Source organism: Desulfitobacterium sp. PCE1 (genome assembly GCF_000384015.1).
GTDB classification, from domain to species: domain Bacteria; phylum Bacillota; class Desulfitobacteriia; order Desulfitobacteriales; family Desulfitobacteriaceae; genus Desulfitobacterium; species Desulfitobacterium dehalogenans.
Genome location: NZ_KB913023.1, coordinates 369,475 through 600,160, shown reverse-complemented (window position 1 = coordinate 600,160; position 230,686 = coordinate 369,475). Strand labels below are relative to the sequence as shown.

Sequence of the window (230,686 nt, the reverse complement as noted above, 5' to 3'; positions counted from 1 at the left end):
GCTTGTTTTCCATTTTCTTCAGCTATTCAGCCATCTCTTCAAAGCGAATTTATTGACCTCTCTATTTATATCGGCAAGACTGGTGGTCAAGGGAATCTCCTTGGGACAGGCCCGTACACAGTTTTGGGCGTTGCCGCAGTCGGTGATCCCTCCATCACCCATGAGAGCGGATAGACGAATATGCTTATGCATAGCTCCTGAGGGATGAGTATTGAAAAGGCGAGCCTGGGAAACGGCGGCCGGACCAATAAATCGGGAACGGGAATTAACCTGAGGGCAGGATTCCATGCAGCATCCACAGGTCATGCATTTGGAAAGCTCGTACGCCCATAGTCTATCTACTTCAGCCATACGGGGTCCGGGACCCAGATCATAGGTCCCGTCGATATCAATCCAGGCATGGACCCTCTTTAAATTCACAAACATCATGGTTCTATCCACCATAAGATCCCGGAGGATGGGGAATTTCCGGAGTGGCTCCAGGACAATGGGCTGCTCCAAATGATCCACCAAGGCTGAGCAGGCCTGCCTGGCTTGGCCGTTAATATTCATGGTACAGGCACCGCAGACTTCTTCAAGACAGTTGCATTCCCAAACCACGGGATTGGTCGCTTTTCCCTGGGCATTGACGGGGTTCTTTTGAATTTCCATCAAGCAGGAAATGATATTCATTTTGGGACTATAAACTACTGCAAACTCTTCCCAGAAGGCAGGTTGATCCGGAGCATTTTGGCGACGGACTTTTAAACGAACAATCTTTTGCCCTGACATGAATATCCCTCCTATTTCTCTACATCATAACGCCGCTGTCTCGGCGTGATGAGTGATACATCCACAGGTTCATAACTGAACCGCGGACCCTCAGGTGTGTAGGTGGCAATGGTGGTCTTCAGCCAATTCGCATCATCCCGCTCCGGATAGTCGGGCTTATAATGGGCTCCTCGGCTTTCATTGCGATTAAGGGCCCCCAGGGTAATGACACGGGCCAGCTCCAGCATATTCCAAAGCTGCCGGATAAAGAGGGCTGTCTGATTGCTCCAATGGACATCATCAATGAGTTTGATCCTCTGCCAACGCTCTATAAGCTCCTGGATCTTTTGATCCGTCTCAGTCAGTTTGTTATTATAGCGGATAACGGTGACATTTTGAGTCATAATATCACCCAGTTCTTTATAAATGTGGTAGGGATTTTCCTCACCCTTCATATTGAGAATCCTGCTCCAGAGCTCCTCCTGGACTTTTCGTTCACGGGCAAAGGCTTCCTCTTCCCCACTGGGGGTCTTCAAGTTGTTTTTCTTAATGTACTCCAGGGACCTGGGACCGGCGATCATCCCGCCATAAATGGCCGAGAGCAGGGAATTGGCCCCTAAGCGGTTGGCCCCATGGTATTGATATTCACACTCCCCGGCGGCAAACAATCCTGGGATATTGGTCATTTGCTCATAATCCACCCACATTCCGCCCATGGAATAGTGAACCGCCGGGAAAATCCGCATGGGAACCTTTTTGGGGTCATCCCCGACAAATTTCTCATAGATCTCAAGAATTCCCCCCAGCTTGACCTGGAGTTCATGGGGATCCTTATGGGAGAGATCCAAATAGACCATGTTTTCACCGTTAACCCCCAGCCCCAAATCAAAGACCACATGATAGATGGCCCGGGTGGCAATATCCCGAGGGACCAGGTTTCCATAGGCCGGGTACATCTCTTCTAAGAAATACCAAGGCTTGCCCTCCTTATAGGTCCAGACCCGCCCACCCTCACCACGGGCCGACTCGGACATGAGCCGCAGCTTATCTTCTCCCGGGATAGCCGTAGGGTGAATCTGGATAAACTCACCGTTGGCATATTTGACCCCTTGCTGGTAGAGGGCTGAGGCCACCGAGCCTGTATTAATGGTGGAGTTGGTGCTCTTGCCGAAGATCATGCCGCACCCTCCGGCAGCCACGATGACGGCATCGGCGGGAAAGCTGTTAATGCCCATATCGTAAAGGTTCTGGGCGACTATTCCCTTGCAAACGCCCTCATCAATAACAGCAGAGAGCATCTCCCAACCTTCATATTTTGTTACTAATCCGGCCACTTCAAAACGACGGACTTGCTCATCCAGGGCATAGAGAAGCTGCTGCCCTGTGGTGGCTCCGGCAAAGGCGGTACGGTGGTGCTTGGTCCCGCCGAAACGCCGGAAATCCAAAAGCCCTTCCGGTGTCCGGTTAAACATAACCCCCATGCGGTCCATGAGATGAATAATGCCCGGTGCCGCATCACACATAGCTTTGACTGGGGGCTGATTGGCCAGAAAATCCCCTCCATAGACCGAATCATCGAAATGCTCCCAAGGTGAGTCTCCCTCACCTTTTGTGTTGACCGCTCCGTTGATTCCTCCTTGAGCGCATACGGAATGGGAGCGCTTCACCGGTACCAAAGAGAATAAATCCACCGGTGTTCCTTCTTCAGCTATCTTAATGGCAGCCATCAGACCCGCCAGTCCTCCGCCTACCACGATGACTCTGCTCATCTTCTTCACCTCTCACTTTTGTTCCACTATGAAAATCTATCGAGGAAACTTTCTTTTTACATAAAGGAGGTCAGATCAAGAAGCCCAATAACAGTCATGAGAACAAAGACAGCAAAACATGCATAGGTCCAGATCTGCTGTGCCCTGGGACCCACAGTAATACCCCAGGTGATGGCGAAAGCCCATAGGCCGTTGGTAAAGTGGAAGATGGCCAGGACAATTCCAAGCACATAAAAAATAAGCCCCCAGGGATTGGCGATGGCATTTTGCATTCCTGCAAAGTTGGCTTCCCCAAAGCGAAGAGCCAAAACATGAATGATCACGAAAATCAAGGTATAAATACCGGAAATCCGCTGGATAATATAGAACCAGTTCCGTGCGTATTGATAGCGCAGGACATTGCTTTGACCGGTGTAAACCACCCAGCTGCCATAAACAGCATGAAAAATAATCGGAACAAAGATCACGATTATCTCAATCAGGAAAATTCCTGGAACACTCTGCATGGTCTGGATCACCTTATCGTATTGCTCCGGACCGAAACGTGCAGAAAGGTTTAAAAACATATGGAATATTAGAAAGATACCGATGGGCAACAGCCCCAAAAGAGAATGGACACGACGAATCAGAAAATGGTAAGAACCCGATTCTGTTCTTCTTAAACTTACCTCATTGCTCATGCTCTAACCTCTTTTCTCCTCAATATTTCCCTCCGCAATTCTGTCTAATAACTCTTCCCAAGAGGACAAGACTATCTGTAAATTAGCCCGATAGTTCTTCACCTCCTCCAAAGTTTTATGATCAAAACTAATATCTGGTCACAATTTCGAGGCGTACTTCACCTTGAAATTTTGGACTCCGGACTCCTCATCTCAAGTGCTTTGAATGCTAGGGCATTTTGACTATTGAGTCAATTCGTGCACTTTATAGCCAGCAGACTTAAATAATGAAACTCTTATGGACAATTTATTTAAATATCTGGTAATAGTTTTAATATGTTAAATTTATCTTAATACGGGAAAAGGGGTACGTCAACCTAATTATTATAATATTCCAAATTTTCGAACTAGTTGGCATGCAATCATAACCTCCTTCCCTGCACTCCTTTAGTTCAGAGTGCTTATTTCAAGAATTGAAGGAATATATAGACGAATTAGTCATTTGGGATTATACTGAATTTAGAAAAAGGTTTTAGTAGTAGGGAGGGAATTTTTATGAGTATACCGGAGTTTCGTGCCTACGACAAAAGAGAGAAGAACCTGATCTATAATCAGGATTTATGGCTGCCCAGATCTTTGCTGAACATAGGACATACTGTTTATCCCGTTCATATTACAGAAGACGGCATACACTATCGGCTGAATTGTCTGTCCAACCATTATGAACATGATTGGGAAGAAGATGTGGTGACTTGTTATGGCATAGAGATTATGGCGTTTACAGGGTTTTGGGACCATGAGGAACCTCGTAAAAAGATCTACTGCAACGACATCATCTCTTTTATCTCCAAAGAAAATTCGGACCTCCCCTCCAGTTCACAAACCGGACGGATTATATTTTGCCAGGGATCCAAGGAATGGATTGTGGTCGATAAGAAAGAACACTATCTTGAGAAATTATGCCAAGTTGTAAGCCCCCGGGTCATAGGAAATTGGTTTGATCACGCAGAGCTGCTGGAATAAAAAAAGGTACTCCGACTATCTTACATCGATAGTGCGGAGTATCTTTTTATATCGACTTCCTACCTACTTCTTACCTTATTGAACTAACTCCGTGCAACATAATGAGTATGCAGCAGCTCATGGGATCTATGACTTCCTGGTTTTTCCAGATACTCTTCGTAGATCTTTTTTATCTCAGGGTTTTCATGGGATTTCCGTTTGACAGCCTGGCGGTCCAGGGCATAAATGCCGGCTGCTCTTAACCGGTTGACTTCCTGGGTCCTGGACTTATCCATAAGAATCGGTTGGCCGCCGCCATTGATGCATCCTCCCGGGCACCCCATCACTTCAATAAAATGATAGTTCGCAGTACCCTCGCGAATCCGATCCAAAAGCTGGGCAGCGTTGCCGGTACCATGGACAACAGCGGCTTTAATCTCCAAGCCATCGATATGCACTGTTGCCTCTTTAATGCCTTCAAATCCTCGGACCGCACTATATTCAATGGCTTCTAAATCTTGTCCTGTCAGAATATCCGCCACCGTCCGCAGGGCAGCCTCCATGACTCCTCCCGTATTGGCAAAGATGACCCCAGCGCCGGTGGATGTACCTAAAAGCTCATCATATCCGCTATCTTCTAAGTCATTAAAATTGATTCCCGCTTGTTTAATCATTTTGGCCAGTTCCCGTGTAGTGATCACCGCATCCACATCTTTGCGGCCCTGAACCATCATCTCTTCCCGATCTGCTTCGTACTTCTTGGCAGTACAAGGCATGACAGAGACTACAAAGATTTTCTTGGGATCAAGACCAGCTTTTTGCGGATAGTATGACTTAGCCACAGCCCCGAACATCTGCTGAGGAGATTTGCAGCTGGATAGATTATCGAGAAAATCTGTAAAGTTATGCTCGCAGAATTTCACCCAGCCTGGAGAGCAGGATGTAATCAGTGGGAGTTTGCCTCCTTGCTGAATCCGCTGAAGAAGTTCTGTCCCTTCCTCCATAATGGTCAGGTCGGCACTAAAGGTGGTATCAAAAACTTTGTCAAAACCCAAACGTCTCAGGGCGGTCACCATTTTTCCCCGGACATTGATTCCCACCGGCAGGCCGAACTCTTCGCCCAAGGCTACCCGCACGGCTGGAGCTGTCTGCACCACCACATGGAGTTCAGGATCTTCCAAGGCGCTCCACACTTTATCCGAATCGTCCCTCTCCTGGAGAGCTCCTACCGGGCAAATCTTAATACATTGTCCACAGTTAATGCAGCTGCGGCCGGAAAGGGCTTCCTCGTAGGGAGTGGTCACTGTAGTATGGGCGCCCCTCTGGGCTATTTCTATGGCATTGACCTTTTGGGTATTGGAACATATACTGACGCAGCGACCGCACAGTATGCATTTGCTGGAGTCTCTGACGATCGGTCCCCACTCATCCATCTCCGCACGGGCAGCTTTTTTCTCATAAGAAACAGAGCTTACGCCGAAGTCCTCGGCAAGCTTCTGGAGTTCACACTTCTGATTTCTCGCACAGGATAAGCATTCCCGGTTGTGGTTAGCTAAAATAAGCTCCAGAAGCTCTTTGCGGGTTTCCCTGACGAGCTTGCCGGCGGTCTTCACCACGATTCCTTCCTCGACCTTCGTGACACAGGCAGGCTGAAGGCCTCTCCATCCTTCAACTTCTACTACACAGATGCGGCAAGAGCCTGGTTCATGGACTCCTTGCATAAAGCAAAGGGTCGGGATATTGACTTTATATTCCTTGGCAGCTTGTAAGATGGTCGTTCCTTTAGGAACGGATACCTGAATTCCGTCAATCTTTAAGTTAATCTTATCCACCCTATTTACCCCCTTGCTCCATGCATGCTGCATTTTCCGCTTGGACATTGACCTTGAACATGAGCTTCGAATTCATCGGTAAAATGTTTGAGTAATGTGGTAACAGGGACTGGAGCACTCTGCCCTAAACCGCAAAAGCTGGTGTTTTTCATGGTTTGGGCTAAGCTCTTAAGACGCTGGAGATCTTCCATCGTTGCCCGGCCTTCCCCCAGCTTTTCCAGGATCTCCACCATTCTTTGGTTTCCTTCCCGGCAAGGAGTGCATTTTCCGCAGGATTCCTCTTCAAAAAACTCCATGACGGCCTTGAGGTAATCCACCACACAATGAGTATCGTCAACAACCAGTACTGCTCCTGAACCAAGAGATAAGCCATGATCCCTTAAGTCCTTATAGCAAATCTTCGTATCCAGCAAACTCCCGGGAAAGCAAGAACCGCTGGAGCCGCCTAAATGGACAAATTTCAGTTTACGGCCCTGGGCGATACCGCCGCCCAGATCCTCAATCAGTTCCCGGAGGGTGGTTCCAAAGGGAACTTCATAAACTCCCCGGTGAACCACATTGCCGGAGAGACACATGAGTTTGGTCCCGCCGCTGAATTCTGTGCCCATAGACAAAAACTTTTCCCCACCCTCTTTAACAATCCAGGGTATGCAAGCGAAGGTTTCCACATTATTCAGCACCGTGGGCTTCATATTTAAGCCGGCATTTTTTATATAGGGTGGTTTGCGCCGCGGGCGCCCGGTTTTTCCTTCAATGGACTCCACCAAGGAGGTATTTTCCCCACAAACATAAGCCCCTGCTCCCGAGATCACTTGAATATCAAAATTCAATCCGGTACCTAAGATGTTTTCCCCAAGGAAACCGGCTTCTTTAGCATTCTCAATGGCCTTTCTCAAGATTTTCTGAATCGCGGAATATTCTCCCCGGCAGTAAATAAACCCTTCCTGAGCACCAAAAATATAGGCACCGATGGTCATGCCTTCGATCAGCATCAGTGGATCTTTGTCCATAATGTACCGATCCTTAAAGGTACCGGGTTCACCTTCGTCGGCATTACAGACCATGTATTTCAGGCCTTTTTCCAGTGGAATGGCATAAGCCTGCTCCCATTTAATTCCCGTCGGATAGGCAGCACCCCCCCGTCCAAACAGTTGAGCTGTCTTAATTTCTTCAATGATATCTTCCGGCTTCATGGTGATGGCTTTTTTCAGTCCTTCATAACCGCCTGCAGCCCTATATTCCTCCACCGAATCCGCTTGTATTCTATCAAAGCGCGAGCTGAGAATTTGCATAGTTTTCATAGCTTAAGCCTCCTCCCTGTAAGAACGAATGATCTCTTTGAGGGAATTCCGGGTTAAGTTGCCATAAGTTTTTGCGCCGATTTTTATGGCAGGGGAGATATCGCAGGCCCCAAAGCAACTGGCTCGTTCTATGGTAAATAAACCGTCCTGAGTGGTTTCACTACACTTAATTCCAAGCTCCTCTTCCAGCAGCTGCTCAATAGTTTCTGAGCCGGTAACATGACAGGGGCCGCTTTTACAAACTTCTATGAGATACTTTCCACGAGGTTCCGTGCTAAACATGGCATAGAAGGTAATCACTCCGAAGACTTTATTCAGGGGTAATTCAAGGGCATCGGCCACATACTCCACCCATTCTTTAGGCAGGTAGTTTTTCCCCGAAAGGGCTTGAAGCTCAAGCATGATTTGAATTAGATTTTCTTGTGAGCAGCGATACTTTTCCAGAATACCGTCGATTCTTTCCATGTTCTAATTCTCCTCCAGTACGGTTTTTTTTACAGCAATTTGCATCAGCTGTTGTTTCACATTCTAAAACCACTTTCCATCATATAAAACAAAATATTTATGCCTTTATTGTAATGCATTAGTGATAAAAATAACATACTTAATGTAAAAGTTCTAATTTTGGATTTAGTTCAAAATTTCTCATTATTCCCTCCAAATAAAGAAGAGAAAAACGTGCCCTTATCGGGCACGTCCTTTTCTCTTGCTGGAGACTTAATGATCGGCTGTAAGGAAAAGATTTAGAGCGTAAAATTAGCATTGACTGTCTTGGTTAAATCCTCGGAATGATGATTGAGGGCATCCATGGTATTGCTAAGCCGTATTAGCTCAGAGGAAATTCCAGTAGCCGCACTTGCTACTTGAGTAGCTCCTGCCGCACCTTGGGTAATGGTCACGGTGACATTATCCATGGCTGCGGTCACGGAGCTGACCATTTCGGATAAACTTGCCAAGGTTGTGGCAAAATCACTGGTTAGATTATACACTGTTTCGGCATCATGCAAATACTGATTCCCTGTCTCTACCAATCGGTTGTAATCGGGTACGACCACCTCATTAATAAACTGCAGATTACCCAGCGCTCCCTGGGATAAGTCCTCATGGGCTCCAATCACTTTACCCACAAGGTCTTCAATCTCCTTGACGGTTTGGGAGGATTGCTCCGCCAGTTTGCGTACCTCTTCAGCTACGACGGCGAAGCCCCGGCCATTTTCCCCGGCGCGGGCTGCTTCAATGGCTGCATTCAGCGCCAACAGATTGGTCTGATCGGCAATGGCCGAGATACCTTGAGTAAGCTCAGCAATCTTCAGAACGACCTTTGAGTCCTCAATGGATTGCTCCAGACTGATTCTTTCTTTTTCATAAATGTCTGCTGAACGGGTTTGGGCTTGGATCGCTTGTTCCTTAAGCTCGTTGGCCCGTTTTCTAATCTCCATGGATTGATGGTTTCCTTCAGCGGCTCTTTGACCTAAGTCCTTTATAGTGCGATTGAGCTCTTCATTGGAAGCGGAGATTTCTTCAGCTGTCGCTGCGATTTCTTCAAAACCGGCTGATACTTCTTCAGTGGAAGCAGCCATCTCTTCGGAACTGGCTGAAATACCTGATATGGCATTCACACACTCACTGGTAGCCAGATTGACCTGCTGGGTCACATTCACCGTTTTACCGATGAGATTCTTTAGATTCTTCATGGCCCCATCAAGGTGACCGACGAGCTGCCCGATCTCATCCCGCCCTCCTTGAGCTTCGATGGTGAAATCCCCCGCGGAAAGTGCCTCAGCTACAACCTGACCTTTATGGATGGATTTTTTGACCGAGCGAATGATCAGGATGGTGACGGTTATGGAAATCAGAATCGCGGCAATGAGAATCATCAGGATGGTGCGGAGAAGTTGATTTATCAATGTATTGATTTTTAATTCTTCCAGCACCAATTGATCGGTCTGATAAGCAATGAAGGTCTCGAGAGCCTTTGTGGTGGCAGCATTGACTGGGGCTGCCGTATTCACGCCATATTGGTTCGCGGCCTCTGAACCTTGGGTCTCGAAGAGCTGGATCATTTTAGCTTGGTGAGGAGCGAATTCAGACATGGCCTGAACGACAGCATCAAGCTTATCCCGATCCTCTTCCGTGATCATACCTTGGAGAATCTCCAAATCATGGTTGGCTTTATCGATGGCCTCATTGAGATCGTTACGAAATTTCTCACTGCCCGAGGTGAAATAACCTCGCTGAGCCGCTGTTTGCTTTACAAACTGCAACGAAATATCCTGAGCAGTATTTTGAACCTTTACCCGGTACTCCGCTACACTCTGGGAAACGGTGCTCACATTAACCATCTGATAATAAACCGCCCCGACAATAATGGACATAAGGAAAATAAGACCGGTATAGCTCAAGATTAATTTTGTGGATAGTTTCACTACCTTTTCCCTCCCAAATCCATATTTATTCTTTTTTTACACTATTCAACTATACTACACCCACTAAGACCCTTCAATTTACGCTAAGTTATATCATGTATAAACCCTGATCCATTGGTCCCGGCGGTATGTGAAAAAGGTCCTGGTTTGTCTCGAAGAAAGTGATCAGGGGCGGGATTGAACACTCGCAAAAGAAAAAAACCAAGGCTGCGCCTCGGTTTCTTATTGATCATGATCATCTAACTTATAAATTCGTGGCCCTGAGTCCTGCTCGACGATTAATCCTCCTGTACCGATAACCAATGTGGCAATCGAGACGGCATTTCTTAAGGCGGTACAGGTCACCTGCACCGGATCAATAATCCCGGCCTCCAGCATATCCACACATTGGTCTTCTGCCGCATTATAGCCCCAATTCTCGGGCAATTCTCTGACCTCATCCAGAATAACATCCCCGTCATGCCCGGCATTGTAGGCAATTTGCCGCAAGGGCTCTTCCAGGGCCCTTTGAATAATCCGCAGACCGACGTCTTCGTCCGGCTCTTCCGACTTGACTTGAGCTAAGGACTCACTAGCCCTTAGCAGGGCCATTCCCCCGCCCAGGACAAAACCTTCTTTAATAGCCGCTTGAACTGCGTTGACGGCATCATCAATCCTGTCTTTTTTCTCCTTTAATTCCAGCATGGTCGGAGCCCCGACTTTGATCAGCGCTATGCCGCCCTGCAGCCAGCCCAATCTTTCCTGAAGCTTTTCCTTGCGCCAGCCCGGTAAACGGGATTCGAATTCTTTACCCACCTCGGCGGCCCGGGCGGCGATTTTTTCCTTGTCCCCTAAACCGCCCATAATCGTGGTCCTATTATTATCCACGATAATCCGCCTGGCCCGCCCCAAGTGCTCTTCCTGGACGTCTTCCAGTTGCAGTATGCTCTCTTCGGAGACTGCTACCGCCCCGGTGATCGCTGCAATATCCCGTAAATACTCCTGGCGTCTTTCTCCGTAACCCGGAGTTTGAATCGCCACAACATTCATGGTTCTCTTTTTTTTGTTCGTCAGCAGGAGAGCAAGTACATCGATCGAAATGTCCTCAGCTAGGATCACCAAAGGCTTTTGCGTCTTAACAGCTACTTCCAGCACGTCAAAGATTTCATAGATATAGCTTATTTTACGGTCCGTAACCATGATATAAGGGTCTTCCAGCACTTCAGTTTTATTATCCCAGGAGCTGACAACTTTCGGAGTAAAACAACCTTTATCGAAACGGATTCCTTCCAGCACTTCAAAGAATGTGTTCTGAGTCTTTCCTTCTTCTACTTTGATGATCCCGTTCAACCCGACTCTTTGCACAGCATCGGCTATCAGGTTTCCGATATCCTTATCTCCAGCCGCGATCGTTGCCACCCGGGCTACTTCGGTCGGATCGGAAACTCTGATGGCCCTTGCTTTAAGGGCGTCGGCAACGATCTCCGCCCCTTTTTCCATCCCTTGAATTAATGAAGCCTGGTCAGCGCCTGCTGCAATATTTTTCATCCCTTCCAGGACCATGGCCTGAGCAAGTACAACCGCAGTGGTGGTTCCGTCTCCAACTCTGTCATTGGTTTTTTCCGACGCCTCTTTTATAATGCCACACCCCAGGTTTTGAAAAGGGTTGGCCAGAGAGATATGTTTGGCGATACTCACTCCGTCATTGGTTATTTTGGGCATGCCGATATAAGGACCCAAAACCACATTTCTCCCCTTTGGCCCTAAGGTTACTTTGACACAGGAGGCCAGCTGCTCGATTCCTTCGGTTAATGCTCTTCGCGCTTTCTCGCCGGAAAGCATGGTTGTGCTCATATTCATTCTCCCTTAACTCAGCATTAGGAATTCCATGCCTCTAGTATCACCAGAAAAACAAAGATCGCGATTAAACCATAGGAAGCCAGAATCGACAGAGCCGTTTTGTCTAATTTTGTTGCTTTATTTTCCATGCTTAACACCCACCGTTTTTTTCGTAGTGATGATACCCGTTACACTGTTTTTAACTTTACGGGAAAGTCCTGCCGCTTTGTCAAGAATGGTGCCGACCGGGCAAAAGGCATGGCACCAAAACCGGCGAATGAAGAAACTGGAGAGCAAGATGACAAAAAGCAGATACCACTGATAGCTTGAACCATTTAACCCGAAAATCGTTCCAAAGGGTTCAAAACTGGATACAGAAGGGTTAAGGGCCAGGAAAGCCAGGAAAAGAACCAGGAATAAGATGACTTCTTTACCTAAACGAATCCACTTCATATATTTTCCCATCGAAAGATTGATTCGGCTTATTTTATGAGTGGTTTCCTGTAACCCGCAGAAAGGACATACATAAGTGCAGTATAGATTTTTGCCGGTAACTAAAGCCGGCGCGAAAGCACCGATCAAAATGATATACCACAAAAGGTTTTCGCCGGGTACCGGAAAGTACCCCAGAAACAGAGCACTGATCTGTCCCATGGACAATGATCTGTTAAGCCAGAACCCTAAAATGACAACACTAAGCAGCAAAAACGGAAATCTAAATCTTGCTAACTGTTTAAATTTAGGCATAAAATAGGATAAGACAAAGAGTAAAGCGATTACAATTTCATGTAGGCCGATGTTCCACTTTACCTCAGCTTTCTTGGGCGTAATCTTTAACTCTTCCAAGGCAATGGTATGAGCCACACTTTGGACACTTGAGGCTATGGCACGGGTGGAAAGGGTTGCCCCGGACACTCCGTCGACATCATAATTGAAAGCCAATGAATCTCCGACTTGCTTTTTTTCGAACTGACGGAAAAATCCGGCCTTGGTAATTTTATTAATATAGGAAGGGGTTTCCTTATGTTCTAAAATTACGATATCCTTAAACTTTCCATCTGGTGAAAGGACTGTACCCACGAGAAGAGGGCCGCCATAACCAATATTGCTATCTATTCCCAGATATGCGCTAACAGAGCCATCTTGCCCGATTGCTTTTGCCGTCCGGTCATTGATGGATTCAAAGCCGGCAGCATCTGAAACCAGTTCCCGGTAGTATCCCTCGACCAGATTGGCATCCATTTTATCGGCATGTTTCGCAAATACCGCTGTCACAACAAGGATGACCACTGCAATGAGTGTTATATATTTTCTCATGTTTCTCATGTCTCATCTAACCTTTCCGGAAAACGATTATCTGCCTTAGGTAATAAAGGGGCTAAGCGGTAAGTATAAAACTCACCGCTTAAACCTTTATTTTTATTACATGGGTTTCAATGGATACTTTTCAGGCCACTCCAGCCACCATTTGTATTTTTCAATGGTCTCTGTACCATAGCCAAAGATATCATCAATGGATTTAAGGAAGGTGGAAGCAGCTTCACCCTTGCTGCCAACCCAAACCCCTGCTTTATGGAACCAGGAATCTTCCTTGGAGTTCCAGGGGCAGACTTTCAGGCAGGTACCGCAAGAGGACCCTTCTTCATTGGTGGTACGGAACTCTGTGCATTTCTTAAAGTCACTGTTCCAACGCAGGTATCCGTTATATTCAACGGGATCTTCATCAAAGGTAATCGCGTCGTTTGGACAATTGTCGGCGCATTTTTTGCATACCCGGCAGAAGTCCAGAAGACCGAAATCAATGGGTTTATCAGGAGCAAGGGGCAAATCGGTCGTTACTGCGGCTACTTTATGGCGGTATCCCAAACGGGGATGGATCGCGCAGTCTCCCGTACGTGACAATTCTCCCAGACCTGCCGCCATGATGCAGACAGGCATGATGGCCTCGTAGTTTTTAGCGTGATGAGCTCGCGCATTATAACCAAGGGTTCTGATATATTTGGCCATAATGACGGCAATGCAGCCACTGGTAAAGTAACTTTGCATAGACATCGCTCCACTGATACCGTCGTATCCTGTGGATGCCCACATGGTCTCAATACCCTGATCGATCATAACCACGATAACGTTAGGATAAATTTTGGTAACCGGTGTCACACATTCTTCAACAGGTTTGCTCATGAGTCCGACTGTATCGGAAACATGATGAGTATAATAGCCATACTCCGGCATCTTGCCGATCCCTACTTCGTCCGCCCGTAAGAAATAGCAGCAGTCTCTGATATGCTGAGACATTTGCTCCGGGTCCGGGATGGGAGTCTTCGTCGGTTCGGCATCACCATCTACCACATCCTCCGCAGCTATGAGGTTACGCGCCCAGCTGATAGTTCCTCCAAAAGGATGCTTAGCGATAAATTGGAAGAAACCTCTTTGGGGATCGGGACCGTATAAACCTCTGACCGCTTGCATAAAGCCGGCATCGGCTTCGGAAGTCTTTTTTACCTTGGAAATGATTTTGGTAGTGCCCAGCCACTCGTCGTTGTTCTCAACAAAGCGAACTTTTGCTCCTGCAAAATCATGTACCGGGCGAAGTTTAGAGCGTGCATTGGTGGGTCCCGGGACATAGTTCATTGTTTCAGCGGCATTGGCGACCTTGGCCGGAGCCTTGATCGCTCCGATGACTCCCATGGTAGTTGCTGCAGCCCCAACTTTCAGAAAGCTTCTGCGGTTCATGCCTGTTTGCTGCCTTTGTTCATTGTTTTCCATTCTTTTCTCCCCTTAAGCTTCCACTGCATTTCTACTATTTGTTTTCTTCATGTTAATAAATCCTAATAAACGGGCTAAGATAAAACCTAGTACTACTGATATCCCTAAGAATACAAACACTGCGGTACTTGTGGCCTTAACATGACCAGCCTTAGCATTAAGGTAGATATAGGAAACCCCCATCCAGGTCACACCGTACCAAAGGACAAATAAAACCCAATTAAGCACGGTTTTCCACATTTCGGCCTTTTTTGCCCTTGGTTTAATAAAGAGAATAGCAGCTAAGAATAATACACCCGCGATAAAAATTAAAAATGTACCCATAACTTTTCCACCTCCCTTTGTAAGGCAATTAAAAAGTAGTTACGGGTACATTGTAATAAGGAATACATACACAAGTATTAGTGCGTATTAACTTTTATCTGAATTTCTCAATCTTCCCTTCCGTAGTCAAAAGGATGGAAGCAATGCCCATAGCATTGCGAAGGGCCGTAACGGAGACCTTGGCCGGGTCGACTATTCCCGCCGCTGCCCAGTCCACGAATTTTCCGGACAGAGCGTCATAACCCATGTCATAGCCCAGGGTTTTCGTCATGGCCACAATCTTTTTGCCATTGCCCCCTGAATTGCTCACTATTTGCTGCAAAGGAGCTTCCAAGGCCCTTTGGACCAGCTTGATCCCCGCTTTTTCATAGTCTGTGGACACCGGAACCTTATCCAGAGCCTGGGCCGCCCTGATAAAGACCGTGCCTCCCCCGGGCACAACGCCGCTTTCAACCGCTGCCTTTGCCGCATGCACAGCATCGATAACCCGGTCTTTGAGTTCCTTCAGAGCGATGTGTGTATCGGCGCCGACGCGGATCACCGCAATTCCCCCGGCAAGAGCGGAGATACGTTGTTTTAATTGAGCCCCTTCCTCAGAATCGGAGGTTTGCCTGAGGATGACTTTCAATTTTCTTACTTGTTCCTGAATGCCTTCAGCCGTTCCTGCCCCGCCTAAAATAGTCGTCTTATAGCGTGTAACGACAACTTTCTGGGACTTACCCAGCATTGGTTTTTTAATATTTTTAAGGACCATGCCGAGTTTTTTGGTGATTGCCGAGCCTCCGGTGACTATGGCCAGATCGTCCATAATACCCTGGCGATCATCGCCATGACTTGGAGTCTTAACGACGACCACCTTTTCCTGGTTGGCTTTATTATGAGCAATCAACATTCCCAGGACATCTTTCGTCATGTTCCCTGCGACGATTAAAAGGGGTCGTTTCTCCCAGGCGCACCAATTTAGAATCCGTTTCACCTCGGAGATCTCCTTCAGAGTATAATCCGTGATTAAAATATAGGGGTTTTCCAGACTGACCATCAGTTCCTCCCCCTCGTTCAGGAAATAGGAGGACATATACCCGCTGTTCAGTTCCAAGCCCTCGGTCACTTCGACATAAGTATGGCGCTCTATGGATTCTTCCACGGAAATAGTGCCATCCGGCCCCACTTTGGCCATAGCCTGAGCGATCAGCCCCCCAATAGGGGTGCTTTTCGAAGAAACGGAAGCCACTTGACAGACCCCGTCGGGGACCGTCACGGGAACACTCAGCCTCTGGATTTCTGCTACAGCATAGTCGACAGCTCTTTCAATCCCCTTTTTAAACTGCATCGGGTCCAAACCAGCTTCCACGAGGGAAAGTCCCCCCTTGGCCATGGCTTGAGCCAGGACAATAGAGGTCGTAGTCCCATCCCCTACCAAATCGTTGGTCTGGGCGGCGGCTTCCTTGCAGAGCTTCGCTCCCAGATTCTCCTGAGCGTCGGATAAGCTTATATATTTAGCGACGGTTACCCCATCCCTGGTAATCAGAGGATACGCCCCTCTTCGCTCAATGACAATGTTCTTGCCCCGAGGTCCAAGGGTCAATTTGACCATATCCGCGACCTGATCCACGCCGGATACTAATGCTTTACGTACACTCATTGTCTTATCTCCACTACCACGCCGTCTTTTAAAATGATTTCTGCATTAACTGCCCCATCCAGAGTGTCTCCAACCTTTAAGTCATAGGGCCCTTCAACCGAACCAATGACTACTTCCTCCCCGACGACCAGTTCCTCCAGGGCATCCATATTCATTCTGAGCTCATCCCGTCGGACATGAAAATCAGAAGCCTCAGCATCAAATTTTTGGCGGATTCTGTCCAATTGAGCCCCATCCGCTCCCTTCAGGGAAAACTCAGTCAGTGTTTTTTTCTTTTTATCTTCAAACTCCAGCTGTTGATTATTCAAAGCCACCAATTGCTCTCTTAATTCTTTCCGACTGGTTTCTTTGCCCTCTTCAGTAATAATCTGTTTTAAAATGATTTCTCGGAAAATGGTAATGTTCGACACTTTAAATTCCTCCTGTATCTTTGCATTGTATTATCCCTTAAATTCTAATACATAAAAAGAAGATGATTTTTAGAGTGCACTAACTTAAAGGAGATATTTTTTACTTAAGGCATGATCCTAATAGTAGGACGTTTGTTCGGAGAGATGCTTAAGCTCCTCAAGATTATAAACAACGAATTTATTCTTTTTCTTGTCTAAAATATTTTCCTTTTTAAGACAAGCCAGGACTTTGGATACGGTCACATGATGGGCTCCGGTAATTTCCGCAATACTCTTCTGGGATAAGGGCATCGTAATTTCATAGGTATCCCCCACCCGTTTTCCCTGGGAAGAGCAAAGCTCATAAAACAATCTTAAAATTCTGATCGTTGGGTTATAAGTATTGATCTCGGCTACCTGTCTCGCATAGTAAGCCACTTTGGTAAGGTAGTTTTTAAATATTTCAAATATCATATCTTCATCGGTACGAAAAATAACTCTCAAACATTCTTCGGAAAACCAGCATGTCCTTGTCTGTTCCATAGCTGTGGCATAAATATTATTTCCCGTGGGGTATAATCTCCCGATAAGAGAATTGCTGCCGGCATAATAAAGAAGTTTTTCACTTCCATCTTCAAAAATTATATCTAATTTTATTTTTCCATCCATTAAAAAAATCATACTGGTGGTATCTTCCCCAGGCATTATTATGGCACTACCTTTTGCAAACTCCCTGATAATCCCCATATCTGTATAATTGCGTAGTTTTTCGATTGGGAAAAAACTATCCGGAATAATTGCTCCACAGAAATCCTTGTCCAAACCTTCAGCAGACATTTTAGCCATCCCCTTTTTTATCTCTATAGTTGAATATTGACTATACAGTTAAACTTATTGCACATTAACATTTCGGATCATAAAGAATGCTATAATCTCATTTGGAACGCTTGACAAACAGTTATTTTGTGAAAGGATGAACTTTACCATGCACAAATTTCTCATTGGTCCATATAAGGAACTAAAATTAAAGCCACTCCCTGAATTTACTGAGGATGATTTGAATCGGGCTGTTATTGAGTCCACCTTAAAACTACTGAATGAATGGTCTAAAAAAAATAAGCTCGCCGAGATCGGGGATGAAGTCATCATAAACCTTAATCCCGTTTGTGACGGCATATTTGTACCCGAACTGGCCAAATCAAACTTTAAATATACAGTAGGAGATCCCTCTATGCTGGAACAATTTAAAAATGTCATCCACTGCAAAGCTGGAGATAGTTTTAAGATGGACATCCTCTTTCCTGAAAGCGCCCCTTTGGAGCGGATAAGCGGTAAAACTGTGACCTTCGACGCCGATGTTTTGGAGGTAATCAACCATAGCCAACAACTGGAATCTTCTGACGAAATTGCCAGACTGATTGATCCTGCGGTCTCCAGTATGGAAGAGCTTAAGAACAATCTGCGCGGCATCATCGCCGATAACTGGAGCCAGGTCATTGCCGAAAGTAAGCTCGAGATGATTTTCGAAGAAATCCTAGCCTACTCCGAATACGAATTTGATGAAGAAGAATTTAAAAAAGTGTATGAAGATATCTTGGTTAAAACCCGCCAAAGTATAATATCCTCAGAAAACCTATCCATGATGCCCTCCCTTCTGTCTGAAGATGATGAGTATTTTTATGAAGATTGTAAGATTCTTACCGAAAAAACCATTTTACGCAAATTGATTTTAGATGAAATAGCATACTTGGAAACTATCGGCGTCACTGATGATGAGATTCAGGAAGAGAAAAAACGTTTATTAAATTTAGCGGCGGATCAAACTGCTTTTTATAAACAATTCCCTGACGAAGAATCCATTGGCAATAATCTCGTCGAGGAAAAAGTTGCAAAACTGCTTTTGGAATGGAATAATAAGTGAATTCCGCAACAAATAGAGCGATAGTTTAACTTCAGTATCCGGCTCCGGAAGCTACTTATCTTATATCATGGATAAAGCAGTTTGTCTCTGGTATACCCCTTATTAAAAAATGGAAATACCCCCGGCTCATTTAGTATACACTAAACAAGTTCCCTAATTCTTAATCCGTACTAACAAATGCATTTTTTGCTTTGGAGCTAATGATTAGCTCCAAAGCTTTTTTGATCTCAGCGCAGCATGGCACTATGGTTAAAGACCAATGTACTGTATAAAAACAGAACATCCTGATCGGTAAAGGTGATGAACTGGGGCAAAAGCTTGCTGTCCATATATCGCAAATCAATCAAGGTAATCTTCGAGTACCCTTCCAATAAAAGAGGAGCAAGACTGCTGGCAAAGGAATCCCGAAAAATAATCAGCTCCCGGCCACTGGGTTCCTTCTTGTTTTCCAGCACTAAAAATGCCGATGCTCCCGACAGGAACAGATCATAGGCATCCATCCCGCCGGCTGCCTCTAAAGTGTAAAGGGGAGTCACTCTATTCTTTTCCAGGTTATATAGAGTGGAGTTGGCGATGGTCTCACTCTGAAGATAGATGATCTCATCGGGCTTTGGGCTAAGGGCCGACTGCCCGTAATAAGCTCCATAGAAAGGAGCAAAAGATGAACGGTCATAGCCGGCCAAGGGAGGGAGATCCACCCCCATAGTTCCGGCAAGTCGGGCCACTACCTGGCCAAGGTTCTCCTGACGCCAATGGGGGTCTGTCCGGTAATAATCCTCCGCCTTCAAGCAGTCAAAAAGCTCGATCTCTTTGATAGTGTGATCAATCTCAAGGCTTAGTTTTTCCCGCATTTTGGCATAGTCCATGGCCAGGATTTTGTTCTCTTCAGCCACGTAATAGTTCTTGTCCGGAATAACCCCATAATAAACCTTCATCCCGGTAAGATACTTGTCGTACAGATCATTGATTTTCTGAGCCCCAAGGGATACTTGTCCTTCATTGAGGGGATATTCCAGTTTGTACACCCCATCCCCGACAAGATAAATACCGTTGTTCTCTTTTTTCCTTAGAATATCCAAAGAAAAATGGGCCTTAAGCCTGCGAAAATCATCCCGGGCCGGGAACTGATCCAGCAGGTACTCCTCCAGTTCCTTCGCTAACTCACCTGAGAATACACTTTGGACGCTAAGCTCGGGAAAGCCGGCCAGCTTCCGGCGTTCGCTTACCGAAAGGGCTTCATCCTTGAGTATTACGGAGGCCGCAAAAAATCCCCAGAGCACCAGAAAAAAACTCAGAACCACAACCCTGTTTTTTCCTCGTTCAGTCATGGCTCTCCTCCTTAAAAACGAAAATATAAAAATGGGTTAAAGGACCCGTCCACCAAATAAGCGCTGACAAGCAAAAGAAGGCCGGTCAAGACGATGGGCTCCGCCCATAAAAGAGCAGCAGCCGCACCCTTGAAGCGGGACTGTGCTTTGACCAACAGATTTTTCAGCCACGGTGTGGCGCCAACGAGAGAAATCCCCAGCAAAAAGGCATAATCCTTTAAATAATACAGGGTGACCTCATTCCAAAGGGGTAAGGGAAGTACGCCGAACATCCCTTGAAAATCCTGCAAAGCCCCTGATAGTCCCGTAGCATTGAAAAGGACGAAGCTGCAGACGATGAAAAACATCGTATATACTCTGCGGAAACCGTCAGGGAGCTTCTCCAGGAATCGGTTCAGGAAGAGCTTTTCCATGAGCAGCAACAGCCCAAACAGCAGTCCCCAGAGGATAAAGTTCCATTCCGCTCCATGCCAAAACCCTGTCAAGAACCAGACGATCAGGATGTTGCGGACCCCTTTCCCCAAGGAAACCCGATTCCCCCCCAGGGGGATATAGACATAATCCCGAAACCAGGAGCTGAGACTGATATGCCAGCGCCGCCAAAACTCGGTGATGGAACGGGAAATATAAGGATAATTGAAGTTTTCAGGAAACCGAAAGCCGAAGATGCGGCCCAGGCCGATAGCCATATCACTATAGCCGGAAAAATCGAAGTAGATCTGCAGAGTAAAGGCAAGGGCATAGATCCAGTAAAAAAGCACACTTTTCTCATCGGAGAGCTGAAAGACAGCGCAGAGCTCCCCCATGCTGTTGGCAATGATCACTTTCTTGGCCAGCCCAATCACAAAGCGGCGGATACCCAAGGCTATGTCCGTCATGCCGTGAGTTCGGCGGCGGAGATCCTCTGCTACGGTGCTGTACCTTACGATGGGCCCCGCCACCAACTGGGGAAAAAGGGAGACATAAGTCGCGAGATTCACCAGACTCCGTTCTGCTTTGACTTCCCCCCTATAAACGTCGATGGCATAACTCATGGTCTGGAAGGTATAGAAACTGATGCCCAAGGGGAGAGCTATCTGCAGCAGGGAGATCTCCCCTCCGGTCAGTCCATTCCAATTGGCAATAAAGAAATCGGCATACTTGAAAAAACCCAGTATGCCGAGATTGATTAGTATCGAGGAGGCCAGGGCGGCTTTTGCTCTCCTTAACCCCCGATGAGCTTCGATATACAGGCCGTGAAGATAAGCGGAGAGAGTGGAAATGATGAGCAGTACCGTATAGATGGGCTCTCCCGCAAAATAGAAGATTAAGCTGGCCCCTAATAAGACGACATTTTTCACTCCATAAGGCACAAGGAAGTAACTGAGGAGTACTATGGGCAGAAAGACATACAAAAAGCTGATGCTGGAAAAAAGCATAAAGAGGTCTCCTTAAAGGGCATCAAAATTGGCGGCAACTCCGTCGGCAATATCCTTATGGGACATAATCACCAGGATCAGATTCCCCTTATGCTTGACAACGGTCTTTTCAGCCTGTACGCAAATCCATTTGCGGGGATCGATCTTTTGTTCTATGGCCGCCGCAGTTTTGGCCGGGTCCACACCCTCGGGCAGCTGCAACAAAGCGATGGAATGGGCGACGGAGCTAATCATAGCTTCAGATGCCAATCCTTCCGCTCCCTCGATGGGGTCGATGCCGAAATACCAGGCAAACCGATCCGCCGTAACTTCCGTGTCACCGGTTAGTACATCTATCTTGACCCCTGTGAGCAGCTTGGTCATCTTATCCTCAAGAGTTGCCGCTGTATTCCCCTCGGAAGGCTTGCTTGACTCCGGGGGTGAAGTCGGCGCAGGAGGGGTTTTCGGAGGTGTCACTGTCTCTTGTGGTTTGCTGGGAGCCGTATTCTTGGGGGGAGGGGTGTTCGTAGACGGCTTGCTTTCCTGAGGGGCGGTATTGTCACCGGAAGTGTTATTATCATTGGTTACGGGGGTATTCGGGTCTGTCACCGGATCCGTTTCAGGATCCTGGGGATCTTCCGTTTCCTTCGCAGGGTCGGTGTTTTCCTGAGATATGTTGGTTTCCGGGGAATCTGTGTTTTGAGTACACCCCACTATGCCCGTAAGCATAAGGGTAGTCAGAGCTATTGCTAGAATCTTTTTCATGAATGGTCCTCCTACTATTTCGATAATCAAAGCTATAGACGCCTATAGGGACAGGAATCTAACGCTGGTGGTTTCTGACATAGGGAACAAGCATAGGATGAAAAAGATTCCTAGGGTCGTGTAGCTTTACGCACACCGCTCACTTATTAGCTCCAGGGCTGGTCAACTCGCTTTCTTAGCAGCTCCGCCAAACCTCCAGGTAATACCTGATGTGAACCAGTGGCTCCGCTGTGTTAAGAAAGCCTCGTTAACCCAGACGCCCCTCCGCTAAAATCCTTCGCTCTTGTGCGTAAAGCTACGCTTTCAGGTCTTTTTCAGGGTACTGTGGCCCTGAACCTTCTCCACAGGCTCCGCGTTTGTGGTACCGAAAGCAGTATCACCCTGGGGCTTTGGTTGGTTAGCCTGCTCATTTGCCTCAGGCTCGGCAGCCTTATTCAAGCGAAACAGCCAGCGGACGTGAGGACTTCCAGAATGATCATAGCCATGGGCCAAGAGTACATCGCCGTTTTTTTGTTCCATGACAAGAATAAAGGTCTGGTTTTTATCCTTAAGATCCGCCCGGTAAATGGTTTTCACCTTATCCAGATTTTCATGAGCTTTGTTGTTCAGAGGATTAAAGAGCCTATACTGCTCCTGACGGGTAAGGGGATATTTATAAAGACTGCCGAGCATGACCCAGTCCTGATCGGAAATCTCCTTGCGAAACAGCACATAGTCGGCAGAAATGTTGTACTGAGGGGCGCTGTCCGTGGTGTAAGTAAAGGAATACTGGGGTGCATCGTAGAGAATCTCATCTACACTATAGACGGCACCGGTGAAGTTCTCCCCTACCTTGGGATTAGCCATCAGCCCCAGGCCCAGGATGATCACGGCCATAAAAGCAACCAACAAGACCCTGAAGGCGGGCTTTTTATAGTTGAGCACATTCATAATCCGCCCCTTGGTATCACCCTCTCCAAAGGCCAGGGGAGTGCCGCCCACGATACGCCTGCCCGTGGCAAGAGCAAGCAGGGAGGAAGAATACTCTTTTTTCACCTCATTGCCCAGCTTCTTAATGACTGCCTCGTCGCAGGACATCTCCATGTCCCTGCCGGAAAGGAAAAAAGCCGCCCACACCAGGGGATTAAACCAATGGATGCAGAGCACAAAAAAGCTCAGGATCTTGACCACATGATCAATCCGCCGGATATGGGTCTGCTCATGGAGCAGAATATACTCCTTCTCCGTGCCGGAAAGTGAATCCGGCAAATAAATCTTGGGACGGATCACCCCCATCACAAAGGGGGTATCGATGTCTGCACAGAGGTATATGTTCTCCTTATCATGGACCGCGGTTCCCAGCCGCCTTTTTAAACCTATAAGGGAGAAAATGCTGTACAGAAGAAGAGCAGCAATGCCCCAAAGCCACAGTAGGGACCCCAAAAAGACCCAGATCTGCAGAGGATTAATGCTTGCATAGGGAACCGCCCCGGGCAGGGACGAGCTGATAACCCGGTCCGCCGCCCCAATCCCGGTATGGACCTGGGGCATGGCCGCATAAACAATATCGGATGGAATGGGTTCGGGATTCACCGGCAATAAACTTAAGGCACTCTCAAAGGAAAAGGGGCAAACCAAACGAAAAAGCACAACACTCCAAAGGGCGTAGGAAAAAACCTTCGGCGCCTTTCTGAGCAAAAGCCGCATGAGCACTACACACAGGATGACCACACTCCCGGTAAAACTCATGTTGAGTACCTGTAAGAATAGTTCCTCCTGCATAATTACCCCTCCTTATGCTCGTCAATGAGCCGCTGCAGCTCACGGATTTCTTTCGCACTTAATTTGTTTCTGCGGGTGAACGCCGCAAAAAACCGGGGCAGAGAACCTCCAAAGGTTTCGCTCAAAAACTGCTCCCCCTGTGCCGCTGTGAAATCTTCCCTGCTCATCAGGGCTGTAACCCTGCCTTTTTGATTTTCAAATATCCCCCGGTCGCAAAGCCGCTTGAGCATGGTATAAGTGGTGGACTTCTTCCAGCTCAGTTCCCTCTCGCACAGCTTGACAAGCTCCCCGGAAGGAATAGGGGCATGGAGCCAAATCAAATCAGCAAATTTTTGCTCCATTTCCCCAAGCTTATACTGTTCCATAAGATAAGTCCTCCCTTGAATTTTGGTCGAATGCCATTAGACTAAGTGAAGTCTAACACGATTAGACCTTCAGGTCAATGCTTTTTCCCTATCAAAAAGGCAAATGCCCAGGGTTTTGTATTCCCTGGGCATCAAGTTCTAGACACTATTGTTAAAAATCTACTATTCTAATTGCAAGCACTCATTATTTAGCTTGTTCCAATGCCTTATTGACAGCTTCCTTGATCGCACCTGAGCTCAGGCTGGCTCCGGTGACCGAATCCACTTCCGTGGACTGGGCCTCTACAATCAGTGAAGGAAGCTTTTCGATGGCAATGCTACCGATTCCATCAGTCTCCTGGTGTTCAACCACATTAACCTCTGCAATCTTCCCATCTTTCACCACCACAGAGACCTTTAAACCCGGATGTATTCCTGCGTCACTGGTTCCTTCATAGGTGCCGTCTTTATAACTGACGGCTGCCGGGCCTTCGTTGGCAGCGGGCGGTTCCTTCGATACGGCGGCTGAACCATTCTCAGCCGGTTTGTCTGCAGCCGCGGGGCTTGAACTGCATCCTGCAGCAATAACCAGAACAAGGAACAGGGATAATATCAAGACATATTTGTTCTTTCTCATTTCTAAACTCCTTACATGATGATTACATTATGGTCTAAATAGAAGTTAATTTCGCAGCATGACCGCCCGCTTTGCGTCCCCAGTGAACGGTACCCATAATTGCCGTCCCGGAGCCCGGATAGTAGGGTCCTATCCATCCTCCCGCATTCAGTCCGCCTGCATACAGGCGGGGAATGACTTCACCGTTGGGCCGGAGTACCTGACCATCCACATTAATCTTTACACCGCCCAGCGAACCCAGGTTGGCGGCAACATTTTTATAGGCATAGAAGGGCCCTGTGATGGGCTTCAGTCCTGTCTTTCTGTCAAACTGGTTATCCTTGTTTTTTTGCATATCGGAATTCCAGGTTGCCAATGCGGAAGCGAGATTTGCCGGGTCCACGGCAATCAATCCAGCCAGTTCTTCTATGCTATCTGCTTTAAACACCACACCGTCGGTCACATCTTTAGCAACACTTTCTTTGGTCCAGGGCGCCATCTCTGCCGAGAGGCTGCTCTCTCCAAAGATCATGAAGGTTGGGCCGTCCAATTGCTTCTCTTGCTGGAAAATGGCCCGATAATGGTAGGCATAGGTTGCGTCTTCGCAAACGAACCGCCTTCCTTTTTGGTTGACGATAAAGGATGGAAATAAGGGTACCCGGTTATCTGTAGCAGCCCCCGTTTTGGCACAAAAATCGATGGTTCCGCCAAACCCGCTTACTGCTGCGCCGATTTCCATAGCCATACGGATTCCATCACCTGTATTGGTAGGAGTGCACAGGCATTGTTGAGTTGTCAGATCCCAATACTGCTGGGGGCTTAATGCTTTCGCCATTTCTTTATTCTGATCGATACTTGCCGCCGCTAAGATGACTCCTTTGTTCGCTTTTACTTTTATTTCAGCATCCTTCTGTCTGGCAGTAACACCAATCACTTCGCCCTTTTCATTGGTCAGAAGTCCGGTTACTTCAGTTTCATATTCGATCAGTGCGCCTTTTTCCTCGGCTGCCTTTAAAAGAGCCTTGGTAAGGATGGTACCGCTGCCGATTCCGCCCCCGTTCTCATAGACATGAATGCGGTCAGCAAAGAAAGAGTCCTCTACATAGGGAATATGAGAATGCCCGTAGACACTTGTCCATTTAAGGCCTACCGTATCTGTCAGCCATTGAATATGCTCCGGCGCTTGATAAGCCAGATCCTTCACAAGTTCTTCGTCAACCGCCCCTTCGCCGGCTTTAAGCCACAGCTTATAGTGCTTCTCCGGAGTGTCATCCTGATAGGAAGTATATTGCTTTTGGGCATCCGTACCCGCTGCCTGCATAACTCCACCGGAAAAGTTGGTGGTCCCCCCCGCTACTCCTCCTTTTTCCAGCGTTAAGACCTTGGCACCATCCAGGGCAGCCTGGAGAGCCGCCGCCAGTCCGGTACCTCCTCCGCCGACGATCACTACATCTGCCTCTTTATCCCATTTTACTTCATTGGAGGTCGATGCTGCCCCCTGAGTACAGCCGCCGAGAATACCTACCGTTGCTACGCCTACGGCACCGGCTGCGGCACGCTTAACAAAATCTCTTCTTGAAATCATAACTTTGGTCTCCTTGTACTTTATTTCCCTTTTCCCTTCTATTCTAATCCACCTTTCCTTGTGCGCATAGAAACAAGCCGGGCAGTTTGTCTCATATGAGACAAATTGCCGAGTATGTCTCACCTTTATCAGCGTCCTTGGGGACTACTTGCCTGGGAATAGCTTGATTATCGGTCTCAATCTTCCTATAATTGAATTAGCCAAGTTGGATTGAGCTGTCATAAGAGGATCAGGTCGCTCTGAGGAGGAATGATGATGGAACAAAATATATCGGAGGCGCTGCTCTTTAAGGGATTAAGCGAATTGCTTCACAAGAAAACCATTGATAAGCTTTCGGTTACCGACATCATTAAGGCATCGGGCGTAAGCCGGGCTACTTTTTACCGATACTATACCGATAAGTATGATTTGCTGAATTCAAACTATAAAAAGATTCTGGAGAATACCTTGTTTCGCTTTGATGAGGGCATTCCTTGGCGGGATACTCAGTATCAGCTGTATCAAGAGTTGAAAGACAACCTAAAGTTATTCCAAAATGCCATCCGGTCATCGGATGTGAACTCCCTGAAGAATTATATCTTTACTATAAGTATGGATTTTTTTCTTGGTGTTTTGAAGAAAAATAAGGTAGATATTCACGACTGGAAGGTCAGGAAAAAGATAGAGGCCTGTGTTTATGGAAACTTGGAGATTACGGTTATCTGGATTTTAGAAGGGGCTGAGGAGCCTATCAAGGATCTTATGGAAGTCATGAATGCTGTATTGCCCTCGGAATTCAGGAGATATTTTATACCGGATGAGCAGGAAAATGGGGATCGGTATTCGCTATGCTCTGACGATTGCTGCTTTGTATAACTTAAACCACATTCTTTTTCATAAGAATGTGGTTTTTTTATGACTGGCTGCCCCATGTTATTAAGGATATGGTTCAGAGGGGTTGAAATTACTGTTGGACTACGTTTTTTTCGAAATGAATCTTCATCGAGTTTGCCTTAAAGTATTTTCACTTAATAATAGAGCTATTCGTTTGTACACCAAGATTGGTTTTCAACAGGAAGGAAGCAGTAGACAAAGTCTATTTAGAGATGGTGAATGGCATGACATCATTCATATGGGTCTTCTGCAAAATGAATACTTCGAGAAACAAGCAAAGAATGAATAATTAGGACTTTAAAAATAAAAATCCCCCAACCATGCATGGTTGAGGGATTTGCTATTTCTTTGTGATTAACGCCAACGAATCCATAGAGAGACGCTTGGAAGGCATCACTTTATTGCTGCAGGCGATTACATCTTATCTGACCCTAATTTTCTCGCCAGGATAAATAGTAGCTGGTCTACTGCGAACATGAGGGTTTAATTTAAGCAAATGATGAACAGAAGTCCCATGACGTTTAGCTATTTTATAAAGTGATTCCCCTTTTCTCACTGAATGGCCCATATTGTTTTATCCTCCCTTATCACCAAGATACTCCACTATATGGCCGGACAATATTTCTTTGTGCAAGTACTATCTTAAATTAATAATCCGAAGCGCTAGGGTAACAAAAACCCCCAAACCACGCGGGTTTGAGGGTTCCAAGATTTTCGAGATATTAACGTTTGGAGAATTGTGGAGCTTTACGGGCTTTCTTCAAGCCGTATTTACGACGCTCTTTCATACGTGGGTCACGGGTGAGGAACCCTGCACGCTTGAGAGCTGGACGCAAGCTGGGATCTGCTTTCAGAAGAGCGCGGGCAATTCCGAGACGGAGAGCTCCGGCTTGTCCTGTAGTACCGCCGCCATGGGCGAGAGCAACTACATCATATTTGCCAACTGTGTCGGTTACCCCGAACGGTTGTTGAACGATCATTTCCAGAGTTTTCTTGCCGAAGTACTCAGCAAGCTCTCTTTTATTCACTGTAACTTTTCCTTCTCCAGGAATTAAACGTACACGAGCTACCGCGTTTTTGCGGCGTCCGGTACCTTGATATTGTAATTGTGCAGCCATGTTTTACTTCCTCCTTCCCGTTTATTGAATGGTCCAAATTTCGGGTTGTTGCGCTTGATGCGGATGATTTTCGTCACGATATACTTTCAGCTTCGTATACATCTGAGCACCCAGCTTGTTATGAGGAAGCATTCCTTTGACGGCATGCTCAACAGCTCTTTCAGGCATGTTTTGCATCAGCTTTCTGTAAGGGGTTTCTTTCAAACCACCAGGATAGCCGGAGTGACGGCGATACATTTTTTGATCTAATTTATTACCGGTTAAAACAACTTTTTCTGCATTAATGATGATCACATGATCTCCTGTGTCAACATTAGGAGTAAAAGTTGGTTTATGTTTACCTCTAAGGATACGAGCAGCTTCAGTAGCTAAACGACCCAAAGGAAGGCCTGCAGCGTCAATGACATACCATTTACGCTCCACCGCATTCGCTTTCGCAAAGAACGTGGACATAAGTTTCCCTCCATCAATTATCCGTATTTCAGTCCGATCTGCTTCGTGGGGCTCAGGCACTCGGCAGTTATGCAGCATTATGGGGCTCAGGCATAAACAACAGCATAAAGACTCATAATGGTATTTTATAAAACGTGTAAGTAAATGTCAAGAAGATCAAATGAAATAATGTAAGTCATTCGAAAAGCGAGACTGAAAACATGATGGATATCATTCTATATCGCCCAATCCGATACACAATGATATCCATCATAAAAGTTCTCCTGCTTCGCTTTTTTCCTATTATACTTGGTTTTGTCCCGATGAACCCCTACACCCTGTCTTACGATCTCCATTGAAGAATTCATTTTGTCGGGAGATCGTTTGATCAGGTCTAACGGATCAATAACGCCGATGGTTTGCTTTTTCTTTTTGGCTCCCATAGTGCACTCTCCTTAAATGATTATAGTACTTATATAGTTATAGTATAGCATTTCCTGAGAATTTTTCATATATTAACAGGATAAATCTGTAAACGGTCAAGAATCGATTCATATTGCTCTTTCCAAAAGTACTGGGATTAGGACTGCTTTTTGCTTTAACAAAAAAAATATGGAAATCCCCCCACAAAATACCGCCGCATTTCCGTATTAAATAGTAAATACGATTAAGGGAGGAATACCTAGTGAAACGAAAGTTTAAAGCTCTATTCTCAACGGTCTGTATAGTGAGTTTATTCCTATCTTCCTCATTGCCTGTGCTGGCAGCACCCCCATCCTGGGCTCAGTCCCATGTAAAATCTACCCAAAGCATTTCAAAGGATAGCAAAACACATAAAGTATCTGCAATAATTTTGAAAAAGAGAATGTTCCTTAATGTCGGAGATAGTGCTACCCTGGCCGTGAAAATCGCTCCTTATAAAGCGAACCAAAAAGTCACTTGGAAATCCAGCAACACAGCCGTCGCAACAGTTGACGCAAACGGAAAAGTCGTCGGTGTCAAGGCAGGAACAGCATATGTCACTGCAACAGCGGAGGATGGAAGCAAATCAGCAACTTGTAGGGTGACTGTAGCTAATTCCCAAGGAACCGAGAAGATTAGTGTAACGGGTGTCACCTTGAATCAATCCACAATGAATCTGTCCGCAGGAGGATCAACAGGGACTTTAACAGCCAATGTATCCCCTAGCGACGCGACGAACAAGAATGTAACCTGGACATCCAGCAACTTAAACGTGGCAACAGTTAATAGTCAGGGCGTGGTGACTCCCTTGACCCCAGGTGTGGCAACCATTACGGTCACAACAGTGGATGGCTTAAAGACAGCTCGCTGTACCGTAAATGTAGTAGCACAACCCATCATCAGTAATGTAAAGATTTCCTCAAATAACGCAGATACGACAAAAGCTATGAATGGCGATACCATTTCTCTAACCTTTACATCCAATGTGCCTGTGACCAAATTAAGTAATTTCAAGATTAATGGGAGTAATCCGGATCACTTCACACATGTTGGAAATGTCTATACCGCAACCCATTTAGTCGATTCTGGAGATCTGATTACAGGTGCCCCGGCAACCTTCCAAATCAATGTAAAGAACGCCGCAGGGATCTACTCTCAAACTATTGAAGCAACATCTGACAAAAGTACAGTCACGATCATTCCTAAATATGCCAGAATCTCTAAAGTAGCGATTTCTTCAGATAATGCGGATCCCACAAAAGCTACCATCGGCGATGTCATTACTCTGAAATTTACTACGGATGAAGCCGTGACCAAACTCAGTAACTTCAAGATTAACGGCAGCAATCCTGATAGTTTTGTGGAAGTCAATAATAACGACGGAACGTACACTTATATTGCCAAACATTTAGTTGATTCTGGAGATCAAATAACCGGAGACCCCGCAACCTTTCAAATCAATATCAAAAACGCTGCCGGGATTTACTCACCAACGATTGAAAAAACATCAGATCGCAGCAGTGTGACGATTCGGTAATTTCAGCAATGCTGGAAACAAGACCTCGGAGAGACCAAAAATCTCTTCGGGGTCTTATTTTCTTTTGCAAATTTAGTTTTCCCCTTGGTATAACTCATAGTCCTTTACTCTTAATGAACCATTGGGGTACCGGGAACGAAAGCCGGCACCTGATGCATCATATTATTGCCGTATCCTTTAACATTCCACGAAGAAACCCGCGGCTGCTGATTACCCAGGGAATCTTCTGCTTTGACCATAAGGGAATAGTGCCCCGGTGAGGAAATCGTCCAGGTATATTCCCAGAAGGTCCAGGTGAATTGCTGGTGCTCCGGACTTGCCAGGATAGCATCCGTCCAGTTCATTCCATCATCGGTACTCACGCTGACCTTGGTGATCATACCCTTACCCGTCCAGGCCAGGCCGCGCAGGACATAGGTGCCGGGCTTCAGCACTTCCCCTTTCGACGGCCAGGTTATAACCGAATTCACCTTCATCTCGGTAACCGGAACTGCCTGCTGATAGTCATCCTCCCGCTGCAGATACAGATAGTCCACCGCTTGAAAGGGTCCCTTAAAAGGGGTGACGGAAGCCGTAATCCCGGTCAGCCATTTTACATTTGCCATGCCATACCACCCGGGGACAATCAGCCGTACAGGGGCACCATGTTTAAAGGGCAGCGGTTCATCATTCATTTCATAGGCCAGCAGGCATTCAGCAAGTAGTTCCTTTTGAAAAGGCAGGCTCCGCTGATAGTTGAACTCCCCCGGCATGTCTGGACGCTGACCGGAATCACTGCCGGTAAAGATAATCTCCTGTACCCCGGCATCGATCTGAGTCAGATCCAAGAGATAGCTTAAGGGCACACCAGTCCATTTCGCATTACCGACCGCACCAATACCATATTGTTCACCGGCAGCAGGCGGTGTGAGGAAAAAACGCTTATTGCCTGCGCATTCAAAGGTCACATTCTTAGTGACCCGCGGCATCTTCAATAATTCATCATAATGAAAAGCAACCGGACGCTGGCATTGCCCGCCAATGCTCAGGGACCAGGTTGCCATGTCGATCTGCGGATAGGGAAAATGATTGCGGATATAAAAAAGCTCATTGGGAACCAGCCAGGTTGTCACCAGCCCCAAAGGACACTCCAGATTTTCCGGCTCCGTTTTGGCCGGGATTAAGCCCGCTTTGCCTTCATTAGGCGCAGTAACCGATAGGTTCGGCATGCAAAGTTCCTCCCCAGAATTTTCCCATAGTATTCCGGGTTTCCGCAAAGATTATGTAAAACCTGTACTTCAGAGCTACATTAGGACTTGATTCGCGGAAACATTCTGGGGGTTATAAGTGTGTTTAGTATTAATTGGGGGAAGCCTTTGTTGTTATATGCTTACCGCGCCGCCAGGGTTCTGGCCACATTATAGCCGAAGGTGACGCAGCGGCTGTGGCTCAGGCAATTCTGATTGTGGGGATAGGTCCCGGAAAACATACTGCCCGAAACATTGCCGATGGCATAGAGGCCGGGGATGGCTTTGCCGTCGGTAGCCATCACTTCGCTTTGGGGAGTGATCTGCAGGCCACCGGCAGTGCACAGGGCCTCCGCCATTTCTTTGGTTGCGTAGAAGGGGGCCGTATCAATTTTATGCATCATCTTGCCGGGAAAATGGAAGTCGGTGTCTTCGCCGGCGTCGCACATGGCGTTCCAACTCTTGATGGTGGTTACAAAGGTATCCGGGTCCACGCCCATTTTCCCGGCCAGCTCTTCCAGGGTATTGGCCACCAGGGCTTTGTCGCTGGTGGCAGCGGCGATCCAGACTTCTTTGGGGGCGTAGCAGCCGGAGGACGGGGTCCAGATCTTATCAACAATTGCCGGGCAATTGGCGTCCACAATATAGTAGTCGTAGGCCCCCGGCTGGGTTTGGATGGCATTGGACAGGTGGTTGTAGGCTTCATATTCGGCTGTAAAGCGTTTGCCTAACTTATTGACGCGCAGAAAGGGCATCAGCTGTTGAGGGTCCAGCATCAGGGGATGGGGGTATTCATCCTCCATGGCACCGACAGCTTTGGCCATTTCATGACCGTCACCGGTATTGGTCTTGGTGCCGTTCATCCAACCGCTGAGGGCAAGGTCACGGGGACGGCAGCAGGCATTTAGCTTCACCGGATTGAACTCGTAACCACCCGTGGCCAGGACGACTCCTTTGGCGGTCTGGTACTTGACATAGCCCTGCCCGGTCTTGACCACAGCGCCGGTGACTTCGCCTCCTTCCGTGACCAGCTGAACAACCGGGGTATTGAACAGAACCTCCACTCCTGCACCGGCAATACGCTGCTGCATGACGGCGATGATTTCAGGGGCGGGGATCGGGATGTTGATGGAGGTGTTCCAGCTGCGGCTAAGGCTCAGCTCATCATAAGCGGCATTGAAATCCCAGAAATCCCCTGCATTGAAGGTCAGGAAGTAATCTTCATCCTTAAGGGCCAGTTTGTCCAGGAACCAGTTCACAGCCTCGTCACAGGTATTAATATACTGCTGATAGATTTCCTGGCTGCCCCGGTAAGAACAATTGATCATGGCGTCATCCAGCCATTGCTTCATATCAAAAGTGACGCCAAACTTCTTATGGATGCGGTCGTTAAAGGCGCCCATGGTGGCGCTGCGCCAGGTGGGATTCTTGCCCTTCTCCACAGCGGCTACCTTCAGGCCTTTTTCGGCGCAGGCCAGAGCGGAGGCCATGCCTGCCGGACCTTGTCCGCATACCAACACGTCCACATCCACCGTCCTGACAAAGTCGGTAATGGGAGCGGAGACGAAAGCCACTTCCCCGCTGTTGGTGGCCGCGTTGACAGCACTGAGATCTTCGCAAGCAGGAAAAGGATTATCGATGTCGGCCGGTTGGGCTGTTTCCACGGCAATGCCAAGGGCCTGGTTGATGCAGCTGGCGGCAGCCTCCTTCACGGCATCGGAGGTCATCGTTGCACCGGAAACACCGTCGATTTCGGCGCTCTGGGCAGCCATCAAGGCTTCCTGCAACCCGTTTGCTGCCGTGCCGCCAATCTCGGCAGTCTCATTGGCACAATCCACCTTAACATCGGTGATGGCCGTTTCACTGAAGGTCATAGTAACCGTGACCTGACCCATCCCTTTAGCTGTGCCGGTATAGGTGCCGGGCTTATACACCGCTGCTCCGGGATTAGTGCTTCCCGCATCGCTGGAGCAGCCTCCCAAAAAGCCGGCAGCGGCAACTCCTACGGCGCCGATGGCCGTATTTCTCAGAAACTGACGGCGGGATACCTTTTCTTTTTCCACCATAGCTCTCCCTCTTTCTTTGATTGAACTTGGATTTTGCCCATAGTATACTAAACTAGTAAGTGAAATCACAAACAAAGCTTTTGCATAGGGGGACAACTCATTGTTGTGCCCTTAACGGAGGATAAGATGGAATACAAGCAGCTGCAGGTTTTCCTGAAAGTATGTGAGACGAAGAGCCTAACGAAAGCGGCGGAGCGGCTGTTTATCAGCCAGCAGGCGGTCAGCCGGATCATCGCCAATTTGGAAAATGAGCTGAATGTCCGGCTTTTTATACGTACTCCTCAGGGAGTTGAACTGACGGATTGCGGAGGGGAGCTGGAACAGCAGGCTTTTGAGTTTTTGCATCACCATGACTCGATTGTCACGCGGCTCGGCAACCTGAATCAGGGGGGAAGGAAAGAATATAAGATCGGCTTTTTTATGGGAATGCTGCAGATGTTGCCTGCCCATTTCCTCCCTGATTTAATGGATGCCCATCCCAAGCTGCAATTCCGTCTGCAAAGCTATCCGGATAATGAACGCAGCCGCTCCTTTCAGAATTATGGCTGCGATCTGGTCATGACCACATCCCCTCTGACTTCGGGAAATTTTGTGCAGATTTTTCACTACGAAAGCCCCATCGGGGTCATTCTGCAGCGCAGCCATCCCTTTGCCCAAAAGAGGGAACTGACCATGGCGGATTTAAAGGGGCAGCGGCTTATTACCCTAAACTCGGACAATCGGTCCCAGTCACGGTTGATGAACCGGCTGCGGGAATGGGATCTGGATGCTCATTCGGTTGTGGGGGATACCGAATGGGGCTTGACCTGGGATCTGCTGCGCCGGGGCTATATCTCCTTTTATGCCGGCAAGCTCAGTGTCCTTCCCGATGACATGCTGGGCCTGCCTCTTACGGACTTGAATTTGGATTGGGAGTTTTTCGTTTATAAGCGGCAGAGCAAAAAGCTGTCTGCTCTGGAAAAGGAGATCCTGGCCAAAATCCGTGAGAATATTTCGGATTGAGCTGCACAGGCGCAGTCGTCAGCCGTTAATCTGTAAGATTTTGTTTACACAGTTATTTTTTGCTTATATCATATAAGTAATTATGCAACACTCTTGCTATCGCCGGAAATATGGGCAGGCAGTGGGCTGGGAGCTTAAAAGAGGATTTGAGGTTGAGTAAAGGGAGGAAGAGCGATGTCTTTTTGGGGTTGGGAGGGAAAGGATAAGGAAAGGCCGGAATATCAAGGACAGGCCGGACAAGGCTCAGCTAGAGAACCAAAAGTAATTGAATGCTCCGGTTGCGGAGCTAAGAATTTAGTCGCCCATTCTGTCGGTAAATGTGAGTTTTGTGGATTGCTGCTGAATTATGAGGTAGAGGCTGAATCAGCATATGCGCATATATTACCCGCCGGCTTTTATACCGTAGGGATTGATATTCCTGCAGGTACGTGCAATGTTACGGCTGTTTCGGGAACCGGGTATGTGAGTAGTTCCGGAGCAATTAGTGAAGCGTTTGGTCTTGAAGATGGCGATGTATGCTCTTTTGACGGATTGAAACTCCGGAGAAATACTTGCCTGGAGGTATCGGGAGCGTTGACGATTGAACTTGTTTTTCTCTCCATTGATGAGGGTTTTTCGGGACGTACCTATGATATGTCTGGTGCAATAGATTTATCAACGGGGACTTATGACGCAGGTACAGATTTTGAAGCTGGTATTTACAATATTGCCGCAGTTTCAGGATCGGGCCATCTTTATTGCCGTGAAGCTGATGTGAGTGAGTTATTCGGTGTCCCAAATGATGAGGCCCATGAAATCAGGAATGTTAATTTTCCAAAGGGCGCTGAATTTTCTGTAGCGGGAAAGTTGACGATTAAACTGATACCTGAGGAATTTCAAGGACCTACCGGCTCAGACGCTAAAACAGCAGCTCCCCAAACTCAGAGCAGCGGGAGGGAAGAAGAGGATTTTTCCAATGCGACAGATGTGCACACTTTATCTACCGGCTTTTATACCGCAGGGATTGATATCCCTGTAGGCAAGTGCGATGTTACTGCTATTTCGGGAACCGGTTATGTCTGTTCCAGCGGAATCGGTGAATCATTCGGTATCGGAAATAGCGATGTATCCTCTTTTAAAGGACTTAAACTGTGGAAAAGTGCTTGTCTGGAGGTATCGGGAGCGTTGACGATCCAACTTTCTTACCGCTCCATTGATGAGGGTTTTTCGGGACGCACCTATGATATGTCTGGTGCAATAACTTTACCAGCAGGAAATTATAAGGCCGGCAGACTTTTCGGTAAACGTTTCAAGGTTGGCGTTTACACTATCGTCGCAGTTTCAGGATCAGGCTATCTTTCTTGCGACGACCCTGATCTGGGTGGATCATTTGGTTTTGATGATGGGGATGTCCGTGAAATCAAGAATGTTAATTTTCCCAAAGGCGCCAAGCTTTCTTTATCTGGAGATTTGACGATAAAAATGATACCTGAAGTTACAGGGTAAATATCAACCAAAAAACAAGGCTTCCCAAAGAGTGAATACTCCCGGGAAGCCTTTGCTTGTGGCAGGGAATTGGCGTGTGTTCAGATGCATTCTTTATTCAACTTAGCTTAGAGCCGCAATATTCACATTCTGCTACCGCTCCTTCTAGCACCGTGTTACTGGCACCGCAGCCTTTACATGTAACAACCTTTAGTTCTACTTTGATGGTCGGTTCGGGATATTCCTTCCAAGCATCCCTATAGGGGAAAGCCATACTGTCTGATGATATATCAAAATAGCCTGCAGGAAAGTAGTTTTTAGCGCTCATCTTGATCAAATCAGCTCTCACAATTTGTTTGCTAAGCCCCAGGCTATTGGCGATATCCTCAACTTTCAGCTTTCGTTCTATTAAAACCAATTTTATATATTTCTTATATCTGTTGGATCGGGCTTTCGAATTGCTTCCCCATATAAAAAATACGACCGTGAAAAGCAGGCAGGGCCATAGAGCTTCAATATACTCATCTCCCCCGACCTCTATATAGCCTTTTAGATTGATTGCAAAACCTGCCAGGAAAAACCATCCAAATAATTTAATAACCTTATATATTTTTAGAGCCGCTTCTTTATCCTCGTTCATTTTTCTATAAGTAAGATAAATACCTAAAGGAAAAAATATGATAAAAGCCAATATAATTACTGGCCATGTCAAGGAAAATTCTATTTTTTCTTGTCTTTTTATTTTATTATAAACTTCTGCATCATTGAATTGATATTTTCCATTCCGCAAACCCACGCTTCCACCTCATTATGTGCTAATTTTGATTTAGTTAATCTTTTGTACTTAATGACACTCTATAGATTAAGGCTGAAGTTATCGCTACCAATCCTATAACTGCACTGTTGATCATATAAAAAATATTTGTATAGTCTATAAAAACATTTCTAAAAAGGCCAATTACGAGGGTGAATAACCAATACATAAAGAGAACCGAGATTATTCCGGTCCGCATAATAGTCTGACCTGAACTCGAAGGCTGAAGCGTAAAGATGATAATCCCCAAAAATAAAGCTAATTCCGCAATTAATATAAACACTAAAGAAGCCCAGTCCAAGGTACTTTTATCACCATGCCCCAAGAAGAAGAGGATGAGGGTTACGGACACTGTAATCAACCCTATCAACAAGCTGAAAAGGAAATTGATGTTTTTACTCATAACTCACTTCTTCCTTTCTCACAATTTGTTTCCGCAATCAGGACAAAACTTGGCATTGTCCTGAATTACAGAATTACACTTAGAGCATTTTTTAACCAGCGATTCGCCGCACTCAGGGCAAAACTTTACATTCTTGGCTACAGAGTTTCCGCATTTGGGACATGGAGTGGGTGTTTCTCTACCACAGATATGGCATACGTCTGCTCCATCCTTTAAATCAGCCCCGCATTGTTGACATGGGGTATAGACATTACCGCATTCCGGGCAGAATTTAACGTTCTTGGAATACTCCGCACTGCAACTGCTGCAGGTCGTTTTATTGGATTCGGCGGAAGGTCCGGTTGGTTGTAGAGTATCCATCCCACAATGCCCACAAAATCTTTGCTCGCTTCCCATCTCGTTATGGCACTTGGGGCAGTTCTTCATGTTATGCATATTTAAAATATTACGTGACATGCCGCCTAATTGCTGACCGAAAGTACCCCCGACTCCGACTCCCATTCCCAGGCCAATTCCTGCCCCCATCAGTCCGGCCTGGGCTGAACCGGGATTGGTTGCCGCACCTTCCAAAGTATCAAATGAACGTTCCTGAACATAATTGTACCCGACAATATCCATTTCAGCTCTTTTGGCTAGTGCATCTTTTAATTTTGCAATGCCTGGATCGTCTTCAGGGACATTGATATCATTGACATAAAAATTGACCAGCTTGATGCCATATTCCTCTAAAACAGGGGCCATTCTTTCTTTTAAATAATCAGACAGTTCCTCCAGGTAGGCATTGATTTCCAAGACGCTGATTTGCTTCTTAACCAGATAACTGGAGATTGCGTCTTTGGCTTTGGTCAAATAAAGCCCTCTAAAAAACTTAACAATGCTTTGCTTATCCAGCTTAGGTAAGGTGCCAACCAGCTTGATCAAAAATTTCCGAGAATCTTCCACTTGAATGCCAAATTGTCCAAAAGATCTCAAGGGTGCAAAGATCTTATATTTGGGGTCCTGCAGTTGAATTGGCGTAGGGGTTCCCCATTTAATATCAAGCAAGTAGAGCTTGTTAATGTACCAAACTTCAGCAGTAAAGGGAGAGGTTCCACCAAAGGGTAAATTGATAATATTATTTAGAATAGGAATATTAGCCGTTTCCAGCGTATGTCTGCCGCCGGTAAACAAGTCTAAGGCTTTTCCCCCTTTGAACAAGAGTGCTTCCTGGGATTCATTGACGATTAACTGTGTCCATGTACCCAGCTCCTCGCTGGGAAATTTCCAGGCCAATACATCTGGCTCGCCATTATATTTTACAACCTCAACAATTGCCATAATAAGTCACTCTCCATTATTTTTATCTGCCCATTGAATGGTGATATAAAAAGAAATATCCTGTATATCTCTAAAACGTATGATACACAAATGCTTAAAAGAAGTATTGTCTTTCTTATATAAGCATTGCTCAATCTCCCTTCATGCTTCCGGGCTCAATCAAATAAGTCTCATGTTATATTTATTCATAGTAATCTTCTCATATCTTTCTTGAAAAATAAGGGGAAATTTGTCGTATATATAAACTTATAAACATATCAATGGTCGACGCAATTAGTGAAGCATTCGGTGTCAATGATAGCGATACCCATGAAATCAAGAATGTTAATTCTCCCAAAGGCGCCAAGCTTTCTTTACCGAGAGATTTAACGGTTAAAATGATACCTGAGGTTACAGGATAAATATCAACCAAAAAAACAGGGCTTCCCGAAGAGTGGATACTCCTGGGAAGCCTTTGCTTGCACTATCAGAAAGTATAAACTTGTGCACTATACTTTCTAAGCATAAGGGCAACCAACGACTTCACCTTTTGTGATGCGTAAAAATGTAAAGCTCGACGAAGCCGGGTTTTCTTTATAGGCAGGGAATTGTCGTGTGTTCAGGTGGAGTAAGTGCGGCGTTCTAGTTGCAGCCGCCAAAAGAGAACCCACTCACTTTTTTCTTGAATCCCGGGCCATCCTCCGGGAAAGAGATATAGAGATTCCTTACCTTGGCACTTTGGCAAGCGGGGCAAACAGCCTTTTCTATGTCCTCTTCCGAGGCTTCAAGCTTAAATTCATGGTGGCAGCTATCACAGAGCATGGTATATTCTGGGAAGCGATTGGAAGGCACTTCATCCGTCTCTGCCATTTCTCTCAGAACATTGACCTCGTTGCAGCCATTGCATCCATTACATTCTTTCATCTTCTTCCTCCCGTCATCCTTATTTTTTTGCATAAAACGGTCTCCACTCAGAGTTCAGTGGTTTCTGCAGCTATGCGAAGATAACGCGCAGACCTTTACCCTAATCCTATTTGCAAATAGCGTGCCAAAGCCTTAAGGAGAGCTCATTGCCCATAACTGCTGGCTTGAGCACTCAATGCGCCGACAATGTAACGGGTCAAATTGGGATTTCTGTCGCAAAATAATCTAAATACAAAAACACCGCCAGATTAACCCCATCCGGGGACATGGTGCTTATAAAGCATGTCCAAGAATACGACAACGTTGTCGCGTTACTGGACATGCCCGTTTTCTGTATCTTTTTGATTCAGGCTGTAACCACTGGACAAGTCAAGCCCTAGAGTATAGAAGCGAGGTCTCCCTCCCTCGGTTTATACTATCTGTACATTCTGGTCATACTGTGCATAAGGTACTGCATATGATAGTATTGGAGGTGAGGGAGGAATGACTATGTTAACTGAATTACAGTTTACTGAGGCTAGGAGTCAATTTTCAACTCTGTACGATTCTGTCTTCAACTCTTTTAACCCTGCAATTGTTAACAGAAAACAGACCGAACAAGTCGCAATGCTTCGGGTTGATTTACTCAAGATGATACTAGAAAACTACACATTGATTCCGGAAATTATTCAAGAAGAGGATGGATCAATAACACTTGCTCTTGATCTTCTTGAGATTTATGTTAATAACTCGACATTAGAGTCAGCCGCTAAGGACTTAGTCGAAGACATTAAATTCTATGCTCAAGATTATTCAAACCGTTCCCAACTATTTCTTCATGCCCCAAACCGAACACACCATTTCCCATATGTATTGAGAATTATGCTATGTAAAAACGACGAAGAAATCCGTACTTTGATAGGTCTGTAAGCTATGGCACCAAAGTTTGGAGATTTGAAACGTTATTGCGATAAGAACGGTTGGGTTTTGGCTCGAAACACGGATCATTGGTATTACGAAAAAGTCTTGAATGACGGAACCCTTCTTCGAACAAAAATAAGCCATGCCGTCAGTAAAGAGATTACCAAGAATCTATGGGATAGAATTCTGCGCAAACAACTTCATATAAGTGAGAAAGACTTTTGGAAAGGACTTTAATTGGTCTTGAAGAAAGTCTTTTTGCGCTTCAGTTGCCTTTCGGTAATCATTACTATCTTTAACCGTGTTCGCACTGCGCTTGATCTTGCGCTTTATTCTACCTCCCACTCGGGATATTGTTCCAAGAGTTCTCCCTTACCGGCAATCACTTTGGCCGCCGCCACTTCTTCTGCGCTCTTCTCAAAAGTGACGGTAAATCTCCACTCCTCTCCGAAATCAAACAGATAAGGTATTTTTGCTTCGGCATCAGGTTAAGCCCGAGTAATTTTACTTTATCGGTAAAGGGCCCCCGATCATTGCCGGGGGACCAATTTAATAAGCAACAGTGGCATCGAAATTGCCCACTAGATTAAAATGATTGAATGAAAAGCAACAGTCTGACACCCATAAACGGTATTTAAGGGACACCGCGGGATGTAAGAAGTGTGCGCAAATTGAGAACAAGATAACTCCCAAGCCGTATCATGCCTTGGGAGTTTCTTGTTTTTAAGGAGAGGCCTGCGGCATTTCATCCAAGGTTTCCCCTTAATAAAGATCGACCACTTTTCTCGCTTTATACCTTTGGCCTATACCCAGTTTGTCGGACACAGGTGAGTTTTTCACTCTTCAATTATCCCATTTTTTGTGACAAGAAAGCACGTTATTACTTGCAGCCAAGGGAGAAAAGTAATTGAAAGTTCGTAGATATCCCGTTAGAACCATTTTTACCAGGAATTAAAGATTTTAGAGTCGAGCTCCATAATGTTGACTCATCACAGTAGAAGAGTATTTTTTAATCTTCCATTCGGGTATCTTGCAAGCGGGACACAAAGAAAATAACCACTTATTTCTTATCCAACGAGCAGCTCGGCTATGCCGTGAATTAGAAATAACATAATGACAATTGCAATGGGTAATAATCTCGGCAAAATCTCCCCTTCGGGTTATGGATTTTATCCCATGCAAAGTCCCCTTTCGTGAAGGCCAAAGTTTAATTTTATCAAGCAAATTAAAGAAATCGTTGTTTTTTCGGTAATATCTTATCTTGTCATTGGATTTTGCTAAGAGATTCATTACGATATTCTCCTTTCTTGATCATTTAGTCTTAGGAGTAAATCCCACTCACTTTTATCATATCAAAAAGCATCGTCGCAACGCCTAATTGAAGGGGATCATGAATTAACCGCGGCTTAATCTCTGGAATAGCTTCCGGATGAATACCTAATGGCACTCCTGGTGCAGCAATATAACTTTCTGGTGTTATATGCTCCTTGTTTATGAATTCGCCTTCAGAACATGCATCAATAATAAACTGATGACCTCTTAAGGCTATTACTAGATTTTCTTCAATGCTGATTCGGCTTCCACTCTTTTTATAAATCTCTTGAGCCAAAGTTTCACTTGCTTTCCGCTCTAAGTCAAATACATGAACCTTACCCTTAAAATTGAGAACAGAAAAGGCTGCCGCACGTCCTACCCTCCCCGCACCCATGATTAAAACGCTGCGATTCTCAAGGCTATTGACCATATAATCTAATGCAGCGGCATACCCTTTTCCAGTTGCCTCACTATTTTCCGAGAAATATCCGCTTTTTAAATGCATAGCGATAAAGCGATCATCATCCGCCATAAAAATCATTTCAGATTTCCGCTCTAATGCTTCAGCGACGCCCTGAACATCTGAGTGATTCATAACTTGGGCCTTCGCTCCTAAAAAAGTTAAAATTCCTGAAACGGTTTCTGCAAATCCACGAATAACCCCTAATCCACTTGTTATTGGTACAACTGCAATATTGCCCAAATTATCAATTTGTCCTTCGTTCACCTGGGAAATGCCGACAGCATGGGCTGCTATTTCAGAAAGGGTATGTCCGGTCTTAATGACTAATTCTCGGTTGTAATTTTCCATCCTGTTGCCAATGCAACGTATATCGCTCTCGCTTAGACGGGTCATACCTTTCCATCTCCTTCTAATCCGCATAATAATAGAAAAGTTCAGGTAGAATTTAAAAGGCTTAAGAAGCTGAAGTTTTAGTGGTGGTTGGCATGGATAAACTAAAGGGATAAGGATCTAAGAAACGAGGAATATGGAGTTGCTCTTGAATTCTCCGGATAATTTCATACCGTTTGGCCCATACTTCGTACTGTGTGGGTCCCCGGGTAATTAAAGTAACGACCCACTCCTTCTTTTCCGGAGTATAATCCGTCAAGGCCTCATCCGCCCCGAAGAAATCAGTGAGCAGACGAAGAGGACCCGCTTCGGCGATAATATGCTCACCAGAAACTTCAATCCGATCCGCATTTACTTTCAGATGCTCATATATACAAAAGCTATCTTGGGGAGAGGGACGCTTCGGGATAGGAACGTAGAGGCTTTCCTGGGTAAAGGAATATCCTAAACATTCAACCATATTTATACCCGAGGAATGATAAATGGCCGTAGGAGTCTGACTTGGCAGCCGGGCATCAATTTCTAGAGCCTTTAACTTTCCTAAATGGAGAATAGTCTCCACATCCATAATACCATTTAAGCCTATTTGACTTGCTATTTTTAGGGCAAGTTCTTCAAATTCATCAATAAACTTGTATTTAAGCTCGGCAGGGGATAAAACGCGTTTACAATCATATTGGGCATCCATCTCTAATTCGGTGATGGGAAACACTCTATACTCGCCAGCAAATCCTATTACTTCAATGGAATAGGATGGCCCTTCAAGAAACTCTTCCACAATCCATTCCTTTTCAGGATCTTTAGCGAGAATACCCTCCATCTCTTCCCTATGGGTTACTGTTTGAACTTCCACGCTTCCGCTTGCTCCCGAAGGCTTGATCAGCAAAGGAAAAGAACACTGGGGCCAAGGCAGAGGCATGGGTATATGCAGTTCTTGAAATAGCTGATTGGATTTTAGCTTTGAAGAAGAAATCCTATAAGCATTCATATCAAAGGCCAATGGGATCTGGAGGTTTTCTGCAACCTTCGTGAGAAATATCAGTACATCCAGATCTTCAATGGCAGGAAGGATTAAATCAATGTCATTTTTTAGTAACGCTCTAAAATCCTCCTGAGAAGCTAAAATGTCCAAGCAATGAAAGCTGTCTGCCAAGGTGGAAGCTTGAGCATTCTCTCTTCGGTCAAACAACGTGACTCGCCATCCTGCCTTCTTTGCCAGATAAGTTGCCTCTACTCCTTGCAATTTCCCTCCAATAACTGCTACCTGCATTGAATCCCCTCTTTCTTAAAGCTACTCATCATTGCTTGACGTGATTGAACCCAAGCTTGATATTCACTGAGAGTTGCCGGTTCTAAATGATTGGCATCCAGAACGGGGATGATTTTTTCTAGCGAGCGATTTCCATCATCAATATCTAAAGTACTTTGAGACACCCCGGCCATGCCCACGGAAGGGGGAATGATTGATGTAATGACATTTGCCCCAGCATCGAGACGTTTTACCAATCCCTTTAAGCCATCCACATCGAGAGAAGCAGGAATTAAGCGATCGGGCATAACCAAGCGCATTATAGCTATGATTAACAGTTCCCGAAAATGCGAGGTTATTTTCCAATTTTCCAAAGGGGTGTTTTTCTGCGGAACAAAACTCATGACCCTAACTTGATCAACCCCCATTCTTCTCATAGTAAGGATGGACTCCGCAACATCTTCATTCGTATCACCGACACCAGTTAACATCCCTTCTTCAATCAGGTACCCCATTTTTTGGGCACTCATCTTCCGATTCATACGTTCTTCATAACTCTGTTTTATTCGCAATTGACTATAAAGGGCTTTATTATGCGTTTCTTGATAACAAGCGTACCAATCTGCACCCGCTTCTTTCAATTTCCACAAAATTTCCTCAGAAACCACCCCTGGTGAGATCATAACGGGAATCTCTATTTCGCGTTTGATATCTTTGACTATTTGAATGAGATCATTAAATCCCTGTCTGTCACAATAATAAAGGGGATCTTCACCCATTGTTAAATCCAATAAATTCACTCCTGATTGACCTAAGCAATGTGCTGTAGCCATAATCTCACCTTGACTTTTTCGGTAGCGAGGATAACCTGAGTTCGATTTCCGATAAAGGCAAAATGTACAATCGTTTCTGCAATAGGTTGAAAAATATATAAAACCATAGAGAAAGATTCTGTTGCGAAAATACTTCCCTCGAAGTTTCTGAGCGACCCCCATGACTTTATTGAATTCTTCTTCGCTCGCCAGATCCAATAAGGCGACAATCTCATGACGCTCAAGGGTTAATTCTTGGCTTGCTTTTTCAAGTATCTTGTCCAGTTGCGACTTTCCCATTGGGCCCCCTCCTTAAAAGCAATTCTATCAATGACTCATCAGGTTACTAGAATAAGGTGACCACCAAAAGGATAGTGGAAATCCTTTGGTGGTCGAGGAGGTTAAAAATCAAACATTCCAGAGCGGTGTGCCGTAAGATAGCGCATACAATAATCATCACGTCCGGTCAGCGTTTCTGCAACGACTAGGTTTGCCATCATTTGTTTATCTAAGGGATCGACGATTAGTCCATCAAGACCCTTAGCAACTGCCATGACGGCAAAGGCTCGATTAATAAATTTACGGTTCGGCAATCCGTAGGAAATGTTCGATAAACCGCACATAGTGTGGACCCCTTTGAACTCTTTGGAAATAGCCTCTACTGCATTGAGAAATTCGAACCCAAAGCTCTTGTTTGTTGCAACGGGTTGAACCAGGGGATCCACGTAGATATTTTCGATCGGAACATTGTGCTGCACTAAACCATTAATGAGTTGGTCTGCGATTCTGAGCCGTTGTTCGGTTGTCTCGGGCATCCCTTCATCGCTCATACATAAAGCGATGACTTTAAGATCGGTTCCAGCGACCACAGGTACTAGGGCATCGTAGCGACTCTTTTCCAAAGAAATGGAATTAATCATTGCAGTACCTTTATGTACCGATAATGCCGCTTGAATGGCCTGAGGATCCGGACTATCAAGACAACAGGGAGCATCTGTAGCCTCTTGAACAGTCTTCACAAGCCATTTTAGGTACTCTGCTTCTTTCCCCACGAAGATTCCCGCATTCACGTCGATGAAATCTGCTCCTGCATTGCGTTGAGCAATGGCAACTTTTTTTACAGCTTCCACGTCTTGTACACGGATGGCTTCTCCAATGGCCTTTCTACTAGCATTAATAAGTTCTCCGACAATTAACATCTTATCTCCTCCAAAATAAATCTCTACCCATTTTACCGGTCTTCTTTCATTTCCCTATTGATGTAAGAACTTTTTTATCGCCTCCTTCTGAACACTATTTCTATACGATTGGATAACGGTAGATAATTGAATATCCTTTTATGAAATTTATCTATATAAATAGGGGGAATTGAGTTTAAATAGGGAAAATTGAGTCTTTTTAATCTAATTTGATGGAATATTTCGTCTTGTAAATATAAAGACATTCGTACTATCATAGTTTTAAGGACTAGATCTTTTTATCTTTAACGTACATAAATAGCAAAATCTATGCCAACCAATTTTATTTTCACTAACTTTGCTATATCAAGGTTTTAAGGAGTTCATTGTCATTACGCCCGTCTTCTCCACTGTAATTTGTCCTTTACAGTCATAATAATCTGCTACTAAGGATAGATGTCACATAATTTTTCATGGAAATAAATATTTACAGTAATAGATAAAGTTTTTTTAATCATTTGAATTGCAAAAAACCCTAGTAATTAAAGGAAAAACACCTGGTTGTGAGGGGATTCATATGAAAAAAGAAACAATTCGCATTATTGATGAACTCAAACAAAAAAATGAAGAATTCCAAAAAGAAAACGAAATGCTAAAAGCAATCATTGACAGCATTCATGAATCTGTATATGCAGTCAATGAGAAAGATGAAGTTATTCTCTATAATAGCGAATCCGAAAAAATGGAAGGTCTAAACCGGCAAGACTTGTTAGGAAAAAAAGAAGATGAGGTATTTGCTCCTCCTTATTACTTTTCTGATGAAATCATAAAAAAAATCTTAAGGACAGGAAAACCGCTGATTGAACAACCCTATTGGTATTACTTAAACGACGGACGAAAAACCAATATGATATATAGTGCATTCCCTTTTTACTACAAAGGGCAAGTGGCTGCCGTTTACGTTATCTTTCGCAATATGAGTCAGATGAGTGATTTTATCGCTATTACATTGGAAATGCAGAAGAAATTTAGTCAGCAAGAAAACAGCCAACCTACGGGGGCAACTTTTCTTCTCGAAGATATTAAAGGAAATGACACAATAAAAAGAATAACGGGGGAAGCACGAAAAATTGCCCGCCGTAACTCTCCGGTCTTAATCGTGGGTGAAACAGGTACAGGTAAAGAACTTTTTGCACAAGGGATTCATAATGCAAGTTTGCACTCCAAAGGCCCCTTTATTCCTATCAATTGTGCGGCTATTCCAGAGACACTATTGGAAAGCTTACTTTTCGGGACGGTCAAAGGTGCCTTTACAGGTGCCACAGAATCACCGGGTCTATTCGAGCAAGCCGGAGACGGAACCATTTTTTTGGACGAAATAAATTCTATGTCCTTACCCCTACAGGCTAAACTGCTCAGAATACTACAGGGCAGAACCGTTAGAAGGCTGGGAAGCAACGTTGAAATTCCTTTAAATTGCAGAATTATCAGCGCTACCAACATGGATCCAATTGAAACCGTAGAAAAGAAGATTATACGGTCCGACTTATTTTTCCGTTTAGCAACCGTTACCCTGTATATTCCTCCCTTGCGAGAAAGAAAAGAGGATATCCGATTATTAGCGCTTCATTTCATAAAAAAATACAATAATGAATTTGGGTTATTCGTAAAAAATATTTCCGAAGAATTAATAGAACATTTTGAGCACTATCATTGGCCAGGAAATGCACGAGAGTTAGAAAATTTCATCGAAGGCGCCATGAATTTTGTCCATTCTGAAGATAGAATTTTAAAGTTGCACCATTTGCCAGAATATTTTCGAGAAAGAATTTTTCAGGTTAAAAACTTCCAAAAGTCATTGAATTTTAAAGGAACACTTCAAAGTGTTTTACAGGAAACCGAAAAGGCTTTCATAGAAAGTATCTTAACAAAAAATAATGGTAATATTACTAGAGCATCTTACGAACTTGGTATTTCTAGACAAAATCTCCATCATAAACTTAAATCTTTATCGATTGAAACAAATACCATTAAAAAAGATTACTAATAACAACACACGGAGGAAATGCACCTACATCTCCTCCGTGTGTTGTTTCTAACAGTGTCCTGGTTATGGATACTTGGCACCTACCACGAATCCGCTAACCCTAACACTGTAATACTTGTGTATTTTGATTGGGGTTTTAAAGGGATTACTTTTCTGCGTCTTCGACGATCTTTCTAAGTTTTTGTTGCACTTCCTTATCTAATGGCTCGGGTTTGTATTCGTTAAGGATCTCGCGTGCCTTCTCGGCAGCTCGTTCCGCAACGTCTTTTCCTCCGGTTTCAGCTTCCCAGATTTGGCGCATTCTACGATCAAAGAGAGTCGCTCTGGATTGTTCAGTTCTCACATGAGCCATGGTGTGCTTTTCCGTCAGATAGTGTTTACCACTACCGCCGCCAACCTTCCTAATGAGATCGACAGCCAGTGTCTCATCATTGATTTCTACGCCACGAACCACTCTTTTTACCATCTTAGCTATTTCAGCATCGATAAGTAATTGGGTATAGCTGAAGGTTACCCCTAACTCCAGCATTCCCATCCCATAAATCATATTTACTCCTGCTAAGGCCGGTAATAACGCTGTAATCGTTTTTTCATGTCCTGCCTGAGCGTCGGAGCATTTGCTATCTGCCTATGTTCCTGCGGTATAGCTAGGCAATAAGTAGAACTGTGCCAAAGCTGCCACACCCGCGCTGCACATGCCAAGCTCCGGCGAACCCACCGGGGCAGTAGCATATTGCAAGTCAAAGGTCGTGGTGGAGCTGCCGTACATCACAGGTGCCCCCCTGTCTGCGAGCTGTGCTAAAGTAATTCCTGCAAGAACCTCAGCATTGTGCACTACAAGAGTACCCGCAATGGTCACCGGCGTTGTCGCCCCGGACATAGCCATAGATAATATATTGACAGGAACACCTGCTCGGGCAAAGGTCATAATGATATCACAGCATTCTTTGTGCAGTTGAAGCGGGCTTTGCGGACAGGTCAGGGCAGAAAGAATCGGACACTTTCTTAAATTTTCCATGCCACCGACAATGGCAGCACCCATTTCCAGGTACTTTTGAGCATGATCCCCCGAGGTAAGGTCAATATGCATCACGTGTTTACTCGTATTATTTAGAAAAGCTTCTGCTTCATGTAAATCTACAGAGACTTTTGGACAATCTCTGGCTGAAACTGCGTGAGAATATACATCAACTTCATCCAAATAGTCTGCCACCAAAGCGGTTCCGGCAACATCTGCTTTAACCGTATTTCTTAAGTCCCCTGTATAAGGGTCAACAATTTTTACACCGGCACCAAAAGTAGTAAAATTTACCCGGCTGCCTTCCAAAACTGTATCGTTCTTTGGATTACGGCCGGCAAGTGTAATAGTGCTAGGTGCATAACGGATTGCATCCTCCACAAGGTGGGGAGGAATATATACTACGGATTGACTACGATCCACCACAGCCCCCGCATCTTGGAAAAGATCGAGTGCTTCCTTAGAAGTGATATGCACCCCTTCCTGCCAAAGGACCTCTAGAGTTGCATAATGGATTTGTCTTAATTCTTCCTCTGTATACATGTTCATACTGAACCCATGTTTTTGAGGATTATTTGACCGAGGATTTCGTATGGTCACTTTTCAGCCCACCCTCCTAATAATTTTGTTATTCTTCATGCATCCAATGGCAAAATACTTAAGCCAATAGTTTTTTACCAAGTTCACAAGCCGAAGCTGCATCCGGAGCAAAACCATCGGCGCCAATTTCATTAGCAAACTCCTCAGAAATCGGAGCTCCGCCAATTATAATGCGAACCTTCTCCCTTAGCCCTTCTTTTACAAACAGATCAATCGTATCTTTCATAGCTACCATGGTAGTAGTTAATAGTGCTGACATGGCTATAATATCGGCATTATGTTCCTTCGCAGCTGTGACAAACTGTTCCGGAGAAATATCAACGCCCAAATTGATGACCGTGAAACCCTCACTCTCCATCATCATTGCCACCAAATTCTTCCCAATATCATGAAGGTCACCTTTTACAGTACCAATCAAGACCTTACCCTCTGAGGGCATGTCGCCTTCAGAAATTAAGGGTTTGACCAAATAAATTCCTTCCGACATAGCCCTAGCAGCCATGAGCACTTCAGGTACAAACATATCACCTTTTTTAAAGCGCACTCCAACAATACTCATTCCTGCTATTAAACCTTGATTAATAATTTCTAAAGGATCTATCCCACTATCAATGAGGGATTTCGTTAATGTTTTTACCTGTTCGTCGTCTCCACTTAACACAGCTTTAGACAAATCATCAAAACTTGGCATTTCGCTACCTCCCTATCTTTATTGATTTTAAACAGTAAGATTATCCTCCTTTCAAATTTTGTACAATTTATAATAAGCAAATTTGATACCAATTCTAATAAAATGCAGAAAACCTAGATGGGGAAAGGGTTAGGGTATTTCTCTATACACAAAGCCATCATCAGAACTGTAATTATTGGTTTACAGTTCTAATGATGGCTTTGTTAAAATCAAGTGTAATTATTTTTTTCAATGAAAGAATGAATTACTTTATTTAAGATTGATTATTTTATATTTAACCGAACCCCGTCGAGATAAGTTAAGCTCCTGGCGATACTTTGGACATTCTGTGTTCCTTCTCTAATCATAAGAAGCCTTTCCAATCCGAAACCTATCCCAACCCATGAATCAAAGATGCCCCATTTTTCGTCCATAAAATGAGGTCCCATTGCGCCGGACCCAAGCTCCACCTCGCCTTTCATTACATCTATGGTATCTCCATAGACCACAGATGACTCGCTGAGAAGCCCATAGTCCTTAATTTCTGCCGCTTCCATAATCCATTGAGCCATTTCTTCAAGCCGTGAATGCCGTTCCTCAACGGGGGTACCCAGTTCTGTGACGTTGAGCATAGTAAATTCATTAAGATGTTGGGCACCTTGTGATTCTTTTCGATAACAGGTTCCAATTTCAAATATTCTGATGGGTTTTTCCCAAAGGCGGATTAGATCTTTCCAAAGAGTATATAGATTTGGGGCTAACATGGGGCGCAAACATCGCTTATTATCTAACCAAAAAACTTGAGAAAAGAGCGGATGCTCGTCTGATATGGTCATTTTTGCTAACGCGGATTTGGAAATAATCGCCGGTGTGACCACCTGAACAAATCCATGCTGACGTAATACTCTTGCCAACTGGTCCTCAAGATCAAGCAACCCTGGCCTATGCTTCACCTTACGAAGTTCTTCAAGCTTTTGTTTTCCCCTCTTTACCAATTCATATTCCGCATCTTGAAAGGCGCGATTACGGCTAGCAGTATCTGTAAAGCTCATATCAAGCTGTTCAGCTGTAGCGTTCAGTTCTATTAACCGTTGTAATTGAACCTTAGACCAAGAAATAGTCACCAAAGGCACCCTCCAGTCAAGAACACTTTGATAGAGTATTGGCGGGGAGTACGGGAGTTTCACCCGCCTGCACGAATTTAGAGTCCGTGTGATCCATACGATCCACCCCCCATATTAACTCCATTCTCACATTAATGTAAGATATATGCAATGCTTTTTGATTTTACTCCAAGTTAATTTCCGCATTTTTCGGAAGAGCTAACCCACAAGCTACTTCAATACCTTATTAGTGCAAATCTCATTCCTTATTGACCTAAGGATTGAGACTTTAACTGTCCTTCTTCCAGGACTTTTCCATTAAGTAATTGGTCCCGACCCGTTCTCTACACCTTTTCCAGAGCAGGCTAAATAGAGCATCTCATATATGCCGCTAAAACGTTGAACATATAGCATATATTCCTTCTTCGCCTGTTCGAAACTGTGGGGGTTCATCACCACAAGGCTAGCAGCAGAATTCGAGGAATGGGGAGGCCTTGTCCGGGTTGATTTATTCTCTTTTTTCGTGAGGATCATTTCCAAAGGCTTCGGTTCTTCTTTTGTTCTTTTGACCTTTTTCAAGTGTTGAGGCTCCTTAAGCTGAGGGACGAATCGTTTTCCAAAATAGAATAGAAGGATGATACCAATAGCAACGACGACACTTTCCAAACTGCTTCCCCTAGTCCCTCCCCCCAGTCCTTTAAATATATTTAGCAACCTGTTTCATTTATCAACTGAAGCAACAAGGCTTCCCGAAGAGTGGATACTCCCGGGAAACCTTTGCTTGTATGCAGGGATCTGCCGTGTGGTTCAGATGAAACAGGCCAAAAGAACAGCTTTAGGCTATTTTGTTTTCTTAATTGCCGGTATTTCTGCCTGTTGCTATTTGGCTTATCCGGCACAGTCATTTCGATCAACCCAAGTTCCAGGGCCGGACGCAAATAATTATTACTGAACGTAGGACGGTGTCTGATTCCTAGCCGTTCCAAAAGCTCTTTTGCCGAGAACGTTTCATTCTCCAAGACCATCATCAGGCGTTCGACTTGTTCGGTTACTTGTTCGCGAATCAGGGTTTCTACCGGAAGCCAATGAAACACCGGCTTCCAGCAGCTTAACAGCAAAGTTTGCCACATTCGACCCATACGCCCGTTACCATCGGCAAAGGGATGTATGAACTCAAATTCATAATGAAATAGACAACTTTTGATGAGGATGTGTATCGGCATTTTTTACCCAATGAAGTAAATCGCTGATCAGTTTTGGCACAAGTTCAGCCGGCGGAGCCATATGTACCAGTTCACTCCCGGCAAAAACACCAACCCCCCGGAACGGAATCGACCGGATTCATGGGTCAAGTCCAGCATTAGGATTTTATGTGCTTTTAAAAGATCGTCCATATTACACGGATCAAACGATAGCAGGAGATTATATGCCTCGTAAGCATTTTTTACTTCACGAATTTCCTTTGGTGCGCCAAGAACACGTTTGCCATTTATCACATCCGTCATTTGTTCCAGGGACAGAGAATTGTTTTCAATCGCCTTCACAGCTTCTCCCGCAAGGCATTGCAATGTCAGAAACACCCAGAACCGTTCTTGATCATCATGCCCGTTTATTATCCCCGTTTTCTTGCACGGAAGAAATTTTATTTCTTATAATCTGCATGCGCTCATCAAGCATGGCGCTGATTTCCGCACATTCTGCAAGCTCCCGTGCTAGTTCTTGGCTTTGGTTTTCCGGGATACTCTTTTTGTAGCGCAACTTGTGTTCAAGACTGGCCCAAAAATCCATAGCAATGGTCCTGAGCTGAACCTCCACTTTTACGTTACGCTTTTCTTTGTGAAGAAAAATAGGCACTTCCACAATTAAGTGAAGACTGCGATATCCACTCGGCTTTGGCTCTTTGATATAGTTCTTACGCTCAATCAGGGTGACATCGTCCTGTTCCAACAGGCATTCCTCCAACATGTAGATGTCTTCCGGGAAAGAGCAGATAATTCGTAACCCGGCAATATCAGTGATGTTTTCCTCTATTGCTTCCAAGGTAATGGGTATGCCCCGGTTACGAATCTTTTTTATCAGGCTCTTCCTGGATTTGATCCGCGACTTGATGCCTTCTATAGGATTCCTGTCATATTGAAGAGAGAACTGTTCATTTAACACTTTGAATTTCGTCTCAACTTCCATGATGGCACATCGATAATAAGACATCAGCATATCGTACGGTTCTTTGTTTTGACGAATGAATTCTAAAAATTCGTCTGACATCAAATTATCCCGTACGAACTTCTCTTTCCTGGTTTTGAGTATATTTTTTAAGTCCATATGAAACTCCTTTTGTATGCCCTGCGAAATGAAACCTTTTGGCTTGGGCTAGGTATTTAGTATTTATGCCGTTTCTCTTAAAACTCCGATTTACGGTTCAATTATACTTTCAATTTGTGAATAATTCTACCGCAGAAGTATTATCAATGTTGTTACGGCAAAAAACGGCATAACCGCAAATCAACGATATGCTCGGTAAGGTTGAAACACTGCTTGTGGCAGTGGTGCTGATTGCCTTGGGGGCGAAATCCTTCTTGTGGGAACAATCAGCCGGGGCGATACCATGGGTTACTTGATGAAACGGCTACCCCTTCACACTGATTATAAGACAAGTAATGGACAAAGGGTTGTGATAACGTGATTTTACACACATCTTCTCTTTCTGCATCATGTTAAAATGAACGAAGAATTTCGAAGGAGGGGTCAATAATGATCAGAAAGATGATCAAAATCGATGAACAGGCCTGCGACGGCTGCGGATTATGCATTACTGCCTGTCACGAAGGGGCGCTGGTGCTGGTAAATGGCAAAGCCAGCCTGCTCCGCGATGATTATTGCGACGGGCTTGGCAACTGTCTTCCTGCCTGCCCGAAGGATGCGATCTCTTTTGAAGAAAGAGAAGCGGTGGAATTTGATGAAGAAGCCGTCAAAAAACATCTGGAAGGCCACCATCACCATCATTACCACCATGAACACACCTTGGCTTGCGGCTGTCCAGGCAATCATGCCGAGCTGCTGAGCCGTCCCGAATCCACCTATAAACCCGAAACCCAGCCGGAGGCTAAATCCCAGTTGAAGCAATGGCCGGTGCAAATAAAACTGGCTCCCCCAAACGCCCCCTATTTCGATAATGCCCATCTCTTGATCGCTGCCGACTGTAGTGCCTACGCCTACGGGAATTTCCACAACGAGTTTATGCGTAATAAAATCACCCTGATCGGCTGTCCAAAACTTGATTCTGTGGACTACAGCGAAAAACTGACGGCCATTCTGCAGCAAAACTCGCTTAAATCCCTGACCCTTGTCCGGATGGAAGTTCCCTGCTGCGGTGGTTTGGAAAGTGCGGTGAAAACCGCTCTCAAAAACAGCGGCCAACTCATACCCTGGCAGGTCGTCACGATCACAACCAACGGCCGGATTCTGGAGGATTAGATTCATAACGGCAATGTCTGAGGCAAAACTTATAAGCACCCCTGCGCAGACAAATACAACTGAGCAAAGAAAGGCTTCCTGAAGAGTGCATACTCCCGGGAAGCCTGGTTTTCGTTATGGGCAGTACTTTTCATAGCTTCTCCCGCAAGGCATTGTGGAGGAAATCTTGGATCTTCTCCTTATATATAATGTGCAACTCCGGATTTTTCCCGGCAAACCGGGTCATTTCATAGGCCAGTTCCTTAAAGTTCTTGAAAAGGCTGTCATATAAAAAAGCGATTTTATTGGCCTCGGCCTTGCCATAGGCTTCATTCAAAGCCGCCTCCATTTGTTTGATGGCTTTATAACCTGTTCGCTCTTTCAATTTGTCATAGGAGGCCTTTTTATTTTCGATCTCCTGCTCCAGCTTTCCCTTTACCCTCTCCAAATCATGGATTTCGGCTTTCAGACTGTCCCGTTCTTCGGTCAACCGGGAATTCTTATCCTTTTCCTTGTCCAGATCATCACGAAGATCTACGCTCTCCTGCCTGGCCTGATCCCGCTCGGTCACGGCCTGCTCCGCTTCCTGCTGCGCCTCTTGCCGCTGCTCAACGGCCTGTTTCAGCTCCCGGGTGCTCATGCCTTCCACATCCATCTCCATCAGGAACTCAACCCGCTCTTCCTTGGGAAGCCCTAAAAGAATCAAGGCTTGAACAGAAGTCAGGTTCGGCAGAGTCCGGCCTTCCTCAGTCTGAATCCTCTCCCCGCCTTGGAGCATCGCCCGATTCTGAGAAGCTTCCCCGGCTGGGGACAAGGGAAAGTATTCTCCATAAGCGTCAAAAAGCATAATCAGACGCTGGGCGGTTCTTTGGGAGTAATTGACCGATACCTCCAGCCATTGCCCCCATTCCCCATTGGGAAGCATGGATCTGACCTCTTTGAGCCTGCGCCCGATCTCGATAGTATGGATAAGGAAAATTTTCTCCATCTGCCGCTTCATGGTATTGATCTCGGAGGCAATCACAACGGGGGTCCGGTTGGCCGCCAATTCATCCATCATGCAATCCATCCTCTCCTGCACCTGGCAAATCTTCTGTATGTTCTATCCATAGCATATGATCCGTCCGCTCAGAGTGACCGTCGCCCCAAAACAATGTCCAGGAACACGACAACGTTGTCGCGGCCCTGGACAAGCTCTGTTTCCATATCTTTTTAGCTCCGGCTGTAACCTCCGGATAAATCGAATCATAGGGTATAGAGACAGGCCAGGTATCCGGTCTGCAGATTAAACAGAGGAGTTGAATTGAATGGCCATTGTTTCTGAACCACTCAATTCTGCATTGGTGGTGGTCTATCAGGATGGCTCTACTCCTGCCGGAGCTCCGGTGAGCCGTCAGAAAAGCATAAGCTATGTGCGTCCCGATGCTTCAGAAGAAGCACTTTATGAAATCGCACAGGCGCTATTCGGTCTCTCCCTTCATCCGGTCCTGGATGTACTGCTGAAAAAGAATTTCCGACTGAAGGAAGAGTAAGGGGCTGGAAAATCAAAAAAGAAAGGATGGAGCTTCATGGCAATAGCCACTAATAAAATCCTCCGGCTCAGTTTCAGTACTGCCGGAGGAAAGACGTTCACTCTGACAATTCCCAATCCCCGGGAGGATCTGAGCCAGGCTGAAATTCTGGCCGTCATGGATAAAATGATATCGGAAGATATTTTAATGACGACCAGCGGCGCTATCACGGGAGTCAAGGACATTAGGGTCGTCAATACCGTCATCAATGATTTATTCGATCCTGTCCAGCCTTAAAGGCAGCAGCGTGCCATTTGTGCCGTAAAGAATACCTTGGGATTGCCGGCTAAGGTCACTTGGCCGGCGGTCCATCCTCTTTTCCTAGAGCAACGGCCTGCACAAAACCTGTCCAAGAACAAGACAACGTTGTCGCATTCCTGGATAAGCCTCTTGTTTCACTCTACAGCGAGTTGCCGCCTGACGATGACTTGATTTAAATGGTCACAGTAATTTCTTTAAGCAGAACCCTCTGAAATTCCGGCTCCGGCAAAGGTTTAACACTTAAATGAAATTCCACCTCACTGATATCGTCCGGCAAGGACGGTGTCACCACGAAGGAATGCTGAATTGTTTTATCTGAACCGCTTCCTCTGTTTAGGGTGCATAGATATTCCGGTGCAATAGACAGTTCAAACATCGCATGTCCCAGATGGACAAAAGGTTCAGAGGTGATCATTTCAGTTTCAATATGCACAATACTGGCATTGCTGTATTGCTTTATATAGGTTACAGTATGAGACAATTTATCAACGGTCACTGATCTTAAAACGGGAATAAATTTCAAAAACTCGATCGGCTCTACCGGTACATGGATATGCTTCTCACTGTGCAAATGAGCAAAAACTATGCGCAACCAATCTTCCTTAAGGACGAAGGCTTGGCTCCAGTGGGAAATCAGGTCCGGATCAGGAAAACCGGGATTTTGATTGGACAGCTCTTTGCGCTTGGCAAGGAGGGAACAGATCTCTTCGTCCAGAGGAGCCAACTCTTTGCAGTAATAATCCGTAGGCGGGTGAAAAGGCACAGCGTTCATGAACTCAACCTTCTTTCCAGTTATTTATGAATCCTTCTTCTGTTACTTCCACCATGATCTGCTTTTTCCTGCCTTGGCAAGGGGGGCTTACAGTGGGCATAGGATGTCCCCAAACACGACAACGTTGTCGCGTTTGGGGACAAAGCCGATTTTCGTTAGTTTTTCCAATCAGAGCCCAAACTTCCTTATTCACACTCACAGCCATCATCCTGAATGACCACGACTTTGCTCTCAGGAAACGGCGTTCTCGTATTTTTTGATTCTCAGCATAGGTAGAGTTGGCACTACAGAAAATGAATAAAGAGCATTAGATTATCACTGGACAGTGAAAAGTTTTCAGCCTTAAGAAGCCCATGAATCTGCGTCAGCAGAGGGCAAATCTTGCTTGGAACGAATAATTTGGGTTACCGAAAGGTGTCTGCTTTGGGCAAACCGTCGAAAAATCGACTGCCGCAAATGGGCCGCCACGGTTGCTTCTGAGACAATCGCTTGGGAAGGTGTCCGAAGATAGTGAAAGAACAGGGCGGGCGTCCCCGACCGGATTTACGAACCGGGCGTTCGTAAGCGACGGCATTCATTTTGGCCTTGGTTACGATGTGCATAGAGCTCCCGCCGGTACGATGGCCTTCATACAAACGCCGGACTGATTAGTTTTTAATGCAATGCTAATGATTGACCATATATAATATTGGCCAGCGAACAGTCTTTTATGAACTACTTTACAACTCAGAACTTTGAAATTGACCATAATGACAAACGAGTTTCGATAATCAAAACTCGTTTGTCGATTAAACTGTTCCTTCTGTGCTGAAACGGGATTAAGCTTGAACAGAATTCTTCGAAGCGGCTGGGGTTTCGTATTTACGATTCCATCCAGTAAATACTGAGAAAAACAGAACCGCTAATAAAGTCCAGTTATATGGATTCATTAAAGCCGTCCAAATCGATGGCAATGGAAGATTAAATGCCTGAGCAGCGGAAGACATAGCCCCATACCAAACAATAACACAAATATGCCAGGGCAAGGTAAAGAACATCGAACATACTGCACAGTCCATGAGATTAGCCCGCCTTGCAGGGGCTAGGTTAAATTTCTTACCAATTGGTTTTACGAAACTTGGACCAACGAGTAATTCTGCTGGTGCATTTGCTGCAATTGGAATCGATGCTATGATTGTTACAAAAATAATTGATAATTCCGCTTGCCTAACGGTTTTAGCGATTGTCTTTTCAGCCCATTTTAATATGCTATTCATAACTCCACTTTCTACTAATATCTGAGTTACGGCTAACACGAGAAGGGCAAATATTATCGCTCCGGTTACACCAGAAATCCCTTTTTCAATTAATCCTGTTGATTCCCCTCTTTGAGCGGGAATGTGAAATAATACTGAAGGTACCATTTTGCCCGTTAACATCGCTATAATTGCTGCGCAAATGTTTCCCCAAATCAAAGACTCTACAATATGCCTTCCTTTTAGAGCCAAGACGACAACGACTGCAAAGCTAGCCAACATAAGGAGTCCACGTGGGTCAACCGTTGCTGCTATTTCAGGTAAATTCGATACTGTGCCGCCACCGCCAAATATCATTATTGGTATTACGGCCAATGCGGCAGCTGTCAATGAGAGAGGGGCACGACTACGAACAACATCCTTCATTGTCGCTTCTTGGGTGAACGCCGATACAATCGTAGTATCAGATACTGGTGCTAAATTATCGCCAAAGGCGGCACCTGCTAAAATCGTGGCGCCTAACATAGCTGGATTAGCGCCAAGAAATATACCGGCTGGGTATAATACTGGCATAAGGGCAAGTACTGTTCCCGTGCTCGTACCCGTTCCCAGTGAAAACATCATTGCCGCTAAGAAGGAAACCAAGACAAAAATTGCACCTGTTGCTCCGGCTTCCATTCCAAACCATAGCAAACCTTCAACTAGACCTCCCGCAACCATTAACTGGCCAAAAACACCAGCAAACAACCAAGCCGTAACAATTACTATACCATTCTTATCACCTAGTCCTCGGAGAACCGCTTGACAATATTCAAATTTATTTTTAGCAAATAACAATCCTGCCACGATAGCAAGCCAACCGCCCGCCCAAAAAGCCTGTGTTCCTCCACGCTCAGCAACCGAAAGCCAGACTAATATCCCAATTAGTACAAACAGTGGAATTAGTCCACCTAGTATTCCGCCATACATATCAAGTTTTTTACTCGCATCGAATTCATAGCTGTTCTCTACTTCTTGATTAGCCATCTTGCTACCTCCTAATAAAAATTATTAAATTTTAAATTCATATTAAGCAACGATGCTTTGTTTCCACCTGACGTAAGTCCCAAAAGATCATCTCTTTTAATGTAAATATTGGGACCGCCCAGTGCTTTGCTGAAGTTGGGCAGGAATTCCAAGGGGGTTTTACCCTTCCGTGTAACGTCTGCGCTTAAATTGTGCTAGATTCATAATAATAGCCCCCACTTTGTAATAATTATTTCTTGCACAAACCTTACTAAGTCTTCGCCCTAATTGGCTGTGTTAAAATACTCAGACTGAAAAATTAGCAGAAGGCACAGGGTCATTTTCAGAATTGCCAACAATCATGGCAGCGGAAGCATCGCCGGCAACATTTAAAGTGGTACGCGCCATATCTAAAATACGGTCAACACCTGCTACCAGAGCTATACCTTCTAAAGGTAGACCAACTGAGGAGAGAACCATTGTCAGCATAATTAACGCTGCACCAGGAACGCCGGCAGCTCCAAGGGAGGCCAGTGTGCCTGTTAATACGATGGTGAATTGTTGGGCTATTGTCAAATCCAACCCATATACTTGTGCTACAAATAGGGCTGCCACACCTTGATAAATTGCTGCACCATCGCTGTTAATGGTTGATCCTAGGGAAAGCACGAAACTGGATACATCTTTAGAAACACCTAGGCCGTCTTCCACAGATCTAAAAGTAGAAGGTAAAGCGGCTGCACTTGAACAGGTAGAAAAGGCTACTAAGAGCGCTGGCAACATAGCTTTATAAAACTTGATAGGACTAGCTTTTCCTATAAATTTAATAGCTGCCGAATAAATAAATGCTGCGTGGATGAAGCAGGCCAAAAATACAACGAGGATGATCTTAGCCATGGGAGCCAAAACAGCAAGACCATGAACAGCAACAACTGGGACCATTAAACCAAAGACACCAATAGGAGCTAATGCCATGACAAAATTGGTAATTACAAACACTATTTCGGAGAATCCTTCAAAGAAATTGCGTACCGGTTCCGCCTTTTTGCCAACAAAGGTGATCGCGACACCTACAAAAAGAGCAAAGACAACGATCTGTAACATGTTTCCTTTTACTAAATCCTCTAAAGGATTAGCAGGAATAATTTGCAAAATCATAGCTATGATCCCTGGAGATTCAGTTGCTTGATAGTTTGCATCAACTGGTATTTGAATGCCAGCACCAGGCTGAATCATATTAGCTAGTGTCATACCGATAGCAATGGCGATAGCCGTCGTACTAATATAATAGGCTACAGTTTTTCCGCCCATTCGGCCAAGCTTTTTTACATCACCAACACTTGAAGCTCCTACAACAAGGGTAGAAAAGATCAAAGGAACAATAACCATTTTAATTAAGCGCATGAACAACTCACCAAGGGGCTGAATATAACTCTTCGCGAAGTCAGCAGGAACAACAAGACCGACGAGGACTCCTAGGATTAAACCGATGAAAATTTTTGTGGCCAAATTTATTCTTTTCATTAGTTTCCCTCCATCATCATTTTTAGTTGTCAATAAGAACAAACGCAAAACTAGTTTGAGGATTCGCGCACTTTTCTTTCGGCGTATCGAATCGCAGAACAAGCGAGTATCCTTGTCGGATCGATATACTTTTCATTGATATTAAACTTCTCAAAGGCAATAGGTAATTCGGTGCAGCCCAAAACCAGAATTTCGGCATTTTTCTTTTTTAATTGAGCTATTACGCGATAGATACTTGTCAAGTCAAAGGTGTCTTGGCCTACTTTGATGGCTAGAATCAAATCCGCTATAGCTTGCCGTCCCTCTTCATCGGGTTTAATAACCTCCATATCATAGGAAGCAAATGTCTTATCATAGACTCCCGTATTATAAGTCCCTCTTGTAGCAAGCAGTCCTATTTTCTTACAGCGAGTACTCTCTTTTTTAATCTCTTTCGCTGTTTCTTCAATCATATTAATAAAATCAATACGGAGATGCTTTTTTATAGCATCATAAAAGTAATGGGCAGTATTGCAGGGCATTATAATTGCATCAGCGCCCATGCTTTGAAGTTTAAGAGCTGATTCAACCATTGCTTTCTCCGGACTTTCCCCGTCACCTAAGAGGAAGTCAAGACGATTCGGAATTCCTGGATAATTATCAATAATAAGATGAATATGGTCTTGATCTCGAGTAGCCTCTGTTAACGTGACAATTTTATTAAACATGTCCACAGTAGCTAAAGGGCCCATTCCTCCTAAAATTCCAATAACCTTATTCATAAATTACACTGTTCACTCCTGTTAAGGAACTGTGCAAGATCCTTAATTTGATTTGAGTGAGATGACCATACCCTGATGGTCATCTCAATTAGTTGCTTATTCTTTTTCTTAAATTATTTATCCTTACCAAGAATTGTTGGCATATAGGCATACAATGCCGGAGATCCGCCGGTATGTACAAACACCACATTCTCACCTTTTTTCAATTGGCCTTGACGAATCAATCCGATAAGCCCTGCCATTGTCTTACCAGTATAAACTGGGTCAAGCAAGATTCCTTCAGTTCTTGCAAGTAGTTGTACTGCTTCTACCATCGTTTCGGTAGGAAGAGAATATCCCGGTCCGACATATTCATCAACAACTTTTACTGCTTCACGGGAAATTGCTATTTTAAGTCCTATTTTCTCTGCAGTTTTATTGGCAAGATCGAAAATTAGGTTTTCCTGAGCTTTAGTTGAACGGTTAACACTGATGCCTGTAACAGGAATATTCATGTTGTTGCCTTGGAATCCAACAAGTAATCCACTGTGTGTTCCGCCACTGCCGCTTGCACAGACAAGATGGTCAAAATTGATGCCTTTTTCAAACATTTGCTCAGAAATTTCTTGAGCACATGCGACATAGCCCAGGGTGCCAATAGGGTTGGAACCGCCGCCGGGAACTATATATCCTTTTCTGCCTTCAGCAGCAAGTTCATTAGCTACCTTTTGCATAGCTTCCAGCATATTGGAACCGCCTGCAACAACAGAAACCTTTTCTACACCCAGTACATGGAAGAGGAAGTTGTTACCGCTGGCCTCAAGGTTGTAGCTGTCTTTTACTCTTTCTTCAAGGACAAGTCTGCATTTTAACCCTTCTTTCACTGCAGCGGCTAACGTAAGACGGCAGTGGTTGGATTGGACTGCTCCACAAGTAATAATGGTATCGGCACCTTGATCCAGAGCATCCTGCATCAAAAATTCCAATTTTCTCGTTTTGTTGCCACCTGATGTAAGCCCCAAAAGATCATCTCTTTTAATGTAAATATTAGGGCCACCCAGTGCTTTGCTGAAGTTGGGCAGGAATTCTAAGGGAGTTTTACCTTCTGTGTAACGTCTGCGCTTAAATTGTGCTAGATTCATAATAATGTCCTCCATCTTGTTATAATTATTTTTTACACAAGCTTGCTGGAAGCTTTAGCCTTTACGATGTTCCCATGGGTACTGTTGAGACATTTAGATTTTATATCTCCGCAATGACTTCGATTTCGATATTCGCTCCTTTTGGCAAGGCAGCAACTTATACGGCAGAATGGCTCGGCGGATTCTTATCAAAGAATGTAGCATAAACCTCATTAACTGCTGCAAAATCATTGATGTCCGTTAAAAAAACCGTACCCTTTACCACCTTATTTAAATCTGCCCCCGCTGACCGAAGAACAGCTTGGACATTTTTAATGGATCGAGCAGTCTGAGCTTTGATGTCCTCAGGAAACAGCCCCGTGCTTGGATCCAGCGGTAATTGACTCGAAACAAACACATAATTCCCCGCCTTAATGCCTTGGACATAGGGTCCCATGACTGCCGGCGCAGCATCTGTTTGAATAATCTCCTTCAAAGTTATCACCTCCTCCGCTTGATCATCTTATTTCTTTCACAAGGTTAAGCAAAAAAATGATCCCTTAAGATGGCCTTTGTGTTGTTTTTAAGCTTATCTTACAATACTTTTTAATATTTTACAACAATTTTGGCATAATTATTAAAAAATTTTAGTAATTACAGAGGGGGGATGATTACTGGTCGAGTAGCAAGGGCGCCTCGCAACGCCCGAGCCCTTACAGATCCGTGCTTGCACGATAAACACACACGGCTCCTCATCTTAAGATTCGCGTCTTGCTAACCATAAATACTTACTCGAATTCTTGGTTGTATCAAAGGGAATACTTTGAGCAAGTTGTTGAACCCTTCCCATGTGTAGCTGCATTTCTGGCTTCTGCGATTGAGCCATTTGAAGAGCGCCTTGAGCGCCCGGTAATAGTAGGTTTTGATGCTCTTGCTGTTATCCGTAATACCATAGTATTGGTAGTGGCCACGCAGTTTTGCATTGGTTTCTGCGATCATCGTTCTGACTGGCAGATGCTCGATTGGTTCTTATCCAGTCGTTCATCTCTGCGTAAATTCCATCCTTTAATTTCTCCAAACTAAATTCTACTTTCCCAAGTGAATGGGTGGAATTTAGTTTGAAAATTAAGTGCATTGATCAAACTATAAATAGCGCTTGTTAAAATCATCAACTTATCTTAAACTATTTGAAGAACTAATTTTATTGAGGTGATCCAATGAGTCAAGCTCTTAACTCCATCCATCCCAAACTTGCACAATATGTTCCTTTTGCTGATGCTTTGGCGGAAACACTTGGTGCCAGTTGCGAAATAGCTATTCATGAATTCTCTCACCCTGAAAGTTCGGTCGTATATTTGGCGGGCAATGTGGTTGGCCGTCAGATTGGATCTCCCATTACTGAACCATTGCAATTGCAACTTCAGTTATATGGTGATAATGTTCCCAATATATGCAACTTTACGCGCAGGTTAAAAGATGGCCGAAACACGAAATGTTCCAACATATTTATTCGGGATGAACAAGGTAAAGTAATCGGCTGCTTTTGCATCAATTATGATCTATCATTAATAGAGGCAATGAAAAAGTTTACGGAGGAATGGATACCTCACGAGGATAAAACCGAAAATCTATCCGAAGAAAAGTATGGTGGTATTTCCCATATCTTGGAGCAAATCATCAGCGATACATTATCCAGGTATTCCAAACCTGTTTCATTAATGCAAAAAGAGCATAAACTAAAAATCGTTGAGGTTTTAGATGAAAAGGGTGTTTTCTTAATTAAAGGAGCTGTCGATGACGTGGCCAATGCGATTGGGGTGTCCCGTTATTCTGTCTATAACTATTTGGATGAAATTCGCGCCGCAAAAAAGTAGATTTTTGAAAGACCAAACCGCTTCCAAGTCTTATTTGAAAGTGGTTTGGTCTTTCTTTGGTTATTACTTTTAGTTCATGGCATTCTTAATGGCTGCGCAAGTGACGGCTGTACCTACCGACGCGCGGCGTTGCGGCCTGCCAGCAGATTCCACATAGCTGCCATGAAAATAACCGCCTGAGCAGTCGCCTGCGACGTACAGGCCTTCGATGGGGTTACCGTCTTTCAGTAATCACCTCAAAATACTCTTCTCTACATTTTATGCGTTTTTTTGCATAAAAAATTGCAATTATTGCATACTATAGAATGAGCTCGAGGTGATTCATAATGTATCAACGGTTGCGCGATTTACGGGAAGACCGATGGCCGCAGACTTAAACGGTTAAGCCTCAATACTATAAATAATACATTAGCGGCCAAAGGCACGGTTTAATAGGGAAACTTATTGAACTATACCCCAAACTGGTACGGAAATGCAAGAGATAGGCGTTGTCCCAAAAGGGATGACGCCTATCTCTTTTATGTTGATGACCGCTCGATCAATGCTGCATAGGTATTCCGGTGCAATAGACAGTTCAAACATGACATGTCCCCAAACACGACAACGTTGTCGCGTTTGGGGACAAATCCGATTTCCGCGGTTTTCTAATTAAGTCCAAAACTTTTTTAGTCATAATCACAGCCTTCATCTTGAATGACCACGGCTTTGCTCTCAGGAAACGGCTCTCCATCCATGTATTCTATTTCTCCCTCCTGCTGTGCCTTTAAAAGGATATCCATGGCATCAGCAACTTTAGCCGCCAGTTGAAAATACATTTTTTTATAGTCCGTCATTCCAGTCTCTACCCCCTATTTCAAGCAGCGGCAAGGCTCCGGGTCTTGACCCGGTCCTGCCGTCTGCTTTGATAGGGGAAATTAAAAAGCGCATGCGAGGTTTTTTTTACCCTACACATGCGCTATGCTTCGTTTATCTGCTGAAATCCTAACACCTAACCCCACTCAACCGGAAACAAACCGGCTGTGAACAGAAAAGCGGTCCGCATAACCGGTATGCGAACAATTCCTTTCCGCTGCCTGGGTCAGGAATAGGCTGAATCTCCTGCTGCGTGAAGCCGCACAGTCTGCTCCCTGCAGACATCTTATTACACTCACTTCACCCGCGGCACAGGCACCTTGCTTGTGCGGAAACGGGCGACATTGTATAATAAGGGTGTCGTCGTGGACAGCTGGACTGTTACGTGTAGGTGCCTATACACCTGCTCGTGCCTGAGGGTGCTGCAACACTTTCAGGTCACGGCGACTTTTTAATTTCCACCTAGTGTTAATTATAGCTTTTTTGAAGGGAAATGCAAGGTGTGGGGGAGGGGGAATTTTGCTGGGGCCTGGCTTTCCGCCTCTTTCTTTGAGAAGCTTTGTACAGTTTTCCACTACGAAAGCTCCTATTGGGGGCATTCTGCAGTGCAGCCATCCTTTTGCTCAAAGATTCCAACTATGAGGTTGGCAAACTTAAATATACCAGTACAGGTTCTGGGCAAAATCGCGGACCTGCTTGGAACCAGCATTGACTATCTAGTAAACCGCACGGATGTGAAGATCCTATCTCCGTAGGAAGTAGTTGTTACCAACAAACCTATAAATGTTAAATAAAAGTTCTGTAAGCTCTTAATATTAGAGTGGTACATGAAAAATTCCTGTTACAACTTAATAAGCGAGCAGAACATTACCTCATATTACAGGCGATAATATTCTGGAAATTTAAGAGATCAATGCATAACTATCAAGAAACACCGAACCATCCTTAACACTTACTTCCTTTTTCATACCCGATCAGTACATGGCTGATCAGATGCTGAGCGGCAGCTCGTTCACCGTCTTTTGTCTTTTCTTCTCTCAACAGCTCCATGACGACCTGGTTTTAAATTCTTCTTTTCAGACCCGTGTCTCCATTATACTTTAGAGTCATTATAAAGTTTACCTATTGAAAAAACCACGCTCATATGGAATTAGATCGCTCTTTTCATCTAAATGGTTTCTTATTATGTAGGGAAGGACGTGATCTTCATTAATATCAGGCGGTAAGAGCCTCATGATTTTTCTAATGGCGGAAATAGGTACATTGTATTCAAGCAACAAAGTAAGATTCGGGGGCAAAAAATCATTTTCAATCAAGTTAGCGTAAAACAAGTAATTTCCAGGGGCTATGTGCATCTTTTGGCAAACATATTCTTGCAGTGAATTTATGACGGTAAGCCACTTAGGAACTTTGTATTCAAACCAATGTCGAAGTGTTTGAAATGAGTCTTTTATGGCTTCATCTAATATATCCACATCGTTCCATTTAGAGTAGCGTGGCTGGGTTTTGTAGAAACTATAAGTGTTTTGTATTAGCTGTTGTAAGGACTTATGCAGGGTATAATCAAACGTTTGCTTGACTAATTTCGCTTTCGTCATAGGGTTAGTCGTTTCGCCGGGTTTGATTAAATTATCCCAAGCTAAACCAAGAGTATAAGCTAATTGGTTGTATGTAGGATACCCTGTCCAATTGACTAATGTAAAGTCTGAAAGATGCATAAGTGTATTTATAATATTTTCTTGCCCTCTGACAGTTACGCCATTTCGCTGTATTATAGCTTTCATATCTTTAGGTAAGCTTTGGATATATTGATTTTGTTCACTATTAGGCTGCCTAATTTCCTCAAGGTTTAGATTAATTAAAACTTCATCAGAAACCGGGTTCTGCTCAAAAAAGGGGATATCTACAATAATATCTTCTTTAGGGGGAGGTGGATTAAAATTATAAATCTTTCCTACAAAGTGGACCATCATCCGACCTGCGCGTCCTTTTATATTACTATAATCGAAGAAATCAATTGGCGTGTCCTTTCCCTTTGTTTTATCGTAATAAATAATATTTTTGGCACTTGTATTAACGCCTTCGATTATGGTAGTTGTACAGAACAAACAATTCAACGATTGGTTATTAAAATAATCTATGATGGAACTAGTTATATGACGAGGAAGGGCGCCATCATGAATACCAATTTTGTAGTTTAAACACTCCGTTAAACACCATTGCCTATGAATGCTTTTCTCAATCCATTCAACTAAAGGTAAGGGCGAAATCTTCTGAATGTTTTTCTCCTGAAGAAATACAGAATACTTCTTAGATAAATCTCTTACTTTAGCAGGTGAGGAACAAAACACTAAGGTTTGCTCTTCTCTTAGTAAATAAAGCAATTCAAATAAAGTTTTTTCTTTAAATATTTTTTTCTGCCCTGATCGGCCAAACTGACCTTGATATTTAGAATAATAATCAACTTCCTCATTAGCAACTAGGGAATACGTAGTCTTATAAAATTCAGCGTTATATTTTTCTGCAAAGCCATTAGATATGTCCTCTATATTGGGCCCTAAGAACATAAAAGAAGCCCTATGCTTGTTTAAAAGAAGATAAAGAGCATTGTTTAAAATATCTGAACGTTCATCATCACGTTTCGCGCTAAGTTTATAGAATTCATCTAAAACAAAAAATTCTATGTCTGGGAGATGCGGGTATTCCAAGACTCGCTCGGCTGTTAACAAAAATATATTACCCTTTTCATTTGATGTAGGTTGCGTAGTCTTGACTACTATTTTATAGTAAGAATCATATTTCATTAGTTTCTTTCTGGTTTCATCTAACAACGCTAACGTAGGTTGAATAATTACGATATTCTTATAACGACGGCTAGATACAATCTCTTCAATTAGAAGGCTTTTCCCGAAACTAGTCGGGGCACTAATAATCATATTTTTGCCTAAAGATATCCTTTGTAACAATTCTTTTTGTTCTTCATGTAAATACAGATTACTGAGGTACTGGGATTTATATAATCCTTTTCTAATCAATCCAGCAGTATTATCTACCTGAAGCCGATCTTTGTATTTTTCGAGATATGGATAAAAGCCCACTGACTCTATCATATCCACCCACATTTGTTGAGCTTGAACATCAATTTTATTCCAATTATCTAAGAGATAAATTAATATCAGCCTCACATCGTTTTTTCTTACATTATCCTTTAACATTTTGTTGCAATATTTAATTAGTTTGAAACTATCATCAAGAGTAATATAGTCCGCACTCTTGATGGAACGTATAAATTCTCTTGACATTATAATTCTCCCATGCTCTGAATATTGCTTAAGTTCCTATGTAATCTTGCAACTAATTCTTTTTTACACTGAACAGGAAATAGTAGCAAAATTATATTTAAGTTACTTTTAAGCGGATGATCATTATTGTCATCAAAATACTGCTTTAAGCTAAGCATTTCACTTTTATATTCACTTATAAATGTATATAGCCTATCATCTGAATGCTTGGTGAATAGAGGACTTTCATATGTACATAGTAAAGGAATATTTATATTCTCTAGTTGTTCACGCATAGTTGTTGATTCACGCAATAAGTCTATCCAATGGTCCTTTTCAGGTATATTATCTATGGTTTTTATTTTTCTCGAGACAATGGCGAATTCACTATTCAAATAGTCGCAAAGAAAATGTTCTTTTATGTCTTGAATAAGGGCTGAAATTCCTCGTTTGCCATCAGTATAAAGCTTTGACTCCCCAAGCCAGAGTGTTTTTGTGCTTTCTTGTATATGGACAGCATCAAAACCATGTACGGCTGTACCTAAAGAATCTCTAAAATAGATCTTGGAAATTAGAGGAATAGTGTCCTGATAATCCCGCAGAAGCAAGTGAAGTATTAATTCCCCAAACTCTCCACGTCTTAGGTATCTATCAGCGACGGCATCATTTATGGAATCTCCACTTAAGTATATATCTCTTACTTTTTGAAATTGATCTATGCTATATACCGCTTTAGCTGCGTCACAAAGTGTATTAACGATTTCGGTATTTGATGTTGTATGCCCTAAATGATGTCCAAAAGCAAATTCAGGGATAACTCTAATGAGCAATTTTACAAGATCATTAATACGATAGCAGCTTTTACCACTATCGTCTAAATCAAAGCCAACAAAATATGTACATAGATTTTCCTGGCAAATATGTTGTTTTATGATTTTGTTTGCTCCGAAGTATTCCATGTAACCACATCCTTTGCTTATGTTTAGCAAACATTTATTTAGTCTCTTATCAATTGGTTTGCTCGAAGTTTTGGGAATAGCCCACGCCTTTCTGAGTGGCTAACATCTTCAAAGCGTCCTTGTTCGCAAAACACTTGTACTCGGCGTTCAGATATACCATCCCAATAAAACCTCAAAATTGGATAATTTTTCATATAAATACAGTATATGCGTAATTCTGAACAAAATCAAGCGAGATCGCCTAAAATCGCCAAATTGCGCGCATCTAGCTGTTTTATAAAGCGGTGTATCCCCATGCAAACCACAATTCAAATGCAACTATATATGGGTATCCTACAAAACAAAAAACAACCTCATTAAAGGCCGTCCTCCCGTTCCTTGAAACCCCGTCTACCTTTTTACTTCCGCTAGATGTGGACAACTTAATACAGATCAACAGGGATGTCTTCCTACTATTCCGCCTTTTTTCGAAAGAAAGACATTCACGCTTTCACCTTACGTTTACTCACAAACGTTTTTGAGACAGGCCTTAGTAGATTGTGGAAATGAGATCTCGAGTAAGCAATTTCTGCTTTTCATCCTCCTTCCCTCCTGTCAAAAGAGGCTGTAGCAGTAAAACAGCCCGGAAAATAACAAAAGGCGGCGACTGGCAGATGCCAGAAGCCGTTTTTTGCCGTAAAATATAAGTTGATAGTAGTGCTAACATAAAAGTTGACCACCTCTAGAGCTTATTCCTTTATGATTGGAGTTGCTGAGACAACAATCATACAGAGGGAAAGGACACATACAGGATGTCTTCCATGCATGCCACAAACGAAGCATTATGCTGAGGCGGGATACACCAGCATTTATAGAGGTGGGTGATTCAATGTACCTTTAAAAATCTCCGAATTTGTCTTGAATGTTTTCAACACTTCGACATTCCGGTCAACCTACAAAAGCTCTATAATAATGTCTGTAGGAGATGTCCAAAGAACCTTTACACGATCACCAACTTTAGCACCGGATTTACTAAACCATCTCCCTAAAGCCTTTAAATCTCCGCTACCTTCGAACTGCTTTGCATAGATATCACCGGCTTTTCTGCTGCCTGCTGCTTTCAATACTCCTGTAAAATAACCATCCGCAGATGTGCAGTTAAATAAATTATATCCCAATCCTGTGTGTGCATAATTACTATTATAAATTCCGAAGCTGCGGGCTCGAGGCAGTGGAATAGGAATATACCCCTCTCCGTTAATTGGCTCTCGCGTATCTGTATATCTATAATTTCCCCAATCAACATGGGATGGTTTTAATTCTACAATAAAACAATCGTCTTTTTTAGGCATGATATTCCCGCCCTCCCCCGTATTTTCTAACATTATTTTTCAATTTGTCGGCAAAGTAAACTTAAGCGCTCATCTCGTACTGCTTTTTTAAGTTCACATTCCCAGACAATTATTACTTTCCATCCTAATTCTTCAAGACTTAATATATTTCCTTCATCTCGTTTTTTATTTCCCAGTAGTTTTTTAGTCCAGTATTCTACATTAGATTTCGGCCAAACAAATCTTGGACAGTTATCATGCATATGCCAAAAACAGCCGTTTATAAAAACGACTGTTTTATATTTCGGAAGTACTATATCCGGACATCCGGGCAATGTTTTTACATTTTTTCTATAACGAAACCCCTTGTTAAATAAGTATTTCCTTACTATTTCTTCTGGTTTATTGTCTTTGCTCCTGATTCGAGACATGTTGTAACTTCTTACTTCTTTTGTATGATTGTCCATATTTCCCACCCCTCTATAAATCAGAAACAAGATTTGACGTTAAACAGAGAATATATTTCTAGTTTTTTTACCCCTAATAGATTTATACCATTTTATCCTATTCGAAATACTCATTGCACTTCTATCAACCATGTTTCACTACTATATCCTTTACCTACGATGTTATGCTCTTTCCAAAACCTCCAGCGATATAAAAGAAATAGCTAACGGATAGAATTCTGAACTATAGGTTTTTATATAGTTGTGAACCATGCGATTACAGTAGTCATTGATTATAGAATATTTGCTATATGCTTTATTATCAATTATCCCCACATATATGCTTTCATGCGACAATATGCAAAAATCAGGAGTACGCCCAATAGGTCCAACTTTTAAAAAGTTCCGCTGTTGCTTCATCACGGCCTTTAGTGCCATTTCAAAATTCGGTCTAAATGACCTAAGTTTCATGAGAATAAAGCTTTACAGGGTTTCTTCAACTACAGAAATTTCTATTCCAGTCTGATCAGTTATTTATCAATCAACCCTGTAGAGATTTCACTGATAGAGGTTTCAAGGACTCTCCGATAAACGCTAGTTTAATTTTCTGCCCTGCAATCATCTTTGCAGTTATCGTCTTAGTCTTTCCTATGTTTTGGATCAAACCCCATATTTTCTATGGAAATATTCCTGTTCTTCCGGACGGTCTATAAAAAGCAGAGTAACAGATAAAACACTCTGAATTTCATCCATTTTCCTTCCTGAAATTGAATACAGTCGACGTTTGGGACGAGTTGCCCACCAATAATTTATCATCCTTTACATCGCTCTAAATTTTCTGTATTACTTATTCACTAAACAGAAAAATCCATATAATAGTGTTCATCATCTAATTTATAAAAATCGACATCTGTTCTTCCGTATCGTTCTAAATCAGCCCGCCATACATAGGCTCCGTTAGCAACCCCTATTCTGTTTCTGAAATATTCACCCAAAAGCGAGTTATTCATCGGAGTAGTAATTGCTTTGTCATTTTGCTGTTCAACACGGAGAATTAACTGTTTATTATCATCAGTGACCACAGAAAAATGCTGCTTTTCCACCGGAAAAAAACCAGAACGTGCTATTGATACCGGCAGTCCGATGTATGCTTGATTGGGTTCCCTGCCATCACGCTGCCCCCAATTAAGTCCTGATCTTGTTCCAGTTTCACCATTTCTTGCCAAAAGCGATAATTTTATTGGCACAATTCCTTCACCGCGCAACGCCTGCGTATGTTCACTCTCCGAATCCAACACTGGATGCATAGGCGTAAACACAATATTATCCTCGACTTCTGAATGGGTACAATATATCGAATCACATTCTATTTGATTATAGTAATTAAATGCTTCTTGAGGATTGCAGGGAACAATATACTCTCGCCTGCCTATACTAAAACCTGCCTGAGTATAATTTGCCGATCCCGTACATGCTTCTAATGGTTTTCCGTCCTTCAACCATATATAAAGTTTGCTATGCACAGGAGCACCCTGACATATGTACTGACATTGAAACTTTGAAAAATTTGAACCATTTCGCGCATTTACCAGTTGTTTAAATCCTTCATGCGCATCTATGGTTAGCCCATCATAATTAGTCATTCCAACTATTAGCTTAATATCGATAGGAGCCATCTCCAGTTCCTTTATTTTAATCATATGCCATGAAGCCATAGTTGGGGTGGCATAACCAGAAAGCATAAGAAGCTGCTGTGCTCCTCTTTTTATGGGTTCAATCAATATTCTGTCTACCATTGCAGAATTAAACATAGCAGTTCACCATCCTATTCGCTGATATTAGCAGGTATACTCTCATATTCAATACCAGCAAAGCTGTTTAAAATAGCTTCAAAAATGATTTTTGCTCCCTCACAGGGAACTGCCATCCCTATCTGTTTTCTCACACTCTCTTTTGAACCTAAGAATTCAAATGTGTCAGGGAAAGTTTGCAATCGTGCTCTTTCACGATTAGTCAATGCTCTGGGTTCAGCCCAATGATAAATATGCGTTCCCCCACCGCCGCTGCCTGTCACGGTATATGCCGGTTTATTCGGATCAAGGCGTTTATAAATTTGGCTCATTCTGGCCCCCCGAACATTAAGCTGCAGTTCTCGAGGTATATCAGCTGTAAAAGCATTTTGTCCAGGTAAAATATGCTGTAACCTTTGCACAACAATCTCAGATTGATTTGTCAGTTCATTATTCGTCGCTTTCATAGGAATGGGCGGCTCTTCAATAGCTTTTCGGCATGAATTGTCAATATCTTTGTACGGGGCCGGCGAGGGCACTTTAAAAACAATATTTTTGCTCAGATCTTTTCTGATGCCCACAATTATTAGACGATGCCGAGCCTGTGGTATTCCGTATTGTTCGAATTTGTACAGGTGAGGAACGACAACATAACTCGCTTTTCTAAGCTCGCTTAAGATTTTAGTAAAGGCCTTACCATCATTGGCATTTCGAAGCCCTCCTACATTCTCAGCAAGAAACCAGTCCGGGGTGAATAATTCCAGGGCTTTGACTCCATAAGAATATAGCGGCCCAAATACTCCGTCCATACCTTTCTGCTCTCCGACGACACTATAGTCATTGCACGGAAACCCAAAAGCCAGCGCATCAATAGGTGATAGTTTTTTCATATCAAATTTTCGAACATCTTCATGGTATACCGTTTCTGGCTTATCCGGACATATATTATGACAATATGTATCACATGTATCTTTATCATAATCATTTGCCCACTCGTGAATAATGGAGTATTTACCATCTGCACTTCTAGCTTTCAACGCGCCGTAAGCTATTCCTCCAGGTCCGCAGAATAACTCCCCTAATCTATATTTCATGGTATTCCTCCTTATTTTGTTTTAAAGTGCTTTTGAGCTAAAAAGTCAATTGAATTCTGAATGAATTCACGTTCTTCTTTATCTAATATTTCATAATTTATAAACGGCTGTATTTGCCCTGTAACATCTACATTTTCCATGTAACCTGCAAGTTTATATAAATAAATCAAATCAATTTGATATAATACAGCCAACTTTTTTAGTACTTCTGGAGAAGGCTCATTTACTTGGTTTCGTTCTATTCGATTTAAACGTGTAGTTGTTATCCCTGTTTGCTCACATACATCATTTAAGCTTAACGAGAGTTTAGCTCGCTGCTTTTTTAGATATGATCCAACAGAACTCATTGCCTCACCTCCATAGCCACAGTATAACATATTTGCAGCGAAATCGCAATATATTCCAAATTTGCTGCTTTATCGCTGCGAGGTTGACTCATATTAAATCAACGAAACTAGTTCTCAATAGTTATCTGGGAAATAAAAACCACGGTAGTCTATAACTACCGCAGTATATATTCAATCTTTAAGGTCAAGATTCACCTGGATGTAATCAATTTTAAATTGTACCCTTTGATTATTGTGAGGCCATTCTTACACTGCTTATGTAGCAGTCGATCCACTTCGTTATCCGGGCAAAGCGCCTGAAAAAACGCGCCCCCTAGGTCACGGTAGGTTTTAAAAGAACAGCCATATGGCACCCTTTACCGCCTGGTCTCGGAATAGGAACTCAAGGAATTCTTGCAAGAATATTTTTTATCCGGCCCCCCAGGAACCTTGCCTTTACACAAAGTCCAATTCATAAAATCAGTCCAAGTCCAAAACAGATACATCCATTATCTTACGAGCAAGGTAATATTCGTATATTATTTTAGCAGGTAATAAACGAATCTGAATGTTTTGCAACCCCAAGTTACTAAGCATATCGATCTTTACCATGCCTTTATTAACAATAACATCAGCTTGTGTCGGCATTATAAAACAGTTTTTAACTATCTCGATTTGATGGTCGGCTAAAAATTTCTTATATGCCATTTGATAAAGATACTGCTTTGTAACATCTCCGACACCTGGATTTCCACGAAGTTCCTTGCCACTTTCGAGCTGTATGTTGTAATACTTTGCATCAAAAATAATAAATTGTGCCTTGCCGTCTTGACAGCCTATTGTGATAAGGTCAGGGATCAATGTTTCCTTTGAAGTTTTAGAAAACATATATCCATCCGAGTCAATCCCTGACCATATTGGCTTTTCAATAATGTCAATCAGCTTATCGCCGGCCTTATAACCCTCACAAAGGGAAACTATTAACCCAAGCTGTCCAAGCGTCGAATTAAGCTTGTTATTAAATACTTCGCTGCAAACATCCTCCCATACAAGATTAAAGCTGTTTGTCCCGTACATACTAATTCCATAGCTATCTTCCTCCGTGCGTTTATGTGCCACATAAGTATAAAGCGTTTTAAGAAGTAGTTGCTTTCTTGTATTAAACTGTACGTTCAATTCATTCTGAAGCTTATACATAATATAATCCACATCACCTAAAGAATCCAACGTTACATCAGTAAAATCAATCTCTGTCATTTCAAATAGCTCCAACAATCCCGAATTCTTTAATTGATTGGAGCATTCCGTTAATATGCATTCATGCAGCTGCTTGAAAAAATCATACTCATCATCAACCGTTTTTTCGGTGTACAGTTCTATGTAGTATGGGCGGTTTGCACTGATAAGAGAAAAACCCTCATTGATCGTTTTATCCCACAGGATTTCTCCTTCGCCATTTAACTCTACAATATCCTCTGTATTATTATATACTCCATTCGCATGGTAGTCGTTGAGTAAAAAGAGGATCACCGCCAAAACATTAAAACTGCTCCTATCGCCGTCTCCATTATATAGATTTACAATCTGCTTTCTAGAACCATACCTCCCAAGAACCTTCAGAACCTTTTTCATTTCATTAATTGGCTTGTCCACAGATAGCAGATACTTTGGATAGCATTTAATTACCCGTGAGCCAATTGTAATAACGCCAACATATGTAAAAACGTAGAGATAATCATCGTTTGCAGATATAACATCAGCAATCTCAATATCCCCATCCACCAAGTCGGAAAGTTCTCTCTGTTCAATGCAATTCTTTACAGTTTTCAGTACACCAAATGCTTTAAGATTTTTAATAAACATATCGACATCTTCAGACGACAATCGAAAAATCCGCCTTAAGTCGCTTTTGGCATACCTTTTCTGCTCCCTAACAAACTCGGATATAATTCCCATGGTCTTTACACTCCTTGTTTGTTATAAATATCGCGAAAATCACTTCCAAATATATCAATACCCAACTTATCAAAATCGTTGCAAACGCAAGAGTACTTACTGCTGTCGCACCCTTCAAATAATTTGTATTTATACTGCTTAGCAGCATCCTCATAAAGGTACATGATAATCTTACTTTTAAATGCATTGATAAATTTTTCAGGGTTTACAATATTTCCATTTTCATCAGTGGCAATGAATTTTTTTGAAAGGAAGAACGGACCCATCAACTTATCTTCGTTGATCTTGTAATCCTGTGCCATTTTTTCATTAATAGCTTTTCGCAGCTGATTCCAGCTGATCTCTAGGGCATGCGTATCACTGCCAAGTATAATTTTACCATCAATATCCTTATCATTTTGATTGATGCCAAGATACTCAAAATTCCACCGTCTCTTGAAAGCAGTGTCCATAGGGAATACCCCTTGGTCTGCACTGTTCATTGTTGCCCATATAAACATATTGTCTGGTATTTTGATTCTTTCATAGTTTTGCGGAGTTCCTCCCAATTGTGAAGCAAGATAGAACTTGATGTCTTCACTGGCTTGAATGTCATATTCGCTCACACCGTCATCATCTCTATCCAACAACTGGAATACATCCCCGAATACAGCTGCGACTCTTGCACGATTTATTTCTTCGATTAATAATAAATGTGGTTTTGGATTTTCAGTTCGACCGCTTCTTAAAGCGTCGACATATACTCTCATAAACGGGCCCGGAACAAATTTATATAAAATCTCACCTTTCTTATCTGAGACAGGTTTATAAGTTCCAACGAAGTGCGCATGTGAATAATCCGGATGAAACGTAACTCTCTCATACGTCCCACCTAAATCTTTCATTAATTCAGCGCAATCATTCTTCAATATATAACTTTTTCCAGTTCCCGGTGCACCAAAAACAATACGATTACGTTCAAATTCTGGTGTAGATAAGTACCCGGTCTTGTGGATAATTTCCTGATATTCTTTTTGTTCTTCTGCATCACTTTTATTCTCTGAATTATTGTCATTTCCTATCATTTGAATGCTTCTATTAACTTCTTCATCATCTTCAAATACCGTATTTAACGCCGTTACCACAGAATCCTTGATATTATCCCCATATGCAACTTCAACTTCAACTAATTTTATAGTCGCACCTTTTACACGTATAATGGTGTCTCTATCAATTAAGTCATCTAAATCCGATTCAATACTCGGGCTTAATTCGAGCATTGCTCTCATTAGTGCAACGGCATTCTTTTCTTGTATCTGCGATAATGCTTGATTCGGTTCCCATTTTACAATAGGACCAATCCCAATAATCCCATAAGTATCTTTATACGGCAATAAATCCTCCCTTTTAATGGGCTTATCTAATAGTAATTTTATATCAACTTTTATTTTATAATTTTTACCGCTATATCCTATATCATATGGTTCCTGAGAAATCACACCCATACCAACGAGCCCTGTTTCCCACTCAGGTTTATCACCTCCTAATACGATAAAAACAGGCTGTCCAAGTTTTAGAGAATCCTGCAAAATATTGATACCATTAAATTCGATATTACTATTTCTTGCCAATATCTCATGAACAGTACCTGCATCTTTAGTTTTAATACTGAAATATGGTTTACCTCCATCTTCTGCTTCTTTAATAATTATTTTTGTAGCTTCTTCGATTTCATCCAAAGACAAATCTTTATACTTTTCATAAATATTATTAAGATATTTGCTCCTCTTTTCTAAAGGCCTATCTGTCCAACCCTTGCGACCATTATCATACATAGCATCAAAAGCATCTCTATCGTTCTTTGCTTTTGAATATGTAAATCCGTATTTATTAGCAACTACTCTAAGGGTATTTGCACATTTTTTATTTGCGTAACGCTCATCCGAGCTTCTTAACTGAGCAAAATACAAGCATACCAACGCTAGTTTTTCAGTCGAATTGATCGTAGATAAATCAATCATAGAATACCTCCATAGAACATCAATTAGCATTTTCCTTTTTACTTATCCTATATATTTCTTAAAGTAGTTTATCGGCCTAAATGCATATCCAAAAACAGCCGTTGACAAAACAACTGTCTTATATTCCGTAAGAATAATAACCGAACATAAATATTTATTTTTTCATGAGACCATAAGCAGTCCTTTGCCCCTCCCATCCCTGATCAAGATATATCATATGAAAGCCTATAGCCCTGGTGGATTTCATCAAGATTGGAGCAAAAGGCGAAAAATTTATGCTTTTCATAATTCAACCGCATTAACTCAATGAGAATTCACGCCGTAAGATATCTACAAGCTTCTCTGTCATTGATTTATCTATTTAAATTGATCAACTCACCTTTCTTGGCATTGCACGTTCTTCTGTGGTCGCATGTGTCAATTTGGAAATACTTTGTCCATCTTCTTTAACTAATGAAAATGCGAGTGATAGGGTAGCTTGTTAAACGCATAGTGTACTAAAATCAACTATACTCCTAATGAGTCCAGTCGATCACCTGGACTTCAGACCCAACTTTTTTGACCACTGCTTCATTAATCTGTGCAAAGTGGGGACAAGGGAAGCCAATGGGATTTCCTTTTTTCATACAGGAAGCAAAGGCAATAATCTCTGCTCCTCGTTCTACCATCATCTTAGCTCGGGATATTGCTTTTTTACCGGGACATCCTCCACAGGACATGAATCCAATGACTTCTACCGGACCAGTCTCGGCGAAAGCGAGTTTTCCTTCTTTAGCCACTTTGAAGTCTGTGCTTCCGGGACACATATCCTCTGTTTGCTGGCAGCGAATAATTCCGACTTTCATTATAGATTCCTCCATTCAACCTGAATTCAGAAGCTTCTTGATGCTATAGACCAATTTCGGCTTAAGTGCTTTCATCATTGGTAAGCTCTGTTCTATTTTTGATTTTAGTAATGACTCCTTATCCTTATAAATTCGCGATAATTCCAGCAGTTTCCTTCCTTATTTAATGCCATGGAAACCTTATCGTTAATGAACATCTTTTTAATCCACGATATTAAACTAAAAAAGCCCACCGATATCATGCGCCGATGATACCGGATGGGCTTCTTCTGATCATTATCCCGTCCTTTGAAAGCTCCTGAGCCTTCTCCCCTAAAGAACTTCACCACAGAGGCTTCTGCTATAAATCTGTACTATATCTTCAAGCTGTACTTCTTCAGGATGATTCTTCAGCTTATCCTTATTGGAAAGGAAGTTCTTTGCATACTCCATTATTTCTTCCTCTGTTATCTCGACCCTTACATCAATCAGCTTTTTAAAGATTCCTTCCAGGTCTGCCAAGTTATCCAGCTGCAAAAGGTCCAGCATTTTTTCAATCTTTGTTTTATCCTTGAAGGACTTCAAATACTCCATGGTTAAAACACTATTCGCCAGTCCATGAGGCAGTCCCTTATAATAAGTAAGGGGATAACCCATCCCATGAGGCAGAGATGTCCCACTTTGGGATATGAGCATACCGGCCAAGGCTGATGCCAGCATTATATTCGAGCGGAATTCCCGATCCAGTTCCTTGTCGAGTAATCTTTCAAAGCAGTCCTTAAATAACTCAAACCCTTTTTCAGCATAGAGTTCGGATATAGTCGTACTTTTGGAGCTTAAAAATCCCTCGACTAAATGGGTAAAAGCATCCAAGGCTGTGTTAACCGTTATATCATAGGGTAAATCATAAGTGTATTTATAGTCCAAAAAGGCGGCTTTAGGGAAGACAATCTGCCCTAAATTTTTCTTTGTCTTTTCTATGTTTGATGTGACTATACTGTATTGAGTCACTTCCGAGCCTGTCCCCGAAGTGGTTGCCACAGCGACTACGGGTATGCTTTCAAGTTCCTTGCCGCTAAAGATGTTATCCGTATTGATTTCAGGATTTTTTATAAATACTGCGATAGCTTTGGCAGCGTCCATAGGGGAGCCGCCGCCGACACCTATCACAAAATCCACCTGGTTTGCTTTGCCTATGTCGGCGGCTTTTTCAATAGTTTCTAAGGATGGATTCTCCTCTACTTCATCAAAGAGAAGGTATTCTACTCCTGTTTCTGAAAGGGCTTGCGTTACATCATCGTAAGAACCATTCTTTTTTGCCGAACTTCTCCCTGTGACAATTAAAGCCTTACTGCCTATTGCTTTAAATATATCCTTATTTTTCAATACTGCATCTTCACCAAAATATAGTTCAGCAGGCATAAAGTATCTGAATTCCATAACATATCTCCCCTCAATCTACCGGATGGCTCCAGGGCCACCCGTTTTAAAGCCGGCCACCCATGGATTCTCTGTTTTAGGCCGAACTTTACTATTATATCATTATCATCTGAGACAAAGCCAATCTTCTTTAATCCTGGCGGCCCTCTTAAGAGACCATTTCATCATCCTTTACAGCTGGCGGTTTATTCGGTTCATTGGTTCCCACTGCCCCTTTATCGCATTTGTTGCCCCAGGCATCGATCAACGCTTCATTCCTGTAGATACAAATGACCTCACAGTTATTGGGGCAGCCCTGGCATTCCACACCCCGGGTGTCAAAATGCATCTCCGTCATACTGAAGTCAAAGTCCTGCTCTTGGCCGGAGCTTTTGGCCAGCAGGGCCGCGCCTAAGGCTCCCATTAAGTGAGCGTGCCGGTCTACATGGATGGTTTCCCCGGTTGCTTCTTCAAAGGCTTTAATCACCCCGACATTTTTGCTCACTCCTCCCTGGAAAACGATGGGGGCTTTGGTGTGTTTGCCCTTGCCCACGTTATTCAGGTAATTGGCCACCACCGCTTTGCACAGTCCGGCCACAATATCCTCTTTTTTATGCCCGATCTGAGCCTTATGCACCATATCCGACTCAGCGAAAACCGTACAGCGGGCCGCTATTTTGGTGGGATTCTGGGAGCGCAAAGCCATTTCCCCAAACTCCTCAACCTCCAGCCCCAGCCGCTTGGCCTGGGAAGACAGGAAAGAACCTGTTCCGGCGGCACATAAGGTATTCATGGCATAATCGACCACAATACCGTCTTCCACCAGAATAATCTTGGAGTCCTGACCGCCTATTTCAAAAATGGTCCGGACATCGGGGTACACAGACAGGGTTCCCACGGCATGGGCCGTGATTTCATTTTTGACCACCTGGGCATTGAGGAGGGCCCCGATCAGACGCCTGGCCGAACCGGTGGTGCCCACGGCCTTAACCTGGATATCCTGACCTTCAATCTGAGCCTGGAGGTCCCCGATGACTTCTTTAACAGCGTCCACCGGGTTCCCTTCCGTCCATAAGTATTTCTCGGCCAATATCTTGTTGTTTTGATCAATGATGACACCTTTAGTGGAAATGGAGCCGCTGTCCACTCCTAAATAACATTTTGCCATGGTTCTTTTTCCCTTCTCATCATAAGCATGTCATGGAATGCTTCTAATCTTGTGAGCACACCGGTCTCCGAGGTCTGAGCATCGAAACTGAAATACAGGACCGGCATCTTATAATCACTGCTGATATTCTGGATCATTGGCATGGAATTGACTTCAGGGGTACAGCCAAAGGGCTTAATATGAATGACCCCGTCATATCCGGCTTCGGCCAGCATTCTCGCCCGGGCCACACTGTCTGTACCGTCGGCGCCGATTTCATACTTCAGATAGTTCCCAGCCCACTCCAGCAAGTCACTGGATTTGGGATGATGGCGCAGTAAATAGGATATGGTGATGAAGCGGGTGACCTGGATGCCTTTTTTCGCTAGTTCCTTTTCGATTAAACAACTGCTGAAAGGCTCCATGAGGGTGTAGAGCTCTCCCACGATCCCTACTCTGAGGGGCTTTTCGGGTTTACTGACCTCCAGCCGGCGGAACAGAGCATCGTATTTTCGATAGATCTTATCCAGACTCCGGAAGCCATCCACCGCTGGAAGCTCCTTGAGGAATTCCTCGTGCAGCAGCTCAAAGCTGCCCTCCTGGAGGGCAAAACCAATATGGTCCCGTATGTAGTGGTCGATGGAGTCCATGGCCTCGATCATTTTAAAGGTCAATTGAAAGTAGTAGGCGAAGCGGACAAAGGATAGTTGGGGATTCAGACGCTTAAAGCGGTTAAAAAAGGCCAAGGGATTGACATTTTGGTTGTCGATAATGCTGATAAACTCAAACTCATAACCCAGGTCTCTTAAGATCTGTTCCTGAATTTCACCATAATACCCGAACCGGCAGCCGCCCCCGGACTGGACCAGGATATTCGCTCCTTGTTCCAGGGCTTCAAGATAGTTGCCCAGGTTATATTTAAAGGGCACACACACAAAATCCGGGCTGTACTTTGCGCCCAGTTCCAAGGTCTTTTTGGTGATTTGGGGTGGGGTCAAAACCTGAATATTTTCTAAGACATGCCTGATCAGAAATTCGATGGGGATATGATAATTTCCCATATGGGGAAAACTCATGATCTTTTCCTGGCTAGCCAATTTGCGCTTTCCTCCCGGCTTTTTTTCTTTCCATAATGATATCGACAAAGCTTTCAATTCTGGTCTGCAAGCCCGCTTCACCCTGGAGTTCATCCACGATGAGATTGGCCATGGGAACACCTTTTATTTTCCTCAGGCATAATTCATTGACCAGGGAATCGGGACCGCAAGGGAAGGTGGAAATGAAAATAATCCCATCGATTTCCTTCTGATAATGATGGATCGCGCCAATGAGCTCTTTGTTGAAGGTCCAATACAGGGCCTCTGAGATGAGCCTTGATTTTTGGGAGGTTTTCTTCTTGTCGGCAACATCGGCATAAATCGGCACAATATCTAAGCTTTCCAGGTACTTGATGATGGGATACCCCACCGCCTTATCGTAGGTGTTATAATCATGGGAAATAATCAGGATCTTCAGCTTGTCTCCTGTCCGGATCAGACTCTCCTGCTCTGCAGCCAACTGGTGTTCCTTCTTCTTTTGGATTGCTTTCGCTTTAAGATAGGCCCTTAATACCTGGAGAGGATTCTTGCCCAGTTCCCTGCCCATCCTCATAAACCCTTTGAATTCACTTTCTTGATGTGCCATATCGATGTTGTAGCTGAGCAGTTTTACATCTTTAAAGGTATTTCTGACGATATCATAGAGGGCGTTGAACTTGGTGCATACTTCTTCATTTTTGCCAAAACCTACGATCCTGGGTACTAAGATGTAATCTGCTTTTCCTCTTAGGTAAGCAAGATGGCCCATGTAAATTTTGGCGGAAAGGCAGCTTTCGTCAATGGAGGAATCGATGCCGTCTTTCAGGATTTTCTTATTGGTTTCCGGGCTTAAAATGACCTGGCAGTTTAATTCCGCAAAGAAATTTTGCCATAGGTATTGATATTTAAAGTATAAAAAGGCCCTGGGTATTCCTATGGTGATTTTATCTTTCAATAGTAAGTCACTTCTTTCATGTCCGCTTTATTGATCAGGCTTCCTGCCAATACCGTGTTCATGATCAGGATCATTAGCACAGACGCGGTTCAATTACGGCATTAATCATTAACCTCTAGTAATTCTAACCATTTATGCGCAGCTTCATAAGTCGTAAATAAAGGGACAATCCTCCAGATACTCGATCATCTTTTCCCAAGTTGAATTATCATCCTCACGACCGGTAAGCACCAAGGCCTTGCCCGCAGGGCATTGTTCAGTTCAATCAGGTCAGCACACCACCTTTGGCAGAATTATAAAAATCAAACACAGAGCCCTGGACGATTTTTGTCCAAGGCTCTGTGTTGTTATGGATTTGAGTCATTAAATTATGCTATTCAGTAAATAAACAGTCAAATACAGCAGCTTCTCCTTATCCCTTTTCTAAATAGAGTTCTGGAGCTTTTCAATAACGACTAGACTAGTCGACGCGCGGCGTTGCGGCCTGCAAGTCGACCAAAGGTGGTACTGCGTCCGGCGGCGGCACCGGCCAGCAGGTTCACATAGCTGCCGTGAAAATAACCGCCTGAGCAGTCGCCCGCAACGTACAGGCCTTCTATGGCATTGCCGTCTTTATCGACGGCGTTCATATCGGTATTGATTTTGATGCCGTCCATGGTGGCGATGAAGTATCCGCCGCACTGGCGGGTGCCATAAAAGGGCGCGGTGCGCAGTTGGGAAAGGCGGAACGGCTCTTTGTCGAAGTCTTCGTCCTTCTGTTTATCGAAAAGCTCATTATAGCGGTCTACCGTAGCTTTGAGGTTGTCGGCGGGAATGTTCAGCTTCCCGGCCAGTTCTTCGATGGTGTCGGCCTGGACGATGTATCCCTGCTTCTGAAGATCGGGATTCATGACGTTCTGAATATACTCCATGGGGAAAACCGATTCCGTTCCGTTAGCATGGGGATAAAGGCGGGAGCAGCCGTGGCTCTCGAAACGTTTGATATCTTCAGGATAGCCGGCATCCCAGAGCATAGCGTAAGTATGCTCCGGCAACAGGTTGAAGGCGGTATGGAGAATATGGTCATAGCTGCCGGATTCATTGGTAAACCGGCGGTCCTTCAGGTCTACCTTCAGGAAGGGCTGGGAGCCCATCCAAAACCAGCCGGCGTCTTCCGGGCCGGTGGCATCAGGTTTCACGCAGGCGCGGTCAAAGATCATGCCCGCATGGGTCTCATCCATTACGCCGCCGGCCCACAGGCAGGCTTTGATCCCTTGACCGAAACTGCCCGGGAAAGAATAATTAACGCCGGTCATCTTCAGCGTCTCGGGCTGGAGAGCCTGGAGCATCCCGGTGTTGTTGGAGTAGCCGCCGGTGCACACGATCACACCCTTTGAAGAGTTGTAGCGCACATATTTATCGCCGGTTTTGGCAATGACGCCGGTGACCTTGCTTCCGTCTTTCAGGAGCTTGATCATTTCCGTGTCGTAGTGAACTTCAAGTCCTTTTGCCTTGTAATCGTCCAGTAGAAGGAACATCGAGAATTGGGACTGGTATTCCCTCCCTTCCCACTGGATGGAATGGCCCACATCATAAAATTCGTATTTCTCTCCGGTGGTGTGATTGTCCACCTCGTGCAGAATCTTCACATCATGCTTGGCCATGCGGTCGGTATACCAGTCTATCGCCTCGCCGGAGTGATCCGCCCAAACCTTGAAAAGCCTCTGGTCGCCATAACCTTGGGAGTGCTGATACATCAGGCGTATCACGTCAAATTTATCCGGATTATCCTTGTTCGCGATCTGCTGCTTTGATCCAATAGCCGCAAGTGTGTCGCGGATGCCGGAGCCGCCGAAGTCAGCGCCAAATTTTTCGAGAAGCACGGTTTTTGCTCCCTCTTCAACGGCTGAGCAGGCGGCAAAGGTGCCGGAGGTACCGGCACCAATGACGATCACCTCATAATCATAGGTCTTGATGATCTCGCTGTCGGCGATCTCCGGTGCTTCGCCAAGCCAGTCGGCACCTGCAGAATCGGAAGAACCCTGGGAGACTACAACGGCGTTGCCGCCGGCCTGAGTGATGCAGTCGGCCGCGGCCTTCATGACCGCCTTGCTGGTGACCGATGCACCGGATACCCCGTCGACCTGCACGCTCTGACCGTCAAGAATCTGCGCGATCAGTGTATCCTTGGCCGCCTGGCCGATTCCCGCAGTCTCGTTGGCTAAGTCAAGAGCAACATTGGTGATGCTGTTCTCGTCGAAGGTCATGGTAACAGTAACCTCGCCCATGCCCTGGGCGGTGGCAGTATACGTGCCGGGCGTATACGTCCCTTTGGGGGCGGTGGTATTCGAACTTGGCGAACAGCCACCAAGGATACCGAGGGTACCTGTGCTTACGACACCTGCTGCGGCGGCCTTTAAAAAGTCGCGGCGGGAAAAATTCCTTTTCATTTTAATCCCTCTCTTTTTCGTTGTTTGCACACATTGGCAGCTACATCCTATCAGCTTTACAAGCCCCGAAAAAGCAGCTATAATTTTCACAAGGTGCAAGCAATTGCTTGCGTTTGGAGGGCTGACATGGATATTTTAAAATTAAAGGCCTTTTTGGTTTGCTGCGAGGAAATGAATTATACCAAAGCCTCGGTTCGCCTCTTCATATCCCGTCAGGCACTGAGTCAGATGATCCGCTCCCTGGAGACCGAGCTTGGCACGACCCTTTTCAGCAACTTTCGCAACCGTCTTTCCTTGACCGCGTCGGGAGAAACAGTGCGAAACTATGCGGAAGAACTGACACACACCTATGAATCCATGCTCATGGAGATTGGCTCCGTTCAGGGAATGACCCTGCGACTCGGTATTTCCAGCTCCCTTCTGCCGTTCTTCACGCCGGAACTGCCCAGCTATCTGGAAGAGTTCGAAACCGCTCACCCGGAACTACCGCTGGAGCTGTTATCGCTGACGACAGATCAGACGATTGAAAAGGTACTGTCCGGAGAACTGAACGCCGCCATTCTGGTCATGATGGACTGTGACATTCCTGGAATCGCCGCTGATACCATCTTCAGATTCCCTCTTGGGGTGACCTTTGCTGGAACGCACCGTTTTTCCCAAAAAGAACAGATCAGCATTGAGGATTTATCTGGTGAAAAATGCATCGTCTGGGGTTCCCCAGAACTGATTATGAGGCCGCTGTATGACGCTCTGCAAAAAGCAGGCGTTCAGATCAGCATGGAAGTCATTCCCTCAGCCAAGACGGCGTTTTACCTTATGGAAAACGAGAACCGCGTGATGATTGAATACACCTATCCGAATACGAGGCAGCTTCAGGTCGAACAGAATTGCCCGCTTGCTGGTAACGCATTTTCATGGAACCTTGCATTGATCCGTAAAACACAAGAAAATGCCTTACCGCTCACCCTGCTGAAGAATTTTCTTGTTGCCAAATATGAATATAACACTATTTGTCGCAACTTTATTCCTGTTTCTTAAGCGCAACCGTATGGCATGGGAACTCCATGACTCCATGTCCCGGGAGATTAATTTATTTATAAAAGCAGAAGAACTAAGCTACGAGCTTTAGTCCTTCTGCTTTATTTTAGATAGAGGGTTTAACTTATTTTTTCTCCTTATGGGACAATTTATTGGAGCCGCTCCAGCCATCCTTTTTTACTTTTAAGAGATATGTACCCGAAAACTGAAAACGCAAGTGCTCCTATGCAGTCTACAATCAAGTCTTTCATTGTATCCGCAAGAGCGGCCTGTCCTATGAGCGGCGTTCCGTTTTCAAGTGCGTATTTTTGCATGTTGGTTAAAAATAAGCTATCTATTGTAAATTCGTATATTTCCCAAACAACACCTAATGCCACTGCAAAACAAAAAGTAAAAATAGCCACGAACAAAGGTGAAAGGTATACCGGGATTCTGTCAGTATTATTTAAGAAACTGATAAGCGTCAGACCCAAAGCACCAAGCATGGCTCCGCTGAATGTATGTAAAATCGTATCCCAATGCGGTACTTTATAGTAAAAGGAGCGCACCTCTCCCAAATAAATGGCACAATAAAGGAATACCGCATAAGCGACAATCATACCCGATGGTATGACAATTTTAAACCGTTTTGCTATAAAACTAGGCAGTAGCAATGCAAGCGTTCCAAAAATACATTGCAGCAACATTAGAGTATAATCGCCCTTAACTCTTGCGCTAAGTTCCCCCTGATCGGCAACGGTCGGCGCTTGAAAAATCTTTACTGTCACAAATATGGTGGAAAGCACCATAGTAAAAAAGATAAAACCGAACAAGGTTTTTTGATTAAATAGTTTCTTTAACATAAATTTGATTTTCACTCCAATTTAGAATTCAATCGAACATAAATGCTTTGCCAAACTTAAATTCATCAATATCGATTTTTACTTTTCTCTCTATAATCAAGTTGTTCTACCGCCTTTCTTCAATAATATGGTATATTTTTCACCAATATCATTTCGGCGCTCTTAATGTGTGTTTAATAATTATACATCCCTCCTCGTATAATACCAAACTGGCTCCTCGTCTCTAATTATTTGTAAAATTACATTCTCCGTCAAAATAGAACTGAAATTGCGTGTAAGATAAAAGCTCCATATAAAGAAATAGTGCAAGAGGATATTTCCTCTACACTAACTAGAGCAAAAAAATTCAAAACCACTATTTCTTTTTTCGTAGTAAATGCCGGTTCCTTAATGCACGATACTAGCCTATAAAAAACTGACTACATTCCCTCATTTAAGCCGCTGCTGATTCTGGAAAAAATCCTGCCAAGGGTCATTCCCCTCGATCCTCCGCAGGGCCTCCGCCATATCGACCCCATCTGGAGCCACCATATCCAGCTCCTCCCAGAGGATAGGCATGGACACCCCCGCTCCTTTTCTTGCTCTCAGGGAATAAGGGGCAATGCTGGTGGCCCCTCTGCCGTTGCGAATCCAGTCGATAAAGATCTTGTTGGTGCGCTTGGCCTTTCTCACGTTGCTTGTATAGCGGTCAGGCCACTTCTGCTCCATAACCTGGGCGACGCCCCTGGCAAAATCGTGAAAGACCTCCCAGGAAACTGCGGGTTTTAAAGGGACCACCACATGGTACCCTTTGCCCCCGCTGGTCTTGAGATAGGAGTTCAGGGAAAGTTCGGCAAGAATATCTTTTATATCCCGCACACCCTGGCGCACAGTATCCAGATCCATTCCCTCATCGGGATCCAGATCAAAGACCAGCAGATCGGGTTTTTCCAGCTCATCAACACGGCTCCCCCAGATGTGAAATTCCAGGGTACCCATCTGAGCTTCGGCGATCAGCCCGGAGATGTTCTCAATATAGAAGTAATCTTCTGTTCCCCCGTCACTGGTGAGAATGGGAATGGTCACGATTCCCTGGCTGCCGGGACCGGGATGCTTCTTATAGAAGCAGGTCTGGGCTACCCCTTTGGGACAGCGGACAATGCTGAGAACCCTGTGGCTTACATAGGGCAGCATCCGCTCCGCCACCTTTTCGTAATAGCGGATTACATCCACTTTGGTGATTTCGGGCTGGGCGAAGATCACCTTGTCCGGGCTGCTGATCTTGATTCCTTCGATGATAATGCTGTTGCTGTTGGTTTTCATGGGGCTTCTCCCTTTTTGAACAGGCTGAGGCTGTATTTCCTCATCTGCTTTTTCCCTTTGTATTTCCCGGGGATTCTTATCCCTCCGCAGGCCTTTGAAGCTTGCCTGCCTTAGCCGATCCTCTTTGGTCCATTCCGCAAATTGGATTTCCGCCACCAGCTCCGGCTCAAGCCAGGTGATCTTTTCATTGGACCTGGGCTTGGGCGCCGCCTTGAAGGGTGCCACCCTGCTCTTGATGCTCTTAAACTTTTCCTCAAGCTCTTTCATGTCGGCTTCGCTCAGGCCAGTACCGGCACGCCCGGCATAAACCAGTTCCTCCCCTTCATAGACCCCCAGGAGAAGGGAGCTTATCCCGCTGGTTTTTTTATGAGAAAGGGTATAGCCGCCGATGACAAATTCCTGCCTTTTAGCGCATTTAAGTTTGATCCAGTCCCCGTTTCTTGCTCCGCTGTAGAGGGAATCGGCTTTTTTTCCGATGATCCCTTCCATCCCGCCCTCACAGGCCGCCAGGTAACTTTCTTTTCCCTTTCCTCTTACATGCCTGCTGTAGTGAAGGTTTGGGGGAGCATCCTCCATCAACCCCTCCAGAGTTTCCTTCCTGTCGATCAGGCTATGTCCCCGGAGGTCCGCTCCATCCAAGGCCAGAAGATCAAAGAGGATATAGGTCAGATTTTTGGCCCGGGGGTTTTTCAGATAGTTTTGCAAGGCCTGAAAATCCGTTTTGCCCTCCGGATCTGTGACGACCATTTCCCCGTCCAGGATCATGGCCCTCCCCTCCGCCCAATCAAGGAGGGAAGAGGCTACATCCCGGAATCGTTCCGTATAATCATGGCCGTTCCTGGTTATCAGCCGGACGCTGTTTCCTTCAATATAGGCCACTATTCTGTAGCCGTCGTATTTCAACTCATAAAGCCAATCTTTTCCCTCAGGAATGGAATGGACTAATTTGGCCAGCTGCACCTCGATGCTGCTGAAGGGGTTCTGGGTGAACTTTTCGTCCTCCCCTTCTTCAATTTCCGCCATAGTGCGTCCGGTCCTGATGCTGGTGGTTAATTCGGCAATCCCGTCAGCAGTTTGGGCATATTCGTCTTTTTCTTTAAGTAAAAGCCAGTTGTCTTTTTTCTCTCCGGCCTTTTCTTTCATCCGCACCAGGGCCCATTTTCCTTTAAGCCGTCTTCCTTTCAGTACAAACTTCAGCACCCCTTCACGGAGTCCCTCATCCACATCTCCATAAGGTTCCCAGGAGCCTTCGTCCCAGAGCATGACCACACCGCCCCCATATTCCCCTTTGGGAATGGTCCCTTCAAAATTCCTGTATTCCAGAGGATGATCCTCCACCTGTACAGCCAGCCTTTTGTCCCGGGTATCGTAGGAAGGTCCCTTAGGCACCGCCCAGCTCAAAAGAGCTCCCTCCCATTCCAGACGGAGATCGTAGTGATCTCTGCGGGCCAGATGGTGCTGCACCACAAATTTCAGATCCTCCTGGGAGATTTCTCTTATCCCCTCCGGCTCCAAGGTTCTGGCAAAATTCCTTTTTTGATTGTACGGATTGAGTTCTGCAGTCATAGCATCACGCCGGTTCCTTCTCTTTTTTAGCTAGTGTTTCCCATTGAAGGATAAGTATCCGATGACTTATGCATTCCCATGGTGAAAGTTTAAAAAAAAATAATATACCCCTTGGGGGTATATTGAAATTGTTCAATCAACCCTTTATAATACTCTTATAAGGGTGGAAAACAAATCTAAGAGTAAAATACCGATCAGCTAAACAAAATACTGATAAGGAGGGTGATCACATGCATATTTCTGAAAAAGCAGCAGAAAAGTTAAAAGAAATTATTGCTGCCCAGGATAATCCCCAGGACACTCAGCTGAGAATTGCTTTCGGCGGCTTTGGCTGAGGGGGTCCGCAATTAAGTTTAACTCTGGATGAGTTAACTCACCAAGACGATATCTCCGTCGAATCCCAGGGAATTACCGTTGTCTTTAATTCCAGTTTAGAAGACTATATCTCAGATTCAGTAATCGACTATTCGGATAATTACTCTAACAGAGGCTTTTCGATTAGATCGGCAGGACTTTCTTCCTGTTAGCCAAAGTCCGCTAAAAGAACACGAAACAGGCGAGCTCAGGATCAGTACGCTGGAGGTTTAGGTATATTCAAATACTTAAACCTCTATTTTTTTATCCATTGCTAACCAGGATCAGGCAAATTTCTCAATGACGGCTACAGGCTCAAAATCAGTGAGCTTGCAGACCTCTTTGAAGTAGATCAACAGAACAAACATATCCCGCGGCTCTTCAAACTCATCCACATGCTCGATATTGATGTGTTTCCCGGCAAAGAACGTCTTAAGATCCAGGTCCTTGTTCTCTTCCTGCTCTATCAGGACCTTGTATTCATCGACCAGCTTCTGCAGTTTGACCTGGTTCTCATCATTGACCTCGATATCCGGAAAACGATAATTCTTAGAGTTCTCCCCGAAGCAAATCATCTCCTTGAGGGTTGATTCCCTTTCCGCTGCAGCCTCTTCTTCAGGTCTTAACATCATATATTTCTTCGGCATCCTTCTATCCTTTCTCTATTCAATAGTATTTCATGATACTATACATTCGAGACAGCCCAGCAGTTCCCTCTTTACGTTTATCGATTTTGGGAAAGGCCACATGCCTCCTTTGAATAAGGTTTTCCCATTTTTGAAGAATGATTTGCAGCCTTTTTCCCGTCTAAAGCGTATATAGGGTGAAGGAGGTGAAGGAAATGGCCTATAAGTCTGCCCGGCCGGAGGACTTTGAGGTGTTGGTAACCACCCATGAAAACAGACTTTACCGCACGGCACTGGCGATTACAGGAAACATCTCCGATGCCGAGGACATCGTGCAAGAGGTGTTCCTGCGCGCCTATGAGAAGGCTCCCCCATTTGAATCGGCGGAGCATGAAAAGGCGTGGCTTCTGCGGGTGACCGTAAACTTGTGCAAAAGCCGTCTGCGCTCACCTTGGCACAGGCGAAGGGAGCCTTTTCTCAACTCTTATCCTGCTTCAGAACCAAAGCAGCATGAATTGCTGGAGCAGATCATGGCCTTACCTTCCAAATACCGCACGGTCATCCATTTGTTCTACTATGAGGATTACTCCATTAAAGATATTTCTGATCTGACCGGACAAAAGGAAGCTACCGTAAGAAGCCACCTGACTCGTGCTCGTCAGAAGCTCAAGCTTTCTTTAAAGGAGGACGATTATGAAAGCTTATAAGGAATACATGAATAACATTGAAGTTTCTAAGACCTTACACCAAAGACTTATATCCTGTGCCGGCAAGGCCCAGCCCCAACACCGGCCTCCTCGGATCAGGCGCTATGCCACAGCTTTGGCTTGTCTTGCTCTGGTCCTGGTCAGTGTGTTTACCCTCCCCCGCTTAATGGAGCACCCTATAGCGCCGGGACCGAATGATCCAGGGGTTTCTCAGTCCGGGGATACCTTAAGCAAATACCCATTAATCTTTAATCAATCCCGCGCCCACCTTGCAGCATCCAATATCGCAATTCCCGGTCATTTTTGGCAGGAGCTGACTGCGGGCGAGCTTGATGCTGTTTTCCCTGGCCTTACAAACACCCGGACTATCTCGGCAACCGCAAATTTTTCAAGTGATGGACATGAGGCCACTTTATTCAATATCGACGCCCGTGTGACGTCCCCATCCGGTCTTGAGACCACTATCCAGCTTGCCCCCGGCAATGTGCAGCTTGACTATGTGTTTGATGTGGAAGCCAAAACCTCCGATATCCTCGGAACAGAGGTTACGGCGGGATATTTTGAGACCCGGCCCAACAGCCGGGGGCTGAGGAACATCATCTACTTTGCTTCCTTCAAGCTTTCCGACCTGGCTTACTATGTCGAGCTTGGCGGTCCGGAAACTGAAAAGGAGTATCTTAAGCAGGAAATCTCAGAGCAGATTGGGCTCCTGATCGAGGGAGGCAAGGCCGATCTTACGGTGCTGCATCCTGTCCTGCCCGAACTGCGGGAAGAGAGGCTCACACTGGAAGAAGCCCGGGCCGATGCAGATTTCGGTGTCTATCTGCCGGCGGCCCTGCCGGAAGGGTTTGCTTTTGAGGATGCTCTGCGCCATATCAATCAGATAGAGGATGCTCTGTTTGTCCATTGGACAAAAGGTATGGGCTATATCGATTGGCGGGTTTCCCTGCTGGAGGATAAGGATAAAGGGCGGATCACATCGGTTGCCCATAAACAGAATTATGACCTATCCCTCTATCCCATTCCCCGGGCTGATTCTATCCCTAAGGAGCTGAGAGAAATCGTGGATAGCCCTATCTTCCTTAGGGATGAAGTGACTCTGGATACAGTACGGGCAAGGGCCTATGAGGTTGCCGATGCCGGGGATGAGCCGGGTCAGCGGATGGGCTTCAGTGTGTTGTATGGGGATGTCCTGGTGGAGATCGGGGTTAAAGGCGCTTCGCCGGAGGCTGTATTTGAGATTCTGCAGGGGATTGGGAAGTAATATCCCTTGACAACACCTTGTACACTTTGTTACAATATCAAGGAGATACTTAGGAAAGCTTGTGCCCACAAACCAAGAAGAAAGACTTTTGTAATTTTATACAAAAATAGCCCAGTTCTTTGTAATTTTCTACAAAGACTGGGCTTTTGCTTTGACCATAATGGGATCTTAACTAGCCGATCATGCTAAAGTATTTTCGTCCCTCTTGGCGGGTAATAAAAAGTGGAGGGCTTGGTTAAGCGCAACGTCGGCAAAGGAGCTGTCAGGCGCAGAATCTTGTCCGTCGGATTCCCCTGGATTTCCCTTAGCTGCAAGGCTCCCGTGACGCAGGCCTGCACACAGTAAGGACTATTCCCTTTATCCAGCCGCTCATGACAAAGCTGGCACTTGCCGGCTTTACCGGTCTGAGGATTGAACTGAGGAGCGCCAAAGGGACAAGAGGCCACACAGGATCTGCAGGAACCGCATTTATCCGGAAAATGAAGGACGATGCCGTCCCGTCGCTTGGCATAAGCTCCGGAGGGGCAGACCCGCATGCATTCAGGATTAGCGCAGTGATTGCAGGCTGTGGAGAGGAAGAAACGGGAAACCTGACCCCGGTCATAATCCGCATTCTCCACCTGCCGCAATTTCCGCCAGGTCAGGGAAGGGGGTAAGCGGTTATGATTAGCGCAGGCTTTGATGCACGCCCCACACCCCAGACACCGGTTCACATCCAAAAAGAAACCCAATTGCTTAGCCATATCTTCCCTCCTCAAGAGGTGGTTTTCCTGATTCCCACAAAGGTCTCGTTCAAGGCCAATCCATAAGCCCCTGTGGCATATTTCCCCATATCGGTTAACTCGCCAAGGTTAAGCAGGTTCAGATGGGGGGACTTTAAATTGGCCCGGTTCTCCTGGTAGATCACGATCACTTCTGTTCCGATGCTTGGGTCCGGCTCTATAGTGACCGGGAGACTCCCTCCCCGATTCCATAGGATGGCTTTATCCCCTCTGTGCAGGCCATAGGTTTCAGCGGTTTTGGGGTTGAGACGGGCTTTCGGAAAGGTGTTGTTCTCACGAAGACTTTCAGCGCCGCCGCTGCTCTCTTCGGAATACAGATACACCTGGGAGTTCAGCCCGGATAAATGATGAGGTGTAAGCAGACGCAGAGGAGTCTCCGCAGGTGGTTTGCGTGAAGGGCGGTAAATGGGCAAAGGAGGAAGGCCCCATTCCTGAGCTTTTTTCGAGTAAAACTCGTATTTGCCCGAGGGAGTTTGAAATTTCCGCTCCTGCCAGGCGGTCCCGGAATAGTTTACTCGTCTGGGGCCCTTAAGAAGGTCCTCTGCCGAGTGGATTCCCAGTATCTCCAGCATCTCCGGCCCGATGGCACCAAGGACCCACTCCTTTTCCGATCCTTCCGTAGGAAAGGCCGAGCTTCCCGGCGAGCTCTGATTAAGGCGTTTGGACAGGTCCCAGGTAATCTGCAGATCGGAGCGGGCTTCTCCCACCGGTTCAATGGCCGGTTCATTGATCCCGATATAATAATGCCAATAGCTGGCATGGAGATCCCAATGCTCATAATGGGTGGTCACAGGGAGAAAGAGGTCTGCGGCAGCGGAGGACCGAGTGTGAAAGAGGTCACTAACCACGATGAGCTCCAGGGTCTCGCTGAGTCTTTGCCACTCGGCATGATTGGCATCCTGCTGAAAAGGGTTACGGCTGGCGATCCAGAGCATTTTCACAGGGGGATTGGCCTCTAAGGCCAGCTGAGGAAACTGATTAATATCCAGCTCCCGGTCCTGAGCATAGCCGCATTGGGAATGAGCTAAGGGCCCGGAAAAACGCCAGGTTTCAAAATGCCCATACTGAACTCCTCCGCCAGGCCGGCCGATATTCCCGGTCAGGGCACCTAAGGCATCGATGGCTCTCAGATTCTGCCCCCCGTTGGTATAACGCTGAAGGCCAAAGCCTGCCCAGATACAGGCCGGCTTCGTGGCCCCATACTCCAAGGCCAGTTCTTTCATAGTATCTATGGAAACCCCCGTCACTTCCGAGCATTCCTGGAGATCAACCTTCAGCTTCAGGTAATCCATGAATTCTTCATGCCCCAAAGAATAGTTCGGCAGCTCCGGGTCTGTGAGCTGATGGTCCACGATGATTTTTGCCAAGCCTAAGGCTAAGAGCCCATCCGTACCTGGATTCACCCGCACAAATTGATGAACCCGGGCAGCCGTAGCTGAAAAATGAGTATCCAGACAAATGACCTTGGCCCCGTGATCCATAGCCCGAAAAATGATCGGCATTTGATGAGCGGCATTCCAGGCGGGATTGGCTCCCCAGATCCAGATGAGTTTAGCCTTCTCCATATCCAGAGGGTCGGAGCAAAAAAAAGCCCCGAAATCGAAGACCTGAGCCTCTACCCCTGCCGACCAGCAAGGAGAGCCCACGGCTCGGGTCGTAGGCCCAAGACCTGTCATAAAGGCCTCTAAGGCATTGTGCATGATTCCGAAATTGCCGGAGTATTTGTTATGGGCTATGGGAAGAGTGGTCCTGTATTTTTCTTTGATGGAAACTATTTGCCGACTGATGATATCCAAGGCTTCATTCCAGCTGATCCGTTCCCATTGGCCCGAGAACCTTTTGCGCTGACGCATGGGATATTTGACCCGGTGAGGGCTGTAAACTTTATGGATCTCATCCATAACCTTTGGGCAGAGCTTGCCGCGGGTATAACCCTGGGAAGGATTACCCTCAATGGATACCAGTCTGCCATTGCGGGTCGTGCTGATGATACTGCAGGTATCGTAACAATTCCGGGGACAAATATGGTGATATAAGGTGTCCATGCTGATCCCCCCTTGCCAAGTATCTCGTCAACCATAATTTCGCTAAGGGTGAGGGATTTCCTGCTTATTATTTATGGGAAGTGTTAATCCTGTCACCATTAACTTAATACCAAATCTCTTATTTGCTCCTACTTATGATATACTATTTTATACGCTTTTATCACGGATAGGAGTGAAGATTGGTTAATACGTAGATAGAGGACGCTTAAGATGGACCATATTGATTTTGATCAAGGATCATTGACCGTAACTTGGGCCGGACGTTCAATTTCCTTACTACCCAAAGAATATGCTCTTTTGGAGTACCTGTACGAGCACTTGCAGCAGACATTTTCTCGAAATCAACTCTTAGATGCTGTATGGCCTTTAGAATCACCCATTGATCGAACTGTTGATGATCATATCTATCGTATTCGAAAAAAAATAACGCCTTGGCACCCCTTGGTTAGGATCGAAACGGTACGAGGGGTTGGTTATCGTTTAATCACGGAGCAGCCAAAGTCTGAGCATAATCTCTTACTTCATGCCCCTGCTTTTACGCAGGAGATGCAAAAAATCAGTAAGCTCTACTTAAAATTCGGCCGCGGCGATGCTCTTCTTGCGCTCCGCCGCCACAAGGAAACTCTCGGTGTAGCATGGGATACTTCCTTTGAGATATTAATTCGCATACTGGAGGGAGATGTTCGTTTCCTTGTGGAAGATGAACGCATCCCCTTTTCTGATCGAGCTTTTCACTTACTTTATTTGAATCAACTCCTCGATCCCCACGAGAATCGCCACTATGTGGAGGCTGTTTTGCAGAAAGAACTTCTTCCGAGCGTATGGCAGTACGAGCTGGAGAATATAATTATCATTTCGATGCTGATGGATTGGGGTGATTACGATAAGGCCAAAGCTAAATTAGACTTCTTATCGGCCGAAGTATCACGCCAAGGTTGGGATGGCCTGATACCCTACGTTGCCAACTTAAAAATTGAATATGATCTACATATTGGGGACTGGGAAAACCTCACGATTGATATAAAGGATGCGGAAAACCTGCTACACCAATATCCTTACCAGCGGGAGCAAGGTCAATTCAACATACTAAAAGGTATCGCCCTCAACAGGGTACTTCCCCATGATGCACTGTCCTTTATTGAACTGGGTCATTCACTTCTAACCGAATCGCACTTTTTGCCTCATTTGATCAGAGGCATAAGTACCGTGAGGTATTTTGCAAAAAAGTTCGAGTGGGAGACTCTATCGGGGCGTTATGACAACCAGTGGAACCAACTGTCTCGCCGCATTGGGCTTGCTCAAAGCAAAGAAAAAATAAATGAGCTGCTGCAAAAGCATTTAATACACCTCTGATATTCTTCTGACAAAGTTTTGTTACTTTGAAAGAAAGAACTATTGGAGGTTTTTTCGTGAGTATCATTGAACAGCCGTTTAGCAGTCCACTGTGCATTCGAGGTTTTCGCCGATTAATAGGCGGACAAGTACTCTCAGACCTTGCCAATTGGCTGGACTTTATTGCTTTGAGTACTCTTATTATTTACACCTGGGGTTATGGTTCCGCGGCTATTGCTGCCTTATCGATCTGTATGGGGCTGCCGTGGGTTATTATCGGTCCTCTGTCAAGTGTAAGGATAGCACGTTTACCCGGAAGGCATGTCTTAGTCGTATGCGACTTGCTGCGGGCTGGGATTGTCTTTGGAATGATATGGGCACCCTCTCTTAACGTTCTATTAACTCTTGTGTTCTTAAAAATGAGTATAAGCGCAGTCTTCGACCCCGTTCGTCAAGGTGCCATTAAAGGTTTAGTGGAGCCGGGACTACTTGCAAAGTCTATTTCCCTAAGTCAGCTTTCCGTAAACTCTTCGAAAGTTCTTGCTCCCATAGCGGGAGGAACACTGATTGGTTGGTTCGGGGCTGAGTCAGCTTTCATCGTTGGGGCAAGCTTCTATGCTTTTTCGGCCTTACTGTTGTGCGGATTGCCTCAATGGGGTGTGCCGGAGGAAACAAATCAAAGACAAAAGAAAGACCTGCGTGAAGCGTGGAACCATATCACTTGTCGGCCTTTGTTAAAGTCCGGAATCCTCTATACTGCTGCAAGTTTCTTCTTAATCTTTTTGTATGATGGATTATTCATCATTTTGACGAAAGCTGCCGGGCTAACAGAAGGTCAATTCGGATTACTCCTTGGTTCTGTCGGCATGGGCAGTGTGATCGGCGCACTATGTGCCGGACAGTGGAGAGGTTGGGAAAAAGATCCTTTATCTCGTATGACTTTGGCGGGAATGACATCAGGCCTGCTTCTTGCCTTTGTCGGTCTTAAAGCTTGGGGGACACTCCCTGGCACTCTGTGGTTTTGGGTTGTCTTATGTGTGTTGATAGGACTATGCAGCGCTCAGACTGCTGTGGCTTTTGGATATATTTTGCAAACCGAAACGACCGATGATACCGTAGGACCTGTGTCGGCTTTAGCTAACGCCCTGCAGACAGTCTCTATGTTGATTGCCCCGATATTAGGTGCTATGGCAGTTCCATTAATCACTCTTGGAGGGGTGTTTTTATCCGCGGGCACTCTTATGTGCGGGTTAGCTTTACTTTACCGGTTGATCTATATGGGTTGCAAATAGGATAGGGTCCATTTTTTCATCCTCGATAAATATTTTTCAATATAATTTTTCACTTTTTAGGTGTATAATTTCCATATATATACTTCTTTCTCAATTAAAATTAATAGATAAAAAGGGGGGAGCGCTATGAACCAACAATTAAGGGAATTGCAAGCAGAACTTCAGGAATTAAAAGACCGGGTTGCCTTTCTTGAGAAACAAGCAGGAGTATCTGGACCGTCCGCTTTAAAACAGCCCGTTTTACCACAAAGAGAGCTGCCCATAGAAGGTCAAAACGAACGACCGCCCATGAGACCCTCTCTCCCTCCCAAAAAAACGAGTCTAAAAGGTATGAGTGAGGAAAAACTTGCTGGCACCTGGTTTAACCGGTTAGGAATCCTGGCAATCATGTTGGCTGTTGCATTCTTTCTCAAATGGTCCTTTGATAACCACTTTATCGGCGAGTTGGGCCGCATCGTCATCGGTCTTGTTATTGGTTTAGGCTTCCTCGGAACCGGCGAATATTTTCAACGCAAAAAGTTCGTTATCTATGGTCAAGGGTTCACTGGCGGAGGCATCGCCATCCTCTACTTCTCTATCTTCTCAGCATTTGTTTTTTATCATTTAATTTCCCAACCTGTTGCTTTTGTCTTGATGATTTTAATCACGCTAACCGCTTCCTTGCTTTCTATCCGGTACGATTCCCCTGCCGTCGGCATCATCGGTATTGTCGGAGGCTTTGCCACACCGTTCTTATTAAGTACAGGTCAAATCAGTCAGGTTGTTCTTTTCACTTATGTTGCCATTCTTGATGCCGGGGTTCTATTGGTTGCCTATTTTAAAAAATGGCCAATTTTTAATTACCTTACCTTTCTATTCTCCTATATGTCCTTTATTGCCGGACACATCAGCAGTCCTGAAGCCTTTAATCCCCTGCGCTTCAATACGCTCTCTTTCAGCTATCTTACCTTGTTTTTCCTGATTTACTTAGCCATTAGCTTTACTCGAAATATCCGCTTAAAGGAATCCTTTCTCTGGGCGGACATCAGCCTAATTCTCCTTAATGCCATCGCCTATTTCTCATTATCATATCAACTGTTGGTAGACCATATTGAAGGCTGGATCGGATTCTGGGCAGTTTTCCTGGGGCTAATCTACCTAATCATGGGCGTACTCATTTACCGGCGGTATCCCGGAACCCGAAGCTTAAGCCTGACACTATTAGCACTTGCTGCCGGTTTCATTACCCTGGCAATCCCCTTGCAATTAGACGGCTATTGGGTCACTATATCGTGGGCACTGGAAGCCGTGATCATTTTCTATCTCAATCTTAAGATCAATCCTCAGAAGATCCCACTGGCCGGTTTTTTGATCCTGACATTCGCAATTATTTCTTTGTTCACATATCCCTTTACGATTACGGGTGAGGAGTTATGGGTCTTCTTAAATAAGGCTGCGGTTGCGTTTCTTTTTGTTATCATCGCTACGGCCTCCATTGTATGGCTTTTTTACCGACACACCCGTAAATTCGAGGCAAAGGTGAATTCTATTTTCCTCCTCAGTCTCCAAGTTGCGCTTAACCTGCTGATTATTATCTTCTTAACTCTGGAGATCAATGCCTATTATGATTATCTCTGGTCTTTGAATAGCGATGCGGATTACTCCCAATTGGACAGTTCTCAGAACTTGATCCTGTCGCTTGTTTGGGGCTTGCATGCTGCGATACTGATCGTTTTGGGATTCTGGCGCCGCCTAAAAGGGATTCGTTGGTTCGGGTTGGGCTTCTTGGGTATCGTAATTTTCAAGGTATTTCTTTACGATCTTTCTAACCTTTCCACGCCCTATCGGATCCTTTCGTTTATGGGATTGGGCATCATCTTGCTGGCTATATCCTGGATCTACCACCGTTATAAAAATCTGATCGTGGGAGATGATGATTTTGAGTAAATCCATCCCGCATATTCTGGCCAGCTTTTCGCTGTGTATGATGATCTTGTCCATAATCTTCCCCATTCCGGCATATGCTGCGATCAGTGACTTTCGCTATCGTGCTCCAGTCACTGTTAATTCGACTGCCGCTTCCTATAATCTTCTTGAACTGACCGACGAAGTTCTCGGACAAACTGAGATTGGATCTCTAGATTTACGCCTCTATAACGGCAATGAAGAGATTCCCTATGCACTCGTTACTGAACGAGATTTTGACATCGCTACCCAAGTTGAACGTGCAAAAATCCTCAATCAAGGAAAAGACGCCCAAGGAAATCTGCAACTTGAAGTGCTTGTTCCTTCAGGCCAATGGATCAAACAATTGGCAATCATCACCTCAGCTAAAAATTTTATCCGCAGCGTAAACGTTGAGGGTAGCCATAATCAGCAGGATTGGATCACGCTTACCGAAAATAGCACGATTTTTGACCTGACTGATGAACAGAAGTCCCGACACTTCGAAGTCAATCTCCCCCAAACGAATTTCCCCTATCTTCGACTAATCATTAATAATGATGGAAAAGGAGACTTCCATTGTGACGGTGTTAGTCTTTCTCTTCAAAACCAAGCTGTTGCACTGAACGCAACTGAACGATCCTTTTCCATGCTCGCTCAGAGCAATAATGATGGCGTTCAGGAATACACGTTTGATTTGCATCAAAGCCATCTTCCCGTGGAAGAATTAGAAATCATCACCGATGCCGTGAATTTTAATCGCAGAGCGGAGATCTATGCCAGTGACAACAATAAGGACTGGGATCAGCTTGCCCAGGGTGAACTCTTTTCCTATCAGCTGGATAAATTAACAGCTAAGCAAAGTATGCTCAAGCTCAACTCAAATGTCCGTTATCTTAAACTGAAAATTATCAATCAGGATAATGCCCCATTAGACATCCGGAGAATACGCATGAGTGGCACAAATCCGTTACTAGTTTTTCCAGTCAATCCAACAAAGGAAACCTCACTCTACTGGGGAAATCATCAGATTCAAGCCCCTATTTATGATATAGAAAAATTCAAGGGTAATATGGACTTTTCAAAAATTCCTCTAGCTTCCCTGGGAGCTGCAACAGAAAACGATGCTTACCAGTTTAAAGACATTCGCCCCTGGACGGAAAGAAATTCTTGGCTGCTGCAGGGGATTTTGGTCATCGTCGTAGTCTCTCTCCTAATCATCATCGTCCGCAGTATCCGTAAGATCTCTTCGGAATGATCCTATACCGCTAAAGCAAAAAACACCCCGGACCCTCCGTATCAACGGTATGGGTCCAGGGCTTTATAAGGGTTACATTAACGCTGTAATGTGTATTCCCACAGCACTGGCATAGAAGAGTCCTCTGCCTAGAAGTTCTCCTACTACACCGCAGGTGAGGGCGAGGAGGATGAGTTGGGATTGAGGATTTGCTTTTTTGCTTATAGCATTGAGGATGAGGAGGATGGGGAGAATCCAGCCGGCTACCGCTCTCAGCCAGAATACAGGGCTGGTGAGAAGAACTTGGGCTGTGGTCGCTCCCTCGGGAGTGGCCTCTAGGAGTGAGAAGTAGAGGAGATAGAGGATGGCGCTGACGATGACACTGCCCAAAGCGATGCTGAGAATCTGCTTCATCTCCCCTGCAGCCAATGCCTTGCGGCCTAAAACTGCAGTGACCAGGGTACCCAGGATAATGCCGGTCATCAGGAAGAAGATCGTCGGTCCCAAGTTATTCCAGGCAGGAACCCGGGGCAGGGTGTAAATCAAGGCACTGCTGATAATACCCAGAAAGCCCAGGACCGAAGTAAGGGCTAAAATTCCGGTGAGCTTGCTCCCCGGCTTTCTGGAGAGGAGGGCCAGATAAGCCCAGGCTCCAAAGGTAAAGACGAAGAGAAGGATTTCCCGGCTTAACCAGGAGGTGCCCAGATGGGTTAAAGCCCGATAAGCGGCCAAGGGATGTCCTAAGTGGAAGAGGGAGGCGATCATCGCTGCCGCCAGGAGCACCCCTGAGACCAGGACGGAGCTTTGGATAAAACTTTGATACTCAGGGCTGGCCGGGACAGCCTGTTTACCCCGTTTTCTTTCCAGCAGCCAGAGACAGAAGATGATTCCCACGGATGTTTGACCAAGAACGGTAAAGAGCACTAACGGCCATTCCCAATGTCCCATTATACATCCCTCCTTATTTGCTTCCCTTGTTTCGGGCCGATAAACCGTATGGACGGATGGGTGACTGCCGGATCAGGCATTCCCGGCAAGGTGGTCAGAACGCCGGTCTTTAAATCCAGTTCATCGGTAATCTCCACCATCTGTAAAGCCTCGGGGATACAGGCAGCCACACAGGCCGGCTGCTCCCCCTGATCCAGGCGCTGATAACAAAGATTGCATTTTTCTACTTTTTTCACTGTGGTGTTGAATTGGGGACGGTCATAGGGGCAAGCCATGGTACAGAGCTTGCAGCCGATGCAGCGCTCCTGATCATGGATGACAATGCCATCCTCCCGTTTGGTATAAGCCCTGACTGGGCAGACCCTCAAGCATTCCGGGCTTTCGCAATGGTTGCAGCCCACAGAGATAAACATCCGGGTGGGGAGGGAAAAATCCTTTTCCCGAAGCTGATAGACCTGACGCCAACGGACCGAGGCATCGCTTTGATATTCATTCTTGCAGGCCATTTCACAGCCCCTGCAGCCGACACATTTTTCCGAATTATGCAAGAAACCTAATTGCTTACTCATGCTTCATCCCCTCCTTACGCCTTTTCGATGGCTACAAAGTTATCGTGGAAGGCAATACCATCCATCCCTGTGGCTTGTTTACCCATATCAGCAGGAATAGCTTTCACGGTATAGTTCACATTGAACTTGGAATCTTTGTACCAAGCCTCATAGCTGACGATGACATCGGGAGAGGTGGTCCTGGTCAGGTGTGCTTTAATCGTCACTTCTCCTATGTCATTGTAAATCCTCACCTTATCTCCCTCGGCAATACCATGTTTAGCAGCAAGCTCAGGATGAATCTCGACAACGGGTTCAGGGTTGGCCGCCATCATCCAGTCAAGGTTTTGGAATTGTGAGTGGATTCCATGCTGAGGATGGGGTGTCATAAAGCGGATTGGGTATTGGACAGGGGCTTTCATTTCTTCCACCCAAATGGGGATAGCAGGGAGGCCGTTACCGGCTGCCAATTCGCTATGAATCTCGATTTTCTTCGAGGGTGTACGGAAGTTGCCATCAGCCCAAGCGACCGTGAGACTATTCGCTTTGCGTGGACCATCCAGCAATTCTTTATAACTGGAAATTCCTAAGAGGGCATGAATTCCGTCATTGAATTCTTTTGCTGTCCATTCTTCGGGATCACCCTCTGTGGGGTAGGTACAGGATCCAGGCTCTAAGGCATTCATGGCTTTGGACAAGGCCATGGCGATTTCCACATCGCTCTTGCTCTCATACATAGGTTCAATAGCCCGTTGATTGATGCCTACCCAGTGGTGCCAGTAACTGGCCATAACATCCCAGTCCTCAAAGTGAGTAGTGGCGGGCAGGACGATATCGGATAACTCCACATTCTGATTAAAGAAGGAATCTACAGTGACCACCAGTTCCATGGAGTTAAACATCTTAATAATGTCATTGGTATCCGGGTCTTGGGAAACGGAGTTCCGACAGGCGAACCAGAGCATTTTTACCGGGGGATCGGTTAAGGCTTGGACGTCGGCAGCAAAGTTATTCATGTTAACGGCGCGATCCGTATAGGTTCCGTCAGCCCCTGGCATCCCCACTGAACCTTCCGGCGCAGGCATGACCATGGCATGATAGTTGAAGCCCCAGGTCTCCAGATGTGCGTAGTTGACGCCGCCGCCGGACTTGCCCACATTACCGGTCATTACACCTAAAGCATCAATGATTCGAACATTTTGCCCACCATTGGTGTGCCGCTGCATACCATAGCCCACCCAGATGGAGGCCGGTTTGGCAGTAGCATACTCATGGGCCAGTTGAATGATCACATCCTTGGGGACACCGGTTTTTTCCGCAGCCCAGTCCAGGGTGATATTCTTCTTGACATAATCTGCCCACTCATCGAAACCAATGCTGTTCGCTTTGACATAATCCCAATCCACCAGGTTATTATCTAGGATGTAGCGGGCCATGCCCAGGGCAAGGGCACCATCGGTACTGTTTTTGATCTGAATATAGAGATCCCCTTTGGAGGCAGTTGAGGTCAGAATCGGGTCAATGACAACTAATTTAGCTCCCCGCTCCTTGGCTTTCATAATGAAGGGCAGGGTGTGAATACCAGTCCAAGCACAGTTTGATCCCCAAAGGACGATGTAATTAGCATTGGCCATATCTTCGGGGTCATTATTGACAATGGTACCGAAGTCGTAGGTTTGGGAATCGATACCTGCCGGCCAACAAGGAGTTCCCACTGCTCTTGTAGTGTAACCAATACTGGACATGGTTCCTTCAATGCCATAGTGGGTAATGCCAAAGTTTCCGGAGTATTTATCCATACAGATAGGGAGGGTTGAACCGTAACGCTTTTTCAAATCCAGGATCTTCCCGGCAATGGTATTCATAGCTTCATCCCAAGTGATCTTCTCCCAGTTCCCTGAGCCCCGGGGCACTTGCTTCATGGGATACTTGATCCGATCCGGACTATACACCCGGCGGGTATAGTTATACCCTTTAAGACAAAGCTTACCATTGGTATAGGTACTCTTGGGATCTCCCTCTACTTTTTTTAGAACCCCGTCTTCTACAAAGGAGATCTGGGCGCAGGTGTCATAACAGTTGCGGGGACAGACATTGCGGAAGGTCTTAACTCCTGCTTCAGCCCCGGCAGCATTCACGAAATCCGATTTAGCCAGCATGTTAAAACCGAACAACCCGGCCCCGGCGGTGACTGCTGCAGTACCCCCGATAAATTGACGTCGAGTGATCTTCATAATTTACCTCCTTTTTTGTGCAACTCCATGTGTAGGATTGGATATTGGAATAAATCTCACCGAACAGGTACCACAACCCGCTGCATGATCTCTCCCAAAGCAAGGTAGAAGGGCTCTCTGGCTGAGGCGGATAGGGCCTTGACAAAACCGGGAAGCCAAGCGGCAAGATGCTCCTGACAAAAAGCATTGTAATTCTCGATAAAGGCTTCGGCTTTTTTGGGTTGGTTTCTCTGTTCACGTTTTAAAGCCTGAGTCAGGAGATAAGCGGCAAATTCCAGTTCTGTGGCGATGAAATCATCCGGTTCGTTGCTTTGACCTGCCAAGGACAGGCCCTGGGAGCGGTACCAGCGGCGGACATCCAGGGTGGATTCCTGCATCACTTGCCTTTCTCCATGGCGGTACACCGACTCATAAGGGGGTGCCGGAGGGGACTGGGGCCCTATGAACAGCCGATTAAATTCGTAGACCCATCTCTTTTTATCATCTTCTGCGTGGACCTTGAGCAGCTGATCAAGCAGCTCCCGATCCTCCTTCTGATCCCCTGCCTTTTCCTTTAACCACTTCCTATAGGCTTCAATTAACCCTGCCAGGGTCTGCTCGAGCTTCTCTCCCCCTGCGGAGAAAACCCGGCTGAGAGCCATCAGTGTCTCGACTCGGATAGCAAGATTCCGGGTGCGTGCCGTTCCTGCAAGGGGACACATCAGCTCTGCCATTGAAATCCCTCCCTCATTCTTGGTTTAGTGAATTATTTCTTTTTCCTAACTCCACTTTACTTGTTTGCCTTTATAGAACTTCATGAAAATTTAACACTTCCTTCGTAACAAAAAACAAAACCCTTGCCTCCCATAAGGTGCAAGGGTAATACTTTGTCGAACTTTTTAGACTCTTTTGAAGGGAGAGATTTTAACAGAACGGTTTATTCCTGCCACAAGGACTTAAGCCGGCCTATTTTTAAGGCGATAAACAAATTCATCCGGGTTTCCAGGCTGCTCAGATCCCGATCCAGGACCTCGGCGGCCTTCTTCAAACGATAGCGCAGAGTATTGGGGTGGAGAAAGAGCCGGTCTCCCGCTTGATTCAAGTCGCCGTCCGAAGCCAGATAAGCCAGCAAGGTCTCCTCCAGGTGCAGATTATTCTCCTGGTCGAATTTAAGCAAAGGCCCTAAGACCTCATTGCGAAAATCCTCCAGCTCCTGCTGCTCAAGCTTGAGCAAAAGCCGCATGACCCCCAAATCCTGAAACAGAATCACCCGCTCCTGGAGATTAAACAATTGCCCCAGCTCCAATGCTGATTTAGCCTCCTGAAAACTACGGTGGATAAAGCGGGTGGAAGGATAAAGATTGCCCACCCCAAACATCATGGACCGCTCCTCATTCAGGCCTTCCAGTAAGATCAAGAGGGGGCTGAGAAGTTTTTTGGCTGTGGCCTCCCATTGACTGAGGGGAATCATCCCTTCCAAGGGATAAAGAAGGACGATCTGATCATTGCGTTCCAGGAAGATGGTCCGGGGCTGATTCCGCAGTACCATGGACACTGCATCCAAAAGTTCCTGAAAAGCCAGCTGGTCCGCCGAGTCCGGGTCGTAGCCGGGAATCTCCCCTACGATCACCAGATGAGGCTTGGTCAGATCCATGCCCCAAAGCTTGCCCCTTGATTGCACTACTTCCAGGGAATCGAAATTATTGTAGAGCAGGTCAAAGAGAAAATCCCGATAGTGCTGCCGCTCCGTATCCTCCACGGATTGGGCTTTAGCCAGCTCAAAGTAAAGGAGAACCGCTGTCTTATAGAGGAACAACCTCCCCACAGGGTCCAGTTCCCCATGCTCAATTCCCAAACCGATGTATCCCAACACCCCCTGATGGCCTGCCAGAGGATACCAGCTTAAAGGGATGTCCTTATACTGGGAGTCGTTCCATTTTCCTATGCCCAATGGGGTCTCCATCGTTAAATCCATGGATTTGAAATGGGACAGCTTCGGCGTCACAAAAGAAATGGGATGAACGGGAAGGCATTCCCCTCCTTCCCAGGACAATACCTTAAAGTGTTTATCCAAAAGAAAGAGGTCGATTCCCAGAGTTTTTCTGAGTTCTGCAAGAATACTCAGCCCGTATCCCTGGGTAATCTGCTCAGTTAAATCCCTTGTGAAGGCTTCACAGGTACCAAGAATTCTTCCTTTTTCCCGCCCCACCCAGTCCGTCGCCTGGGCGCAGAAGTCCTCCCAGGTGGCAGAGAGTGCGCAGATAAAGCTGCCCTGAGTACACTGTGTCTTTTCCTTACCTTCTGTTATACAAAGACGAAGGTATTTCCCCTGATACTCCAGGTTCACATGCATACCGACTAAGGGCAGGCTCAAAGACTTGCCTGAGGGCCGACCCTCTTGGTCCCCAAAGGACAACGTTTGGATCGCCTGGGTCAGCATCTCTTCCTGAAAAAGGGGATCTTCACGAAGAGGTTCCAGCTTCTGCTGTTCAAGAAAACGCCCCAGGGTCACTCCCTCAGGCAAACGATGATCCAAGCCCCTCACCTTCCTACGCAGCATTTTAATCGTATTCGCTTAAGCTTTCTCCTTTCGTTCCATAATTCCTGCTTCTTTCCTTTCACCGGTCCTGGGTAAGTATCCGTTTCGAGCTGAAGTAGGTAAGCAGGAAATACCCGCCGTAAAGCGCGATAATCAGAAGACCGGAGGCTAAGCAGGAGGCCAGAATATTAACCTCCCCCACCCGCAGAACGAGTTCGCTGGCTACGATAATCGCGACCACGGAGTGGATCACGGACAACACAAGGGGCAGCGCGAAATAGAGGGAAACCTGCTTGAATAAACTGCCCGCCAGCAGCTTTCCGCTCGCCCCGAGCTTGGACAGCAGCTCATACCGCGCACGGTTGTCGCTGGCTTCGGAAAGCTGGGCGATGGCGAGAACGCTGGCGCAGGCAAGTATGAACACGATTCCGATATAGAGGGAAATATAGGTTATCCCCGCCACGGTAGAGCTTTCCTGGGCGCCATAATTGCTGCGGATGCTTTCGGCCACCGCCGAGCCCACCGAAATGGCGGAGATGGCAATAAACAGCATAAGGCAGACAAAGGACATGGACACATGGGCTGTGTTCATTCTGCTGTTAAGCTGTCCGAGGGTGAACAGGTTCAGGCCTTGGAAATAGACCCCTTCCATTCTGCGGACCAGCTTCAGGAAGAAGCCGGAGAAAGAGTAGAAGAACAGAAAGGTTCCGGCAGTGCCGAGAAGAGCAGAAATCATCAGGGGCTTGCCTGAGTGGAGCATTCCGTTTTTGATGATGATGGAATAGGCGCTCCCAAGGATCGCCAGGCTGATGATAAACAGGGCGACGGATACGTTAAAGCGTGGAGCGCGGAACCCTGACATCTTTTTGTCGGCATAAATAAGGTCAATGAGCTTTTGTCTGCTGATGTTGGCCGTGTTGAAGACCATAACCAACAGAAAGGCGATGCCAAAGTATAAAGCGCTTTTCCACACTGCCGAAGGGGAAAAGGCCAAAGCAAACCCGGTTACGCTTACCCTGAACAGCTTGGCCGTGAGAAGGGCCAGCCCCTGGGAAAGCACGATGCCGAGAACAACTCCCACCACGAGGGACACCAGGCCGACCAGGGTGGTTTCCCAGATCAGGATGCGTGAAATCTTACCTTTCCCCATGCCCAGAATCAGATAGATCCCCAATTCCTTCTTGCGCCGCCGAATCAGAAAGGCATTGGCATAAAGGATCAAAAAACCCAAAATCGCGGAAATGAACAGGGACAGATAAGACATGATCTTGTTTACGCCGAGAAGGGCCATCGCCTGGTTCTCGTTCAAATCCATCATGACGCTCCCGCTGTCCAGGGAATTGAAGATATAGAACATAGCCACGCCGGCGATGATGGTAAGAAAATACACCCCGTAATCTTTATAGCTTTTGCGGACATTGCGCACCGCTAACTTAAGCCCGCTCATTCCGCTTCCCCTCCCAAAACGGCCATCACCTCAATGATTTTGTCAAAGAAGTCCTTCCGTGTATCCACCCCGCGCCGCAGCTCGGTGAACAGCCTGCCGTCCCGGATGAAGAGAATCCGGTCGCAGTAGCTTGCGGCGAAGGGGTCGTGGGTCACCATGAGAATCGTGCTCTGCAGTTCCTGCACCATGGCGCGGAAGCTTTCCAGCAAGGCTTTTGCGGATTTGCTGTCCAGAGCGCCGGTGGGTTCGTCGGCCAACACCAGAACGGGATGGGTTACAATCGCCCGGGCTGAAGAGACGCGCTGACGCTGTCCCCCCGACATCTGTACGGGATACTTGGCCAGCACATCCGTGATGCCGAGCTTTTCCGCGACGGCGCGAATTTTTCCATCCACCTGGCGGGGATTCGTTTTGGCGATGGTCAAGGCCAAAGCGATATTCTCATAAGCGGTGAGGGTATCAAGGAGGTTATAATCCTGAAAAATGAATCCCAGCTTGCGGCAGCGGAAATCAGCCACCTCCGAAGGCTTCAGCTTGGTAATGTCCTTTCCTTCAATCAATATCTGCCCCGCCGTCGCCCGGTCAATGGTGGAAATACAGTTGAGCAGGGTGGTTTTGCCGCTCCCCGATGAGCCCATCACTCCGATATATTCTCCCGGGAACACTTCAAAGCTCACACCGTTCAGGGCTTTCGTAATGTTGCTGCGGTTTCCGTATATTTTTTCTAAATGTTGAACTTGTACAATCGGTTGCATAAGAAGCTCCTTTCGGTTGATATGCTTACAGTATAAATCCCGCCCAACACATCTGCCATGGATGGACCTTACAGCAAACTTACACTAATGTCACATAAGAATTTCTTGGAAATGTAATGGCTATCTCGGTGCCCTCATCCGCTGCCGCCGAGAGAGTGAGTCCCAATTTGCCGCACAGTTCCTGGCAGAGATAGAGTCCCATCCCTGTGGATTTCCCGGTTATGCGTCCGTTTTCCCCTGTAAAGCCCCGCTCGAACACACGGGGCAAATCCTGAGGGGGAATCCCGATACCGTCATCCTTAAGGGTCAATACTCCGTCCCTGAAACTAAAGGTAATTGTTTGCGCGCCGTATTTCACCGCGTTATCCAGCAGCTGCTGCAAAATAAAGAGCAGCCATTTGGAATCGGTATAGACCATTCCTTCTGCTTGCAGATTTATTTTGACTTTATTGGCGATGAGGTATCCGGCGTTTTTCTTAAGCAGCTGGGCAATCAGGGTTTTCAATTCGGTTTTCCGAATGACATAATCCTTTTCCACGGAGCCGCTTCGGGCGTAAAACAGGGCTTGCTCCACATAGTTTTCGATCTTGTCCACTTCATCTGATACCTTAGCGTATCCATTGTTCTCACAGATCAGCTTTGCCGCGCTGATAGGGGTCTTGATTTCGTGGACCCACAGCTCTACATAGTCCCGATAGTCGCGGATTGCTCTCCCGTGTGCCCCAATCTCGTCGTTCATCGATTTACCGACAGCCTGCAGCACTTCCGCAAGGGCTGCTCCTTCATAAAATGTGGGAGCTTCCATAATTTCAGAGATATAGTGCTTTCTGTCCAAATCGTTAAGCTGGGAGAACAGCTCTTTATAGAATGCTCTTTTGGGGAGGTATTCCCCCAGCAAGGCGGCAAGGCTGCCGGAAAGATACACCACATTGACGACGATTATGGCGGCAGGGGGATCATTCAAGGCGTATAAAACAAAACCACCGATCCCGGCGGTTAACAAGACCATGATGATGAAGAGCAGCTTGTCTCTTAAAAAATCCCTTAATTGCATATCCTATACCCCTGTCCCCGTTTCGTTTGGATGACATCCACCGCCCCTATTTCCCCGAGAGTTTTTCTCAGGCGGTTGATGTTTACCGTCAGGGTGTTGTCATCGACAAATTCGTCCGTCTGCCACAGCTCCGTCATGATCTGTTCCCGCGGGAGGATTTTACCCTGACTTTTCATCAGCAAGGTCATAATCTTCAGCTCGTTCTTCGTGAGTTCCCTGGTCTGTCCATGGAAGCTGACTGTGCTCTCCCCAAGGTTGAGGGTCAGCCCTGCGGCCTGGAGAATGAGCTCGTTCTGATGGCCATATACGCGGCGCAGAACGTTCTCAATCCTCGCCAACAGGATCTGAACATTGTAAGGTTTGGTAATAAAGTCGTCCGCGCCGAGATGCATACTCAGCAATTCGTCCGTTTCCGTGCTCCGGCTGGTGACGACGATCAGCGGTACAGAGGATTGTTTGCGGATTTCCCGGCCGATATGATGCCCGTCATAGAAGGGCAGGTTCAAATCAAGGAGAATCAAATGAGGTGCGGCATTCAGCGCCGTGTTGACCATATCCTCAAAAGCATCCGGCGCGGCAACTTCATAGCCGTGCTTTTCCAGCAGGCTTTTAAGTTCAACCCGGATGATGGGGTCATCTTCAATAATCAGAATCTTGCTCATGGCAACTGCTCCATTCCCTATTCTCCATTCTCCAGCTCAATATCATCTGCCTAAGTCTATTTTTCTTGATATGTTATTTGATCGCAACGGCCTCAAAGGTTATCATCTGTTCCTCCTTCGCCGTAGTGTGCCCATTAATAATCTGAAGAAATCACAATATTTTTGAAGCCCACAGGTTTAAGAAGTAACCCTTCACGCCACTTTTCATATCGTCCATGGGAAATGGTGTATTGGTTTATATAGTCAACTTCCACAAGTTTGTTTTCTAAGGTGATGATATCTCCGTTGGCTCCTTCGGGAAAAATAAATAATCCGAACTGAGTATATCATAAAACCCTAAAAAATTTAAAAACTCCCACCTTCCAAGCACCGGAGGCCCCCCCGCTGTTTCATCGGCTGCAAAAACGGCCGAAACCGGCAGATATCCCACCGGTTTCGGCTTAATTTATTCTTATAGTATTAGGGATACTTTTATTGATCTACCGCTCCACCCCGCCGCTGACAATACTGTAATAAGCCCGGGAGGTAAAGAGATATACCATCACATAAAACAAGGTGAACACCAGATAGCAGCCTACCGTTACGGCAGCGAACAGACGCGTATTGGTCAGGCTGAACAGAGCCAGCAGCTTCGAAATCATCGGAAAGGCAAACGCTATATGAACGCCCGCAGCTGCAAGGGGAAGAAAGAAGATGGTCAGCACCTGGGAATTAATACTCTTCCTGATTTCTTTTTTTGTCATGCCTACTTTCTGCATGATGTCGAACCGGGCCTGATCCTCATATCCTTCACTGATCTGTTTATAGTACATAATGAGCACCGCTCCCAGTATAAAGACAATACCCAGCAAAACCCCGAGGAAAAGAAGTCCCCCGTACAGAGCATAGAAGTCGGCCCGGTCCCGGGCAGCGCACTGGGTGGATACCGCGGGAAACTCAGAGTCCTTCAGCTGCATCTCCCTGACCGACCCCGAAATATCTTCTCCCAGGGCAAACTGCTCTTCCTCAGAAAGGTTCAGATCAAACCCATAGTAATAGTGCAGACTGGAAGCATTATCCCCGTAGATCTCCTTTTGTTTCTCAAAAACAGCATCGATGGCGGCAAAATCCGGGACAACGATATAGAGGGAGGGAATAGTCTGCATAGCGTCCACACCGTTATCCACAAATTCCGGTACACTCTTTTTGATCTTCAGAGTACCGGCCCCTTCCAAGGTAAGCCTGTCATAGGGATAATCCGATTTAGTGCAGTACAGCAGAGCCTCGTTTTTGTCCAGAGTTTCCCTGGTCCCCGTCAGCCGGTTATAGTCCTCCAGGGGAATGATAAACAGCTGCCGGATGTCAGGCGGAAGAATCTGCCCCTTTTCACGATTGAAGCTCACCTGCTCCCCTTCCAGGTATCCGGCCACACCCAGATAGCGGTAATTGAGAATATTCTCCGGCTGGACGCCCTTCTTTTGCAGCGCCTCGCCTAGTGCATCAGTCACGGCAACCGTATAGGCCGGATCGACGGAATAAATATCAACCGCCACGTTCCGCGGATACCGGGAACGCAGGCTGTCTTCCGCCCCTATATACAGGCAGACTGTTGAAGACAGCATCACCAGAACCATGGTGGAGAGTATGCAGATGGAGGCCAGCCCGGCGCCGTTGCGTTTCATACGGTATACCATAGAAGAAACGGAAACAAAATGACTGGTCTTATAGTAATACCTCTTGTTTTTCTGCAAAAGTCTGCAAAAAACCACAGAGCCGGCGATAAACAGCAGATAGGTCGCTATGATCACCATCACCACCGCCACAAAAAACCAGAGCAGGGCTTCCAGGGGCTGCTGGATGGCGAGGGCCAGATAATAAGCGCCGGCCAGAATAATGACTCCCAACAAGGCCACCACCCAATTGGCTTTGGGGGGCTTCTCACCTACCGTGTCGCTGCGCAGCAATTCCACCGGTTTGGAGACATGAATCTGCCGCAGCCCATTGAACAAAATCAGTAGAAAAATAGCGGCGAACAGTGCCGCGGCCTCTAAAACAGAACCCCACTCCACCGAGAATCCGGATTGGATGGTGCTTTTGAGCACATGGGCCAGGGAAAGTTCGGCAACCTTGGCAAAAAGGATCCCGCAGAACAGGCCGCCGGCCACCGAAACAACCCCGATCAGGAGGCTCTCCCAGGTAAGAATCCGGGCCAGGTTCCATTTTCCCATGCCAAGAATATTATAAAGGCCAAATTCTTTTTTCCGTTTCCTGATCAAAAAAGAATTGGTATAGAACAGGAAAATCAGGGAAAATACCCCCACGACCCCACGGCCGAAGGACAGAATCATCTGCAGGGAGCCCCCGCCGGGCATGGCGCTGACGGAAGGATTTACGGTTAAAAAAGAGATAATGTAAAACATCATGACCATACCCATGCAGGTCAGGATATAGGGAAGGTAGATCTTGCGGTTTTTGGCAATGCCGGTCAGGGCCAGTCTGGGATAAAGTCCCTGTGTCATTGTCTGTCGCCCCCCGTCGCCAGCATGGTAAGGGTGTCGGATATCTTCTGATATAACTCCTCGTTGCTGCTGTTGCCCCGGTAAATCTGGTGAAATACCTCCCCATCCTTAATGAACAGCACCCGGCCGGCATGACTGGCCGCCTTGACCGAGTGAGTCACCATCAAAAGAGTCTGCCCCTCCCGGTTGATCTCCCCAAACAGGCGGAGAAGTTCATCGGTGGCCTTGGAATCCAGGGCTCCGGTGGGTTCGTCCGCCAGGATCAGCCGGGGATTGGTAATCAGGGCCCGGGCTACAGCCGCTCTCTGCTTCTGCCCCCCTGATACCTCATAGGGATACTTGGCAAGAAGATTCTTAATCCCCAGCTTCTCCGCAATCGGTGTGAGCCGTGCTTTCATCTCCGGGTAGGGCTTGCCGGCCAGCACCAGGGGCAGGAAAATATTATCCTGAAGGGAAAAGGTGTCCAGCAGATTAAAATCCTGAAACACAAAGCCCAAATTGTCCCGGCGGAAGGCGGCAATTTCAGACTCCCTGATCTTGCTCAGATTGTGCCCGTCAAGAACAACTGCACCGCCGGTAGGCTTGTCCAGGGCCGCCAGAATATTGAGCAGAGTTGTTTTGCCGGAACCGGACTCACCCATAATGGCCACATACTCTCCTTTTTCCACGCTGAAGGACACATTGGCCAGGGCCTGAATTTTCTGGCCCCCAAACCGGGTGGTATATACTTTTTCTAAATTATTGACTTCTAAAATAGTCATTAATTTTTCCTCCTCCGTTTTCTTCAACTATAGTGTAGCGACACGCCCACATTTCGCCCAATGACTTGTCTGAAAGTGAACGTGCCACTACACTAGTTTAAGAAAACGGGGAAATATCCGCCATCGCTTTGGCTTACATTTCCCCGTTTAACCTTACCATTTTGAAAGGTTGCCCCTGCGGTTGGCATGGTGATCCCCAGAGAAGCTGCAGCTGTACGCCTAAGCAAATCGATGCTTATCGTGGCAGGATCTCCGGGCCCCTACTGGACCGTTTTGATATGCATGTAGAAGTCCCGCGTCTGGACTATGACGAACTCCACCAGCTGCCCGCCGGAGAAGAGTCACAGGCTGTTCAAGACAGGGTGCATAAAGCCCGGGAACGTCAGTGGTCCCGTCTGGGTGACATTAAAACCAATGCTGAAATGAACGCTGCAGAGACCACAGAGTTCTGCAGCCTGGATAAAAGCAGTGAAGAGCTCTTAAAACGAGTGTTTAACCGCCAGCATTTAAGTACCCAGCCATGACCGGATTTTCAGGGTGGCTAGAACCATAGCCGATCTGGAGGGGGAAGCGAATATCCTGTCTCGTCACCTGGCAGAGGCATTTCAATTCCATGCTTTGGATCAGAGTCAGTTTATTATTAATTGATTTTTTATGCCAAATGTGCCTGCAATAATCCAGCGTTCGCTTGATTAACTTGGATCTACTTCATCATAGACCGCTTTCACAACCTTAGTGTAATTGCCTTTGTTAACATCCTGTATAGAGGCATCCTGGTCTAGATCGCTCCCAGGGGCAAAAGTTGGCTCCTTTAATTTGTTCTTTTGGGTCTGCTTTGGATTCTTTTTCACGGTACTCCTTCCTTTCCTTTAGGTTGACATTCGCACAATTTGCAAGATGATTTTCTGATTTATTGAGGTCTCCTAATCAGGATTTTAAATAAGCCTTAGAGTAATTGTTTCTTCTTTTCTTGCCACCCTTGTACGTCAACAAGAATAGACCTAAATCCTTTTTTGTCAATTCTTTTGGTTGCACCTGACCACCATTTCCAAAAACTTTCACTGTCTAAATTAACAAGAACAGATTCTTCCACTCATAGCACCTCTGGTAAAGTAATATTCCCCAAGATGGGTTTATCTTTACCATGATGGGTGCTGGAATGTTCTACCACGAGACTCGGTGGTACTCGGCTTTATATTTCCCACTAAGAAATACTTACAAGCTGGAAGTTGATCGAGTTCTCTATCTGGACCCTGATTTAGTGGTCATTAATTCTCTGGATAAACTATATAGCATTGATTTTCTAGGAATTCTGTTTGTATATAAAAAAACCCCCTGACCCATCGTTGATTTGTTCAAGAAGCTGCCGGGGCTCTTTATGGGCATGGAAACGAGAGACGAGGAGTACCTTAGGTCGTACTTTTCTTGTCTTCCAAAACATACCTATCCTATAATGTATGCCCTACTCTGGAAAAACCATACTATTAGCATGAAAACATTAAGACATCTTCTTATCTACGGAATTGCAGGCCTTGTTATCGAGGTCTTTTATACAGGGTTAGCCGCTTTACTGCAAGGGGATCTGAGTATGCACGGGTTTACTTTCCTTGTTATGCTGCCGATCTATGGGCTGGGGGTTTTTCTCGAACCGGTTCATGACCGGATCCGCGAGCAGCCATGGTGGCTGCGCGGGCTCGTTTATTTAACCCTGATCTGGAGCATTGAATATCTCAGCGGTTTAAGCTCTACGGTTCTGCTCGGCACTTGTCCCTGGCACTATAGGGATCCGTTGAATATTAACGGATTTATTACGCTGAGAATGGCTCCGGAATGGTTCCTGGCCGGGCTTGGTTTTGAAGTGCTCCATAATACTTTAGAGGAGGCAGCCATCTAACTCTTTCCCGGGGGTATCTTTAAACGTTCACCTTTCTTTCTAAGCAAGACAGAAATGAATTACACTAAAATTGTAGCGAACAGGCTGCCAAAGAACACTCAGCTACGGGCAGGTAGCTGAGTGTTCTTTTATTTTATCTTCTGCGATTAATAACAGAGAGAACTTAAATTCGTTTCTTCTGGTTTTTCGTTTCCCGCTTTCCCAATCTCCAATAGTTCTATGGTTAACTCCAATCGCTGCAGCAAACTCCTCCTTAGTCATGCAACTGATGAGCCTTGAATGGGGAAAGGCTGCTTTTGCAGGCGATTCGAGCGCTGGCCTTCACCGGCTGGGATATTTTAACCGATGCGAGGTTGCTGAGCAGGGCGAAGCGGGAGTTCCTGGCCAGAGGGTAAAGCCCTATTTGTGCCTTTCGTGTTATAACATATGAGATATGCACCTTTCTGTTTGGAATTATGGTGAGTTTGGTTACTCTTCCATTTTACCTATGTACGCACCTTTGCAAATAAATCATGGTACCTTCCTCCAATAGCACACATACATTATGGTTGAGAGAAAAAGGCCATTTTTTTTTTGCAAGGGTGTGATTTATTTTGATCATACATACGGTAAAACGGGGAGACAACATCTACTCCATCGCCAAACGTTATGGAGTATCCATGGAGCAGATCATCAGCGACAACAGATTGGATAATCCTGATCAGATCATGATCGGGCAGGCTATTGTTGTGTCGTCGAACACTACCCGGAAATCAGGAACCATCGACGTGAACGGCTTTGCATTTCCCAGCATCAGCAGCAACACTTTAAACAATACCTTGCCCCACCTCACCTACCTGAGCTTTTTCAGTCACCAGGTCAGTGCCGATGGCAGCCTAAGCACGTTAGCGGACGCTTCGGCCCGGCAGAGGGCACGGCAGCAACGCGTCGCCCCCTGGTTCGTGATTACCAATCTCAGGGAAGGCGGGGGTTTTGACAGCGACATCGCCCACGCTGTTTTAGCCAGCGAGCAGGTTCAGAACACCTTAATTGAAAATGTGGTGAACAACCTCGCCCAGGAGTATACCGGGCTGGTAATTGACTTTGAGTACATCCATCCCCAGGACAGGGAGAGCTTTAATAACTTCCTGCGCAGGATAACCGACCGCCTTCATTCCCTGGGCTACACCGTCGCCACCGCCCTGGCCCCCAAAACAAGCGGAAGCCAGCGAGGACTGCTGTATGAAGCACACGATTATCCTGTACACGGGTCGGTTGTCGATCATGTTATTCTGATGACCTATGAATGGGGATACACCTATGGCCCGCCCCAGGCCGTTGCTCCGCTCAATCTGGTGGAAGGCGTGGTCAGATACGCCACGTCCGTTATGCCCAGCCGTAAGATCATGATCGGGATACCGAATTACGGTTATGACTGGACCCTGCCCTTCGTCCAGGGTTCGGCTGCCCGCTCCCTCTCCAACACAGCCGCAATAAAACTGGGCGTTGAGCAAAAGGTAGAAATCCACTACAGCACTACGGCTCAGGCTCCTTTTTTCCACTACTATGACGGCAATGGCCGGCAGCATGAGGTATGGTTTGAAGATGCCCGCAGCATCCAGGCCAAATTGGCGCTGGTCAATAAATACAAGCTGGGCGGAGTCAGTTACTGGACGATCAACAGCTTCTTCCCGCAAAATTGGGTTGTGCTCGAAGGGATGTACACGGTGAGAAAGGTACTCTAAAACTTATGCACCCTTCAGCGCCTTAGCCGCATAATCCCCCATGACCTGATACCCTTTGGCATTGGGGTATTTTCCATCCTAAGGTTGCCTATTCTGTTTCCAATTCAGCGCTTTTCAGATCGATCCGGATCTCCGTACCCCCGCCTGGAACAGAGCTTGCGCTAATGTCATGACCCAGATTGCGGCAGATGCGGCGGCAGAGATAGAGCCCTATTCCGCTGGCTTTCTTGTCCCTGCGCCCGTTAAAGCCGGTGTAGCCCTTTTCAAAAATACGGGGCAGGTCTTCCGGCGCGATGCCAATGCCGGTATCCCGGATACACAGGGTTTTCGGCGCTTCCAAAGCAATGGAAATTGTCCCGGACCGGGTGTATTTAAGGGCGTTGGACAGAACCTGCTCGATGACGAACAGGAGCCATTTTTCATCCGTCAAAACCCGGCTGCCAAGGGGCTCATATTCCAGCCGGATCTTCCGGCGAATAAACTGAGAGGCATATTTGCGCACAGCCTGTTTGAGTATGCCGTCCAAATCATACTCCCGGATCACATAATCCGTTGCGGGGCCCTCCAGCCGCAGATAGCAGAGGACCATTTCCACATACTGCTCAATGCGCTGAAGCTCCTCCCTCAATTCCCGGCTTTGGGCGGTATCCCCGTCTTCCCCTTGCAGGAGAAGCCCCATGGCAGCGATGGGTGTCTTGACCTGATGGGCCCATACCGTATAGTATTCCACAAGATCCGTATACCGCTCCCGCATTTGGTCGGTCAGCTGCAGCTTATCTTCATAAAGAACCCGGATGACAGCCTGATAGTCTTCCTCCAGGGGCCCCCAGGGCACGGGAAGTCCGGCAGCGGTCACCGTGATTTCCCGGCTCAGAGCCTCCAGCCGTTTATGCTTCTCATAAAAAGCCCCATAATCCCAAACCACAAGGATCAAGCCGACGAAAGCGCAGATCACCGCCCCGTAACCCACTGCCCCCACCGGCAATTCATAAAGGGCAAACACCACGGCGAATATGACGCAGAAGCCCAGAAAAGCCCCTATTATTTTGCGATGTGATTTCAGGTAAGAAAAAAACAAGCCCATAGACCTGCTCCTATCCCCCTCACTCTACCAGGTATCCCCATCCTTTTTTCGTAAGGATAAAGTCCTTCAATCCTGCGGCGTCCAGCTTTTTGCGCAGGCGGGTCATGTTGACGGTCAGGGTATTTTCATCCACAAAGCTGTCCGTTTCCCACAGCCGCTGCATCAAAGTATCCCGGCTGACCACCCTGCCCTTGTTTTCCATCAGGGCCTGCAGAATACGGTAATCGTTTTTCGTCAGCTCAATATGCTGCCCTTGGTAGATCAGGCTGGCGTCCGAAGTATTCAGCAGGGCCCCGCGATGTTCCAGTACCTTGACCTGCCCGGCAAAATGATAGGTCCGGCGCAGAATGGCCTGAATCTTTGCAGTGAGCACATTCAGATCGAAGGGCTTGGCGATAAAATCGTCTCCCCCCATGTTCATGGCCATGACAATATTCATATTATCCCCTGCGGAGGAAATGAACATAATGGGAACCTGAGACACTTTGCGGATCTCCCCGCACCAGTGATAACCGTTATAAAAGGGCAGGGAAATATCCAGCAGCACCAGCTGAGGGTCCAGTTCGGCGAACTCGGCAAGAACATTCCGGAAATCCTCCACACAGCGGGCTTCCAGACCCCAGGATTGGATATGTTTCCGGATAGCCTCCGCAATGGTAGCATCGTCTTCGACAATCAGAATTTTATACAAGTTATCCCTTCTTACGCATGCAGGTGATTGGAATGAACGGTTTGAAATCTCACTATTTATCATAACTCTTCCGGGCGGGAAAGGCAAAAAAAGCAGCTGGTTGTGGAATCCAGGCCGCGCGGATGGAGGATCTTCCATAATACAGCCCGTCCCAAATACGAAGGCGCCTTCGTATTTGGGACGGGCCGGCAGTATATTTCATTCACCCACGGATTTCAACGGCATTCCGCTAATCTAACCTCAGCAATAAGGTTGCTTATTTTCTGTAAGCCCGACCAGGTAGTCGATACTAGTTTTATAAAACTCTGCGAGCTTAATCATGATATTCAGCGGAACATCACGCTCCCCTCGCTCATATTTGGAGTATAAAGATTGATCGCACCTTAGGTATTCCGCAATTTGTTTTTGTGTTAGGTCATGATCTTCACGAACATCACGTATTCTTAACCGCATCAGCATCACCAAAGCAAGTATATCTTAGGACTATAAGTCCTATTGACGTATTGGACTATTTGTCCTAAAATTATTCAACAAAAGTCCCCTATGTGATTGTAATTATTATCGGCATTTATGATGACATTTGCCCACTTCGCATACAAACAGGCTAAAGCTTAACAAATAAAAAAAGTGCGTCTGCACTTTTTCAAAACTATAGTTTTTCATCAACTACCCACGTTATAAAATGGTCAACCAGTTTCAGTTTTTTCTCATCGCAAAGCTTAATCTTTTGATTGATTTGAGCAAGCAGGCTGTCATTCTCGTGTCTGACGATACCTAGCAAAAAGTAATCCGGAGTGATATCCAGGGCCTGGCATATTTTCATCAATGTTTCGATGCTGGGAATAGAATGGTTGTTTTCTATATTGGAAATGTGGTTGTTACTAAGTCCCGTAGCTTCTGCAACATCATCCTGGGTTAGGTTCAACACCTTGCGCCTTTTCGCAATCCGTTTGCCTAATTCTTTATAATTAATCTCCAAATCTTATCACCCTGTTTAACCTTATCAATTATGGATAATATTCTTAACAAAATGTAGGGGTATTTATACACTTATACTTGTATCCTTATAGATATATAATGGTTTAAATACCTTTTTAGTTGTATCTAAAAGGCTTTGGAGGAGACGAGTATTGCTTACTATCGGTATTTGCGATGACAGGCCCTTGTGTCGCCAGCTATTGGAGGAATTCATCCATTTATATGAAGAAGAAAAGAGAGTTCTATTTGATATTTACCAATTTGGCAGCGGCGAAGAGCTTCTCGAAGAACTTCATAAGCCTGGTATGATTCTTGACCTTCTTTTTCTTGATAATAGCATGAAAAAGCTGACCGGCCTCGAAACCGCCCAACGAATACGGCAATCCGATTCCATGTCAGCATGTAGCATCGTATTTGTAACGGCTGATGTTCACGATCAATTCATGCAGGTCCGGCCTTTACAAGTAGTAGGTAAGCCTATTACCCGGGAGTGTATTGATACACTATTAGACAAGGTTCTGGCCAAAAAGACGTAATCGTAAGCTTTACTTTTTAAACCTCATCTTCCATTTTCGCAAAAAAACACCTCCCACAATTTCAGCTTGACATGGTTTAACTATCATTTATTATAGTTACTATGTAAATGATAGGTAGGAGGACAATTATGAAATACGAGCCTAAAATCGAAAAAGAAATCATGTGCCCTATCGAATATGGACTTGATGTTTTCGGAGGAAAATGGAAAGCGAGAATTTTATGTGTACTCTCTACAAACACAGTGATTCGCTATAATGCCATCAGAAAGGAGCTCGGCAATATTACTGATGCGGTCCTTGCCGCTATGCTTAAAGAGCTTATTGCCGATGAATTAATTGAACGAACACAATATAACGAAATTCCTCCCAAAGTAGAGTATGCACTGACAGACAAGGGGCACTCAGTGTTACCGATTCTTCAAAACATCTGCCAATGGTCACGACAGCAGACCAAAGATGAATTGGAGAAAAAACTTCCCCCCTGTAAAACTTGCGACCAACTTAAAAAATAGTTACTATTAAATTTATTAGTCACTCATAAAATTCCTAATATATTGAGCGTTCATAGTGGGTTTGTTATACTCCAGTCATGGTCAAACCCATAAAAATTAACGCCAATGGAGGAATGGAATATGAGTGTAAAAGCATATCTTGAAATCACTATGGTGATTAACGAAACCAATCGCCCTGCGGCTGGAAAAGTCTATGCTGACTACCGACAGCCTTTCTTGCGCCAAGTCAAAGGCGCACTTACCAAAGATTTGCTTATCCGTAAGGAAGATGTGCAGGTTTTGCACGGCTTTGACAGCGTAGAAAATGCCCAAGCATACTTGAGTAGTGATATGTTCAAAAATGATGTTTTCGTTGGTCTTAAACCCCTGTGGAGTACAGACCCTGATGTAAAAATTTATACTGTCGCTTAAATTAAGTGCAATCGCCACAACAAAAACCGTTATGGCAGCAAAATTATAATGCCTTTTTATAAGCAATAACGCCATGCGGCGGTTTTGAACTGTTCAAAACCGCCGTTTTTCTATTGAAAAATATCCTTGCCACACCATGGCTGACAGATCCCCGTTTATATTCTCTCCTTCACTCCCTTCGCTAAAAAATCCATGATCTTATTTCTATACACTTCATAGGTCTCCGGCTCCTTGGCTGCGAACTCTTTCATCTCATACAGCAGCTCCCGATAATTCCGTACCATGCTCTCATATAAAAAGGCGATTTGATTGGCTTTAGCCCTGTGATAGGCAGCGTTAAGATTGTTGCTCATTCTTGTGATGGCCTTGGCGGATGTACTCTCTTTTTGGGATTTCAACTCCACGCTCAGCCTCCCGACTTTAGCCGTGACCTCTGCCTGAGACTTGCTTAACTCCCCGTTCTTTATCTTCAGGCTATCCAGCTCCTTGGTCAGCCGATCGATTTGGTTTCCCTGATCCTCCACGGTTTCCTGAAGCTCCGTTTTTTCCTCCAAAGCCCGGTCCCGATCTTCGACAGCCTGACGCCGCTCCTGAACCGCCTTTTCCAGCTGGCGGGTGGACATACTCTCCAGATCCAACTCTGCTATAAATTGAGTCCGCTCCTCTTCCGGGACACCCAGAAGGATAAAAGCCTGGGTATAGCTCAGATTAGGCAATGCCTGGGCCTCGGGGCCGGGAGCATTCAGTGGGGCCGTGCCGGCAGAGACCGACGGCTGGCTCCCATAGGCATCAAAGACGCGCATCAATTTCTGGGCCGTTCTATCCGTGTAATTTACGGACTCCTCCAGCCACTTCAGCCACTCCCCATGGGGAAGCAGCTCCTTGGCCTCCCTCAGGCGGCGGCCGACCTCAATGGCACCGGCCAGAAGGATTTTCTCGGTCTGGTGCCTAATCGTGTTAATTTCAGCCGCGATTAAGTGCGGCGTCCGCCCTGTGGTCAAATCACCCATATGCTGCAAATCCTTTCCTTGGTTGTTTTTACACTCAGCATATGGAATCATGCCCCCGAAGGTGCAAACCTTTCTTAACACAGCAAGTCCCAAATACGAAGGCGCCTTCGTATTTGGGACTTGCCTAGTTGCCGCTTATATTATATTTCTTCATCTTCGACGATTAAATAGTTGGACAAGTCAGAAAACAGAGATGTATATTGCTAGGATAACATATCCAATTGACTCGAACAACACTTGCAGGTTAAATAGCCCTTGTGTGCCAACATAGAACACTGGTTGGTTTCCAATGTACAAAAATGGTGCAGGAGCTTTACCAATTCCAATAAAAAAATCATCGCATTCTGACGGAATAGACGGATATTTCTGAATATTCGGCCCATTGGATGAACTTTTCCTTCTCTAAACTTGAATGGCATGCGAATTGCATTGTAATAATAAAACAACATCCCGAAAGGGAAATAAAACTTACGAGGAGGATAAACAATGTCTGTAGTGCATCAAGTTTATGGCTACTACATGCCAACTGTCAACCTTATGGGAGCGGGTGCAGCCCAAGAGGCAGGGAAACAAGCAAAGATTTTGGGGGGCAAAGTTGCACTTCTGGTGACGGACGCTTTTCTTAATCAGAGCGGACTGGCCAAACAGATTGCGGAGATTATTGAAGCCGAGGGTGTTAAAGTTGTCATCTATCCTGGAGCAGAACCCAATCCTACCGACAAAAATGTTCATGATGGTGTCGCGGTGTTTGAAAATGAAGGCTGTAATATGATTGTTTCACTGGGAGGAGGATCTGCTCATGATTGTGCCAAAGGTGTAGGACTGGTTGCTGGAAACGGCGGCAATATCCGTGATTTTGAAGGAGTCGATAAATCCGAAAAACCAATGGTACCTATGATTGCTATCAACACTACGGCAGGAACAGCCAGCGAGATGACCCGGTTCTGCATTATTACCGATACGGATCGCCATATTAAGATGGCTATTGTGGACTGGCATGCTACCCCCAATGTGTCCATCAATGACCCATTGTTAATGATCGGAAAGCCTGCCCCTCTGACCGCCGCCACCGGTATGGACGCCTTAACCCACGCTGTTGAGGCGTACGTTTCCACTGCAGCTACGCCCATTACCGATTCAGCTGCTTTAATGGCGATTAAGCTCATCAGTAAGTACCTTCGTCGTGCTGTTGCCAATGGCAATGATTTTGAAGCCCGGGATAAAATGGCCTATGCTCAATTCCTGGCAGGTATGGCGTTTAACAATGCCAGTTTAGGTTATGTTCACGCCATGGCCCACCAGCTAGGCGGCTTTTATAATCTGCCTCATGGTGTTTGTAATGCCATACTTCTACCTCATGTATCCCGCTTCAATCTGATTGGAAACCTTGAGCGCTTCGTAGATATCGCAAAAGCTCTGGGCGAGAAAGTAGAAAAATTACCTGCCAGAGATGCAGCAGAAAAGGCTTTGTCCGCAATTACAACATTATCCCAAGACATCAGCATACCCAGCGGACTCTCTGAGCTTGGCGTAAAAGAAGAGGATCTCCAAACCATGGCAATCAATGCAATGAAAGATGCCTGCAGTCTAACCAATCCCCGGCTTGCTAAGCTCGATGATATTATTCAGATTTATAAAAATGCTTTATAAGTCTTAGCACTAAAAGGGGCGGCCCTGTGGCCGCCCCTTTGCCCTTTGATTAAGAAGACTCCCTTTAACCTACAAATAGTTTGCCGTAATGGACTCCTGACACTCCTTCAATTCACCGGGTGGTCCTTCAAACAGAATCTGTCCGCCTTTGCTGCCGCCTTCGACACCTACGTCAACAATCCAGTCGGCATTACGAATCACATCCAGATTATGTTCAATGACAATCACGGTGTTGCCCTTCTCCACCAGCCGGTCAATGATGGCCAAAATGCCCGTGATATCGGACATATGCAAGCCTGTAGTCGGCTCGTCCATGATATAGATATTGCCTTTTTTGCTTAATTCCTTAGCCAACTTTAAGCGCTGGCATTCTCCTCCGGACAGGGTGTCCAACGGCTGCCCCAGAGTCATATAATGAAGGCCCACATCCACAATGTGCTTCAGCTTGTTTTTGATTTCTTTCTGGCTGAAAAAATCAACCGCTTCAGCAATGGTCATAGCCAGTACGTCAACAATGGAGCGGCCATTATACCGATACACCAGAACCTCTTGCTTAAACCGTTTGCCGCCGCATTCCTCACAGATCGTTTCTACCGAATCCATAAAGGAAAGATCGGTTTCGATATAACCCCGCCCTTTGCATCCCTCACAGGCCCCCTCCGAATTATAACTGAACAGCCCGGCGCTGACCTTATTTTCTTCCGCAAACAATTTACGGATTTGATCCATAATGCCTGTATAGGTGGCCGGATTGGAGCGCAAATTGGCGCTGACGGCGGACTGGTCGATGATAATGGCCCCCGGATATTCCTTAGCAAAGACCCCATTGACAAGGGTCGACTTGCCGGAACCGGCCACCCCTGTCACCACCGTGAAAATCCCTTTTGGTACTCTTAAGCTAATGTTTTTCAAATTGTGTAAAGTACTCTTTTTCGTTTCATAAAAATCGCTGCTGGTCCTTGGCTTACTCTTAATCGGCAGACTCCTGCCCATATATTCCCCGGTCAGGGTCTTGGACTTCAGCAGGTCGCCGTAAACACCCTCGAACATGATCCGCCCGCCGCTTACGCCCGCATGGGGTCCTACATCAACAATATGATCGGCCACCCTGATCACGTCAGGGTCATGCTCAACCACGATGACCGTATTCCCCTTATCCCGCAATTTGATCAGCAGTTCATTAAGTCTGTGTACATCCCTGGGGTGTAAGCCAATGCTCGGCTCATCAAAAATATACATCACATCCGTCAAGCTGCTGGTCAGGTGCTTGACCATTTTAACCCTCTGGGATTCACCCCCGGACAAGGTGGAAGTTTCCCGGTCCAGGCTGACATAATCAAGCCCGATTTGGATTAAATCATGCAACCGCTCGGTCAGATTTTTGATGATGGGTTGGACGTTAGCATCTTCAATCTTTCGGATTAAACCAAGAAGCTCATCCACCTGCATAGCCGTCAGATCAGCAATGGAATAGCCCATGATTTTCGATGCCAAGGTATTTTCGTTATAGCGTTTACCCCCGCAGTCAGGACACTGCATTTCCGTCGTAAACGGCGCGATTTTCTTCTGGGATGCCTCAGATTTTTCGTACTCGGTTTTGATGTGCTGCCGAATAAACCGCTCCACCAGACCTGCATAAGTGGTGTTCATTCCGTCAACGATAGCCGATTTGATTTTCTCCGGCTGATGATAGACCAGCTTGTGGTACTCCTCCGGAGAGTAATCCTTAATTTTTTTATCACAGTCAAAAAAGCCTGTGGAAGCATATATTTTCCACTGCCATGTCCCAGGGGTAAAGCCCGGCAGCAAAATCGCCCCCTCGTTCAAGGACTTTTCCTTGTCCAAGGCTTTCTCCAGATCCAGAGTAACCGTCCTGCCGATTCCCTCACAGGTCTTGCACATGCCATTGGGGTCATTAAAGGAAAAATACTGGGAAGGCCCGATATGGGGCTGCCCGATCCGGGAAAACAACAGCCTGAGCAAGGGATTGATATCCGTGATTGTACCCAGGGTCGAGCGGGAGTTACCCCCGATCCGTTTTTGATCCACAATAATCGCTAATGAGAGGTTTTCAATAGCATCCACATCAGGATGACCATACTTCGGTAAAAAACCCTGAATAAATTTACTGAAGGTTTCATTCAGTTGCCGGCCCGCTTCCTGGGCGATCGTCTCAAAGACAATCGATGATTTACCTGACCCGGATACACCGGTAAAAATGGTGATCTTCTTTTTGGGGATGTTCAAGCTGATGTTCTTTAGGTTATTCGCTCGTGCGCCAACGATTTCAATAGAGTCATGTACCATATTGGGTCTCCTTATATAGAATATTTAAGCTGCCCTCTCACAACCAGAAAATGAGAATTTCCTAATATTATGCCATATCTTGGAGTAAAATAATAGAAGGTTCCCCAAAAGTCATAATGGCCACCCCAACTATATAAGTAGTTATGTGTTACTTATCTTTAAATTTGTGTGAAGCCGCTTCTTCTTGAAAATAATCTGCAAAAGCATAATTAACAGCACATTAGCCACAGCAAAAACACCATAAGCCGTAAGATAGGTTCCTGTGACATCAGCCATAAAACCCACTAATGAATTCCCTATGGCACCACCAAGGAATATCATCAGGGTTAAGATTGAGAATATTTTAACATAATCTCTCAAACCAAAAAGCTCCACCACCCATAGTGGAATGGGTATAGTAAGAATCGGGTTGCCCAAACCGATTAGGATCGTCAATAAATAGGCTTTGGCCTGACTTCCATCCACCAAAAAGGCGGAGGCTAAGGCCAACCCCCACATTATAAACAAATACCAATTGGTAGCGATGATCCCAAAGCGGTCGATGATCGCCCCCGCCAAAAGCTTGCCGACGATCAATCACCTCCGAAAAGTGAAAATACCACTGCAGTAAACATAGGATCATAACCGATAGAGATCAGAAAAGAGGGAAGATGATTATTGATAGGACCTATCATAATTCCTACAGAAAGTACCGTAATTATCAATCCCCAATACCGGAGCCCATAGCGCTGAGGCTTATGGCAATTCCTCTCTTGGTACTGAACCAGCGGGTAATTAAGAGTGATGCAGGAAACATTCCTCCGCCGCCGGAACCAATTCCCACCAACAAAGCAGCCGCATAACACTGAAGCAATGTTCTGCACCAGGCAAAAAGAAGAAAACCTCCAGCCACGCACAAGCCAAAAATAAACATAACTATCCTGACACTATAATTCTGATAGATTCTCCCACTGAACACTAAAATTAAAATACTGCCGACGCTGATCATGGACATAACCGTGGAAACCTGGATTTTCGTCAGGTCTAACTCCTCAGCCAAAGGTGTGACAAAGATCGAAAAGACGTTAATAGCCAAACCTACACAGCAAAACACCATAATCATACAACCGAAAACAATCAACCAGCCATAATGGAATTTCTTCTCAGGCTCATTCATACTGCACTTGTCAACATATATCCTAAAACCGCAAGGGCAAGATCTGCTAAAGTCATTTAAAACCCTCCATCATTTGAGTATACTCTGAAGTTCCGTAACTTCCGCCATCCTTCCAACCCGCCTTTAGTTATTTATTCAAAATCAGACTGCCAGCTAGCGAACAATCATCAACTATCTGTATCTTACCACAAATATACCGTTAATAAATGCAGGGATCTTTCATTCTCCAATATTTAAAAAGAACACGAGGCAAATGGTTTTTTTGCTAACCTCGTGTCCTGTTTTTTTAAACTCGGATAGTTTTTGGCGGGAACGTGTAGGAGTCGAACCTACCTCGGCCGGATCATCCACCCGATAACGGATTTGAAGTCCGCAGGATCCACCGGAATCCATTCGTCCCCTTAATTCCTTATATCATAGACTACTTTCTACTGACTTCATTTCAGCTTAAGTTTGTAACTGACAAAGTCTGAATTGCGACCTTACACTACATCACTTAATGTGGAGAGTCCCTCAACTACTAATACTTTTAGAAGACGTCGAGTGGAATACTCTTCTGCTCAGATAAGGCAGCACGAAGAGCAAGACTACTCCCAAGGCGAGAAGAACGATTACGGAAAGCCACTCCATCCCCCCGCCCTGATGATAGAGCTGTGTTCCCACCGTCGGCAATTCCTGTCCTCCGAACACAAAATTATAACGGAGAGCAAAAACCCCTGCCAGACTGAATACCCCCACCAGACCTAAAGTCGCGGAAGATTGTATTAGGGAAAGCAGGATCAGGGGCAACACGATACCCACCGCAATTTGAATTCCCCAGAAAGTAAAGGCCTTTTCCCCTGCCAGAAGATTCATGACCGTCAGCTCTCCTTGGGCTCCCAAGAAAAAAACGGTGAGCAGATGAAAGGAGACAAGGTAGACTTCCAGCACCACAAACCACACTTTTAAGGTGTGCAGGGCGCTTTCATAGTCGGCCCCGGGAACCATTTCCTGAGTAAACACTTTCTTCGTCAGGCTGATTAAGCTCAAAGCCGCAACACAGCCGGATACTAAAAACAGAACCGGCAGTAAAGCGGAATTCCAAAGGGGTTTGCCGGGAACGACTGCTAAGAGGAAGCCGGTGTATAGCCCTAGGCAGACTGCCAAAACGGCACCTATTTTACCGAAAAGCTTCACTCTTTTCACTTGGCCCTGCCACAAGAACCAAATATAGGGCACACAGACAATTCCATAGAACAACAGGATGAAAGACCCCCAAGACATGATGGAGGTGGGATTAACATTAAAGAATAAATAGAGGGCTCTGAAGGGCCGCCCCAGATCCGCAACCAAGGCGAGCAGCCCTGGAATCAAGGCTGCTAAGGCCATGAGCGCCGCAGGTTTGGCTAAAGGCTTGACAGGTTGCCAACCAAAAACCGTACTTAACGCTGAGATTAAAAACAAGCCTGCACTTAGCCCTGCCAGAAAGAAATAGAGCACGATGAGAGGACCGAAGGCAGCGTTATGCTGTATTTCATAGACAAAGGAAAAATCCATTCTACTTCCTCCCTTCCAAATCCTTTAGACTTATTCCGTCAAAGGCCTCGTCTAAGCCGATATAGAAAACACTGGGCTGAGTACCCAGCTCTGAGCGCAAAGCCTGAGTTGGGTGTTCAGAAAGCAGACGGGTGATTTCACTGTCTGGATCATTTAAATCTCCAAAAATACGGGCATGGGCGATGCAATTGGAGACACAGGCCGGCATAAGTCCTGCCTTAATCCGTCCTATGCACAAATCGCATTTTTCCGCCATTCCTGTTTCCGGATTCAGGAAACGGGCATCATAGGGGCATGCCGCAATACAGTAGCGGCAGCCGATACATTTGTCAGGATCAACGACAATGATCCCGCCCTCATCCTTATGGGTTGCTTTGACCGGGCATACGGTTTGACAAGGAGCATCCTGGCACTGATTACACAGGCGGGGAAGTTTCACTCTCGTCACATTAGGGTAGATCCCTTTATCTCCTTCAATAACCCAGGAACGATACACTCCTTCCGGCACATTATTCTCCATTTTGCAGCTGACAGTACAGGAATGACATCCGACACAGCGGCGCAAGTCAATGACCATACCATAGCGCGGTTCCGAATTAGCACTCAACGCAGATTCCTCCTCTGCTAAAATAATTTTTTACATCTTGATTATCTTCATGGAGCCAAATCTCCAGGATCTTGATTGCCTGAGCATAAAAACCGTTTTCCAGGGTCCTTAAAGCCTCGGCTAAACTAGGAATCCACATCGAGAGATGTTCAGCCATGAACTCCTTTTGAATCTCAAGCCATCTTTCGGCATTGCCCTCCCGAGCTTCTTTTCTGGCCTCATGTTCCTGTTGGCATAAATAAGCCATATACGCTAATTCGAACCCGACATGGTCTGCCAAGGAAATATTCCTAAGAGGGGAAAACAGCTCCAGGCGATAGGGATCAAACCCGGTTAACTCATATTGCTGCTTGATCTGAGCTGTCAGAGAGGTGTTGATTTTTCCGAAGGACGGTTTGGGCTTTTGCTTAAAAGATCGTAGGGCCGATTCATAAGGAGGAACATATTTCCCGGACATCGGAACAAAAAAGCAATCATAGTAATCCTGGCGAAGACTCTCCATTGTGGCCTGTGCCTCTTCAGGAATCTTTATGCCGTTCTTATCCTCTAAAAGCTCACCAGACAATGAGCTTGAGAGTCTTTGAATAGTGAGCCATTTTTCCAGTGTTGGTTCCTCCACGAGGAGACTGGCAAAAAAGGCATAGGAGTGAAAACGATCCCTTGTCCAGTCCATTACATCTTTCATTTTCGTCCCCCACTACACCTTGAGGATTTTAAAGGCCCCGCCATTACGGCTGGTCCCTCCGGTGGACATTTCACTGAATCCAAAGATTCCATTTTTAACCTTAGGATCGATTAAGCTGATTCCCGAAAGAGAGACTCCTTGCCCCGACCCGGGATTAGTTGAAACTTCTTTCTCCCCTAAAGTGTATTTTTTCGCACCATACTCCCAGTGACCATAGCCATAGGCTATACCCACTGAACCTCTGGCAATTCCTTGTCTTACCTGCAAGATTCCCTCAGCTTCCCCTCCGGTAGCGGAAACCAGTCTTACTTTGTCACCGGATACAAGGGCCAATTGCTCAGCATCTTCCGGATTAATCTCTACCTTATTGGCTTGATTCAATTCCCTTAAAATCGAGTTTTCCAGCATAGTCACACTTCTGAATTTTGCTTTATAGGAAACGGCTTTAAAGGGCCATTCTGATTCGGGGAAAACCTGATCAAGGGAGGTGCCATCCGATAATGTCTCCGGATTATAAACAAGAGTACCTGTCTGGAAGTGTTTGCCTGTGAACGAGTTTTTGGCTAAAGCCATCTGCTCTACATACAGATTAAAACACCCTTCATGGGGATATCTTGTGCGATCTCCCTCATAACCTTTGCCAAATTCTTCGAACCTTCCTCCACGGGAAAGGATAAAAGCGGCTTTGCGGTGTTCTTCTAGTTTTAAGCAGTCTTTCCAGTTCTGCATGTAACTTTCCAGATCCTGAATTTTCATTTCCTCATCGGTAATATCGGGAACCGGTTGACCATCAAAAGCCACATTGGCAACGCCCCGCAGGAAGTAATCCTCCGGTGTATTCAGAGCATACGTATTTCCATCCGCGTCCTTTAAGGCATTCTCACCGAAGCCCGGCAAACCTATTGCTTTTGCTACATCAATAATATAATTTTCGTAGCAGGCATAGCGGTTGTCACTGAGCTTGGCCGTTAACGGTGTTACAACAGGCCAACGAAGGGTGGTTACCTTTTCTGAAGTATTTCCCTCACTATTGGCAAGCCCCCAACTTTCATAAGGAGTGGTATCAGGTATGATATAATCTGCCAACGAAGTTGTTTCACCCATAAAAGCGTCAATGGCAATGAGCAGGGGTACTCTTTCTACTTTTTTCAGCTCATCAATAATATCTTGCCGACCTGCTGCAGGAGTGGTCATCAAAGGATTGGACATCCAGACCATCACCACTTTGGCTTGGTATGGATAACTGTTGACCACGGAGAAAAGGGCCTGATTGTCCGAAGCGCTACCAATCGGATGCCAGGGTAATTTTGACGGATAAGGATTCTCCCCTTTGGCAACCTTTTGCTTATATTCAGGCGTCTTCTCATAAGGAACTCCAGTCCGGCTTATAAGAACCCCTTTACCTTTAATATTAGGCGCGTTAGCAACCGTCCCTAAGTCATAACGGGGACCAGCTTCAAGAGACTTATAAGCGACACGGCGTTTAAGCATACCACCCTTTAAGTTATAGCAGCCCACCATTGTGGCCAGGGTGTGCATAGCATTGGCTATATCATACCCATTAGCAGAGGCCGTATTACCCGTTCCATCGACCGCAACTTTAGTTCCATGGGATGTAAACTCTCTGGCTATTTCAATGATTATCTCTTCAGGCACTTTACATATTTTGGAGTAATCAGCAATTCCTTGACTGAAGACACTTTCTTTTAAAAGTGCAAAAGCCGTTTTAACCCGTATAGACCCACCGGACTTATCCTGTACTTCCCCGTCAAAGACCAGATCAGCTCTGGACACTTGATTATAGAGGACAGGCTGGTTCGTCTCCGGGTCGATGACCATGAAATAATCCACTTTTTTCGCCGGATTGGCGTTGGGAGGCACTTCCAAACCCAAATCCTCTGCCCGCAAGAGCTTGCGGTTGTTGGGATGATTCTCATCCACGATCACAAGATGAGAGGCATTGCACCAGCTGGCAAATCCTTTGCTCTTGGCGGCATCCAGATGAGGAGAACTTAAATAATCTTCATTATAGCGCTGATTATCAATAATCCAGTGCAGCATTCCCATAATAAAGGCTGAATCCGTTGTCGGTTTGATGGGAATCCATTTCGTATTTTTACCAACAGGAGAAATGGCACCACCGCACAAAACCGGATCGACTACAACTACTTTGAGTTTCCCTTCACCTGTTTGCTTGGCGACCTGCCTTGCAATAGTAGACATGGGCTTTCCACTATGACCGGGAAAGGCCCCGATATATAGGATAAACTCCGCATGGTTTACATCCGGTCTCATATTTTGACCGCTTGCTAGTACCTGACCCGCAGGTATTTTCGAACCCCCTCAGGTGTAGCCGTGGCCAAAATTATTGGGGGTACCAAAAGCACCGGTAAAACGGCCGGCAAAGGCAGTCCGTCCATCTCCCCGTCCTCCGAAGTGAACCAGTTGAAATGATTTGGGTCCTAATTCAGGATTCGACGTATCCATTGGGGCATTAGGGTTATAAACATTCTTTATCCCCTCAATAGGAGCTGTTTCTCCCAGATGGGCAAATGGAGTGCCCCCCTCCACCGTTTCCTTGACCGCTTCTTCCCAAGTGATAGGCTGCCATTTGGCTTCTCCCCGCTTATCCGCGCGTTTGAGGGGAACTAAAATTCGGTTGGGATCATGATGCGCTGTCAAGGTTGCATTTCCTCTGGCGCATAAAGCCGCTCTACCCTCATTCCCCATGTCCCGATAGGTACTGAAAGACAGATAGGAATCCAGGAGAGAAGTCTTCATGGAGAGATGGGGCTGAGCACTGGAAGGATTATAAGGATTGCCCATAACCCGGGTTGCCAGCCCTGTCTCCTTATTTATTTTTACTCTGTTTCCACATGAACTGTAGCAACCCAGACAAGCACTATTTCTCATTAAAATATTGGGGTTAACCTCCACACTCCCCAACGTTAAATCGATTCTTGCCTCTACCTCCTGACTGCTGGTCTTTTTCGGTATAAACCCTGGAGGCTGTTCGGCTATAATCATTCTGTCATAACCGAGGCCGCTTGCTGTGACAATACCCGCAGCTGCTGTGAGCTTGATAAAATCACGACGCTTCATAGATAAATCATCCTTTCTGCATAATAATTAAGACAGCCTCTTATCATTAATGCAAAAAGCTTGCCAACTCGTATTAGAGGTAATAATCACAAGTGTAAGCCTCACCGCCCGGCAAAAAGCGCAAAATGACCCGGTCAAAATGACAAGCATGGGCATTTTGACCGGGTCGAGTAGCTTTACGCGCAACGCACCTTCGGGCGTGATCTCCTGAAACCTTCCACAGGAAGGTTTCTTGATCGGAGACTCACGTTCTCCATAGCTCCAGGGCTGGTTAACTCGCTTACTTAACAGCTTCGCCAAACCCCGCTACTTTCTGCATGTTAACCGATGGCTACACTACGTTAAGAAAGCGACCTTAACCTGACCGCCCCTCCGCTAAATCCGTTCGCTTTTGTGCGCAAAGCTACGCTTGCGGGTCTTTGGGGCTGTGTAGCTACACTGCTCAGGCCTGTAAGGCAACCCAAGGATTTTGCTTTAAGGCAGAGAACGAATTCTAAGCGAGCAGGTAAGCAATCTTCGCAAAAAGACAGCAGCGGAATCGGGTTGGAAACAGGACGTTTCCAACCGGCTATGAGGCAGGAGCCGCACCCGACGCAGCGGAGGTCTTGAGCGATTAGATTGCTCTGCGCGGCTTATGGAGTGAACGTCGAAAGCAAAATCCTGGAGAATTCTCCTTCAGGTTTTTTTATCCCAGGGATTCGATCCCATACTCTTTTACTTTGCGATACAAGGTTTTAAGACCGATTTTCAATTCCTGGGCTGCTTTTGTCTTATTCCCCCCTGTCATTTTCAGTACCTTTAGAATATGTTGACGTTCGCAGTTCGCCAGAGAAAGATCGACGTCTCCCAAGTCAGGAACCTCCCTCTCCATCCCCTCTTTAGGAATGGTTATCCTCTTTTTCATTTGAGGATGAAATAAATGCTCCGCTTCGATCGTTGAACCGTAGGAAAGTAACGAACCACGTTCAAGAATATTGGCCAGTTCTCTGACATTTCCCGGAAAATCATAGTCTAACAGCACTCCGAGAGCCTCCGGGCTCAGAGTTTTATTTTTCAGGCATTTCTTGGTTAGTAGATAGTCTGCCAGCAAAGGAATATCCTCTCTATGATTTCGTAAGGGAGGTACCTCTATTTGCACCACATTTAACCGATGATACAAATCCTCCCGAAACCGTCCAGCCGCAACTTCTTCTTCCAGTTTCTTATTGGTCGCGGCGACTACTCGCAACTTGACTTTACGGGATCGGGTAGCTCCCACACGAAAATATTCACCATATTCCAGCAATCTGAGCAATTTAGCCTGAGTACTCAATTCCATCTCGGCAATTTCGTCCAGAAAAAGAGTTCCCCCTTCAGCGATTTCAATTAAACCCATTTTGGCACCTGTCGCTCCCGTAAACGCTCCCTTTTCGTGACCAAACAACTCACTTTCGACAAGTTGATTCGGTAAGGCCGCACAATTTAACGCTTGAAAAGGCTTATCCTTTCTTGTACTCCAAAAATGCAGGGACCTGGCAATGAGCTCTTTGCCGCTGCCGCTTTCTCCCAGTACAAGAATGGTTGCTTCGCTGTCCTTCACCTTTTCCACCATATGAATAAGTCCTTTTATTTCCGGGCTTTGCCCGATAATCGGTTCGCTCCCGGTTTGACGTCTTAAAGCTTCGGAAAGCCCTGCCGCTTGCTCTGCCAAACGCTTTTTTTCATAAGCTTGGGTCAAGGTGAATTCCAGTTTGGTTGTATTGCAGGGCTTGGTAAGATAATCATAAGCACCTTGCTTGATGGATTGAATAGCCGTCTCCAGGCTGCCATGCCCTGTGAGCACCACAACTTCAACAAAGGGATCGGTCTCTTTGGCGTGTGTTAATAAGGACAGCCCTTCGCCGTCGGGAAGACGCTGATCCAGAAGAATCACATCATAACTGACCTTACCCAACCAATCCAATGCCTGTTCGATAGTATGAGCCAAATCAATATTGATTTTTTTCCTGGCCAGCCTTTGTTTCAGGAGTGTAGCATAATCCACTTCATCTTCAACGATCAGCAGTTTCATCTCATTGCACCTCTTTCGTATGCGGCAGCTTGACCGTTACTGTGGTTCCCTCCCCCAGCCTGCTTGCCATGGCAATCGTCCCTCCTGCCTGTTTGATTAAGCCATAGCTTACAGCGAGTCCTAACCCGGTTCCGAGTCCAGGCGGTTTGGTGGTAAAGAAGGGTTCAAAAACTCGTTTTAAATCCTCGCTGTTGATGCCTTCCCCATCATCTATCACTTTCAAGCAGACGCAGTCAGCCTCATTTTCCGTCACTAACTTCAAAACACCGCCCGGTTTCATAGCCTGAGCCGAATTGCAAAGAAAATTAAATATGACCTGTTGGATCCCCGGGCCATCTCCCCAAATTAAGGGAATAGTCCGATCTAAATCATACTGTACCTGCACTTGCTTTTTTTGCAGCATATAATGATTCAATTCCAGTGCTTTTTGGATGAGCTCATTTAAATTATAAAAGTCATAGGCATTATTCTGGTTACGCTCTTGACGAGAAAAATCCAATAGATTCTGGGTTATCTGAGAGCACCGGTCAGCCTGTCTGGCTATCAAATCCAGATAGCTGTCTATATCTTGTTCTTTCTCCGGTTGATCGGAGTTCGTTTTTTGGAGTTCATAACGCAATTCCTCGACGGAAAGACAGATGGTTGCCATAGGATTATTAATTTCGTGAGCTATGCCTGCAGCCAATAGCCCTACCGATGCCATTTTATCCGCCTGGCGTAAGGCACTTTCCAGTTCGCGCTTCTTCTTCAGTTCTTCACTCAGTTCATTAAAGGCTGTTAACACCTCGCCTATTTCATCCTGGCTTTGAATGGGCAGCACAAAACCTGCTTCTCCAGAGGTAATGCGCTTAACGCCTGTCTTTAAGATATCCAACTGCCGGAGGAAATAGATTACAAAAAACAAACTTATACCCAGAACAAGGAGCATCAAGATCAACGTGCTTAACCCAAAGGTATTTCTCAAATGGATATAGGATGAAAAGGCTTTTGTTTCCGGTTGTTCATAAACAACCGCCCAATCCGTTCCGCTCACTTTCGCATAAGCGCCAACTACCTTTTCACCGGTATAGGACACATATGTTCGAACCAAAGGATTTTCCTTAGTGAATTCTTCCTCTTCCTCCGTCAGAAAAGGAAGGCTTGCCTGTACATTTCCATTAGAGAGTACCTGGCTGAAATCCTCATGCCCAATTAAGTGTCCTTCTTGATCCACCAGGAAAAGGTATGCTCCGGAAGTCCCCGATACTTTAGATAAAAGATCCACGACACTACGCAGGCTGATATCTGCCACAATTGCACCCTTAACATCATTGCCCTGCAAAATAATCGGGATGGCCAATTGAAAATAAGGCTGGCCGTGACTATCTAACAACACTGGACCGATATAGGTTTGATAATCCTTGATGAATTTAAAGATGTTCTCAACATCTTTTTCCTGGATTGTCACACTTCCCCCAACATCGAATCGGGATACTCCAGTGATTTCATAACCTTTTGCATCAAGCAAACTCATTCTTTCCACATAGGGAAGATTGGTAAGACAGCTATAGAGCACACGCTCCTGTTCCTTGGTATCATGACCTATCAGAATATTGCCATTCGCTTCCGAGAGAACAGTTATAGCCCGCTCCGCTTCCTCCAGAAGGAAATTTATCTCTTTGACAACTCGGGAAGTCCCATAAGAATGCTGATATTTTACAGATTCCCAAAGATAATTTTTAGCTCGTGATAAGTTGTATCCTCCCAGAAAAAGCAAAGGAATAAGGGACATAATAATACTAAAAGCGAGGAGTTTAAAGGCAATGCTTTGGAAACGCTTTGCATATTTAGGAATATTCATCAATGGGAATCATCCTTCAACTTAAGCATTGTTTTCTATCGAATGAATTCTGACGCACAAGCAAAACCTGCCGGATCAATCTCAGCTTCAAAAGCCTCCGCCGCCTTGGTATTGATGATAAAATCAACACGAGCCGGCGCTTCCACAGGAATGGCCGCTGGATCCTGTCCTTGAAGTATCTTAGCGACTATTCTGGAAGCTTGAATTCCCTGTTCTCTATAATCCATCCCATAGGAGGCCAGAAATCCTTTTTTCGTCTGATTAGCACTCACCCCAAAGCTTGGGAGCATCTTTTCCTGAATAAGAGGGCTTATGGAATCCGTCACCGACTCCATCAAAAGGCTGCATAGCAGCATCACCCCATCCACTTCCCCAGGCTCGATCCCGCTGATGGCATTTAATGCCTCGACCTCATTCTCAACTCCCACCGGTATCACAGTCATGTCAAATTGAGATGCCACACGATTCAGAAAATCGATGGATGGATCCACTGGAGTGATAGTCTTATCATAGAGTACCATAACTTTTTGTACACCGGGCAGTAAACGTTTAAAATATTCCAAACGCTTACCCGATAATTGTAAATAGTAGTTATCCACTCCCGTTATCTTTCCCCCGGGTTGAGCGTAACTCTTCACAAGGCCAAGTTCTTCTGCGAAACCTACCCCAATGAAGACAATAGGGATTTGGCTGTCTGCCGCAGCCTGTTGGAGGGAAAGTGTCTCTCTTTCTCCCGTGCCAATTAATAGATCGGGACTTTGTCGAACCAATTCTTGGGCAAGCTTGGGAAGGTCTTCAATTCTATCTTTTGCACTGACTATTCTAAGCTGGATATTGACGTTTTCTTCATAGCCATATTTTTTTAATCCCTCGATCATGCCTTTAACTTTATCACTACGCAGATCAGAACCCATTAAGACGCCAACTGTTTTTAGAGGGGTTTCCTGAGGAAAAACATTCTGTTTGTTATAGCCGACCAGCGTAAAGCATAAAACAAAAAGCAAGACAAATAAGATTGCTTTATTTAAGCTAAATCTATAGTTACGGAATTCCATCTTGATGTTCCTCCCTTAAATTTCTTAATCTTTATCTATGTTGAGTTATGTGCAAACTTACGCAATTTGTCCAAATAATTTATGTCATATAGAGTTAAAATTTTAAAATGCTTATTATATCATAACGCGAAAAATTAGTTTATACCAGAGTCAGAGAACAATGCAGCTCACACCTAATTTGGGTAAGCATGAACTTGAACCATCTGAAGGCTTTTTATTTTTTCTCTACTCTGAGGGACAGGGTGTGCCCTACACCAAACTCGTTAAGCCAGCCTTTCAATAGTGATATGATCCTGAATATTCTCCACCAAATAAATCTGAGCACGCTTCACCGTTTCCACAAGTTTTCTCTCATAATATTTTTTAGGCTCCCCTGCTGGCCCGGTTTTTCATAAAAAACCTTTCTGATATGCCAATAACAATCCCCTTAGTTAACTTAGGCTAACTAAGGGGATTTAACAAATACCTAAGTAGTGCTTGCTAAAAAGCACAAAATTCCAATAAAAACCTGATATCGCAAGGGTTTTGGTACATAGCTGTCGAATCCTAAGTGCATGGAAATATGAAGTTTAATTAAAAAAACCGTGCACTTAAAGATAGAACGATATACCGTAAACGGAGCCCACAACTTACTGATTAGGACGATCCGGGAAGTCCGCAAGCCGATAGACCAAGCCTGAAGCTTACAGATAGTGGCTTGATTGCTTAAAGCCAAATAAAGAAAATCAGGTAAAGGAGACCTATTTGATTTGGAGAGACCATTAATTGAAATCCGTAACCTTCGCAAAGAATACATTATGGGGGAAGAAGTTGTTGTTGCTTTAAAACGAATAAACTTCTCCATAAATCGCGGGGAACTGTGCTGCATATTTGGTGCCTCAGGTTCTGGAAAAAGTACGCTTTTAAATCAATTGGCAGGGATGGAAAAACCCTCTAAGGGGGGCGTAAAAATAGGCGGCGTTCCCATTTCGCATTTGAATGAAGATCAGCTTGCCGAATTCAGGCAAAAATATATCGGTTTTGTCTTCCAGTCTTATAATTTGCTTCCTATGCTAACCGCCACAGAAAATGTGGCCCTGCCCCTGATGTTTCGGGGTGTTCCGGAAGAAAAACGCAACGCCATGGCACGGAGCATGCTTCAAAAGGTTGGACTTGGGCATCGATTGCATCACTATCCCGGACAGATGTCGGGCGGGCAGCAGCAGCGGGTGGGAATTGCCAGAGCCTTTGTCACAAAACCTGCGGTTGTTTTTGCGGATGAGCCTACCGGGAATCTGGATACCAAAACAACCAAAGAAGTTATGACTATGATCAAAAACTTTGCCGGGACGTTTAAGCAAACCATCATCCTGGTCACCCATGACCCGGAAATGACAGTTTATGCCGACCGCATTGTGACACTGGTGGATGGCGAGATTGTCAGCAATGAAATAAAAAAACAAGCCGATTTAACCGGAATTAAGGAGGAATTATGAAAAGCACTCTGCAAAAATTGCGTTACATAATGGCTATGCTTTTGGCTGTAATTTTGATCGTTTCCCCCTTGACGACTGCTGCAGCATTAGGGGCCGATGCAACCGGTATAAAAAGCAACCTGGTTATAACCGGATATAAGGTTACTGATACTTCTGGAAACATCCTATCATCAGTCCCCTCGGGTTATCCGGTAAACCTGGAAATCACGGTGAAAAATCCAGGCATTAAGAGTTCTGAAGTATCAGGTTCTGCGGATATTGACGTATCCAAATTAGTGGATAGCTTTTCAGGGGATGGTAGTCCTGCAGTTACCATAACCTCTCAAAGCGATGCGCCGCTTGCCATGACCATCAAATTCTCTAATGTTAAGTATACCGGGTCCGGTAAAACCTTTAAGTTCATGGTTGGCTACAAGACCTTATCTGTAGACTATGACATCGCCGACTTATCTATAACGGAATGCGTTGATCAGGAAAACAAACCTGCCGATAACAAAGTAAACCCCACCCCCACCCTGCTGATAACCGGCTCACTCAACCGGGACACCTTGAAACCCGATCAGCTCATGGATCTGACCATCAACATTGAAAACCTCAGCAACTCGAACCTTCAGGATGCAGTGGTGTCACTCAGCCCTTCAGAATCGATTTACCTTGTGGCCGGTAAAACCACTTTCTTTTTAGATACCATTGGCGGCAAACAAACCAGGTCTTTTACCGTGAAAATCCAAACGGGGAGTGAGCTACCCCCGGCATCCCAAAGCGTTGGCGTGGATCTCAAATATAATTATGACAACGGGAATGCCCTCGTCCAAGGTACCGCCAGTGAAAGAGTCAACCTCATCAGCGAAGCCGATGAATCTTCTGAGCCCATTCTCTTCATCAGCGGCGTTCAAACGGACGAAGTCCTGAAAAGCAACGGCGAGCGGGATGTGACGATTCAAATCGTCAATATGAGCGATAAAGCCGTTTCCAAGATCAATGTTGTGCTCACTCCGTCGGACTCCATTTATTTTCCGAACGGTAAAGACTCCTTTTTCTTACCCAACATGAAAGGCCACAGCGAAGAACGCCTCACCGTGAGAATAAAGGCGGCGGGTGCGCTGACCTCGACGCTGCAAAGTATCGGTGTCGAGGTAAAATACTCCTATACCAGCGGCAGCAGCATTATCCAGGACACGGCCACCGGCAAAGTTGCTATTGTAACCGCTGACAAATCCCCTGCGCCCATTCTTTTTATCAGCGGCATCCAAACCAAGGACATCCTGAAAGGCGGCGAAGAGAAGGAGGTCACTCTGCAAATAACCAATATGGGGGAGACCACCGCTTCCGATATTACAGTTTCCCTCAATCCCTCAGACTCCATTTATTTCCCGGAGGGTAAAAACTCCTTTTTCTTAAAAAGCATTAAGGGCTACACGGAAGAAAGCATCACCGTCAAAGTAAAGGCCGCCAGCGAGCCGTCCTCATCCCTGCAAACCCTCGGTGTCGATGCCAGCTATTCCTATGACAGCGGCGGCGGTATGGTACCGGGCACGGCCTCCGGCAAAGTGGCTGTAGTGACTGAAAGCCATAAGGAAGCCGACGCCTCGGTCCCCTATCTCATTGTCAGCAATTACTCTTATGGGGGAGCTCCGGTAGCAGCCAATACAGCCTTCAAGCTGTCCATGGATTTTTACAATACCAGCTCTAACTTGAACATTGAAAATATTGTGGTAACCCTGGAAACAGGTGAGAATTTTTCTGTAGCCAGCTCCTCCAACACCTTTTACTATGAATCTCTGGGGGCGGGACAAACCCTTACCCAAGCATTGGATCTGCAGGCCTTGCTTGTCGCCAATGCCGGTCAAACCAGTATATCGGGTGCCAAAACCGTAGAAGTCAGTTTTAAATATGAGTATAACGCCGGCAGTAAACGCGCCACCAACACAATGAGCGAAAAATTGTCCATCCCCATTTACCTGCCGGATCGTTTTGAACTGGCGCAGCCCCAATTACCTGATTTCGTCTCTGTCGGGCAGGAGTCGGTTATTACTTTAAGCTATGTGAATAAAGGGAAAAATCCTATATCGAATGTCGAGGCGGCGATTGAGGATATTGCAGGGGAAATGGAAACGCCTGCCAAGGTCCAGCAGCTTGGCAATATTGAAGCGGGAAAAAGCAGCACCATCGGCTTTGCTTTTATCCCGTTACAGCCAGGAGAGCTGTCCTTCACCATCAAAATTACGTATGAAGACGCTAATTTAGAACCTGTCATCAAGGAATTTCCGGTGCTGGTCTCAGTTTTTGATGCGCCTCCCCCCATGGATATCGGAATGCCTGAAATGTATCCTGAACAAGAAAGCAAAATCCCTCTCCCTTGGCTGATTGGCGCAGCCATTGTCTTGCTGGCGGGTACAGGAATTGCCGTAAGGCGCATTAAGAAAGCCCGGGCACAAAAGAAAATAAGCGCCATCGACTTTTCCTGGGAAGAAGACGCGCCCGCCCAAGACCTGCCGCTGACGGAGGATAAAACCGACGGCAGCCTACCAAGCACAGATGAGTCTTCCAAATCAGAGGTATAGAGCATGACTTGGAAAGATATTTTAAAAATGTGCCTGCGCAATTTGCGCCGCCGCAAATCCAGAACATTATTGACCGTGCTGGGGGTACTGATCGGGTGTTGCAGTATTGTCATTATGGTGTCCATCGGCATCGGCACGAAAGTCGCCCAGGAAGAAATGCTGGCTGAAATGGGAGATTTGACAATTATCACCGTTATGGTGCCCAATATGGGCAACGATCAAACTAAACTGGATGACGCCGGCATCAGAACGATTGCTCAGATACCCAATGTCATCGCGGTATCGCCTAAAATCTCTCCCGACGAACTGTTCAACGATATTTACTTTAAGATCTACGCCGGAATCGGTGACAGATATATCAACGATTGGCTCCCGGTGGCGGCCTATGATAGCTCCAGCCTGGAAAAGCTGGGATTCAAGCTTATGGATGGAGCATACCCCGCCAATACTAAGGGTGTGCTGGTCGGCGAAATGTTTGCTTACAATTTCCGAGATTCCTATCGGCCGGAAGGAAGCAATCGGGTTGACCGTTATGCCAATATCGATTTTGAGAATTTCGATATGGACCAACTCAAGAACAATATGCCGGACCCCTACTTCAACCCGCTCACAGCCCCCCTGACTCTGGTCCTGGAAAAGGAAGGCATCGCCAAGTACAGTATCCCCCTTGAAACAACCGGACGCATCAAAGAAGATTACAACAAAGGTTACGAAACCAGCGAAGGTATCTTGCTGGACCTGGCTTTTCTGGAACAGATATTAAAGGATTCCGGTGCAGCAAAAAACACCACCGAAAAGAAAAGCTATCAAAATGCTCTTGTTAAGGTAGACCATATTTCCAAAGTCGCCGAAGTAGAAAAGGAAATTAAGCGGCTTGGGTTTGATACGCGATCTATGGAAAGCATCCGTAAGCCCATGGAAAAAGAAGCGCGGCAAAAACAGCTGATGCTGGGGGGACTGGGGGCTATTTCATTGTTCGTGGCCGCTATTGGGATTACCAATACGATGATTATGTCAATCTCTGAGCGGACCAAGGAAATCGGTATTATGAAAGCGTTGGGCTGCTATGTAAAGGATATCCGACTCATTTTTCTTACGGAATCCGGCATTATTGGCTTCTTGGGAGGAGTTGTCGGCAATGTCGTCAGTCTGATCATTTCACTGGTCATGAATTTTGTCTCGGAAGGTGCCGGCGGCAGTAAAATATCTATTATACCCCTCTGGCTTATCGGCTTTGCCGTTGTCTTTTCAATTTTTATCGGGGTAGGCTCCGGGTACTATCCTGCAAACAAAGCAGTGAAAATATCTGCTCTGGAAGCGATTAAAAGCGATTGATTCCCCTCGTGATGGGCACCCCCGGTCTTGGCTATACACTCCCGCGATCAGAGTGCGTTAGGAACTTTCAACCCTTGGACTATATCCATGCAGGGCGAACAGCTCTTGGGGCCGTGCAAAAATTTAGTCTTATAATTCAAATGGGGACAGACAATAAGGAACGGCCTTATCCAGCTGCAAAAGTGGGATAAGGCCGCCTGTTTTTAATGATTGTACAGATGAAAGGGGGGCTGTGATAAAACCACCATCAAGTTTTAACACAGCCCTCTAGTGTCCCATCGCCTTACCGGTTCATCGTAAGGTACTTAGATCTTATCCATTGGCTAAAGCAGCAAATGCACCTGATTGCGCCCCTTTGACTTAGATAAATACAGAGCCTTATCGGCACGCTTCAGTACGTCGGTGAAATCCCCATCGTTCTCTTTAAAAAAGGAAAACCCAATGGACAGGCTGAGACTGATCTCCTCCCCTCCCTCCACAGGAATTTTCAGGGAGGACACCATGCCCAGGATTCTTTCCCCAAAGGCCAGGGCATTTTTTTCCTGGAGCCCGTAAAAAATCACCACGAACTCATCCCCGCCCCAGCGAATGATTTTATCGGAACTTCGGATCATCCCGCTGATGGCCTTGACAACTTCGATCAAAGCCAGATCCCCCACGGAATGACCATACTGATCATTGATGTTCTTAAAATAATCAAAATCAAAGATCATAATCCCGGGGCTGCGACCGCTGGCCTGATACTCCTTAAATGCCCTGCTTAAATCATGAGTCCCGCTCCTGCGGTTGCCGGCCTTGGTCAGGGAATCCTGGTTCATCTCCGATTCCAGCATTTTTCTTGATTTCCCATAACGTATTTTCTCAATCAGCACTACCAGGGAAAAGCTGACAAAAAGGATGACTACAAATAATAGCACCAAGAGCAGGGTAAGCCGGGAAGCGAGGATGTGGCTTTTTTCAGTAGTCTGATCGATATAGGCTTGAATGTCATTCTGATAAACACCCATGGCAATAACCCAGTTGTAATCCTTATACAGTTTGGCATAGGTCAGCTTCAGGGACACTTTTTCACTGTTCAGTTCCTTAAAATAGTACTCGAAATACAACTCGCCATCTTTTTTTACTCCCTCAAGTTCAGTCAAATAGGGCCGATTCCCTTGGATATCGGTCATGTCGGTGGAGAGATACGCACCCTCGGTTTCCGGCAGATTCGGGTGAACCCGCCGGATGGCATAATCAGGTCCGCCTTCATAGTTGAGTATTTCATTGACCCAGATGTAGGTATTGTCTTCAAATCTTGAGTTTCTGATGATATCCGCCATCTCCGCTTTAACAAGCTCTTCCACATAGGTTTTGCTAACACCTAAAAGGATGTTCCTCTCTCCATGAGTCAGAATCGTGTAAGCAGACAAACCGGGGACTACGGCATTAAGGGTGCCCTCCCAGGTAGAACCCGCCAGATTCTGAGAATCATAAATCGCCCCGTTTTCCCCCATGTCCCACAAAATCACGGACATAAAGCTATAGTCCGGATTATCCCTGAAAAAGGAGATCAGGAAATCATTGAATTCCGCATCGGCAAGGCCCATTTTGAGGTCGATGGCAACCGCCGTTCTGCCCACAAGCTTCTCCATGGATTTCGCTCTGGCTTCTCTCCTATGGTCAATTACCGAAATTAGATTATCAATGGTATTAGCCAAAAAATTCTTCTTTAAGCTGTATACTGTTTTTTGGGTCTCCCCAACGTAAATAAGGCCGATTTTATCCAGTGAAAACAAATAAAACAGGATCATTACAAAACAGAGAATACTGCTGATTAGGATTGAGGTTAACGTATATTTGCGATTAATAGCACAACTCTCCATTTCCCTGAGAAAAAAAGCTCAAGTTATTCAAGTTCATTGTAAACCAAGGAGTCCCTCCTGTCCAACAGCCTCCCACCAAACCATTTTAAAAGCTATAGGCGAATAGCCTTTTCACTGCTATCCGCCTACTGCCCTTTTCCGAGTAACCCCTCTGAAGAGTTACTGTCTTTTTTTATACCAATGTGCAGGCCTTCCCCATCCCTCGCCCTAAAATAACTCAGGGAAAATATCCTCAGGCAATTCCTCCCCATAATGAACATAGCTCAGTGTGAGCCCTTGGGGAGGTGCCGTGACTCCCCCCCGTGTCCGGTCAAGGGATGTCAGTATATCCGGAATCCCCTCCGGTTGAATGCGTTTTTTCCCCACATAAACCAGGGTTCCGGCAATAATACGAACCATGTTATAAAGGAATCCATCGCCGATGCAGGTGATCCGGATATCTCCCTGATTCTCCGCCACTTGGCACAGATAAAGGGTCCGTTCAAAGGTCTTGCTGGTTCCCCCTGCCGCTGAAAAAGCTTTAAAATTATGCCGTCCCACCAAATATTGAGCCCCTTGCCGCATCCTTTGCCAATCCAGCTTAACGGGCTCATGCAAAGAATACAGCCGAGTAAAGACATCCGCTACCGGACGGTTATCGATCTGATAGTCATAACGTTTCCACTTAGCAGAGAAACGGGCATGAAAATCCTCGGCCACTTCCTGAGCCGCCAGGATACGGATATCCCGGGGAAGCAGACTATTAAAGGCCTTGGGAATCTTATCCACAGGAATCCGGGCGCCTGTCCGAAAATTCACCACTTGACCGGCCGCGTGGACGCCGGTATCCGTCCGGCCCGCTGTATTGAGGGTTACTTCTTCCTCCACCAGCTTAGCCCACACCGTTTCCAAAGTACCCTGAATAGTGGGACCATGGAATTCCGGTTGGCGTTGAAACCCATGGTAATGAGTCCCGTCATAAGCAACCTTTAGACAAATATTCCTCTTGTCATCCATCTGAGAGCTATCCTTTCTATCTTTAATATAGCATAGCCTTTCCTATTCATATTAAAACTCCCGCTCACCACCGTCAAGGCACCGTTGACCCCCCAAGTTCCCCCGCCCCCCCATTGCCCTAGGAAAAACGACCATTCGCCCTCCGAAGGAATTCTTGTCTCAATCATTGTGCCCCGGATAACTTCCCGGAAAGCTCCTCTAATCCCGGCCAGCAGCCCTTTCATTCCCATTCCGTTTTCTTCCTCTTCCCTCTTTGATACAATGCAATAAACATTTTAACCTACGAACTATTGAGGATGGTATGAGAGAAGGAGGATCACTATGGAAGAAAAGAATCTTGAGGCTTTGTTGGAAGAAGATAGACAGTTCGCCCCCGGTGAGGAATTCCGCAAAAATGCGGTCATTCAAAGCGCGGAAATCTATGAGCAAGGGAAGAGCCTCAGCTTTTGGGAAGAACAGGCTAAACAGCTCTCCTGGCTGAACCCTTGGGAGAAAACCCTGGAGTGGAATCCACCCTTTGCCCAGTGGTTTGTCGGCGGGAAACTCAATGCCTCCGCCAACTGTCTGGATCGCCATCTCCATGATTGGCATCGCAACAAAGCCGCCATCATCTTTGAAGGAGAAAATGGGGATAGCCAAGTCCTTACCTATCAGGATCTCCATCGTGAAGTCTCTAAATTCGCCAATGTTCTCAAGGCCAATGGGGTGAAAAAAGGAGATCGGGTCACTATCTATCTCCCCATGATTCCGGAGGCCGTGATTTCCATGCTGGCTTGTGCCCGGATTGGGGCTCCTCACAGTGTGGTCTTCGGGGGCTTCAGCTCGGAGGCCCTGCGGGACCGGGTCATTGATGCTCAGGCTAAAGCCGTGATTACTTCCGATGGCAGCTTCAGACGGGGCAATACCATCCCCTTGAAAGATAACACCGATATAGCCTTGGACGGCGTGGACTGTGTAGAACATGTCTTCGTCATCCAGCGGACCAAGCAAGCCGTGCAAATGAAGGAAGGCCGGGACCTTTGGTATCATGAAGAAATGAAAGAAGCCTCGGCCGTGTGTCCGGCGGAGCCCATGGACGCAGAGGATATGCTCTTTATCCTCTACACCAGCGGCACCACAGGTAAGCCCAAAGGAGTAGTCCATACCACTGGGGGCTATATGGTGGGAGTATCCACTACCCATCGCTGGGTCTTTGATCTAAAGGAAGAGGATGTTTACTGGTGCACCGCCGATGTGGGGTGGATTACCGGTCATTCCTATATTGTCTACGGCCCTTTGGCTAATGGAGCCACCGTCCTTCTCTATGAGGGAAGCCCCGATTATCCCAAACGGGATCGGTTCTGGGAGATCGTCGAAAAATACAAAGTCACCATTCTCTATACAGCACCCACTGCCATCCGAACCTTTATGAAGTGGGGCCCTCAATATCCGCAAAGCCGGGATTTATCCAGCTTGCGCTTATTGGGTACCGTGGGCGAGCCCATCAATCCGGAGGCCTGGATGTGGTACTACAAATACATCGGCGGAGAACGGTGCCCCATCGTGGATACCTGGTGGCAGACTGAAACGGGCATGATTATGATGACCCCTCTGCCAGGCATTACCTCCCTAAAACCCGGTTCCTGCACTGTTCCTTTCCCAGGAGTCCGGATCGAAGTGGTGGATAACAGCGGCAATCCTGTTCCTAAGGGAAGCGGCGGCTACCTGGCCATTAGGGAGCCTTGGCCTTCTATGCTGCGCAATATCTACGGAGATCCGGAACGCTTCGAGCGGACGTACTTTGGCAACTGGCCGGGAGTTTACTTCCCCGGAGATGGAGCCAAGTGGGATAAGGACGGGTATTTCTGGATTCTCGGCCGGGTGGATGATGTCATCAACGTCTCCGGTCACCGGATCGGCACCATGGAAGTGGAAAGCGCTTTAGTGGATCACCCCTCTGTTGCCGAGGCCGCCGTCATCGGCAAGAACCATGAAGTTAAAGGGCAAGCTCTGGCCTGCTTCGTCACCTTGAAGGAAGGCATCGAAATCACCCCCGGTCTGGAGGACGAATTGAAGAAACATGTGGCCAAGAAGATCGGGGCATTGGCCCGGCCGGATGATATCTTCTTCACTGCCGAACTGCCCAAGACCCGCAGCGGAAAAATCATGCGCCGCCTCTTAAGAGATATTGCCGAAGGACGTGCTATCGGTGATACCACCACCTTAGCCGATGCCTCTGTAGTCAATACGCTTAAAGCCAATTACCAGGAGTAAGTCAACCCCATAGTGAGGAGTCCCTCACTACTATGAGGCCAGGGATTCCCCTGGCCTTTCTTTAACCACTGTGACCTTGAATTGCATGAGCCCTGACTCCTGAATCCTGTCAAAGATGGCCCCAGTCATAATTTTATAAAGTACTAATATCTTACTCAGATCTAGCTGCATAGTAGTCTGACAAATCCCAACGTTCCCCAAAGGAAAGGAGAGAGATTATGAATAAGAATGTACGCGGGTGGACTGTAACCTTTGCCGGCACAGGCATCAACCTTGCCCTGGGAGTTCTCTATACCTGGAGTGTTTTCGCCGCTGCCTTGACCGAGCAGTTAGCTTGGTCGAAAACTGCTGCCTCTCTTCCCTATACCGTGGCCTGTGCCGTATTTGCCCTGATGATGGTTCCCGGAGGCCGCCTCCAGGACCGCTTCGGTCCCCGCTGGGTGGCTACGGTAGGAGGGCTCTTTGCCGGGGGAGGACTGATCCTTAGTAGCTTGACGGATTCTCTCTTCATCCTTATCCTAACCTTTGGAATCATCGCCGGAATTGGGATCGGCCTTGGGTATTCGGCAGCAACCCCGGCAGCTGTAAAATGGTTTCCTCCTCAAAAGAAAGGCCTGATCTCAGGAATCGTCGTAGCCGGTTTCGGGCTGGCCTCCCTCTATATCGCTCCCCTGACCAATTTCCTCATCGGCAACTTTGGGGTCAAAAGTGCCTTCCGCATAGAGGGATTGATTTTCCTCTTTGCTATCGTTGCCCTCTCCCAAGTATTAGCGGTTCCCCTCGCTCCCACCCCCTCGGCTGCTCCTTCCTCCCGACAAACCGGCCCCGCTTCCTCAACCTCCGTACCTCCTCAAGCCGCCACCTCTCTCAATGTCTCTCCCTCATCTTCCGCCCCTGCAGCAAAAGCAGATTTTACCTGGCAGGAAATGCTTAAAGATTCCCGCTTCTATCTCCTTTGGGTTATGTTTGCTGCCGGTGCTACAGCAGGTCTCATGATCATCGGGCAGCTCTCCACCATCACCAAGCTCCAGACAGGGGTCTCCTGGGGTTTTGCCATGGTCGCTTTGCTGGCCATCTTCAATGCCGGGGGCCGTGTCTTGGCCGGTTGGCTCTCAGACCGAATCGGCAGAAGCTGGACCATGCGGATCTTTTTCAGCCTCCAGGGACTTAATATGCTGGCTTTCACCCTTTACAGCAGCCCCGCTCTCATAGCCCTGGGAGCCATTATGACCGGCTTAAGCTATGGTTCCCTCCTTTCCCTTTTTCCCTCAGCCACCTATGACTTCTTCGGCACCAAAAACGGTGGTGTCAATTACGGCCTGGTCTTTACTGCCTGGGGTGTCGGCGGAGTCTTCGGTCCCCTGATGGCAGGAGCGGTGGTGGATCTGACCAACAGTTATTTCTATGCTTACTTGATCTCTGCCTCCCTCTGTCTCGTCGCAGCTTTCCTGACCATCTTCTTAAAAAGCGGCCCCCTCGCACTGGAAAAAGCGTAGCTGTTCCATGCCAATACCCAATTTCGACCTATACAAAAGACCGTTGGTTCGCCAACGGTCTTACCTCTTTTATACTCTACTGCACACTTCCGACAAAACGGGGCAGGAAAATCCTTCTAAAAATAGAAGTAGTAATCAACTGAAAAGTAAATGAGGTTTTGAAGGGAGTTGGCAAGTTGTTTACGATACCAATTGTCTATGAAGATAATCATTTACTGGTCGCTGATAAGCCACCCAATATCCTGTCCCAAAAAGATAGTACCGGGGATATGGATATGCTCACCTTGCTCAAGCAGGATATTAAAATGCGTTATAATAAACCCGGCAATGTCTATTTAGGACTGGTTCATCGTTTAGATCGGCCGGTAGGAGGGGTTATGCTCTTTGCCAAGACCTCTAAATCTGCGGCAAGACTTTCCGAACAAATCAAAAGACAGGAACTATCGAGAACCTACTTAGCTCTGATTCATGGCCAACCCTCCAAGCACCAAAGCACCCTGGTCCACTACCTGCTCAAAGACGATAAGCGCAATCTGGTATCCGTGGTCAGGAAAGACATGAAGGGGGCAAAAGAAGCCATTCTTGATTATCATGTTGTCCGGCAGCAGGCCGATATCAGCCTGGTCAAAGTCAAATTGCGTACCGGCAGACCCCATCAAATTCGTGTCCAATTTGCTCACCTTGGGCATCCACTCTATGGTGACCAACGTTATGGCCGGAACCCTAAAACCATAGGACAACAGATAGGCCTTTGGTCATATGAAATTTCCTGCCTGCATCCCATCACGAAAAAGAATATGAAATTCAACAGCTCCCCCTTCAAACATAAACCCTGGAGTCAGTTTCAATCCCAGTTGGACATTATTTGACATCACCTATAGTGCCATGGCTGTACAGATTCATCTATGTTTCCCTCAGAATTCAGCTGAAAATGACACCCCCGCGAAAAATGCGGGGGTGTTTTGTTAATTATTTCAATTGAGTTAGAACAGCCGGCAGGCCACCCAATGCCCCGGAGAAATCTCTTTCAACTCCGGTGCGGTTTCTTTGCATACAGGCATTTCCTTAAAGCAACGGGAACAGAAGCGGCAGCCGTCTGGAGGGTTAATGGGGCTGGGCACATCTCCCTCTAAAATAATCCGCTGCTTCTTTTTCTCCGGATCAATGATAGGAATAGCAGAAAGCAAAGCCTGGGTATAGGGATGTAAAGGATTGGCATACAGCTCCTTCTTTGGAGCTATTTCCACCAGTTTTCCCAGATACATGACCCCGACCCGGTCGCTGATGTGCTTCACCACGTTCAAACCATGGGCAATGAAGAGATAGGTCAGCCCGAATTCATCCTTCAGATCAGCCAAAAGATTGAGTACCTGAGCTTGAATGGATACATCCAAAGCTGAGACCGGTTCATCACAGACAATGAGCTTGGGCTCTACGGCCAAAGCCCGGGCAATCCCTACCCGCTGGCGCTGACCTCCGGAAAATTCGTGGGGGTAGCGGTTTCTTTGATGCTGGGCCAGCCCCACACAGTTCAAAAGGTAAGTGACACGTTCCTCCACTTTATCTGCCGGCAATAAATTATTGATCACAATAGGCTCGGCTATGATGTCGCCTACGGTCATACGAGGGTTCAAGGAGGCGTAAGGATCCTGGAAAATCATCTGAATATCCTTGCAATAGGCTCGACGCTGATTTTCCTTAAGCTTGGTGAGATCCTTGCCTTCAAAAATCATGTTGCCACTTGTAGGACTGTAAAGGTTGACAAGAATTTTCCCCAGAGTGGTTTTTCCACAACCGGACTCCCCTACCAAGCCAAAAGCCTCTCCTTTATGAATGGTAAAAGAGACATCGTCCACAGCTTTCAGCAAACTGCTGGGCTTGCCGAGAAAATTGCTTTCTACAGGAAAGTGCTTAGAGAGATTTTGAATTTCCATTAAGACGCTCATTGGGCATCCAATCCCCCTTCCTTAGCCTCTTCGTATAAAAAGCAGCGCACCTTGTGCCCGTCGATCTCCAGAAGTTCCGGAACTTCCTTGGTGCAGCGTTCCATGGACCGGTCACAGCGGTCGGAAAAAGAGCATCCAGGAGGCATATTTAAAGGATTAGGAACCATGCCCTTGATCATATACAAGCGATCATCGCTGTCATCATCGATCTGAGGGATCGAGTTAAGCAGCCCCACCGTATACGGGTGGAGAGGTTTTTTGAATAAGGCCTTAACCTCAGCCTCCTCCACGATTTTTCCGCAATACATAACGATGACCCGGTCCGCTGCTTCTGAAACCACACCCAGGTCATGGGTGATCAGCAAGACCGCCATATTGAATTTTTCCCGCATATGATAAAGCAGATCGAGAATCTGGGCCTGAATAGTCACATCAAGGGCCGTAGTCGGTTCGTCAGCGATCAACAGCTGGGGCTCGCAGGACAAGGCCATAGCGATCATGACTCTCTGACGCATTCCCCCGCTCATTTGGTGGGGATAATCATCAGCTCGTTGGGCCGCCGAGGGTATGCCCACCATGTCCAGCAGCTCAATGGTTCTGGCCAGAGCCTCTTTTTTGCTGATCTTTTTGTGGATCATAAGACTTTCCATAATCTGATCCTTAATCCGCTGGACTGGATTCAAAGAGGTCATGGGTTCCTGAAAGATCATGGAGATTTTGTTGCCCCGAATATCCTGAAGCTCCTTCTTGCTCATCCTGGTTAGATTCTGAGAGTCAAACAGAATATCTCCGCCGGCAATTTTGCCGGGGTTCTGTAAAAGCCCCATAATGGACAGGGAGGTCACGCTTTTACCGGAGCCCGATTCCCCGACAATAGCCAGAATTTCACCTTTATCTACAGAAAAACTGATATCATCGACGGCCCTCACCGTACCGCGCTTCAGTTTAAATTCCGTTTTTAAGTTTTTTACTTCCAATAACATCGTACTCATACCCCTATTTTATTCTGGATTTTGGATCAAGAGCATCACGAAGCCCGTCGCCCAATAAATTAAAGGCCAAAACGGTAATCGTGATGGCGATGCCCGGGAAAATCAAGGTATAGGGTGCGGTAAAAATGAAACCTCTTGCCCTTCCTAACATATCTCCCCACTCAGCAAAGGGCGGTTGGACACCCAGACCTAAAAAGCCAAGGGCTGCTGTATCCAGCACAGCCGTGGAAATTCCCAAAGTGGCCCGCACGACGATGAGGGATACGATATTCGGCAGGATATGTTTAAAGATGATACGGCTGTCCCTGTTGCCAATCACCTTGGCCGCCTGCACATAGTCACTTTCTTTAATAGAAAGAATACTGCCCCGGACGATGCGGGCATACTCCGGAATGGATACAAGTCCAATGGCTATGACCGCTTTATCCAGGCCCTTACCCAGAGCAGCCATAAAAGCAATGGCTAACAAGATGGAGGGGATGGCCAGGATCATATCCATGAATCTCATGATGATGGTATCCGTCCTGCCACCGCGATAGCCGGCGATGGCTCCCAGGACAACACCGACGGTGAGAGAGATTGAAACAGCCGCAACTCCAACAAAGAGAGAAATCTTCGTCCCATCCAGAACTCTGCTGAACAGGTCTCTGCCCAGCTGGTCTGTGCCGAACCAATGCTCGGCATTAGGATGAATAAAGCTTTTGGACATATCGGAATAGTTAGGGTCATAGGGCAAAACCTGGATCCCCAGGAGATTGCTCACCCAGACCACGAGAGAGATAAGAACCAGCATGATGATGATACATAAGCCGACCACTGCGGCCTTATTCTGCTTGAGTGTATCCCACATTTCCTTCAGCTGCGATTCTGGTTTTTCCACGTATTCAGCAGCCTGCAGATTGATATCTGAGCTTGAAACATTAGTGTTCTTCATACAAGCTACCTCCTACTTGGAATATTTAATACGTGGATCTAAAAAGGCATAGATCACGTCGACCAGCAAATTCATCAGTACAAAAACCGTGGCAATGAGCAGTACAACTCCCTGCACCACCGGAAAATCGGACTTAAGGATGCAGGCTACGGTATAGGAACCGATACCCGGCCAGGAGAAGACGGTTTCTGTCAGCACGGCTCCCCCGAGCAGACTCCCCAATTGGAGACCGATAACCGTGACGATCGGTATCAGGCCATTGCGGAAAGCATGTTTGCGTATGACCTTCCCTTCGGACACCCCTTTAGCTCTTGCTGTGCGAATATAATCCTGCTGCAGGGTCTCCAACATGCTGGAACGAGTCATACGGGTAATGATAGCCATGGAATACATGGCAAGAGCTACACCCGGCAAGATCAGATGCTGGAAGGCATCCATAAAGGCCTCCATATCTCCGGCAATCAGGCTGTCGATAAGATAAAACCCTGTAACATCCATAGGCCTCAGCAAAGGATCGATCCTTCCACTGGAAGGAAGCCAATGGAGAGTCCCGGAGAAAAGAATAATCAGCAAAATTCCCAGCCAAAAGATAGGCATGGATACCCCCACCAGGGCTAAGAACATACCCGCGTTATCAAACAAGGAATTCTTTTTCACCGCGGAGATAATACCAATAATAATTCCGAACACAGAGGCGATGATAATAGCAAATAAGGCCAATTCAATAGTGGCCGGAAAACGGGACATAATTTCTTCAATGACCGGTGCCTTGGTATAGTAGGATGTCCCTAAATTACCTTGCAGGGCACCTGCAACAAAGTTCAGATATTGAAGGGGAATGGGGTCGTTCAAACCGTTGGCCTGCCTCCAAACATCCACTGTCTCCTGAGTCGCATGCTGCCCTAAGACAATGGGAGCAGGATCAGGTGAGAAAACACGCATAATCAGGAATACAATGATGGATACCCCTAATAATACTGGAATTAACATTAAGATTCGTTTAATGATATATTTTAGCATCTCCAACACCCTTCGGCTCTAAAGATAGAGAAAATCCGGTTTTGCTTATTATGAAAAAGCAAAACCGGGAACCGGTAAAGATACCGGTTCTCGGCAGCCTACTCTTTTTATTGCTTGGATACTCCGGCAAACGGGGTAACACCAGTTACGTGATATAAGAAGTTTTGGACATTTGGTCTGTACGCTGCAAGGGTCTGAGCATGGGAAATGGGGAGCCATGCTGCGTCTTCAGCCGCAATCTTCTCCAGCTCGGTGTAAATCTTATTGCGCCCTTCACCTGCAGGAGCTTTAATTCCTTCTTTAATCAGGTTGTTAAATTCAGGATTATTGTAACGGGCTACGTTCATAGTCGGGTCTTCATGAGCCAACAGATACATAAAGTTGTCAGGGTCCCCGTTATCTCCGATCCAACCATAGAAGCAAATATCATAATCTCCCGCTTTAACTTTCTCTTTATAAGTAGTCCAGTCAAAGGAATCGATGGTAACGGTTACATTGACTTTGGAGAGATAACCTTGAATTGCTTCAGCCAGTGCCTGACCGGTAGCCGCATTATAAGGTCTGGGATTGGTATAGGTGATGATATGAACCTTTGTTACTCCGGCAGCCTTGAGAGCTTCTGCAGATGCCGTAGGATCGTAGGAAACTTGAGCGATGCTTGGGTCATACCCTTCCATAAAGGTAGGAAGAATGGAGGTTGCGGTCTCGGAATAGCCTTGATAGAGACTAGTGACCAATTCCGGGACATTAATGGCTTGAGAAATAGCCTTGCGGACCTTAGCATCATTAAAAGGTGCTCTTGAAGTGTTATAAGCCATGTAATTGGTATTCATCCCGGGAGCTTGGAAGACCTTATTTCCTGCGCCGGTGATCTGATCAACGACGGTGGCATCAATTCCATCGATCATATCTGCTTCACCGTTATTTAAGGCAATCACACGTGCAGAATTGTCTTTAATGAATTTGAAAATGACATTCTTGGTCAATGCCTTATCGCCCCAATATTCATCACTGCGAACTAAAACGATGTTTTCATCTTTTGCCCAGCTCACAAATTTGTATGGACCGGTTCCTACAGGGGCTTGGTTCACATTGTTGTTATTATCCTGTAGGGCCTTGGGGCTAACCATGGGAGCACTCATAACCATTGCCAGGTTATTGAGGAAAGGAGTGCTGGGATCAGTCAAATTGATTTTAACGGTGTAGGTATCTACAACTTCTACATTCTTAACCGATCCATAAACAAAAGAACCATAAGCCATGTCTGGAGTGGCTTGGGGTGGGATTTGACGGTCGATATTGAATTTTACAGCTTCAGCATTGAAGTCTGTACCGTCATGGAACTTGACCCCCTCTTGAAGATAGAAAGTGTAAGCAAGACCATCGGGACTTACATCCCAGCTTTTCGCCAAAGAAGGCTCAACTTTTGTTGAATCCTTGTTGTACTGCAAGAGGCCCTCATAAATATTGATCATGACCTTCGCCGATTCACCATCATCGACAAGGGCTGGGTCGAGTCCTCTTGGCTCAGCACCCTGAGCATAGATTAGGGTTTCCTTTGCTTTGTCCACTTTTTCTCCTGAACCAGAGCCGCCGGTACTTGCACTGCTTCCGCCGCAGCCAGCAATGGAAACGCTGACTAGAAGCGCCGTGAGGGCAAGGGCGATAAACCGTTTTCCTTTTTTCAACTTCTTTCTCCCCTTCTTGTTATATATTAGTTGACCTTATTTTATTCTATCACTCAATAGAATTCTGTCAATAATCTAAATTTTTTCTACATTATAAAACTTTAGACTGATCTAAGGAAAATTCAGTTATGCTATATTATTTCTTAAGTATTTGGAAAAACGATTTATTCTTTGAAGGTCAGGCAAGTCCTGCTGCTCGAAATGATGAAGATAATAAAAAGGAAGGCCTAAAAGCCTTCCTGCTTCTCCTAATGATTAAATTGCTCCGCTTGAGGAATCAGGATCCTATACATTTCCGGAGGGATACTGCTTTCCCAATGTCCCGTGAACTTTGCAACCCCAACTACCATAAACCAGGTCACGACAAGAATGATAGCCGCCCTTTTGGGGTCGAAGGCCAGTCTCTTACTGCTGAATGGAGGGGAGCTGAATTCCAAGGTCCCTTTTACCGGACAACTCTTAACACAGTTCAGACACCCTGAGCACTCCGGTGACAAAATATCTTTTGCCTTAGCTACTTTGAGTTGATTAGGACAGACTGCCGTACATTTTTGGCATGAGATGCATGTATCCCCATTTCTACGGATCTTCCAAGGGCTGAAAATACTGAGCAGGCTCATCAGCGCACCATAGGGACAAAGATATCTGCACCAGAAGTTCTGGATAACTGCCGAAAGCAAAGCAAGAACTGTAATAACGGTCATGCCCGTCACGGTAAGGTTTTTAAAAAAATCCAGCATTTTAACATCAGCGATCATATTATAAGGAGTCTGCAGAAACCCATAGGCACTGGGGCCATCCATGAAGATCAGGATAAAGGCCATGAAAAAGCTGAGAAGAATATATTTCAGAGAACGCAAAGGATAATCCAGCCAACGAGGAAGAACAAAATTCCTGCCCAAAAGCTTCCTCCCGATGATAGCCAATCCCTCGGATAAGGTGCCAATGGGACAGATCCAAGAGCAGAAGCTCCGTTTGAATACAAGAGAAAGGGCCATAGCCAATAATAAGATGACAAGTCCCGCAGGATGAATACTATCAAATATCCCTGTATACAGCCAGGATTTCAGAGCTACCAAGGCACTAATGGGCAGAAAAGCCTCCACTCCGGCCGGCCGGTGGACCAGCACGGTGGCATTAGGATCGGCATAAGAGTTGACAAATCGAATGAATTGAATGCCGATAAACAAAATAACCAACACAAATAAAAACTGCACCGCCCTCCGCTCCAGGGGTGCCCGGTCTTGATTGAGCAGGTTCAATCCGGTTATTTTTCTCTTTTTAATATTCATACTGTCCATCCTTCTTCACAATCTTTACTCAAGTTTTTTCACACATCTCATTTTACTTAAAAATTCCATACCAAAGTGTGATTACAATCACTTAATAGCGTTTCTGCTGAGGATGGAAAACGTCTCGGGTCGTGTAGCTTTACGCACAACACACCTTCGGGCGTGATCTCCTGAAACCTTCCACTGGAAGGTTTCTTGATCGGAGACTCACGTACTCTAAAAGTGAGCTAATTTAAGCGAGCGGAAACAAAACTTCGCGAAAAGCACGCAGCGGAGAAAGGTTGGAAGCAGGACGTTTCCAACCGGCCATTGAGAACAAGTGCGAAAGCAGTGCTTTCGAGGAGCGATTTGGCCGGACGAAACCCGGATGAGGGTTTCGCCCAAGCCGCCACGCCACAGAGAAGGACTTAGCGGCGTAGGTCCTTTCGGAGCGGAGAGCTTGAGCGTTAGTTTTGTCCGCGCAGCTTATGGAGCAAACGGTGTAAAGCAAAATCCTGGAGAATCAGCTTTTCGGGCCTTTTTCAGAGCAGCATAATCGAACGAGAACGCAAAAAGCCAGGCTTAATATAGCCTGGCTTTTTTCATAGAGACCAAGAATCATGTTAATCTATCACTAGACGAGTTCAATAAGAACCATTTCTGCAGCGTCTCCGCGGCGAGGCCCGACTTTAACGATCCGGGTATATCCACCTTGGCGCTCAGCATACTTTGGAGCAATTTCTGTAAACAGTTTGGTAACGACATCTTCTTCCAACAGGTAAGACAGAGCATGTCTGCGTGCTGCGAGATCCCCTTGTTTGCCGAGAGTGATCATCTTCTCAGCAATCGCGTTTACCTCTTTGGCACGGGCTTCTGTGGTTTGGATGCGCTCGTGTTTTAAAAGGGAGGTCGCTAGGTTGCGAAGCATTGCGCCTCTGTGACCCATGTTTCTTCCCAATTTACGGTAAGCCAATGTTGTTCCCCTCCTTTTGCACCGAATTAGTCATCGGCTTTGCGGAACCCCAAGCCGAGCTCTCTTAACTTAGACTCCACTTCTTCCAAGGATTTACGACCGAGGTTACGCACCTTGATCATATCCTCTTCCGTCTTCTGGGTCAGTTCTTCTACTGAGTTAATGCCGGCCCGTTTCAGACAATTGTAAGAGCGGACTGAGAGGTCAAGATCTTCAATCGTCATCTCCAGGATTTTGTCTTTCGCTTCTTCTTCTTTCTCTACCATGATCTCAACATTATTGAGCTTGTCGGTGAGGCCGATGAAGAGACGCAAATGCTCACTAAGAATTTTCGCAGCCAGGCTGGTCGCTTCTTCCGGTGTGATACTGCCGTTGGACCAGACTTCCAGGGTAAGCCTGTCATAGTCTGTGACCATTCCGACACGAGTGTCCTCAACGGTGTAATTGACCTTATAGATGGGTGCGAAGATGGAGTCGATGGGAATGATTCCGATGGCTTGGTCTGGCTTTTTGTTCTTATCAGCCGAAACATAGCCCCGTCCTCTTTCGGCAGTCATCTCCATGAAGAGACGACCATCCTTATCCAAAGTTGCAATCTTCAAGTCCGGATTGAGAATTTCAATATCTGCATCAGTAATGATGTCGCCGGCCTTGATGACTCCTTCCCCTTCGGCTTCCAGACGGAGAACTTTGGGTTCATCCGTATGTCCTTTTATAGCAAGGCTCTTGAGGTTGAGAATGATGTCTGTAACATCTTCCAAAACCCCTGGTACAGTAGAAAACTCGTGGAGTACCCCTTCGATTTTTACTGATGTGACTGCCGTCCCTGGAAGAGAGGAGAGAAGAATTCTTCTCAAGGAGTTACCCAGGGTAATTCCATATCCCCTTTCGAGAGGCTCAACGACAAATTTAGCATAAGAATTATCGTCTGTACGTTCGACACATTCAATCTTGGGCTTCTCGATTTCTAACATCGGAATGCACCTTCTTTCTCGGGAACTTGATATCAACAAGCCATCCTAAGCTCATGATTATTAACGGGAGTATTTTTCAACAATAAGATGTTCTTGGATGGGCAGTTGAATATCTTCTCGATCAGGTAGTGCGATGATTGTTCCGGTTGCAGCATTAGCATCCAAGCTCATCCATTTCGGTGGAGTCCGATCCAAAGAGGATAGGATTTCCTTCATGCGTGGTGAAGACTTGCTGCCTTCTTTGACACCAACGATGTCCCCAACACGAACGAGGAAGGAAGGAATATCAACACGGCGGCCATTGACGGTAAAGTGACCATGACGCACCAGTTGACGAGCTTCCGGACGGGATGTAGCGAATCCCAGTTGGAATACAACATTGTCAAGGCGGCGCTCTAAGAGACGAAGGAGATTTTCACCCACGATCCCTTTTTGACGGTTGGCCTTATCGTAGTAGCTGCGGAATTGTTTTTCCTGAACGCCATAGATCCGGCGAACTTTTTGTTTTTCACGCAACTGAATACCATATTCAGTTGGCTTTTTGCCACGGCTTTGGCCGTGTTGACCAGGGGCATAGGCACGACGATCAATCGCGCACTTGCCTGTATAGCAACGATCTCCCTTAAGGAAGAGCTTCATACCTTCCCGGCGACATAAGCGACAAACAGGTCCTGTATATCTTGCCATGATGACACCTCCTTATACCCTTCTACGTTTCGGAGGCCGACAACCGTTATGCGGAATCGGCGTCACGTCTTTAATCATATTAACTTCCAAACCGGCAGCTTGGAGAGCACGGATAGCAGCCTCACGGCCGGCACCCGGTCCCTTAACAAAGCATTCAACTTCTTTCATGCCATGTTCCATTGCCGCTTTGGCAGCAGTTTCGGCAGCCATTTGAGCAGCATAAGGAGTGCTCTTACGAGATCCTTTGAAGCCAAGTGCTCCCGCACTGGACCAAGAGATCACATTACCTTTTGGATCGGTAATGGTGACCATACTATTGTTAAATGTTGACTTAATATGGGCAACGCCAGTAGCGATGTTTTTACGCTCACGGCGTTTTGTGCGTACAACTTTACGCGCCATCTCGGTAATCCCCCCTTATTACTTTTTACGTTTTGCGCCAACAGTCTTGATCGGACCTTTACGGGTACGAGCATTCGTCTTAGTACGTTGACCCCGTACAGGAAGTCCACGACGATGACGTAATCCACGATAGCAGCCGATTTCCATCAGACGCTTAATATTAAGGGATACTTCCCGACGCAAGTCACCTTCAACTTTAATTTCTTTATCGATAACTTCCCGGAGGCGGTTCACTTCCTCTTCGGATAAGTCACGAATACGAGTGTCCGGGTTGACGCCGGTTCTGGCGAGGATTTTTTGTGCGGTGGGAATCCCAATTCCATAGATATAGGTCAGTCCCACTTCAACACGTTTTTCCCGCGGTAAATCTACTCCAGCGATACGTGCCATCTAAACTTTACACCCCCATAAGCTGTTACACCATTGGGATAGACATCCCATGGCTGTTAAATTCATTCAAATAAACAAACCATCCGCAACAAACTCTAGTTAAGCAAGTAGACAGCTCCCGCTACATTGGATCTAGCTCTAGAACCAATCAGCCGCGCAACGGTGAGGCTTGATGTCTTACCCTTGCCTTTGTTTGTGTTTCGGGTTTTCACATATCACCATGACTTTGCCATGGCGCTTGATGACCTTGCATTTTTCACAGATTTTTTTCACAGAAGGCCTTACTTTCACTGTAATCCCCTCCCTTTGGTCCTTTACTTAAACCGATACACGATCCGTCCGCGAGATAAGTCATAGGGAGAAAGCTCCACAGTGACCCGGTCCCCCGGCAGAATACGTATAAAATTCATGCGAATCTTCCCGGACACATGAGCCAATACCTTATGTCCATTGGATAATTCCACTAAAAACATGGCATTGGGCAATGGTTCCAGGACCTTTCCTTCAACTTCAATAATATCTTCTTTTGACATGTTCAGCCCTCCTCCGGCACTCTATCGGGTGTACTTAACTCCGAGTTAATATCTCAGGGCCATTTTCAGTAATGGCTACTGTGTGTTCGAAATGGGCAGATGCTTTACCATCCTTCGTCACGACAGTCCAGTGGTCACTCAAAACTTTTACTTCATAAGTTCCCAAGTTAACCATGGGTTCGATAGCCAAAACCATCCCGATTTCGAGTCGTGGCCCTCGGCCTGGCTTACCGTAGTTGGGAATCTGCGGATCCTCATGCATCGCCCGACCGATTCCATGGCCGACATAGTCTCGTACAACGGATAGACCGTGGGCCTCTACATGGGTTTGTATGGCGTGCGATATATCCTGGAGGCGATTGCCCTTAATGGCTTTGGGTATACCCAGCATTAAGGATTCTTCCGTAACCCGCAGCAGCAGCTGCAGTTCTTCGGAAATGTCGCCTACGGGTAAGGTAATCGCTGCGTCTCCCACATATCCATCAAAAACCGCACCACAGTCAATACTGATAATATCTCCAGATTGCAGAGTCCTTAAACCGGGGAAGCCATGAACCACTTGTTCATTGACGGAAGTACAGAGAGAGGAGGGAAATCCGTTATACCCTTTGAAGGCAGGAACGGCACCGCATTTGCGGATATACTCCTCTGCGATTCGATCCAACTCCCCCGTGGTGATTCCGGGCCGTACGTTTTCACGCATCAGCTCCAAGGTATCCGCCACGATCTTCCCTGCCTTACGCATCACGGCAATTTGAGAAGGGTTCTTCAACTCAATCATGCCCATGCTCCATAGCGTCCACAATATCTTGCAATACTTGTGCAATATCCTGATCCCCGTTAATCTCCCTCAGAAGTCCCTTTTCCCGATAATAATCGATCAGGGGCTGAGTTTGATCATTATAGACCTGCAACCGGTTCTTGGCGGTTTCCAAAGTGTCATCGCTGCGTTGGTAAAGCTCTCCACCGCACTTATCGCAAACTGCTTCTGAAGCGGGTGGATTGAAAACCATATGGTAGGTTGCTCCACACTGCCGGCAAATCCGGCGGCCTGTCAGGCGCTCAAGGAGTTTTGCTTCAGGAACTTCGATATTGATCACGCCATCAAGGTTCATCTTGAGCTTGGCAAGAATCTTATCTAAGGCATCCGCCTGAGCGACTGTCCGTGGAAAACCATCCAATAAGAATCCTTTACTGCAATCGGGTTCCGCCAATCGCTCGGCGACGATCCCGATGGTTACCTCGTCAGGGACGAGAGAACCGGCATCCATATATTCCTTAGCTTTCATCCCCAGGGCAGTTCCTGCTTTAATAGCAGCCCGGAACATATCCCCGGTAGAAATATGAGGAATCTGATATCTCGACATTAAATCGGCAGCTTGTGTTCCTTTACCTGCCCCAGGGGGCCCCATGAGGATTGCTCTCATCAGGTAGTCCTCCTTACTTCATGAACCCTTGGTAGTGCCGCTGCATAAGCATGGACTCCAGCTGTTTCATGGTTTCCAGCGCAACGCTCACGACGATCAGCAATGAGGTTCCGCCCAGAGTGATGTTGGGAATTCCAGTCAGCCCGATGACTAAACTCGGAAGAACCGCAATCAAGGCGAGGAAGGTTCCCCCGGCTAAAGTAAGCCGGCTTAAAATCTTAGAAAGATAATCTGAGGTAGCACGGCCAGGGCGAAGTCCAGGAATGAACCCGCCATACTTCTTCAGGTTATCTGCCACATCCACCGGATTAAAGCTGACGGCTGTGTAGAAGTAGGTGAAGAAGATGATCAGCATCGCATACACGATCAGATAAGGAATCGAGGTCAGCGAGCCGTTCATGACCAGCCACTTATTGACGAATTGTACATAACCAGAGGTTGATGGCATCCAGGTTGCGATGGTGCTCGGGAAAGCGAGCAAGCTAATCGCAAAGATGATGGGAATAACCCCGGCTTGGTTGACCTTCATGGGAATATGTGAGGATTGGCCTCCGTAAACACGGCGTCCAACCACACGCTTGGCGTATTGAACCTGGATTCTCCGCTGACCTTCTTGGATAAAGACTACTCCGGCGATGATCCCCAGACCAATCACGATAAGTCCAAGTACGGAGAAAAGTGTAATCTCTCCAACATTGAGGAGTCCGGCGATACGTTTAATCGCATCCGGCACTCCGGCTACGATCCCGGCGAAGATGATCAAGGAGATTCCGTTACCGATCCCATTCTCAGTGATCCGTTCTCCCAACCACATCAGGAAAGCTGTTCCTGCGGTGAGGATCAAGGCCACTAAGAGGTAAATGAGCCATTCCATTCCCGCTTTGGGAATGATGAGGGCTCCCCGCAATCCAAAGGTCATACCGAAACCTTGGATGAAGCCAAGGATGACGGTTCCATAACGGGTATACTGGGTGATCTTCTTTCTTCCGAATTCCCCTTCTTTAGCTAAGCGTTCAAGAGAGGGGATGACGATCGTCAAAAGCTGAAGAATAATCGAAGCTGTAATATAGGGAGTAATACTCAGTGCAAAGACTGAGAACCTCCTAAAGGATCCACCGGAAAAGGTATCCAAGAAATCATATAAAGTCCCCGACCCCAACATGTTTGACAGAACGTCATGATTGATGAAGGGGATCGGAATGTGAGCACCAATACGGAAAACAAGAAACATGAGTAAGGTGAATCCGATTTTTGTCCTGATTTCTGGCAGCTTCCAGGCATTTCTCAGGGAATCGACAATCATCTTATTCCACCTCGACTTTTCCACCAGCAGCAACAATCTTATCTGCTGCGGTTTTGCTGACTTTGTCCACTTGGACAGTCAAGGCTTTGCTCAGTTCTCCTGTTCCCAATATCTTTACGCCATCTTTAACAGTTTTGATGAGTCCTACTTCAAAGAGGCTCTCATAACTGACAACCGCACCATTTTCAAAGCGTTCTTCCAAGTCACGGACATTCAACACAACATATTCTTTCTTGAAGATGTTGGTAAAGCCACGTTTGGGGATCCGGCGGTAAAGAGGCTGTTGGCCACCCTCGAAACCGGGACGTACTCCGCCGCCGGCACGGGCTTTTTGGCCCTTATGACCTTTACCGGCAGTTTTACCGGTTCCGGAGCCAATTCCACGGCCTAAACGCTTAGGAGCTTTCGTTGAACCTTGTGCAGGCTTAAGTTCATGCAATTTCATGCTCGTCAACACCTCCTTTTATTCTGCGACGTTTTCCACCGCAACCAAGTGTGCGCATTTGCGGATCATCCCTTGGATATTGGGGGTATCGTCATGAACTACACTAGAACCCATCTTTCCTAAGCCAAGAGACTTGAGGACCTTGCGTTGGTTTTCTGAATACCCGATCGGGCTTTTTACGAGTGTTACTTTAATTTTCACTGCCAACCCTCCTAACCCAGAATTTCTTCTACGGTTTTACCGCGGAGTTTAGCAACGTCTTCCGCCCGCTTCAGAGATTTTAAGGCAGCCATCGTAGCGTTCACCATGTTGTGAGGATTTGCAGATCCCAGGGATTTGGTGAGAATATCGGATACACCGGCAGCTTCAAGAACGGCACGGACTGCTCCGCCGGCGATAACTCCGGTACCTTTTGTTGCAGGCTTAAGCAGAACGGATCCTGCTCCGTAGTTTCCTAAGATAGCATGGGGAATGGTAGTGCCGATCAAGGGTACTGATACCATATTCTTTTTAGCATCTTCAATGCCTTTGCGAATTGCTTCAGGTACCTCTCCGGCTTTACCAAGTCCAGCTCCTACATTACCGTGGCCGTCTCCGACGACGACCAGGGCGCTGAAGCTGAAACGGCGTCCCCCTTTGACAACTTTTGCCACGCGGGCAATATGAACGACTTTTTCAGTCAACTCTAACTTACTCGCATCGATTTTCGCCAATGATTTTCCCTCCTTTACCGTGTCTTAGAACTCTAGACCGGCTTCACGAGCTGCTTCTGCAACAGCCGCGATCCGTCCGTGGTAAATGTTTCCGCCACGGTCGAAAACCACTTTGGAAACTCCCTTTTCCAGTGCACGTTTTGCAATCAGTTCGCCGACTTTTTGTGCTCCTTCAACATTACCTCCGGCAAGCTCGGAAGCTTTGAACTCGGGGTCCAAGGATGAAGCTGCTGCTAAAGTCACGCCAAGATCATCGTTAATCACTTGGGCGTAAATATGATTGAGACTCCGGAATACAGCCAAACGGGGACGTTCTGTTGTGCCGAAAACGCTCTTCCGGACTCGCTTATGCTTCTTCAGGCGAATTGCTTTGCGGTCAATTTGCGTGATCAAAGGAAACTCACTCCTTTCATTTGTGCAAGAGTTTTTGCCCTTGCCTTACGTCTTACTTCTTACCGCCTTTTTTGGCACCGGTCTTACCGGCTTTACGACGGACGACTTCGTTCTCATACTTAATCCCTTTGCCTTTGTAAGGCTCAGGTGGACGTTCCTTACGGATCTCGGCGGCAAAATCACCGACCAGTTCTTTGTCCATGCCTTTAACAATGATTTTGTTTTGGGCAGGGACTTCAACTTCGATTCCCTCGAAAGGAATCAATTCCACGGGATGGGATTTACCCACCGATAGAACGAGTTTGTTCCCTTGCTTCGCAGCACGGTATCCTACCCCTACCATATCCAGACTCTTGCTGAAACCTTTCGTAACACCTTCAACCATGTTGGCGACCAGTGTACGGGTTAAGCCATGCAAGGAGCGGCTGAGAGGCTGATCGTCGGGACGAGTCACGACGATTTGTTGTTCTTCCAAGGCAATGTTGATGAGTGAATGCATTTCTTTCGTTAAAGTTCCTTTAGGTCCTTTAACGGTGACAACATTGCCCTCTATGTTGACGTCGACGCCACTAGGAATACTAATGGGCCGCTTGCCAATTCTGGACATTCTCTGCACCTCCGTAGTGTGTGATTACCAAATGTAGCAGAGCACTTCTCCGCCAAGGCCTTCTTGACGAGCCCGCTTGTCGGTCATAACGCCTTTGGATGTGGAGATAATCGCCACGCCCAGGCCACCGAGAACCTTCGGTACTTCATCTTTTTTCGCATAGACGCGCAGTCCGGGACGGCTGATACGCTTCAGTCCGGTAATGACACGCTCACGATTTGGGCCGTATTTCAGATAACAACGGATGACTCCTTGTTTGTTATCGGAAATATATTCAACATCTTTGATGAAACCCTCTTCTTTAAGGATTTCAGCAATCGCTTTCTTGACATTGGAAGCAGGTACTTCAACTTTATCATGATAAACCATGCCTGCATTACGAATGCGGGTCAAGAAATCTGCAATTGGATCTGACATTGCCACTTGAGTCTTCCCCCTTCCTTACGCCTCTTACCAACTGGCCTTCTTCACGCCAGGAAGTTCGCCTTTATAAGCTAACTCCCTGAAGCAAATCCTGCATATTCCGAACTTGCGGATATACGCATGGGGACGGCCACAGAGTTTGCAACGGTTATGGTGACGAACTGCATATTTCGGTTGACGTGCATTGCGCACGATCATAGACTTTTTAGCCACGCTCTAGGACCCTCCTTTTTCTACTTGCGGAACGGCATTCCCAGCATTCCGAGTAATTCACGAGCTTCCTCATCGGTTTTCGCCGTTGTAACGAAAATAATATCCATACCACGGACCTTATCGATCTTATCGTATTCGATTTCCGGGAAGATGAGTTGCTCTTTAATACCGAGCGTATAGTTACCACGTCCGTCAAATGCCTTATCGGATACACCGTGGAAGTCACGAACACGAGGTAATGCTACGTTCATTAAACGATCAACAAACTCATACATACGGTCGCCCCGTAAAGTCACTTTCGTTCCGATGGGCATTCCCGTACGGAGTTTGAAAGCTGCGATGGACTTTTTCGCCCGGGTTACGACGGGTTTTTGTCCGGTGATTTTCATCAGATCGCCGACGGCAGCGTCGATAGCTTTTGAGTTTTGGATGGCTTCCCCAACGCCCACATTAATAACCACTTTTTCGAGCTTAGGAATTTGCATCACATTTTTATAGTTGAACTTCTGCTGTAATGCAGGAGCTATTTCATTGCTGAACTTATCTTTTAGACGAGCCAACTAAGGTCCCTCCCTTCTCGATTATTTTTTGTCGGGCAGGTTCACACCGCATTTTTTGCAAACACGGACTTTTCCAGCCTCAGTTTCCTTCACGCTGACCCGAGTCACATTATTACACTCGGTGCAATACAGCATGACATTTGAGCTAGCGATGGGTGCTTCTTTCTCAAAGATCCCACCTTGGGGCATGCTTTGAGTAGGTTTGGTATGGCGTTTTACGATATTGACTTTCTCAATAACCACACGACCCTTTTTCGGGAACACTTCCAGGACTTTGCCTTTCTTGCCGGCATCTTTTCCTGTAATGACCATAACCATATCGCCTTTTTTGACGTGTATCTTTTGCTTTACAGCAGCCACTTCATTCACCTCCACTGGTATGGGGCCTTAGATTACTTCCGGTGCGAGAGAAATGATTTTCATGAAATCCTTATCACGCAATTCCCGGGCAACGGGTCCGAAAATACGAGTTCCCCGCGGGCTCTTATCATCTTTAATAACTACGGCAGCATTTTCACTGAAGCGGATATAGGTGCCGTCTTTGCGTTTGATTTCTTTCTTCGTGCGAACAACAACCGCTTTGACGACATCTCCCTTTTTAACAACGCCGCCTGGTGTTGCTTCTTTAACAGAAGCGACGATTATGTCTCCAATGGATGCATATCGGCGCATCGAACCACCGAGCACCTTGATGCACATCAGTTCTTTAGCTCCAGAATTGTCTCCGACTCTGAGGCGAGTTTGAACTTGGATCATCTGTTGACCCTCCTTCCGAATTAAAAGTTCAGTTCTTAGAGAACAACGGCTCTATCTGTGATCTCAATCACACGCCAGCGCTTATCCTTGCTAAGGGGGCGAGTCTCCATGATGACAACGGTATCGCCGGTCTTGGCTTCGTTGTTTTCATCATGAGCCTTGAATTTCTTGGTTTGGGTGATCGTTCTATGGTAAAGCGGATGGCGGACTTTCATCTCAACGGCAACGACGACCGTTTTATCCATCTTATCGCTTACGACTTTGCCCATTCTAACTTTGCGTTGGGTTCTTTCCATGTTAAAAAGTCTCCTTTCCAACCTTAAGCACGGTTAATTTTTAGTTCGCGCTCACGGAGAATGGTCTTGCCACGGGCAATCCCTTTCCTAACTTCCCGGATTCTGGCAGGATTGTCCAGTTGTCCGGTAGCTAGTTGGAAACGCAAATTGAACAGTTCCGTTTTGTATCCATCAATCTCCTTAAGGAGCTCCTCATCGGTCATATCACGGAAATTCTTAGTTTTCATTTGCGTCACCTCCTTCTAATTCCTCGCGACGCGCAATCTTGCACTTAATCGGGAGCTTATGCATGGCAAGGCGAAGCGCTTCACGAGCAATTTCTTCAGGCACTCCAGCCAATTCAAACATAACACGACCAGGTTTTACAACGGCTACCCAATACTCCGGGGAACCTTTACCACTACCCATACGAGTCTCAGCCGGTTTCGCCGTAATCGGCTTATCCGGGAAAATCTTAATCCAAACTTTACCGCCCCGTTTGATATAACGAGTCATTGCAATACGGGCAGCTTCAATCTGGCGATTGGTAATCCATGCTGGCTCCATAGCCACTAATCCATACTCGCCGAAGGTAATGACATTACCGCGAGTTGCTTTTCCATGCATCCGGCCACGATGTTGTTTCCGGTGCTTTACTCTGGTTGGGACTAGCATTTATTTTCCTCCTTCCACCTGAGCGACCTTCTTGGCGGGAAGAACCTCTCCTTTATATATCCAGACTTTTACGCCAATCTTTCCATAGGTGGTATTTGCTTCAGCAAATCCATAATCAATGTCGGCACGAAGGGTATGGAGGGGAACTTTCCCTTCACTGTACCACTCGGTCCGCGCGATTTCCGCACCGCCTAAACGGCCGCTGCAGGAAATCTTAATTCCCTGACCGCCTTGACGCATAGTGCGTTGTACGGTTTGTTTCATTGCCCGGCGGAAGGATACACGTTTTTCTAATTGTTGAGCAACACTCTCAGCAACCAGTTGTGCATCAAGCTCAGGCTTTTTAACTTCCACGATATTGACAGCTACTTGTTTGCCTGTCATGGCTTCTAATTGCTTGCGGAGATTTTCTACTTCAGCACCGCCGCGGCCGATGACGATTCCCGGCTTAGCCGCATGAATCGAAACCTTAACCCGGTTCGCTGCCCGTTCAATCTCAACTTTAGGAACACCTGCTTGTTGCAATTTGCTCTTCACAAATTTGCGAACCTTCAAATCCTCATGAAGGAGTTCCAAGTAGTTTTTATCTGCAAACCAACGGCCTTCCCAGTCCCGGATAATTCCGACCCGGAGGCCTTTAGGATTTACTTTTTGACCCACGTTTTAACCCTCCTTCTTTTCGCCGACAACCACGGTAATGTGACTGGTCCGTTTCCGGATTTGATCCGCTCGTCCCATAGCTCGAGGTTTAATGCGCTTCAAAGTCGGTCCTTCATCCACGTAAATTTCTTTAACAATCAGAGCGTCGGTATCCATTTCATAATTGTGCTCCGCATTGGCTACTGCGGACTTCAGAACTTTAGTTACCGGCTCTGTAGCACCCTTTGGGGTGAATTGAAGAATCGCGAGAGCGTCGCTGACATTCTTGCCGCGAATGAGATTGACGACTTGGCGCACCTTACGAGGAGAGATCCGCACATATCTTGCAATCGCTTTGGCTTGTTGCATTTCGTTGACTCCTCCTTTTAGCGCAGGCCGCTGGACTTTTCACTGCCAGCATGCCCTTTGTAGGTGCGTGTAGGAGCAAACTCACCGAGTTTGTGTCCTACCATATCTTCGGTAATATAGATGGGAATGTGTTTCCGTCCATCATGAACCGCAATGGTGTGTCCCACCATTTGCGGGAATATTGTTGAACTTCTGGACCAAGTCTTCAGGACACGCTTCTCATTGGAGGCATTCATTCCTTCCACACGTGCGAGCAAGCGTCCTTCTACATAAGGCCCTTTTTTCAGAGATCTACTCATTTAATTGGCCTCCTTTCGATTACTTCTTGCCACGTCGTTTCACAATGAAGCGATTAGAAGGATTCTTCTTCTTACGGGTTTTCGCTCCAAGAGCAGGTTTACCCCAAGGTGTAACAGGGTTCCGACCGATTGGGTTACGGCCTTCACCACCGCCGTGTGGGTGATCGTTGGGGTTCATAACAGCACCACGAACTGAGGGGCGGATTCCTAACCAACGTGAACGACCAGCTTTACCGATGTTAATGTTCTCATGTTCAATATTTCCGACCTGGCCGATAGTTGCCCGGCAGTCGATATGAACCATGCGCATTTCACCGGAAGGAAGTCTCAAGGTAGCATATTTTCCTTCTTTAGCCATGAGCTGAGCAGAGCCACCCGCAGAACGGACCAGCTGAGCTCCTTTGCCAGGCTTCATTTCAATATTATGGAGCAGGGTACCCACAGGAATGTTTTTAATGGGAAGAGCATTCCCTACTTTAATATCGGCATCCGGTCCGGATACGACCATTTGTCCTACTTGCAGGCCGTTAGGAGCCAGGATATAAGCTTTATGACCATCCAAGTAATGAAGCAGGGCAATATGAGAGGAACGGTTAGGGTCATATTCGATAGCAGCGACTTTCGCCGGTACACTATCTTTATTGCGTTTGAAGTCAATCAAACGATATTTCCGTTTGTGTCCGCCGCCTTGGTGACGTACTGTCATCTTACCTTGGTTGTTGCGGCCGGCTTTACTTGTTAACGGCGCGAGCAAAGAGCGCTCCGGTGTTGTTTTCGTAATTTCTTCAAAAGTCGACACTGTCATTTGACGACGACCAGGAGAATACGGTTTAAATCCTTTTACTGGCATGGGTTTCCCTCCTTTGCATCAAGCTTACAGGCCAGCAAAGCCTTCAATGCGATCTCCAGCTTTAAGCGTAACAATCGCCTTTTTACGGTCTGCTGTTCTACCTACGTGTTTTCCGACACGTTTCTTTTTACCATTGACGTTGATCGTACGAACATCAACGACTTTTACTTTAAACATCTTTTCCACTGCATTCTTGATCTCAATCTTGTTTGCAGCTGTGTCCACCCAGAAGGAGTACTTGTTTTCCTCAATAAGCCCAACAGACTTCTCGGAAATCACTGGACGTTTGAGTACATCACGAGCATCGCGCATTACGCTAACACCTCCTCCGTTTTCGTTACCGCTGCCTTCGTCATGACGATGACATCGGAATTGAGAAGATCGTAAACATTCATGCCTTCTACTGCAGTGGTTTTGACTCCTACAATATTGCGGGCAGAACGCTCAATCGTTTCAATAAATTCATCCGTAACGATTAAAGCTTTTTTGCTGACATTAAGGGCTTGCAGAACTTTAACCATTTCCCGGGTCTTTGCTTCGTTCAAGCTCAAATCTTCCAATACGATCAGCTTTTGTTCGTTTACCTTGGAAGAAAGGGCTGAACGCAAAGCCAAGCGGCGGACTTTCTTAGGTAGGCTAAAGCCGTACTTGCGGGGCTTGGGTCCGAAAAGCACAGCGCCGCCTCTCCATAGAGGGGAACGAATGCTGCCTGCACGAGCCCGGCCGGTACCTTTTTGACGCCAGGGTTTACGGCCGCCTCCGCGAACTTCTCCACGGAGTAAGGTGGAGTGAGTACCACGTCTTTGGCTGGCCAGTTGTCCTACCACCGCTTGATGCATGACATGGATATTTGGTTCGATACCGAATACATATTCATTCAGCTCAAGCTCTCCAACAGAAGAACCTTGCATATTAACTACTTGAACCTTTGGCATTGCTTATTCCTCCTTTCTTACAAGTTACTTCGCCTTAACGGAAGGCTTCAGAATGAGCAATGACTTTTTCGCGCCGGGTACAGCGCCTTTAACGAGAATCATATTTTTATCCGCATCCACCCGAACGACTTTTAGATTTTGAACGGTAACCCGTTCGCCACCCATACGCCCAGGCAGGTTGCGGCCCTTAAATACACGAGCCGGGCCTTTCGCGCCGAGGGAACCGGTACGGCGATGATACTTGGAGCCATGCTTCATGGGTCCGCGGCCGGCACCATGGCGTTTAATCATCCCTGCAAAGCCTTTACCCTTGGAGATTCCGACTACATCTACTGCATCTCCTGCAGCAAACAAGTCAGCAGTGATTTCTTGTCCGATTTCGTAAGCATCAACATCATCCACGCGGAACTCACGAATATAGCGCATCGGCTTCAGAGAAGCTTTTGCAACATGTCCTTTTTGCGGCTTATTCGCCAGTCTTTCCCTCAGAGCACCATAGCCAACCTGGATTGCGTTGTAACCATCCGTTGCTTTTGTTTTCTTTTGGATGACATAGCAAGGACCTGCTTCGACCACAGTCACCGGAATAAGATGTCCTTCTTCCGTGAAAACCTGGGTCATACCAATTTTTTTACCCAAAATTCCTTTCGACACGATTGCCACCTCCTGAACACTTTGAAGTGCACCGGCTCTATGGCCGGAGCACGAGAGCGTTCCAAATTTGAATTGATATTTTTGAAGCGAGTTGACCCTGAACACCAATCCACAGTGCCGGGTGTTTCGCGCCACAAACAAAAGTATTATATCATAAACTCTAAATGAACGCTAGTTTTTTTCGACTGTCTGAATCTTTAATCTTTCCAGACATTCTACTTGAACCAGCGTTTAATTCTCAGATTTTATGACTTGCCAAAATTAGAGTTTGATTTCGATATCAACGCCAGCAGGGAGATCTAAACGCATAAGAGCATCCACTGTTTTAGAGGTTGGCTCCAGGATATCAATGAGGCGTTTATGAGTCCGCATCTCGAATTGCTCGCGAGAATCCTTGTTAACGTGGGGAGAACGAAGGATGGTATAAATGCTTTTTTCAGTGGGAAGAGGAATAGGTCCACTGACACGGGCACCTGTTCTCTTTGCCGTTTCAACAATCTTCTCTGCAGATTGATCCAGTGTTTTATGATCAAATGCTTTAAGGCGGATACGAATTTTTTGACTGCTCATTTTAAAAAAACCTCCTATAGTTCCGTTTAACGGATGTACTGGGTCCAGAAATTCCCCGATGAACAGCGGAGTCACTTTCATCGCAACCTTCTGCACCAAATGATCAAGGCCCGAAGCTCGATGCTTGAGACCTGATTGCCTTTATGACATGAGTCAGGATGCCACAGTTGGACTGTGGCATCCTTCTCATTTAGACTTAAGATCTAATCTAGACTTACTAGACTTAAGTTCCATACCTGCGTAACACTAAAGCCTATTATTCGATGATGCTGACAACTACGCCGGCACCAACGGTACGGCCACCTTCACGAATAGCGAAACGAAGTCCTTCTTCCATAGCGATAGGAGCGATGATTTCGCAAGAGATGGTAACACGGTCCCCAGGCATAACCATTTCAGTTCCTTCAGGAAGGGTTACAACACCGGTAACGTCGGTTGTACGGAAGTAGAATTGAGGACGATAGTTGTTGAAGAAAGGGGTATGACGTCCGCCTTCTTCCTTGCTCAGTACGAATACTTCGCCGATGAATTTGGTGTGAGGCTTGATGGAACCGGATTTGGCAAGAACTTGTCCGCGTTCTATATCTTTACGATCCACACCGCGGAGAAGAGCTCCGATGTTGTCCCCTGCTTGAGCTTGGTCAAGAAGTTTACGGAACATTTCAACACCGGTAACAACAGACTTACGAGGAGCTTCAGTCAAACCAACGATTTCAATTTCGTCACCGACTTTAATAATACCGCGTTCTACACGACCGGTAGCAACGGTTCCACGACCGGTAATGGTGAACACGTCCTCGACAGGCATGAGGAAAGGCTTGTCAGTAGCGCGCTCTGGAGTTGGAACGTATGCATCAACAGCATCCATCAGGTTCCAAATCTTGCCGCACCATTCGCAATCACGGGATCCGCAACCGCATTGGAGAGCTTTCAGGCCAGAACCGGGAACGATGGGAATATCGTCACCGGGGAACTCGTATTCAGAGAGAAGTTCACGAACTTCCATTTCAACCAGTTCCATGAGCTCCGGATCATCCACCATATCGGCTTTGTTAAGCCATACAACGATGTAAGGAACACCTACTTGGCGAGCAAGCAGAATGTGCTCACGAGTTTGTGGCATAGGACCGTCAGCAGCGGATACAACGAGGATTGCACCGTCCATTTGGGCAGCACCGGTGATCATGTTTTTAACATAGTCGGCGTGGCCTGGGCAGTCAACGTGAGCATAGTGGCGATTGCCGGTTTCATACTCAACGTGTGAAGTGGAGATGGTGATTCCACGCTCTCTTTCTTCCGGAGCCTTGTCGATTTGGTCGAATGCTTGGGCTACTGCACCGCCTGCTTTGGAAAGAACGGCGGTGATAGCAGCGGTTGTGGTGGTTTTACCATGGTCAACGTGACCGATGGTTCCAACGTTAACGTGGGGTTTAGTACGTTCGAATTTTTGTTTTGCCATTTTAAATTTTCACTCCTTCTAAATAATAGGTAGGAATAGAAGTTTCCTTTTATTGGGGGCGAGGCCCTGCTTCGAGAAAACATCCCGCTCTCGAACCCCGCATCACGAACAATTTATGCTCCAGCACGTTTCGCAACAATGCCTTCAGCGATATTCTTGGGCACTTCCTCGTAGTGGTCAAACATCATGACATAAGTTCCACGCCCTTGAGTCTTGGAACGAAGGTCAGTGGCGTAGCCAAACATCTCGGAAAGGGGGACAAATCCACGAACCACCTGGGCAGTTCCTGTGGCTTCCATTCCCTCAATCCGTCCACGACGGGAGTTCATATCACCAATAACCTCACCCATATACTCTTCAGGCACAGTGACCTCTACCTTCATAATGGGCTCGATAATGGCAGGATCGGCTTTCGCTGCCCCGGCCTTGAAGGCCATGGAGCCGGCGATCTTAAAGGCCATTTCGGAGGAGTCTACATCATGGTAGGAACCGTCATAGACTGTGGCCCGAATGTCCATAACAGGATAGCCTGCCTGGATACCATTTTGCAGTGCCTCTTCGATCCCTTGACCGATGGGAGCAATGTATTCCTTTGGAATCACGCCACCCACAATTTTGTTGACGAACTCAAAGCCACTGCCTTGCTCCAGGGGCTCAATCTCAATCCAGCAGTGTCCGTATTGTCCACGTCCACCGGATTGACGAACGAACTTACCTTCAGCTTTAACAGCACGGCGAATGGTTTCTTTGTAAGCAACCTGAGGACGTCCAACATTGCACTCGACTTTGAATTCACGCTGCAAACGGTCAACGATGATTTCCAGGTGAAGCTCACCCATTCCTTCGATGATGGTTTGTCCGCTGTCTTGGTCGGTATGCATTTTAAAGGTAGGATCCTCTTCAGCCAAACGTGCCAGAGCTGTGCCCATCTTCTCCTGATCTGCTTTCGTCTTAGGCTCAATGGCCACGTTGATAACAGGATCAGGGAATTGCATGGATTCGAGAATAATAGGGGCTTTATCATCACAGAGGGTATCCCCTGTGGTGGTGTCTTTCAAGCCCACTGCAGCTGCAATATCTCCTGCATAGACTTCGGGAGTTTCTTCCCGGTGGTTCGCATGCATTTGGAGGATACGGCCGATTCTCTCCCGTTTGCCTTTGGTTGAGTTATAAACATAGGATCCCGAATTCAGGACTCCCGAGTATACCCGGAAAAATGCCAATTTACCCACGTAAGGGTCAGCCATGATCTTAAAGGCCAAGGCAGAGAACGGTTCTGTGTCGCTGGAATGACGCTCATCAGCTTCACCGGTCTCCGGATGCACCCCTTTAATATTCGGTACATCAGTTGGGGCTGGCATATACTCTACAACCGCATCAAGTAGTGGTTGCACCCCTTTATTCTTGAACGAAGAGCCGCAGACCACTGGGATAAACTTCAGCCCAATTGTTCCTTTACGGATTCCATTACGAATCTCTTCTTCGGTCAGTTCTTCACCTTCGAGATATTTCATCATGAGTTCTTCATCTGTATCAGCAACTGCTTCCAGAAGTTTCTCACGATATTCATTGGCTTTGTCGACTAAGTCTCCGGGGATATCGGCAACGTCACTGGCGGTGCCTAAATCGTCCGTATAGATTCTAGCCGTCATGGTCACGAGGTCGATGATTCCTTTGAAATTCTCCTCAGAACCAATAGGTAGTTGGATGGGTACTGGGTTAGCACCTAACCTGTCAGCAATCATAGATACTCCCCGGAAGAAATCGGCACCCAAACGGTCCATTTTGTTGATATAAGCGATACGGGGTACTCCGTACTTGTCCGCCTGCCGCCATACTGTTTCAGATTGAGGCTCAACACCGCCGACAGAACAGAAAACTGCTACAGCGCCGTCGAGTACACGCAAACTGCGCTCTACCTCGACTGTAAAGTCCACGTGCCCTGGTGTATCAATAATGTTAATCCGGTGATTTTTCCATTGACAAGTTGTCGCTGCAGAAGTAATGGTGATACCACGTTCTTGCTCTTGGACCATCCAGTCCATAGTAGCTGCACCGTCATGAGTTTCCCCGATTTTATGAACACGCCCAGTGTAGAACAAAATACGCTCGGTCGTGGTCGTTTTACCCGCATCAATATGGGCCATGATCCCGATATTCCGCGTTTTCTCTAATGGAATTTGCCTTGCCACTGATAATCCCCCTTTCTGCCGTAGTCATTCCCCATTGTGGATGATTTTAAGCATATGCTTTGATCATCCTACCAACGGTAATGCGCAAAAGCCTTATTGGCTTCGGCCATCTTATGCGTGTCTTCTTTTTTCTTAATAGAGCCGCCGGTGCTATTGGCTGCATCCATCAACTCACCTGCGATCTTCTCTTCCATGGTCTTTTCGCTGCGTTTGCGGGCATAGCTCACAATCCAGCGCAATCCCAAAGTTTGACGACGATCGGTGCGAACTTCGATGGGTACTTGGTAGTTAGCACCACCGACCCGGCGTGCTTTTACCTCCAACACAGGCATGACATTCTTGAGAGCGGTTTCGAACACTTCAATAGGATCCTTACCGGTCTTCTCGCGAATGATATCAAATGCATTATAGCAAATGGATTCTGCAGTACCTTTTTTACCGTCCAACATAATTTGGTTGATAAATTTGGTCAACACCCGGTTCTTATAGATGGGATCCGGCAGAATCTCACGTTTAGCAATATAACCTTTACGTGGCAAATCATTTCCCTCCTTTACAGCGCAATTCGTATTCCCCTCGTTTCATACGGCTTACTTCCCTTTCTTAGGACGTTTGGCACCGTACTTGGAACGAGCTTGCATCCGTTTCTGAACACCTTGAGTATCAAGGGCTCCACGAACGATGTGGTAACGAACACCCGGAAGGTCTTTAACACGGCCACCGCGAACAAGGACAACACTGTGCTCTTGCAGGTTGTGCCCGATGCCTGGGATGTATGATGATACTTCAATCGTATTGGTTAAACGCACACGGGCAACTTTACGGAGAGCAGAGTTCGGCTTCTTTGGAGTTGTCGTGTAAACCCTGGTGCAAACCCCACGCTTTTGAGGTGATCCTCCAGAGGCGAATTGTTTACGTTGTAAAGAGTTATAGCCCCATTGCATAGCTGGAGCTGTTGATTTCTTTGCAATCTTAGAACGGCCATTGCGAATTAATTGATTAATCGTCGGCATAACTACACCTCCTTCCCAAGAGAGAACATATCAAAGGAATTGCTTGCTTCAGCATAAAGCAAGCAATCCCCAAAACCAACACATTTCGGAGCTTCCTTGTCTATTCGGATAACAGGGCTGCTACGGCAGCACCGACTTCAATTCCACAGGCTTTCCCCAGTTCAATCATGTTCTGAACTTCCTGGACTTGAATCCCTTTGTTCCGACACTGTTCAAGAATGGGACGAACCACATGGCTTTCCGCATCCTTTGCTACATAGACTCGGAGTAAACTCTCTTTTTCCAGAGCCCGCAGAGTTTGCTTTACTCCAACGGTTCTGTTTTTCGATTTTTTTAAGGCTTCATCAAGCATTAAGATGCTTTCCTCCTCAAGATTAGCGGTGATTTGTGAAGAAACACCATATTTTTCCCAAAACCGTTAAATCACACTATAGTATTTTATCATTACGAATTTACAGTGTCAAGATTTTCAACTTGTTCTTCATCAAGATTAATAACTTTTACATTCCGATAACGGGACATTCCCGTACCCGCCGGTATAAGTTTCCCGATGATGACGTTTTCCTTGAGCCCCAAGAGAGGATCCACTTTTCCTTTGATGGCTGCTTCCGTAAGAACACGGGTAGTTTCCTGGAAGGATGCCGCAGAAAGGAAGGAATCCGTTGCCAAGGAGGCTTTGGTGATTCCCAGAAGTACCGGGCGTGCTACCGCAGGTTCTCCACCCGCAGCAATGACTTTGGTATTCTCTTCTTCGAAATCAAAGACATCAATCAAACCGCCGGGCAAGAGGCTGGTATCTCCGGCTTCTTCCACTTTAACTTTACGAAGCATCTGACGAACCATAACTTCGATGTGTTTATCGTTAATATCCACACCCTGCAGACGGTAAACCCGTTGAACTTCGCCCAAAAGATAAACCTGGACGCCGCGGATTCCCTTAACCTTGAGCATATCATGAGGATTGATGCTCCCTTCGGTAAGTTCATCTCCGGCTTCAATCCGGTCACCTTCCCGAACCTTCAAACGGGAGCCATATGGGATAGTGTATGTCATACGCTCTTCATTGTCACCGGTGACATCCACTTCACGACGGCCTTTGACTTCGCGAATTGCGACGATACCGTCGTTTTCCGAGATGATGGCTTGACCTTTGGGTTTACGGGCTTCAAAAAGCTCTTCAACACGGGGCAAACCTTGGGTGATATCGTCCCCGGCTACACCGCCGGTATGGAAGGTACGCATAGTCAACTGAGTTCCCGGCTCACCGATGGATTGGGCAGCGATGATTCCGACGGCTTCTCCCATCTCCACATGATGACCTGTCGCCAGGTTGCGTCCGTAGCACTTACGGCATACCCCATAGCGGGTTTTACAGGTGAGTACGGAACGAATGGTGACTTTATCATAAACAGCGGCGATCTCCTGAGCTTGTTCCTCCGTAATCTCGTTATCGGCGGTAGCCAGGATTTCTCCTGTCTCAGGATGCTTTAGGTCTTCCAAGAGGAAGCGGCCCACGAGGCGTTCTTCCAGCTTCTCGATGACCTCCGGGCCATCCTTGACATCATCCACGGTAATTCCTTGGGTGGTGCCGCAGTCTTCGTCCCGGACGATGACATCTTGAGATACGTCTACAAGACGACGGGTGAGGTAACCGGAGTCAGCGGTCCGTAGAGCCGTATCGGCCAACCCTTTCCGTGCTCCATGGGAGGAGATGAAGTATTCCAAAACAGTGAGTCCCTCACGGAAATTGGCTTTAATGGGTAACTCAATGGTTCGTCCCGAAGGATCCGCCATAAGTCCCCGCATACCAGCCAGCTGACGGAGCTGTTGAATATTACCCCGAGCACCGGAGGTGGCCATCATGTATACCGGATTGAATTTATCCAAGGAATACATCAGGGCTTTGGTCACGGTGTCCGTAGCTTTCGTCCAGATATCGATTACCTTCTCATACCGTTCCTCATCGGTAATCAAACCACGACGGAATTGCTGCTCGGTTTTGTTGACCATACCATCGGCGTCAGCAAGAATCTTTTTCTTTTCTTCAGGTACTGTAATATCAGCAAGTCCAACGGTCATCCCGGCGCGGGTGGAGTATTTAAAACCTAAACTCTTGATTCCATCCAAAAGCTGGGCCGTTGCTTTATAGCCGCCGAGGCGATAGCATTTGGCCACCACATTATTAAGAACCTTCTTCCCAGCCACTTCGTTGATATACCCTACCTCCGGCGGGATAACTGAGTTAAAGATGAGACGGCCAATCGTGGTTTCCAAAAGTTCTCCGCTGGGCTGGCGAACTTTAATCATCGCTTGGAGGTTTGCCTGCTTGGTCTCATAGGCTAGAACCGCTTCATCTCGATTCTTAAAGATCTTACCTTCCCCAAGTGCTCCCGGACGTTCCATGGTCAGGTAGTAAGAACCTAAAACCATGTCCTGAGTGGGTGAAGCGACGGGACGACCGTCTTTTGGGTTCAGAATATTATGAGCGGAGAGCATCAAAAGTCTTGCTTCTGCCTGAGCTTCTGCGGAAAGAGGGACGTGAACAGCCATTTGGTCTCCGTCGAAGTCCGCATTGTAAGCAGTACAGACCAGCGGATGAATCTGCAGGGCACGTCCTTCAACCAAGATGGGTTCAAAGGCTTGAATTCCTAAGCGGTGAAGGGTTGGAGCACGGTTCAGGAGCACGGGATGCTCGGTGATCACTTCTTCAAGAACGTCCCAGACCTCGGAACGAACCCGTTCCACCATCCGCTTAGCGCTCTTGATATTATGGGCATGGCCTTCTTTAACCAGCTTTTTCATGACGAAAGGTTTAAAGAGCTCCAAAGCCATTTCCTTAGGCAGTCCACATTGATGAAGCCTTAGATTCGGTCCCACCACGATAACGGAACGGCCGGAGTAGTCAACCCGTTTTCCCAGAAGGTTTTGGCGGAAGCGTCCTTGCTTTCCTTTGAGCATATCGCTTAGGGATTTCAAGGGACGATTGCCGGGGCCGGTAACGGGACGTCCCCGACGGCCATTATCGATCAGCGCATCCACAGCTTCTTGCAGCATCCGTTTTTCATTGCGAACAATGATATCCGGCGCCCCCAGGTCCAAAAGACGCTTGAGACGGTTGTTTCTATTGATTACCCGGCGGTAAAGGTCGTTGAGGTCGGAGGTGGCAAACCGTCCTCCATCCAGCTGTACCATGGGGCGGAGCTCCGGTGGAATGACGGGAACGACGTCCATAATCATCCAATCGGGACGGTTTCCTGATTCTTTGAAGGCTTCCACTACTTCCAGGCGGCGGATGGCCCGGATTTTCCTTTGGCCGGAGACCTCCTTCAGCTCAACCCGGAGTTCGTCATTAAGCTTATCCAGGTCCATTTCCTCAAGAAGAATCTTAATGGCTTCGGCACCCATGCTGGCTTTGAAGCGGTTTCCGTATTTATCACGGTATTCACGGTATTCGGTTTCCGTGAGAAGTTGTTTTTTCATTAAAGAGGTATCCCCAGCATCGGTAACGATGTAGGATACGAAATAGAGGACCTTTTCCAAGGAGCGGGGAGACATATCTAAAAGAAGTCCCATCCGGCTGGGAATACCCTTGAAGTACCAGATGTGGGAGACAGGAGCGGCCAGCTCAATATGGCCCATGCGCTCTCTACGCACCTTGGAACGGGTGACTTCTACACCGCAGCGGTCGCAGACAATCCCCTTATAGCGAACCCGCTTGTATTTGCCGCAATGACACTCCCAATCACGGGTTGGTCCAAAGATTTTTTCACAAAAGAGTCCTTCCCGCTCAGGCTTTAGGGTTCTATAGTTGATAGTTTCAGGCTTCCTAACTTCTCCATGAGACCACTCACGGATCATCGTCGGAGAAGCCAAACCAATACGCATCCGGTCAAAGTTGTTGACGTCTAGCACGGTTCTCTCTCCTTTCACCCGGGTCTATTCCATATCGTCTTCATCAAAGGTCATGGGTTCTTCATCGATCACTTCTTCTTCCTCTTCGAAGAATTCCTCGTCCTCACCTTCAGCGGTTTCATGAGCCGCCGGAGCCGGGAGCTCTTCATGAAGATCGATGCCAAGCTCTTTTGCCGTCTCGGTCACATCCTCATCGATCTCGCGGATTTCGATCTCTTCATCGTTTTCGGAGAGAACACGAACATCAAGTCCTAAGCTTTGCAACTCTTTGATGAGAACCTTAAAGGATTCTGGAACTCCCGGTTCAGGGATATTTTCACCTTTAACGATAGCTTCATAAGTCTTAACCCGTCCGACCACGTCGTCGGACTTGACGGTAAGAATCTCCTGGAGAGTATAGGCTGCTCCATAAGCCTCCAGAGCCCAAACCTCCATCTCTCCGAAACGCTGACCGCCGAATTGAGCTTTACCGCCCAAGGGCTGCTGAGTAACCAAGCTGTAGGGTCCGGTAGACCGGGCATGAATCTTGTCATCCACTAGATGGTGGAGCTTCAGGAAGTACATATACCCGACGGTAATCTTATTGTCGAAGGGTTCCCCCGTTCGTCCATCGTAAAGTATGGTTTTGCCTGTCTCAGGAAGTCCGGCTTGTTTGAGGGTCGCAAAGACATCATCTTCCTGTGCTCCGTCAAAGACCGGTGTTGCCAAACGAAGCCCAAGGGCTTTCGCCGCCCAGCCCAAGTGAGTCTCCATAACCTGACCGATATTCATCCGGGAGGGAACACCCAGGGGGTTCAGGACAATTTCCACAGGAGTACCATCAGGCAGGAAGGGCATATCCTCCTGCTTCATGATGCGAGAGATAACCCCTTTGTTTCCGTGGCGTCCGGCCATTTTATCCCCCACGGAGATCTTCCGTTTCTGAGCGATATAGACCCGTACCAATTCGTTGACTCCAGGAGCCAGCTCATCTCCGTTTTCCCGGGTAAAGACCTTTACATCCACGATCTTACCAGCTTCTCCGTGAGGTACACGAAGGGAGGTATCCCGTACTTCACGAGCTTTTTCGCCGAAGATGGCTCTTAAGAGGCGCTCTTCTGCAGTAAGCTCCGTTTCACCTTTAGGGGTAACTTTTCCCACCAGGATATCCCCAGGGCGAACTTCCGCACCGATGCGGATAATTCCCCTCTCATCCAAATCCTTCAGCACATCTTCCCCTACGTTAGGAATATCCCGGGTGATTTCTTCCGGTCCCAGCTTGGTATCCCGAGCATCGGCTTCATACTCTTCAATATGGATGGAGGTATAGTAATCTTCTTTAACCAGCTTTTCGCTGATTAAGATAGCATCTTCGTAGTTATAACCTTCCCAGGTCATAAAAGCGATCAAAACGTTGCGGCCGAGAGCCAACTCACCATGATCTGTGGACGGACCATCGGCGATGATCTGACCCGCTTCGACTCGTTGGCCTTTCATGACGATAGGACGCTGATTGATGCAGGTTCCTTGGTTGGAGCGCAGGTACTTCAGGAGCTTATGCTTCTCTAAAGTTCCGCCATCATGGCGGATGATGATGTCGTCGGCTGTAGCCCGCTCCACGGTACCATCCTTAGTGGCTAAGACGCAGACCCCGGAGTCCTTAGCTGCCTTGTACTCCATCCCGGTTCCCACATAGGGAGCATCGGTACGCAAAAGGGGTACAGCTTGCCGCTGCATGTTAGCACCCATCAAGGCACGGTTGGCATCATCGTGCTCTAAGAAGGGAATTAAAGCCGTAGCGATGGAAACCATCTGCTTTGGAGAAACGTCCATATAATCAATTCGATCCGGTGCAACCAAAACGAAGTCCGGACCATGGCGCCCATCGATCTTTTCTTCAATAAAGCGCCCTTCATCTGTCAAGGGGGCATTAGCCTGAGCTACGACGAATTTCTCTTCTTCGTCAGCGGTCAGATAGTCGATCTGATCCGTAACCTGGCCGTTGATCACTTTGCGGTAGGGAGCTTCAATGAATCCGTAGGGATTAATCCGGCCATAGGTACTTAAAGAGCCGATCAAGCCGATGTTAGGTCCTTCAGGAGTTTCAATGGGGCACATGCGGCCATAGTGAGAGTGGTGAACGTCACGCACTTCGAAGCCGGCCCGTTCACGGCTTAATCCTCCAGGTCCCAAGGCACTGAGACGGCGTTTATGGGTCAGCTCAGCCAAAGGATTAGTCTGATCCATAAATTGGGATAGCTGACTGCTGCCGAAAAACTCTTTAATGGCCGCCACCACCGGACGGATATTAATCAGAACCTGTGGTGTGATGACATCCACATCTTGAATGGTCATCCGTTCACGGACCACCCGCTCCATACGGGATAAACCGATACGGAATTGGTTTTGCAGAAGTTCTCCTACGGAACGGAGGCGGCGATTGCCCAGATGGTCAATATCGTCCTTGTAGCCTTCTCCGCTCATGAGGGCCAGCATTTGCCGCAAGGAAGCCACGATATCTTCCTTAGTCAAATGATGAACATCGCTGGGAACATTCAGATTTAACTTTTTATTAAGTTTATAGCGACCAACCTTAGCCAGGTCATAACGCTTAGGATCAAAGAATAATGCTTCTAATAGAGAGCGTGCACTATCCACGGTGGGAGGCTCTCCCGGACGCAGACGTTTGTAGATCTCTACCAAAGCTTCCTCTGCAGATTCCGTATTATCCCGCTCCAAGGTAATCCGGATATGCTCGTTATCATCGAAAAGCTCGGCGATCTGCCCATTGGTAGCATAACCCAAAGCCCGAATCAACACGGTAGCCGGAAGTTTACGAGTTCTATCCACACGAACGAAAATATTATCATTAACATCCGTTTCAAACTCTAACCAAGCTCCACGGTTAGGGATAACCGTCGCTCCGAAGACCTTCTTTCCGCTGGGGTCGATGCTTTCGGAATAATAAACACCAGGAGAACGAACCAGCTGACTGACGATAACCCGTTCTGCTCCGTTAATAATGAAGGTTCCCTTAGTGGTCATCAAGGGAAAATCGCCCATGAAGACCTCCTGCTCCTTCACTTCCCCTGTCTCTTTATTAATGAGACGAACTTTAACTCGCAGAGGTGCCGCATACGTTACGTCGCGTTCCTTACACTCTTCCACATCGTATTTGGGCTCTCCTAAGCTATAGTCTATAAATTCCAATACGAGGTTGCCCGTGAAATCTTGAATCGGGGAAATATCTCTAAACATTTCCCTTAACCCTTCATCAAGAAACCACTGATAAGAGTTTTGCTGAATTTCGATTAGATTTGGCATGTCGAGAACTTCTCGAATTCTGGAATAGCTCCAGCGTTCCCGCGTCCCTACCTTAACAGGATAGAACATGTACGCTTCACCCCTCAAGTGTGATGTCCTCGCCCCGAGGATTGTATTATGACATAAACAGCCAAAAGCAAGGCCTCATTTGCAAAACCTCGCTTCGTTGTTTATGGAGATCCCTCTTTCATGATCGAATTAATCAAATGACAATCTCCCCATCGTCACCTTTAGTACTATCTGATAGAAAGTTTCTATCGATGTCCTAAGTTACTGTTTGGAATAGTCTGGATAATTCGTCCATTTTATGTACAGTAACAATTACTAAGGATACCAAGATTATCTTCTATTGTCAAGCAGAAATATTTCTTTTTTTGCAGTTTTATGTCCTTTATGAAAATTATTTTCAAATACTCCCTGTTGCTAAGTAGATTATATCAAAATTGTGTCCAAATAAAAAACCGTTTTCGCGCCGATAGGCTGAAAACGGTTTTCCAAATAGACTAAACTTATTTAACTTCGACAGTTGCACCAGCTTCAACGAGCTTAGCTTTGATAGCTTCTGCATCATCTTTGCTGACTTTTTCTTTAACAGGCTTTGGAGCGCCGTCAACCAGTTCTTTAGCTTCTTTCAAGCCAAGACCGGTGATTTCGCGAACAACTTTGATGACGTTGATTTTTCCAGCACCAGCGTTCATGAGGACAACATCGAATTCAGTTTGCTCTTCAGCAGCAGGAGCAGCGCCACCGGCAGCAGGAGCAGCAGCTACAGCTACAGGAGCAGCAGCGCTAACACCAAATTCTTCTTCGAAAGCTTTGACGAGCTCAGCAAGCTCGAGAACGGTTAAGCCTTTTACGGCTTCGAGAATTTCAGCAGTTTTAGACATTGAAATTTTCCTCCCTAATATCACTTTAAAATAATTTTTGTTTTTGAATCCATTATGGACATCATTATAATTCAGCTACGACGCCTTTGGGACCATCCCCCGCATCATAACCCGAACATCATGGTGCGAACCTCGCGCCATCGACTCTCGATTAAGCTTGAGCTTCTTTAATCTTACGCACTTCTTCCAAGGCATAACCCATTTTGCGGATCGGTCCTTGAAGCACGTTGGCCATGCCTGTGAGGGGTGCTTGCATTCCCCGCAGGACTTGAGCAAGGAGTACTTCGCGCGAAGGAAGTTCTGCAAGGGCTTTAACTCCCGCTGGATCAACCACTTTCCCTTCGACCACACCTGCTTTAATGGCAAAGGTCTTAGAGGTCTTAGAAAAATCGGATAATATTTTAGCTCCTGCAACCGGATCAGCACTGAAAGCGACGGCTGTAGGTCCTTCAAGAAAACCATCCAAACCTTCGATACCGACTTCATGAGCTGCACGACGAACCAAGGTATTTTTCAATACATGGTATTCGACACCGGCTTGACGCAGTTGGGCACGCAGTTGAGTTACTTGAGAAACGGTCAGGCCGCGATAATCAGCCAGTACGACCCCTGTGGAGTTTTGGAACTTTTCCTTAATCTCCGCAACCACTTGTGCTTTTTCTTCGATATTTGGCACTTAAGTCCACCTCCTTCCGAAATACCCACACTAGTAGAAAAACCTCCGCTTCGACTGCAGAGGTTAAGAAGGCCCAATATAACTTAAGGCTATCTTTCCAACCTCGGCAGGACATTAAGCTCTAAGAGCACCTGCTGTCTACAGTGGAAGGCTGTTCAATTCTAGTAGAGTATATCTTATCTATGCAAACCTGTCAAGAAATATTCCAGACACATTTTGGAATCCAATTAATTGGCTTTGACCGGGTTAATCCGCACTCCGGGTCCCATGGTCGAAGACACAGTGACGCTACGGATATACTGACCCTTAGCAGCAGCCGGCTTCGCTTTAACCAAGGTCTCAACAAGAACCTTATAGTTCTGATAGAGTTGTTCTTCGCTAAAGGATACCTTGCCGATTGGGGCATGAATGATACCGGCTTTGTCAGCACGATATTCAATCTTACCAGCTTTGATCTCTTTGACAGCTTTGGCTACATCAAAGGTAACTGTACCGGTCTTGGGGTTTGGCATAAGTCCCTTAGGACCGAGCACACGACCCAGTTTACCGACCATACCCATCATATCCGGTGTAGCTACAACCACATCGAAACCAAACCAACCTTGCTCGATTTTCGCGATCATATCTTCTGCGCCAACAAAATCTGCACCGGCAGCCTCAGCTTCTTTAGCTTTTTCGCCTTTAGCAAATACTAACACACTCCGGGTTTTACCGGTTCCGTTAGGAAGCACCAGGGCTCCACGGATTTGTTGGTCCGCATGACGGGTATCAATACCGAGCTTGAATGCTACTTCAACAGTTTCGTCAAACTTTGCCTTAGCGATCTTCTTAACGACTGCTAAAGCTTCCATAGGCTCATGAAGAGCTTCACGATCAAAAGCTTTAACTGCTTCTTGATAGTTTTTACCTACTTTGGCCATTCTTTAACCTCCTAGTGGTTCTTCGGGACGAGCCCTCCCACAAAAATCTTAACCTTCGACGATGGTGATTCCCATACTGCGTGCAGTACCTTCAACCATGCTCATAGCCGCTTCAATGCTTGCCGCATTGAGATCTTTCATCTTGGTTTCAGCAATCTCACGAACTTTAGCTTTGCTCACTTGAGCTACCTTTTTACGGTTAGGCTCTGAAGAACCTGAATTAATGTTCGCAGCTTTTTTCAACAAAACAGATGCCGGCGGAGTTTTGGTAATAAAGGTAAAGGAACGGTCCTCATAAACGGTAATTTCAACCGGAATAATCAATCCCGCTTGATCCTTTGTACGCTCGTTGTATTCTTTGCAGAAGGCCATAATGTTGACCCCGTGCTGACCAAGAGCTGGACCAACCGGAGGTGCCGGATTTGCTTTACCTGCGTTGATAGCTAATTTAACCAAACCAACGACTTTCTTTGCCATAGTTACACCTCCTTAATAGGGTAATTTACTGCTTAGTCGACTTTCTCGACCTGAGCAAAATCAAGTTCTACCGGAGTCTCCCGTCCAAACATGGACACAGAAACCCGCAGCTTCCCTTTATCTTCAAGGATTTCCCGAACAGAAGCGATGAAATCCTTAAAAGGACCTGATGTTACACGTACGTTTTGGCCCACGGTATAATCCACACGTGTGCGGACTTCTTCCACGCCCATTTGCTTTAAAATAGCTTGTACTTCATGATCCAGCAAAGGGATGGGCTTTGCCCCGGTGCCGACAAAACCTGTCACACCCGGAGTATTGCGCACCACATACCATGAATCGTCCGTCATATCCATTTCCACCAGAACATAGCCCGGGAAAACTTTACGCTTGGCGACCTTCTTCTTCCCATTTTTGATTTCAATCTCATCTTCCATGGGAACAAGAACACGGAAGATTTTATCTTCCATATTCATGGATTCTACGCGCTTTTCAAGATTGGTCTTCACCTTATTCTCATAACCGGAATAAGTGTGAATAACATACCAGTTCTTAGTCATATTTCGAACAGGAACCTCCAATACAAGGCCCCAAACTAACTTGCCGTACTTTCAGGGCAACCTGTTTGAGTACCTATCCGAGAATCTTGGTTATTAAAATACTTAATCCGCTGTCGACAATCCATAGCATGACAGATACAATAGCTACAGCGACGAGAACTACTCCTGTATAAGTCAAAAGCTGTTTGCGGTCCGGCCAGTGTACTTTTTTAAGTTCACTCCATACTCCCTTAAAGTACTCTGTCGACTTTTCTTTTGTAGGAGCATTCGTTTGCTTCTTAACTGCGCCCATCCAATCACATCCTTACAAGACTCTGAGCTACCATTACTGACAACGCAGCCCGGCGTACAGACTTTTTGGCAAATACGCAAAGAAATTTTGCCCAAACGCCAAGCTATGAATTACTTGGTTTCTTTGTGAGCTGTGTGGGACTTGCAAAACTTACAATACTTTTTAACTTCCAAACGATCTGGGTTATTTTTCTTATTTTTTATGGAAGCATAATTCCGGTTTTTACATTCGGTACAAGCTAAAGTAATGCCAACACGCATTCACGAACACCTCCCTGGGCACAACTAAAAATCCGCATTCAATCCATGCTCATAATACATTATCACATGTAATTTACCATGTCAAGAATTTGAAAAATTCAGTATGTAATATAGAAAAACCGCAAAGCTATTAGCCATGCGGTTTTTTGTCCTTGGTTGCGGGAGCCGGATTTGAACCGACGACCTTCGGGTTATGAGCCCGACGAGCTACCGCTGCTCCATCCCGCGACGTCAATCGAGATTCGAGGCACGAAGTTCACGATTCGAACTTCATTTCCTCTCAGATGGTTTCAATTTATTCCAGATCCACAGGATCCCGAATTTTGATAATGGTGGGCAGGAATGGATTCGAACCACCGTACCTTTCGGAACAGATTTACAGTCTGCCGCCTTTAACCACTCGGCCACCTACCCAAGTCACTCATTCATTATATACCAAAAGCTAAAAAAATACACCCTTTTTTATAAAAGAAATCTGCAGCTAATGGCTAGACCACAAAATGAAAAACCGACTTCATCAAGCCGGTAACATGATACTCTTTCTTTTTATTAACTTAATATCCTAGTCAAACACCGGTCATAGCAAAGCATAGCTTATCCATCACGACGTTCCAGGTAACGCTCAAGCTTTCTTTTTACTCTTTGGAGAGCATTGTCAATGGATTTTACATGCCTATGTAGGTCTACTGCAATCTCTTGATAGGATTTGCCTTCGAGGTAAGCCATCAGGACTTTCCACTCCAAGGAACTCAAGATCTCACCCATCTTTTCTTCGATATCATCGAATTCTTCCTGACTGATGATCAATTCCTCGGGGTCGGTTATTCTTGTTCCGGAGATCACATCCAGCAAGGTTCTATCCGAGTCTTCGTCATAGATAGGTTTATTTAAGGACACGTAGGAATTCAAAGGGATATGCTTTTGCCGGGTAGCTGTCTTAATGGCTGTAATAATCTGCCTTGTAATACACAGCTCAGCAAAGGCTCGGAACGAGGAGAGCTTATCACCACGGAAATCTCGAATCGCTTTGTAGAGCCCAATCATCCCTTCTTGGATAATATCTTCACGATCTGCTCCAATAAGGAAGTATGATCTTGCTTTTGCTCTGACAAAGTTCTTGTACTTATTAATTAAGTATTCCTGTGCTTCGGCATCACCGTTTTTGGCCAGCTCTACGACTTCTTCATCCACTATGACTTCATTCGTGTCGCACTCTTCCAACACTTCGAGTTGGGCGTTAAGTGTCAAAGCGATCCCTCCCGTATCATGGTGATGAAGATGTTGTAATGGATTATCGCTCTTGTCCGCAAGAACATACTCATTATACCTTGGAAAAAACGGAAGCGTCAAGGCGAAGTTTTAGAGGTTCTGTCGTCTCATGCACTCTACAAGCCGAGTTTGGGCTTTTGGACCCAGGTCTTCGCATTATAGGACCCGGTTACCCTATTTTTTAGGCAAGTTATTGATGTTTTTTATTTCCCCTCCGCTGACGAAGAACCTCGTACATTAGAATAGAACCCGCCACACTGGCATTTAATGAATTGATCTGTCCTCTCATGGGGAGGCTGACGATCTCGTCACAGGTCTCTTTGATCAGCCGGCTCAATCCCTTACCCTCACTTCCTATGACGATGACCCGTGCTCCTGTAAGGTCGGAGCCATAGACTTCCGTTCCTCCCGCTTCAGCCCCAGAGATCCAGCACCCTGCCTTTTGGAGATCCTTCAGGGTCTGAACCAGATTCCCTACCCGGGCTACCAGGACATGCTCCACAGCACCGGCTGAGGTCTTAGCTACAGTGGCGGTCAGGGAAACACTGCGCCGCTTTGGGATAATCACCCCATGGACACCTGCAGCATCGGCTGTCCGAATGAGGGCGCCTAGATTATGAGGATCTTCCACTTCATCCAAGACGAGGATAAAAGGATCCTCGCCTTTTTCTCCGGCCAGAGCGAGGATATCGTCCACTTCGGCATATTCCCGCGGGGCAACGTAGGCTAAGACTCCCTGATGCTTGGCTTTTTCGGTCAAACGGTCAAGGGCTGCTTTATCCACGAATTGAAAGGGAATCTTCTGGGCCCGGGCATGGCTGACCATGTCCTGGAAGCGGCCAGTCGTACCTTCCGATTGGAAAAGGAGCTTGTTGACAGGCTTGCCCGATTGGAGAAGTTCCCAAACGGCATTGCGGCCGTATACGATTTCGTCGGTCATAGATTAGGGTCATCCTTTCCTTTTTGCTTCTTCAGCGCCTTAATCCGGCCACAGCTCATGGCCCCTTCGTGGCAGATCCCTTGGGTAACGCAGGTGGGTCCGGCTTGGCCAAAGACATTGGGAGCCACTTCCCGGACTAGCTCCAGCATTCTTTGGGCAAGGATGCGGATTTCCCATTGGGCGCGCATGCAGGTTCTATGCTCGAAGAAGTTCATTAAAGAACGGGCATTAAAGGTAGCCATCAACGAGGTGGTACAGGCGTTGGGCAAGATATAGCGGGCATCTTCTGCAGGGACCATAGCCAGCAGGGCTTGGTATTCTTCTTGCAGAGTGGCCATGACATTCTCGAAGCGTTCCAGGGCTTGAGGATTACGGCGTATGGTAGGAGGTATGACGAAGTCAAACCCTTCTTCTTTTACATAACGCTGCGATCGTTGAGAATAGCTGGCGATCCGATGGCGGACCAATTGATGGGACAAAGCACGAGATACGCCATCGATGGAGAATTGAAAGCTGACATGCTCAAAAGGTGAAAGATGACCCATGGAGCGAAGCTTCTGCACGAAATTGGCTACCCTTTCCTCATCCAACTGTTCCATGAGCTCCGGAACCGGATCAGGCGAATAGCACAAACGGGCAGCGGCCGCAATGACTTTTTCCGGATCTGGTGTGTATTGAATCAGTTCAATATTCACTTCTCTCTCCCCCTATAATCAAGTCATCTGTGAAAGACTCTTCTTCCTTGGTGGTTTCACCATTACCTTTTTCTTCATCCTCTTCCCGAATAAACTCGTCCACCTGCTCAAAGGCCCACAGCATACGCTCTGTCCTGCCGGTCAACTGCCAATAGCCCACCAAGGCTTCAAAAGCGGTGGCATGGCGGTAAGTTATGACATCGGTGCTTTTAGGATGGCCTCCTTTGGCATTTCTCCCCCGATGAACCACAGAGGTTTCCTGATCATCGAGATTGGGGAGAATGTGATGAAGAAGCTTGGCTTGGGTCCCCGCCCGAACATATTTGGTAGCCAGACGGTGAAGGTCCTTAACCTTTTCATAACCGTTATTGAGAAGATGAGTCCTGACCCAAAGCTCATAGACCACATCTCCCAGGTAGGCTAGGGTAAGGGCATTCATTTCCTGCCAGGATCTTGGCATGGGATCGGGCAGAATGCCCTTCCCCCCTTTCTCATTTAAGCGTCCAACGCGCTCCTTGAGGAGTATCTTCCAGGACAATCCCCAGATCTTTCAGCCGGTCCCGGATCAGGTCGGACATTTCCCAGTCTTTCTTTTTCCGGGCAATGGCTCTTACTTCCAGAAGGAGATCCATGACCTGCTCCAGCTTTTCGTTACCGGCTTCAACCTTGTTGGCGGGATTAGCCAAATCAAAGCCCAGAACATCAGCCAGCTTCCAAAGAGTACCCCTGGCCTTAAGCAGTCCTTCGGAGCTGTAAGGATAGGCCTGAACATGGGCGTTGATGACTTTTCCCAATTCAAAGAGACTGGCATAAGCCAGAGCAGAGTTAAAGTCGTCGTCCATGGCCTCTTCAAATTCCTTGCGGGCTTCTTCTGCCGCATCCCTTAGTTTTTCATCCGCAGCTGCATCTGCACAGGCCTGTCCTTTGCGGCCCAGTGCTTCATCGGCCAGACGGATACTGGTTTGCAGACGTTCCAAACCTTTCTGAGCCATACGCAGGTTCTCATCATCAAAATCCAAAGGGCTGCGGTAATGAGTACCCAGGAGATAAAAACGAATCACTTCCCCAGGAAAATGTTCAAGAATCTCACGAACAGTAAAGAAGTTCCCCAGGGATTTAGACATTTTCTGCTGATTGAAGGTTAAAAAGGCATTATGCATCCAATAGCGGGCAAAAGTCTCTCCATGGAGATAGCCTTCCGATTGGGCGATTTCATTTTCATGATGAGGGAAGACCAGATCTCCCCCTCCCCCGTGAATGTCAAAGCCCGAGCCCAAATATTTCAGGGACATGGCGCTGCACTCAATATGCCAGCCGGGACGGCCTTTCCCCCAAGGGCTTTCCCAGAAGGGTTCTCCGGGTTTGGCATTTTTCCATAGGGCAAAATCCATAGGGTTGCGTTTGCGTTCTCCTACTTCCACTCGGGCACCGGCTTGCATATCCTCAAGAGTCCGGCCGGAAAGCTTGCCATAAGCAGAGAGCTTGTCCACTGCAAAATAAACATCCCCTTCCACAGCATAGGCTAAGCCTTGCTCCTCCAGACCTTTAATAATCTCAATCATCTCCGGAATATGATCGGTGGCTTTCGGATGTATGGAAGCCGGCATCAAGTTAAGGGCCTTGGCATCCTTAAAGTACTCTTCAATATATTTTTCTGCCAGCTCCAGGGGATCCCTCCCCTCTTCATGGCCCCGATTAATAATCTTATCATCAATATCGGTAAAGTTTTGAACAAAAGTTACATCATAGCCTTTATATAGAAGATAGCGGCGGATCATATCAAAGACAACGAGCATCCGTCCATTTCCCACATGGAAGTAGTTGTACACCGTTGGGCCGCAGGTGTACATGCCCACCTTGCCCTCTTCCCGGGGTATAAACTCCTCTTTTTGATGGCTCATGGTGTTGAATAGCCTAAGTGCCATTGAATTCAGCTCTCCTTTTCCCCTAATTTTTTCTCCAAATAATTAATTCGTTCCATTAGTATTTGCAGCATTTCCTGAACGGGATCCGGCATTTCTTCCGCACGAATCTCCTTATTGCACACAGATTTCGTAACCACATGCAATTCCTTAATAGGCACTCCATGGCGGGAGACCACTTTTCCAGGAACTCCTACCACAGTAGTATTGCTGGGAACAGGTTTAGTCACCACAGATCCTGCCCCGATTTTAACATTATCTCCAATTTTGATGGAACCTAATATCTTAGCTCCTGAACCGATAAATACATTATTCCCAACGGTGGGGTGTCTCTTCCCTTTTTCCTTACCTGTTCCACCTAAAGTCACCCCTTGGTAGATGGTCACATTATCCCCTACTTCGGCAGTCTCCCCAATGACCACTCCCATACCGTGATCAATAAAGAGCCCCTGGCCGATTTTTGCACCGGGATGAATCTCTATTCCCGTGAAAAAACGAGAGGTCTGGGAGATTAATCGAGGGATTAAAACCATATTCCTTTTATACAGGCAGTGTGCCAGACGATGTGCGATCAACGCATGAAGACCCGGATAACAAAGGATAACCTCAACTATCGTTTTGGCCGCCGGATCTCTTTCAAAAATCACATTAATGTCTTGCTTAATTTGGCCAAGCACCACATATCACCTTCTATATATTAAATCCAAAAGAAACAAACCCAATAAAAAGGAAACCCCTCGTCCAGAGACGAAGGATTTCCGCGGTTCCACTCTGATTGAACAGTTTCCTGCTCCACTTATAGCCTTAACGCAGCTTTACGGAAGAATGTGTCCATCCTTCTAACGCTCCAGGACGCACTTCAAAAGATCCTCCGGGATGGCTTCCACCTTTTCCACCCTCTCTTTGACACAGGTATCTTTCTACTCTTTCCCTTCATGACGTGCATTTCATATTCAGATTGCATTAATGGCAACATCTTATCCAAAAAGAAAAAGGATATGTTGTATTCTATGCAGCTTGAGCTCATGGTGTTAGTATAGAGAATCCTTAGGAACCTGTCAATAAAGGAAGTTTCTTGTGAATTTTTAGTGGTTCAATGACTAGCGGCAAGAAAAGCTTTTGTTCCTTCCAATCGGCTCAGGACATTATCCAGTCCTAAAAGAGGAACAATGTCATAGAGTTCCGGTCCATGCATTTGTCCGGTCAGCGCAACCCGGATGGGCATAAAGACTTGCTTACCGCCCAGCTTCATTTCTTTGGTGATCTGCTTAAACAAAGGCTTCACCGTATCCACACTAATTGTATCCAAGCCCTTCAATTTTTCCACAAAGAGGTCTAGCACAGCCGGAACTTGTTCCCCTTGCAGGATCTCCAATGCTTCCCCTTCCGGAGCAGGAACCTCTCCTCCCCGCACATAATGGACAAAATCCTTAACCTGAGCTATATAGGAAAGATGGTTGATGATGGCTTGGACATAGTGAGTCACCCAGGCCCGATCTCCTTCGGAAAGGGTTCCTTGAGAAATGACCCCCATCTCTTGAAGATAAGGCACAGCCAAATCTGTGAGACGGTCGGGATCTGCTTTCTTTATATAATGAGCATTCATATAGTTTAATTTATTCAAGTCAAAAACTGCCGGACTCTTAGAGACCCGATCCAAGGAGAAGGCCTGGATCATTTCTTCCAGAGTAAAGAATTCTTCTTCCCCTGCCGGTGACCAGCCCATTAGAGCAATGAAGTTCACCACCGCCTCCGGCAGATACCCTTTGGCTTGATAATCAATAACCGCTGTATCTCCATCCCGTTTGCTCATTTTTCTTCCTTCAGTATTAAGAATCAAGGAGATATGAGCGAATTCCGGAGTAGGAAGACCCAAGGCTTGGTATATCAGCACCTGGCGGGGGGTGTTGGAGAGATGCTCTTCCCCACGAATGACATGGGTCACATTCATTGTAGTATCGTCGATGACCACGGCAAAATTATAGGTAGGGATGCCATCGGATTTAACAATGACATAATCCCCGATTCCATCACTGTCAAAGATAACTTCGCCCCGCACTCGGTCATTGATCACAATCTGCCGGCCCTCAGGTACCTGGAAACGAACCACAGGCTTACGGCCTTCCTCTTTGTATTTTTTGTGTTCTTCTTCTGAAAGGTGACGGCATTTGCCCAGGTAACGCGGAGTATCCCCTTTAGCAATCAAGTCCTGTCGCTCTTGCTCCAGCTCTTCTTCTGAGCAATAGCAATAATAGGCGTTTCCGCTGGCCAAGAGCTTGTCGGTATATTCCTGATAAAGAGCCAGGCGCTCGGTCTGGCGGTAAGGTCCGTTGTCGCCGCCGACCTCGATTCCTTCATCCCATTGAATGTTTAGCCAGCGCAGAGCCTCCAGGATATTGTGTTCTGATTCCCGGCTGGAGCGCTCTAGATCTGTGTCCTCACTGCGGACGATAAAGACTCCGTTTTCTTTGCGGGCGAGTAAGTAATTAAAGAGGGCGGAACGCGCACCGCCGATATGTAAGGGGCCCGTTGGACTGGGGGCAAAACGAACTTTAAGCATAGGTATCCTCCTTGAATAAATAGTTTAGCTCAAACCTTAACCAAGCACACAATAGCCTGAGAACTGATGCCTTCTTCACGGCCTTCGAAGCCCAGGCGCTCTGTGGTGGTTGCCTTTACTGAGACGTTTCCTATGTCGGTCTTGAGAGCACGGGCGAGATTCTCCCGCATTTGAGAAATATGTGGCGCAAGCTTTGGTCGCTGGGCGGCGATAATACAGTCAACATTACCGATTATATAGCCTTGTTCCTCCAGTAGCTCCATAACATGCTCAAGAAGCTTCATACTCGAAACCCCTCGATACCGCTCATCGGTATCCGGGAAATGCTTCCCCAGATCCCCTAGCGCCAAGGCTCCTAAGAGGGCATCCATGAGAGTATGGGTTAAGACATCAGCATCGGAATGACCTAGCAGTCCTTTTTCATGAGGGATATCTATCCCAGCCAGTATCAGTGGACGTCCTTCCACCAGGGCATGAACGTCATAGCCAATTCCTACTCTTAGCATTGGTTATCTCCCTTTGAATTTTTCTAACGATTATTATACCATTACACACATTCTTTTAGCACGGTCTAATGAGTTACGCCTTGCGTTTGGCAAGGATCATTTCGGCTAGATCCAGATCTTCGGGAGTGGTGATTTTGATGTTTTCCAGGGATCCCATAAGGGTTTGGACCGGATGACCCAGCCACTCGATAAGAGCGGCGTCGTCTGTGGTAAGATAACCCACTTCTCTTGCTTTGCGGTGGGCTTCTTCCAGAAGGGAGCGCTCAAAAACTTGAGGAGTCTGGATAGCCCTTAGAGTTTCCCGAGGGGGTGTCTCTATGACCTCACCCCGGGCATCCACTCTCTTAATTGTATCCTTTACCGGAATAGCCATAATTGCCGCCCTAAATTTTGCCGCCTCTGTAAAAAACCGGTTCAATTCCAGACATGTCAAAAGGGGGCGGGCCCCATCATGGACCGCCACCCTTTTGATTAAGGGGCTAAGAGCTTTAACCCCCGCAAATACTGATTCTTGACGTTCTTCTCCACCTAATACGATGGCAGAGACCTTCTGAAAACCTTCTGTACAAACCAGTTCACCGATTCGTTCCCGATCCTTTTTTGAGCTAACAATTACAATCTCAGCGACAGCCTCGGACCGTTCAAAGAGTGAAAGGGTATGGGTGAGAATCGGGCGTCCCTGTAAAGAGAGGAATTGCTTATTAATGGAGGCCCCCATACGTTTTCCTTGACCTGCAGCAGGGATAATTACACCCAGCTTAACCAAGGGCATTCACCTCATTCGTCGCTGACAGGCCAATCGACTTTTTTTCAACAAGAGCTTTGGGTTTGGCAAAAATCATTCGTCCCGCGGCTGTCTGCAGGACGCTGGTTACCAAAACGGTAATGGTTTGTCCCATATAACGCCGACCTGTATCCACAACGATCATGGTACCGTCATCCAGATAAGCCACGCCTTGTCCTGGTTCTTTACCCTCTTTCATCACCTGAACTTCCATCTCTTCTCCGGGAAGGACAATAGGCTTCACCGCGTTGGCCAGCTCATTGATATTGAGGACCTTAACCCCTTGCAGCTCTGCCACCTTATTAAGGTTATAGTCGTTAGTGAGGATAGGAGCACCAAGATTTTGCCCTAAGCGGACCAATTTGCTGTCCACCTCAGAGATATCCTCGAAGTCTATTTCCATGATCTCCACATTATTAGCCAACTCTTCTTTGGAGATCTGGTTTAAGATATCCAACCCCCGGCGACCGCGATTGCGCTTGAGAAGATCGGAGGAGTCAGCGATATGCTGAAGCTCTTCCAGAACGAAGCCCGGAATAAGAAGGGTGCCTTCGAGAAAACCGGTCTGAACGATATCCGCAATGCGCCCATCGATAATCACACTGGTATCCAAAATTTTATAGTTGGGTTGAGAGGCTCCCATGTTTTGTCTATGGTTACCATCCTTACCCTTACCTTTCTCTCCTTTATCCCCCTTAAATTTCGGAAGAAAGGTAAAAAAGCCCAAGACCTCTTCTTTACGTTTTACTCCAATGATCAAACCTAAGTAACCAAAGGAAACGCTTAAAATAATGGATATCACAGACCCGATAACGGGAATGCCTCTTAAGGCACTACTTAATAAACTAGCAATTATAAGTCCGATAATGACGCCAATTGCTCCACCAATCAAATCGTTTATAGGCACTTTAGTCATGCGAGCATCGAACCAGGAAATCATTTTCAAAAAACCTCGCATGCTCGCCGGAGCAATCAGAAAACCAAGAATAGCAAAAACAGCTACCATCGTTACGTAAGTCCAAATGGGGGAAATCTGCCATCCCAGAGACTGGAGCACATCAAGCCTCAAAAGAATAACATTAAGGTAAAAACCTATGGCACCTGATAAAACCGTGATGATAACGCGCACTATGTTGCGAATCATCATTTCACCTCCTTTATAGTATTTTGGCTGAAACCTTTTTTCATTATACTAGGAATTACCATATATTTTCAATTCTAAAATTTAGGCAAGAAGCCCCCTAATTCGCTCTGTCATCTCATCAGCTTTCACACCCTCGGCCAGAATCAATTCACTGACGAGAATCTGATAAGCACTATCATACATTTTCTTTTCACCTGTCGATAGCCCCTTTTCCCTATCTCTTTGAAAAAGGCTGCGCACCACCTCCGCAACAGAATATATATCCCCGCTTTTTATTCGGTCCATATTGGCCCGATACCTTCTATTCCAGGCCAAAGCAGGAAGAGTACTTTCATTTTCTAGAATTTTTAAAACCTGAGGCACCTCCTCTAAAGAGATAACCTCCCGTATACCCAATTGATTCACATTATTTAAAGGTATATAAACCTTCATATTCCCTACCGGAATATTCATGACATAGTACTGTTGGGACTCTCCAAGAACCTCTCGCTCTTCGATAGCTTCGATGATACCCGCTCCATGCATAGGGTAAACTACTCTATCTCCGATATCAAACATTCAGATCCCCCCTTATACTCATTATAGCAATATTTAAATAGGGGGTCAAAAATTTTTTAATTATATCACAGACAAGCTATTCTGTCAATTTCTTCTTTGTTTCGGTTTTTCTCTTATCAGGATTCCAGGATTGTAGAAAATTGACAACTCTACCAACCGGTCGCTATAATTAAGGTGTCAGAAAGGAGTGAGGAAATAATTCATGGAAAATCTCACGGATCGCTATCAAACACTCGTTGAATCTCTCTTAATCCGCCACCAAAGTGTCTTGGATATCCTGACCAAGGGGCAGGAAACCTCCGCTCGAGTCAATCGAGCCGTAGTGAAGACTGTGACCAATTGTGGCTGCTTAAGTATAGACGCCCACAAGAAGCCCATCCCGGAAGAAGCGAGTTTTAGCGACTTAAAGAATTTGCTGGACAGCCAACTTGATGGTGAACTTTGCGAAAACTGCAAAGACATCATTGAAACGGAACTGGGCAAGCAGCTCTTTTACATAGCCGCCTTAGCAAACGCTCTGGGGATTTCTCTTGACGACGTCATCAAGAAGGAGGAAACACGACTCTCGACCCTCACCATCTTTAACCTCACCTAGATACCACTCAAATCTGACGTTTCCTTTCTCCAAAGGTCCCGGTCAGAATCTTTGCGATTCTCTATTAAGGGTACCATGTGAACCTTAAATAAACCATAAACATTCTCTTAACTTTTAGTGAAAAATCTGTTACAGCCGTATCCTCAGGATACGGCTTATTTTATCCCTCACCGTATCGGTCATTACTGCTCGAACATGACCCGGACAGCCTCCTCAACCGTCTTCACCGGAATCACCGTAAAATTCCCCGGCGCTTTCACCGCTGAGAAATTAATCTGAGGAACAATACAGCCTTCAAAGCCTAATTTTACAGCTTCCTTCACTCGATTCTCGATCTGAGAAATCCCCCGCACCTCTCCTGTAAGCCCCACTTCCCCAATCAAGGCATAGCGCTTTAACGGTCGCTCCCCCAGGCTGGAAGCGATGGCTGCAATGCAAGCCAGATCCACTCCCGGTTCCTCAATACGGATACCACCGGCAATATTGATAAACACATCCTGGGCCCCAAGATGAAAGCCCACCTTTTTATCCAAAACAGCCAACAGCATCAAAATCCGGTTGTAGTCGATTCCCGTAGCCGTACGGCGAGGCGGTCCATAGGTAGTAGGAGTAACAAGAGCTTGAATCTCCACTAACAAAGGTCGGGAGCCTTCCATAACCACCGCCACCGAGGACCCGGGCGCAGTGGATGAATTCTCTCCCAGGAACACTTTCGAGGGATTAGATACCTCCACCAGACCGTCTTCATGCATCTCAAAAACTCCAATCTCATTGGTGGAGCCGAAACGATTCTTCACAGCCCTTAACAAACGATAGACATGATGACGATCCCCTTCGAAATAAAGCACCGTATCCACAATATGCTCAAGAACTCTGGGGCCGGCGATGGCTCCTTCCTTGGTCACATGACCCACGAGAAAAACAGGAATCTCCTCCTCTTTGGCTAACCGCATCAAAAAGGCCGCTCCCTCCCGAACCTGGCTTACGCTGCCTGCCGCTGCCTGCAAATCCTCCAGCACCATGGTTTGAATAGAATCTACAATCAATAAGCCCGGCTGCATAACCATGACCACATCCCGTACAACCTCCAGTCGAGTCTCTGTCAAAATATGCAGACGGGATTCCTTAATCCCCAACCGCTCCGCTCTCAACTTAATCTGCTTTTCCGATTCTTCCCCGGTAATATACAGGACATCCATGACCTTAGCTAATAATCCCGCAGTTTGCAGAAGAAGAGTGGATTTGCCGATTCCCGGTTCACCACCCAAAAGAACAAAGGAGCCGGGAACGATCCCCCCTCCCAAGACTCTGTTCAGCTCCTGACTGCCTGAGCTGACTCGTTCTTCCTCCCGGATCTGAATCTCTGTCAAAGGCGTTGCCTTAACTCCTGAGGGGGTACGTTTGGCGGTGGAACGCTCCAAAACTTCTTCTACTAAGGTATTCCATTCCCCACAGCCCGGACATTTCCCGAGCCAACGAGGGCTTTCCTGTCCGCAGGACTGACAAAAAAACCGCGTCTTCACCTTTGCCAAAACGGTATCCGCCTTTCCTCTGAATATGTTCTATTATACACTAACAATAATATTATACGTCATAAAGGGTTTAAAACCCTTTTCATTCTATTGGAATCCGCTTAAGAATACAAAATTCATAAGACTGGCCTATAAAAAAAACCATAGGCCAACCCAAAGGCTGGCCCATGGTTCGTAATTCTTCTCCTAGCATTTAGATTGACTTAACTTTCCGTCAGTCACTCAGCAGCCTCGGCCTTTTTGCTTTTGCGAGCTTTGACTTTGGAGAACTTCATCTTGTTCCCTTCCTCTTCCACCTTAATCTTGTCTCCGGACTTAAACTCTCCGAGAAGAATCTTTTCCGACAAACTGTCTTCGATCAGACGTTGAATGGCCCGACGAAGCGGACGAGCACCGAAGGCAGGATCGTTGCCCTCTTTAGCAATAAGCTCCAGAGCACTCTTTTCTACCTGCAGATCATAGCCTTGCTCCTTGAGACGACCATTGACTTGCTTCATTAAAATCTCGGTAATCTTCATGAGCCCTTCTGCTTGGAGAGAATGGAAGACCACAATTTCATCCACCCGGTTAAGGAACTCTGGGCGGAAGGTCCTTTTCAGTTCCTCCATAACTCGTGAGCTCATATTTTTATACTCGGTCTCTTCATCCCGACGGGATGCAAAGCCCAGAGCTTCTTTTCTCATAAAGGAGGCCCCTACATTGGAGGTCATAATAATTACTGCATTTCGAAAATCCACAGTTCTGCCCTTGGTATCGGTGAGGCGGCCATCCTCCAAAACTTGCAGCAGGATATTGAAGACCTCAGGATGAGCCTTTTCGATTTCATCCAGTAGAATAACACTATAGGGCTTACGGCGGACGGCTTCCGTCAATTGCCCCCCTTCATCATGACCGATGTATCCGGGAGGTGCCCCTACCAGACGGGAAACGGCATGCTTCTCCATATACTCGGACATATCAATACGAATCAAAGCATCTTCCTCACCAAATAAGGCTTCTGACAAAGCCCGAGCCAGCTCTGTCTTACCTACTCCAGTGGGTCCAAGGAAGATGAAGGAACCCACTGGGCGTTTGGGATCCTTTAACCCTGCCCGAGCCCGTCGCACGGCACGAGAAACAGCCTTCACAGCATCCTCTTGTCCCACCACTCGTTGATGGAGGGTCTCCTCCAAGCCCAGGAGCCGTTCACTTTCTTCTTGAGCCAGCTTCTTCACAGGGATCCCTGTCCAACTGGCCACGATCTGAGCGATATCATCGGCAGTGACCTCACTTTGGTTCACATCCCGTTTGCTCTCCCAGGTGTTGCGGAGTTGGGAAAGCTCCTCCCGAAGTTGATGCTCTTCATCCCGGAATTTGGCTGCCTTTTCAAACTCCTGACTTAAGACTGCTGCTTCCTTCTCACCCTTCAGGGTTTCGATCTTTTCTTCCAAAGACTTAAGATCCGGCGGAGCTGTAAAGGCTGCCAAACGCACTCGGGAAGCGGCTTCATCCATTAAGTCGATGGCCTTATCCGGCAGGAAACGATCCGAAATATAACGATCGGACATTTTCACTGCGGCTTCCACAGCTTCATCGGTGATCTTGGTACGGTGATGGGCTTCATAACGATCCCGTAAGCCAAAGAGAATCTGAATGGCCTGCTCCACTGTGGGCTCTCCTACCGTAATGGGTTGGAAACGCCGCTCCAGAGCGGGATCTTTTTCGATATATTTACGGTACTCATCCAAAGTTGTAGCGCCAATGCATTGGAGCTCTCCCCGGGCTAATGCGGGTTTGAGAATATTAGCGGCATCGATGGCCCCTTCAGCCGCTCCGGCACCGATTAAGGTATGGAGCTCATCGATAAAAACAATAATGCGTCCGTCCACACGAATCTCTTCCATGACCTTTTTCAGGCGCTCTTCAAATTCCCCGCGATATTTACTTCCTGCCACCACGGCCGAAAGATCTAAGGTAACCACCCGTTTTCCCGCTAAGGTCTCAGGCACTTTATTACTCACTATCCGTTGGGCTAAGCCTTCAGCAATAGCCGTTTTCCCTACACCCGGTTCTCCGATGAGAACGGGGTTATTTTTGGTACGACGGCTGAGTACTTGAACCACACGCTCAATCTCATCCTCCCGCCCCACTACCGGATCCAGCTTGCCGTCCCGAGCTTGTTGGGTCAAATCCCGACCAAATTCATTCAAAGCCGGAGTATTGGCCGTACCGTTATTCTTAACTGGGCTGGGCCCGGGGGCACCGCCGGGCATGGGAATATCATCCGATTGACCTCCTAAGAGCTGAACCACTTGCTTCCAAATCCTTTCCGGGTTCACGCCGAGATTGCGAAGCACCCGAGCCGCCACCCCTTCTCCTTCCATCAAAAGGCCGAGAAGCAGATGCTCGGTACCGATATAGCTGACCCCATGGCGACGGGCTTCTTCATGAGCCAGCTCCAATACCCGTTTAACCCGGGGAGTCAGGCTCACTTCTCCGGTAAAAGGCTGACCGATACCGGTCAGGTTACCAATTTGTTCCCGAATTTTCTCCGGGGTCACCCCGATTCCGTGAAGGGATTTGGATGCGATACCTTCCCCTTCCGCTACCAAACCAAGAAGCAGATGTTCTGTCCCAATCACACTCGAGCCCATACGCTTAGCTTCTTCCGAGGCAAATTGCAGCGCTTTAAGGGCCTTTTCCGTATATTTCTCATTCATTTTGATTTCACCATCCTTGTTTTAATCCATAAATAATTTATTTCGCTTCAGCCATAGCCTTCCGCATATAACTGGCGCGCTCCTCATCCCTTTGCTCCGGGCTAAGCTCCCGCTCCAAACCATACTGCAGGGAAGCAGGCAGAGTCTCCACCAGCAGAGTGCTGAAACTTTGCTGATGAGGAGGAAGAATTCCCATATCCACTCCCAGACGATCCAGGGACAGGCATTGGAGAGCATCCTCAGAGCTGAGAAGCCTTGCGTTTTCCAGGGTTCCCCGGGCTCTCCAGACCTTATCCTCAAGGGTCAAGGGAGCTTCCCGAACCAAGCCTTCCCTGGCGTGGACTTCCTGCTCGATAATTTGGCGGGTCACCGCTTCCAGGTGGGTGATGGTATCCTCTTCACTCTTGCCTAAAGTAATCTGATTGGATACTTGATAGATATGCCCAAAGGCTTGGGAACCTTCCCCATACAATCCCCGGACGGCTAAGCCTAGATGATTGAGAGCCCCCAGCAGCTGTTGTACACGGTTGGTCATGACCAGTGCCGGCATATGCACCATCACCGAGGCACGCATGCCTGTTCCCACATTCGTAGGGCAAGCGGTCAGATAGCCTTGGGCTTCCCGATAAGCAAATTCCAGGTGTTCCTCCAACTTATCATCCATGGTATTGGCCAAGAGATAGGCTCCCTTGAGTTGATCCCCCGGCAGCAGCACTTGGATTCTCAGATGATCCTCTTCGTTGATCATCACAGAAATCCGATGATCCGAGTTGATGGCTACCCCCCGGGATCCTCGGGAATTCACCAAGGCCGGACTGATCAGGTGTTTTTCCATCAGCACATATTGCTCAATAGGAGTCAAATCCTTCATTGAATAATAGGTTAATTTATCCTGATCGATAGTCATGGATTCCAGCTCACCGGAGACTCTCTGTTCGATATCCTGGGAAGCTTCTTGGGAAAGCCCCTGAGGAAAAGGAACCCCTTCCAGGTTACGTGCCAGACGAATTCGGCTGCTCAACACCACCGGGGTATCCGGGCTTTCCTTCATCCAATCACTATTCTTCAGCAGATGTTCTTTTCTCTTCATGTCTCATCCCCCTAGCTTCTGCTCGAGTTCACGAATTTGGTCACGTACCACGGCGGCTGCTTCAAACTCTTCCTCGCGAATGAGCTCCTGTAGCTTCTCCTTGAGTTTCTCAATCTCCACCTTTTCGCGAATAGCAGCCCCTTTACGGGCAGGAATCTTGCCTACATGACGGCCGCCCCCATGGATCTTGCGCAAGATGGGCTCGAGCTCGGACTGGAATTTATCGTAACAGCCGCTGCAGCCCAGCTTTCCTGCCTGGGTAATCTCTGAAAGCCGACGTCCGCATTGGGGGCAGGATTCTTCCTTTAAGGCTTGGGCATTGGTGGTAAAATTAAAGAGGGACTGTAAAAAATCCGGAATAATCCCCGGGCTAAAGACAAAGCTCACTTCTGGTGCATTTTTGGCGCATTGATCGCAAAGGTAAAATTTGACCATTTCTCCATTGACGATCTTGGTAAACTGGACATTGGCCTCTCTCTGTTTGCAATGTTGACAGAGCATAGCGATCCCCTCCTGTTTTAATGCAAATCCTCACGGCTTAAGGTCAGAAGGATTCGTTTCATCATATGAGCCCTGAGACCATTGATGGTGGGATTTTCCGGTCCCAGGGTATCCCGATGGATAACGGTACGAATGATCTCTTCTTCCCGCCGGGTAATAATCTCATCTTCAACCAGGCGTCGCAGCAGGTTAAAAGCACGACTCTCCCCTAACTGGCTGCCGATAAGCTGTTTCATTATATTTTGAAAATCTCCATCATCCTGAAAGCCCAAGCGGACAATCCGCAAATATCCGCCGCCACCGCGACGGCTCTCTACTAAATACCCCCGCTCAATAGAGAAGCGAGTATCAAGAACATAATTAATCTGAGATGGAGCACATGAGAACTCCTCAGCCAGAACACCCCGTTGCAGAATAACATGGCCCTCCGCCGATTGTTCCAAGATCCGCTTCAAATAAACTTCGATGCGGTCTGCTAGATTTCCCATTACACGACACTCCCTTGATTATGACATTCTCTGACTTTATGACCTTCTTTGACCTTTGATGATATTTTACCCTAAAATTGCATTTTTGCAAATACTTTAAGTGGATTCTTTCTTCATATTCCTTATCAAATTATCCTTCCCTATTTCTTACAACTCATTACATAGTGCAGAAAAAGTTCCTTTGAATAAAAAAACTTCGTTTTTGCTAATCAAGCAAAAACGAAGTATGCCCATGTCCCTAGGGTAATGCATCCCATTAAAGATAATACGATGTAGACTTTAGTTCCCGACCAAAAGGGCTGCTCCCTTTCGAAGAAATCTTCATTGATATTCCCTAAAAAATCTTCGTTGGCTTCGTCTTCATTAAAGTCCCTCTTAAAGCTTTCATGTTTATTTTCTTGATTATTAAAACTTCTTTCAAAAGTCTTTCCATCGAAAGGATTTCTCTCCGAAACCTTTGTCTCAATAGTGCTCTTTCCGAAATCTTTAGTCTCCTCAATATCTTTGAAGGGAGCCTTCCTCAAGAAGTCTCTGGACTCAGAACCCTTACTTCCTGTGCCCATAGGTTTTCTCCAGGACCCCGCCGTCCGAGATGCAATATCCTCCCAATGAATCGTACCCTTTAATAGATAGTCAATCTCCTCTGATGTTAAATGAATTTCTTTTTCCTTCATGTCTGTACTACGCTCCTATTGGGTTTAACTTACACATTTTGGTATTCGCTAAAAAAAGAAAAAACCCTGCTTGCTACAACAGGGCTAAAGACCTATTTTTTCTAAGAACTTTATACCAATTAATACGGATCACTGGAATTCATAGTGCAAAACCTGCCGAACAGACAGTGTCAAGCCTACTTCACAAGCAATACAGGAACCGGTGACTTTTGCAATACTCGTTGGCTGACACTGCCCAGAACAGATCCTGTAATGGGTCCATAACCGTGACTGCCGATGACCACCAAATCGATGTCATCCTTCTTAATCTGATCGATAATCTTGATGACCGGATGGCCAATCTCCAGCACTGTTCTGGTCTTCACTCCTTCTGCGGAACCTTCCGCCATAGTCGCGTCCAAGGCCAGCTGGCCGTTCTTGGCAACATCTTCTTGGGAAAAAACATAGCCATATGGTACAGTATTGCCCCAAAGAGTTTGAGGTGTATAGGTCACATGAATGAGTACAATTTCTGATTGAAAAAGTTTGGCCAGCTCAACAGCCGTCTTAAAGGCCCGCACAGAGAATTCAGAAGCATCAGTTGGAACAAGAATCTTTTTATACATAGAAATTGCCTCCTTCCATAAAAGACTCCCGGCAAGGACTCTTCTTACTTTAATTTTAAGTAGTTATTTTTTAAAAAGCAACTTATAATAGTATTTTATAGGATATTTTTTAAAATGTAACAAGAACATGCACTGAGGTATGATGCTCAACAGGCCAGCTTGTTTACTATCTTAGAAAGAAGTGGGAAATTTTGCAGCCCTATGTAAAATCATCTCGTTATGGCTGGAGCAGTTGGAGCATCTTAGTCATAGCCTTTATTACCGTCTTTTTTCATCGCTTATCTATTGGTTCCGTAGCCGACGAGCTGACCCGCGAAATTCCCATGAATTCTGTGACTCTGGGAAACCTGACTGCCATGAACTATTACGCCTACGCCCTAATGCAAATCCCCGTGGGCATCCTGGTGGATCGCATCGGGGTCCGCAAAATCAATTTCTGCGGGCTCTTGGTCACAGCGGCTGGAAGCATTCTGTTCGGATTGGCCCATACCCTGGAAGCCGCCTATCTCTCCCGTTTCCTCGTCGGCATCGGCTCCTCGGTGATTATCGTCTCCATCTTCAAGATTCAAGCCACCTGGTTTCCCCTTTCACGCTTCTCCGCGCTGTCGGGTCTGACTTCCTTCTTTGGTAATTTTGGCTCCTTGTTGGCCCTCTATCCCCTGACCTTTCTCTCCTTGACCTTTGGTTGGCGGAATGTCTTTTATTGGATGGCAGGAATCTCCCTTTTGTTGGCCCTCCTGGTACTCTGGGGAGTGCGGGATGCCAGGACGGGGATTTACAGCCCCTCTCGGGAGACAGCCGCAACAGGTCCAATCAGCCGCTTAAGGCGAAAAAATTTCCAAACCTCAGATCATACCACCACTGAAGTAAAGCCCGCCCCTTTCTTGACCTACCTAAAGGAAAGCCTCTCCAGCGTTCTCAAAAACCCCAAAACCTGGCCCAATGTCCTCACCCTCTTCGCCTTTACCGGATCCAGCACCACCTTACTGGGGCTGTGGGGAATTCCCTTGATCACTCAGATATACTCTCTCGATAAAGCCACTGCAGCGGGCTATGTGACCTTTGCCACCTTTGGCTTTATTCTGGGTGCCCCTTTGGTCTCCCTTTGGGTCCGTTTATTAAAGGGCATCCGCCCTGCTCTCTTAGCAGGGACAGGACTCAACCTGCTGTTGTGGATATACATCACCATCATTGCCGGAGGCCACCCAGCGGTACAACTCTGGCCCGCCTTTTTCTTCATCTTCGGGCTTCTCATCATGACCCATATTCTTGCTTTTTCCAATGTCACCGCTGTCAACCCGCTCAACTACAGCGGCATCGCTACGGCAATTACCAATATGGCTGAATTCATTGGCAGCGCCATAGCCAGCTTAACTATTGGTTTAATTTTGGATTTCAGCGGCAATCCCACTGCCGCTTGGTGGGTGATCTTGAGCATGGCTGCTTTAGGTTTTATAGCCGCCCTGCTTATGAAAGAGCAGCCCATTCAAATGTAAAAAACGAAGAACCCTCTACGGGTTCTTCGCAATATCACTATCTGGAGTAAATTATAGTTTCGCCTCGAACTTCACCCTTAATATACTTCCGGCAGGGGCTTGAAATAACCTTGAGGATGCTGGCAAGCCGGGCAAAGATCAGGAGCTCCGGAGCCTTCATGAACGTAGCCACAGTTCTCACATTTCCAGGAGATCTTTTCGTCTTTTTTGTAGAGGGTGCCGTTTTCCAATTCAGCAGCCAAGCGGGCATAACGCTCTTGGTGATGAGCTTCTACCGTGGCAATTTTGCGGAAAGCCACAGCGATATCGGCATAGCCTTCTTCGTCAGCACTATCGGCGAATTTATTGTAGTCGACTACTTCTTCCCCTTCGCCAGCTGCGGCGCTCTTTAGGTTGGCCAAAGTATCCCGATAGTTGAGAGGATAATCAGCGTCCACACGGAAAACTTCCGTTTGATCACCGGCATATTTTTGCAGGAACTTATAGAACACTTTGGCATGCTCTTTTTCGTTGTCTGCAGTAGAAATGAAAATGTTTTGAATAGCTTGGTGTCCTTCATTCTTTGCAACACCAGCGTAGAAGGTATAACGATTGCGTGCTTGGGACTCCCCCGCAAATCCATTAACTAAGTTCTGAAACGTCTTTGAATCTTTGAAATCCATTGATACAAACCTCCCTATTTTTGCTTTTGGTAGTATACCAAGTATTGATTTTTCTATACTGAGTCACCTTTTGTTAAATTCTTCATTTAAGATTGCTTTTCCTGCCTTCTTTTACAAAGTTTTTTGAAATAATTATTGATTATCCGATTTCAGGATAATTTTTCCTTGGGAGCGGATTGTTATTTTTTCTTCCCGATGATACGTTATTAGGGCGACTATTTATCTTTATGATTGATCCAATTTTTAGATGTATAAGAGGTTATACTATGAATACGCAGTATCTGAACAAATTCAATATCCCTCGACCTATCCTGGTTCTGGTTATCGGAGGACTTATCCACTCTGTGGGCAGTTCCTTTATGTGGCCCCTAAACAGCATCTTTATGCACAATATCCTGGGCCGTTCCCTCACCGAGGCAGGCGCCCTTATCTCCCTCCAGGCTCTGGCCACCCTAGTAGGGCAATTTATCAGCGGTGTCCTGGCGGATCGTTTTGGTTCCCGAAGGGTCATGATCTGCGGATTGGTCGGAGCGATTCTTCCTCTCATCTTAATCGGTTTTTTCCCCGCTTGGGAAGTGTACGCCCCCAGCATGCTCTTCTATGGTTTTTCCATTGCTTTCATTTTTGTCCCCATCAATGCCTTGGTCTTTACTCTATGGCCTGAGGGCGGGCGTCGAGGGTTTAACCTGCTCTATGTATTCAACAATGCCGGAGTAGCTGTGGGAACAGCTCTAGGCGGATTCATCGCCGCCCTATCCTTTAAATTGGTCTTTTTTCTCAACGGTTTCTTCTTTTCCGTTTACCTTTTAATGGTGCTTTTCCTCTTACCCGCAAAAGATATTCAGGCTAAACCAGTGAGCAAATCCCGAGTCAAAGTGCCCATTTTCCGGGATCGCGGATTTCCTGTTCTTATCGCTCTTTGTGCTGCTATCTTCCTCATGTGGGGTGCCTATATCCAGATCAACACTGTTCTGCCGGTAACCATGACGAATCTGGGGTATTCCTTGCCCCAATACAGCATTCTCTGGACCTTGAACGGCGTGATCATCGTAGCCTTCCAACCGGTCATCCATTGGATTATCCGCCATTGGGCACCTACCCTCTCCCGTCAATTCTATGTATCCTGTCTATTCTACGCCTTAGGCTTTCTGATTCTTCTGGGCAATTTTCCCTACCCCTCTTACTTTATCATGATGATCATCATCACCTTGGGAGAAATGCTGGTTCTGCCCGGTGTTCCGGCTGCGGCCGCCCTCATCGCTCCGGAAGGGAAAACAGCCACCTATCAAGGGGTGGTAGGGGGAGCTTCCTCCGGCGGCCGAGCTCTTGGCCCTATTCTAGGAGGATGGGCCTTTGACCATTATGGCGGAAACATGGCTTGGTCTTTGTCCCTTTTCTTTGTCATCGTCGCCCTATTACCCTTCTATCTCTATCAGCGACGGGAAAAAACCTTCAACCAAGGGACTGAAGTCAAGGAACAGGCAGTATAGAACTATTCTTCATGGTTTCCTAAGGTTCCAGTACAAAGAAAAATCACCAAAGGATGAATGCTATGCCACTACCTATTGTTGACTATAAATTCTGCCCCCAATGCGGGAAACCCCTCCAAAATGCCGATTTCTCCGGTCAACACCGTCCCCACTGCCCGGATTGTTCCTTTGTTTTCTGGGGCAATTTCTCCTTAGGAGTAGGGGGAGTGGTCTGGCATGAGGGAAAAGTCCTCCTGGTTCAACGGGCCCATAATCCCGGCAAGGGAAACTGGACCATCCCCGGCGGGTATGTGGAGCAAGACGAACAAATCGCCGTCGCCGTCGCCCGGGAAATCAGGGAAGAAACCGGCATCCTGTCCAGACCCCTTTCCGTCATCGCCTTGCGGGATCGCCCCGGGGAAAAGCATGATTCCTATATCGTCTTTCTCCTGGAATACTTAGGGGGTACTTTGCAAGGTGACCCTAATGAAGTAAGCGATCTGGGCTTCTTCACCCTTGAAGAATGCGAAAATCTCCCCATAGCCCAGCTCAGTCTCAGTGTGATTAAAGCCTCCAGTACCCTTCTTGTCCCTGCACCTCTGGGTTTCCTACCCCAGACAGGGGTAAAAATGATCGGTGGCAACAAGGCTATTTTGTATCAGATATCGAAGGAGCAGGCTTAAGGCAGATTAAAGACCGACTATCGCCAAAGATACGCAACAAAAGCAGCATGCCATTACGAAAAATGGCCATGCTGCTTTCTATTTGCTAAATTATTTTAAGTCATCAGAGGCAAGGTGAGTGTGCCTAAATAATCTTAGCCCCTACCTCCATACAAGGTTTTTAATTCCTCTTCTTTCATGGTAAAGCTGTGCTCATCATCAGGGAAATTCATACTTCTTACTTCATCCGCATAGGCTTTCAATCCCTTGATCATGAGTTCATCGGCGTTGACATAAGCTTTGACAAACTTGGGAGCCCGATTCACTCCATAAGTGAGTATGTCATGGTACACGAGAACTTGTCCATCGGTATGAACACCTGCTCCGATACCAATGGTGGGAATTGTCAAGGTCGTAGAAATCTCCTGGGCAAGCTGTTTAGGAATACATTCCAGGACCAGGGCAAAGGCTCCAGCATCCTGGCATTCCTTCACATCCTCCAACATTTTTCGAGCAGCTTCCGCATCTTTGCCCTGAACTTTAAAGCCACCGAGAAGGGCAGCTGTTTGGGGTGTAAGACCAAGATGCGATACTACAGGTATCCCTGCGCGAACAAGGGCTTTAATATGAGGGATCATCTCGTCCGCCCCTTCCACTTTCACAGCGTGGGCCCCCGTCTCCTGAATCAGCCTTGCCCCATTGAGCAAAGTATCCCTGACAGACAGATGGCAGCTCATAAAAGGCATGTCCGCCACGATAAAAGTGTTCGGAGCCCCACGTTTAGCTGCTTTCGCATGATGGACCATATCCTCCATGGTAACATAAACCGTAGAGTCATAGCCCAGCACCACATTGCCCAGAGAATCCCCCACAAGAATCATGTCCGCTTCTGCTTGTTCAGCTTGCCTGGCCGAGGGGTAATCGTAGGCGGTAACCATGACAATCTTTTTCCCCTCACTTTTCATTGCCCAGAAGTCTTTGGTGGTTTTCATCATTTTTCCTCCTTTTTTCAGGAGAGAAGACAAAACAGAACAACAAAAAAGTTCCCCCTTGTCAGAAGGAACTCGCAAAAATGCAGCACTGTTTTATCCCTCTGTCCCGGTCCGTATTGGATACAGGCAGTATAAATTGAATGGTTCTCATGAAAAGGTGCAGTTCGAATGATACTGCCCACATCAAGTATAGCAAATTCTATCCGGCTCGGCTATAGTGATAAAGATTAATTTCAGGTTCTACATCTGACTGCTAAACTATATAATCAATACCCCCTTAAAATTTTCAGGCTCTGCGTATATCTTAATAAGCATAATAAATAAACCATCCGTCACCTAAAGACTGATGGTTTATTTATTATTTGACTCTATGCAGCATACAATTCACAATTAAAGGAGGCCAAGAATCTCTATGAAAAATTTCCCGGATATCCTGGGGAAATGCCAAACCCTACTTGGCAAAGCCTTATCCAAATTCCGTATGTTGAATTTGAAATCCTTTTATAAAAAACCCAAGTTTTGGCGCAACCTGATCATCCTTCTTTTGTTCGTTCTTCTTACAGGTCTGGGCACTGGTATTTACTGGATTTCCACCCTGGATGTAAGTAAGCTGGAAAGTCCCCTGGCCAAGCCCACTTATATCTACGATCAGGCAGGCAACAAAATCTCCCAGCTCTCTTCCTCCCGTATTGAACCTGTGACCCTGGAACAAGTCCCCCAGCATACTCAGGAGGCCATTATCGCTACTGAGGATAAACGTTTCTATATACACCAGGGCGTGGATATCCGCTCCATCCTCCGGGCCCTCGTCCAAGACCTGAAAACCCAGAATTTCTCCGAAGGGGGCAGCACCATCAGTCAACAGCTGGCCAAGAACCTTTTTCTCACCTCAGACAAGACCCTGAGCCGCAAGCTGAAAGAAGCAGGCTATGCCATTAAGATTGAAGCCACTCTCTCCAAAGATGAGATCCTGGAATCCTACCTTAACCATATCTATTTCGGGGAAGGGAACTGGGGGCTTCAAGAAGCCGCTCACTACTATTTTGGCAAAAATACCGAAGAGCTGAATCTGGAAGAATCCGCTCTTCTCGCCGGAATCCTCAAAGGCCCCACTATCTACTCCCCTCTCAAGAATAAGGAGCTGGCCCTCCAGCGCCGGAACCTGGTCCTCTCCATGATGGCCGACCAGGGCTATATTACTGCAAAAGAAGCTGCCCAAGCCACAGCTGCACCCATCGTCCTGCGCACCAAGCCTTTAGATAATCTATCCGGGAAATACGCCCCCTATGTGGACTATGTCATTGAAGAAGCCATCAACCGTTACGGCTTTACCGAAGATCAGATTCTCACCCTTGGTCTGCAGATTTATACTCAAATGGATGCCAAGGTTCAGCAAGCCGCCGAAACCGTCTATAAGGATGATCAATTCTTCCCCCAAGGCAAAGATGATCTGAAGGTTCAAAGCGGTATCGCCATTCTTGACCAGCATACCGGGGCTATCCGAGGTCTGGTAGGGTATCGGGGAGAAAGCGCTTTTCGCCAGTTTAACCGCGCCTCCCAGCTCAAACGCCAGCCCGGCTCCATCATCAAGCCCTTGATGGTCTATGGCCCGGCCTTGGAAAAAGGCTATCGGCCCGACGCCCTCCTTTATGATGGACCTCTGAATTTGGACGGCTATACTCCGAAGGATTGGGATGGCCAAACCCGGGGCTGGGTGACCATGGAAGAAGCCATTCAGCAATCCTGGAACATCCCTGCAGTCTGGTTATTTGATCAAATCGGCATCGAAGCCGGCAAAGCCTTTGCTCAAAAAGCCGGCATCCCCTTAACCGAAAAGGATGCCCATCTAAGTCTGGCTCTGGGCGGGTTTGCAGAAGGTGTCTCTCCCCTGGACATAGCCCAGGCCTATACTGCCTTTGCCAATCAAGGGCTCATGCATACGGCTCATGCCATCATTAAGATTACCACTGCCGACGGACATGTCTTAGCCCAAATGCAGCCGGAAAGTGTCCAAGTCACGGACTCTCATCATGCCTATACCATGACTCTTCTTCTCCAAAACGTGGTCCAGCAGGGAACCGCTCCCAAAGCCGCTCTGGGCAGTCGTCCCGTAGCCGGGAAAACCGGCTCCGTGGAGCTGCCTCCTACACAAGAGTTTGCAGGCATCAGCAAGGGGCAAAAAGATGTCTGGTTTGTAGGCTACACACCTGAGCTGACCGCCGCCATCTGGATGGGCTATGACCAAACAGACCGGGAGCATTACCTCACCACCTCCGGCGGATCCGGGCCCGCCGTCGTCTTCCATGAAGTCCTTTCCTTGGCCCTCAAAGACACCCCCATCAAGCCCTTCGAGGTTCCTGCCGGGTATGTGAAGGATTGGAATATCTGGCCCGAAGGCTGGGACGATGATGAATACGGACGGGATGATGACGAAAATAAAAAGAATAAGAAAAACACCAAGGATAAAAACCAGAACAATAAAAATAAAAACAAGGATAAAAAACAAGGCAACCAAAGCCCGGAGTATGACTATAACGAGTTCTGGGATAACTTTTTTCAAGGGCTCTGGAGGTAGAAACCGGGAATTTCAGTCCTTATCTTTCTTGACGATTCTTAACCTATCCCGCGGAGAAGGTTCCAAGCCTTTGATACCTTGAAGCCGCCGTGGATAGACCAACAAATCCGACTCCAGGGACTTGCACAGGGTCTCGATATCCTCAGGGTTAATAGGGAAATCCATAGAGAAATAAGCAGGTTTACGGCGGGTACGGACCCAATCAGGGCAGGTCTCATGACCTAAGGTAACTTGCAAAGTCTGGATCTCTTCATCTTCTCCTCTAAGAACCTGAAAGAGAAGGTTAGGCTCAATAAATTCCAACACCTCAGACCCCGGTTGTTTATAAAGTATATCCCGTAACCATTTAATCAGAATCCCGACTTCCCAAGTTAAGAGACTCGGGTCTCTTTTAACCCAGGTCTTTTCCCCATGTTTACAATGGACCTCAACGATCAGCCAATTAGAGTCAAATCCCAAATCATTATCCATATCAGGAAACTCATACCCCACAATTCTTAATGAGAATTCGTCTCCATAACTCCCTTTGAGCATAGTGCTAATCCTCCTTCTTCAAAACGTCTTTACCAGTCAAAGAGAATGGACTTCACCACAGCAAAATACTCGCGAAGATAAGCATTGGGTCTGATATACCAAGGGGTAGAGCAAGGTACCCCCACAGGATTCAGCCCATTGCGCCCGGCTAAAATTTTGGAACGAAACATATGAAAGTCACTGGTGATCACCAGTACCGGTTCAGCTGGATCAAAGCCCTCTACCTGATCAAGTACAAAACGGGAAAACCGGAAATTCTCCATCGTACTGGTGGAACGAGTTTCTTTTAGTATTCGTTCCGGGGCAATTCCCTGTCCCATCAAGTATTGAGCCATAGCTTCAGCCTCTGGAACCCATTCTCCCGGTCCTTGTCCGCCGGAAACCACGACCTTCATCTGAGGATTTTCTTCTAAAATCTCTACCCCCTTATTCACCCTTTCCCAAAGTGTCCAGGAAAGTTGGTCCCCATTCAGACCCGCTCCCAGGATGATCAAAACTTCTCCATGCTCGGGTATGGTATCCTCTGTATTCCAAAGCAGTAGCCCCTCAATCATGAAAAAGGAGCCAAGCAACAGGACTATTCCCCAACGGATTAGCTTGCGCAACCATGGATACCGCTCTTTTAAAAGTCTTTTTTTAAACTCATTACCCCATAATCCCCATAGCAAGAACAAACCTCCCGCCCCCGCGGGTAGGATGGTCCCCAGATTGACCCCTCCCTTAAGAGCAGTCACGATGATTGTATCGAGAATCCCGACGATCCCTACCATGATGCAGATCCGGGAACCCCAGCTTCTCTTCACCATATTTACACCTCTAACCCTTTACCAATCTCTAAACTTGTGAATTTATTATTTAATATTCATGTTATAATTATGCCATCCTCAGGCATATTCCTGCTTTTTTTCCAGATTTTCAAACAAATATTAAATATAAAAACAGCAGACTGTAAAAAATCTGCTGTTTTTTAAAAACTCAGTGATATTTTGTAGTATACTGTATCTCTTTTATCTTTTACTCATATATCTCCATATCGTCAGGGCTTTTATCTTCGGGAGAACCGGTCTCAAGCTCTTGATCCTTAGTTCTTTGATTGGGCTGTCTCATTTGTGGCAATTTAACCTCTGCCGCTGCCTCTTTCTTCAAAGCATTTCACCTCATTGACAAAGACTTCTTCTTCATTATTAACCGACTTCTCCCCCACTATTCACCCTCTGATCCAACCAGCCCACGATATCCGCCAGGACTTCTTCCCGCTCCGGCTCATGGATCAGTTCATGATAAAGCCCCTCATAAAGCTTGAGGGTCTTATCCCGGGAGGAAATCCTAGGGAATATCCTTTGGGAGACCTTATAGGAAACGATCTGATCATCGGTTCCGTGAAGCATGAGGCAGGGCAACCGGTAATGGTCGGCTTTTTCCTGTGCAAAGGCCACCCCTCGGCAGGCAAACTGATAGAAAAAACCAAGGGTTGCATACTTCAAAACTAAAGGATCCCCATCGGAAATTTTGCGCACCTCCATATTCCGGGTTGTCTTGCCGCTCAATTTAGGACGGATCTTGAACCGCTTAAGCGATACATTCAAAAATTTGAAGAGAAAGGTCGGAATAGTTTCCGTCCCCGCAGGCCTATCCAGGGCGGCTCCGCTGAAAACCTGCCCCTGTAATTTTTCTGGGTGGAGAATTCCGTAGTTAAAACTGATTAAGCCTCCCATACTATGACCAAACATAAAAAGAGGGAGTGTGGGATGAAGCCCCTGAACATAATCCACGAAGACATCCAGATCCTCTAAGAACACCTCAAACTGGTCCAAATGACCTCGTTCAGCCTCTGAACGCCCATGGCCCCGATGATCCAAAGCATAAGCTCCATAGCCATGCTCAGCTAAAAACTCCATAAACTGAACATAAAAGCTCGAATGCTCCGCATAGCCATGGCTGATCACTACCACAGCCTTAGGATTTGGGGGCAGCTTTTGTCGATAATAAATCCTGACTCCTTCTCTGGTTTGAATAAGCTGACAGCCTTGCTCCAAGTTGTGTCACTCCTTTGTCGTATGCAGCTCTTTTGAATTTAAGGTAGTCGTTAATTATTAATGATAAACATTAAAAATTATTTGACAAACAATATAATTAATGAGATTATTTGCTTACTAAGAAAAACGGGTTCATTCGGCCATATCCCTGAGAAGCCGGTCTTCTGCTGCCAGGAACGGCAAAAACGCCGCTCGAATCCATCTATTTGAAGGGAGATAGTTTAATGAATGAAACAAAAGAGAAGATTCAAAGAAGCAGTAGAACTGTATCTATAGGCTTACAGGTTCTCCTGGCACTGCTTATCCTGCAGGTGGTAAGTACGCTAATAAGGAATAAAGTTGTTTTCTCCAGTACATTTTTGATGATTGTAATCATTCATTTAGCAGTAGTTATCTTAGCTATCTCCATTTTTAAAACGATTGAAAAAAATAATAGCCCCTTCATTAATAGCATACCAAAGAGGATGAAGGCTATTGCCCTTTTAATTTTTATTGTTTCCTTGTTCCTGTCACCAGGATACGGATTGATTAATGTATTTTCCCTGAGATTCTTATCCTTTGAAAACTTTATAGGGATAATTATCGCCGGTGTATTCTATTCTTTCGCTATTATGTTTGAATATGGGTGCTTATTGCAGAAGGAATCCGACGAAACCCTTTAGGGGATTGAGGTGCTTATTATGGCAATCATTTTAAGACTTGATAGAGTAATGGCTGATCGAAAAATATCATTAAACGAATTAGCTGAACGAGTTGGGATATCTAATGTCAATCTATCCAATATCAAGACCGGAAAAATCAGTGCTATTCGTTTTTCCACTCTTAATGCAATTTGTACTGCATTAGAGTGCCAACCCGGAGATATTCTCGAATATCAAAGTGATGACTAATCCTTTAAGAATCTTTATATACTCAGTATAGTTCGCAAAATCTATAGATTTAATTAATGCTCAATCCGCTGACATAATGCGTTTATGGCAAAATGGGGCTGTCGTAATAAGACGGCTGGGAAATAACAAAAGACGGCGACTGACAGCTCCAAAGTTTGTTATTTCCACTGTCTACTATAAGGGGAACATATCAGCCAGAAGCCGTCTTTTGCTGTAAAATATAAGTTGTGAAAGCAACATTTTACGGCCAGATTATACCTCAAGCGGGAGTGTATATCAACTGGTTTTTCCCATAGGCATCGGAGAATTAATCCTGGCCGACGGATGAACCGTTCACGGTCACGAGGCGAACTCGAATCCCTTGAGGATAGAGAATGCGATTCGTTTTTAGTGCTCCAATCAGTTGGCCGGACATCCATGTGCTGGAATCCAAGAAGCCGGAGGACCCTCCGGCACAGCCTTGACCACAGCCGCCGTCGCTTTCCTCATCAGCCCTTATGGGATACCTAAGCTGGCGGAATGGTTCATCGACAGGCTGGACGATCTCAATTGTGCTATCAAGTCCATTTGAGCACGGAAAACAAGCTGCATAACCGGTTACATCAGAATCGGTTATGCAGCTTGTTTCATTTGCGGTTTATTCCTTTTGCGAGCTGCTGTTTATAAACTCCATATGGTCAAAGGCAAATTTAATCACCATATTGATTCTCCGCAAGCTTCCTTTGCCGCTTTTTTGTGAACGTACCAAGAAGTGCAAGTAATCCAAAAACAAGAGGAAAAGCAACTATGAAGTTTCTGGCGAAGATCCATAGGCTGTCTAGCATCGAAGCTTGATTTTTGAAATAAAGCAACAAAATTGGAATACCCATCAGTATAGACACACCAACAAAGCTATAAGCAAAATAAGCTTTCATTCCAGGCTTAGTATAAAAATCCCATATCCCACGCCGGTAGTGCCCTATTAGCGAATAGATAACGCAGACAAGCAAGATAATAAACTCACCTGCAATATATGCGAAGTTAAGATCTAAAACGAATAATTGCACTATAATTGCTGCCACAAGTCCAAAAACAGCCACATACACCGTAACGTTTGCAATGGGCGTTACTTCAAATTCTCGACGCTCATCCATGTTTTTACGAAAGAATTTCATAGTGACTCCTCCCAAGTGTTTTATATTGAATGGGCTTACTCCCTCTCAATTAACATCAAACCGGTTATCCTTCGCGGGTTGGCCTACTGTTTTTTTCGTCCCGGCATCAGCATAGGCATTATCTTATTCCATTAATTCCCTGTCAATTTATATCATCTTATTAAGAATATTGTACCATATAAACCTGACTTTTACAGTTAAAAATATGGATGCATGTTTCATAACCTACATGGCAGCTCCACTGTAAATATCGATCCTTCGTCCAATTCGCTTTCCACGGATACTCTCCCACCGGAAAGCTCAATGATTCTCTTCACTATGGCTAGGCCCAAGCCATTTCCTTCTCTGGAGCGGGATTTGTCTGCCTTATAAAAACGGTCAAAAATATGCTCCTTATCTGCAGCGGAGATGCCTTTTCCCTGATCCGCGATATCCACCCGGATGCCGTCATCCTGTCTCTGGAGACTCACCCGAATGACCCCATTTTGATGGGAAAACTTTATGGCATTTTGAATAAGATTAAGCCATACCTGCTGAAGCAGATGCTCATCTCCCCAGTAGGTTATCCTTTCCAGGTCAATGTCAAAGTCAATATTTTTCTTTGTCCAATCCGCTTCAAGAATTAAAATGGATTTCCTTAATTGTTCATCCAACGCGAACTTCGTCCCTTGTTCGCGGATACTTTTACCGTCAAGTTCGGAGAGCCTTAACAAATTGGAAGACAGCAAGGATAACCTTTCACTTTCATTCACAATAGTATCGCTATATTCCTTCAGTTGCTCCTCGGATAATTGCCCTTCTTGAATGAGTTTAGCGAACCCCTTGATCGAAGTAATGGGTGTTTTAAATTCATGGGAAACATTAGAGACGAAATCCTTATGAATCGTGTCGATGCTCCTAAGTTCCTTGGCCATTAGATTAAAATCCGCAGCTAATCGCCCAATTTCATCGTTACGTTTTATATTTACTTGAGTATTAAAGTTACCCTTGGCCACCTCTTTAGAGGCTTCGGAAATAAGCTGAATTGGTTTTACGATTCTTCTTACCGCTAATAAAATGATGATTGTGCCGGTCACTGCACTAATTTGAAAAGTTAACCCGGTGGCAAACCGTATCCTCTGAAATTCTGCGAAAAACTCCATGCGATCTACAGCCAATTCCGTAAAAGCACTATTTCTCATGATTCCCATGACAATCCAAAAGGTTAGGGAATTTAAGAACCACCAAATTCCCAAGAATATAAGTGCAAATTTCGTGTAAATCGATTTTAAATATAAACGTTTTTTCATTGAAACTTTTCCACCTTATAGCCCAGTCCCCTCACCGTGATGATTTTGAACTCTTCATATTTATCGAACTTCTCCCGAAGCCTTTTAATATGAACATCAACTGTTCGTTCATCGGTATCGCTATCAAACCCCCATATTTCATCCATTAACTCCTGCCGTGTAAAGATTCTTTTAGAATAACTCAGTAGTTTAAATAATAAGTAAAACTCCTTTTGGGGAAGCATAATGGTTTCTGTCTTCGTCGTTACTGTTAATGTCTCATAATCAAGGGTGATGTCGCCTATCACAATTTTATTCTCATTGGAAATTTTGGCCCGACGAAGTAAAGCCGCTACCCGAAGCAGCATTTCATCAAAATCAATAGGTTTGACCATATAGTCATCGGTTCCCACTGCAAAACCTTTTTTCTTATCTTCGATGGTTTCTTTAGCCGTAATCATGAGCAGCGGTAGGTTATACTGCAATGCTCTCAGTTCCTTGGCCAAGGTATAACCATCCATATGGGGCATCATGATATCTAAAATGATAAGATCAATATGCTCTTGAGCCAATAAGTCCAAAGCTTCTAATCCATCGGCAGCAATAAACACATTGTAGCCATCACGAATCAAATAGGTTTTCATGAGCCTTCGGATACTCTCGTTATCATCAACGACTAAAATATTGACCATATCTACATCCTTCCTTAGCCCCTAAAAACCATTAGGGGCTAAAATTTATGAGTAACAAACCTTATTCTTATAAGCTTCGCAGAGCATCAATCGGATTCAGTCGACTTGCTTTCCTTGCCGGAGCATATCCAAAGACAATTCCCACTACACCAGAGAATCCTACCGCAAGCGCAATCGTTGCGATCGAAATAGAGAATTCTGTTCCAATCAATAGGGATGCACCGTAAGCAATAAGAGCTCCCAGCACTAATCCTATAACGCCACCGACGATGGACAGGAATATTGACTCGATCACAAATTGCAGCTGAATTCTGTTTGGTGTGGCTCCTAAAGCTTTGCGCAAACCAATTTCCATCGTTCGCTCAGTGATGGATACCAGCATCATATTCATAATGCCAATACCGCCCACCACCAGGGATATCCCCGCAATTCCGGCAAGGAGCATCGACATCATGGACATCATCGTTTCAAAGGATTCAATCATATCTCCCATATTGAAGATAGTGTAAGCATCATCCTTATAGTTAAAAGCCGGATTGAGTACCCCTTTGATTTCCGTTACCGTATCGTCAGCTAGGGTCGCATCCTCCAGAAATACATCTAAACTGGAAATATTCTTTACCCCTAAACTACGCAAAGCCGTTGTATAGGGGATGACCACCGAGTCATTATTGGAACCCATACTAAATCCGCTCGAGGCCTTAAGGGTGCCAATTACAGAATAGGTTGTCCCGTTCACAACCAGCTCTTTACCGATAGGGTCCACCCCGTAATAGAGCTCATTGACAATATCACTGCCAATAATCGCAACTTGATTTTTGCTCGCTAAGTCCAATACATTGATGGGCCTTCCACTTTGCAGCAAGCTGGAATCCGTTTGAAAGTAAACCTCATTTTTACCCTGAACGGTTACGTTCTCAAGGACCTTGCCGTCGGTGATAATTCCAGTCTTTCCCGAAATCGTTGGGGATACACCACTTATATTTTCGACTTGAGAAATGTTCCTTAGATCTTCATCATTAAGCCCCTGTTTCAGCGGAGTTCCCATTACATTGACTATGATTTTATTTGCGCCAAGCTCCGTAACCTGATTGCTGATACTGTTGGTTGCCCCCTGAACAATAGTAATCAAGGCGATAATCGATGCCACTCCGATGACGATTCCCAGCATTGTTAAAAAGGAACGCAGTTTATTTCTAACAATGTTTTCATAAGACATTTTTATACTTTCAAGCAGCACCTATTACACCTCCTGTTCAGTTAAATAACCATCCAAAATATTGACAACTCGTTGGGCGTGACGAGCAATACCGATATCGTGAGTAATCATAATAATGGTTCTTCCTTCATGGTTAAGCTCTTCGAAAAGCTCCATTACCTGAGCGCCCGTCTTTTGATCTAAGGCGCCTGTGGGTTCATCCGCCAGGAGAATCGTCGGCTCGGTAACCAGTGCCCGTGCAATAGCAACCCTTTGCTGCTGACCCCCTGAGAGCTGATTCGGCAGATTTTTCATTTTATCGGCTAATCCTACCTGCTCCAGCATTTTCATTGCCCTTTGTTTTCTTTCCGTGGCTGGGATGCCCGCATAGATTAAGGGCAGTTCTACATTTTGAAGTGCACTCAAGCGTGGCAAAAGCTGAAAGTTCTGGAAAACAAAGCCAATTTCCTTATTTCTTATGGCGGCCAGTTCGGTTTCATCCAGATCATCAATATTATGGCCAGAAAGCAGATATTCTCCAGCTGTCGGCACATCCAGACAGCCAATGATATTCATCATCGTCGATTTCCCGGATCCTGACGGACCAAGTATCGATAGAAACTCACCCGAGTTCACCGCTAAATTAACGTTATGCAAGACCTCCAGCTCTTCCTCACCCATAGTGTATTTTTTAAAAATATTTTGCATCTTAAGAACTTCAGCCATTACTCCTCACCTCCAGGTCTATTCATCCCTCCTCTGGAGAAATCCGTCCCTAGCGTGGTAGCAGCTTTTTTATAAAGAATCCTTTCTTCACTGACAACACCGCTTTTGACTTCAACCGTTGTGCCATCATTGATTCCTGTCTCTATATCAGCCTTTACCACAGTATCCTTTTCCCCATTTTTAAAAACGTAGGGCTTGTTATTCTCATCAAATTGAATCGCCGTCATGGGCAAGATAACGACACCCTCAGCCTCATTACTTACCACCTTCACCTCTGCCGACATGCCGATACGAATATTTTCAGCTTTTTCAAGATCGATGGTTGCTGTGAAGAAAGTTACTCCATTGATAATCTGTCCCTCTTTAGATATGGAGCGGATCTTTCCTTTGATTTCTTTGTTTATTGCCCCGATTTTGATGGATGCTTCTTTACCTTTGTCTAAGGAGGCAATGTCATATTCATCGACCTTAACCTGAATTTCAAGGTTATCATAATCGACTACTTCTAATAATTGGGTCCCTGCCATAACCTGGGCCTTCTCATCCACATTAAGATGAGCAACTTCACCGCGGATTTTGGCTTTAATTTCCTCTCCTGATGTGGTTTTGATTAAGACGGTTCCCTCTTCAACCAAATCTCCTTCTTTTACTTTGATTTCCGAGACTTGCATCATCTTATCAGCAGTTACAGTCTGACGGTCTTTTGTTTCCACATTCCCGGAAAAAGAGTAATAGGTGGTTATGTCCCCAGTTTTAGCAACCACACTTTCATAGGCTAAGGGGGCAGGTTTCATTAAAGCGGTCATTGCTACTCCAACGATAACCACAGCTATCATACCGGTTACTATCCATTTGAACTTAGTGTTTCTTTTTTTGCTCATTAATTAATGACCTCCAATTTAATTTTTAAATTCGAAACTAATCTTAGCTTTGTTTTATGAATTCATCATGAACTAGGATTTAGCAATATTTCTCTCTACAGCTACAAAGCGTCAATAATTCCAGTTGGCAACCAAAAATAAAAACCACCTGAAGTTAAAAAACAACAGATGGTATCCATAAACTCTATGTATATTCTGATCCATATTTTTTCAGTTCGTCCCTTGCGACGCCGATATACTGGGGCTCAAATGCTACAGCAGTCGGTATATAGTCACTATATTCACCCAACTGATCGATTCAAGTCCGCACTTCCTTGCTGATGCCCTCTCCTGTCACTTAGGGATTAAATAACCAGACTATGGCCCTTTTCCCGCAGCCATCGGCGATGAGCAGCATGCTCCGGACAATAACGGGCTACATTCTCCCAAAAATCCGGTGAATGATTCAGATAGAGAAGATGGGAAAGCTCATGAATCACCAGATAATCCAGCACCGGCTCCGGAGCCATGATAGCCCGCCAGTTCAGATTGATATTGCCCAGACTGGAGCAGCTCCCCCAGCGGGTTTTTTGCTCTTTTAAGCGGAACTGGTTATAGGTTACTCCCATTTGGCAGCTCCAGAAATTGAGCTTCTGGAGATACACCGCCCGGGCCTTCTGTTTATACCACTTCTCAAGAATCTCCCGAACAGCCTCTTGCCGCTGCTCTCCCTGAAGTTCCTGAGGCATCTTGATCTCTAAGGTTTCAAGGTCCTTTCTGTAAAAGGCACTGATCATTTTATGAGGTGTATCCATGATCTCCAGGTTCAGCTCTTTTCCCAGATAGGCAACCTTTTCACCCGTCTCATACACCCGCAGGGGCTTGACCGCCGTTTCTTGAAGCTTGAGCCAATTCTCCAATATCCACTCCCGATTCTTCTCAATGAAGGCCTGAATTTCACCCTTGGAGGTACGTGCGGGAGCAGATACTCTGACCTTTTCCGGCGTAATGCGTATAGAAATCCGCTTAGTCCGAGGGCTTTTTCTTTCTTCATAAGGAATAATCGTTTTTCCCAGCTTCAAAAACGAAGGCATATTATCCTGCTCCTAATTATTTTCTCCCCAGGTCCCCTTAAATACGATCTGCGACATGTCTTTGCGGGGTCTTGGATTTCTTTCCTCCGCCGGGTAACCCAAGGGAGTCATAGCTAAGACGCGGACATTTTCGGGAACCTTTAGGATCTCCCGCACCTTATCTTCAGAGAACAGACCCTGCCAACAGGTTCCCAGCCCCTGCTCGGCAGCCGCCAGGATCAAATGT

The 230,686-nt window shown here is 46.1% G+C and carries 229 protein-coding genes, 3 tRNA genes, 2 pseudogenes and 2 other annotated features (1 of these 236 cut by a window edge); of the genes and pseudogenes, 43 read left to right on the top strand and 191 right to left on the bottom strand.

Annotated features, from left to right (window positions below; translation table 11 throughout):
- Positions 1-18 precede the first annotated feature (18 nt).
- From sdhB to DESPCE1_RS0102995, 3 genes are read right to left on the bottom strand one after another with little or no spacing between them, the layout of a single operon-like run.
- Entirely contained in the window at positions 19-771 is a 753-nt protein-coding gene (gene sdhB / locus DESPCE1_RS0103005; protein WP_019849424.1) for a succinate dehydrogenase iron-sulfur subunit, read from the bottom strand.
- An 11-nt stretch (positions 772-782) separates the two neighbouring features.
- Positions 783-2,519 carry a succinate dehydrogenase flavoprotein subunit gene (gene sdhA / locus DESPCE1_RS0103000; RefSeq protein WP_019849423.1) on the bottom strand — a complete coding sequence of 579 codons (1,737 nt, stop codon included), beginning with the start codon at positions 2,517-2,519 and terminating at the stop codon, positions 783-785.
- 56 nt (positions 2,520-2,575) lie between these two features.
- Entirely contained in the window at positions 2,576-3,199 is a 624-nt protein-coding gene (locus DESPCE1_RS0102995; protein ID WP_014792561.1) for a succinate dehydrogenase cytochrome b558 subunit, read from the bottom strand.
- A gap of 534 nt (positions 3,200-3,733) precedes the next feature.
- Here DESPCE1_RS0102995 and DESPCE1_RS0102990 point away from each other — a divergent pair.
- Positions 3,734-4,201 carry a YopX family protein gene (locus DESPCE1_RS0102990; protein ID WP_019849422.1) on the top strand — a complete coding sequence of 156 codons (468 nt, stop codon included), beginning with the start codon at positions 3,734-3,736 and terminating at the stop codon, positions 4,199-4,201.
- A gap of 83 nt (positions 4,202-4,284) precedes the next feature.
- Here the strand turns inward: DESPCE1_RS0102990 and DESPCE1_RS0102985 are convergent, their stop codons facing one another.
- From DESPCE1_RS0102985 to DESPCE1_RS0102930, 11 genes are all read right to left on the bottom strand, one after another.
- Entirely contained in the window at positions 4,285-6,012 is a 1,728-nt protein-coding gene (locus DESPCE1_RS0102985) for an NADH-dependent [FeFe] hydrogenase, group A6 (RefSeq protein ID WP_019849421.1), read from the bottom strand.
- Between the two features lie 5 nt (positions 6,013-6,017).
- Positions 6,018-7,313, bottom strand: coding sequence for an NADH-quinone oxidoreductase subunit F (locus tag DESPCE1_RS0102980; protein WP_019849420.1), 1,296 nt, complete (start codon positions 7,311-7,313; stop codon positions 6,018-6,020).
- Between the two features lie 3 nt (positions 7,314-7,316).
- Positions 7,317-7,778 (bottom strand): NAD(P)H-dependent oxidoreductase subunit E, encoded by a 462-nt coding sequence (locus tag DESPCE1_RS0102975; protein ID WP_014792557.1) that lies wholly within the window; start codon positions 7,776-7,778, stop codon positions 7,317-7,319.
- 278 nt (positions 7,779-8,056) lie between these two features.
- Complete coding sequence (locus DESPCE1_RS0102970) at positions 8,057-9,739, bottom strand: methyl-accepting chemotaxis protein (RefSeq protein WP_014792556.1); 1,683 nt, start codon at positions 9,737-9,739, stop codon at positions 8,057-8,059.
- Between the two features lie 222 nt (positions 9,740-9,961).
- Positions 9,962-11,572, bottom strand: coding sequence for a chaperonin GroEL (gene groL / locus DESPCE1_RS0102965; protein ID WP_019849419.1), 1,611 nt, complete (start codon positions 11,570-11,572; stop codon positions 9,962-9,964).
- Positions 11,573-11,695: 123 nt separating this feature from the next.
- Positions 11,696-12,874 carry a 4Fe-4S binding protein gene (locus DESPCE1_RS0102955; protein ID WP_019849418.1) on the bottom strand — a complete coding sequence of 393 codons (1,179 nt, stop codon included), beginning with the start codon at positions 12,872-12,874 and terminating at the stop codon, positions 11,696-11,698.
- Positions 12,875-12,979: 105 nt separating this feature from the next.
- On the bottom strand, positions 12,980-14,323 hold the full coding sequence (locus DESPCE1_RS0102950; protein WP_019849417.1) for a reductive dehalogenase: 1,344 nt from the start codon (positions 14,321-14,323) through the stop codon (positions 12,980-12,982).
- A gap of 12 nt (positions 14,324-14,335) precedes the next feature.
- The gene (locus DESPCE1_RS0102945) at positions 14,336-14,647 is read right to left on the bottom strand and encodes a hypothetical protein (RefSeq protein ID WP_014792551.1); all 312 of its coding nucleotides are present in this window, start codon (positions 14,645-14,647) and stop codon (positions 14,336-14,338) included.
- 94 nt (positions 14,648-14,741) lie between these two features.
- Complete coding sequence (locus tag DESPCE1_RS0102940) at positions 14,742-16,289, bottom strand: molecular chaperone GroEL (RefSeq protein WP_019849416.1); 1,548 nt, start codon at positions 16,287-16,289, stop codon at positions 14,742-14,744.
- Entirely contained in the window at positions 16,286-16,699 is a 414-nt protein-coding gene (locus DESPCE1_RS0102935) for a YlqD family protein (protein ID WP_019849415.1), read from the bottom strand. The genes DESPCE1_RS0102940 and DESPCE1_RS0102935 overlap by 4 nt, the downstream gene beginning before the upstream one ends.
- Before the next feature lie 117 nt (positions 16,700-16,816).
- Positions 16,817-17,515, bottom strand: a complete 699-nt coding sequence (locus tag DESPCE1_RS0102930; RefSeq protein ID WP_019849414.1) for a Crp/Fnr family transcriptional regulator — start codon at positions 17,513-17,515, stop codon at positions 16,817-16,819.
- Between the two features lie 148 nt (positions 17,516-17,663).
- Between DESPCE1_RS0102930 and DESPCE1_RS0102925 the strand changes: the two genes are divergently transcribed.
- Complete coding sequence (locus tag DESPCE1_RS0102925; protein WP_019849413.1) at positions 17,664-18,599, top strand: trigger factor; 936 nt, start codon at positions 17,664-17,666, stop codon at positions 18,597-18,599.
- A gap of 227 nt (positions 18,600-18,826) precedes the next feature.
- Here DESPCE1_RS0102925 and DESPCE1_RS0102920 read toward each other — a convergent pair whose 3' ends face one another.
- The 7 genes from DESPCE1_RS0102920 to DESPCE1_RS0102890 all read right to left on the bottom strand — a co-directional run bounded on the left by DESPCE1_RS0102920 (position 18,827) and on the right by DESPCE1_RS0102890 (position 26,395).
- Positions 18,827-19,927 (bottom strand): DHHW family protein, encoded by a 1,101-nt coding sequence (locus DESPCE1_RS0102920; RefSeq protein WP_019849412.1) that lies wholly within the window; start codon positions 19,925-19,927, stop codon positions 18,827-18,829.
- Between the two features lie 11 nt (positions 19,928-19,938).
- On the bottom strand, positions 19,939-21,345 hold the full coding sequence (locus DESPCE1_RS0102915) for an MBOAT family protein (protein WP_019849411.1): 1,407 nt from the start codon (positions 21,343-21,345) through the stop codon (positions 19,939-19,941).
- A 12-nt stretch (positions 21,346-21,357) separates the two neighbouring features.
- On the bottom strand, positions 21,358-22,089 hold the full coding sequence (locus DESPCE1_RS0102910) for a hypothetical protein (RefSeq protein WP_019849410.1): 732 nt from the start codon (positions 22,087-22,089) through the stop codon (positions 21,358-21,360).
- Positions 22,090-22,392: 303 nt separating this feature from the next.
- Positions 22,393-23,850, bottom strand: a complete 1,458-nt coding sequence (locus DESPCE1_RS0102905) for a M56 family metallopeptidase (protein ID WP_019849409.1) — start codon at positions 23,848-23,850, stop codon at positions 22,393-22,395.
- Between the two features lie 2 nt (positions 23,851-23,852).
- On the bottom strand, positions 23,853-24,215 hold the full coding sequence (locus DESPCE1_RS0102900) for a BlaI/MecI/CopY family transcriptional regulator (RefSeq protein ID WP_014792542.1): 363 nt from the start codon (positions 24,213-24,215) through the stop codon (positions 23,853-23,855).
- Between the two features lie 184 nt (positions 24,216-24,399).
- Positions 24,400-24,831 carry an FMN-binding protein gene (locus DESPCE1_RS0102895; RefSeq protein WP_019849408.1) on the bottom strand — a complete coding sequence of 144 codons (432 nt, stop codon included), beginning with the start codon at positions 24,829-24,831 and terminating at the stop codon, positions 24,400-24,402.
- A 34-nt stretch (positions 24,832-24,865) separates the two neighbouring features.
- Positions 24,866-26,395 carry an FAD-dependent oxidoreductase gene (locus DESPCE1_RS0102890; RefSeq protein ID WP_019849407.1) on the bottom strand — a complete coding sequence of 510 codons (1,530 nt, stop codon included), beginning with the start codon at positions 26,393-26,395 and terminating at the stop codon, positions 24,866-24,868.
- Positions 26,396-26,650: 255 nt separating this feature from the next.
- Here DESPCE1_RS0102890 and DESPCE1_RS0102885 point away from each other — a divergent pair, with 255 nt between their 5' ends.
- Together DESPCE1_RS0102885 and DESPCE1_RS21690 are read left to right on the top strand one after the other, a co-directional pair.
- A complete protein-coding gene (locus DESPCE1_RS0102885) occupies positions 26,651-27,250 on the top strand; it encodes a TetR/AcrR family transcriptional regulator (RefSeq protein ID WP_014792539.1) in 600 nt (199 codons plus the stop codon).
- A 76-nt stretch (positions 27,251-27,326) separates the two neighbouring features.
- Positions 27,327-27,557 (top strand): annotated as a pseudogene (locus DESPCE1_RS21690) (GNAT family N-acetyltransferase); the annotation flags it as partial.
- 132 nt (positions 27,558-27,689) lie between these two features.
- Here DESPCE1_RS21690 and DESPCE1_RS22270 read toward each other — a convergent pair.
- The 4 genes from DESPCE1_RS22270 to DESPCE1_RS0102865 all read right to left on the bottom strand — a co-directional run bounded on the left by DESPCE1_RS22270 (position 27,690) and on the right by DESPCE1_RS0102865 (position 29,261).
- Positions 27,690-27,836 carry a LysM domain-containing protein gene (locus DESPCE1_RS22270; RefSeq protein ID WP_014792537.1) on the bottom strand — a complete coding sequence of 49 codons (147 nt, stop codon included), beginning with the start codon at positions 27,834-27,836 and terminating at the stop codon, positions 27,690-27,692.
- Positions 27,837-27,990: 154 nt separating this feature from the next.
- Entirely contained in the window at positions 27,991-28,386 is a 396-nt protein-coding gene (gene rpsI / locus DESPCE1_RS0102875) for a 30S ribosomal protein S9 (RefSeq protein WP_014792536.1), read from the bottom strand.
- Positions 28,387-28,407: 21 nt separating this feature from the next.
- Entirely contained in the window at positions 28,408-28,839 is a 432-nt protein-coding gene (gene rplM / locus DESPCE1_RS0102870) for a 50S ribosomal protein L13 (protein ID WP_014792535.1), read from the bottom strand.
- A 215-nt stretch (positions 28,840-29,054) separates the two neighbouring features.
- Entirely contained in the window at positions 29,055-29,261 is a 207-nt protein-coding gene (locus DESPCE1_RS0102865) for a hypothetical protein (RefSeq protein ID WP_019849405.1), read from the bottom strand.
- 242 nt (positions 29,262-29,503) lie between these two features.
- Between DESPCE1_RS0102865 and DESPCE1_RS0102860 the strand changes: the two genes are divergently transcribed.
- On the top strand, positions 29,504-30,817 hold the full coding sequence (locus DESPCE1_RS0102860) for an Ig domain-containing protein (protein ID WP_019849404.1): 1,314 nt from the start codon (positions 29,504-29,506) through the stop codon (positions 30,815-30,817).
- Between the two features lie 110 nt (positions 30,818-30,927).
- Here DESPCE1_RS0102860 and DESPCE1_RS0102855 read toward each other — a convergent pair whose 3' ends face one another.
- Positions 30,928-32,025 (bottom strand): sulfite oxidase, encoded by a 1,098-nt coding sequence (locus DESPCE1_RS0102855; protein ID WP_019849403.1) that lies wholly within the window; start codon positions 32,023-32,025, stop codon positions 30,928-30,930.
- Positions 32,026-32,186: 161 nt separating this feature from the next.
- On the bottom strand, positions 32,187-34,178 hold the full coding sequence (locus tag DESPCE1_RS0102850; protein ID WP_242835353.1) for an FAD-binding protein: 1,992 nt from the start codon (positions 34,176-34,178) through the stop codon (positions 32,187-32,189).
- 57 nt (positions 34,179-34,235) lie between these two features.
- Between DESPCE1_RS0102850 and DESPCE1_RS0102845 the strand changes: the two genes are divergently transcribed.
- Together DESPCE1_RS0102845 and DESPCE1_RS23560 are read left to right on the top strand one after the other, a co-directional pair.
- Positions 34,236-35,111, top strand: a complete 876-nt coding sequence (locus DESPCE1_RS0102845; protein WP_028305436.1) for a LysR family transcriptional regulator — start codon at positions 34,236-34,238, stop codon at positions 35,109-35,111.
- A gap of 174 nt (positions 35,112-35,285) precedes the next feature.
- Positions 35,286-36,596 (top strand): hypothetical protein, encoded by a 1,311-nt coding sequence (locus tag DESPCE1_RS23560; protein WP_019849400.1) that lies wholly within the window; start codon positions 35,286-35,288, stop codon positions 36,594-36,596.
- A 97-nt stretch (positions 36,597-36,693) separates the two neighbouring features.
- On the opposite strand, the gene DESPCE1_RS0102835 is transcribed toward DESPCE1_RS23560, so the two are convergent.
- The 4 genes from DESPCE1_RS0102835 to DESPCE1_RS0102815 all read right to left on the bottom strand — a co-directional run bounded on the left by DESPCE1_RS0102835 (position 36,694) and on the right by DESPCE1_RS0102815 (position 40,012).
- Entirely contained in the window at positions 36,694-37,371 is a 678-nt protein-coding gene (locus tag DESPCE1_RS0102835) for a DeoR family transcriptional regulator (RefSeq protein ID WP_019849399.1), read from the bottom strand.
- A 34-nt stretch (positions 37,372-37,405) separates the two neighbouring features.
- Positions 37,406-37,792 (bottom strand): hypothetical protein, encoded by a 387-nt coding sequence (locus tag DESPCE1_RS0102830; RefSeq protein ID WP_019849398.1) that lies wholly within the window; start codon positions 37,790-37,792, stop codon positions 37,406-37,408.
- A gap of 18 nt (positions 37,793-37,810) precedes the next feature.
- Positions 37,811-39,109, bottom strand: a complete 1,299-nt coding sequence (locus tag DESPCE1_RS0102825) for an SPFH domain-containing protein (RefSeq protein WP_019849397.1) — start codon at positions 39,107-39,109, stop codon at positions 37,811-37,813.
- A gap of 621 nt (positions 39,110-39,730) precedes the next feature.
- Positions 39,731-40,012: a hypothetical protein gene (locus DESPCE1_RS0102815; protein ID WP_014792527.1), complete on the bottom strand. Its 282-nt coding sequence runs from the start codon at positions 40,010-40,012 to the stop codon at positions 39,731-39,733.
- Positions 40,013-40,495: 483 nt separating this feature from the next.
- On the opposite strand from DESPCE1_RS0102815, the gene DESPCE1_RS0102810 reads away from it, so the two are divergent.
- The gene (locus DESPCE1_RS0102810; protein WP_028305435.1) at positions 40,496-40,921 is read left to right on the top strand and encodes an exoribonuclease R; all 426 of its coding nucleotides are present in this window, start codon (positions 40,496-40,498) and stop codon (positions 40,919-40,921) included.
- 3 nt (positions 40,922-40,924) lie between these two features.
- Positions 40,925-41,149, top strand: a complete 225-nt coding sequence (locus DESPCE1_RS22260; RefSeq protein WP_084813849.1) for a hypothetical protein — start codon at positions 40,925-40,927, stop codon at positions 41,147-41,149.
- 723 nt (positions 41,150-41,872) lie between these two features.
- Here DESPCE1_RS22260 and pylSn read toward each other — a convergent pair.
- The 5 genes from pylSn to DESPCE1_RS0102780 all read right to left on the bottom strand — a co-directional run bounded on the left by pylSn (position 41,873) and on the right by DESPCE1_RS0102780 (position 46,339).
- On the bottom strand, positions 41,873-42,202 hold the full coding sequence (gene pylSn, locus DESPCE1_RS0102800) for a pyrrolysine--tRNA(Pyl) ligase small subunit (RefSeq protein WP_014792524.1): 330 nt from the start codon (positions 42,200-42,202) through the stop codon (positions 41,873-41,875).
- 31 nt (positions 42,203-42,233) lie between these two features.
- The gene (gene pylD / locus DESPCE1_RS0102795; RefSeq protein ID WP_019849392.1) at positions 42,234-43,082 is read right to left on the bottom strand and encodes a 3-methylornithyl-N6-L-lysine dehydrogenase PylD; all 849 of its coding nucleotides are present in this window, start codon (positions 43,080-43,082) and stop codon (positions 42,234-42,236) included.
- A 61-nt stretch (positions 43,083-43,143) separates the two neighbouring features.
- Complete coding sequence (gene pylC, locus DESPCE1_RS0102790) at positions 43,144-44,349, bottom strand: 3-methylornithine--L-lysine ligase PylC (protein ID WP_019849391.1); 1,206 nt, start codon at positions 44,347-44,349, stop codon at positions 43,144-43,146.
- Positions 44,340-45,440 (bottom strand): methylornithine synthase PylB, encoded by a 1,101-nt coding sequence (gene pylB, locus DESPCE1_RS0102785; protein WP_019849390.1) that lies wholly within the window; start codon positions 45,438-45,440, stop codon positions 44,340-44,342. The genes pylC and pylB overlap by 10 nt, the downstream gene beginning before the upstream one ends.
- A 101-nt stretch (positions 45,441-45,541) precedes the next feature.
- Positions 45,542-46,339 carry a methyltetrahydrofolate cobalamin methyltransferase gene (locus DESPCE1_RS0102780; RefSeq protein WP_014792520.1) on the bottom strand — a complete coding sequence of 266 codons (798 nt, stop codon included), beginning with the start codon at positions 46,337-46,339 and terminating at the stop codon, positions 45,542-45,544.
- A gap of 556 nt (positions 46,340-46,895) precedes the next feature.
- On the opposite strand from DESPCE1_RS0102780, the gene DESPCE1_RS0102775 reads away from it, so the two are divergent.
- On the top strand, positions 46,896-48,365 hold the full coding sequence (locus tag DESPCE1_RS0102775; protein WP_019849389.1) for a sigma-54-dependent Fis family transcriptional regulator: 1,470 nt from the start codon (positions 46,896-46,898) through the stop codon (positions 48,363-48,365).
- A gap of 145 nt (positions 48,366-48,510) precedes the next feature.
- On the opposite strand, the pseudogene DESPCE1_RS23555 reads toward DESPCE1_RS0102775, so the two are convergent.
- From DESPCE1_RS23555 to DESPCE1_RS0102735, 7 genes and pseudogenes are all read right to left on the bottom strand, one after another.
- Positions 48,511-49,983, bottom strand: a pseudogene (locus tag DESPCE1_RS23555) (trimethylamine methyltransferase family protein).
- Between the two features lie 58 nt (positions 49,984-50,041).
- Positions 50,042-50,674, bottom strand: coding sequence for a B12-binding domain-containing protein (locus DESPCE1_RS0102760; RefSeq protein ID WP_014792518.1), 633 nt, complete (start codon positions 50,672-50,674; stop codon positions 50,042-50,044).
- Between the two features lie 263 nt (positions 50,675-50,937).
- Complete coding sequence (gene pylSc, locus DESPCE1_RS0102755; RefSeq protein ID WP_028305432.1) at positions 50,938-51,777, bottom strand: pyrrolysine--tRNA(Pyl) ligase large subunit; 840 nt, start codon at positions 51,775-51,777, stop codon at positions 50,938-50,940.
- 297 nt (positions 51,778-52,074) lie between these two features.
- A complete protein-coding gene (locus DESPCE1_RS0102750; RefSeq protein WP_242835352.1) occupies positions 52,075-52,335 on the bottom strand; it encodes a hypothetical protein in 261 nt (86 codons plus the stop codon).
- Between the two features lie 128 nt (positions 52,336-52,463).
- Positions 52,464-52,979, bottom strand: a complete 516-nt coding sequence (locus DESPCE1_RS24130) for a Fic family protein (protein WP_371200223.1) — start codon at positions 52,977-52,979, stop codon at positions 52,464-52,466.
- A 27-nt stretch (positions 52,980-53,006) separates the two neighbouring features.
- Complete coding sequence (locus tag DESPCE1_RS24125; protein WP_371200222.1) at positions 53,007-53,300, bottom strand: hypothetical protein; 294 nt, start codon at positions 53,298-53,300, stop codon at positions 53,007-53,009.
- Positions 53,301-53,355: 55 nt separating this feature from the next.
- Positions 53,356-54,078, bottom strand: a complete 723-nt coding sequence (locus tag DESPCE1_RS0102735; RefSeq protein ID WP_019849384.1) for a GTP pyrophosphokinase family protein — start codon at positions 54,076-54,078, stop codon at positions 53,356-53,358.
- A 429-nt stretch (positions 54,079-54,507) separates the two neighbouring features.
- Between DESPCE1_RS0102735 and DESPCE1_RS0102730 the strand changes: the two genes are divergently transcribed.
- Positions 54,508-55,230 (top strand): ATP-binding protein, encoded by a 723-nt coding sequence (locus DESPCE1_RS0102730; RefSeq protein ID WP_019849383.1) that lies wholly within the window; start codon positions 54,508-54,510, stop codon positions 55,228-55,230.
- Positions 55,231-55,360: 130 nt separating this feature from the next.
- Here DESPCE1_RS0102730 and DESPCE1_RS0102725 read toward each other — a convergent pair whose 3' ends face one another.
- Positions 55,361-56,269, bottom strand: coding sequence for a DUF3102 domain-containing protein (locus tag DESPCE1_RS0102725; protein WP_019849382.1), 909 nt, complete (start codon positions 56,267-56,269; stop codon positions 55,361-55,363).
- Positions 56,270-56,516: 247 nt separating this feature from the next.
- Here DESPCE1_RS0102725 and DESPCE1_RS0102720 point away from each other — a divergent pair, with 247 nt between their 5' ends.
- Together DESPCE1_RS0102720 and DESPCE1_RS0102715 are read left to right on the top strand one after the other, a co-directional pair.
- Entirely contained in the window at positions 56,517-56,741 is a 225-nt protein-coding gene (locus DESPCE1_RS0102720) for a DUF1659 domain-containing protein (RefSeq protein ID WP_019849381.1), read from the top strand.
- A 36-nt stretch (positions 56,742-56,777) separates the two neighbouring features.
- Positions 56,778-57,017 carry a DUF2922 domain-containing protein gene (locus tag DESPCE1_RS0102715; RefSeq protein ID WP_014792511.1) on the top strand — a complete coding sequence of 80 codons (240 nt, stop codon included), beginning with the start codon at positions 56,778-56,780 and terminating at the stop codon, positions 57,015-57,017.
- Between the two features lie 196 nt (positions 57,018-57,213).
- Here the strand turns inward: DESPCE1_RS0102715 and DESPCE1_RS0102710 are convergent, their stop codons facing one another.
- From DESPCE1_RS0102710 to DESPCE1_RS22245, 8 genes are all read right to left on the bottom strand, one after another.
- Positions 57,214-57,813 carry a hypothetical protein gene (locus DESPCE1_RS0102710; protein WP_019849380.1) on the bottom strand — a complete coding sequence of 200 codons (600 nt, stop codon included), beginning with the start codon at positions 57,811-57,813 and terminating at the stop codon, positions 57,214-57,216.
- A gap of 4 nt (positions 57,814-57,817) precedes the next feature.
- Positions 57,818-58,012, bottom strand: coding sequence for a hypothetical protein (locus tag DESPCE1_RS20940; RefSeq protein WP_033422376.1), 195 nt, complete (start codon positions 58,010-58,012; stop codon positions 57,818-57,820).
- A gap of 619 nt (positions 58,013-58,631) precedes the next feature.
- Positions 58,632-60,074: a Na+/H+ antiporter NhaC family protein gene (locus DESPCE1_RS0102700; RefSeq protein WP_014792508.1), complete on the bottom strand. Its 1,443-nt coding sequence runs from the start codon at positions 60,072-60,074 to the stop codon at positions 58,632-58,634.
- A gap of 285 nt (positions 60,075-60,359) precedes the next feature.
- On the bottom strand, positions 60,360-61,577 hold the full coding sequence (locus DESPCE1_RS0102695) for a dicarboxylate/amino acid:cation symporter (RefSeq protein WP_014792507.1): 1,218 nt from the start codon (positions 61,575-61,577) through the stop codon (positions 60,360-60,362).
- A 50-nt stretch (positions 61,578-61,627) separates the two neighbouring features.
- Entirely contained in the window at positions 61,628-62,338 is a 711-nt protein-coding gene (locus DESPCE1_RS0102690) for an aspartate/glutamate racemase family protein (protein ID WP_019849378.1), read from the bottom strand.
- Between the two features lie 113 nt (positions 62,339-62,451).
- Entirely contained in the window at positions 62,452-63,459 is a 1,008-nt protein-coding gene (locus DESPCE1_RS0102685) for a D-cysteine desulfhydrase (protein ID WP_014792505.1), read from the bottom strand.
- A 157-nt stretch (positions 63,460-63,616) separates the two neighbouring features.
- On the bottom strand, positions 63,617-63,934 hold the full coding sequence (locus DESPCE1_RS0102680) for a Rid family detoxifying hydrolase (protein WP_014792504.1): 318 nt from the start codon (positions 63,932-63,934) through the stop codon (positions 63,617-63,619).
- 278 nt (positions 63,935-64,212) lie between these two features.
- Positions 64,213-64,437 carry a group II intron maturase-specific domain-containing protein gene (locus DESPCE1_RS22245; RefSeq protein ID WP_084813848.1) on the bottom strand — a complete coding sequence of 75 codons (225 nt, stop codon included), beginning with the start codon at positions 64,435-64,437 and terminating at the stop codon, positions 64,213-64,215.
- Positions 64,438-64,655: 218 nt separating this feature from the next.
- On the opposite strand from DESPCE1_RS22245, the gene DESPCE1_RS0102675 reads away from it, so the two are divergent.
- Complete coding sequence (locus DESPCE1_RS0102675) at positions 64,656-65,312, top strand: transcriptional regulator (RefSeq protein ID WP_014792502.1); 657 nt, start codon at positions 64,656-64,658, stop codon at positions 65,310-65,312.
- Between the two features lie 665 nt (positions 65,313-65,977).
- Here the strand turns inward: DESPCE1_RS0102675 and DESPCE1_RS23110 are convergent.
- From DESPCE1_RS23110 to DESPCE1_RS0102575, 16 genes are all read right to left on the bottom strand, one after another.
- Positions 65,978-66,145 carry a hypothetical protein gene (locus DESPCE1_RS23110; protein ID WP_019849377.1) on the bottom strand — a complete coding sequence of 56 codons (168 nt, stop codon included), beginning with the start codon at positions 66,143-66,145 and terminating at the stop codon, positions 65,978-65,980.
- A 1,137-nt stretch (positions 66,146-67,282) separates the two neighbouring features.
- Positions 67,283-69,466 (bottom strand): DEAD/DEAH box helicase, encoded by a 2,184-nt coding sequence (locus DESPCE1_RS0102660; protein WP_019849375.1) that lies wholly within the window; start codon positions 69,464-69,466, stop codon positions 67,283-67,285.
- Positions 69,466-70,404, bottom strand: coding sequence for a DUF1837 domain-containing protein (locus tag DESPCE1_RS0102655; RefSeq protein ID WP_019849374.1), 939 nt, complete (start codon positions 70,402-70,404; stop codon positions 69,466-69,468). The genes DESPCE1_RS0102660 and DESPCE1_RS0102655 overlap by 1 nt, the downstream gene beginning before the upstream one ends.
- Positions 70,405-71,336: 932 nt before the next feature.
- Complete coding sequence (locus DESPCE1_RS0102640) at positions 71,337-71,735, bottom strand: hypothetical protein (RefSeq protein ID WP_019849371.1); 399 nt, start codon at positions 71,733-71,735, stop codon at positions 71,337-71,339.
- Between the two features lie 32 nt (positions 71,736-71,767).
- The gene (locus tag DESPCE1_RS0102635) at positions 71,768-72,181 is read right to left on the bottom strand and encodes a very short patch repair endonuclease (protein WP_019849370.1); all 414 of its coding nucleotides are present in this window, start codon (positions 72,179-72,181) and stop codon (positions 71,768-71,770) included.
- Positions 72,182-73,014: 833 nt separating this feature from the next.
- A complete protein-coding gene (locus DESPCE1_RS22030; protein WP_019849368.1) occupies positions 73,015-73,971 on the bottom strand; it encodes a restriction endonuclease PLD domain-containing protein in 957 nt (318 codons plus the stop codon).
- Between the two features lie 14 nt (positions 73,972-73,985).
- The gene (locus DESPCE1_RS0102620; RefSeq protein WP_019849367.1) at positions 73,986-75,044 is read right to left on the bottom strand and encodes a DNA cytosine methyltransferase; all 1,059 of its coding nucleotides are present in this window, start codon (positions 75,042-75,044) and stop codon (positions 73,986-73,988) included.
- Between the two features lie 11 nt (positions 75,045-75,055).
- A complete protein-coding gene (locus tag DESPCE1_RS0102615; protein ID WP_019849366.1) occupies positions 75,056-75,391 on the bottom strand; it encodes a helix-turn-helix domain-containing protein in 336 nt (111 codons plus the stop codon).
- A gap of 459 nt (positions 75,392-75,850) precedes the next feature.
- Entirely contained in the window at positions 75,851-77,326 is a 1,476-nt protein-coding gene (locus DESPCE1_RS0102610) for an LlaJI family restriction endonuclease (RefSeq protein WP_019849365.1), read from the bottom strand.
- Positions 77,327-77,331: 5 nt separating this feature from the next.
- Positions 77,332-79,326 carry an AAA family ATPase gene (locus DESPCE1_RS22025; RefSeq protein WP_019849364.1) on the bottom strand — a complete coding sequence of 665 codons (1,995 nt, stop codon included), beginning with the start codon at positions 79,324-79,326 and terminating at the stop codon, positions 77,332-77,334.
- Positions 79,327-79,841: 515 nt separating this feature from the next.
- Positions 79,842-80,171, bottom strand: a complete 330-nt coding sequence (locus DESPCE1_RS0102600) for a CGGC domain-containing protein (protein WP_019849363.1) — start codon at positions 80,169-80,171, stop codon at positions 79,842-79,844.
- A 312-nt stretch (positions 80,172-80,483) separates the two neighbouring features.
- Positions 80,484-81,590 (bottom strand): iron-containing alcohol dehydrogenase family protein, encoded by a 1,107-nt coding sequence (locus DESPCE1_RS0102595; RefSeq protein WP_019849362.1) that lies wholly within the window; start codon positions 81,588-81,590, stop codon positions 80,484-80,486.
- 148 nt (positions 81,591-81,738) lie between these two features.
- Entirely contained in the window at positions 81,739-82,737 is a 999-nt protein-coding gene (locus DESPCE1_RS0102590; RefSeq protein ID WP_019849361.1) for an acyl-CoA dehydratase activase, read from the bottom strand.
- Complete coding sequence (locus DESPCE1_RS0102585; RefSeq protein WP_019849360.1) at positions 82,719-83,813, bottom strand: hypothetical protein; 1,095 nt, start codon at positions 83,811-83,813, stop codon at positions 82,719-82,721. The genes DESPCE1_RS0102590 and DESPCE1_RS0102585 overlap by 19 nt, the downstream gene beginning before the upstream one ends.
- The gene (locus tag DESPCE1_RS0102580) at positions 83,806-84,747 is read right to left on the bottom strand and encodes an acyl-CoA dehydratase activase-related protein (protein WP_019849359.1); all 942 of its coding nucleotides are present in this window, start codon (positions 84,745-84,747) and stop codon (positions 83,806-83,808) included. The genes DESPCE1_RS0102585 and DESPCE1_RS0102580 overlap by 8 nt, the downstream gene beginning before the upstream one ends.
- Positions 84,748-85,202: 455 nt before the next feature.
- The gene (locus DESPCE1_RS0102575; protein ID WP_019849358.1) at positions 85,203-87,176 is read right to left on the bottom strand and encodes an FAD-dependent oxidoreductase; all 1,974 of its coding nucleotides are present in this window, start codon (positions 87,174-87,176) and stop codon (positions 85,203-85,205) included.
- 126 nt (positions 87,177-87,302) lie between these two features.
- Here DESPCE1_RS0102575 and DESPCE1_RS0102570 point away from each other — a divergent pair, with 126 nt between their 5' ends.
- Positions 87,303-88,214, top strand: coding sequence for a LysR family transcriptional regulator (locus DESPCE1_RS0102570; RefSeq protein ID WP_019849357.1), 912 nt, complete (start codon positions 87,303-87,305; stop codon positions 88,212-88,214).
- A 149-nt stretch (positions 88,215-88,363) separates the two neighbouring features.
- Here the strand turns inward: DESPCE1_RS0102570 and DESPCE1_RS0102565 are convergent, their stop codons facing one another.
- From DESPCE1_RS0102565 to DESPCE1_RS0102550, 3 genes are all read right to left on the bottom strand, one after another.
- Positions 88,364-89,056, bottom strand: coding sequence for a hypothetical protein (locus tag DESPCE1_RS0102565; RefSeq protein WP_019849356.1), 693 nt, complete (start codon positions 89,054-89,056; stop codon positions 88,364-88,366).
- A gap of 429 nt (positions 89,057-89,485) precedes the next feature.
- Positions 89,486-91,924 (bottom strand): DNA ligase D, encoded by a 2,439-nt coding sequence (gene ligD / locus DESPCE1_RS0102560; RefSeq protein WP_019849355.1) that lies wholly within the window; start codon positions 91,922-91,924, stop codon positions 89,486-89,488.
- Positions 91,925-92,562: 638 nt separating this feature from the next.
- On the bottom strand, positions 92,563-92,925 hold the full coding sequence (locus tag DESPCE1_RS0102550) for a hypothetical protein (protein ID WP_028305429.1): 363 nt from the start codon (positions 92,923-92,925) through the stop codon (positions 92,563-92,565).
- Between the two features lie 194 nt (positions 92,926-93,119).
- Between DESPCE1_RS0102550 and DESPCE1_RS0102545 the strand changes: the two genes are divergently transcribed.
- A complete protein-coding gene (locus DESPCE1_RS0102545) occupies positions 93,120-93,611 on the top strand; it encodes an RNA polymerase sigma factor (protein WP_019849353.1) in 492 nt (163 codons plus the stop codon).
- Positions 93,598-94,875 (top strand): hypothetical protein, encoded by a 1,278-nt coding sequence (locus DESPCE1_RS0102540; RefSeq protein WP_019849352.1) that lies wholly within the window; start codon positions 93,598-93,600, stop codon positions 94,873-94,875. The genes DESPCE1_RS0102545 and DESPCE1_RS0102540 overlap by 14 nt, the downstream gene beginning before the upstream one ends.
- Positions 94,876-95,060: 185 nt before the next feature.
- Here DESPCE1_RS0102540 and DESPCE1_RS0102535 read toward each other — a convergent pair whose 3' ends face one another.
- Positions 95,061-95,618: a 4Fe-4S dicluster domain-containing protein gene (locus DESPCE1_RS0102535; protein WP_019849351.1), complete on the bottom strand. Its 558-nt coding sequence runs from the start codon at positions 95,616-95,618 to the stop codon at positions 95,061-95,063.
- A gap of 11 nt (positions 95,619-95,629) precedes the next feature.
- Positions 95,630-97,702, bottom strand: coding sequence for a molybdopterin-dependent oxidoreductase (locus DESPCE1_RS0102530; protein ID WP_019849350.1), 2,073 nt, complete (start codon positions 97,700-97,702; stop codon positions 95,630-95,632).
- 210 nt (positions 97,703-97,912) lie between these two features.
- Here DESPCE1_RS0102530 and DESPCE1_RS0102525 point away from each other — a divergent pair, with 210 nt between their 5' ends.
- The 4 genes from DESPCE1_RS0102525 to DESPCE1_RS0102510 all read left to right on the top strand — a co-directional run bounded on the left by DESPCE1_RS0102525 (position 97,913) and on the right by DESPCE1_RS0102510 (position 103,507).
- Entirely contained in the window at positions 97,913-99,055 is a 1,143-nt protein-coding gene (locus DESPCE1_RS0102525) for a winged helix-turn-helix domain-containing protein (RefSeq protein WP_019849349.1), read from the top strand.
- Between the two features lie 56 nt (positions 99,056-99,111).
- A complete protein-coding gene (locus DESPCE1_RS0102520; protein ID WP_019849348.1) occupies positions 99,112-100,326 on the top strand; it encodes an MFS transporter in 1,215 nt (404 codons plus the stop codon).
- A gap of 126 nt (positions 100,327-100,452) precedes the next feature.
- A complete protein-coding gene (locus DESPCE1_RS0102515) occupies positions 100,453-102,252 on the top strand; it encodes a DUF2339 domain-containing protein (RefSeq protein WP_019849347.1) in 1,800 nt (599 codons plus the stop codon).
- Positions 102,245-103,507, top strand: coding sequence for a DUF3999 family protein (locus tag DESPCE1_RS0102510; RefSeq protein ID WP_019849346.1), 1,263 nt, complete (start codon positions 102,245-102,247; stop codon positions 103,505-103,507). Before DESPCE1_RS0102515 ends, DESPCE1_RS0102510 begins: the two co-directional genes overlap by 8 nt.
- A 72-nt stretch (positions 103,508-103,579) precedes the next feature.
- Here the strand turns inward: DESPCE1_RS0102510 and DESPCE1_RS0102505 are convergent, their stop codons facing one another.
- From DESPCE1_RS0102505 to DESPCE1_RS0102455, 11 genes are all read right to left on the bottom strand, one after another.
- Positions 103,580-104,434 carry a DmsC/YnfH family molybdoenzyme membrane anchor subunit gene (locus tag DESPCE1_RS0102505; protein ID WP_019849345.1) on the bottom strand — a complete coding sequence of 285 codons (855 nt, stop codon included), beginning with the start codon at positions 104,432-104,434 and terminating at the stop codon, positions 103,580-103,582.
- Positions 104,434-105,003: a 4Fe-4S dicluster domain-containing protein gene (locus tag DESPCE1_RS0102500; RefSeq protein WP_014792456.1), complete on the bottom strand. Its 570-nt coding sequence runs from the start codon at positions 105,001-105,003 to the stop codon at positions 104,434-104,436. The genes DESPCE1_RS0102505 and DESPCE1_RS0102500 overlap by 1 nt, the downstream gene beginning before the upstream one ends.
- Before the next feature lie 14 nt (positions 105,004-105,017).
- Complete coding sequence (locus DESPCE1_RS0102495) at positions 105,018-107,216, bottom strand: molybdopterin-dependent oxidoreductase (protein WP_019849344.1); 2,199 nt, start codon at positions 107,214-107,216, stop codon at positions 105,018-105,020.
- 56 nt (positions 107,217-107,272) lie between these two features.
- Positions 107,273-107,929 (bottom strand): molecular chaperone, encoded by a 657-nt coding sequence (locus DESPCE1_RS0102490; protein WP_019849343.1) that lies wholly within the window; start codon positions 107,927-107,929, stop codon positions 107,273-107,275.
- A 203-nt stretch (positions 107,930-108,132) separates the two neighbouring features.
- Complete coding sequence (locus tag DESPCE1_RS0102485) at positions 108,133-109,755, bottom strand: helix-turn-helix domain-containing protein (protein WP_028305428.1); 1,623 nt, start codon at positions 109,753-109,755, stop codon at positions 108,133-108,135.
- Between the two features lie 58 nt (positions 109,756-109,813).
- Positions 109,814-111,181 carry an FtsX-like permease family protein gene (locus DESPCE1_RS0102480; RefSeq protein WP_019849341.1) on the bottom strand — a complete coding sequence of 456 codons (1,368 nt, stop codon included), beginning with the start codon at positions 111,179-111,181 and terminating at the stop codon, positions 109,814-109,816.
- Positions 111,178-111,936 (bottom strand): ABC transporter ATP-binding protein, encoded by a 759-nt coding sequence (locus DESPCE1_RS0102475; protein ID WP_014792451.1) that lies wholly within the window; start codon positions 111,934-111,936, stop codon positions 111,178-111,180. Before DESPCE1_RS0102475 ends, DESPCE1_RS0102480 begins: the two co-directional genes overlap by 4 nt.
- A gap of 79 nt (positions 111,937-112,015) precedes the next feature.
- Positions 112,016-112,990 carry a sensor histidine kinase gene (locus DESPCE1_RS0102470; RefSeq protein ID WP_019849340.1) on the bottom strand — a complete coding sequence of 325 codons (975 nt, stop codon included), beginning with the start codon at positions 112,988-112,990 and terminating at the stop codon, positions 112,016-112,018.
- Positions 112,981-113,652, bottom strand: coding sequence for a response regulator transcription factor (locus DESPCE1_RS0102465; protein WP_014792449.1), 672 nt, complete (start codon positions 113,650-113,652; stop codon positions 112,981-112,983). The genes DESPCE1_RS0102470 and DESPCE1_RS0102465 overlap by 10 nt, the downstream gene beginning before the upstream one ends.
- Positions 113,653-114,131: 479 nt before the next feature.
- Positions 114,132-116,150: an ABC transporter permease gene (locus DESPCE1_RS0102460; RefSeq protein WP_019849339.1), complete on the bottom strand. Its 2,019-nt coding sequence runs from the start codon at positions 116,148-116,150 to the stop codon at positions 114,132-114,134.
- A complete protein-coding gene (locus DESPCE1_RS0102455; RefSeq protein WP_019849338.1) occupies positions 116,147-116,911 on the bottom strand; it encodes an ABC transporter ATP-binding protein in 765 nt (254 codons plus the stop codon). The genes DESPCE1_RS0102460 and DESPCE1_RS0102455 overlap by 4 nt, the downstream gene beginning before the upstream one ends.
- A 128-nt stretch (positions 116,912-117,039) precedes the next feature.
- Here DESPCE1_RS0102455 and DESPCE1_RS21675 point away from each other — a divergent pair, with 128 nt between their 5' ends.
- Together DESPCE1_RS21675 and DESPCE1_RS24120 are read left to right on the top strand one after the other, a co-directional pair.
- Positions 117,040-117,435, top strand: coding sequence for an ATP-binding protein (locus DESPCE1_RS21675; RefSeq protein WP_019849337.1), 396 nt, complete (start codon positions 117,040-117,042; stop codon positions 117,433-117,435).
- A 13-nt stretch (positions 117,436-117,448) separates the two neighbouring features.
- On the top strand, positions 117,449-117,559 hold the full coding sequence (locus DESPCE1_RS24120) for a hypothetical protein (protein WP_371200221.1): 111 nt from the start codon (positions 117,449-117,451) through the stop codon (positions 117,557-117,559).
- Between the two features lie 44 nt (positions 117,560-117,603).
- Here DESPCE1_RS24120 and DESPCE1_RS23105 read toward each other — a convergent pair whose 3' ends face one another.
- Together DESPCE1_RS23105 and DESPCE1_RS22910 are read right to left on the bottom strand one after the other, a co-directional pair.
- The gene (locus DESPCE1_RS23105; RefSeq protein WP_014792446.1) at positions 117,604-117,762 is read right to left on the bottom strand and encodes a hypothetical protein; all 159 of its coding nucleotides are present in this window, start codon (positions 117,760-117,762) and stop codon (positions 117,604-117,606) included.
- Between the two features lie 95 nt (positions 117,763-117,857).
- Complete coding sequence (locus DESPCE1_RS22910; RefSeq protein ID WP_019849336.1) at positions 117,858-118,004, bottom strand: hypothetical protein; 147 nt, start codon at positions 118,002-118,004, stop codon at positions 117,858-117,860.
- 396 nt (positions 118,005-118,400) lie between these two features.
- Between DESPCE1_RS22910 and DESPCE1_RS0102435 the strand changes: the two genes are divergently transcribed.
- Positions 118,401-118,805, top strand: a complete 405-nt coding sequence (locus DESPCE1_RS0102435) for a membrane protein (RefSeq protein WP_014792445.1) — start codon at positions 118,401-118,403, stop codon at positions 118,803-118,805.
- Between the two features lie 102 nt (positions 118,806-118,907).
- Here the strand turns inward: DESPCE1_RS0102435 and DESPCE1_RS24115 are convergent, their stop codons facing one another.
- On the bottom strand, positions 118,908-119,066 hold the full coding sequence (locus DESPCE1_RS24115; protein WP_148269897.1) for a DNA-binding transcriptional regulator: 159 nt from the start codon (positions 119,064-119,066) through the stop codon (positions 118,908-118,910).
- A 332-nt stretch (positions 119,067-119,398) separates the two neighbouring features.
- On the opposite strand from DESPCE1_RS24115, the gene DESPCE1_RS0102430 reads away from it, so the two are divergent.
- The gene (locus DESPCE1_RS0102430; protein WP_014792444.1) at positions 119,399-120,529 is read left to right on the top strand and encodes a glycosyl hydrolase family 18 protein; all 1,131 of its coding nucleotides are present in this window, start codon (positions 119,399-119,401) and stop codon (positions 120,527-120,529) included.
- A gap of 88 nt (positions 120,530-120,617) precedes the next feature.
- Here the strand turns inward: DESPCE1_RS0102430 and DESPCE1_RS0102425 are convergent, their stop codons facing one another.
- From DESPCE1_RS0102425 to DESPCE1_RS0102410, 4 genes are all read right to left on the bottom strand, one after another.
- On the bottom strand, positions 120,618-121,613 hold the full coding sequence (locus DESPCE1_RS0102425) for a HAMP domain-containing sensor histidine kinase (protein WP_019849335.1): 996 nt from the start codon (positions 121,611-121,613) through the stop codon (positions 120,618-120,620).
- A gap of 19 nt (positions 121,614-121,632) precedes the next feature.
- On the bottom strand, positions 121,633-122,304 hold the full coding sequence (locus tag DESPCE1_RS0102420) for a response regulator transcription factor (RefSeq protein WP_019849334.1): 672 nt from the start codon (positions 122,302-122,304) through the stop codon (positions 121,633-121,635).
- Between the two features lie 240 nt (positions 122,305-122,544).
- Complete coding sequence (locus DESPCE1_RS0102415) at positions 122,545-122,757, bottom strand: helix-turn-helix domain-containing protein (RefSeq protein ID WP_019849333.1); 213 nt, start codon at positions 122,755-122,757, stop codon at positions 122,545-122,547.
- Between the two features lie 196 nt (positions 122,758-122,953).
- The gene (locus tag DESPCE1_RS0102410; RefSeq protein WP_014792440.1) at positions 122,954-123,283 is read right to left on the bottom strand and encodes a helix-turn-helix domain-containing protein; all 330 of its coding nucleotides are present in this window, start codon (positions 123,281-123,283) and stop codon (positions 122,954-122,956) included.
- Between the two features lie 151 nt (positions 123,284-123,434).
- Here DESPCE1_RS0102410 and DESPCE1_RS0102405 point away from each other — a divergent pair, with 151 nt between their 5' ends.
- The 3 genes from DESPCE1_RS0102405 (at position 123,435) to DESPCE1_RS0102395 (ending at position 124,741) form a co-directional block, all read left to right on the top strand.
- Entirely contained in the window at positions 123,435-123,818 is a 384-nt protein-coding gene (locus DESPCE1_RS0102405) for a LytTR family DNA-binding domain-containing protein (protein ID WP_019849332.1), read from the top strand.
- Between the two features lie 128 nt (positions 123,819-123,946).
- A complete protein-coding gene (locus DESPCE1_RS0102400) occupies positions 123,947-124,330 on the top strand; it encodes a helix-turn-helix domain-containing protein (protein WP_019849331.1) in 384 nt (127 codons plus the stop codon).
- A 120-nt stretch (positions 124,331-124,450) separates the two neighbouring features.
- Positions 124,451-124,741 (top strand): hypothetical protein, encoded by a 291-nt coding sequence (locus DESPCE1_RS0102395; protein ID WP_014792437.1) that lies wholly within the window; start codon positions 124,451-124,453, stop codon positions 124,739-124,741.
- Positions 124,742-124,896: 155 nt separating this feature from the next.
- On the opposite strand, the gene DESPCE1_RS0102390 is transcribed toward DESPCE1_RS0102395, so the two are convergent.
- Positions 124,897-125,751, bottom strand: coding sequence for a DUF3102 domain-containing protein (locus DESPCE1_RS0102390; protein ID WP_028305427.1), 855 nt, complete (start codon positions 125,749-125,751; stop codon positions 124,897-124,899).
- Positions 125,752-126,237: 486 nt separating this feature from the next.
- On the opposite strand from DESPCE1_RS0102390, the gene DESPCE1_RS0102385 reads away from it, so the two are divergent.
- On the top strand, positions 126,238-127,401 hold the full coding sequence (locus tag DESPCE1_RS0102385) for an iron-containing alcohol dehydrogenase (RefSeq protein WP_014792435.1): 1,164 nt from the start codon (positions 126,238-126,240) through the stop codon (positions 127,399-127,401).
- Between the two features lie 69 nt (positions 127,402-127,470).
- Here the strand turns inward: DESPCE1_RS0102385 and DESPCE1_RS0102380 are convergent, their stop codons facing one another.
- The 11 genes from DESPCE1_RS0102380 to DESPCE1_RS0102325 form a co-directional block, all read right to left on the bottom strand.
- Positions 127,471-129,708, bottom strand: coding sequence for an excinuclease ABC subunit UvrA (locus tag DESPCE1_RS0102380; RefSeq protein WP_019849329.1), 2,238 nt, complete (start codon positions 129,706-129,708; stop codon positions 127,471-127,473).
- A gap of 141 nt (positions 129,709-129,849) precedes the next feature.
- A complete protein-coding gene (locus DESPCE1_RS0102375; RefSeq protein WP_019849328.1) occupies positions 129,850-130,284 on the bottom strand; it encodes an MFS transporter in 435 nt (144 codons plus the stop codon).
- A gap of 124 nt (positions 130,285-130,408) precedes the next feature.
- Positions 130,409-130,864, bottom strand: a complete 456-nt coding sequence (locus tag DESPCE1_RS0102370) for an MFS transporter (RefSeq protein WP_019849327.1) — start codon at positions 130,862-130,864, stop codon at positions 130,409-130,411.
- A gap of 304 nt (positions 130,865-131,168) precedes the next feature.
- A tRNA-Sec gene (locus DESPCE1_RS22900) sits at positions 131,169-131,265 on the bottom strand.
- A gap of 112 nt (positions 131,266-131,377) precedes the next feature.
- Positions 131,378-132,400, bottom strand: a complete 1,023-nt coding sequence (gene nrfD, locus DESPCE1_RS0102360; protein ID WP_019849325.1) for an NrfD/PsrC family molybdoenzyme membrane anchor subunit — start codon at positions 132,398-132,400, stop codon at positions 131,378-131,380.
- Between the two features lies 1 nt (position 132,401).
- Positions 132,402-133,007, bottom strand: a complete 606-nt coding sequence (locus DESPCE1_RS0102355) for a 4Fe-4S dicluster domain-containing protein (protein ID WP_019849324.1) — start codon at positions 133,005-133,007, stop codon at positions 132,402-132,404.
- Positions 132,997-133,692: a molecular chaperone gene (locus DESPCE1_RS0102350; protein WP_019849323.1), complete on the bottom strand. Its 696-nt coding sequence runs from the start codon at positions 133,690-133,692 to the stop codon at positions 132,997-132,999. Before DESPCE1_RS0102350 ends, DESPCE1_RS0102355 begins: the two co-directional genes overlap by 11 nt.
- A gap of 12 nt (positions 133,693-133,704) precedes the next feature.
- Positions 133,705-136,794, bottom strand: coding sequence for a molybdopterin-dependent oxidoreductase (locus DESPCE1_RS0102345; protein ID WP_156831318.1), 3,090 nt, complete (start codon positions 136,792-136,794; stop codon positions 133,705-133,707).
- Between the two features lie 685 nt (positions 136,795-137,479).
- A complete protein-coding gene (locus DESPCE1_RS0102335) occupies positions 137,480-138,844 on the bottom strand; it encodes a sigma-54 dependent transcriptional regulator (RefSeq protein WP_014792429.1) in 1,365 nt (454 codons plus the stop codon).
- Between the two features lies 1 nt (position 138,845).
- Positions 138,846-140,684, bottom strand: a complete 1,839-nt coding sequence (locus DESPCE1_RS0102330; RefSeq protein ID WP_019849320.1) for an ATP-binding protein — start codon at positions 140,682-140,684, stop codon at positions 138,846-138,848.
- Between the two features lie 35 nt (positions 140,685-140,719).
- Positions 140,720-141,739, bottom strand: a complete 1,020-nt coding sequence (locus DESPCE1_RS0102325; protein WP_014792427.1) for an ABC transporter substrate-binding protein — start codon at positions 141,737-141,739, stop codon at positions 140,720-140,722.
- A 797-nt stretch (positions 141,740-142,536) separates the two neighbouring features.
- Here DESPCE1_RS0102325 and DESPCE1_RS0102320 point away from each other — a divergent pair.
- From DESPCE1_RS0102320 to DESPCE1_RS0102310, 3 genes are read left to right on the top strand one after another with little or no spacing between them, the layout of a single operon-like run.
- A complete protein-coding gene (locus tag DESPCE1_RS0102320) occupies positions 142,537-143,214 on the top strand; it encodes an ABC transporter ATP-binding protein (RefSeq protein ID WP_202947932.1) in 678 nt (225 codons plus the stop codon).
- On the top strand, positions 143,211-145,778 hold the full coding sequence (locus DESPCE1_RS0102315; RefSeq protein ID WP_019849319.1) for a hypothetical protein: 2,568 nt from the start codon (positions 143,211-143,213) through the stop codon (positions 145,776-145,778). Before DESPCE1_RS0102320 ends, DESPCE1_RS0102315 begins: the two co-directional genes overlap by 4 nt.
- Before the next feature lie 3 nt (positions 145,779-145,781).
- On the top strand, positions 145,782-147,113 hold the full coding sequence (locus DESPCE1_RS0102310) for an ABC transporter permease (protein ID WP_019849318.1): 1,332 nt from the start codon (positions 145,782-145,784) through the stop codon (positions 147,111-147,113).
- 323 nt (positions 147,114-147,436) lie between these two features.
- On the opposite strand, the gene DESPCE1_RS0102305 is transcribed toward DESPCE1_RS0102310, so the two are convergent.
- The 3 genes from DESPCE1_RS0102305 to DESPCE1_RS0102295 form a co-directional block, all read right to left on the bottom strand.
- On the bottom strand, positions 147,437-148,978 hold the full coding sequence (locus DESPCE1_RS0102305) for a sensor domain-containing diguanylate cyclase (RefSeq protein ID WP_041952634.1): 1,542 nt from the start codon (positions 148,976-148,978) through the stop codon (positions 147,437-147,439).
- Between the two features lie 207 nt (positions 148,979-149,185).
- The gene (truA, locus tag DESPCE1_RS0102300) at positions 149,186-149,974 is read right to left on the bottom strand and encodes a tRNA pseudouridine(38-40) synthase TruA (protein ID WP_019849316.1); all 789 of its coding nucleotides are present in this window, start codon (positions 149,972-149,974) and stop codon (positions 149,186-149,188) included.
- On the bottom strand, positions 149,947-150,204 hold the full coding sequence (locus tag DESPCE1_RS0102295) for a hypothetical protein (protein WP_019849315.1): 258 nt from the start codon (positions 150,202-150,204) through the stop codon (positions 149,947-149,949). The genes truA and DESPCE1_RS0102295 overlap by 28 nt, the downstream gene beginning before the upstream one ends.
- Before the next feature lie 91 nt (positions 150,205-150,295).
- Here DESPCE1_RS0102295 and acs point away from each other — a divergent pair, with 91 nt between their 5' ends.
- From acs to DESPCE1_RS0102275, 3 genes are all read left to right on the top strand, one after another.
- Positions 150,296-152,227 (top strand): acetate--CoA ligase, encoded by a 1,932-nt coding sequence (gene acs, locus DESPCE1_RS0102290; RefSeq protein WP_019849314.1) that lies wholly within the window; start codon positions 150,296-150,298, stop codon positions 152,225-152,227.
- 218 nt (positions 152,228-152,445) lie between these two features.
- Entirely contained in the window at positions 152,446-153,723 is a 1,278-nt protein-coding gene (locus DESPCE1_RS0102280) for an OFA family MFS transporter (protein ID WP_019849312.1), read from the top strand.
- Positions 153,724-153,899: 176 nt separating this feature from the next.
- Positions 153,900-154,592, top strand: coding sequence for an RluA family pseudouridine synthase (locus tag DESPCE1_RS0102275; protein WP_019849311.1), 693 nt, complete (start codon positions 153,900-153,902; stop codon positions 154,590-154,592).
- A 114-nt stretch (positions 154,593-154,706) separates the two neighbouring features.
- Here the strand turns inward: DESPCE1_RS0102275 and DESPCE1_RS0102270 are convergent, their stop codons facing one another.
- The 64 genes from DESPCE1_RS0102270 to DESPCE1_RS0101955 form a co-directional block, all read right to left on the bottom strand.
- A complete protein-coding gene (locus tag DESPCE1_RS0102270) occupies positions 154,707-155,669 on the bottom strand; it encodes an ABC transporter ATP-binding protein (RefSeq protein WP_014792417.1) in 963 nt (320 codons plus the stop codon).
- A complete protein-coding gene (locus tag DESPCE1_RS0102265; protein ID WP_019849310.1) occupies positions 155,666-156,652 on the bottom strand; it encodes an ABC transporter ATP-binding protein in 987 nt (328 codons plus the stop codon). Before DESPCE1_RS0102265 ends, DESPCE1_RS0102270 begins: the two co-directional genes overlap by 4 nt.
- A gap of 13 nt (positions 156,653-156,665) precedes the next feature.
- Positions 156,666-157,595: an ABC transporter permease gene (locus tag DESPCE1_RS0102260; protein WP_014792415.1), complete on the bottom strand. Its 930-nt coding sequence runs from the start codon at positions 157,593-157,595 to the stop codon at positions 156,666-156,668.
- A 12-nt stretch (positions 157,596-157,607) separates the two neighbouring features.
- On the bottom strand, positions 157,608-158,615 hold the full coding sequence (locus tag DESPCE1_RS0102255) for an ABC transporter permease (RefSeq protein ID WP_019849309.1): 1,008 nt from the start codon (positions 158,613-158,615) through the stop codon (positions 157,608-157,610).
- 107 nt (positions 158,616-158,722) lie between these two features.
- Positions 158,723-160,303, bottom strand: coding sequence for an ABC transporter substrate-binding protein (locus DESPCE1_RS0102250; protein ID WP_014792413.1), 1,581 nt, complete (start codon positions 160,301-160,303; stop codon positions 158,723-158,725).
- Between the two features lie 248 nt (positions 160,304-160,551).
- On the bottom strand, positions 160,552-161,595 hold the full coding sequence (locus tag DESPCE1_RS0102245; RefSeq protein WP_019849308.1) for a 4Fe-4S binding protein: 1,044 nt from the start codon (positions 161,593-161,595) through the stop codon (positions 160,552-160,554).
- A 613-nt stretch (positions 161,596-162,208) separates the two neighbouring features.
- A complete protein-coding gene (gene rplQ, locus DESPCE1_RS0102240; protein ID WP_014792411.1) occupies positions 162,209-162,547 on the bottom strand; it encodes a 50S ribosomal protein L17 in 339 nt (112 codons plus the stop codon).
- 26 nt (positions 162,548-162,573) lie between these two features.
- Positions 162,574-163,521, bottom strand: a complete 948-nt coding sequence (locus tag DESPCE1_RS0102235) for a DNA-directed RNA polymerase subunit alpha (protein ID WP_014792410.1) — start codon at positions 163,519-163,521, stop codon at positions 162,574-162,576.
- A gap of 60 nt (positions 163,522-163,581) precedes the next feature.
- A complete protein-coding gene (gene rpsD / locus DESPCE1_RS0102230) occupies positions 163,582-164,208 on the bottom strand; it encodes a 30S ribosomal protein S4 (protein WP_014792409.1) in 627 nt (208 codons plus the stop codon).
- 12 nt (positions 164,209-164,220) lie between these two features.
- A complete protein-coding gene (rpsK, locus tag DESPCE1_RS0102225; protein ID WP_014792408.1) occupies positions 164,221-164,610 on the bottom strand; it encodes a 30S ribosomal protein S11 in 390 nt (129 codons plus the stop codon).
- An 18-nt stretch (positions 164,611-164,628) separates the two neighbouring features.
- Complete coding sequence (gene rpsM / locus DESPCE1_RS0102220) at positions 164,629-165,000, bottom strand: 30S ribosomal protein S13 (RefSeq protein WP_014792407.1); 372 nt, start codon at positions 164,998-165,000, stop codon at positions 164,629-164,631.
- A 177-nt stretch (positions 165,001-165,177) separates the two neighbouring features.
- Positions 165,178-165,291, bottom strand: coding sequence for a 50S ribosomal protein L36 (gene rpmJ, locus DESPCE1_RS0102215; protein WP_005810119.1), 114 nt, complete (start codon positions 165,289-165,291; stop codon positions 165,178-165,180).
- A 23-nt stretch (positions 165,292-165,314) separates the two neighbouring features.
- A complete protein-coding gene (infA, locus tag DESPCE1_RS0102210) occupies positions 165,315-165,533 on the bottom strand; it encodes a translation initiation factor IF-1 (protein ID WP_014792406.1) in 219 nt (72 codons plus the stop codon).
- A gap of 34 nt (positions 165,534-165,567) precedes the next feature.
- Positions 165,568-166,314 carry a type I methionyl aminopeptidase gene (map, locus tag DESPCE1_RS0102205; protein ID WP_014792405.1) on the bottom strand — a complete coding sequence of 249 codons (747 nt, stop codon included), beginning with the start codon at positions 166,312-166,314 and terminating at the stop codon, positions 165,568-165,570.
- Positions 166,307-166,960: an adenylate kinase gene (locus tag DESPCE1_RS0102200; protein WP_014792404.1), complete on the bottom strand. Its 654-nt coding sequence runs from the start codon at positions 166,958-166,960 to the stop codon at positions 166,307-166,309. The genes map and DESPCE1_RS0102200 overlap by 8 nt, the downstream gene beginning before the upstream one ends.
- 13 nt (positions 166,961-166,973) lie before the next feature.
- Positions 166,974-168,263, bottom strand: coding sequence for a preprotein translocase subunit SecY (gene secY, locus DESPCE1_RS0102195; RefSeq protein WP_014792403.1), 1,290 nt, complete (start codon positions 168,261-168,263; stop codon positions 166,974-166,976).
- Position 168,264: 1 nt separating this feature from the next.
- Positions 168,265-168,708, bottom strand: a complete 444-nt coding sequence (gene rplO, locus DESPCE1_RS0102190) for a 50S ribosomal protein L15 (RefSeq protein WP_014792402.1) — start codon at positions 168,706-168,708, stop codon at positions 168,265-168,267.
- A gap of 18 nt (positions 168,709-168,726) precedes the next feature.
- Complete coding sequence (rpmD, locus tag DESPCE1_RS0102185) at positions 168,727-168,909, bottom strand: 50S ribosomal protein L30 (RefSeq protein ID WP_014792401.1); 183 nt, start codon at positions 168,907-168,909, stop codon at positions 168,727-168,729.
- 11 nt (positions 168,910-168,920) lie between these two features.
- Positions 168,921-169,421: a 30S ribosomal protein S5 gene (rpsE, locus tag DESPCE1_RS0102180; protein WP_014792400.1), complete on the bottom strand. Its 501-nt coding sequence runs from the start codon at positions 169,419-169,421 to the stop codon at positions 168,921-168,923.
- 24 nt (positions 169,422-169,445) lie between these two features.
- Entirely contained in the window at positions 169,446-169,814 is a 369-nt protein-coding gene (gene rplR / locus DESPCE1_RS0102175; protein WP_019849307.1) for a 50S ribosomal protein L18, read from the bottom strand.
- A gap of 52 nt (positions 169,815-169,866) precedes the next feature.
- Positions 169,867-170,421 (bottom strand): 50S ribosomal protein L6, encoded by a 555-nt coding sequence (gene rplF, locus DESPCE1_RS0102170; RefSeq protein ID WP_014792398.1) that lies wholly within the window; start codon positions 170,419-170,421, stop codon positions 169,867-169,869.
- Positions 170,422-170,445: 24 nt separating this feature from the next.
- Complete coding sequence (gene rpsH / locus DESPCE1_RS0102165) at positions 170,446-170,844, bottom strand: 30S ribosomal protein S8 (protein WP_014792397.1); 399 nt, start codon at positions 170,842-170,844, stop codon at positions 170,446-170,448.
- 27 nt (positions 170,845-170,871) lie between these two features.
- Positions 170,872-171,057 (bottom strand): type Z 30S ribosomal protein S14, encoded by a 186-nt coding sequence (locus DESPCE1_RS0102160; RefSeq protein ID WP_011459104.1) that lies wholly within the window; start codon positions 171,055-171,057, stop codon positions 170,872-170,874.
- 20 nt (positions 171,058-171,077) lie between these two features.
- Positions 171,078-171,617: a 50S ribosomal protein L5 gene (rplE, locus tag DESPCE1_RS0102155; RefSeq protein WP_014792396.1), complete on the bottom strand. Its 540-nt coding sequence runs from the start codon at positions 171,615-171,617 to the stop codon at positions 171,078-171,080.
- 21 nt (positions 171,618-171,638) lie between these two features.
- On the bottom strand, positions 171,639-171,977 hold the full coding sequence (gene rplX, locus DESPCE1_RS0102150; RefSeq protein WP_014792395.1) for a 50S ribosomal protein L24: 339 nt from the start codon (positions 171,975-171,977) through the stop codon (positions 171,639-171,641).
- Positions 171,978-172,004: 27 nt separating this feature from the next.
- Positions 172,005-172,373, bottom strand: coding sequence for a 50S ribosomal protein L14 (rplN, locus tag DESPCE1_RS0102145; protein WP_014792394.1), 369 nt, complete (start codon positions 172,371-172,373; stop codon positions 172,005-172,007).
- A gap of 35 nt (positions 172,374-172,408) precedes the next feature.
- Entirely contained in the window at positions 172,409-172,669 is a 261-nt protein-coding gene (gene rpsQ / locus DESPCE1_RS0102140) for a 30S ribosomal protein S17 (protein WP_014792393.1), read from the bottom strand.
- A gap of 23 nt (positions 172,670-172,692) precedes the next feature.
- Positions 172,693-172,896, bottom strand: coding sequence for a 50S ribosomal protein L29 (gene rpmC, locus DESPCE1_RS0102135; protein WP_014792392.1), 204 nt, complete (start codon positions 172,894-172,896; stop codon positions 172,693-172,695).
- Positions 172,886-173,323 (bottom strand): 50S ribosomal protein L16, encoded by a 438-nt coding sequence (gene rplP / locus DESPCE1_RS0102130; protein ID WP_014792391.1) that lies wholly within the window; start codon positions 173,321-173,323, stop codon positions 172,886-172,888. The genes rpmC and rplP overlap by 11 nt, the downstream gene beginning before the upstream one ends.
- Positions 173,324-173,983: a 30S ribosomal protein S3 gene (rpsC, locus tag DESPCE1_RS0102125; RefSeq protein ID WP_014792390.1), complete on the bottom strand. Its 660-nt coding sequence runs from the start codon at positions 173,981-173,983 to the stop codon at positions 173,324-173,326.
- A gap of 3 nt (positions 173,984-173,986) precedes the next feature.
- Positions 173,987-174,331 carry a 50S ribosomal protein L22 gene (gene rplV / locus DESPCE1_RS0102120; RefSeq protein ID WP_014792389.1) on the bottom strand — a complete coding sequence of 115 codons (345 nt, stop codon included), beginning with the start codon at positions 174,329-174,331 and terminating at the stop codon, positions 173,987-173,989.
- Between the two features lie 17 nt (positions 174,332-174,348).
- Positions 174,349-174,630, bottom strand: a complete 282-nt coding sequence (gene rpsS, locus DESPCE1_RS0102115; RefSeq protein WP_014792388.1) for a 30S ribosomal protein S19 — start codon at positions 174,628-174,630, stop codon at positions 174,349-174,351.
- A gap of 19 nt (positions 174,631-174,649) precedes the next feature.
- Positions 174,650-175,480 (bottom strand): 50S ribosomal protein L2, encoded by an 831-nt coding sequence (gene rplB / locus DESPCE1_RS0102110; protein ID WP_014792387.1) that lies wholly within the window; start codon positions 175,478-175,480, stop codon positions 174,650-174,652.
- Between the two features lie 24 nt (positions 175,481-175,504).
- A complete protein-coding gene (locus DESPCE1_RS0102105) occupies positions 175,505-175,792 on the bottom strand; it encodes a 50S ribosomal protein L23 (protein ID WP_014792386.1) in 288 nt (95 codons plus the stop codon).
- Complete coding sequence (gene rplD, locus DESPCE1_RS0102100) at positions 175,792-176,415, bottom strand: 50S ribosomal protein L4 (protein WP_014792385.1); 624 nt, start codon at positions 176,413-176,415, stop codon at positions 175,792-175,794. The genes DESPCE1_RS0102105 and rplD overlap by 1 nt, the downstream gene beginning before the upstream one ends.
- 24 nt (positions 176,416-176,439) lie before the next feature.
- Positions 176,440-177,069 carry a 50S ribosomal protein L3 gene (gene rplC / locus DESPCE1_RS0102095; RefSeq protein ID WP_014792384.1) on the bottom strand — a complete coding sequence of 210 codons (630 nt, stop codon included), beginning with the start codon at positions 177,067-177,069 and terminating at the stop codon, positions 176,440-176,442.
- A 261-nt stretch (positions 177,070-177,330) separates the two neighbouring features.
- A complete protein-coding gene (gene rpsJ / locus DESPCE1_RS0102090; RefSeq protein WP_005810163.1) occupies positions 177,331-177,639 on the bottom strand; it encodes a 30S ribosomal protein S10 in 309 nt (102 codons plus the stop codon).
- Between the two features lie 256 nt (positions 177,640-177,895).
- Entirely contained in the window at positions 177,896-179,098 is a 1,203-nt protein-coding gene (gene tuf / locus DESPCE1_RS0102085) for an elongation factor Tu (protein ID WP_014792382.1), read from the bottom strand.
- A 113-nt stretch (positions 179,099-179,211) separates the two neighbouring features.
- Positions 179,212-181,290: an elongation factor G gene (gene fusA / locus DESPCE1_RS0102080; RefSeq protein ID WP_014792381.1), complete on the bottom strand. Its 2,079-nt coding sequence runs from the start codon at positions 181,288-181,290 to the stop codon at positions 179,212-179,214.
- Positions 181,291-181,358: 68 nt separating this feature from the next.
- Positions 181,359-181,829, bottom strand: coding sequence for a 30S ribosomal protein S7 (gene rpsG / locus DESPCE1_RS0102075; RefSeq protein WP_014792380.1), 471 nt, complete (start codon positions 181,827-181,829; stop codon positions 181,359-181,361).
- Between the two features lie 51 nt (positions 181,830-181,880).
- Positions 181,881-182,303 carry a 30S ribosomal protein S12 gene (gene rpsL, locus DESPCE1_RS0102070; protein ID WP_011459097.1) on the bottom strand — a complete coding sequence of 141 codons (423 nt, stop codon included), beginning with the start codon at positions 182,301-182,303 and terminating at the stop codon, positions 181,881-181,883.
- Positions 182,304-182,403: 100 nt separating this feature from the next.
- Positions 182,404-182,655 carry a ribosomal L7Ae/L30e/S12e/Gadd45 family protein gene (locus DESPCE1_RS0102065; RefSeq protein WP_014792379.1) on the bottom strand — a complete coding sequence of 84 codons (252 nt, stop codon included), beginning with the start codon at positions 182,653-182,655 and terminating at the stop codon, positions 182,404-182,406.
- Between the two features lie 92 nt (positions 182,656-182,747).
- Entirely contained in the window at positions 182,748-186,215 is a 3,468-nt protein-coding gene (rpoC, locus tag DESPCE1_RS0102060) for a DNA-directed RNA polymerase subunit beta' (RefSeq protein ID WP_014792378.1), read from the bottom strand.
- Positions 186,216-186,239: 24 nt separating this feature from the next.
- The gene (rpoB, locus tag DESPCE1_RS0102055) at positions 186,240-189,587 is read right to left on the bottom strand and encodes a DNA-directed RNA polymerase subunit beta (RefSeq protein ID WP_019849306.1); all 3,348 of its coding nucleotides are present in this window, start codon (positions 189,585-189,587) and stop codon (positions 186,240-186,242) included.
- A gap of 440 nt (positions 189,588-190,027) precedes the next feature.
- Positions 190,028-190,405 carry a 50S ribosomal protein L7/L12 gene (gene rplL, locus DESPCE1_RS0102050; protein ID WP_014792376.1) on the bottom strand — a complete coding sequence of 126 codons (378 nt, stop codon included), beginning with the start codon at positions 190,403-190,405 and terminating at the stop codon, positions 190,028-190,030.
- Between the two features lie 151 nt (positions 190,406-190,556).
- Positions 190,557-191,081, bottom strand: coding sequence for a 50S ribosomal protein L10 (gene rplJ / locus DESPCE1_RS0102045; RefSeq protein ID WP_019849305.1), 525 nt, complete (start codon positions 191,079-191,081; stop codon positions 190,557-190,559).
- 27 nt (positions 191,082-191,108) lie between these two features.
- Positions 191,109-191,243 (bottom strand) — a sequence feature (ribosomal protein L10 leader region).
- A 65-nt stretch (positions 191,244-191,308) separates the two neighbouring features.
- Positions 191,309-192,001 (bottom strand): 50S ribosomal protein L1, encoded by a 693-nt coding sequence (gene rplA, locus DESPCE1_RS0102040; protein ID WP_014792374.1) that lies wholly within the window; start codon positions 191,999-192,001, stop codon positions 191,309-191,311.
- Between the two features lie 48 nt (positions 192,002-192,049).
- On the bottom strand, positions 192,050-192,478 hold the full coding sequence (gene rplK / locus DESPCE1_RS0102035) for a 50S ribosomal protein L11 (RefSeq protein ID WP_014792373.1): 429 nt from the start codon (positions 192,476-192,478) through the stop codon (positions 192,050-192,052).
- A gap of 32 nt (positions 192,479-192,510) precedes the next feature.
- Positions 192,511-193,038 (bottom strand): transcription termination/antitermination protein NusG, encoded by a 528-nt coding sequence (gene nusG / locus DESPCE1_RS0102030; protein ID WP_014792372.1) that lies wholly within the window; start codon positions 193,036-193,038, stop codon positions 192,511-192,513.
- Between the two features lie 73 nt (positions 193,039-193,111).
- Positions 193,112-193,330, bottom strand: coding sequence for a preprotein translocase subunit SecE (secE, locus tag DESPCE1_RS0102025; protein WP_014792371.1), 219 nt, complete (start codon positions 193,328-193,330; stop codon positions 193,112-193,114).
- 110 nt (positions 193,331-193,440) lie between these two features.
- Positions 193,441-193,590, bottom strand: coding sequence for a 50S ribosomal protein L33 (gene rpmG, locus DESPCE1_RS0102020; protein ID WP_005810204.1), 150 nt, complete (start codon positions 193,588-193,590; stop codon positions 193,441-193,443).
- 153 nt (positions 193,591-193,743) lie between these two features.
- Positions 193,744-193,818, bottom strand: a tRNA-Met gene (locus DESPCE1_RS0102015).
- A 102-nt stretch (positions 193,819-193,920) separates the two neighbouring features.
- A tRNA-Tyr gene (locus tag DESPCE1_RS0102010) sits at positions 193,921-194,004 on the bottom strand.
- Between the two features lie 180 nt (positions 194,005-194,184).
- On the bottom strand, positions 194,185-194,838 hold the full coding sequence (sigH, locus tag DESPCE1_RS0102005; RefSeq protein ID WP_014792370.1) for an RNA polymerase sporulation sigma factor SigH: 654 nt from the start codon (positions 194,836-194,838) through the stop codon (positions 194,185-194,187).
- Between the two features lie 211 nt (positions 194,839-195,049).
- Positions 195,050-195,799: a 23S rRNA (guanosine(2251)-2'-O)-methyltransferase RlmB gene (gene rlmB / locus DESPCE1_RS0102000; RefSeq protein WP_019849304.1), complete on the bottom strand. Its 750-nt coding sequence runs from the start codon at positions 195,797-195,799 to the stop codon at positions 195,050-195,052.
- Positions 195,796-196,494, bottom strand: coding sequence for an FAD-dependent thymidylate synthase (gene thyX / locus DESPCE1_RS0101995; RefSeq protein ID WP_014792368.1), 699 nt, complete (start codon positions 196,492-196,494; stop codon positions 195,796-195,798). Before thyX ends, rlmB begins: the two co-directional genes overlap by 4 nt.
- Positions 196,484-196,954, bottom strand: a complete 471-nt coding sequence (locus tag DESPCE1_RS0101990) for a Mini-ribonuclease 3 (protein WP_019849303.1) — start codon at positions 196,952-196,954, stop codon at positions 196,484-196,486. Before DESPCE1_RS0101990 ends, thyX begins: the two co-directional genes overlap by 11 nt.
- 31 nt (positions 196,955-196,985) lie before the next feature.
- On the bottom strand, positions 196,986-198,419 hold the full coding sequence (cysS, locus tag DESPCE1_RS0101985; protein ID WP_014792366.1) for a cysteine--tRNA ligase: 1,434 nt from the start codon (positions 198,417-198,419) through the stop codon (positions 196,986-196,988).
- A 5-nt stretch (positions 198,420-198,424) separates the two neighbouring features.
- Complete coding sequence (gene cysE, locus DESPCE1_RS0101980) at positions 198,425-199,096, bottom strand: serine O-acetyltransferase (protein ID WP_014792365.1); 672 nt, start codon at positions 199,094-199,096, stop codon at positions 198,425-198,427.
- Positions 199,097-199,156: 60 nt separating this feature from the next.
- Positions 199,157-199,362 (bottom strand) — a binding site (T-box leader).
- Positions 199,363-199,509: 147 nt separating this feature from the next.
- Complete coding sequence (gltX, locus tag DESPCE1_RS0101975; RefSeq protein ID WP_019849302.1) at positions 199,510-200,976, bottom strand: glutamate--tRNA ligase; 1,467 nt, start codon at positions 200,974-200,976, stop codon at positions 199,510-199,512.
- Positions 200,977-201,005: 29 nt separating this feature from the next.
- Complete coding sequence (gene ispF, locus DESPCE1_RS0101970; RefSeq protein ID WP_019849301.1) at positions 201,006-201,482, bottom strand: 2-C-methyl-D-erythritol 2,4-cyclodiphosphate synthase; 477 nt, start codon at positions 201,480-201,482, stop codon at positions 201,006-201,008.
- 73 nt (positions 201,483-201,555) lie between these two features.
- On the bottom strand, positions 201,556-202,248 hold the full coding sequence (gene ispD, locus DESPCE1_RS0101965) for a 2-C-methyl-D-erythritol 4-phosphate cytidylyltransferase (protein ID WP_014792362.1): 693 nt from the start codon (positions 202,246-202,248) through the stop codon (positions 201,556-201,558).
- Complete coding sequence (locus DESPCE1_RS0101960) at positions 202,241-203,410, bottom strand: PIN/TRAM domain-containing protein (protein WP_019849300.1); 1,170 nt, start codon at positions 203,408-203,410, stop codon at positions 202,241-202,243. The genes ispD and DESPCE1_RS0101960 overlap by 8 nt, the downstream gene beginning before the upstream one ends.
- Positions 203,411-203,491: 81 nt before the next feature.
- On the bottom strand, positions 203,492-203,968 hold the full coding sequence (locus DESPCE1_RS0101955) for a CarD family transcriptional regulator (RefSeq protein ID WP_014792360.1): 477 nt from the start codon (positions 203,966-203,968) through the stop codon (positions 203,492-203,494).
- 202 nt (positions 203,969-204,170) lie between these two features.
- Here DESPCE1_RS0101955 and DESPCE1_RS0101950 point away from each other — a divergent pair, with 202 nt between their 5' ends.
- A complete protein-coding gene (locus DESPCE1_RS0101950) occupies positions 204,171-204,563 on the top strand; it encodes a hypothetical protein (RefSeq protein WP_014792359.1) in 393 nt (130 codons plus the stop codon).
- A gap of 182 nt (positions 204,564-204,745) precedes the next feature.
- On the opposite strand, the gene radA is transcribed toward DESPCE1_RS0101950, so the two are convergent.
- From radA to DESPCE1_RS0101915, 7 genes are all read right to left on the bottom strand, one after another.
- Positions 204,746-206,095: a DNA repair protein RadA gene (gene radA / locus DESPCE1_RS0101945; protein WP_019849299.1), complete on the bottom strand. Its 1,350-nt coding sequence runs from the start codon at positions 206,093-206,095 to the stop codon at positions 204,746-204,748.
- A gap of 218 nt (positions 206,096-206,313) precedes the next feature.
- Positions 206,314-208,794 (bottom strand): ATP-dependent Clp protease ATP-binding subunit, encoded by a 2,481-nt coding sequence (locus DESPCE1_RS0101940; protein WP_014792357.1) that lies wholly within the window; start codon positions 208,792-208,794, stop codon positions 206,314-206,316.
- A gap of 37 nt (positions 208,795-208,831) precedes the next feature.
- Positions 208,832-209,884, bottom strand: a complete 1,053-nt coding sequence (locus DESPCE1_RS0101935; protein ID WP_019849298.1) for a protein arginine kinase — start codon at positions 209,882-209,884, stop codon at positions 208,832-208,834.
- A 3-nt stretch (positions 209,885-209,887) separates the two neighbouring features.
- On the bottom strand, positions 209,888-210,385 hold the full coding sequence (locus DESPCE1_RS0101930; protein ID WP_014792355.1) for a UvrB/UvrC motif-containing protein: 498 nt from the start codon (positions 210,383-210,385) through the stop codon (positions 209,888-209,890).
- Positions 210,386-210,402: 17 nt separating this feature from the next.
- Positions 210,403-210,873 (bottom strand): CtsR family transcriptional regulator, encoded by a 471-nt coding sequence (locus tag DESPCE1_RS0101925; RefSeq protein WP_014792354.1) that lies wholly within the window; start codon positions 210,871-210,873, stop codon positions 210,403-210,405.
- A gap of 209 nt (positions 210,874-211,082) precedes the next feature.
- Positions 211,083-211,547 carry a hypothetical protein gene (locus DESPCE1_RS0101920; protein WP_014792353.1) on the bottom strand — a complete coding sequence of 155 codons (465 nt, stop codon included), beginning with the start codon at positions 211,545-211,547 and terminating at the stop codon, positions 211,083-211,085.
- 176 nt (positions 211,548-211,723) lie between these two features.
- Entirely contained in the window at positions 211,724-212,152 is a 429-nt protein-coding gene (locus DESPCE1_RS0101915) for a universal stress protein (protein WP_014792352.1), read from the bottom strand.
- A gap of 191 nt (positions 212,153-212,343) precedes the next feature.
- On the opposite strand from DESPCE1_RS0101915, the gene DESPCE1_RS0101910 reads away from it, so the two are divergent.
- Positions 212,344-213,648 carry an MFS transporter gene (locus DESPCE1_RS0101910; RefSeq protein ID WP_014792351.1) on the top strand — a complete coding sequence of 435 codons (1,305 nt, stop codon included), beginning with the start codon at positions 212,344-212,346 and terminating at the stop codon, positions 213,646-213,648.
- A 77-nt stretch (positions 213,649-213,725) separates the two neighbouring features.
- On the opposite strand, the gene rbr is transcribed toward DESPCE1_RS0101910, so the two are convergent.
- Complete coding sequence (gene rbr, locus DESPCE1_RS0101905) at positions 213,726-214,310, bottom strand: rubrerythrin (RefSeq protein WP_014792350.1); 585 nt, start codon at positions 214,308-214,310, stop codon at positions 213,726-213,728.
- 266 nt (positions 214,311-214,576) lie between these two features.
- Here rbr and DESPCE1_RS0101900 point away from each other — a divergent pair, with 266 nt between their 5' ends.
- On the top strand, positions 214,577-215,800 hold the full coding sequence (locus DESPCE1_RS0101900; RefSeq protein WP_014792349.1) for an MFS transporter: 1,224 nt from the start codon (positions 214,577-214,579) through the stop codon (positions 215,798-215,800).
- A 62-nt stretch (positions 215,801-215,862) separates the two neighbouring features.
- Positions 215,863-216,462, top strand: a complete 600-nt coding sequence (locus DESPCE1_RS0101895; RefSeq protein ID WP_014792348.1) for an NUDIX domain-containing protein — start codon at positions 215,863-215,865, stop codon at positions 216,460-216,462.
- A gap of 134 nt (positions 216,463-216,596) precedes the next feature.
- Here DESPCE1_RS0101895 and panB read toward each other — a convergent pair whose 3' ends face one another.
- On the bottom strand, positions 216,597-217,433 hold the full coding sequence (gene panB, locus DESPCE1_RS0101890) for a 3-methyl-2-oxobutanoate hydroxymethyltransferase (protein ID WP_019849297.1): 837 nt from the start codon (positions 217,431-217,433) through the stop codon (positions 216,597-216,599).
- Between the two features lie 412 nt (positions 217,434-217,845).
- Here panB and DESPCE1_RS0101885 point away from each other — a divergent pair, with 412 nt between their 5' ends.
- Positions 217,846-220,008 carry a transglycosylase domain-containing protein gene (locus DESPCE1_RS0101885; RefSeq protein ID WP_019849296.1) on the top strand — a complete coding sequence of 721 codons (2,163 nt, stop codon included), beginning with the start codon at positions 217,846-217,848 and terminating at the stop codon, positions 220,006-220,008.
- 12 nt (positions 220,009-220,020) lie between these two features.
- Here DESPCE1_RS0101885 and DESPCE1_RS0101880 read toward each other — a convergent pair whose 3' ends face one another.
- From DESPCE1_RS0101880 to DESPCE1_RS0101865, 4 genes are all read right to left on the bottom strand, one after another.
- Positions 220,021-220,542 (bottom strand): hypothetical protein, encoded by a 522-nt coding sequence (locus tag DESPCE1_RS0101880; protein WP_014792345.1) that lies wholly within the window; start codon positions 220,540-220,542, stop codon positions 220,021-220,023.
- 29 nt (positions 220,543-220,571) lie between these two features.
- Complete coding sequence (locus DESPCE1_RS0101875) at positions 220,572-221,348, bottom strand: YdcF family protein (RefSeq protein ID WP_014792344.1); 777 nt, start codon at positions 221,346-221,348, stop codon at positions 220,572-220,574.
- 208 nt (positions 221,349-221,556) lie between these two features.
- Positions 221,557-221,688, bottom strand: a complete 132-nt coding sequence (locus DESPCE1_RS23930) for a hypothetical protein (RefSeq protein ID WP_019849295.1) — start codon at positions 221,686-221,688, stop codon at positions 221,557-221,559.
- A gap of 38 nt (positions 221,689-221,726) precedes the next feature.
- On the bottom strand, positions 221,727-222,578 hold the full coding sequence (locus tag DESPCE1_RS0101865; RefSeq protein ID WP_019849294.1) for an alpha/beta hydrolase: 852 nt from the start codon (positions 222,576-222,578) through the stop codon (positions 221,727-221,729).
- 224 nt (positions 222,579-222,802) lie between these two features.
- On the opposite strand from DESPCE1_RS0101865, the gene DESPCE1_RS0101860 reads away from it, so the two are divergent.
- The 3 genes from DESPCE1_RS0101860 (at position 222,803) to DESPCE1_RS22895 (ending at position 224,039) form a co-directional block, all read left to right on the top strand.
- Positions 222,803-223,240 carry a hypothetical protein gene (locus DESPCE1_RS0101860; protein WP_019849293.1) on the top strand — a complete coding sequence of 146 codons (438 nt, stop codon included), beginning with the start codon at positions 222,803-222,805 and terminating at the stop codon, positions 223,238-223,240.
- 18 nt (positions 223,241-223,258) lie between these two features.
- Positions 223,259-223,468 (top strand): helix-turn-helix transcriptional regulator, encoded by a 210-nt coding sequence (locus tag DESPCE1_RS0101855; protein ID WP_028305426.1) that lies wholly within the window; start codon positions 223,259-223,261, stop codon positions 223,466-223,468.
- A 403-nt stretch (positions 223,469-223,871) separates the two neighbouring features.
- Positions 223,872-224,039 carry a CD1845 family protein gene (locus tag DESPCE1_RS22895; protein ID WP_019849291.1) on the top strand — a complete coding sequence of 56 codons (168 nt, stop codon included), beginning with the start codon at positions 223,872-223,874 and terminating at the stop codon, positions 224,037-224,039.
- 118 nt (positions 224,040-224,157) lie between these two features.
- Here DESPCE1_RS22895 and DESPCE1_RS0101845 read toward each other — a convergent pair whose 3' ends face one another.
- From DESPCE1_RS0101845 to DESPCE1_RS0101810, 8 genes are all read right to left on the bottom strand, one after another.
- The gene (locus tag DESPCE1_RS0101845) at positions 224,158-224,622 is read right to left on the bottom strand and encodes a DUF6773 family protein (protein ID WP_019849290.1); all 465 of its coding nucleotides are present in this window, start codon (positions 224,620-224,622) and stop codon (positions 224,158-224,160) included.
- Positions 224,623-224,840: 218 nt separating this feature from the next.
- Positions 224,841-225,911 (bottom strand): cell wall metabolism sensor histidine kinase WalK, encoded by a 1,071-nt coding sequence (locus DESPCE1_RS0101840; RefSeq protein ID WP_019849289.1) that lies wholly within the window; start codon positions 225,909-225,911, stop codon positions 224,841-224,843.
- Positions 225,908-226,582 (bottom strand): response regulator transcription factor, encoded by a 675-nt coding sequence (locus tag DESPCE1_RS0101835; protein WP_019849288.1) that lies wholly within the window; start codon positions 226,580-226,582, stop codon positions 225,908-225,910. Before DESPCE1_RS0101835 ends, DESPCE1_RS0101840 begins: the two co-directional genes overlap by 4 nt.
- A gap of 67 nt (positions 226,583-226,649) precedes the next feature.
- On the bottom strand, positions 226,650-227,822 hold the full coding sequence (locus DESPCE1_RS0101830) for an ABC transporter permease (RefSeq protein ID WP_019849287.1): 1,173 nt from the start codon (positions 227,820-227,822) through the stop codon (positions 226,650-226,652).
- A gap of 3 nt (positions 227,823-227,825) precedes the next feature.
- The gene (locus DESPCE1_RS0101825; RefSeq protein WP_019849286.1) at positions 227,826-228,506 is read right to left on the bottom strand and encodes an ABC transporter ATP-binding protein; all 681 of its coding nucleotides are present in this window, start codon (positions 228,504-228,506) and stop codon (positions 227,826-227,828) included.
- Positions 228,506-229,387, bottom strand: coding sequence for an efflux RND transporter periplasmic adaptor subunit (locus DESPCE1_RS0101820; RefSeq protein WP_019849285.1), 882 nt, complete (start codon positions 229,385-229,387; stop codon positions 228,506-228,508). Before DESPCE1_RS0101820 ends, DESPCE1_RS0101825 begins: the two co-directional genes overlap by 1 nt.
- Before the next feature lie 344 nt (positions 229,388-229,731).
- Complete coding sequence (locus DESPCE1_RS0101815) at positions 229,732-230,460, bottom strand: M48 family metallopeptidase (RefSeq protein ID WP_019849284.1); 729 nt, start codon at positions 230,458-230,460, stop codon at positions 229,732-229,734.
- A 12-nt stretch (positions 230,461-230,472) separates the two neighbouring features.
- Positions 230,473-230,686 carry the 3' portion of a nitroreductase family protein gene (locus DESPCE1_RS0101810; RefSeq protein ID WP_014792336.1) on the bottom strand. Its footprint extends 320 nt past the window's final position, so 214 of the gene's 534 nt are visible here — the last part of the coding sequence; its start codon lies beyond the right edge, outside the window; it ends in the stop codon at positions 230,473-230,475.

Coding starts and splice junctions, on each gene's coding strand:
- ligD (WP_019849355.1), bottom strand. CDS start 91,924: ATGACTGCAGAACTCAATCCGTACAATCAAAAAAGGAATTTTGCCAGA.
- DESPCE1_RS0102830 (WP_019849398.1), bottom strand. CDS start 37,792: ATGAGTAAAAACATCAATTTCCTTTTCAGCTTGTTGATAGGGTTGATT.
- DESPCE1_RS0102735 (WP_019849384.1), bottom strand. CDS start 54,078: ATGGACTTAAAAAATATACTCAAAACCAGGAAAGAGAAGTTCGTACGG.
- DESPCE1_RS0101895 (WP_014792348.1), top strand. CDS start 215,863: ATGCCACTACCTATTGTTGACTATAAATTCTGCCCCCAATGCGGGAAA.
- DESPCE1_RS0102570 (WP_019849357.1), top strand. CDS start 87,303: ATGGATATTTTAAAATTAAAGGCCTTTTTGGTTTGCTGCGAGGAAATG.
- rplN (WP_014792394.1), bottom strand. CDS start 172,373: ATGATCCAAGTTCAAACTCGCCTCAGAGTCGGAGACAATTCTGGAGCT.
- DESPCE1_RS0101885 (WP_019849296.1), top strand. CDS start 217,846: ATGAAAAATTTCCCGGATATCCTGGGGAAATGCCAAACCCTACTTGGC.
- DESPCE1_RS0102865 (WP_019849405.1), bottom strand. CDS start 29,261: ATGGGAGCCAAAAAGAAAAAGCAAACCATCGGCGTTATTGATCCGTTA.
- DESPCE1_RS0102280 (WP_019849312.1), top strand. CDS start 152,446: ATGAATAAGAATGTACGCGGGTGGACTGTAACCTTTGCCGGCACAGGC.
- truA (WP_019849316.1), bottom strand. CDS start 149,974: ATGGATGACAAGAGGAATATTTGTCTAAAGGTTGCTTATGACGGGACT.
- DESPCE1_RS22025 (WP_019849364.1), bottom strand. CDS start 79,326: ATGATTGATTTATCTACGATCAATTCGACTGAAAAACTAGCGTTGGTA.
- DESPCE1_RS0102245 (WP_019849308.1), bottom strand. CDS start 161,595: ATGAATATTAAAAAGAGAAAAATAACCGGATTGAACCTGCTCAATCAA.
- sdhA (WP_019849423.1), bottom strand. CDS start 2,519: ATGAGCAGAGTCATCGTGGTAGGCGGAGGACTGGCGGGTCTGATGGCT.
- DESPCE1_RS0102390 (WP_028305427.1), bottom strand. CDS start 125,751: ATGGGTGATTTGACCACAGGGCGGACGCCGCACTTAATCGCGGCTGAA.
- DESPCE1_RS0102435 (WP_014792445.1), top strand. CDS start 118,401: ATGAAAACATTAAGACATCTTCTTATCTACGGAATTGCAGGCCTTGTT.
- rpsM (WP_014792407.1), bottom strand. CDS start 165,000: ATGGCACGTATCGCTGGAGTAGATTTACCGCGGGAAAAACGTGTTGAA.
- DESPCE1_RS0102825 (WP_019849397.1), bottom strand. CDS start 39,109: ATGGCAATTGTTGAGGTTGTAAAATATAATGGCGAGCCAGATGTATTG.
- DESPCE1_RS0102635 (WP_019849370.1), bottom strand. CDS start 72,181: ATGGACAATCATACAAAAGAAGTAAGAAGTTACAACATGTCTCGAATC.
- DESPCE1_RS0102505 (WP_019849345.1), bottom strand. CDS start 104,434: ATGGGACATTGGGAATGGCCGTTAGTGCTCTTTACCGTTCTTGGTCAA.
- DESPCE1_RS0102475 (WP_014792451.1), bottom strand. CDS start 111,936: ATGCAACCGATTGTACAAGTTCAACATTTAGAAAAAATATACGGAAAC.
- DESPCE1_RS0102675 (WP_014792502.1), top strand. CDS start 64,656: ATGAGTCAAGCTCTTAACTCCATCCATCCCAAACTTGCACAATATGTT.
- DESPCE1_RS0102600 (WP_019849363.1), bottom strand. CDS start 80,171: ATGAAAGTCGGAATTATTCGCTGCCAGCAAACAGAGGATATGTGTCCC.
- rpsJ (WP_005810163.1), bottom strand. CDS start 177,639: ATGAGCAGTCAAAAAATTCGTATCCGCCTTAAAGCATTTGATCATAAA.
- rpsS (WP_014792388.1), bottom strand. CDS start 174,630: ATGAGTAGATCTCTGAAAAAAGGGCCTTATGTAGAAGGACGCTTGCTC.
- DESPCE1_RS22030 (WP_019849368.1), bottom strand. CDS start 73,971: ATGTTTAATTCTGCAATGGTAGACAGAATATTGATTGAACCCATAAAA.
- DESPCE1_RS0102845 (WP_028305436.1), top strand. CDS start 34,236: ATGGAATACAAGCAGCTGCAGGTTTTCCTGAAAGTATGTGAGACGAAG.
- DESPCE1_RS0101920 (WP_014792353.1), bottom strand. CDS start 211,547: ATGAAGGAAAAAGAAATTCATTTAACATCAGAGGAGATTGACTATCTA.
- map (WP_014792405.1), bottom strand. CDS start 166,314: ATGATTGAGTTGAAGAACCCTTCTCAAATTGCCGTGATGCGTAAGGCA.
- DESPCE1_RS0102695 (WP_014792507.1), bottom strand. CDS start 61,577: ATGAAAAGAATAAATTTGGCCACAAAAATTTTCATCGGTTTAATCCTA.
- DESPCE1_RS0102905 (WP_019849409.1), bottom strand. CDS start 23,850: ATGCAGGAGGAACTATTCTTACAGGTACTCAACATGAGTTTTACCGGG.
- DESPCE1_RS23560 (WP_019849400.1), top strand. CDS start 35,286: ATGTCTTTTTGGGGTTGGGAGGGAAAGGATAAGGAAAGGCCGGAATAT.
- DESPCE1_RS0102685 (WP_014792505.1), bottom strand. CDS start 63,459: ATGAATCTAGCACAATTTAAGCGCAGACGTTACACAGAAGGTAAAACT.
- DESPCE1_RS0102815 (WP_014792527.1), bottom strand. CDS start 40,012: ATGAAAGAATGTAATGGATGCAATGGCTGCAACGAGGTCAATGTTCTG.
- DESPCE1_RS0102810 (WP_028305435.1), top strand. CDS start 40,496: ATGACTATGTTAACTGAATTACAGTTTACTGAGGCTAGGAGTCAATTT.
- DESPCE1_RS0101820 (WP_019849285.1), bottom strand. CDS start 229,387: ATGAGCAAAAAAAGAAACACTAAGTTCAAATGGATAGTAACCGGTATG.
- DESPCE1_RS0102940 (WP_019849416.1), bottom strand. CDS start 16,289: ATGAGTGTACGTAAAGCATTAGTATCCGGCGTGGATCAGGTCGCGGAT.
- DESPCE1_RS0102910 (WP_019849410.1), bottom strand. CDS start 22,089: ATGAAAAAGATTCTAGCAATAGCTCTGACTACCCTTATGCTTACGGGC.
- DESPCE1_RS0102535 (WP_019849351.1), bottom strand. CDS start 95,618: ATGGCTAAGCAATTGGGTTTCTTTTTGGATGTGAACCGGTGTCTGGGG.
- pylB (WP_019849390.1), bottom strand. CDS start 45,440: ATGGGAAAGTCGCAACTGGACAAGATACTTGAAAAAGCAAGCCAAGAA.
- DESPCE1_RS0101900 (WP_014792349.1), top strand. CDS start 214,577: ATGAATACGCAGTATCTGAACAAATTCAATATCCCTCGACCTATCCTG.
- rpmG (WP_005810204.1), bottom strand. CDS start 193,590: ATGCGTGTTGGCATTACTTTAGCTTGTACCGAATGTAAAAACCGGAAT.
- DESPCE1_RS0102260 (WP_014792415.1), bottom strand. CDS start 157,595: ATGAAGAACACTAATGTTTCAAGCTCAGATATCAATCTGCAGGCTGCT.
- DESPCE1_RS0102490 (WP_019849343.1), bottom strand. CDS start 107,929: ATGGCAGAGCTGATGTGTCCCCTTGCAGGAACGGCACGCACCCGGAAT.
- rplD (WP_014792385.1), bottom strand. CDS start 176,415: ATGCCAAAGGTTCAAGTAGTTAATATGCAAGGTTCTTCTGTTGGAGAG.
- DESPCE1_RS0101855 (WP_028305426.1), top strand. CDS start 223,259: ATGGCAATCATTTTAAGACTTGATAGAGTAATGGCTGATCGAAAAATA.
- DESPCE1_RS0102655 (WP_019849374.1), bottom strand. CDS start 70,404: ATGGAATACTTCGGAGCAAACAAAATCATAAAACAACATATTTGCCAG.
- DESPCE1_RS0101845 (WP_019849290.1), bottom strand. CDS start 224,622: ATGAAATTCTTTCGTAAAAACATGGATGAGCGTCGAGAATTTGAAGTA.
- secY (WP_014792403.1), bottom strand. CDS start 168,263: ATGATTGTCGATTCCCTGAGAAATGCCTGGAAGCTGCCAGAAATCAGG.
- DESPCE1_RS0102265 (WP_019849310.1), bottom strand. CDS start 156,652: ATGTTATTGGAAGTAAAAAACTTAAAAACGGAATTTAAACTGAAGCGC.
- DESPCE1_RS0102590 (WP_019849361.1), bottom strand. CDS start 82,737: ATGGCAAAATGTTATTTAGGAGTGGACAGCGGCTCCATTTCCACTAAA.
- DESPCE1_RS24130 (WP_371200223.1), bottom strand. CDS start 52,979: ATGCCGATACACATCCTCATCAAAAGTTGTCTATTTCATTATGAATTT.
- DESPCE1_RS0102395 (WP_014792437.1), top strand. CDS start 124,451: ATGAGTGTAAAAGCATATCTTGAAATCACTATGGTGATTAACGAAACC.
- DESPCE1_RS0102620 (WP_019849367.1), bottom strand. CDS start 75,044: ATGAAATATAGATTAGGGGAGTTATTCTGCGGACCTGGAGGAATAGCT.
- DESPCE1_RS0102530 (WP_019849350.1), bottom strand. CDS start 97,702: ATGGACACCTTATATCACCATATTTGTCCCCGGAATTGTTACGATACC.
- cysS (WP_014792366.1), bottom strand. CDS start 198,419: ATGGCACTTAGGCTATTCAACACCATGAGCCATCAAAAAGAGGAGTTT.
- DESPCE1_RS0102660 (WP_019849375.1), bottom strand. CDS start 69,466: ATGTCAAGAGAATTTATACGTTCCATCAAGAGTGCGGACTATATTACT.
- secE (WP_014792371.1), bottom strand. CDS start 193,330: ATGGGCGCAGTTAAGAAGCAAACGAATGCTCCTACAAAAGAAAAGTCG.
- nrfD (WP_019849325.1), bottom strand. CDS start 132,400: ATGGATTTTTCCTTTGTCTATGAAATACAGCATAACGCTGCCTTCGGT.
- DESPCE1_RS0102885 (WP_014792539.1), top strand. CDS start 26,651: ATGGAACAAAATATATCGGAGGCGCTGCTCTTTAAGGGATTAAGCGAA.
- DESPCE1_RS0101955 (WP_014792360.1), bottom strand. CDS start 203,968: ATGTTTGATATCGGAGATAGAGTAGTTTACCCTATGCATGGAGCGGGT.
- gltX (WP_019849302.1), bottom strand. CDS start 200,976: ATGCTTAAAGTTCGTTTTGCCCCCAGTCCAACGGGCCCCTTACATATC.
- rpsK (WP_014792408.1), bottom strand. CDS start 164,610: ATGGCGCGTAAAGTTGTACGCACAAAACGCCGTGAGCGTAAAAACATC.
- DESPCE1_RS0101840 (WP_019849289.1), bottom strand. CDS start 225,911: ATGAAAAAACGTTTATATTTAAAATCGATTTACACGAAATTTGCACTT.
- panB (WP_019849297.1), bottom strand. CDS start 217,433: ATGAAAACCACCAAAGACTTCTGGGCAATGAAAAGTGAGGGGAAAAAG.
- DESPCE1_RS0102320 (WP_202947932.1), top strand. CDS start 142,537: ATGGGGGAAGAAGTTGTTGTTGCTTTAAAACGAATAAACTTCTCCATA.
- DESPCE1_RS0101815 (WP_019849284.1), bottom strand. CDS start 230,460: ATGCCTTCGTTTTTGAAGCTGGGAAAAACGATTATTCCTTATGAAGAA.
- DESPCE1_RS0102575 (WP_019849358.1), bottom strand. CDS start 87,176: ATGAAAAGGAATTTTTCCCGCCGCGACTTTTTAAAGGCCGCCGCAGCA.
- DESPCE1_RS0102295 (WP_019849315.1), bottom strand. CDS start 150,204: ATGGGAATGAAAGGGCTGCTGGCCGGGATTAGAGGAGCTTTCCGGGAA.
- DESPCE1_RS0102325 (WP_014792427.1), bottom strand. CDS start 141,739: ATGGAATTCCGTAACTATAGATTTAGCTTAAATAAAGCAATCTTATTT.
- DESPCE1_RS0101880 (WP_014792345.1), bottom strand. CDS start 220,542: ATGCTCAAAGGGAGTTATGGAGACGAATTCTCATTAAGAATTGTGGGG.
- DESPCE1_RS0102525 (WP_019849349.1), top strand. CDS start 97,913: ATGGACCATATTGATTTTGATCAAGGATCATTGACCGTAACTTGGGCC.
- DESPCE1_RS0102760 (WP_014792518.1), bottom strand. CDS start 50,674: ATGCCAAGTTTTGATGATTTGTCTAAAGCTGTGTTAAGTGGAGACGAC.
- DESPCE1_RS0102640 (WP_019849371.1), bottom strand. CDS start 71,735: ATGCCTAAAAAAGACGATTGTTTTATTGTAGAATTAAAACCATCCCAT.
- DESPCE1_RS0102730 (WP_019849383.1), top strand. CDS start 54,508: ATGATCAGAAAGATGATCAAAATCGATGAACAGGCCTGCGACGGCTGC.
- infA (WP_014792406.1), bottom strand. CDS start 165,533: ATGTCAAAAGAAGATATTATTGAAGTTGAAGGAAAGGTCCTGGAACCA.
- DESPCE1_RS0102460 (WP_019849339.1), bottom strand. CDS start 116,150: ATGACACAGGGACTTTATCCCAGACTGGCCCTGACCGGCATTGCCAAA.
- rplM (WP_014792535.1), bottom strand. CDS start 28,839: ATGTCCACGTTCTTTGCGAAAGCGAATGCGGTGGAGCGTAAATGGTAT.
- DESPCE1_RS0101825 (WP_019849286.1), bottom strand. CDS start 228,506: ATGGCTGAAGTTCTTAAGATGCAAAATATTTTTAAAAAATACACTATG.
- DESPCE1_RS0102715 (WP_014792511.1), top strand. CDS start 56,778: ATGGCAATAGCCACTAATAAAATCCTCCGGCTCAGTTTCAGTACTGCC.
- rplB (WP_014792387.1), bottom strand. CDS start 175,480: ATGCCAGTAAAAGGATTTAAACCGTATTCTCCTGGTCGTCGTCAAATG.
- DESPCE1_RS0102255 (WP_019849309.1), bottom strand. CDS start 158,615: ATGCTAAAATATATCATTAAACGAATCTTAATGTTAATTCCAGTATTA.
- DESPCE1_RS0102700 (WP_014792508.1), bottom strand. CDS start 60,074: ATGGCTAATCAAGAAGTAGAGAACAGCTATGAATTCGATGCGAGTAAA.
- DESPCE1_RS0102615 (WP_019849366.1), bottom strand. CDS start 75,391: ATGAGTTCTGTTGGATCATATCTAAAAAAGCAGCGAGCTAAACTCTCG.
- DESPCE1_RS0102995 (WP_014792561.1), bottom strand. CDS start 3,199: ATGAGCAATGAGGTAAGTTTAAGAAGAACAGAATCGGGTTCTTACCAT.
- DESPCE1_RS22245 (WP_084813848.1), bottom strand. CDS start 64,437: ATGATCGCAGAAACCAATGCAAAACTGCGTGGCCACTACCAATACTAT.
- DESPCE1_RS0102900 (WP_014792542.1), bottom strand. CDS start 24,215: ATGGAACAGTATAAGCTTGGGGAAATGGAGCAAAAATTTGCTGATTTG.
- rplA (WP_014792374.1), bottom strand. CDS start 192,001: ATGGCCAAAGTAGGTAAAAACTATCAAGAAGCAGTTAAAGCTTTTGAT.
- DESPCE1_RS22260 (WP_084813849.1), top strand. CDS start 40,925: ATGGCACCAAAGTTTGGAGATTTGAAACGTTATTGCGATAAGAACGGT.
- DESPCE1_RS0102990 (WP_019849422.1), top strand. CDS start 3,734: ATGAGTATACCGGAGTTTCGTGCCTACGACAAAAGAGAGAAGAACCTG.
- DESPCE1_RS0101960 (WP_019849300.1), bottom strand. CDS start 203,410: ATGATTCGCAACATAGTGCGCGTTATCATCACGGTTTTATCAGGTGCC.
- DESPCE1_RS0102920 (WP_019849412.1), bottom strand. CDS start 19,927: ATGACTGAACGAGGAAAAAACAGGGTTGTGGTTCTGAGTTTTTTTCTG.
- DESPCE1_RS22270 (WP_014792537.1), bottom strand. CDS start 27,836: ATGGGCCATTCAGTGAGAAAAGGGGAATCACTTTATAAAATAGCTAAA.
- DESPCE1_RS0102310 (WP_019849318.1), top strand. CDS start 145,782: ATGACTTGGAAAGATATTTTAAAAATGTGCCTGCGCAATTTGCGCCGC.
- DESPCE1_RS0101990 (WP_019849303.1), bottom strand. CDS start 196,954: ATGCCAAGATCCTGGCAGGAAATGAATGCCCTTACCCTAGCCTACCTG.
- DESPCE1_RS0102780 (WP_014792520.1), bottom strand. CDS start 46,339: ATGTTAATTGTCGGAGAACTTATTAATGCTAGTAGAAAGGCCATTGGA.
- DESPCE1_RS0102690 (WP_019849378.1), bottom strand. CDS start 62,338: ATGAATAAGGTTATTGGAATTTTAGGAGGAATGGGCCCTTTAGCTACT.
- rplL (WP_014792376.1), bottom strand. CDS start 190,405: ATGTCTAAAACTGCTGAAATTCTCGAAGCCGTAAAAGGCTTAACCGTT.
- DESPCE1_RS0101915 (WP_014792352.1), bottom strand. CDS start 212,152: ATGTATAAAAAGATTCTTGTTCCAACTGATGCTTCTGAATTCTCTGTG.
- rpsI (WP_014792536.1), bottom strand. CDS start 28,386: ATGGCTGCACAATTACAATATCAAGGTACCGGACGCCGCAAAAACGCG.
- DESPCE1_RS0102945 (WP_014792551.1), bottom strand. CDS start 14,647: ATGGGTACATTTTTAATTTTTATCGCGGGTGTATTATTCTTAGCTGCT.
- DESPCE1_RS0101875 (WP_014792344.1), bottom strand. CDS start 221,348: ATGGTGAAGAGAAGCTGGGGTTCCCGGATCTGCATCATGGTAGGGATC.
- DESPCE1_RS0101925 (WP_014792354.1), bottom strand. CDS start 210,873: ATGGGAAATCTAGCAGACCGCATCGAAGTTTATTTGAAGCGGATCTTG.
- DESPCE1_RS0101950 (WP_014792359.1), top strand. CDS start 204,171: ATGGAAAATCTCACGGATCGCTATCAAACACTCGTTGAATCTCTCTTA.
- DESPCE1_RS0102065 (WP_014792379.1), bottom strand. CDS start 182,655: ATGCTTGATGAAGCCTTAAAAAAATCGAAAAACAGAACCGTTGGAGTA.
- DESPCE1_RS0102980 (WP_019849420.1), bottom strand. CDS start 7,313: ATGAAAACTATGCAAATTCTCAGCTCGCGCTTTGATAGAATACAAGCG.
- DESPCE1_RS0102890 (WP_019849407.1), bottom strand. CDS start 26,395: ATGATTTCAAGAAGAGATTTTGTTAAGCGTGCCGCAGCCGGTGCCGTA.
- pylD (WP_019849392.1), bottom strand. CDS start 43,082: ATGACCCGTCTAAGCGAGAGCGATATACGTTGCATTGGCAACAGGATG.
- rpoB (WP_019849306.1), bottom strand. CDS start 189,587: ATGTTCTATCCTGTTAAGGTAGGGACGCGGGAACGCTGGAGCTATTCC.
- DESPCE1_RS0101935 (WP_019849298.1), bottom strand. CDS start 209,884: ATGAAGAGAAAAGAACATCTGCTGAAGAATAGTGATTGGATGAAGGAA.
- DESPCE1_RS0102200 (WP_014792404.1), bottom strand. CDS start 166,960: ATGAGAGCAATCCTCATGGGGCCCCCTGGGGCAGGTAAAGGAACACAA.
- rplK (WP_014792373.1), bottom strand. CDS start 192,478: ATGGCAAAGAAAGTCGTTGGTTTGGTTAAATTAGCTATCAACGCAGGT.
- acs (WP_019849314.1), top strand. CDS start 150,296: ATGGAAGAAAAGAATCTTGAGGCTTTGTTGGAAGAAGATAGACAGTTC.
- rbr (WP_014792350.1), bottom strand. CDS start 214,310: ATGGATTTCAAAGATTCAAAGACGTTTCAGAACTTAGTTAATGGATTT.
- DESPCE1_RS0102955 (WP_019849418.1), bottom strand. CDS start 12,874: ATGAGAAAATATATAACACTCATTGCAGTGGTCATCCTTGTTGTGACA.
- DESPCE1_RS0102540 (WP_019849352.1), top strand. CDS start 93,598: ATGAAAGCTTATAAGGAATACATGAATAACATTGAAGTTTCTAAGACC.
- DESPCE1_RS0102545 (WP_019849353.1), top strand. CDS start 93,120: ATGGCCTATAAGTCTGCCCGGCCGGAGGACTTTGAGGTGTTGGTAACC.
- DESPCE1_RS0102895 (WP_019849408.1), bottom strand. CDS start 24,831: ATGAGAAAGAACAAATATGTCTTGATATTATCCCTGTTCCTTGTTCTG.
- nusG (WP_014792372.1), bottom strand. CDS start 193,038: ATGACTAAGAACTGGTATGTTATTCACACTTATTCCGGTTATGAGAAT.
- DESPCE1_RS0102370 (WP_019849327.1), bottom strand. CDS start 130,864: ATGAATGAGCCTGAGAAGAAATTCCATTATGGCTGGTTGATTGTTTTC.
- rpmC (WP_014792392.1), bottom strand. CDS start 172,896: ATGAAAACTAAGAATTTCCGTGATATGACCGATGAGGAGCTCCTTAAG.
- DESPCE1_RS0102550 (WP_028305429.1), bottom strand. CDS start 92,925: ATGCCGAAGAAATATATGATGTTAAGACCTGAAGAAGAGGCTGCAGCG.
- DESPCE1_RS0102425 (WP_019849335.1), bottom strand. CDS start 121,613: ATGGGCTTGTTTTTTTCTTACCTGAAATCACATCGCAAAATAATAGGG.
- DESPCE1_RS24115 (WP_148269897.1), bottom strand. CDS start 119,066: ATGACTAAGGAGGAGTTTGCTGCAGCGATTGGAGTTAACCATAGAACT.
- DESPCE1_RS0102775 (WP_019849389.1), top strand. CDS start 46,896: ATGAAAAAAGAAACAATTCGCATTATTGATGAACTCAAACAAAAAAAT.
- rpsQ (WP_014792393.1), bottom strand. CDS start 172,669: ATGGAAAGAACCCAACGCAAAGTTAGAATGGGCAAAGTCGTAAGCGAT.
- DESPCE1_RS0102855 (WP_019849403.1), bottom strand. CDS start 32,025: ATGCCGAACCTATCGGTTACTGCGCCTAATGAAGGCAAAGCGGGCTTA.
- pylC (WP_019849391.1), bottom strand. CDS start 44,349: ATGCAGGTAGCAGTTATTGGAGGGAAATTGCAAGGAGTAGAGGCAACT.
- DESPCE1_RS0102415 (WP_019849333.1), bottom strand. CDS start 122,757: ATGCGGTTAAGAATACGTGATGTTCGTGAAGATCATGACCTAACACAA.
- DESPCE1_RS0102270 (WP_014792417.1), bottom strand. CDS start 155,669: ATGAGCGTCTTAATGGAAATTCAAAATCTCTCTAAGCACTTTCCTGTA.
- DESPCE1_RS0102305 (WP_041952634.1), bottom strand. CDS start 148,978: ATGGAGAGTTGTGCTATTAATCGCAAATATACGTTAACCTCAATCCTA.
- tuf (WP_014792382.1), bottom strand. CDS start 179,098: ATGGCAAAACAAAAATTCGAACGTACTAAACCCCACGTTAACGTTGGA.
- rpsL (WP_011459097.1), bottom strand. CDS start 182,303: ATGCCGACGATTAATCAATTAATTCGCAATGGCCGTTCTAAGATTGCA.
- DESPCE1_RS0102710 (WP_019849380.1), bottom strand. CDS start 57,813: ATGAACGCTGTGCCTTTTCACCCGCCTACGGATTATTACTGCAAAGAG.
- DESPCE1_RS0102925 (WP_019849413.1), top strand. CDS start 17,664: ATGCACAAATTTCTCATTGGTCCATATAAGGAACTAAAATTAAAGCCA.
- DESPCE1_RS0102915 (WP_019849411.1), bottom strand. CDS start 21,345: ATGCTTTTTTCCAGCATCAGCTTTTTGTATGTCTTTCTGCCCATAGTA.
- DESPCE1_RS0102385 (WP_014792435.1), top strand. CDS start 126,238: ATGTCTGTAGTGCATCAAGTTTATGGCTACTACATGCCAACTGTCAAC.
- DESPCE1_RS0102565 (WP_019849356.1), bottom strand. CDS start 89,056: ATGTTAAAGAAACTATTTAATCAAAAAACCTTGTTCGGTTTTATCTTT.
- DESPCE1_RS0102400 (WP_019849331.1), top strand. CDS start 123,947: ATGAAATACGAGCCTAAAATCGAAAAAGAAATCATGTGCCCTATCGAA.
- ispF (WP_019849301.1), bottom strand. CDS start 201,482: ATGCTAAGAGTAGGAATTGGCTATGACGTTCATGCCCTGGTGGAAGGA.
- DESPCE1_RS0102975 (WP_014792557.1), bottom strand. CDS start 7,778: ATGGAAAGAATCGACGGTATTCTGGAAAAGTATCGCTGCTCACAAGAA.
- rplV (WP_014792389.1), bottom strand. CDS start 174,331: ATGCAACAAGCCAAAGCGATTGCAAGATATGTGCGGATCTCTCCTCGT.
- DESPCE1_RS0102485 (WP_028305428.1), bottom strand. CDS start 109,755: ATGCTGCGTAGGAAGGTGAGGGGCTTGGATCATCGTTTGCCTGAGGGA.
- DESPCE1_RS0102350 (WP_019849323.1), bottom strand. CDS start 133,692: ATGAAAGATGTAATGGACTGGACAAGGGATCGTTTTCACTCCTATGCC.
- DESPCE1_RS0102480 (WP_019849341.1), bottom strand. CDS start 111,181: ATGAGCGGGCTTAAGTTAGCGGTGCGCAATGTCCGCAAAAGCTATAAA.
- DESPCE1_RS0102610 (WP_019849365.1), bottom strand. CDS start 77,326: ATGGGAATTATATCCGAGTTTGTTAGGGAGCAGAAAAGGTATGCCAAA.
- DESPCE1_RS0102330 (WP_019849320.1), bottom strand. CDS start 140,684: ATGAATATTCCTAAATATGCAAAGCGTTTCCAAAGCATTGCCTTTAAA.
- DESPCE1_RS0102725 (WP_019849382.1), bottom strand. CDS start 56,269: ATGATGGATGAATTGGCGGCCAACCGGACCCCCGTTGTGATTGCCTCC.
- DESPCE1_RS0101940 (WP_014792357.1), bottom strand. CDS start 208,794: ATGAATGAGAAATATACGGAAAAGGCCCTTAAAGCGCTGCAATTTGCC.
- groL (WP_019849419.1), bottom strand. CDS start 11,572: ATGAGCACAACCATGCTTTCCGGCGAGAAAGCGCGAAGAGCATTAACC.
- DESPCE1_RS0102315 (WP_019849319.1), top strand. CDS start 143,211: ATGAAAAGCACTCTGCAAAAATTGCGTTACATAATGGCTATGCTTTTG.
- pylSn (WP_014792524.1), bottom strand. CDS start 42,202: ATGAATCTCTTAGCAAAATCCAATGACAAGATAAGATATTACCGAAAA.
- DESPCE1_RS0101860 (WP_019849293.1), top strand. CDS start 222,803: ATGAATGAAACAAAAGAGAAGATTCAAAGAAGCAGTAGAACTGTATCT.
- sdhB (WP_019849424.1), bottom strand. CDS start 771: ATGTCAGGGCAAAAGATTGTTCGTTTAAAAGTCCGTCGCCAAAATGCT.
- DESPCE1_RS0102470 (WP_019849340.1), bottom strand. CDS start 112,990: ATGCAATTAAGGGATTTTTTAAGAGACAAGCTGCTCTTCATCATCATG.
- DESPCE1_RS0102595 (WP_019849362.1), bottom strand. CDS start 81,590: ATGGAATTCAGATACTTTATGCCTGCTGAACTATATTTTGGTGAAGAT.
- rlmB (WP_019849304.1), bottom strand. CDS start 195,799: ATGACCGACGAAATCGTATACGGCCGCAATGCCGTTTGGGAACTTCTC.
- rpsD (WP_014792409.1), bottom strand. CDS start 164,208: ATGGCAAGATATACAGGACCTGTTTGTCGCTTATGTCGCCGGGAAGGT.
- DESPCE1_RS0101930 (WP_014792355.1), bottom strand. CDS start 210,385: ATGCTCTGTCAACATTGCAAACAGAGAGAGGCCAATGTCCAGTTTACC.
- DESPCE1_RS0102950 (WP_019849417.1), bottom strand. CDS start 14,323: ATGGAAAACAATGAACAAAGGCAGCAAACAGGCATGAACCGCAGAAGC.
- rplO (WP_014792402.1), bottom strand. CDS start 168,708: ATGAAATTGCATGAACTTAAGCCTGCACAAGGTTCAACGAAAGCTCCT.
- DESPCE1_RS0102380 (WP_019849329.1), bottom strand. CDS start 129,708: ATGGTACATGACTCTATTGAAATCGTTGGCGCACGAGCGAATAACCTA.
- DESPCE1_RS0102235 (WP_014792410.1), bottom strand. CDS start 163,521: ATGTTAGAAATCGAGAAGCCCAAGATTGAATGTGTCGAACGTACAGAC.
- DESPCE1_RS0102720 (WP_019849381.1), top strand. CDS start 56,517: ATGGCCATTGTTTCTGAACCACTCAATTCTGCATTGGTGGTGGTCTAT.
- rplP (WP_014792391.1), bottom strand. CDS start 173,323: ATGCTAGTCCCAACCAGAGTAAAGCACCGGAAACAACATCGTGGCCGG.
- DESPCE1_RS0102515 (WP_019849347.1), top strand. CDS start 100,453: ATGAACCAACAATTAAGGGAATTGCAAGCAGAACTTCAGGAATTAAAA.
- DESPCE1_RS0102465 (WP_014792449.1), bottom strand. CDS start 113,652: ATGAGCAAGATTCTGATTATTGAAGATGACCCCATCATCCGGGTTGAA.
- DESPCE1_RS0102455 (WP_019849338.1), bottom strand. CDS start 116,911: ATGACTATTTTAGAAGTCAATAATTTAGAAAAAGTATATACCACCCGG.
- DESPCE1_RS23110 (WP_019849377.1), bottom strand. CDS start 66,145: ATGACGGACTATAAAAAAATGTATTTTCAACTGGCGGCTAAAGTTGCT.
- DESPCE1_RS0102500 (WP_014792456.1), bottom strand. CDS start 105,003: ATGAGTAAGCAATTAGGTTTCTTGCATAATTCGGAAAAATGTGTCGGC.
- DESPCE1_RS0102105 (WP_014792386.1), bottom strand. CDS start 175,792: ATGCGCGATGCTCGTGATGTACTCAAACGTCCAGTGATTTCCGAGAAG.
- DESPCE1_RS0101835 (WP_019849288.1), bottom strand. CDS start 226,582: ATGGTCAATATTTTAGTCGTTGATGATAACGAGAGTATCCGAAGGCTC.
- rplF (WP_014792398.1), bottom strand. CDS start 170,421: ATGTCCAGAATTGGCAAGCGGCCCATTAGTATTCCTAGTGGCGTCGAC.
- DESPCE1_RS0102930 (WP_019849414.1), bottom strand. CDS start 17,515: ATGTCTGCTGAAGGTTTGGACAAGGATTTCTGTGGAGCAATTATTCCG.
- DESPCE1_RS0102495 (WP_019849344.1), bottom strand. CDS start 107,216: ATGAAGATCACTCGACGTCAATTTATCGGGGGTACTGCAGCAGTCACC.
- DESPCE1_RS0102335 (WP_014792429.1), bottom strand. CDS start 138,844: ATGAAACTGCTGATCGTTGAAGATGAAGTGGATTATGCTACACTCCTG.